This window comes from Egicoccus sp. AB-alg2 (assembly GCF_041821065.1).
In the GTDB taxonomy this organism is placed as follows: Bacteria; Actinomycetota; Nitriliruptoria; order Nitriliruptorales; family Nitriliruptoraceae; genus Egicoccus.
Genome location: NZ_JBGUAX010000006.1, coordinates 225,474 through 409,321, shown reverse-complemented (window position 1 = coordinate 409,321; position 183,848 = coordinate 225,474). Strand labels below are relative to the sequence as shown.

Genomic DNA, 183,848 nt, shown 5'->3' with positions numbered 1-183,848 from the left:
GCTAGTCACCGGCCGGCAGCGCGGCGCGAACGGCCGGTGCGAGATGGTGGCGACGGTCGGCGGTCAGCTCCACGCCGCGCAGTTCGCCCCTCGCCAGCCACCACAGCAGCGTGATCAGCGGCCAGTCGTCGGGCAGGGCGGCGGCCCAGCGACGTGCGGCTGCACCGTCGTCGGCGTGGCCGGCGCACCAGCCGTCATCGCCCAGTGCCAGGCCGCAGTCACGGCACACCGCCGTCCAGGCGACCGGGCCGCACAGCGGCAGCAGCCTCGGCGCGTCGCCGCAGCGGTCGCACGAGCCCGCCTCGACGGCGCACGGCCCGTACTCGCCCGCCGTGACCCAGGGGGCGACCTCGCGCAGCGCCGCGCGCAGGCGCGGCCGGTCGACGTCCTGCGACAGGATCATGCCGACGAGCGTACGAACGTCGCCGCGTAGCGGTCGTGGATGCCGACGCTGCGCGGGTCGCGGGCGATCGTGACCGCGATGCCGACGCTGGCGAGCACGGCGAGCAGCTGTCCGAAGACCGTCGGCAACAGCGAGGTCAGCAGCCACAGGTTTCGCACCGACGACGGGCCCAACCCCGGAGCCCGACCCGCCGCGTCGACCACCGACAGACGCAGCAGCCGCTTGCCGACCGTCCCACCCCGGGCGTCCAGCACCACGAAGTACACGAACCCCGCCAGCCCGGTGGCGACCGTGACGGCGCGGTCGTCACCGGGCGCGCCCAGCAGGAACAGCGGCACCAGGACGAGGCCGATCAGCAGGCCGTCGACGAGCTTCGCGACGAAGCGGTTGCCGACCTCGGCCGGCTGGCCGGGCAGGCGGCGGTCGGGCGCGGCGCGGCTCAGGTGCGCATCACCGCGGTGCCGGCGAACTGGTCGTGGTAGCCGCGGTTGTTCTGGTCCGACACGATGGTGACGATGATGACGATCACGGCCACGAAGCTCAGCAGCCCGCCGAGCACCGGGATCAGGCCGAACAGCATCCAGATGTTGCGCTTGGCCGCCACGTCGGTCGGCGGGTTGCTGCCGTCGGCGACGACGACCCGCAGGTTCAGCAGGCTCTTGCCGAGCGTGGCGCCGCGGTTGGACTCCAGCAGCACGAAGTAGCCGAACCACAGCACCGACACGATCGCGCTGCCGATCCAGCCGTCCCCGGTGAAGCCGGCCCCGAGACCGATGAGGCCGAGGATCAGCCCGGCCGGGATGCCGACCAGCAGGACGTCGAGCAGACGGGCACCGATGCGGGCACCCAGTCCGGCGGTCCCGGCCGGGATCGGCGAGCCGTACGGCGGGCCGCCGCTGGGGCCGGGTGGGGTGTTGCCCGGCGGAACGTTGGGGTCGTAGCTCATGGCGGGCTCCTCGCGATCGGCCACGGTGCACGATAGGCGCACACGACCCCGTCGGCGCCGTATTCCGGCCCACCGACCGGCCCGGGCAGGGCGTCCCGGCCACCGCCGGTCGGGGGCCGTGGGCGCGGCTGCCTAGGATCGCGGGGCCGTACGTGTCGACAGGAAGGCCCGAGAACCATGGCAGACCACCGCATCGCGATCCTGGGGGGCGACGGCATCGGTCCCGAGGTGGTCGCCGAAGGCCTCAAGGTGCTCGACCGGCTGGAGGAGCTCGAGGGCTTCACCACCCAGCGGGTCGACTACGACCTCGGCGGCCGGCGCTACCTCGCCACGGGCGAGGTGCTCGGTGACGACACGCTCGAGGAGTTGCGCGGGTTCGACGCCATCTACCTCGGCGCCGTCGGGACTCCCGACGTCCCGCCCGGCGTCATCGAGCGCGGCCTGCTGCTCAAGCTGCGCTTCGCCTTCGACCAGTACGTCAACCACCGCCCGGTCAAGCTCTACCCGGGCGTGTCGACGCCGGTCGCCGGCCTGACCCCCGACCGGTGCGACTTCGTGGTGGTACGCGAGAACACCGAGTCCGTGTACGCGGGCGCCGGCGGACGGCTGTATGCCGGCACACCCAACGAGGTCGCGACCCAGGAATCGGTCAACACCCGCCACGGTGTCGAGCGGGTCCTGCGCTACGCCTTCGAAATGGCGCAGCGCCGGCGCGGGCACCTCACGCTGGTGCACAAGACCAACGTGCTCGTCCACGCCGGGGCGCTGTGGATGGAGACGTTCGAGCTGCTCGGCGACACCGAGTTCACCGACGTCACCCGCGACTACGTACACGTCGACGCGGCCTGCCTGTACTTCGTCACCCAACCGGAGCGGTTCGACGTCGTGGTGACGGAGAACCTGTTCGGCGACATCATCACCGACCTCGGTGCCGCCGTGCAGGGCGGGATGGGGCTGGCGGCGTCCGGCAACCTCGACCCGACCCGGGCGGCGCCGTCGATGTTCGAGCCCGTGCACGGCTCGGCGCCCGACATCGCCGGGACCGGGAAGGCCGACCCCGTCGCCGCCGTGATGAGCCTCGGGCAGATGCTGGCCTTCCTGGGCGAGGAGGCGGCCGCGGCCCGTGTGGACCGTGCCGTCGGCCGGCTGCTGTCCGAGCGCGGGGACGAACGACCCGACGGTTCGGCATACTCGACCGGCGACGTGGGCGACCGGCTGACGGAGCTGGTCGGCGAGTAGCCTCGCCTCGCCGACGTCTTGAGGGAGCCACGACCGAGGCGTCGCTGCCACCGGACCGCGACCCGGGAGGACCTTGCGCCATGCCGTTTCCGAAGTCCGACAAGATCTGGATGGACGGCGAGTTCGTCGACTGGGACGCCGCCACGGTCCACGTCCTGACGCCGACGCTGCACTACGGCTACGGGGTCTTCGAGGGCATCCGCGCCTACCCGACCGACGCCGGCCCGGCCGTCTTCCAGCTGCGGCCACACCTCGCCCGGTTGCTGAAGTCGGCCAAGATCTACCCGCCGCTGGACACGATCCCGTACTCGGTCGACGAGCTGTGCGACGTCGTGTGCGAGCTCATCCGGGTCAACGGCCACGAAGGCGGCTGCTACATCCGCCCGACGATCATCCTCGGCTACGGCGAGATCGGCCTCAACCCGCTGCCGTCCAAGCCACAGACGATCATCGCGACCTGGGAGTGGGGCGCGTACCTCGGCGAGGACAGTGCCGTCAACGGGGTCAGCGTCGGCATCAGCTCCTACCGCCGGATCGGCAAGAACACCATCCCGCCGGCCGGCAAGGCCAACGGCCAGTACCTGAACTCGTCGCTGGCGAAGGTCGAGGCGCTGCGCTCGGGCTACGACGAGGCGATCATGCTCTCCGAGGACGGCTTCGTCGCCGAGGGGACCGGTGAGAACCTGTTCGTGGTCCGAGACGGCGTCGTGCTGACCCCGCCGCTGGCGGACGGCCCGCTGGGCGGCATCACCCGCTCCAGCGTGATGACGATCGCCCGGGACCTGGACATCGAGGTCCACGAGACCAGCCTCGTACGGACCGACCTCTACCTCGCCGACGAGATCTTCCTGACCGGCACCGCGGCCGAACTGACGCCGGTCCGCGAAGTCGATGGCCGAGTGATCGGGCCGCGCGGGCCGGTCACCGAACGGATCCAGGCCACCTTCGTCGATGCCATCCACGGGCGCATCGACGCCTACAAGGACTGGCTGACGATCGTCGACTGACCCCTCGCCAAAGGACCCTCGCCGGTGCCGTCGCTGCGCGCACGCCTCGTCAAACAGGGGCTGGTGACGTCGGTCCGTCTCATGCGGGCCCGGGGCGGCGGCGCGCCAGACCCGGCCGGGCCGTTGGAGGACCTCGAGGCCTACGCGCTGCGCATGCGCGAACAGCTCGAGGAGATGGGCAACCGCATCCGGCTGCCGAAGACGGCGTCGTGGGAGGCCTGCGAGATGCCGGGCGTGCTCGGCGAATGGGTCCGCGACGAGCGTGCCGGCGACACCGATCGCGTCGTGTTCCACATCCACGGCGGCGCCTACGCGATGGGTTCGCCGCGCAGCCACCGCGGTCTGGCCGCCGCCCTGTCGCGGACCGCCCGCGCGCCGGTGCTGCTGCCGGAGTACCGGCTCGCCCCCGAGCACGTCTTCCCGGCCGCGCTCGACGACGTGCTGGCGGCCTGGCGGTGGCTGGTCGACGTGCACGGCGCACCCCCGGAGCGCATCGCGGTCAGCGGCGACTCCGCCGGCGGCGGCCTCGGCCTGTCGCTCCTGGTGCACCTGCGCGACGAGGGGCAGCCGCTGCCGGGCTGCTACGTGGGCATGTCCCCGTGGACCGACCTCGCCGGCACGGGCGAGTCCATGCACGAACTCGACGGGATCGACCCGTGGCTGAGCGCCGGCCTGGTGGAACCCGCGGCCCGCGCCTACGCCGGCGACCTCGAACTGAGCGACCCGCGGGTCTCGCCCCACTACGCCGACCTCACCGGGCTGCCACCGATGCTCGTCCACGTCGGCAGCGACGAGATCCTGCGCGACGACGCCCGACGGCTGGTCACCCGCGCCCGCGAGGCCGGCCTCGACGCCTCGCTGGGCGAGTTCTCCGGGCTCTGGCACGTCTTCCACGCCTTCCCCGGATTTCCCGAGTCGCGCCATGCACTGCGCGAGATCGGCGCGTTCATGCGCCGACACACCGGTGCGGACGCCGTCGCGTCGTCCCTCCCACAGCCGCGTTCGGCCTGAACATCCGTCGCCGGCCTCCCTTCCGCCATCCGCGCCGCGGACTGGTCGGGTCAGGGTCGAGCAGCTAGCGTTGGTGAGCTCGCCTGCTGGCAGGAGACCGACGTGGGCAACGACGTGGAGATCGGCCGGGTCACGGCCGACCAGTTCGCCGACTTCCGGCGGGTGTTCAACCAGACCTTCGGGTTCAGCGCCTCCGAAGAGGAGTTGGCGCGCATCCGCCCGTGGACCGAGGTCGAGCGCGCCGTCGTGGCCCGCGCCGGCGACCAGATCGTCGGCACCTCCGGCGCGTACAGCTTCGACCTGGCGCTGCCCTGGGCCGACCCGGTCGGCTGCGCCGGGATCACGGTCGTCAGCGTCCGCACCGACCACCGTCGCCGCGGCGTGCTGACGCGGATGATGCGCCAGCTGTTCGAGGACGCGTACGAGCGCGGTGAGCCCTATGCCGCGCTGTGGGCCTCCGAAGCACCCATCTACGGCCGCTTCGGCTTCGGGCCGGCCGCCCCGACCATCGAACTCGAGGTACCGCGATCCCATGGCCGCCTGCGCCGGCCGGTCGCCGTCGACGAGGTCCGGCTGGTCGACCGCGCCGCGGCCGACGCCGCGATCCCGGCCCTCTACGAGGCCTTCCGGCGCCAGCGCCACGGCATGCTCGGCCTGCCCGCCGCCTGGTGGGAGCGGATCCTCGGCGACGAGTCGTCCGACCGCGACGGGGCCAGCGAGAAGTTCTACGCGCTGATCCCCGACCGCGGCTTCGCCATCTACCGGTTGAAGTCGGACTGGAGCTCCGGGCACCCGGCGGGCACCGTGCAGTTGCAGGAACTCATCGGCCTCGATCCCGAGGCCACCGCGATGCTGTGGCAGTTCCTGCTCGACATCGACCTCAGCGGCCGCGTCCGCGCCCACCGCCGACCCGTCGACGACCCGCTGCCGCTGCTGCTCGCGGACGAGGGCCGCGCCGACGTGAAGACCGGCTGGCCGCTGCAGGTGTGCCTCCTCGACCTACCCGTGGCTCTCGCGGCACGCGGCTACGGCGTCGACGACACCATCACGCTGCGCGTCCACGACGCCTTCCAGCCCCACAACGACGGCACCTGGCGGCTGGCGGTCAGCGACGGCAAGGCCGTGTGCGAGCCGGCCGGCACGGACGCCGCCGACGTCGAGTTCGACGCCGAGGTGCTGGCCGCCCTCGTGCTCGGCGGTCATCGCGCGAGCCGCTACGCCGCGGCCGGGCGCCTGCAGGCACACACGCCCGGCGCCGTCGCCCGCACGGACCGGCTGTTCGCCACCGACGTCGCCCCCTGGCACGGCGTGATGTTCTGATTCGATCCCACCCACCACCCCGGTCGTCTCGGCCGCTGCGCGGCCTCGTTGCCCCACCCGATCCGATCCGTCTCCGGAGCCCGGCATGACGTCCGAACTCGAGCCCGAGCGCCTCACCGACGACGACGCGCTGCCCTTCGCGCGCGCGGTCTCACGCCACTTCCACGAAGACGAGAGCGACGACGACCTGCAGGCCTGGGTCGACATCGTCCGCGAACCCGCCACGGCCTTCCGGGGTTGGGTCGTGCGCGACCGGGACCAGATCGTCGCCAACTACGGCATCTATTCGATGGACGTGTCCGTGCCGGGCGGGGCGCGGATGCCCATGGCCGGCGTGACCGCCGTCGGCGTCTCGCAGACCCACCGTCGCCGGGGGCTGCTCAGCAAGATGATGCGCGCCGGGCTCGACGACGCCGCCGACCGCGGCGAGCCGGTCGCCATGCTCTTCGCCTCCGAGTCCGCCATCTACGGTCGCTTCGGGTTCGGGGTGCTGGCGCCCTCGTTCAACTACCGCATCGACCGCGGCGTCGCCTTCCGCGACCCGGTCGACACCCGCGTCGTCGAGCCCGCCACGCCCGAGCAGGCGCACGCGGAATGGCCGCAGATCCTCGAGCGGGTCCGTGACCACCGCCCCGGGTGCGCGACCCGCAGCCCGCAGTGGTGGCGGGCCGCCGTCGTGCACGATCCCGCTTCGTGGCGCAACGGCGCCAGCGCCCGCCGGCTCATCCACGTCCCCGGCCGGGGGTACGCCAGCTACCGGGTCAAGAACGACTGGGGGCACGACAGCCTCCCCGACGGCGAGGTCCGCCTGGCCGAGGTGGTCGCGACGGATCCGGAGGCCGAGGCCGCGTTGTGGCAGTACGTCTGCAACCTCGACCTGACCGCCCGGGTGGTCGCGTTCATGCGTCCGGCCGACGACGCGCTTCCCGAACTGGTCGTGGACCGGTTGCGCCTGCGGGCGACCACGGCCTCGCCGCTGTACGCGCGCCTGCTCGACGTGCAGGCGGCGTTCGAGGGGCGCAGCTACACGAGTTCGGGCCGGCTCGTGCTGGCCGTCGCCGACGGCTACCGGGACCAGTCGGGCACGTGGACGCTGGAGGTCTCGCCGGAGGGGGCGTCCATGCGACGCACCGACGACGAGCCCGACCTGGAGTTGCCGATCGACGCGCTGGCATCCGTGTGGCTCGGCGGGGTCCGGGCCGTGCAACTGGCGGCGGCGAGGCGGCTGGTCGAGCGACGCCCCGACGCCGCGGCCGACCTCGACCGGCTGGTGGCGGCCGAGCGGGCGCCCTGGACGCCGTTCGAGTTCTGACGCCCGATCACCCCGCGGCGTCGAGCCGGCCCATTACCGTGCGGGCGACGATTCCGTACCGGAGAGGACGCCGCATGTCGCACGTCTACAAGAAGATCGAACTGGTCGGTTCCAGCCGCGAGGGCGTCGACGACGCCATCCGCCGCGCCATCGCCAAGGCGGCAGAGTCCGTGCACCACCTCGACTGGTTCGAGGTGAAGGAGATCCGCGGCTGGATCCAGGACGGCGCCGTGCAGCACACCCAGGTGACCCTGCAGGTCGGCTTCCGCATCGAGGACCACGCCGACGACTGAGTCGACAGGCACGCGAACGGGACGGTACGGTCGCCGCTCGCACGTCAGACCAGGGAGCCGACGATGCGCGCCACCGTCACCACGCCGGGCCTCGCCCAGGCCGTTCGTGGCGCGTCCATCATCATTCCACCGCTCCCGTAGCCGGTGCATGCCGGGCTGCGGGAGCGGCCCGGTCCACGCTCCGTGCCTCTTCCGTCGTCCGGCCGCCATGCGCGGCCCGTCGCCGCCGAGGAGGACCACGTGACCAGCGCCACCGCCCACAGCCCGCTGCCCGACCCGGCGGCCGGACTGGACCTGTACGACACGACGCTGCGTGACGGCACGCAACGCGAAGGCGTCAGCCTGTCGGTCGACGACAAGCTGCGGGTCGCCCGGCGCATGGACGAACTCGGCGTGGCCTACATCGAGGGCGGCTGGCCGGGCGCCAACCCGAAGGACACCGCGTTCTTCGCCCGCGCCGCCGACGGCGAGCTCGCGCTCGAGCACGCCACGCTGGTGGCGTTCGGGATGACCCGTGGTGCGGGGCGTGCGGCGGAGGCCGACCCGCTGCTGCAGGCGCTCGTCGACGCCCGCACCGACGTGATCTGCCTCGTGGGCAAGTCGTGGGGCTACCACGTCGACGAGGCCCTGGGGGTGCCGCGGGCCGAGAACCTCGCGATGGTGGCGGACTCCATCCGCCACCTGAGCGCGCTGGGCAAGCGGGTGTTCTTCGACGCCGAGCACTTCTTCGACGGCTTCGCCCGCGACGGCGCCTACGCCCGCGAGGTCGTCACCGCCGCGGCCGAGGCGGGCGCCGAATGCGTCGTGCTGTGCGACACCAACGGCGGCGCGATGCCGTGGGACGTCGCGGAGATCGTGGGCGGCCTGGTGCGTGACCTGCCGAGTCAGGTCGGGCTGCACTTCCACGACGACGGTGGCTGTGCGGTGGCCAACTCGCTGCTGGGGATCGAGGCCGGCGCCACGCACGTCCAGGGGACCGCCAACGGACTGGGGGAGCGCTGCGGGAACGCGAACCTGTTCACGATCCTCGCCGACCTGCAGCTCAAGCGCGGCCTGCAACTGGTCCCGGCGGACCGGCTGGAACGGCTCACCGAGATCAGCCACACCGTCGCGGAGCTGTGCAACCAGACCACCCCGTCGATCGCTCCGTACGTCGGCCACACGGCATTCAGCCACAAGGCCGGCCTGCACGCCTCGGCGCTGGCCAAGGCGCCGGACATGTACCAGCACGTCGAACCGGAGGAGGTCGGCAACCGGCAGCGGCTGGTCGTCTCGGAGCTGGCCGGACGCTCCAACGTGTTGCTGAAGGCCAAGGAGCTGGGGGTCGACATCGACGACGAGCAGGCCCGCGCGGTGCTCGCCGAGGTCAAGCGGCGCGAGGCCGCGGGGTGGACCTACGAGGCGGCCGACGCCTCGTTCGACCTGCTGCTGCGGCGGGTGACCGGGCTGCTGCCGGCAGCCGCCGAGCCGTTCCGCTCCCAGCACTACCGGGTCAGCGTCGCGGGCGGCTCGGCCGACCTCACCGGCGCCGACGGGCCGGCCGAGGCGATCCTCGCCGTCGAGGTGCACGGCCAGCGGCGCCTGGGGGCCGGCGAGGGCAACGGGCCGGTCGACGCCCTCGACCACGCCTTCCGCAACGCCGTGAACGGCACGTGGCCGCAGCTCGACCGCATCCACCTGTCCGACTACAAGGTGCGGGTCCTCGAGGCGTCGGCCGGCACCGACGCCGTGACGCGCGTCCTGGTCACCTCGACCGACGGGGTCGACGTGTGGGACACCGTCGGGGTGCATCCCAACGTCGTGGAGGCCTCGTGGCTGGCGTTGTCGGACGCTTACACCCACGCGATCCTGCGGGTGGACTGGCCGGGGAGCGCGGACGGGTAGCGTCCGGGCCGCATCCGTCTCGACGAGGAGCTCCACCGTGGCCCGCATCGTCCGGTTCGTCCATGCCCAGACCGGCCCGTCCCCGCGCTACGGCGTGCTCGAGGACGACGGTCACGTGGTCGTGATCGAACCGCACCCGTTCACGCGGTTCCAGCCGTCGGGTGAGCGGGTGCCGCTGGAGGGCCTCCACCTGCTGGCGCCGGTGATCCCGTCGAAGATCGTCTGCGTGGGCAAGAACTACCGCGACCACGCGGCGGAGATGGGCGGCGACGTCCCCGAGGAGCCGCTGTTCTTCCTCAAGCCCTCGTCGTCGGTCGTCGGGCCCGGCGAGCCGATCCGGATCCCGACCGACCTCACCGACGAGGTGCACCACGAGGCCGAGGTCGCGGTCGTGATCGGCAAGCTGCTGCAGCGGGTGACGCCGGAGCAGGCCATCGACGGGATCCTCGGCTACACGGCCGCCAACGACGTCACGGCCCGCGACCTGCAGCGGCGCGAGAGCCAGTGGTTCCGCGGCAAGGGGTTCGACACGTTCTGCCCGTTGGGTCCGGCGATCGCGACCGGCCTGGATGCCGGTGACCTGCGGGTTCGTTGCTACGTCGACGACGAGTTGCGACAGGACGGCACCACGGCCGACCTCGTGTTCGGGATCGCCGACCTCGTGGCCGAGGTGTCCCAGGTCGTGACCCTGCTGCCCAGCGACGTGCTGCTCACCGGCACACCTGCCGGCGTCGGACCGCTCGCACCCGGACAGCGTGTCCGGGTCGAGGTGGATGGCATCGGCGTGCTCGACAACCCGGTCGTGGACCGGCAGGCGGGCGGGACGGGCGGCGGGGCCACCGGGCCGCGGTCCAACGGCCACGACGACGCCTGAGGCGGCATCAGTTGGCGGCGGCGATCGCCACGTTCAGCGCCGTCGCGTACAGCAGCCAGGCGAGGTAGGGCACGAGCAGTGCCGCGGCGAGGCGGCGGTGACGCCCGAACGCCGCGATCGTCGCGACGACCAGGACGTCCAGGACGGCGATGACGGCGACGGCCGGCCAGAACCAGCCGGCGCCGAAGAAGACGCCGGGCCAGATGGCGTTCACGACCAGTTGCGCCGCCCACAGCGACAGCGCCACGCGCGCCGCCGCGACACTGCCCGCCTGCCGCCACACGAGCCACGCGGCCAGTCCGATCAGCAGGTAGAGGACGGGCCATACGATCCCGAACGCCTCCTGTGGCGGCGCCCAGGCGGGCCGGTCCAGCGCGAGGTAGCGGCTGCCGACGTCGTCGCCCTGCAGCAGGTTGCCGATGCCGCCCGCGACCGCGCTGACGGCGACGAAGGCCAGCAGCGCGACGACGTTGCGTCCGGTGCCGCCCACGTGTGTGCGGTCGCCGACGTTCGTGGCCACGGTTCCTCCGGATCTCGTGGCCCCAGCCTGCGTCACCGAGCGCGGCCGTACCTCACCCGCACGCGGTCGTTCGACCGACGCCGGCTACGGGGACGGCACCGCGGCAACCGTGGCGGCATCCCGACGAGGTCGGAGGCGGACGTGCGAACCGGGCGTGGCGGTGCCGGGCGCCGCGCTAGGTTCGCCGACCACGCGTCCGACGTCAGGGCGGAGGGATGCCATGCCCGTGGAGGAGTTGCTCGTACGGGGCGAGCCGGTCCCGATCCTGCGGTGGGGCGAGCCCGTGCTGCACCGTCCCGCGCGCCCCGTGACGTCCTTCGACGCGGACCTGTGGGACCTGCTCGCGACGATGTTCGCGACCAACCGGGCGGCGCACGGCGCGGGGCTGGCGGCGCCCCAGATCGGCAGCGACCTCGCCGTGTTCGTGTACGACTGCGAAGACGCGCGGGGCCGGCGACGCCAGGGACTGGTGTGCAACCCGACGATCGCGCGGCTCCCCGCGACCCGACACGACGTCGCGCCGGAAGGCTGCCTGTCGCTGCCGGGCGCCTATCTCCCGTTCACCCGCCCCGACACGGCGGTGTGCCGTGGGCAGGACCAGTTCGGTCGCCCGGTGACGGTCCGCGGCACCGGTGTGCTCGCGCGCTGCCTGCAGCACGAGACCGACCACCTGCGGGGCGTCGTCCTCGAGGACCACCTGACGCCGAGGCAGCGGCGCGACCTGATGCGGCAGCACGACCGCGTGGCCGACGACTACCCGACCCACTGGCCTGCGCGCTGACCTCCCTCCGCCCCGAACGCCCCGCCGCCATGGTCGGGCGGTGGTTCGCAGGTCGGTGGGCGGCGTGGAAGGATGGGCGTCCCTGGACCGAGAAGGACCACCGGCCGTGCCCATCCCGAACGTCCTCGCCGCCCGATACGCGAGCCCGCCGATGCAGGCGCTGTGGTCCCCCGAGGGCAAGGTCGTCCTCGAACGGCAGCTCTGGATCGCCGTGCTGCGCGCGCAGCGCGACCTGGGCGTGGACGTCCCGGACGGTGTCGTCGAGGCGTACGAGGCGGTGGTCGACAAGGTCGACCTGGACGCGATCGCGGCTCGCGAACGGGTCACCCGCCACGACGTCAAGGCCCGCATCGAGGAGTTCTGTGCCCTGGCCGGGCACGAGCACGTGCACAAGGGCATGACCTCCAGGGACCTGACCGAGAACGTCGAACAGCTGCAGGTGCGACGCTCGCTCGAAGTGGTCCGCGACCGTTGCGTCGCGGCGCTCGCGCTGCTGGCCGACCGGGCCGCGGAGTTCACCGCGCTGGTGGTGGCCGGCCGCAGCCACAACGTCCCCGCGCAGGCCACCACGCTGGGCAAGCGCTTCGCGAACGCCGGGGAGGAGCTGCTGCAGGCCACCCAGCGGATCGAGGAGTTGCTGGTCCGCTATCCGCTGCGCGGCATCAAGGGGCCCGTCGGCACGCAGCAGGACATGCTCGACCTGCTCGGTGACGCGGCGCGGGTCGACCGGCTCGAGGCGCGCGTCCAGGAGCACCTCGGCTTCACCGCCCGGCTCGACAGCGTCGGCCAGGTCTATCCGCGCTCCCTCGACCTCGACGTCGTCGGGGCACTGGTGCAGGCGGCGGCCGGACCGTCCAGTCTCGCCACCACCATCCGGCTGATGGCCGGTCAGGAACTGGCCACCGAGGGGTTCCAACCGGGCCAGGTCGGGTCGTCGGCGATGCCGCACAAGATGAACTCGCGCTCGTGCGAGCGGGTCAACGGGTTCAAGGTGATCCTCGACGGCCACCTCACGATGGTGTCCGGACTGGCCGGCACCCAGTGGAACGAGGGGGACGTGTCGGACTCGGTCGTCCGTCGTGTGGCGCTGCCCGACGCCTTCTTCGCCGTCGACGGGCTGTTCGAGACGTTCCTGACCGTGCTGGTGGAGTTCGGCGCCTACCCGGCGGTCGTGGAGCGAGAACTGGCCCGCTACCTGCCGTTCCTCGCCACCACGAAGGTGCTGGTCGCGGCCGTGCGGGCCGGCGTCGGGCGCGAGGTGGCGCACGAGGTGATCAAGGAGCACGCCGTCGCGGCGGCGCTCGCCATGCGCGAGACCGGCCGGACGGAGAACGACCTGCTCGACCGGCTCGCCGCGGACGAGCGTCTCCCGCTGGATCGCGTCACGCTGGACGGGCTGCTGGCCGACCGGCTCGGCTTCGTCGGCACTGCGGAGACACAGGTCGCCCGGTTCGTCGACGCGGTCGGCGAGGTCACCCGGCGCCACCCGGACGCGGCGACCTACCGGCCCGGCGCGATCCTCTAGCCGCCGCGGGTCAGCGCGCCGCGCCCACGGACCGCGGCATCGGCAGGTGCGGGCCGGCCAGCACGGCCTCCAGCGCCGCCACGGTGTGGCCGATCCAGATCCCGACCAGCTCGGCGACCTGCTGGTACAGGCCGAGGTCGAGCGGCCGCGTCAGCCCTTGCAGGACCGCCGGCGGGGTCGCGTCGGGGTCCAGGCGTGCCTCGACGCTGATGAGGATCCCGTGGGCGTCGTCCGTGAGCGTCGCGTCGACGAGCCAGGACTCGCGGCCGGCCGCCACCGCCAGCCACAGGCGCCGCGGTGCGACCGCGTCCAGCACGCGGACGTCGAACGTCGCCAGGCGCGCCCCCTGACGGCGGCTGATCACGGCACGCGCCCCGGTGGTCAGCCGCCCGTCGCCCTCGAGGTCCATGAGGTCGAGCGACGGGTCGTCGATCACCAGCCGCTCGACGTCGACGAGGCGCTGCCAGACGTCGTCGAGCTCGGCGGGCACGTGGCGGCGGACGGTCACGACGCTCATCCTCGACTCCTCGGGTGGGGTGTCGACACGAGGGTCGACGTTCTCCGCGGGGGTGTCGTCGACCCTACGAAGCGCACCGTGCCGCGCCGTAGAGCCCAAGGTCCCGACCCGGACGCCGACCGCCCTACCATCGGCGCGAACCCGTCCCTCGCTCTCCCGCCGTCCGTGAGGCCCCTCGTCGTGTCCACCACCTCCGCCCCGCGCGTCCGCTTCTGCCCGGCTCCCTCCGGGTGGCTCCACGTCGGCAGCGTCCGCGCCGCCCTCTACAACTTCCTCCATGCCCGCCACCACGGCGGCACCTTCGTGTTCCGGATCGAGGACACCGACGTGTCGCGGGCGACCGAGGAGTCGATGCGGTCGATGATGGAGGCCATGGCCTGGATCGGGCTCGACTGGGACGAGGGCCCCGAGCCGGTCGGTGACGGGTTCGCCTCGCGGGGCGACTACGGGCCCTACCGCCAGTCCGAGCGCACGGCCCTGTACGCGGCCGTGGCGCGACGGCTCGAGGCAGCGGGCGCGACCTACCGCGACTACCGCACCGCCGAGGAGCTGGAGGCGTGGCGCGAGACGCACCGCAGCGGGCGCGGCGAGGGCCCGCCGGTGGTGAAGGCCTCCACGTTCGAGCACGCGCCCGAAGAGGCGGCCCGCCTCGCCGACGAAGGCCGCCCGGCGTCGTTGCGGCTGCGGACCCCGGAGTCGGGCACGGTCGTGGTCGAGGACCTCGTTCGCGGTGAGGTGCGCTGGGACTGGGCGCAGATCTCCGACCCGGTCATCGCCCGCTCCGACGGCAGCGCCACCTACCCGCTGGCCAACTCGGTCGACGACCTCGCGCAGGGCATCTCGCTGATCTGCCGCGGGGAGGACCTGCTGTCGGTCACCCCGCGGCAGGTCCTGCTCTACGGGCTGCTGACGGCCGACGACGGTCAGGGTTCGACCATCCTCGACGCCGCCCTGGCCGAGGTGGGACTGCCGGCGCGTGCACCGGGGTGGGCGCCGCCGCAGGCGTTCGCGCACCTGCCGATGGTGGTCGGCATGGACCGCAAGAAGCTGTCCAAGCGCCACGGCTCGGTGTCCGTCCAGGAGTTCGCCCGCCAGGGGTTCCTGCCGGAGACGCTGCGCAACTACCTGGCGCTGCTGGGCTGGGCGCCCAGGGACGGCCGCGAGCGGCTGACCGACGAGGAACTGGTCGCCGAGTTCGACCTGAACGCGGTCGGCCGGTCCGCGGCCGCGTTCGATGTAGACAAGCTCACCGCCTTCAACGGCGAGCGGATCCGCGACCTGGACCCCGACGCGCTCGCCGACCGGTTGCTGCCCTTCCTCGACGGCACCTACGGCGAAGCGCTGGTGGCCACCCCGCCGAACGGCGACCAGTTGGCGGTCGTGCGCGGGCTGGTGCCGCTGGTCCAGGAGCGCATGCAGCGTCTGGACGAGGTGCAGCGTTACGCGCCGGCCTTCCTCCGTGACGAGGTGGCCTTCGATCCGGACAGCGTCGCCAAGGTGTTCGGCAAGGCCGGTTCGATCGAGGCCATCGAGGCCGCCCAGCGCGTGCTGGCCGACGTCGACTGGAGCGTCGAGGCGATCGAGGCCGCGCTGCGCGGACTGCCGGAGGAGCTCGGCATCGGCTTCGGCAAGGTGGCCCAGCCGATCCGGGTCGCCGTGACCGGCTCGTCGGTCAGCCCGCCGCTGTTCGAGTCGATCGAGCTGCTCGGCCGCGACCGCACGCTGGCTCGCCTGACCGCGGCGCTGCCCGTCGCCAAGGAGGCACGAGGGGACGCCTGAGCACGGGTGACATCAGCCCGGGCGTCGGCGCGGGCATCGCGCGGGCCGGTGGCGAGCCGTCGCGCGCTTTGCGCGTTCGCGGCCCGCCGCATACCCTTCGCGACCGCGCACCGACCACGGCGGCCGAGCGTCACCCGAGCACCAGACCGGGGACCACGACGCGCGGAAGCGACCGCCCGACGCCGGTGCACAGCCCTTTCGGGGGTGGTGTAATCGGTAACACGACTGGTTCTGGTCCAGTTATTGAGGGTTCGAGTCCTTCCCCCCGAGCTGGTCGAACCAGCGCTCACGCGCCGGTTCGACCCGGAGACCGGCTTCGGTTAGTCTCCGCCCGCCTCGCCTGCGAGCGAGCGCGCGAACGCACAAGCCCCCGTCGTCTAGCGGCCTAGGACGCCGCCCTCTCAAGGCGGTAACGGCGGTTCAAATCCGCTCGGGGGTACCAGACGCGTTTGTCCTTCGTAGGGGCCTCCGTTCCGGGGGCCCCTACGTCGTGTCGGCGGCATCCGGCCCGAGCAGGTGCGGGGCGTACCTGCGCAATATCGTGACGGCGAAGTCGACCTTGTCCTGGACGCGTTGACCGCGCGGGTGCGCCGTGCTCCACAACTCGAGGTTCTCGATGCGATTGTCCGTTCGATTCCCGTTGACGTGATGGACGACCTCGTCCGTCCGCAGCGGGCGCTGCAGATGACGGGCCATCACCAGCCGGTGCTCCAGCGCCGACGTCGCGTCGCCCACGAGCCAGCGGTCCTCGTCCGGGACCTGGGCCTTCCAGTACCCGTGACTCAAGGATCCCTCCCCGGTGACGATCCGGATCGGCTGCTCCGGGCGCACCTCGCCGGTGTTGAGCAGCCGGCGGTAGTGCGTGTTGCAGAGTTCGCGCGCGTAGCGTTGACGGTCACAGCCGTCCACCGTGCAGGCGCCCGCGCGCCGGACCGGCACCTCAGCCCGGATGTCGCCGGTGGCCCGCCAACGTTGGTAGTGGGCATGGCACCAGCCGCGTGACTTCGCCTGGCCGTCGCAGCCCTCGACGGCACACCCCGTCGGTCGCTCGCCGCGGACGGCGCTGCCCGTCCGCAGCCAGCGCTTATAGTGCATCGCGCACCAGCCGCGGGCGTAGCGTCTCTTCGTGCAGTCGTCCTCCTGGCAGACCACCTCGGTTCGCGTCCTGACCCGCCCCCGGGTTGACCATTCACGCGGGGGAGTGTCGCAGCCGGGTGCGACACGAACGGCCGGTCAGCCCGCGAAGCGGTCCAGCGCCTCGACGATCGCCTCGTCCATGCCGGCGAAGCCGGTGCCGTGGCCGCCGAACGGGATCACGACGAGTTCGCTGCCCGGCCACGCACGGTGCAGCTGCCAGGCGTTGTCCAGCGGTGCCTGCAGGTCGAGCTCGCCGTGGACCAGCACGGCGGGCACGTGCCCGAGCCCGGCGGCGCCCGTCAGCAGTTCGCCGTCGTCGAGGAACAGCCGGTTGGCGAAGTAGTGGGTGACGAGGCGGGCGAACGCGAGCCGGAAGCGCGGGTCCTCGTAGCGCGGATCGGGCGGTGTGTCGTCACCGAGTTGGATGATCGCGTCCTCCCAGTCGCACCACGCACGGGCGGCGGGCGTGTGCACGTCCGGGTCTGGGTCGGCCAGCAGGGCGGCGTACGCGGCGGCCGTGTCACCGTCACGCTCGTCCTCGGGCAACGCCGCCAGCTGTCGCTCCCGGGCGGCAGGGAAGAACCGGCCGACACCCGAGGCGACCCAATCCACCTCGGCGTGCCGCCCGGTCGTGATGGCCATCAGGACCGCGGCGGACACCCGGTCGGGATGGTGGACCGCGTACGCGAGGCTCAACGTCGATCCCCACGACCCGCCGAACAGCAGCCAACCGTCGATGCCGAGGTGCTCGCGCAGCCGTTCCATGTCGGCCACCAGGTGGCCGGTGGTGTTGACGGACAGGTCGCCGACGGGTTCGGACGCGTGCGGACGGCTGCGGCCGCAGCCGCGCTGGTCGAACAGCACGATGCGGCAGCGGTCGGGGTCGAACAGGCGCCGTACCCCGGGCGTGCAGCCGGAGCCGGGGCCGCCGTGCACCACCAAGGCGGGGCGCCCGTCGGGGTTGCCGCACGTCTCCCAGTACAGCTGCTGGCCGTCGCCGACGTCCAGCAGGCCCGCGTCGTACGGCTCGATCGCCGGGTACCTCGCCACGCCGCCCACCTCCCGTCCATCGCGGCCGTGACGCTACAGGCGGCCGGACTCGATGATGCGCTGCAGGAACTGCCGGGTGCGCGGGTGCTCGGGATCCGTGAACAGCTGCTCGGGCGGGGCGATCTCGCAGATGCGGCCCTCGTCGAGGAAGCAGACGCGGTCGGCCACGTCGCGGGCGAAGCCCATCTCGTGGGTGACGATCAGCATGGTCATGCCGCGGTCCTTGAGGTCGCGGATGACCGCCAGCACCCCGCCGATCAGCTCGGGGTCCAGCGCCGCGGTCACCTCGTCGAGCAGCAGCACGTCCGGGTCGGTCGCCATCGCCCGCACGATCGCGACCCGCTGCTGCTGACCGCCGGAGAGCCGGTCGGGGTAGCTGTCGGCGAACTCGCCCATGCCGAACAACTCCAGCAGTTCGCGGGCCCGGGCCTCGGCCCGGCGGCGGCCCTGCCGGTGCACCTTGCGCGGCGCCAGCGTGACGTTGTCGAGCACGCTCAGGTGCGGGAACAGGTTGTAGGCCTGGAAGACGATCCCGACCCGCTTGCGCAGCTCGCGTTCCGACAGGTCGCGGCCCTCCAGCGGCGTGCCGTCGAGCCGGACGCTGCCGTGGTCGTAGTCGACCAGTCGGGCCACGCAGCGCAGCAGCGTCGACTTGCCCGAGCCAGAGGCGCCGATCAGGCACACGACCTCGTGTTCGGCGACCGCGAGGTCGACCTGGTCGAGGACCAGGCGGTCGCCGTAGTACTTGGTGAGGCGCTCGATCTGGACGCGGGGGCGCATCAGAACGTACTCTGCAGGCGGCGCTGCTGGTCGCGTCGGGCGTACCAGTCCGTGAAGCGGGCCAGCGGCACGCTGGCCAGCAGGAACAGGATGGCCGCCACGACGTAGCTCGAGTAGTTGAAGGTGGCCGAGGTGTAGATCTGTGCCTCGCGGACCGCTTCGCGCACCCCGATGACGCTGAGCAGCACCACGTCCTTCTGCAGCGAGACCGCGCCGTTGAGCAGGGCCGGCGTCACGTTGCGCACGGCCTGCGGGATGATCGCGAATCGGAGCGACTGCCACTGCGACAGGCCGAGTGCCTTGGCCGCCGCCCGCTGGCCGTCGTGGACGGCATCCATGCCGGAGCGGTACACCTCGGCGGTGTAGGCGGAGTAGCTCAGGATCAGACCGACCGCGCCCCAGAACAGGCTGCTGCGGCTGAGCCCGGGCAGCTGCAACGCCGGGATGCCGAACCCGAACAGCAGGATGAGCAGCAGCGACGGCACGCCGCGTAGCAGATCGACGAACACGACCGCGCCCAGGCGCAGTGGTGCGGCGACGGGGCCGGTCAGCGAACGGGCGACGGCCACCAGCAGCGCCAGCACCAGGATGACGACCTGCGCGACCACGAAGATGCGCAGGTTCAGCCAGAAGCCCTGCAGGACGCGCGGGAACGCGGCCCGCATCGCGTCCGTGCTGAAGAACTGCTCCTGGATGCGTGACCATTGCGGCGAGGTGGTCACCCACCAGGCGAGCGCCCCGAACACCACCGCCGTGCTCAACGCGCCCAGCGCCAGGGGCCGGACGACCTCCAGGCTCAGACCGCGCTGCCGCGCCGGCGGCGGCGCCTGCGCGGCAGGTCGCTGCGGGATCACTCCTCGATGTTCGGGATGTCGCCGCCGCCGGCCAGCCACTCGTCGGCCAGCGCGTCGAGGGTGCCGTCGGCCCGCAAGGACTCCAGGGCCTCGTCCACGCACGGCACCAGCGGGCTGCCCTCCTCGAACAGCAGTCCGAGCCCGTCGTCCATCGGCTCACCAGGCAGGATGCCGGCGATCACCGAGCCTTCGACCTGGACCGCGGTGACGTACAGCGCGCCCGGCAGCCCGAACACGGTCGCGTCGATCTGGCCGCCCTGCAGCGCCTGGAACACCCCGGCCTGGTCGTCGTAGACCTGGACGTCGGTGGCGCCGATCACGTCCTCGATGTAGGCGAGGTCGGTGGTGCCGACGACGGCGCCGAAGCGGGTGTCGTCGAGGTCGTCCAGCCTCTGGGCGGCCGCGGCCTCGCTGTCTGCCAGCGTGACCAGCGCCTTCTCCACCTCGTAGTAGGGCACGGAGAAGTCCACGACCTGCTCGCGCTCTTCCGTGATCGAGTACTGCTGGATGTTGAAGTCGTAGTCCTTCTCGCCGGGTGCGATGGCTTCGTCGAAGCCGGTCCGCACCCACGTGACCTGGTCCTCGGCGAACCCGAGCTCCTCGGCGAGGGCGTAGACGACGGCACTCTCGAACCCCTCGCCGTTCGAGGGGTCGTCGTCCATCATCCAGGGCGGGAACACCGGCTCGCCGGTGGCCACGGTCAGTTGACCCGGCTGGTGGAGGTTCGGGTCCTCGGGGCCGCAGTCGCCGGCCTGGGCGTCCTCCGCGTCGTCGCCGGCCGCGTCGTCGCCGGCCGCGTCGTCGCCGGCCACGTCGCCATCCGCTGCGTCGTCGCCGGCACCGTCCGTCGGCTCGCCCCCGTCCTCGGTGGCCGTCGGCTGCTCCGGCTCGGCGGTGTCGCCGCCACAGGCGGTGGCGGCCAGTGCGAGCGCCACCAGCACGGCGGCACAGCTGCGCACGTTCACGTCGTCCTCCTGGTCGCCGGTCGCGCCGGAAGGCCCCCGCCGCCCGCGCTACGACCGATGTCGTACACGCTACCGCCGCCGCCGACGCCACACGCCCCCGGCGGCGACGGAACCGGGTGAATCCCTCAGCCTGCGAGGTCGTCCGGCCCGACGTCGTCGTGCCACACCAGCGGCGGTTCGCCGCCCGACCGGTGTCGCAGCACCAGCGCCACCACTCCCACCGCCGCGGCCCCCAGCGCGCCGACGACCAGGACCACCACCGTCGTCGCCTGCAGCACGGCCCGACCTCCCACGCCGACGACCGCCCAGCCCCGTTCAGTCGATCGGCGGCGGCAGCTCCCCGGCGTACAGGGCGCGCACCGTCGCGATCGTGTCCGCCTCCCGCGGCTCCTTGTCGGGACGATACCCCCGCACGCGTGCGAAGCGCATGGCGAGACCGCCGGGGTAGCGGGGCGAGCGCACGAGACCGTCCAGGGCGATCTCGACGACCAGCTCGGGACGAACGTGTACGACGTGGCCGGAGCGGGAGGTCTCGCGGGCCAACAGCTGCTCGGTCTGCCAGGTCAGGACCTCGTCGGTGAGTCCCTTGAACGTCTTGCCGAGCATCACGAAGTCGTCGGCGTCGGGGTCGTAGGCGCCGAGGTGCAGGTTGGACAGCCAGCCGCGGCGACGGCCCGAGCCCCACTCGGCCGCCAGCACCACCAGATCGAGCGTGTGGACGGGCTTGACCTTCCGCCAGGCAGCGCCGCGCCGGCCGGCCTCGTAGGGCGCGTCGAGGTCCTTGACCATCACGCCCTCGTGCCCGGCCGCCAGCGTGCGGCGCAGGAACTCCTGCGCCTCGGTGGCGTCGTGCGTGAGCAGCTGGTCGATGCGCAGCTCGTCGGGCACGGTCGCGGCCAGCACCCCGATGCGCTCGCGCAGCGACAGGTCCAGCACGTCGCGGCCGTCGGCATGGAGCACGTCGAAGAACCGCACCTGCAGCGGTACCTCCGCGGACACGGAGGCGACCTCCCGTTCCCGGCCGAAGCGCTGCATCGTCTCCTGGAACGCCCGCGGACGGCCCTCGCCGTCCAGGGCGATCGCCTCGCCGTCCAACACGGCCTGCTCGGCGCGCAGCTTCAGCGTCGCCTCCACCACCTCGGGGACCCGGTGGGTGACGTCGAGGAGGTTGCGGGTGAACACGCGCACGACGTCGCCGTCGCGGTGGACCTGCACCCGCGCGCCGTCCAGCTTGGCGTCGACCGCGACCTCGCCCAGCTCGCCGATGGCCTCCGCGACCGATCCGGCCGTCTGGGCGAGCATCGGCTGCAGCGGCGTGCCCACCACCAGCCCGAAACCCTCCAACGCGGACTCGCCCTCGGTCAGCGCCCTCACCGCGGTCAGGCGCAGGTCGCCGGTCAGCATGGCGGCCCGTCGCACCGTGGCCTCCGGCAGCCCCGCGGCGGCGGCGATGGCCTGGGTCAGCAGTCCGGCGAGCGCGCCCTGCCGCAGCTCGCGCAGCACCAGCCGGCGCAGGAAGTCCTGCTCCTCGGCCGTCGCCCGCGCCAGCAGGTCGCTCAGCAGCTGCAGGCGCCGGGCTCGCGACCCCGTGCCGGCGGGGACGTCGGCGACCTGTTGCAGGGTGGCGTCCACGTCCGCGACGGTCAGCGTCGGCGTGTCGGCCGGTGCGACCTCGATCCCGAAGACGGCGGAGGGGCCGAGGTCGAGCCGGTCCTGGCGTGGCTCGCCCGAGAGGTAGGCGACCCCCGCCGCGAGCTCGTCGACCTCGAGGGCCTGCAGGGCGGAGACCAACGCGGCGTTCTTGGCCTTCCGGCTGCGGGTGGCCGCCACCTCGGCCGACACCGCCACCAGCTCCGACAGCAGCACCCGCAGGGCCTCCACGCTCGACGAGGAGGCAGGTCTACCCGGCGGCGACCTCGACCGCCGCCAGTTCCGTGACCGGACGGGCGACGAGCGCCACCTCGAAGCGGTCCACCTCGCACGCGTAGTCGAGGTCCACCGCCGGAAGCCACGCCGGTCCGTCCGGGTCGACGAACTGCCGGCCGGCGTCGCTGGCCGGCACGCGCGCCAGGTAGGGCGCGGGGTCCGGGTCGTCGCCGGCGACGCGGGCGGCGATCAGCTCCGCGCAGGCCAGGTCCTCGTCGCCGTCACGCCCGAGCGACGCGCCGGTGACGACGTAGGTGACGTGGCCGACCTGCGCGGCCCGGAGGGTCCGGGCGGTGGCGGCGGCCGTGACGAACGACGCCGCCAGCAGCAACGGGCTGTCCTGGCAGCGCACCAGCCCCTGGGTGCCGGCCGTGGTGCGGTGCACGACGGGACGGCCGGTGAGGTCGAGAGCGGCCACCTCGCTGGGGGAGTTGCCGAGGTCGAAGCCCTCCAGGGGCCGCCCGCCGGACTCGCCGGCCAGCACCGCCTCGGGGACCGGCCCCGCGCCCGGCGTCGCCCCCGACGGACCGTCACGGAGCGCCATCGCCCGCTCGGCGGTGTCGACCGCCAGCACGCGGCTGGCGCCGCGCGCCAGGACCCAGGGGACGGTCGTGAAGGCCCGTAGGACGTCGATGACGACGACCGCGTCGTCGGGTGCGGCGCCGTCGAGGTCGACGAAGCGGGCGACGGTCATGCCTGCCCGGCCAGGAACGCCCGCAGCCGGACGTCAGCGGCGACGAGGTCGTCGACCCGGACGTACTCGCCGCGTTGGTGGGCCTGTGCCGTCAGCCCGGGGCCGTAGTTGAGCGCCGGGACGCCGACCTCGGCGAACCGGGCCACGTCGGTCCAGGCCTGCTTGGCCGACACCGGCGCGTCGACCGCCTTCACGAAGGCCTGCACGATCGGGTCCGACAACCGGGGCGGCGCCTCGGGCGAGCGGTCGACGATCTCCACCTCGGCCCGGTCGCCGACGCGCTGGTGGACCTCGGCCTCGGCCTCGTCGACCCCACGTGAGGGCGCGAACCGGAAGTTGACGTTGACCATGAACGTTCCCGGCACGACGTTGCGCACGGGGAAGCCCTCCGGACGCGGGCCCGGCCCCAGCCCCGGCGTCCACGCCTGCGTCGCCGACCACACGTCCTTGTAGAGGATCCCGTCCACCTCGACGTCGCGGACGTGATCGCGGTCGAGTTCGGTGAGGAACTCGCCGGCCAGCGTCAGCGCGTTGCGTCCGTGCCACGGACGGGCCGAGTGCGCCTGACGGCCGTGGAAGGTCAGCACGGCATGCAGCCCGCCCAGGCAGCCGAGCTGCACCTCGCCGTCGGTGGGTTCGAGCACGACCGCCAGGGCCGCCTCGCGCAGCCACGGCACCTCGGCCAGCACGTCGCGCAACTCGTTGGAGTCCGCCGAGCCCTCCTCGCCGGCGTACAGCACCAGGGCGAGGTCGTACGGCGAGGTCCCGCGCAGCATGCGGTCCTCGAAGGCCGCCATCGCGATCACGTTGCCGGCCTTCATGTCCGACGCGCCGCGGGCGACCACCACCTCGTCCCCGTCGTGGGTCTCCACGCGCGGCTGGACGTCCGCGTCGGTCGGGGGCACGACGTCGAGGTGGCCGACCAGCAGCACCAGCGGGCGGGCCGGGTCACCGCTGCGCCCGTCGACGACCACGCTGTGCCCGACCCGGGTCACCCGCTCGCCGAGGTCGGTGTAGCGGCTGGCCACCGCCTCGGCGATCGGGCCCTCGTCGCCGGTCGTGCACACGTGCGAGCAGTGCTCGAGCAGGCGGGCGACGAGGTCGTCGCGGATCGTGCTGGTGGGTGTGGAACTCGACATGGCTGGCGGCCCCCGGACGGTTCAGTCGTTGGCGTGCAGGGCGGCGTTCAGGCCACCCCAGTCGGCCGTCTCGCCCGCGCGCGGCATGACCCGCACGGTGCCGGTGACCGAGTCGCGCAGGAACAGCAGGCCGTCCTGGCCCGTCAGCTCCCGGGCCTTGACGACCGAGCCGTCGGGCAGCGTCACCTTGGTGCCGGCCGTCACGTACAGGCCGGCCTCGACGACGCAGCGGTCGCCCAACGAGATGCCGATGCCGGCGTTGGCGCCGATCAGGCACTGCTCGCCGACACGGATGACCTCCTTGCCGCCGCCGGAGAGCGTGCCCATGACCGAGGCGCTGCCGCCCAGGTCGGAGCCGTCGCCGATCACCACCCCCGCGGAGATGCGGCCCTCCACCATCGACGAGCCGAGCGTTCCCGCGTTGAAGTTCACGAAGCCCTCGTGCATGACGGTCGTGCCCGACGCGAGGTGGGCGCCGAGTCGGACCCGGTCCGCGTCGCCGATGCGTACGCCCGCGGGAACGACGTAGTCGGTCATGCGGGGGAACTTGTCCACGCTGCTGACCCGGATGCGGTGACCGGCGGCCTCCAGCGACAGGCGCAGTTCGGTGAAGCCCTCCGGGTCGCACGGCCCCAGGTCGGTCCACACGACGTTGTTGAGCAGGCCGAAGGCACCCTCCAACGACGCACCGTGGGGTTGCACGAGCCGGTTGGAGAGCAGGTGCAGGCGCAGATAGACGTCGTGGGCATCCACCGGTGCGGCGTCGAGGGACTCCACGAACGTGACGACGGCCCGCCGGTGCGTGCGGGTGTCGACCGGTGCCGGTACCTGGGCCGCCGCGACGGCGTCACGCACGGCGTCGGACACGGTCTGCTGCCCGGTCACGGCGTCGACCTGGGCGTCGGTGAGCTCGTAGGTCCCCGCCCCGCCCCGGTGGCCGACCGCGGCGGCGAGGGCCGCGGCGGCCGTCGGCGCGTCGGCGAGGCGGACCAGCGGGTACCAGGTGTCGAGGACCTTGGTGCCCTCACCGGCGTCGGAGATCGTGGCCAGGCCGATGCCGAATGCGGCCGTCGCGGTCATGGGAGATCCTTGGTCGAGAGGTGTGCTGCGTGCCCCGCCCGGGCATGCCGGGCGTGGGCGTCGTCGACGGTCGAGCCTAACGGTTCCGTTCCGGCGGTCCCCCGGGCCGCGTGACACCTCGGCCAACGGCAGGAGCGACCCGTGCCCCATCCCTTCCTCGACGACGACGGACCGGTCGCGGTCGCGCACCGCGGTGGCGACCACGTCGGTGCGGAGAACTCGCTGGCGGCCTTCGCCGATGCCGTCGCGCTGGGCTACCGCTACCTGGAGACCGACGTCCACGCGTCGCGCGACGGGGTGCTGGTCGTGCACCACGACCCGACCCTCGACCGCGTCACCGACACGGCCGGGGTCATCGCCGGCCTCAGCTGGGGCGAGGTGTCCCGCGCGCGCATCTCCAGCCGGGAGCCGGTCCCGCGCTTCGACGAGCTGGTCGCGAGCTTCCCGGACGTGCGCGTGATCGTGGACGTGAAGGACGACCCCGCCGTCGAGCCACTGATCGCCCGGCTGCGCGGCGACGACGACCTGCTGGCCCGGCTGTGCGTCGGCTCGTTCTCCGACGCCCGCCTGACCCGCATCCGCGCCGCGCTGGGCGAGCGGGTGTGCACGTCGGCCGGCCCCGCCGAGGTGCGAAGGCTGCGGCTTGCGTCGCTGTCGCGCCGCCGCGGCCGGCGCGTGCGGCTGCGGGCCGACGTCCTGCAGGTGCCGGTCCGCTTCGGCCGGGTGCCGGTGGTTGACCGGCGGTTCGTGTCCACGGCCCACTGGGCCGGCCTGCCCGTGCAGGTCTGGACGGTCAACGAACAGGCCGAGATGCACCGACTGCTGGACCTCGGCGTGGACGGCCTGATCAGCGACCGCACGCGCCTGCTGCGAGACGTGCTGCGGACGCGCGGGGCCTGGCCCGCCTGACGGAACCGGGACGCGGCGTGTGGTGAGGTGTCGGCACGGCGCACGTGCGTCGGGCGGGCCGAGGTGGCTCCGGGCAGCGGCGGTCGGCGGTAGCGTGCGACGGTCGGCCGCAGCCCGGTCGCCGCCCGACACGCCGGCGGCGACCCCGGACGCCGATACCCACCGCTCCCACCTGCCCGGACCGCCACGTGGACGACCGCCAGCCCACCGATCCCGTCGACACCCCGGTGCCGCCCGAGGACGAGGCGGTACTCGGCCGCCTGCCCGACGCCCAGGGCGAGGTCGTGGACCGCCCGCCGTCGGCCGACGCGGCCACGGCGCCGCGCCGTCCGTTCGAGTTCGTCTCCATCGGGCTGGTCGGCTTCGCCATGGGCTCGGCCGACATCGTCCCCGGGTTCTCCGGGGGCACGGTCGCACTCGTCACCGGCATCTACCAGCGACTGATCACCAACGTGCGTCAGGGCGCCGGGGTGCTGTCGCTGCTGTTGCGCGGGCGTCTGGCCGACGCGGGCCGCGCCCTGCTGGCGATCGAGTGGGGCTTCGTCGCCTGTCTGCTGACCGGCATCTTCACCGCCATCGCACTGCTCTCCGCGACGCTGGAGCGACTGCTGGAGCAGCGCCCCGTGCAACTGTCGGCGGTCTTCCTCGGCCTGGTGCTGGGCGCCACCGTGCTGGCGCTGCGCGAGGTCCGTCGGCCGCAGGGCGGGCACCTCGCGATCGGGTCCGTGGTCGCCGTGGTCACCGCGGTCGGGCTCGGCTTCGGCGGTGGGGTGGTGCCAGAGCCCACGCCGCTCCACCTCTTCGTCGCCGGCGCCATCGCCATCTGCGCGATGATCCTGCCCGGCATCTCCGGGTCGTTCCTGCTGGTGCTGCTCGGGGTGTACGAGTTCGTCATCGGTGCGGCCAGCGGCCGTGACCTGCTGCCGCTGGCCGTCCTCGCCGGCGGGGCGGTGGTGGGCCTGGCGTCGTTCTCCACGCTGCTGCACTGGCTGCTGCGCCGCCACCACGACGTGGTCCTGGCCGCGCTCATCGGGCTGATGGTCGGCTCCGCCCGGGTGTTGTGGCCGTGGCCCTCCGCGTCCGGGGTCGGTGACCCGACCGTGTCCGCACCCGTCCCGGGCGACGTCCCCGTGGTGCTGGCCCTCGCCGTCGGCGCGTTCGTGGCGGTGCTGGTGCTCGGCGCGGTCGCGCGCCGCGTCGCCGAGCGCACCTGACGCGGCCGACCGTGCGGGCGACGCCACGCGCGGACGAGGCGGCGCGCGGTGTGGACGCTCAGACGGGCAGGCGGCCATCGTCGATGGCCGCGGCCCAGCGCTCGACGGCATCGCGGCAGCCCTGGACCGTCGGGACCAGCGCCAGGCGCAGCCACCCCGCGCCGGCCGGGCCGAACGCCCGCCCGGGCGAGGCGATGATCCGTTCGCGCAGCAGTGCCTCGGCGTAGGCAGCGTCGTCGTCGCCCGGGGCGCGGAACCAGACGTAGAAGGTCGCCTCGGAGCCGCTGACCTCGATGCCGGCGTCCTTCAGGAAGCCCAGCACGACGTCGCGCTTGGCCGCGAACACCGCGCGGCGCGCATCGACGTGGGTCTGGTCCCGCCATGCGGCCGTGGCGGCGACCTGGACGAAGTCCGGGGAGGCGGTGCCGACGTTGGGCCGCAACACGCGCAGCCGGCGGATGAGCTCGGGGTCGCCGACGATGGCGCCCGCCCGGTAGCCGGTCATGCCCGAGCGCTTCGACAGCGACACGAACGCGAGCACGTCGGTGAAATCGCCGTCGCACACCTCCAGCACGCTGGGTGCCGGCCGGTCGAACCAGACCTCCTGGTAGCACTCGTCGGAGGCCAGCAGCAGGCCGTGCTGCCGGGCCGTCGCGACCTGCCGGCGGTACCAGTCGAGGTCGACGGTCGCGCCGGTGGGATTGTGGGGGTAGTTGACCCAGGCGATGCAGGCGGCCCGCAGACGCTCGGCGGGCAGCGCGTCGAGGTCCAGCCGCCAGCCGTCCTGGTCGGTGAGCGTCACCGGGTCGGACACCCCGCCGGCGAACAGCGCACCCCGGCCGTAGACGGGATAGCCGGGGTCGCCCCACAGCACCGCCCGGCGTGGACCGTGCGGGTCGAGCACCGCCAACGGCAGGTGGAAGATGGCCTCCTTGCTGCCGGCGGACGGCAGCACGTGCACGTCCGGGTCGACCTCCACGCCATGGCGGGTGCGCACCCAGCCGGCGACGGCCTCGCGCAGGGCCCGCTGCCCGGCGGCGGTGGGGTAGCGGCTGACCGGCCCGACCGCGTCGATCAGCGCTTCACGGATGAACGGCGGCGTCGGCTCGTCGGGGTCCCCGATCGAGAAGTCGGCCACCGGCCCGCCGTCGGCGCGCAGGTCGTTGGCGAGGTCCTGCAGCCGGGCGAGCGGGTAGCCGCCGAGCTGCTCGAGGGCCGGGTTGCACGTGGCCATGTCGGTTGCCCACCTCCTGCGAAGGATCCACGAGACGGAGCGTAGGCGGGCGGCCGATAGGCTCCGAGGCACGATGGACGACGCCTTGCGGACGATCCTGGTGCGCTGCACCGGGCGGGACCGCCCCGGGATCACGACGGGGCTGCTCGGCGTGCTCTCGAGCAGCGGTGCGCACCTGTACGACATGGAGCAGGTCGTCGTCCGCGAACGGCTCACTCTCGACCTGCTGGTGGGCGTCAGCGCCGGCGACGACGTCCTCAAGGACCTGCTGTTCCACGGCTGGGAGCACGGTCTGCAGTTGGACTTCGAGGTGGTCGAGGACACCTCACAGCGGGCCACCAAGCCACGCTTCGTCGTCACCGTCATCGGCCAGACCCTGCCGCCCGCGGCACTGGCCGGCGTCACCGGCGCCATCGCGCTGGGCCGCGGCAACATCGACCGCATCCTGCGGCTGTCGCGCTACCCGGTCGTGTCGTACGAGTTCGTCGTGGTCGACGGGGACGTCGAGGTGATGCGGCGCGCGCTGGTCGCCGCCAGCCGCGAGCACGGCGTCGACGTCGCCATCCAGCGCGAGAGCCTGGAACGCCGCGCCAAGCGCCTGGTCGTGATGGACGTCGACTCCACGCTGATCCAGGACGAGGTCATCGAACTGCTGGCAGACGTCGCCGGCTGCGCCGACGAGGTGGCCCACATCACCGCCCGGGCGATGCACGGCGAGCTGGACTTCGAGGCATCGTTGCGCGAACGGGTGGCCCGGCTGGCCGGCACGCCCGCCGACGCGCTGCTGCAGGTCCGCGACCGGCTGCGGCTCACCCCCGGAGCCCGGACCTTCGTGCGCACGCTGAAGCGGCTGGGCTACACGGTCGCGATCGTCTCCGGCGGCTTCACGGCGGTCACCGACGCGCTCGCCCGCGACCTGGGCCTCGACCACGCGGTCGCCAACGAACTGGAGATCGTCGACGGCAAGCTCACCGGCCGGGTGCTCGGCGAGGTCGTCGACCGGGCCGGGAAGGCCGCCGTGCTGCGGCGCATCGCGGCGGCCGAGCAGGTCCCGCTCGAACAGACCGTCGCGATCGGTGACGGCGCCAACGACCTCGACATGCTGGCGACGGCAGGCCTCGGCATCGCCTTCAACGCCAAGCCGGTCGTGCGTGACGCCGCCGACACGGCCGTGTCCGTGCCGTACCTCGACGCCATCCTGTTCCTGCTCGGCATCCGCCGCGACGAGGTGGAGGCGGCCGACGAGGGCGACCCGACGTTGGTCCGCGACGGCCTGATCCCGGTGCCCGGCACACCACCCGTCTGAGCGCCGCCGGCCTACGCCGCGGGTGGCAGGTCCGGCGGCAATGGAACGTCGCCGGGGCCGGGGGCCGCCACCAGCAGCTGCTCCAACACCTCGGTGCGGCGGGCGATGCGCATGCCCGCACGGCGGTATAGCGCGACCGCGCCGTCCAGCGTGACGTCGTCGACCTCCAGTCGCACGCCGGTCAGACCCCGGGCCCGGAAGGCGGCGAATGCCGCACGCAGCAGCGCCATGCCGACGCCACGGCCGCGCCAGGCCGGCACGACCGCGAGGTCGCGGATCCAGCCTTCCTCGGCCGCGCCCTCCGCGCCGGCGCGGCACCACGCGAACCCGATCACCGTCGGCGCCTCCAGCGGCTGGCCGTCCGCGGCGACGCCGACGCCGGGGGCCGCCTGCGCGACCAGGACCAGCGACGGGTCGAACGCCGGGTCGCGCCGGACGTGCGACTCGACCCAGTCGTCGAGCTCCAGCGGCAGGAACTCCGGGTTGTCGGCGAACGCGTCGAGATGGGCGGCCCAGACGGCCGGCTCGTCCTGCCCCGGCACGAACGAGCGGCACGTCACGCCCGGCGGCCACACCGGATGGGGCGGGGCGGCATGCAGGTCGAGCCGCAACTCGAGGAGGTAGCGCACCGGCACGAACCCGCGATGGGCGAAGAACGAACGGGCCCGCGCGTCCCCGTCCACGACCGTCGTGCGCAGCACCGCGGTCGCGCGGCCGGCCCGCCAGGCCTCGTTCCGGGCCCGTGCCTCGGCGTGGTCGAGCAGGTAGGTCGCCAGCCCGTGGCCCTCCCAGTCCGGATGGACCCGACCCTCGACGTGCAGGTCGAGCTCGTCGGTCCACGGGTCGACGTCCACCTGGAACTCCAGCGTTGCGACCAGCGACGGCGAGGCGCCCGGACGCTCCACCAGCAGCACGTCGTCCGGACCGCCGAGCTCCAGCCACCGCACCCGCAGGTCACCGGGCCGCGTCGTGACGGCTCCGACCCGGGCGGTCGAGCACGCGGCGTACAGCCCGGCGACCGCGAAGAGGTCGTTCCAGGTCGCACGCCGCAGGGTGAACGCGTCCGGCGGCGTCGGGAGCGTGAGAGCGGGCAGGTCCTCGGACACAGCGGCATGCTATGGCCGACTACCCTCGCCGCCCGTCACCCGCCCCTGCCAGGAGCCCAACCTTCGTGGCCCGCGTCCCCGTCTACCACCTGACTCCCACCCGCCGGCTGCCCCTCATCGAGGAGGACGGCCTGCGCACCCGTGCCGACCTGTCGGAGTACTACGGGCCCCCCGGCGACTTCGACAACGCCGCGCCCGGCACGTACGCCAACGGCAAGCGGGTCAGCGGCTGGCTGTCGCTGGACTACGCGAAGGCGCACGCCGACGAGTACGGCTTCGGGCTGGTCAGCTACTCGGTGGACCCGGCCAAGACGCTGGCGGCACCCGCGTCGCTGCGCAGTTCGGCCGAGCCGGCCGAGTACTGGGCCCAGGCCAAGCCGTTGAAGGAGTGGCTCGACGGCGACGTGCCCGAGGACCTCGAGGTGCACCAGAACCTGCCGGTCCGCGTGAAGTACCTGCAGCTGCACGCACCCCTGGTGGGCGAGGAACAGCTCGGCCAGTACGCGCCGCTGGTCGCGGCCGTCGCCGACGAGGACCGGCTCTCCGCCAAGGCGCTCATGCACCTGGCCGTCATCGCCTCCGACGGTGACTTCGACTCGCCGGCGTTCACCGCGGCGTGCGCGCTCGCGTGGCGCGACGTGAAGGACCCGGACCGCCTGGTGCGCGAGCTGATCGAGACGGACCCCGACAAGGTCGCGTCCGCCGCGCTCGCCGAGCACGGCTCCGCCGCCCCCGAGGCCGCGCAGGTGCTGCGCGAGGCCCTCGACGAGACGCGTCAGTGGGCCGACCAGAACGGTGTCGACCACGGCCAGGGGCTGTTCGCCCGTACCGCGCTCGTCCTCGACGACCTGCCCGCCAACGCCTGAACCGCCGCGGTCCCACCGGCGGTGTCGCCTCCCGGAAGCAAGGAAGCGGCCGCTGACGGCGTGCGGGCGTAGGCGATGCGCTTCGCAGCGGGCGGCCGCTGACGGTTGGTGACCGCAACCGTGAGGGTGTCGCCCCAGGCCGCGAAGGAAGCGGCCGCAGAAGGGTTCAGAGGCTGACGATGCCGAGGCGGGTGACGTGGGGGTCGTCTTCGTCGCCTTCGAGTTCGAAGCGGACGCGCTGGCCGACGCGCAGTTGCATGAGGCCGGACGCCTCGAAGGTCTCGCGGTCGTAGCGGTATTCGCGCAGCCGGTCGTCGAGCAGCGTGCCGGTCCGCGTCGCGGGGTCGAACTTCCTGACCGTGCCCTGCGGCATGTCCGGCGTCTCCTCGGGTGGGGGATGGGGCCGCGAGGATAGCCGCGGTCGCGCGGTCAACCGGCGTCGGCGTCGCGGTCGGACCAGGTGGCGAGCAGCGCGGCCGTGGTGGCTCCCACCGGGCCGGTCGACAGCGCCGTGAGGTCGGCGAGCGTGTCGACGTCGGTGGCGAAGCCGGCGGTGTGAACGGTGGCGAGACTGCGGCCGCGCCGGCGTGCCTCGGCGGCGTGGCGGCGGGCCGAGTTGGGCCCGTAGGCGGTGTCGATGGCGTCGCCGGGCCGGCGCAGCAGTCCGCCGGTGCCGCCGTCGTCCGTCGGTGCGACGACCACCTCGGCGTCCTGGTCGAGCAGGGTGGCGACGTCGTCGGCCTGCAGGCGCGGCAGGTCCGCGGTGACGACCAGCAGGGCGGGGACGGGCCCGAGGCGGTGCTGGGCGGCACGGATGGCGGCATCGAGCCCGGTCACGCCGGGGGCGTCGAGCAGGACCTCCAGGCCCAGCGCGGACGCGGCCGCGGCGGCCGCCTCGCCACCGGCGACCACGACGAGGTCGTCGACGGGTGCTTCCGACAGTGCCCGGCAGACGTCGGCGAGCATGGCGCCGGCCAGCGCACCTCGCTGCTCGGCCGAGAGCGCCACGGACAGGCGGGTCTTGCCGGCGCCAGGAGCGCGCAGCGGCACCAGGGCTACGGTCGAGGGGGACATCGGCGGCAGCGTAGCCAGGTAGGGTCACGCCGCCCGCTGGGGAGCAGCGGGCGCCGGTGAGAACGTCCTGCGACGACGGGAGAGGCACTTCGTGAGCAAGGTCGCGGTCATGGGTGCCGGGTCGTGGGGGACGGCCTTCGGGATGATGTGCGTCGACGCCGGCGAGCCGACGACGCTGTGGGCCCGCCGTCCGGAGGTCGCGGACGAGATCGTGCACGAGCACACGAACACCGGCTACCTCCCCGACGTCCGCCTCCCCGACGGGCTGGAGGCGACGCCCGACCCGCAGCAGGCCCTGGCCGGCGCGGACGTGGTCGTGCTCGCGGTGCCGTCGGTCGGCATCGAGGAGCAGTTGGCGCAGTGGGGCGACCACATCCCGCCCGACGCGACCCTGGTCAGCCTCATCAAGGGCGTCGACGTCGCCACCATGCGCTTCGGCAGCCAGGTCGTGTCGCAGTCGCTGGCGTGTGACCCGGACCGGGTGGTGGTCGTCTCGGGCCCCAACCTCGCCAAGGAGTGCGCGCTGCGATTGCCGGCGGCAACCGTCGCCGCCAGCCCCGACGAGCACCGCGCCGAGCGGGTCCAGAAGGCGGTCATGGCGCCGTACTTCCGCGTGTACACGAACCCCGACAAGGTCGGTGTCGAGGTGGGTGGCGCGGTCAAGAACGTGATCGCGCTGGCCGCCGGGATGGCGCACGGGCTCGGCTTCGGTGACAACACGATGGCGGCCGTCATCACGCGCGGACTGGCCGAGATGGTGCGCCTGGGCGTCCACCTCGGCGGCGACGCGCTGACGTTCGCGGGCCTGGCGGGGGTCGGCGACCTGGTCGCCACGTGCACCTCGCCGAAGTCGCGCAACCGGACCGTCGGTCAGCGGCTGGGGCGGGGCGAGTCGCTGGACGCCATCATCGCGTCGATGAACATGGTCGCCGAGGGCGTCAAGTCGTCCCGGGCGATCCTGGGCCTGGCCGAGCGTGCGGGCGTCGACATGCCCATCACGCAGGGGGTGGTGGCGGTCTGCCACGGTGGCCTGCACCCGGCCGAACTGGTCGACGGGCTGCTGCAGCGGTCGGCCAAGCCCGAGATCTACGGGCTGTAGCCGGGACTCACCGGCGCTCGATCTCCCGTTCCACGACCGTGCGTGCGACCTGGCGCAGCTTCTCGTTCAGGCGTGAGGACGCGCCCCGCAGGAGTTGGAAGGCCGTGTCGTCGTCCACACCGTGGCGCGCCATGAGGATCCCCTTCGCCTGCCCGATGACGTCGCGGCCGTGCAGTGCCTGCTGCAGCTGCTCCTCGCGGACCATGGCCTGCAGCGCCACGGCCGCGTGGGCGCCGAGGATCGACGCGACGGCCCGGTCCTCCGTGTCGAACGCCGCTCGTCGCGTCGAGTAGAGGTTGAGCGCGCCGATGTCGTTCTCCCCGAGGAAGAGCCGCATGGAGAGCACGCTGCGCACGCCGGTCTCCTCGACGACCCGGCGCCGGTACTCGGGCCAGCGTGTCTCCGCGGCGAGGTCGTCGGTCTCGAAGACCTCGCCCTCCAGGATGGCGTCGACGCAGGGGCCCTGGCCGGTCTCGTCCTGGATGCGGTCGACCCGCTCGGGCACGGCGTCGGACTGGGCGGGGGTCTCGATGACGCCACCACGGACGAGCGACACGCCCGCGTGCTCGCAGGACGGGACGACGGCCACCGACAGCTTGCAGAGGTGTGCGCTCAGTTGTCGGACGTCCCCGGCGCCGGCCAGCTCCCGGGAGATCTCCGCCATCTGTACGGCGAGATCACTTTCGTGCGAGATCGCTGCCTCCACTGTCGCGTGTCACCATCGGTAGCGGCGGCGCGCGTCGCGCCGCCACCGTCGAACGGCCGGCTGTGGCATCCCGGGCCGCGAAGCTCGCGTCAGTCGAACGCGATGCCGAGCGCCTGGACGATCTTGCCGGTCTGCTCCATCACGCCCTGCGTGAACTCGGCCGAGCCCGGGCCGACCTGCTGGATCCGGTCCCAGGAGTCGGCGACGTCCTCCGGCGTCGGCACCCCGTCGAAGGTGGCGCCCTCGCCCTCGAGGATGGCCACCCGCGCCATGTAGCCGCCGCCGACCGAGTAGATCCGTCCGGTGTCCGTGCACGCCTCCGAGGCGAGGTAGGCGACCAGCGGTGAGACGTAGTCGGGCTCGAGCCGCTCGAGCAGCTGTGGCGGCATGATGTCCTCGGTCATCCGGGAGGCCGCGACCGGCGCGATCACGTTGGAGGTGATGCCGTACTTGGCACCCTCGATGGCCAGCGTGCGGGTGAGTCCGACCAGGCCGAGCTTCGCGGCCGAGTAGTTCGACTGCCCGAAGTTGCCGTAGAGGCCCGAGCCCGAGGTGGTGTTGACGATGCGGCCGTAGCCCTGCTCGCGCAGGTGCGGCCAGGCGGCCCGGGCGACGTGGAAGCCACCGTAGAGATGCACCTTGAGGACGAGGTCGAGCTGGGACTCCTCGAGCTTGGCGAACGACACGTCACGCAGGATGCCGGCGTTGTTCACGACGACGTCGACCCGCCCGAACGCGTCGATCGCGGTCTGCACGATCGCCTGGCCACCCTCCCAGGTGTGCACGCCGTCGTAGTTGGCGACCGCTTCGCCCCCCGCGTCACGGATCTCTGACACGACGTCGTCGGCCATCTCCGAGCCGCCGCCCTCACCGGCTCGGTTGCCGCCGAGGTCGTTGACGACGACCTTGGCGCCGCGACTGGCCAGCAGCAGCGCATGGCTGCGGCCCAGGCCGCCGCCGGCGCCGGTGACGATGGCGACACGTCCGTCGAAGTCGATCTGGGCCACGCGGCTGCCTCCTCGCTCGCGAACCGCGGTCCGACACCGCGGGTCCGGGGTTGCGGCCGCACCCTAGCCACGTGGGACGGATGCCTACGAACCGTTCCGGGACCCCCTCGCTAGGCTGCCGGCGACCACCCCTGCTCGACGTCTCGGAAGCCGCCGTGGAACCGACGCTGCCACGCCCGCGAGGTGGGTTCGCCACCCGGGCGGTGCAGGGGGCGGCGATCGTCCCGGACGTCGCCCAGACGCCGGTCGGCCCGGCGATCTGGCCGTCGGCGACCTGGTCCACGCCGCGTTCGTCCGAGGTCGGTGCCCTGCTGGAGGACGCGGCCCCCGGCTACGTGTACGGCCGCTACGACAATCCGACGGCCACCACGTTGCACAACGTGGTCGCGTCGCTCCACGAGGCCCCCGCGGCCTGGTCGCTGGCCTCCGGTACGGCCGCGATCCACGGTCTGCTGTCGGTGCTGCGGGGCAAGGGTCGGGTGCTGGCGACGTCACGGTTGTACGGCGGGACCTGGGCGTTGCTGCGCCGCCTGCGCGACGAGGCCGGCTGGCAGGTCGACCACGCCGACCTGCTGACGCCGGACTCCCTCGCCGCCGCGCTGACCGACGAGCACACGGTCGTCCACGTGGAGACCATCGCCAACCCGTCGACGGCGGTCGCCGACCTCGCCGGGATGGCACAGGTGTGCCGGGCGCGCGGCGTCGCGCTGGTCGTCGACAACACCTTCGCGTCGCCGTACCTGTGTCGGCCCTACGCGCTCGGCGCCACGGCCGTCGTCGAGTCGGCGACCAAGTACCTGGCAGGTCACGGCGACGTCGTTGCCGGGGTCGTGGCCGGGGACGACGAGGTGGTGACCGCCGTCCGCGAGCACGCGTTCGAGCTCGGCGGTTCCCTGGGTCCCTTCGAGGCCTGGCTGGTCGTGCGGGGACTGCAGACGCTGCCGCTGCGGATGCGCGCGTCGGGCGCCAACGCGCTGGCCCTCGCTCGGGCGCTCGCGGCGTCCGGCCGGGTGGCGCGCGTGCGCTACCCCGGGCTGGAGGACCACCCCCAGCACCGGCTCGCACGTGAGCAGTTCGGTGGACGCGGGTTCGGCGGCGTGCTGTCGTTCGACCTGCCGGATCGTGCGGCGGCCGAGGCGTTCGCCGATTCCTGCACGGTCTTCGCCCGCGCGGCGTCGTTGGGCGGCACGCATTCGTTGGTACTGCATCCGGCCTCGACCAGCCACCGCCAGCTCGACGACGGCGCCCTGGCGGCGGCCGGGCTCGGGCCGGGCACGATCCGTCTGGCCGTGGGCATCGAGGACGAGCACGACCTGCTCGACGACGTCCGTCAGGCCCTGGCGGCCGCCGACCACCCCCGCTGAAGGCACCCGAGGAGCGCACCGGTGAAGCGAGTCCTGCTGCTGTACGGAGGCCGTTCGTCCGAGCACGAGGTGTCGTGCCTGTCGGCGCGCTCGGTGCTGGCCGCCATCGACCGCTCGCGCTACGAGGTCGTCCCGGTCGGGATCACCCGCGAGGGCCGCTGGACCCTCACCGACGGCGACATCCGCACCGCCGCGGGCCGGCCGCTGCCCGAGGTCGCCGACGCCGGCCCCACCGTCGCGCTGGTGGGCAGCAAGGACGGCGCCCGACTCGTGCAGGTCGAGGAGGACGGCGAGTCCGCCCGGGTGCTCGGTGGCGTCGACGTGGCCTTCCCCGTGCTCCACGGTCCGTGGGGCGAGGACGGCACCGTGCAGGGGATGCTGGCGACCGTCGGGGTGCCCTACGTCGGCGCCGACGTCACGGCGTCGTCGATCGGCATCGACAAGGGCGCCATGAAGGCGGCGTTCGCCGCGCGCGGGCTGCCGCAGGGGCCGTACGCGACCGTGCACCGGCGGCGCTGGGACGCGGACGCGGACGCCGTCGCGGCCGGGCTCGAGGATCGGCTGCCCTACCCGTGGTTCGTGAAGCCGGCCCGGCAGGGGTCGTCGATCGGCATCGGGCGGGTGAGCGGCCGTGACCATCTGGAGGCCGCCCTGGTCGAGGCCTACCGCTACGACGACGTCGCGATCGTCGAGCAGGGCTTCGCCGCGCCGCGCGAGCTCGAGGTCGGCGTGCTCGGCAACGAGGCGCTCGAGGTCACCCCGCCCGGCGAGATCCGCCCGTCGCACGAGTTCTACGACTTCGAGGCCAAGTACCTCGACGAGTCGGAACTGGTCGTCCCAGCCGACGTCCCGGATGAGGTCGCCGTCCGCATCGACCACCTGGCCCGTGAGGCCTACCGGGCGATCGGCTGTCGCGGCATGGCCCGCGTCGACTTCTTCCTGACCGCCGACGGTCGGCTCCTGGTCAACGAGATCAACACCATCCCCGGCTTCACACCCAACTCGATGTTCCCGCGCCTGTGGGACGCCGAGGGGCTCGCCTACCCGCAGCTGGTCGACCGCCTGCTGGATCTCGCCCTGGAGCGTTGACGGTCCGCGTCGGCGATCCGCGTCCTCGCCTTCGCGCGCGCACGCGGATAGACGTGCCCGGGCCCGTTCGCAACCGGACGTTCCCCACGATCGACCGCCCGTCCGAGGTTGCGGCACCCCGGGGGGGCCCACCTACGGTGGGGACGTCGACGACGGCGGCGGCGAACGCGCGCCCGTCGCGTCGGCGTCTGTCCAGGACCTCAGGGAGGTGAGTTCGCCGCTGGCGGGGTCGTCCCGCGCACCCCGGCCGTGCTGATCCGACGCCACCGGCGTCGGTCCGGTCGCCCCGGCGCCTTCCATGCCCGACGTCGTGACGTTCCGCGCGCCCGCAGCCACCGATGCTGCGGACCTGTGGCGATTGGCACGTGACAGCGGCGCGCTCGACCTGAACTCGCCCTACGCCTACCTGCTGTGGTGCACGGACTTCGCCGCGACCTCCGTGGTGGCCGGCACCGACGCCGTGACCGCCGACGGCGACGCCGGCGCGCGTGGCCGCGACGCCGACGGGATCGTCGGCTTCGTCGGTGGCTACCGGCCCCCGACCGACCCGACGTCCGCCTTCGTCTGGCAGGTCGCCGTCGCCGATGCCCAGCGCGGACGCGGGCTCGGCCGCCGACTGCTGTCGGCCTTCCTGGCCCGGCCCGGCAACCGGGACGCGCGCTGGCTGACGGCCACCGTGACCCCGGACAACGCCGCGTCGCTGGCGCTGTTCCAGGGTCTGGCCGACGACCTCGGCGTCGGGTGCCGGCAGTCCGAGCGCTTCGCCGCCGAGGTGTTCCCCGTCGAGGCGGGCGTGCACCAGCCAGAGCTCGAGCTGCGCATCGGGCCGCTGCCACCTCGCTGACGCCGGCCGCCCCCAGCCGCCGGTGAACGGGCCGCCGCGCGCTGCCGCAACCCGGACCGGCGGCCTGACGACGAAGACCCACGACCGACACGCGCCGTCCCCCTACGGGACCGCCGCCCCACCGAGAAGCCCCCCGCAACAAGGAGCACCGTGAACGCGACCATCGACCAGTACGAATCCCAGGTCCGGTCCTACTGCCGTTCCTGGCCCGCCACCTTCGAGCGGGCCCGCGGCTCGCAGCTGTGGGACACCGACGGCCGGCGCTACCTCGACTTCTTCGCCGGTGCCGGTGCCCTCAACTACGGGCACAACGACCCGGGGATGCGGCAGGCGGTGGTCGACTACCTCCTCGGCGACCACGTCGTCCACAGCCTGGACACCTACACCGTCGCCAAGGAGCGGTTCCTGCAGCGGTTCCACGACGTGATCCTGCAGCCGCGCGGCATGGGGGACTGGAAGGTCCAGTTCCCGGGGCCGACCGGCACCAACGCCGTCGAGGCGGCGATGAAGCTGGCCCGCAAGGTGACCGGCCGTGAGCGCGTCATCGGGTTCACCAACGCCTTCCACGGGATGACCGTCGGGTCGCTGGCGGTGTCCGGCAACGCCGGCAAGCGCGGCGGGGCGGGCATCATGCTCGGCGCCGGGACCAACCTGCCCTACGACGACTACTTCGGACCCGAGGTCGACACCGTCGGCTACCTCGAGGCACTGCTCCAGGACGCCGGCAGCGGCCTCGACCTGCCCGCGGCCGTGATCGTGGAGACGGTTCAGGCCGAGGGTGGCCTGAACACCGCCTCGATGCGGTGGCTGCGTGACCTGGAGGCGGTCTGCCGCCGCCACGACGTGCTGCTGATCGTCGACGACATCCAGGCCGGCTGTGGCCGCACCGGCACGTTCTTCAGCTTCGAACCGGCCGGGATCCAGCCCGACATCGTGACCCTGTCGAAGTCGTTGTCGGGCTTCGGGCTGCCGCTGGCGCTCACGCTCTTCCGCGGCGACCTCGACGTCTGGGACCCGGGCGAGCACAACGGCACCTTCCGCGGCCACAACCCCGCCTTCGTCACCGCGACCGAGGCGCTCGGCCACTGGGAGGACGACGCACTCACGCACGAGGTCGAGCGCAAGGCGGAGCTGATGGCACAGACCCTCGATCGGCTCGCCGCGGCCCACCCGGTGCTGGAGGCCGAGCGACGCGGGCGCGGCATGGTGCAGGGGCTGGCCTGCGCCGAGGGCCACGCCGAGCGGATCTGCGCGGCGGCGTTCGAGCTGGGCCTGATCGTGGAGACCTCCGGGCCACGCGACGAGGTCGTCAAGCTGCTGCCCGCACTCACCATCTCCGACGAGGAACTCGACGAGGGGCTGGAGCTGCTGGTCCGGGCGGTCGTCGACGCCGTGCCCGCCACCGCGCCGGCGGCCGTCGCCGCGACCCAGCCGGTCTGATCGAAAGGCATTCGCATGATCGTCCGCACGCTCGGCGACCTGGTCGGCACCGACCGCGACGTCGCCGCCCCGACGTGGTCCAGCCGCCGGTTCCTGCTCGCGCAGGACGGGCTGGGCTACTCGCTCAACGACACCGTGCTGCACGCCGGCACGACCACGCAGATGCACTACCGGCACCACCAGGAGTCCGTGTACTGCATCGAGGGCACGGGCCTGCTCACGAACCTGGAGACCGGTGAGGAGCACCCGGTCGCGCCGGGGACGCTGTACGTCCTCGACGGCCACGAGCGTCACGCCTTGCGTGCCGACACGGACCTGCGCATGGTCTGCGTGTTCACGCCCGCCCTGACCGGCCGCGAGGTCCACGGTCCCGACGGTGCGTATCCGCCGCCGCAGGACCCGGTGCCGAGCGCGCACACCGACGAACTCGACGACACCAAGGAGGCCGTGCATGGCTAGTACCGACACGATGCGGCGAGATCCCTACCCGACGCGCGTGAGCGACACCCCACAACTGCTCGAGCGCCAGGAGCCGACGACCCGCGGCGGCGTCGACGACGGCCCGCTCGGGCAGGACGCGCTGGAGGCGTTCGAGCGCGACGGCTACCTGCTGCTGCCCGACGTGTTCTCGCCGGACGAGGTGGCCGGGATCCGCGCCCGCCTCGACGAACTGGCCGCGGACCCCGCCGTCCGTGCCGACGAGCGCACCATCACCGAGCTCGAGTCGGACGAGGTGCGCTCGATCTTCGAGATCCACAAGAGCGACCCGCAGTTCGCGAAGCTGTCCGCCGACCCGCGCGTGGCCGACGTGGCCCGCCAGTTGCTCGGCTCGGACGTCTACATCCACCAGAGCCGGATCAACGTCAAGCCCGGCTTCGTCGGCAAGGGCTTCTGGTGGCATTCCGACTTCGAGACCTGGCACGCCGAGGACGGCATGCCGCGCATGCGCTGCCTGTCGGCGTCGATCACGCTGACGGACAACTATCCGCACAACGGTCCGCTGATGGTGGTCCCGGGCTCGCACCGGACGTTCGTCACCACCGTCGGGCAGACCCCCGCCGACCACTACAAGGCGTCGCTGAAGAAGCAGGAGGTCGGTACGCCCGACCACGACAGCCTGCGCGAGCTGATCGTCGGCCAGGGCCGGGAGATCCGGCAGCTGACCGGCAAGGCCGGTTCGGTGGTGTTCTTCGACTGCAACATCATGCACGCCTCGTCGGAGAACCAGACGCCGTTCCCGCGCAGCAACGTCTTCCTGGTCTACAACTCGGTGGAGAACGCGGTCGAGGAGCCCTTCGCGGCCCCCACGCGCCGCCCGGAGTTCATCGCCGCCACGCAGTGGGAGCCCGTCCCGCGCGTCTGAGGTGGGGCCGGTGCAGGTACGTGCCCGGCCGTCGCCGAAGGCGTCAGAGGTTGACGATGGGGCAGGTGAGGGTGCGGGTGATGCCGTCGATCGCCTGGATCCGCGACACGACCATGCGCCCGAGTTCGTCGACGTTGCCGGCCGACGCCTTGACGATCACGTCGTAGGGACCGGTGACGTCGGCGGCCTCGGTGACACCGGGTAGTTCGGCGGCGGCGCGGGCCACGGCCGCGGCCTTGCCGAGCTCGGTCTGGATCAGGATGTAGGCCGAGACGTCCACCACGCCGAACTCCGCTGCCGGTTGCCGTCCGCACCCTAGCTGGTGGCCGCTGCCCGAGGCGGGCGAACCGTCCGGATCCCGGGCACGACGAAGCGTCGCGTCGAGCGTCTCGACGCGGCGCTTCCCGAATTCGGCGGGGCGCTGGACGCCCCGGCGGGTGTCAGCTGGCCTTGACCGGCGGGCGCGTGACCTTGCCGGCCTTCAGGCAGCCGGTGCAGACGTCGACCTTGACGGTCCGGCCGTCCACGAAGGCCTTCACCCGCTGGATGTTGGGGCTCCACCGCTTGCTGGAGCGGCGGTGCGAGTGGCTGACCTGCTTGCCGAACCAGGGCTTCTTGCCGCAGTAGCTGCAGACGGAGGCCATGATGAAGTCCTTCTCGTGATGCGCGGACCCGGGACACGGCGCCGCGGTGGGGCGCACGATCGGTGGAGTCCGGGAACCGGGGAAGACCGCCCACACGGGGCGGTCCGAGGTCGTGTGCACGCCCGCACGGGGCGGACGCGAGGCCCCCAGACTACCAGCGGGGGCTCGGCACCGCGACCGGCGTCGGCGCCGCCCCCGCCCGGGTGACGGGACACGACACGGGCGAGCAACGGCGCGCCGCTAGCCTCGCGGCCGACGACCGGTGCGCGAGACGAAGGACGTGGCGGTGCCCGACGGCGGGGGAGCGCCCTTGGCGGCGGCCGAGCTGCCGGCGCTGCTCGAGCGCGTGCACGCCGCCCTGGCGGCCCGTCGGGACACCATCGACGACCTGAACGTCTTCCCCGTCCCCGACGGCGACACCGGTACGAACATGACCTCGACGGTCCGGGCGGGCCTCGACGCGCTGCGGGCCGCCGCCGACACGCCGCCTCGTCAGCAGGCCGAGGCGGTCATCCGCGGCGCCGTGCGAGGCGCCCGCGGCAACTCCGGAGTGATCCTCAGCCAGGTGATCCGCGCCGTGGTCGAGGTGGTCAGCCACGAACGTGCCGTCGACGCGCCGTTGTACGCCCGGGCGCTGCAACGGGCGCGGGAGCTGGCCTACGAGGCCGTGGCCGAGCCGGTGGAGGGCACCATCCTCACCGTCCTCGCCCGGGCCGCCGACTCCGCCCAGCTCGCCGCCGGCGCGGGCGCCGACCTCGTGGAGACCTCGGCCCGGGTGCTGGCGGCGACCCGCGAAGCGGTCGAGCGCACCCGTGAGCAGCTGGCGGTGCTGCGCGACGCCGGCGTGGTCGACGCCGGTGCCCGCGGCTTCGAGGTCCTGCTCGCCGCCGTCCACGGGCACCTGACCGGTGAGGACCCGCCGCCGGTGCAGGAGGCGCCGCACCCGCCGCACGGGACGGCGGCCTGCGACGCGCCGCTGGACCACCGCTTCGAGGTCCAATACCTGCTGGACGCCGCCGACGAGGCGGCCGCACCGCTGCGTCGCCGCCTCGAGGTGCTCGGCGACTCGGTCGTGGTCGTCGCCGCCGGCGGGCTGCTCAACGTCCACGTGCACACCGACGACGTGGGCGCCGCCATCGAGGAGGGTCTGCGGTTCGGGACGCCCAGCGACATCGAGGTGACCCACTTCGGCGACCAGATCGCCGCCAACCGGGCGGCGCGCCCGCGCCGGCGGGTCGGCGCGGTGGCGGTCCTCCACGGTGACGGGCTCGCGGCGCTGGCCGAACGGGCCGGCGCGACGGTCGTGTCCGGCCGGGCGGGCGCGCTGCCCTCGGTCGCCGACCTGTTGAACGCGGTCGGCACCGTCGACGCCGAACAGGTCCTGCTGCTGCCCGGCCATCGCAACGCGGTCGCCTCCGCCCATCAGGCTGCGGCGGTGTCGGTGGCCGAGGGCGGACGGCCGCTCGAGGTCGTCGAATCGGCCGCGTCGCCGCCGGCCGTCCTGGCCGCGCTGGCCGTGCTGGATCCCACCGCACCGGCCGAGCAGGCCGTGACCGACGTGCGGGCGGCCGCAGCGGCGGTGCGGGCCGGCGAGGTGGTGGCGGCCGTTCGTGACGCGGACACGCCGATCGGCGCCGTGCGGACCGGCCAGTGGCTCGGGGTCGTGGAGGGCCGCGTCGTGCTGGCCGACGACGACCCCCTGGCGGTCCTGTCCACCGTCTGCGAGCGGCTGGACGTGCCGGCCGCGGAACTGGTGACCCTGCTCGTCGGGGCCGGCGTCGACGCGGACGAGCGCGAGGGCGCGACCTCGCTCGTCGGGAACGCGGCCACCGGTGAGCTCGAGGTCGTCGACGCCGGCCAGCGGCCGGCCCGCTTCTGGGTCGGTGTGGAGTGAGCGACGGCCCGATCGCCCTGGACGACCGCGTCGACGTGCTGGCGGGCGTCGGCGCCAAGGCCCGCGCCGATCTCGCCGACGCGTTCGGGATCGAGACCGTCCGCGACCTGCTCGAGCACTACCCGCGCCGCTACCAGGACGCCGGCGAGGTGCTCGACCTCTCCGAGGTCCGCACCGGCGAGCCCGCCACCCTGATCGGCGAGGTGCTGAACTGGAGCACCCGACGCGTGCCCAAGCGTGGTCAGCGCCGGCCCCTGGAGATCGCCGAAGGGCGGGTGCGGCAGGCCAGCGGCCGGGTCTTCACCGCCACCTTCTTCAACCAGAACTGGCGGGCCGGCCAGCTGGCGCCGGGCACCGTGGCCGCCTTCAGCGGCAAGGTCAAGCGCTTCCGCAACGACCTGCAACTGGCCAGCCCCGACGTCGAGGTGCTGGGCCGGGTCGCCGCCGGCATCGACCCGGACGCGGCCGCCGAGCGGCTGCAGCACCAGCGTCTGCTGGCGGTCTACCCGGCGACCGAGGCGTGGCCGTCGTTCAAGCTGGCACGCCTGGTCGAGGCGGCGCTCGAGCGGCTGCCGACGCTGCCGGACTGGCTGCCGGAGCCGCTCCTCGACGAACTGGACCTGCTCACGTACGACGCGGCCATCCGGGCCATCCACCTGCCGCCGGACCACCCGACGCAGCGCGCGGCGCGCCGACGGCTGGTCTTCGACGAGCTGTTCACCCTGCAGTTGGGTGTGCAGCGGCGTCGGGCCCAGCTCGAGGCGGAGGTCGTCGGGCTGGACAACACCCCGGTGCCCGACGGCCGGGCCCAGGCGTTCCTGGACGCGCTGCCGTTCCCGCCGACCGGCGCCCAGCAGCGCGCCTTCGCCGAACTCGCCCAGGACCTCGGCGCGCGTCGCCCGATGCACCGGCTGCTCCAGGGCGACGTCGGCTCCGGCAAGACCGTCGTCGCCGTCTGGACGCTGCTCAATGCGGTCGACAACGGGCGCCAGGCCGCCTTCATGGTCCCGACCGAGGTGCTCGCCGAGCAGCACTTCCGGACGCTGACGACCCTGCTGGCACCGCTGGGCGTCAACGTGCTGGACGGCATCCGGGTGGAGCTGCTGACCTCCTCGACGCCGGCGAAGGCGCGCCGACGCATTCTGGGGGAGTTGCTCACGGGCGACCTCGACGTCGTCGTCGGCACCCACGCGCTGCTGGAGGAGGGCGTGCGGTTCGCCGACCTCGGTGCGGTGGTGATCGACGAGCAGCACCGCTTCGGTGTCGCCCAGCGGGTCAAGCTGAAGGAGAAGGGCGGCGGCCCCACGCTGGATCCGGACGCGGCCGACGTGCTGCCCGACGTGCTGGTGATGACGGCGACCCCGATCCCGCGCTCGCTCGCCCTGACCTGGTACGGCGACCTCGACGTGACGGTGCTGGACGAACTGCCCCCCGGGCGTGAGCCGATCACCACCCAGCTGATCACCCCCGCACAGGCCGCCCGGCGCGACCGGCTCTACGAGTTCGTCCGGACCGAGGCCGGGCGGGGGCGGCGTGCCTACGTCGTCTGCCCGCTGGTCGAGGCCGGCGAGCTGCCAGCGAAGGACGTCACCAGCGAGCACCGCCGCCTGTCCGAACAGGTCTTCCCCGACCTCACCGTCGAGCTGATCCACGGCCGCATGCGTCCCGACGCCAAGGACGCGGCCATGACCAGGTTCCGGACCGGTGAGGCGCAGGTCCTCGTGGCCACGACCGTCATCGAGGTCGGCGTGGACGTCCCCGAGGCGACGATCATGGTCATCGAGGACGCCGAACGGTTCGGGATCAGCCAGCTCCACCAGCTGCGCGGCCGGGTCGGTCGTGGGGGCGGCACCAGCTACTGCGTGCTGTTCGCGGGGTGGTCGGGTGCCGAACTGCCCGAGGAGACGCTGCGGCGCCTGGAGGCGGTGGCCGCCACCACCGACGGGTTCGTGCTCGCCGAGACCGACCTCGAGCTGCGCGGCGCCGGTGTGCTGTTCGGCCGGACCCAGTCGGGCAAGAAGTCCGACATCAAGCTCGCCGACCTGCGGCGCGACCGAGGCCTGGTGGAGGAGACCCGGGCCCGGGCGCGGGCGGTCGTCGCGGAGGATCCCGACCTCGCGGCGCCCGCCCACCGCGGCTTCCGCGACGAGGTGGCGCGCCGGTTCGAGGGCCGCGGCGTCGAGGTGGTCGAGGCCGACGGCGACGACGAGCTGGCCGCCTTCGCGGCGCTCGAGACCGGCTGACACCGGAGGGCCGTCCGCAGCGGCTCGACGACTACGGTCGGCGCCCCCGGCGACGTGGAGGGACGAGGTCGTGGGCGAAGTGGAGTTGGGCACGCTGCTGTGGGAGCCGGCGGACGACGCCCGCGAGCGCACGAACATGGGCCGCTTCCTGACGTGGGTGGAACGGACCCACGGCCTCGACCTGCCCGACTACCACGCGGCCTGGCGGTGGTCGGTCGAGGACGCGGAGTCGTTCTGGGCCGCGCTCGTCGCCTGGTTCGACCTGCCGTTGCACGCGCCCTACGAGCGCGTCCTGACCGACGCGTCGATGCCCGGCGCGGTATGGCTGCCGGGTGCGCGCCTCAACTACGCCGAGCAGGCCCTGCGCTGGACGGGGGACGGGCCGGCGATCGTCGCCCGCTCGCAGACGCGTGACGAGGTGGTGCTGACCCGCGACGGCCTGCGCGACCAGGTCGCGCGTGCGGCGGCCGGGTTGCGCCGCCTGGGCGTCGGCCCCGGCGACCGCGTCGTCGGCTACCTGCCCAACGTCCCCGAGACCATGGTGGCGTTCCTCGCCTGCGCCGCGATCGGGGCGGTGTGGTCCTCGTGTGCCCCGGAGTTCGGGGTCAAGGCGGTCGTCGACCGGGTCCGTCAGATCGAGCCGACCGTGCTGCTGGCCGTCGACGGCTACCGCTACGGCCGGCGGACCGTCGAGCGGCACGACGAGGTCGCCCACATCCGCGACGCCCTCCCGAGCCTGCGTGCCACGGTCGTCCTGCCCTATCTGCACGACGCGGTCGATCGCGCCCGGTTCCCGGGTGTGACCAGCTGGGCGGAGCTGCTCGCCGAACCGGCGCCGCTGCGGTTCGAGGCCGTGCCGTTCGACCACCCGTTGTACGTGCTCTACAGCTCCGGGACGACCGGGCTGCCGAAGGCGATCGTCCACGGGCACGGGGGAATCCTGCTCGAGCACGTGAAGATCCTCGGGCTCCACCACGACCTCGGCGACGGGTCGGTGTTCACCTGGTTCACGACCACCGGGTGGATGATGTGGAACTACCTCGTGTCGGGCCTGACCGTCGGCGCCACCGTCGTGCTGCTCGACGGCGACCCGGCCCACCCGGACCTCATGACCCTGTGGCGGCTGGCGGCGGAGACCGGTCTCGACGTGCTGGGTGTGGGGGCGCCGTTCCTGCTGGCCTGTCGCAAGGCCGGCCTGCGCCCCCGCGACGAGGTCGACCTCTCCCGCCTGCGGCAGATCGGTTCGACCGGTTCGCCGCTGCCACCCGAAGGGTTCGGGTGGGTCCGAGATGCCGTGGGAGAGCACGTCCAGGTCTGCTCGGCGTCGGGCGGCACGGACGTGTGCACGGCCTTCGTGGCCGCCGCCCCGCTGCTGCCCGTCCACGCCGGCGAGATCCCCTGCCGCTGCCTCGGCGCGTCGGTCGAGGCGTTCGACCCCCACGGGCACCCGGTGGTGGGGGAGCGGGGCGAGCTCGTGCTGACGCGGCCCATGCCGTCGATGCCGGTCGGCTTCTGGAACGACGCCGACGGCAGCCGCTACCGCGCCGCCTACTTCGAGGACATTCCGGGGGTGTGGCGCCACGGCGACTGGCTGGAGATCACCGATCGCGGCACCTGCATCATCACGGGGCGGTCGGACGCGACGCTGAACCGCGGCGGCGTGCGGATGGGGACCTCGGAGTTCTACGCGGTCGTGGAGGACGTCGAGGGGGTGGCCGACTCGCTGGTCGTGCACCTGACCGACCGGGCCGGCGACCTCGACCGGTTGGTGCTCTTCGTGGTCCTCACGGCCGGCCAGGACCTCGACGACGACCTACGGGCGCGGCTGGCCCATGCGATCCGCAGCGAGCTCTCGCCGCGCCACGTCCCCGACGAGGTGCACGTCGTGCCGGCCGTCCCGCGCACGATCTCCGGCAAGAAGATGGAGGTGCCGGTCAAGCGCCTCCTCGAGGGCGAACCGCTCGCCGCGGTCGCCAACCCCGGCGCCATGGCCAACCCGGACAGCCTGGCGGCGTTCACCGCGGCCAGGGCCGACACGGCCTGAACCCTGCACCCCCCGATTCGTGCACACAGCGCGCGAACGAACGTCGCGATTGCGACGATCACGACTTCCCGAACGGACGGGGGCGCTTCGGTGCCGTGACCAGGGGTTTCCGAGAACGCCCAGACGGCCGCGTACCCGCACGTACGGGGCCGTCCGTGCAGGGTTCGCGGTTTGACCCCCAGCCGGGACCTCTGTCCCGGTGTGGCGGTCCCGGAGGCGGCGTCGGGCCGACGTGACCCGGTTGCGAAGCCGCAACGGCCTCGTCACGGTTCGCCGCCGCGCCGCCGGGGTGGCAACGCCGTCCCGGGTCCGTAGCGCCGCCCGTGCCGACCCACGTCTCGGCGTTCCCGACCCCCCGGAGTCGATCCGTGCTGCTTCGCCGCGCCCACCTACCGCTCGCCCTGCTGCTCGCCGTCGCCGTCGCCGTCGCCACCGCGCTGGCCTTCCCGACCAGCGCCGAGGCCGCCGACTTCGACGACACCCGTGGCCAGACCTACGCCGCCGCCGTCGACGCCCTCGCGAAGCGCGAGATCATCCTCGGCTGCGAGGAGGGGCGTTTCTGCCCCGAGCGTGCGCTCACCCGCGGTCAGCTCGCCGCCATCCTGGTGCGGGCGCTCGACCTCGAGCCGGGCGAGCCGGGGCGCTTCGGCGACACGGCCGGTCACGAGCACGAAGCCAACATCGACGCCCTCGCCGCCGCCGGCATCACGAACGGCTGCGGCGAGGACGGCGACGACTTCTGCCCCAACGCGCGCATCTCGCGCCAGCACGTCGCGTCCATGCTGGTCCGCGCCTTCGGCGTCCCCAAGACCGGCAAGACCCACTTCAACGACGTGAACCCCAACGGCACCCATGCGGTCAACATCAACTCGCTCGCCGAGGCCGGCATCTCCGCCGGCTGCACGAACCCCATGGACGGCTTCTGCCCCCACCAGCAGGTGACGCGCTGGCAGGCCGCCTACTTCGTGGCCCGTGCGCTCCACCTCGTCGACCGGGTGACGATCCTTCCGCTGCGCGAGCGCGAGCAGCTCGAGGCCCAGCGTCTCGCTCGCATCGAGGCCCGCAAGCAGGCCGAGGCCGAGGCGAAGGCCCAGGCGGCCGCCACCTCCGAGCGCGAGGCCATCTGGGACCGGCTGGCCCAGTGCGAGTCGGGCGGCAACTGGTCGATCAACACCGGCAACGGCTACTACGGCGGCCTGCAGTTCAGCCTGTCGTCGTGGCGCGCCGTGGGTGGCAGCGGCTACCCGCACCAGCACTCCCGCGCGGAGCAGATCTACCGCGGCGAGCGCCTGCAGGCGATCCAGGGCTGGGGGGCGTGGCCGGCCTGCTCCCGCAAGCTCGGCCTGACCTAGGCCCGACGCCTAGGCTGGCGGGTCCGTGCCACCTGCCCGCGAGGTCGACGTCCACGTGACCGCACCGTCCGAGCCCCCGCTCGCCGAACGCCGTCCGCACCAGGTCACCCGCCACGGCGAGACGGTCGAGGATCCCTGGTTCTGGCTCCGCGAGCGGGAGGACCCGGCGGTCCGCACCCACCTCGAGGCCGAGAACGCGTGGACGCAGGCGCACCTCGCGCCGCTCGAGCCGCTGATCGACACCCTCTTCGGGGAGATCCGCAGCCGGGTCCAGGAGACCGACGCCTCCGTCCCGACGCTCGACGGCGGCTGGCTCTACTACCGCCGCACGCTCGAGGGACAGCAGTACGGCATCCACTGCAGGCGAGCAGCGCCGGCCGGCGTCGACGACGTCCGCACGCTGCCCGACGACCTGCGCCGGCCGGTCGACCCGGCCGCACCGCCGGACGACGAGGTCGTGCTGCTCGACGAGAACGTCGAGGCGGCCGAGCACGAGTTCTTCCGGCTCGGCGGCTATGCGGTCAGCCCGGACCACAAGCTCGCCGCGGAACTGGTCGACACCAACGGCTCGGAGCGGTTCACGATCCGGGTGCGCGACCTGGCGACCGGTGAGTTGCTCGACGACGTGATCGAGGGGGCGGCCTACTCGCTGGCGTGGTTCGACGACTCGGCGACGTTTCTCTACGCCGTGCCCGACGACGCCTGGCGGCCGTACCAGGTCAAGCGTCACCGGCTCGGGACCGACCCGGCCGAGGACGAACTGGTCCTGCAGGAGGACGACGAGCGGTTCTGGCTCGGCGTCGGCCGGATGCGGTCCGACCGTTACCTCGCCATCTCGATCGGCAGCAAGGTCACCAGCGAGTGGCATCTGCTCGACGCCGCCGACCCGGCCGCGCGGCCGCGCCTGGTCGCGCCCCGCGAGTACGGCGTGGAGTACGACGTCGACCACCGTGGCGACCGGCTGTTGATCGTGACCAACGCCGACGGCGCCGAGGACTTCAAGCTCGTCACCGCCCCTGTCGACACGCCCGGACGCGAGCACTGGCGCGACCTCGTGGCGCACCGTCCCGGCGTGCGGCTCGAGGGCGTCGACGCGTTCGCCAGCCACCTCGTCCTCCACGAGCGCACGCAGGCCCGCACCCAGCTGCGGGTCGTCGACCCGGACACGGGCGAGGGTGACGTCCTGCAGATGGAGGAGGAGGTCTACAGCGCCGGGACGGGCCCCAATCCCGCCTTCGCCTCGCGGGTGCTGCGGATCGTCTACACGTCGCTGACCACGCCCACGCAGGTGATCGACGTCGACCTCGACACCGGCGAGCGCACGCTGCTGAAGCAACAGCCGGTCCGTGGCGGCTACGACCGCACCCGTTACGTCTCCTGGCGCGAATGGGCCACCGCCGCCGACGGCACGCGGGTGCCCGTCAGCCTCGTCCGGCACGCCGACACCCCCCTCGACGGCACCGCTCCGTGCCTGTTGTACGGCTACGGGTCCTACGAGATCTCGATCGACCCCGGCTTCTCGCCCGTCCGGCTGTCGCTGCTCGACCGCGGGTTCGTGTTCGCGATCGCCCACGTCCGTGGCGGTGGCGAGATGGGGCGCCGCTGGTACGAGGACGGCAAGTTCCTCGCCAAGCCGAACACGTTCACGGACTTCGTGGCCTGCGCCGACCACCTCGTCGAGCAGGGCATCACCGCGCGCGACCGTCTGGCGGTCCGTGGCGGCTCGGCCGGCGGGCTGTTGATCGGCGCCGCGCTCAACCTGCGGCCCGACCTCGCCGCCGCCGCGGTCGCCGAGGTGCCCTTCGTCGACGTCGTCAACACCATGTCGGACCCGTCGATCCCGCTGACCGTCATCGAGTACGACGAGTGGGGCAACCCCGAGGAGCCGGACTACTACGAGGTGATGCGCTCGTACTCGCCGTACGACAACGTCCGGCCGGCCGACTACCCGGCGCTGTTCGTCACGGCCGGGCTCAACGACCCCCGCGTGCAGTACTGGGAGCCGGCCAAGTGGGTGGCGAAGCTGCGCGCCACCGCGACGGGCGGTGGGCCGATCCTGCTGCGCACCGAACTCGGCGCCGGCCACGCCGGACGCTCGGGCCGCTACGACGCCTGGCGCGACGAGGCCCGCGTGCTCGCGTTCGTGATCGACCGGGTCGGTGCCGGGGCTCCGCGCTCGGGCGCGCCGCGCTAGTGCGGGTCGTCGCCGGTGCGGCACGCGGGCGTCGACTGGTCGCCCCCAAGGGTCATGACGTGCGCCCCACCACCGATCGGGTCAAGGAGGCGCTCTTCTCCTCCCTGCAGCCGCTGCTGCCCGGCGCGCACGTACTGGACGTGTTCGCGGGTGCCGGCGGGCTGGGCATCGAAGCGCTCTCGCGCGGCGCGGCCTCGGTGACCTTCGTGGAGCGCGCCCGGCCGGCCCTGGACGCGCTTCGCCGCAACCTCGACACCGTCGGCCTGCCCGGCGCCGAGGTGGTCGCGACCGATGTCGGACGGGCGCTGCGCGGCGCGCTGCCGGGCGCACCGTTCGACGTCGTGCTCGCCGACCCGCCCTACCGGTTCGACGCCGAGGAGTTGCAGGCGGTACTCGCGGGCCTGCTCGACCACCTCGTCGACGGCGCCACGGTGGTCGTCGAGCGAGCGGCACGCGACGCGCCACCCCCGTGGCCGGTGGAACTGCTCCCGCAACCGCCCCGCCGCTACGGTGACACCGCCCTGCACCGCGCCGAGCTGCGCACCAGGGACGACGACGCGTCGGTCAGGAGGCAGCGGTGACGGTCTCGGTGGTGGTGCCCGGCAGCTTCGACCCGATCACGCTGGGCCACCTCGACATCGTGCGGCGGGCGTGCGAACGGTTCGACCACGTCACCGTGGCGGTGCTGGAGAACCCCCGCAAGCAGGGCCTGTTCTCGGTCGACGAGCGCCTGCAGCTGATCCGCGCCGTCGTCGGCGAGATCGACAACCTCGCCGTCGAGCGGTTCGAGGGCCTGCTGGTCGACTTCTGCCGGGCGCACGACATCGGCATCATCTGCAAGGGGCTGCGGGCGGTCAGCGACTTCGAGTACGAGCTGCAGATGGCGCAGATGAACCGCCGCATCGGCGGGATCGAGACCGTGTTCATGTCGACCTCGCCGGAGCACTCCTATCTGTCGAGCTCGCTCGTGAAGGAGGTCGCCCGCTACGGCGGCCCGCTCGACGGCACCGTGCCCGACGTCGTTGCCGACGCCCTGCGCGACAAGTTCGCCGCGGCTGGCGGGTGATCTGGGCCCCGACGGCCGACGCTACCCTCCGCCCGAATCGTCCCCCGTGCCAAGGTTGCCCCCATGTCGGACCACCGCGGTGTGCCCCTCGACGTCGAGGCCAAGCTGCACCAGCTCGAGCGGCTGGTCGCCGAGGCCAAGGCCGTGCCGTTGTCGGCCTCCATCATGCTCAATCGGGCCGAGGTCGACGGCCTGGTCGCCGACGTCCGTGACGCGCTGCCCGACGAGCTGACGCAGGCCCGCTGGGTCATCAAGGAACGCGACGAGATCCTCGAGCGCGCTCAGGCCGACGCCGACCGCATCGTCGCCGACGCCCGTGCCGAGGCCGAACGCCTCGTCTCCACGCAGGAGGTGGTGCGCTCGGCCGACCGCGAGTCCGAGCGGGTGATCGAGGACGCCCGCGAGCAGGCCCGCCAGATGCGGCTGGAGGCCGAGGACTACGTCGACGCCAAGCTCGCGAACTTCGAGGTGGTGCTGCAGAAGACGCTGACGGCGGTGGAGAAGGGCCGTCAGAAGCTGCGCGGCCGGCTCGACACCGATCAGCTCGCCGAGGAGTTCGAGCTCGACGAGCCCGCGAGCTGACGCCACCACCCCCCGCGACGGCCTAGGGCGCCTGTGGTACCGTGGACGTCCGCGTCCACGCCGCCCGGCCTCGCCGGGTCGTTCGCGTCGCGCGCCGACGCCTCGTCGTGGCGCGGTCGCGCAGACACCACGGCACCGACGTCCCGGGCGTCCCGCCCGACGTTCGCGTGTCGCCAGCAACGCCATGTCCGAAGGTCCCACGCCGTGCGCGTCACCGTCACCGAGCTCGTCGACAACCCGGGTGCCACCCGGGCGTTGTCGCGTGCCGCGGCGGTCGAGGAGTTCGGCGAGGAGGCCTGGGGCCCGGCCGAGGGCGCCCTGCGGGGCGACATCCAGCTGGCCCTCGACCTCGACGCCGTCGTCGAGGGGATCCTCGTGCGCGGCTCGGTCGGGGTCGATCTGGAGCTGCCCTGCGGTCGCTGCCTGACCCCGCAGCCCGTGCACGTCGACAGCGACGTCGCGGAGCTGTTCGTCGACCCCGCGAAGCGCGAGGACGACGACGAGGAGGACCCGGGCTACGAGTTGATCGACGACCGCACGGCGATCGACCTGACGACGATGGTGCGCGATGCGCTGCTCGTGGACCTGCCCGTCCGCGTGCTGTGCCGCGAGGACTGCAAGGGCCTGTGCGAGGTCTGCGGCACCGACCGCAACCGGCACGACTGCGGCCACCGGCCCGACGCCGCCCCCGATCCACGCTGGGCGAAGCTGGCCGACCTGGACCTGCCGAGCGAGTAGCCTCTCGCGCCGAATCGATGCCCGTCGCGCCCTCACGGCGAGCGGGCCTCGCCCGCCCACACCGACCGATGCCCGCCATCATCGCGGGACCGAACGATCAGGAGAGACCGATGGCCGTCCCGAAGCGGAAGCTGTCGCGTTCGCGTACGCGCCACCGCAAGGCCCAGTGGCTGCGCACGGCCGCGCCGACCACCGCCAACTGCAAGCGCTGCAAGGCGCCGGTGCGCCCCCACACGGTGTGTGGCACCTGCGGCGCCTACGGCGGCCGGACGGTGCTCGAGGTCGAGTAATGACCGTTCTCGCGGGTCGGACCCCGGGGCGTGGCCCCGGCGCGTCCGCCCGCCGGCGGGCGTGCCACCGTTCGCGACGGCTGCAGACCGGCTCCGCACCGGAGCCGGTCTCGTCGTGTCCGCGGCCGGTCGGACCGTGAGCGCGCCGCTGGAGTTCCCGCCCGCGAGCGACCTCGCCACGCTGCTCGACGTGCACTTCGACGACCCCAGACTGCTCGAGCAGGCACTGATCCACCGCTCGTGGGCGTTCGAGAACGGCGGCGCCGAACCCAACGAGCGGCTGGAGTTCCTCGGCGACGCCGTGCTCGCCCTGGTCGTCACCGACGAGATCTACCACGCCCACCCGACCGAGCAGGAAGGCCGGCTCGCCAAGGTGCGCTCGGCCGCGGTGAAGACCGAGTCGCTGGCGGAGATCGCCCGGGTGCTGGGCCTGGGCCGCTTCGTCCGCCTCGGCCGGGGCGAGGCCATCTCCGGCGGCGCCGACAAGGACTCCATCCTGGCCGACACGCTGGAAGCGGTGATCGGCGCGGTCTACCTCGACAGTGGCTTCGTGGGCGCCTACGACCTCGTCGAGCGGCTCTTCGCCCAGCGGCTGCTCGACCTCGCCGAGCGCGATGCGGCCCTGGACTACAAGACGAGCCTGCAGGAGCTCACCGCGGCGCGGTTCGACGTGCTGCCGCGCTACGAGGTGCAGGACACCGGCCCCGACCACCAGAAGATCTTCACGGCGCGGGTCGTGGTCGACGGCGAGGTCGTCGGCACGGGGACCGGTCGGAGCAAGAAGCAGGCCGAACAGGTCGCAGCCCGCGAGGCGTACCGGACCCTCGTGGCGCGCGTGGAGTCCGACGGTCCGGAGCCCGTCCGCTAGCTTCCCGCCGACCCGGGGGCGCGGGGGCCACGTCACGCGGCCTGCGCCCGGGCCGAGGAAAGGGAGGACCCCGGTGCTGGAACTGCCCGAGGTCGAGGTGCTGCGCAAGGACCTCGAGAAAGAGGTCGTCGGCAAGAAGGTCAAGGACGTCACCGTGGCCACGGCCGCGCTGGTGACCAGCTTCCACGGCAAGCGGCCGGAGTTCGTCAAGGCGCTGACGGGCCGCAAGATCGAGGCGGTCCGACGACGGGGCCGGGTCTTGTTCGTCGACCTCGACGACCAGCACACCTGGGTGATCGACCCGGGCGAGCAGGGCTTCCTGCACCGCGAGACGGCGACGGAGTCGCCCGGTGCCGACACCCACCTGGCGGTCAGCTTCACGGTCGGCGGGGCGGTCCACCTGACCGAGCCGGGGGAGGTGACCGCGCGCACCGGTGTCGTGCCCAACGAACGGGCGCTGGAGGCCGCCGAGGTCGCCCCTGACGCGCTCGACCCGTTGGACGACAACCCGACCTGGATGGAGTTCGGGCGCTTCCTGCAGGCCGCCGACCAGCCCCTGAAGCTGCTGTTGCTGGACCCAGCCGTGATCGCGGGGATCGGTCCCGTCTACAGCGACGAGATCCTGTGGGAAGCGGGCCTGCGTCACGACCGGCAGTCCTCGTCGCTGTCGACGCAGGAGGTCCGTCGCCTGTACCGCGCCATGCAGGAGGTCCTGCAGGCGGCGATGAAGGCGGCCGGGCCCAGCCTGGACGACAGTGACGGCGGGGACGCCGTCGACGACGACGGCGAGGCCGCCGAGCACCTGCACGTCTTCGGCCGCGAGGGACTGCCGTGTCACCGGTGCCGCAAGCCGATCGCGCGCACGCGGGTCAAGAAGGGCGTCTACACCTTCCATTGTCCGCAGTGCATGATCTGAGCGGGGGAATGTGGACGTCCGACCACGTCTCGACCGCGCCAGCGCTTCCCAACCGGGCCGGGGTTCGGGTACCATCGGGCGCACTGACGGGCCCGATGAGGCCTGCGCGCGTCCGTCCGGCGCTCCTCGCCCCTGGATCGCGCGACTGCCACGACACGTGTGTGCTTTCGGGAGGATGAGGCATGGGCAAGGCCCTGCTCGGCACCCATGCGTCCCCGTCCAGCCTGCGGCTCCTCGACGAAGTTCGTGCCCTGCGGCAGCGGGTCGCGGATCTCGAGCGTGCGTTGGCCGAGGCCGAGGCGGTGCGTGACGCGAAAGCGGTCCAGGTCGACGTCGAGCCGTTCGAGCTCGACCAGCGCGAGCCCGCCCGTACGTGACGGGCCCGGACCCGGCGCGCGTGACGTCCCACTCCCCGTTCGTGGCGCGCCCGCGATGACGCGGGTGCGTCGCTGGGGCGCGACCGGGCGCTAGTCTGCGCCGCTCGCCGCGCACGTCCGCTGCCGGCGCTTCCCCAAGACCGTCGTGTCGGCGCGCCTGCCGTCGGCGCGCATCGCTCGACCGGCGCCACCCCGCGCGTCCACGGAGGAAGCGTGTTTCTCAGGTCCCTGACGCTGCGCGGGTTCAAGTCGTTCGCCGACAAGACCGTCCTCGAGGTCGAGCCGGGCATCACGGTCATCGTGGGCCCGAACGGGTCGGGCAAGTCAAACGTCGTCGACGCGCTCGCGTGGGTGCTGGGGACGCACTCGGCCAAGAAGGTCCGCGGCGGCTCGATGTCCGACGTCATCTTCGCCGGATCCCCGACCCGCACGCGCGCGAGCCAGGCGCGCGTGGAGATCGTGATCGACAACAGCGACGGCCGCCTCGGCGGTGCGGGCCTGGGCACCGCCGCCAGCGCGGCCGAGTTCAGCGAGGTCCGGGTCGCCCGCACGATCCATGCCGACGGCGACGCCGGCTACCAGATCAACGGCCAGGAGGTCCGCGCCCTCGACGTGCAGGAGCTGCTGTCCGACACCGGCCTCGGTCGCGAGCTGCACACCATCGTCGGCCAGGGCCAGCTCGACGAGATCCTCAACGCCAAGCCCGAGGAGCGTCGCCGCTACATCGAGGAGGCCGCCGGCATCCTCAAGCACCGCCGTCGGCGTGAACGCGCCCTGCGCAAGCTCGAGCAGGTCGACGGGCACATCGACAAGCTCAAGACGGTGCTGCGCGAGCTGCGCCGCCAGCTGCGGCCCCTGGAGCGCCAGGCCGAGGCGGCCGACCGCTACGCCCAGCTGCAGGCCGAGCTCCGCGACGTCAAGACCCGCATCGCCGCGCACGAGCTGGACCGGCTCACGCGGCTGGCCGCGTCCGAAGGACGCGACGACGACCAGACCACCGCCCAGCTGCAGGCCGCCGAGCAGGACCTCGCCCGGCACCGCCACCGCCAGAGCACGCTGGAGGCCGAGCTGGCCCGGCTCGGCCCCGCCGCGGAGCAGGCACAGCGCACCTACTACCGGCTCACCTCGCTGCAGGAGCGACTGAAGGGCACCGCCGACCTGGTCGAGGCCAAGCGCCGGCACCTCGTGGAGTACACCGAGGAGCCGCTGGCGGGGCGCCCGCCGGCCGAGCTGCGTGCCCAGGCCGACCGCGTCGACGCCGAGCGCGCCACCCGCGGTCAGGAGCGCGAGGCCGACCGGCAGAAGCTCGAGGAGGCCAGTGCCGCCCGCCGCGACGCCGAACAGTCCCGCCGGGCCCACGAGCAGGCGGTCCAGGCCGAGCGCCGGCGTCGTGCCGAGCAACGCGAGCGGGTGCTGCGTTGGGAGGGCGAGGTGTCCGCCCTGCGCGGGGCGGTCGCCACGACCGAGGCCGAGCTCGGTCGGGTGAGCTCGTCGCTGGAGAGCCTGGACGCGCGCGTCGCCGAGGCCGAGCTCGAGGTCGCCGCCGTCCAGGACGAGATCCAGCAACTCGACGTCAGCGAGGTCGAGCTGACCGCCACCCTCGAGGCCGCCGAGACCGAGGTGGCCGCGGCGCAGGAGGTGGTCGAGGACCTCGCCACCCGTATGCGCGAGCTGGAGGCACGTCGTTCGTCCCGGGCCGCGCGCGCCGAGGCGTTGCGGGCGGCGCTGGCGGAGACGGGCGGCGGCACCGCCGCGCTGCTGACGGGCGACCTCGACGGCGTGCTCGGGCCGGTCGCCGACCACGTCCGCGTCGAGGGCGGCAACGACGCCGCCCTGGCCGCCGCGCTCGGCCCGCTCGGGGAAGCCGTGGTCGTGCGCTCCGTCGACGATGCCCGCTCGGCCGTCGCCTGGCTGCGGGAGCTGACCCCGGGCCCCGCCACCGTGTTGGCGGCCCGCGGTCCGCGTGCCGACGTGACGGTGGACGCCGACACGGCGGCGCGCCTGAGCGAGGCAGGGGCCACGGCCGTCGCCGACCTGCTCACCCCCGCGGCCGGGGTCGAGCAGGCCGACGCCGTCGTCGACGCGCTGCGCCAGGCCGTGGCCGGCACGTGGGTCGTGCCGGACTGGGAACGCGCGGTCGCGCTGCACCACGACGAGCCCGATCTGACGTTCGTGACGCCCGACGGCGACGTCGCGGGGCCGTTGGGGTTCCGGGGCGGGGCCTCACCGGAACGCTCCGCGGTCCTGACCGCCACCGCCGCCGACGACGCCGAACGTGAGGCCGGCGAGCTCGAGACGACCCTGCAGGAGCTGGCCTCCCAGCGCGAGACCGCCGAGGCCACCCTGCAGCAGGCCCGCCGCCGGCTGGCCGCCGCGACCGACCGGATCAACGAGTCCGACGCCGCCATCACCGGCGCCGCCGAGCGGCTGGCGCGACTCAACAAGGAACTGCACACGCTCGCCAGCCAGCGCGGCATCGTCGCCGGGCAGCGCGAGGAGCTCGCCGCCGTCCTGGAACGCGACCGGGCGTCGCTGTCCGAGCTGCACGGCCGCGGGCCGGACGTCGACCTCGACGACGACGTCGACGACGGCCCCGACGAGACCGCGCTCGAACTCGACGAGCAGGTCGAGCGGGCGCGCGAGCGCGAGCTGGACGCCCGCGTCCGGCTCGAGCGCACCACCGAGCAGGTCCGCCACCTCGAATTGCAGGCCCAGGGGCTGCGCCAGGAAGCGGAAGAGGTCGAGGCCGCACTCGCCGAGGCCGCCCGGCGCCGCGAGCTGCGCCGCCAGGGCATCGTCCGCTGCGGGGAGCTGGCCCTGGTCGCCCGCACCGCGACCGAGTCGCTCGACCGCGCCGTGCGGGAGGCGGCCGCCGCCCGCGATGCCGCCCAGGCCGAGCTCGGACGTCACCGCGGCGAGCTCGCCCAGGTCCGCGACGCCGTCGGCGCCGCCGTCGCCGCCCGCGACGAACTCAAGGAGCTCCGGCACGCGGCCGAGCTGCGGCGCGCCGACGTCACCAACCGGCTCGAGCAGCTGACCGACCGGCTGCGCAACGAGTTCTCGCTGTCGCCCGACGAGGTCCGGACCGAACACCCCGAGGCCGGGGCCTACGACGTCACCGCCCTGACGGAGCGCGAAGACGTCCTCGTCCGCAAGCTCGGCCTGCTCGGCCGGGTCAACCCGCTCGCGCTGGAGGAGTTCAAGGCGCTCGAGGAACGCCACGCGTTCCTGTCCGACCAGCTCGACGACCTGCGGCGGTCCAAGCGTGACCTCGAGGAGGTCGTGGTCGCCGTCGACGACCGCATCCGTGAGGTGTTCCGACAGGCGTTCGAGGACATCGCGCGGGAGTTCGAGCTGACCTTCGCGACCGTCTTCCCGGGCGGCCACGGACGGCTCGTGCTGACCGACCCCGACGACATGCTCCTGACCGGCATCGAGGTCGAGGCCCGCCCGCCGGGCAAGAAGGTCACCCGGCTCTCGCTGCTGTCCGGCGGCGAACGCTCGCTGACCGTCCTCGCCTTCGTGTTCGCCATCTTCCGGGCCCGACCGAGTCCGTTCTATGTGCTCGACGAGGTCGACGCCGCCCTCGACGACGTCAACCTGCAGCGGCTGCTGCGGGTCGTGCGCAGCTTCCGCGGGCACGCCCAGATCATCATGGTCACCCACCAGAAGCGCTCGATGGAGATCGCCGACGTCCTGTACGGCATCACGATGGGGCCCGACGCCGTCACCAAGGTCGTCGCCGAGCGCCTGCGTACGCCGGCCGCCGTCGACGCGCTCGAGGACCGCGCCAGCGACGCGCCCACCGAGGCGGTCGCCGACGAGGAGCCGGTGCACGGCTGACCGCAGGCGCCACGGCGGCCGGTAGCGTGGCCGCGGACGTGCAGGCCGGCCCCGGGGCGACCCCAGGGCGCGACCCAGGCACGTACGAGCCTCCAGGAACGAGTCGATGGAATTCCTCACCGAGTCCCCCGAGCTGATCATCGCGCTGGTGGTCGCCGCTGCCGGCCTCGTCGGCGGCGTCGGTCTCGCCCGCCGGCGCCGTGACGACGAACCGGACACGCCCGGGACGCAGGAGGGCGGCACCGACACGGCCGTCCTCGAGCGGCCCGAGGAGCACACCGGCAGCACCGACGCCGACACCGCGGTCCTGGAGCGGCCCGAGGCGCCGACGCCCACGGTCCCCGACACGCCGGCAGAGCTCGTCGAAGCACCCACGCCGGTGCTCACCCCCCGGGAACGCTTCCGGCTGCGCCTCACCCGCACCCGCAACGTGCTGGGCGCCTCGGTCGCCGACCTGTTCGGCCGCGGGCTCACCGACGAGGCCTGGGACGGGCTCGAGGAAGCCCTCATCACCGCCGACGTCGGCGTCACCGCCACCCTGGAGATCGTCGAGGACCTCAAGCGTCGTAGCCGCGAGGAGGGCGCCAGCAGCCCCGACGCCGTGCTGGACCTGCTGAAGGAACAGCTGCGCGGTGCACTCGGCGCCGGTGACCGCTCGCTCGGCCGGGCCACGGACGACGGCCCGACGGTCTGGCTCGTCACCGGCGTCAACGGCACCGGCAAGACCACCACCATCGGCAAGCTCGCCGCGGTCGAACAGCGCGACGAGCGGCAGGTCGTGCTCGCCGCCGCGGACACGTTCCGCGCCGCCGCCGCCGACCAGCTCGGCATCTGGGCCGACCGCACCGGCGCCCACCTCGTGCGCAAGGACGAGGGCGCCGACCCGGCCTCCGTCGCGTTCGAGGGCTACGCCGCCGCCGCCGAACGCGCCGCCGACCTGCTCATCGTCGACACCGCCGGACGCCTGCACAACAAGCGCGAGCTCATGGACGAGCTCGGCAAGGTCAAGCGCGTGCTGGAGAAGCAGGCCGGCCCGCTCGAGGAGACGCTCCTCGTCCTCGACGCCACCACCGGACAGAACGGCATCGCCCAGGCCAAGGCCTTCCTCGACGCGGTCGAGGTCACCGGCATCGCCCTCACCAAGCTCGACGGCTCCTCCAAGGGCGGCATCGTCGTCGCCGTCCAGCGCGAGCTCGGCCTGCCCGTCAAACTCGTCGGCCTCGGCGAGGACATCGACGACCTCGCACCCTTCGACCCCGACCTGTTCGTGGACGGCCTCTTCGACCAGCTCTGAGTTCTTTGCGGCCGGTTCCTCGCCGACCTCGACAGGGGAGCGGGCCGGGGCCGTTGCCGAACCGTCACCGGCCGCGGCGCGCGTTCGCTCCGAGCGGAACGGCACCGACGTGGCTATGCGCTGGCGGCGCGGAGGCCGGCCTTGCAGGCGCGCTCGAGGTGGACCTGGTCGCGCCAGCGGCGCCACAGGCCCAGCGGTCGCAGCTCCTGCCGCAGCTCGTCGAACGCGTCCGCCTGCAGCACCCCGTCGCGGACCTCGCCGCGCCAGCGCCGCCACCACGGTCGGTCCAGGTCGGGCACGTCCGCCCCGTGCTGCAGCAGCGCCACCGGCCCGTCGGGCAGCGAGGACACCAGCCGTGCCCCGACGCCCTCACCGGCGAGGTCGGCCGTGAACGCCCTGGCGCCGCCGGGCGCCGACGACAACGCCAGCGCGTCGCGGAACGGGTGCGTCGACACGTCCTCCAGTCGCGTGGCACGCACCAGGATGCGGGGCAGGTACCACCGGTGCTCGCTGCGCAGCAACGCGCTGTCGGCGAAGCGACGCGAGGGCGGGTACTTCGCGAGCTCCTGGGCCAGGAACTGCTCCTCGAACTCCTGGCCGCGCGGGTCCTCGTGCACGCTCACGTGCGCCCACGCGCTGACCGGCGTCCGGCCCTGGTTGAGGCTCGGGCAGGTCACCGCGAACAGCACCGCTTCGGCCGCCGCCAGCCGCTGGGCGAGATCCCACCGGTCATAGGTCAGCGCGACCACCGGATGGTCGCGTTGCACCAGTGGTACGACGGTCGCCGCGTCGGGCCGCCCATCGGGATCCAGCCAGGCGATCTCCGCGAACGGGGCGGCTCGCCAACCGCGTACCAACTGGTGTCTGGACACTCTGGACCACCGCCTAGTTGACGACGCACGCAACGATAGGGCAGGGTCCGCGTACGCCGCCGCGCGCATCTCCACGGGTGGGGGCTCGGTCGCATGGGAGCAGCCGGGCCGATGCAGCGGCCACGTTTGGGAGGTTTGCCGTGCCCGCAATCGTGGTGCTCGCCGTCGTCATGGGGATCTTCTTCCTCGGGTGGCGGTACTACTCGGTCTATCTGTCGGAGAAGGTCTACGTCCTCGACGACGCCAACGTCACCCCCGCGCACGCCCTGAGCGACGGGGTCGACTTCGTGCCGACCAACAAGCACGTGCTGTTCGGCCACCACTTCACCTCCGTGGCCGGCGCGGCACCCATCGTCGGCCCGGCGATCGCGGTGTTCTGGGGGTGGTTGCCGGCGCTGGCGTGGGTCGTGCTCGGGACCGTGTTCGCCGCCGGCGTGCACGACTTCGGCTCGCTGGTGGTCTCCGTGCGCAACAAGGCCCAGAACATCGGCACCCTGACGCGGACCGTGATCAACCCACGTTCGCGGACCCTGTTCCTGTGCATCATCTTCTTCCTGCTGACGCTCGTGAACGCCGTGTTCGCGGTCGTCATCGGCAACCTCTTCGTCGCGAACCCGGGGGCCGTGATCCCGATCGTGGTCGAGATCCCGCTCGCGATCGCCATCGGCCAGTACATCTACAAGACGCGCTCGAGCGCGCTCGTGCCGTCCATCGTCGGCGTGGTCCTGCTCTACGTCCTGATCCCGATCGGCGCCGCCAACCCGATCGAGCTCGACGGCTTCGCCGAGATGTTCGGCATCGGGCCCCGCACGATGTGGATCATCCTGCTGTTCGCCTACGCGTTCGTCGCCTCGCGCATCCCGGTGTGGGTGTTGCTGCAACCGCGTGACTACATCAACAGCCACCAGCTGTTCATCGCGCTCGGCGTGATCTTCCTCGGCCTGCTCGTCGGGCTCGACCGGATCGCGGCCCCGGCGATCAACACCGCCGTCCCCGAGGGCTCGCCCTCGTTCTTCCCGTTCCTGTTCGTGACCGTCGCCTGTGGTGCGATCTCCGGGTTCCACTCGCTGGTCGCCTCCGGCACCACCTCGAAGCAGTTGGACAAGGAGACCGACGCCCGCCACGTCGGCTATCTCGGCGCGCTCGGTGAGGGCTCCCTGGCCCTCGGAGCCATCCTGGCGACCACGGCCGGCATCACCGCCGTCGGGCTGACGTGGAACGAGCAGTACACGGACTTCGGCGCCGCCTCCGCCGGCGCCGTGGGCAACTTCGTGCAGGGCATCGCCGGCTTCGCCAGCCACCTCGGCGTGCCGGTCGAGATCGGGACGGTGTTCGCCGCCGTCGTGGTGATCTCGTTCGCGGCCACGACCATGGACACCGGTGTGCGCCTCCAGCGCTACATCATCCAGGAGATCGGCGAGATGGTCGGCACGACGGCCGACGGGCAGGACCGCGCCGGCGCGGCGGGCGGCTTCAAGCGCGCCACCGGCAACCTCACGACCGTGACGGCCCTGGCCGTGGCCGTACCCCTCGCGCTCGCCCTGGCCCCGGGCGGCGGCGACGCGGGCTACGCGTTCGGTCGTCTGTGGACGCTGTTCGGAACCACCAACCAGCTCACCGCGGGTCTCGCGCTGTCCGTCATCGCGGTCTACGTGACCCGTCGGGGCCGCAACGCGATGGCGCAACTGATACCGCTCACCTTCCTGCTGGTCATGACGGTGTGGGCGCTGATCCTGAACCTCGTCGACTTCGTGCGCGAGGGCGACTGGGTGCTCGCGCCGCTGGATCTGGCCATCCTCGTCCTCGCGCTCTGGCTCGTCGTCGAGGCGTTCCTCGGCATGCGTCGCGCCCGTGGCGAGATGGCCAGCGTCGACGAGACCGTCGCCCGATGAGCACCCGCAGCCGGCACCGGGTCCTGCTGGTCCGTGAGTGGGACCAGCAGACCACCGGTGCCAGCTGCTGCGGACGGCTGGACGGCGGGGGCGAGCTCGGTGGCGCGGCCGACTTCGCCCCCGCCCGGGCCGACATGGAGGCCATGGGCGCGGTCTACCGGCGGCTCACCGAGGCGCTGCCCTCGGCCGTGGACGTGCAGATCGTCGATCCCCGCAACATCACCTGGCTCGTCCCCGCGCTGGCCCGGGACGCCTGGCGGGCGCACCGCCGGGTCGCCGGGGTGATGCGCACCCTGCACCGCGGGACCGGCCGCGGTGCCATCGTCGTCGACGGCCGGGTCGTGTCCAGCGGTCCGGTGCCCGACGCCACCACCGCGCTCGGCCTGGTCCGCGCCGCGATGACGGCCGCGTGAACGTCCCGGCGGCACTGCGGCGGCTGGTGCACTGGCACGACCAGCTGTTCCTCGCGAAGTGGCGTTCGGGGCTGCAACGTGAGGCCCAGCGACAGGAGGACACCTTCGTGGCGCTCCTGCTGCTGTCCTCCTACGGGATCGACGACCCGGCCGCCTACCACACCCTGCCGCTGACGGCGGAGCTCGTCGAGTCGTTCCACCGCTGGCACCAGCGTGAGGGCCTCGACCGCTTCCCGGCCGAGGGCGTGTGCTGTTGAGCGCCGCGCGGCCGATCCGGCTCATCGGCGGCAAGGGCGGGGTCGGCAAGACCACGGTCTCCACCGCCCTGGCGGGCGCGTTCGCGGCCCGCGGCCGGCACACGCTGCTGGTGTCGACCGATCCGGCGCACTCGACCGCCGACCTGCTCGGGCTGCCGCTCGGCGGAGAGCCCGTGGCGGTGACCGATCACCTCGAAGCCGTCGAGATCGACCCGGAGGCCGTCGCCGACGCCTACGTCGAGGCCGTCCGGCGTGACGTTCACCGCGTCGTCAGCCCGGAGGTGCGCACGACGGTCGACCGGCACCTCGATCTCGCCCGTCGTGGCGCCGGCACGCTGGAGTCGGCCCTGCTCGACCGTCTCGCCGACCTGCTGGCGGGAGCAGGCTCCCGGTGGGAACGCATCGTGGTCGACACCGCGCCGACCGGGCACACCCTGCGGCTGCTGGCCATGCCCGAGGTGCTGACCGGCTGGATCCAGGGCCTGGTCCGCCAGCGCGAGAAGGCCCGCGGCGTCGACCGGATGCTGCGCAACCTCGCCGGCGACGAGACCGCCGCCGACGACCCCGTCCTCGAGCGCCTCCACGCCCAGCGCCAGCGCCTGGCGCGTCTGGCCCGCCATCTGCGTGACGAGGCGGTGGTCCATCCGGTGCTGATCCCCGAGCGGCTCCCGATCGAGGAGACCGTGCGGGCCGTCGCCGCGCTGGACGAGGCCGGGCTCACCGTCGGGGCCCTGGTGGTCAACCGCGTCCTGCCGCCCGACGCCGACGGGGCCTTCCTGGCGTCCCGTCGCGCGCAGCAGCAGGAGTACCTCGACGAGATCGCCCGCCGGTTCGCGGGGCGCGACCTCGTCCAGGTCCCGCAGTTGCCGCGCGACGTCAGCGACGCGACCGGGGTGGCCGAGGTCCGTGACGGGCTCATCCCGCTGCTGGCGGACTGAACCACGGACACCGGCCCCTGGCGGGACCGGTCGCCGCGCCGCATCGTGCCGGAGCCGCCGCGCCGTCGGCGCGCCCGGCGGACGTACCGCACCGCGGCGACCGTCACGCATCGTCGCCCAGGAGGAGCCGAGCCATGCCCCGGATCGTGCACTTCGAACTGCCCGTCGACGATCCCGACCGCGCCCGCGCGTTCTACTCGTCGGTGTTCGGCTGGAAGCTGGAGGGCTACGGCGACCAGCCGTACTGGTTGGCGACCACCGGCGAAGAGACCGAGCCGGGCATCGACGGCGCGCTCACGGGCCGTTCCGAGCTCGCCTCCGCACCGATCGTCGTGATCGGCGTGGAGGACCTGGACGCCACCGTGGGCGATGCCGTCGGGCACGGCGCCGAGCAGGTGCAGGAGAAGCTGCCCGTTCCCGGCATGGGCTGGACCGCCTACCTGCGCGACCCCGAGGGCAACGTCGTCGCCCTCTGGCAGTCGGACGAGGACGCCGGCTGACCGACCGGCGCCGTCGGCACGGGGCGGGCGTTCGTGCCCGGTACCGGCGGGCCGGTCGGCGCCGGCCGCTACCCTCGCGGGCCCACACCACCCACGGAACACCACGAGGCCCGCCCGTGTTCGACGCCCTGTCCAGCAAGCTCGAGTCCGCGCTCGACCGCGTCCGCGGCCGCGGGCGGCTCGACGCGGCGACCGTCGACGCCACGCTGAAGGAGATCCGGCTCGCCCTGCTCGAGGCGGACGTCAACTTCAAGGTGGTCAAGGGCATCGTCGAACGGCTGCGCGAGCGGCTGGTCGGCGAGGAGGTCTCCAAGGCCCTCAACCCGGCACAGCAGGTCGTCAAGGCCGTCAGCGAGGAGCTCGAGCGCGCCCTCGGCGGGCAGTCGGTCGGGCTCGAGCTCGCCGGCAAGCCGGCCGTGATCATGCTCGCGGGCCTGCAGGGTTCCGGCAAGACGACCGCGGCCGGCAAGCTCGCCAAGCTGCTGAAGTCCAAGGGCCGCCACCCGATGCTGGTCGCCTGCGACCTGCAGCGGCCCGCTGCCGTCCAGCAGCTGAAGATCAACGCGGATCGGGTGGGCGTCCACGTCTACGCACCCGTCACCTCCGGGGACCCGGTGCCGGTCGCCAAGGAGTCGATCGACAAGGCGCGCGAGACCGGCTGCGACGTCGTCATCGTCGACACCGCCGGCCGTCTCCACGTCGACCAGGAGCTGATGGCCCAGGCCGCCGCGATCCGCGACGCCGTGCAGCCGGACGAGACCCTGTTCGTCATCGACGCCATGATCGGCCAGGAGGCCGTCAACGTCGCCAAGGCGTTCCTCGACGGGGTCGGCTTCGACGGGGTGATCCTGTCCAAGCTCGACGGTGACGCACGCGGCGGTGCCGCGCTGTCGGTCCGTGAGGTCACCGGCAAGCCGATCAAGTTCGCCTCCATCGGCGAGAAGATGGAGGACTTCGAGGCCTTCCACCCCGACCGCATGGCGTCGCGCATCCTGGGCATGGGCGACGTGATGACGCTCATCGAGAAGGCCGAGGCGACCTACTCCGAGCAGGAGGCCCAGAAGGCCGAAGCCGCCCTGATGTCGGGCGACTTCACCCTGGAGGACTTCCTCGAGCAGATGCAGATGCTCAAGCGCATGGGCCCGCTGCAGGGCCTGCTGGGCATGCTGCCGGGGATGGGCAAGCAGCTGAAGGACGTGGACGTCGACGACCGCCAGGTCGCCCGCGTCGAGGCGATCATCCGGTCGATGACGCCCAAGGAACGGCGCGAGCCCAAGATCCTCAACGGCCGCCGTCGCAAGCGCATCGCTGCCGGCTCGGGCACCTCCGTGCAGGAGGTCAACCGCCTCGTCAAGCAGTTCGCCGAGGTGCAGAAGATCATGAAGTCGGCCTCGAAGATGGCCGGCATGCAGGGCATGAAGCCCAAGGGTGTGAAGGGCGCGAAGGCCCAGGCCGCCGCGCTGCGGCAACTGCAGTCCGGCGGGGGCCTGCCGGGCGGCATGCCGGGTCTGGGAGGCGGCGGCGCCGGCGGCGGGCTCGGTGGCTTCGCCGGCCTGCAGCCTGCGCCGAAGAAGGGCAAGCGCCGCTGAGTCCGGCGTCCGCCGGTCGGCCTAAGGCCCGTTCCCGCGGTCCGTCGAGCTGGCCGCGTCCTGGCGGCGGTGACGGCGGTTCAGTACGACACCGCCGACGAGCAGGCCGACCATGACCAGGCCGGCGAGGACGAGCACGAGCAGTCCCAGTATCCCTATGGCCACCGACATCCCGACCCGGCGTGCGGCGCGCCGGTCGCGCTGCGTCGGTCCGGGAGGCTAGCGGTGCGCTCGCGCACGGGACCGGCGGTCGGGTAGCCTTCCTTCCGTGCGCGCGGCTCGAGCCCCGCTCCTGTCGCGCCCGACCTCCCTGGCGATCTCCGCCCCGCCGCCCGTGCGCACGATGTCGACGCGTCGGTCCGCGAGGGTCCGGATCGTCCCGCCAACACCGGCACGTCCCGCGTGCCGGTCACGTCCACAGGAAGCATCCATGGCTGTCAAGCTCCGCCTGCGCCGCGAAGGCACCACCAAGCGGCCGTTCTACCGCGTCGTCGCCGCCGACTCCCGCTCGCCCCGCGACGGCCGCTTCATCGAGATCATCGGCCAGTACCGCCCGCTGGAGAACCCGTCGGGCATCGAGATCGACAACGAGCGCGCCGTGTACTGGCTGCGCAACGGCGCCCAGCCCACCGAGGCCGTGCAGAACCTGCTGCGCATCTCCGGTGCCTGGGAGGAGTTCAAGCCCGGCGACGCGCCGAAGCGCGACCGCTCGGCACAGAACGAGCAGCCGAAGCTGTCGAAGAAGGCTCGGGCCAAGGCCGCGGAGGCCGCCGAGGCCGCCGCGAGCGCGGAGCCCGAGGAGGCCACGGAGGGCGGCGAGTGAGGGCCGAACGCGTCCTCGAGTTCGTCGCCAAGCAGCTCGTCGACTACCCCGACGACGTCCGCATCGAGGTGGACGAGGACGACCGTGAGGTCGTCCTCGAGCTCCACGTCCACGAGGACGACCTCGGCAAGGTCATCGGCAAGCGCGGTCGCACCGCCAAGGCGCTGCGCAGCCTGGTGAAGGCCGCCGGCTCCCTCGACGACGAGAACGTCACCGTCGAGATCGTCGACTAGGCGTCCGCGTCACGGCGCGCGCCCGCAACGAGCGAGCGCCAGCGAGCGAGACAGGGGACCCGGCGGTCCCAGCCGGGGGGCAACGAGCGAGCGCCAGCGAGCGAGACAGGGGACCCGGCGGATGAGTGACCTGGTCGTCGTGGGCCGTGTCGTGAAGGCACACGGCATCCGTGGCGAGGTGGTCGTCGAGGTGCTCTCCAACGTCCCCGGCCGGTTCGACGCCGGCGCCACGGTGTTCCTCGCCGGCACGCGGCGGACCATCGCCGGCAGCCGCCCCCACCAGGGGCGGCTGCTCGTGCGTCTCGACGGCGTGCCCGACCGCACCGCGGCCGAACTGCTGCGTGGTGCGTCGCTGGAGGCACCGGCCGCCGACGTCTCGGACGAGGACACCTACTACGCCCACGAACTGGTCGGCATGGCCGTGGTGGGGGAGGACGGCGCGGCGCTCGGCGTCGTGCGCTCCCTCGTCGAGCTGCCCGAGGCGGCCGGCTACGACCTGCTCGAGGTCGCTCGCACCGACGGCAGCACGTGGTTGCTGCCGGCCGTCGACGACTACGTCGAGGTGGAGGACGCGCCCGACGGTGGGGAGCGGCTGCGACTGGTCGACCCGCCGGCGGGCCTCGTCGACGGCGAACCCGACGTCGCGGCGCCGGATGCGGACGGATGAGCGCACCCGCGATGCGCATCGACGTCCTGACGATCTTCCCGGACTGGTTCCAGGGCCCGCTGACCACCTCGCTGCTCGGCAAGGCCCACGCGGCCGGGACCCTGGACCTGCGCGTCCACGACCTGCGGTCGTTCACCACCGACCGGCACCGCACGGTCGACGACGCGCCCTACGGCGGCGGCGCCGGGATGGTCATGCGCCCGGACGTGTGGGTGAACGCGGCCGAGTCGGTCTGGAACGACTTGCCTCCCGAGGCCACCGCCGGGGGCACGGACGCGCCCGCCGGTGCGACGCACGTGGCCGGCGGTGCGCGGCCGCGAACCCTGCTGCTGACGCCGCGCGGGCGGCCGCTCACCCAGGCCTACGCACGTGACCTGGCGGGCGAGCCACGCCTGGTGCTGTGCTGTGGTCGCTACGAAGGCATCGACGAGCGTGTCCACGACCTCGTCGCCACCGACGAGGTGTCCATCGGCGACTACGTGCTGTTCGGTGGCGAGGTCGCCGCGGCCGTCGTCATCGAGGCCGTCACCCGCCTGGTCCCCGGCGTGATGGGCAACGCCGCCTCACCGGAGGACGAGTCGTTCTCCTCGGGGCTGCTGGAGTATCCGCACTACACCCGCCCGCCCGTGCTGCGCGGGCACGGGGTCCCGCCCGTGCTGACCTCCGGCGACCACGGCGCCGTGGAGCGCTGGCGCCACGAGCAGGCGCTCGCGCTGACGCGGGAACGCCGGCCAGACCTGCTCGAGGACGGCCGCGCCGAGCCGGCCGGCGATCCGGGCGGGCGGCCGCCGGCGGGTTGACCGATCACGGGCGAGGGCCGTATCCTCGCTCGCCGCAGCGCACGCTGGCTGGTCCGCCCGCGCTCGCACACGCTTCCGTCCCGGCACGTCGCCTCGGAAGCCACCCACCCACCGGCCGTACGGCGTCACACGCCACGCCTCGGACCGGTGACGCACTCGCCAGCCGTGTCGCGCCACCCACCACACCGACGGGAAACTGCCATGAACAAGGTCGACGTCGTCGAGAAGTCGCGTCTGCGCGACGATGTGCCCGACTTCGCGCCCGGGGACAACGTCAAGGTCCACGTCCGCGTCGTCGAGGGCACCCGCTCCCGCATCCAGGTCTTCGAGGGCGTCGTGCTCGCCCGCAAGAACGGTGGCCTGCGCGAGACCTTCACGGTCCGCAAGATCTCCTTCGGCGTCGGCGTGGAGCGCACCTTCCCGGTCCACAGCCCGGTGATCGAGAAGATCGAGGTCACCCGCCGGGGCAAGGTCCGTCGCGCCAAGCTGTACTACCTGCGCGACCGGGTCGGCAAGAAGGCCCGCATCAAGGAGCGTCGCGAGGCCGTCTGAACGCGACCCCGCGTGTTCGCGAACGAGGGTGCCGCCGGCCGCGGCACCCTCGTCGCATGTCCGTCCCCCCGCACGCCCGGCGGCGGCCTCGCGGCCGCCGCGGCCCGCGACGGTAGGCTTCGTGCTTCATGGCTGATCGCGATCATCGCGCCGTCGACGGCGCCTCGAACGACCCCTCGGACCTGCTCTTCGGCGGTCACGGGCGCGAGTCGACGTACCCCGCGGCCGGCCACACGCCCGCCGACGCGGCCGTGCCACCGACGGCCGGTACCCACCCGGGAGCCCCGCCCACGGCCGACGTGACCGGGCCCGAGGAGCCGGCCGCGGAGCCCCCGTCGCCACCGGCCGGGCCGGCCTCGTCACCGTCCGGACCCGCGTCGCCAGCGTCGCAGCCGCCCGCACCGGCCTCGGAGCCGTCCGGCCCGGCAGCCCAACCGAGGGGGCCGGCGGAGCACGCCGAGGCCGAGCGCCTCCACGCCGACCCGTCGTCGCCGACGCCGACGCCGACGACACCGGCCGGCGAGGCCGACGCGGCCGCCGCCGCACCCTCGGACCAGCGCCGGCCCCGGCGCAGCGACGGCCCACCTCCGGGCGACGACGCGGACAACCCGCCGTTCGCGTCGGAGGTCCCGCGCCGTCGCCGCAGTGACGACACGGAGGACGGCAAGGGCGGTGGTGCCGGGTCGTTCTTCCGGGAACTGCCCGTCCTGCTGCTGATCGCCTTCGTCCTCGCCTTCCTGCTGCGCACCTTCGTGCTGCAGGTGTTCTACATCCCGTCGACCTCGATGGCGCCGACCCTGCAGATCGATGACCGCATGGTGGTGGAGAAGCTCACCTACCTCGCTCGCGAGCCGCGCCGGGGCGAGGTGGTCGTCTTCGAGGGCGAGGCCTTCGACGACCCCACCCTGGACACCGGGACGCCGGCGCGCATCGTGCGTGGTGTCGGGCAGTTCCTCGGCGTCGTCCCGGCCAACGCCCGCGACTTCGTCAAGCGCGTCATCGGCCTGCCCGGCGACGAGGTGGTGATCGAGGACGGCCAGGTCTTCGTCAACGGCGAGGCGCTCGACGAGCCCTACGTCGTGTACCCGGACCTGTCCGACTACGGGCCGGTCACCGTCCCCGAGGGGCACCTGTTCTTCCTCGGCGACAACCGCCCGAACTCCTCCGATTCACGCCGCTCGCTCGGGATGGTCCCCGAGGACCACGTCGTCGGGCGCGCCATGGTCATCATCTGGCCGATGTCCCACGCCGACCGGCTCACGGGGGTCGAGCACGACGTCCCCGACGTCGCATCCGGCACCGAGTGACTCGCCCTCCCGGGCGGCAACCGTCGCGCGGGTCGGCAACCGTCGCGCCTCGCTGTCAGGCGGGGGCGGTCGGCCGCGACCGTCGCGCGTAGGCGCGACCGGGCCACCGGCCTGCGCCCTGCGGGGTCGCCTGGGCGCGGACGCCGTCCGCGGGGCTGCGGGGCTGCGGCACACTGACGCCGTCAGGCGTCGAACAGCCGCAGCTGGGCGCGTCCGGCGATGGGTGCCCAGCTGTGCCTGTGCAGCGGGCACGGGCCGTGCGCCTCCAGCGCGGCGACGTGGTCCGGGGCCGGGTAGCCCTTGTTGGAGGCGAAGCCGTAGGCGGGATAGCCGGGGGACAGTTCCGCCATCAACGCGTCGCGACGGACCTTCGCGACGATCGAGGCCGCCGCGATCGACACCGAGCGGCCGTCACCGCGGACGAGCCGCTCGTTGCGGGTGCCGTAGCCGGCGAGGAAGTCCCAGTTGCCGTCGAGCAGGAGCACGTCCGGGCGCAGCGGCAGCGCCTGGACGGCCCGGCGGGCGGCCCGGCGGCGGGCTTCGCTGAGTCCGAGCCGGTCGATCTCGTCGTTGCCGGCGTGGCCGACGCCGATGCCCAGCGCGACCTGCTCGACCCGCGTGGCCAGCCGCTCGCGCTCGCCCGGCGCCAACACCTTGGAGTCGCGCAGCTTGTAGATGCGCCGGTCCCGGGGGAGCACGACCGCGGCGTAGGTCACCGGCCCGGCCCAGGCGCCGCAGCCCACCTCGTCGACCCCGGCCACCACCGCACCGGCGTCCCAGTGCGGGCGTTCGTGGCGGACGCCCGGGACGGGGATCCGTCGCTTGCGCCGTGTGGGTGCCGGCGCAGGCGGCAGGTCGGCGGGGGCGGTGGTCGTGGACACGGCCGGACCGTATCGGACCCGCCCGTCGGGGCCGCAGCGGGCCCGTCCACGGCGCGCGCCGCGGGCACCCCGGGTCGGGCGGTGCACGGCCGGTACGCTTCGCGATTGGACCGGGCCCTCGGCCCCGGTGTGTCCCCACCCAGGGAGTCCACGATGAACCCCGACGACCTCGACGCGTACGAGACCGACCTCGAGCTGTCGCTCTACCGCGAGTACCGCGACGTCGTCCGCATGTTCCGCTACGTCGTGGAGACCGAGCGCCGGTTCTATCTGTGCAACGAGGTCGAGGTCGTGCCGCACGAGGGCAAGGACCTGTGGTTCGAGCTGCGGCTGAGCGACGCCTGGGTGTGGGACATGTACCGGCCGGCGCGGTTCATCAAGCAGGTGCGCGTGCTCACCTTCCGCGACGTCAACGTCGAGGAACTCGTCCACGACGACCACGACGTGCCCGCCTTCGAGTGACCGGGAGCCGCTGACCATGGGGTTCAACGCCACCCGCCGCTACCGCGACGACAAGCGCAACGACGTCTGGCTGCTCGTCGCCGCCGGTGTCCTCGTCGGCGCGGCCCTGCTCTGGGCCTTCGGCATCTTCTGATCCCGGCCCCCGCCGCCGGGTCCGCGTCCGTACCCGCATACCGGGCCGTGCGCAGCGGTTGTCCCCAGGGCCGGACGAACTCGTCGGCGGGGTGAGGCGCCCGCGCCCGTAGCGTCCGGGGCATGGACAGCAACGGGCACTGCACACGACCCCTGCCGCGCACCGCCCTGTCGGGCGGGACCCGGGCGCTGGGTCGGCTGGGCGAGGACCTGGCCGCCCACCACCTGCGCGCCGACGACGATCTCGAGGTGATCGCGCGCAACTGGCGCCTGGCCGAGGGCGAGCTGCGTGGTGAGCTCGACCTCGTCGCGGTCGACCACCGCACCGGCACGGTCGTCATCTGTGAGGTGAAGACGCGTCGTGACGCGCACCGGTTCGGTGGCGCTGCAGGCCGTCTCGCCGACCAAGCGGGCGAAGCTCCGCGCGCTCGCCGGCGCGTTCCTCGGACGGGCCGGGCTCGGGCTGCCACACGCCCGTCTGGACCTCGTCGCGATCGACCTCGGCCGCGCACCGGTGCTCCACCACGTGCAGGACGCGCTGTGAGCGGCCCCCACGGTGTCCTCGCCGTCGCGCACGGGCTCGCCCTGGTCGGGTTGCAGGCCCGGACCGTCCGGGTGGAGTGCGCGCTCGCGCCCGGCATCCCGGGCTTCCGCCTCGTCGGCCTGCCCGACACCGCGGTGCGGGAGGCCGGCGACCGGGTCCGCACCGCGTTCGCGCGCAGCCGCCTGCGCTGGCCGCAGGAACGCATCGTCGTCAACCTCGCCCCGGCCGACCTGCCGAAGTTCGGCAGCGGCTTCGACCTGCCCATCGCCGCAGCGGTGCTGGTCGCCACCCGGCAGGTGCCGGCGGAGGCGCTGGCCGGCGTGTGGCTGTTCGGTGAGCTCGGCCTCGACGGCAGCGTCCGGGCGGTCCCGGGCGTGCTGCCGGCCGCCGAGGGAGCACGCGCTGCGGGAGCCTCGCTGCTGCTGGTCGGTGAGACGGCGGCGCCCGAGGCAGCCCTGGTCGACGGGTTGCGCGTGGCGCCGGTCGCCGACCTCGCCGAACTGCGGGCCGTGCTGGCCGGCGAGCAGCCGCTGCGGGACGCTCAGCCGGCGCCGGCTGCCCCGCCCGGCGACGGACCCGACCTCGTCGACGTGCGCGGGCAGGCCGTGGCCAGACGTGCGATCGAGTTGGCCGCCGCCGGTGGCCACCACCTGCTGCTGGCCGGCCCGCCGGGGTGCGGCAAGACCATGCTCGCGCGCCGGCTGCATCGCCTGCTGCCGCCATTGGCGGTGCCGGCGGCGCTCGAGGTCGCGGCGATCGCCTCGCTGGCGGGGGAGCGGGCGGCCGACGCGCCGTTGTCACTGGAACCGCCGCTGCGCGAACCGCACCACTCGGTGTCGGCCGCCGGCCTCATCGGCGGCGGCAGCGGCATCCCGCGACCCGGCGAGCTCTCGCTCGCCCACCACGGCCTGCTGCTCCTCGACGAGCTGCTGGAGACGCCGCGCTGGGTGCTCGACGCGCTGCGTCAGCCGCTCGAGCGCGGTGAGGTCGTCATCACGCGGGCGCGGGCCGCCGTGCGCTACCCGGCCGCCGTGCTGCTGGTCGCCGCCACCAACCCGTGCCCGTGCGGGCACCTGGGCAGCCCCGTGCGGGCCTGCACGTGCCGGCCCGACCGCATCGAGCGCTACCGGGCACGCCTGTCGGGCCCGCTCCTCGACCGGCTCGACCTGCAGGTCGAGGTCCGCCCGGTCGAGCGCGAGCAGCTCTCGGGACCGGCGGACGGCGAGGACACCGCCACGGTCGCCGCCCGCGTGGTCGCCGCCCGGCAGGTGGCGGCCGAGCGGTGGGGCGAAGCGATCGTCAACCGCGACGCGCCGGTCGCCGCACTGCGCTCGAGCTGCCGGCCGGCGGCGCTGCGCACGCTCGCCCGCACGATCGAGGAGCTCGGGCTGTCCGCGCGCAGCTTCGACCGCTCGCTGCGGGTCGCGCGCACCATCGCCGACGTCGACGGTGCCGACACGGTCGACGTCGACCACGTCGAGGAGGCCGTCGCCTACCGGCTGGCCGATCCGGTGGCCGTCTGATGGCTGCCCACGGGGACGCGGCCCGCACCGTGGCCGGTGTGGCCGCCGACGGCACCGACCCCCGCCACCTGCTCGCCGTCCTGGCGTGGACCGTCCGGCCGCGACACACCACCGACGGCCTGCGGCGCCGCTGCCGCGAAGACGGGATCTCGCTGACCGACGGCGACGCCCCGGCGGCCCTGGCGGCCGCGGCCGGCCAGCCGCGGGCCGACCTGCTGGCGCCGGCCGCGGAGATCGCGGCGACCTGGCGGCGGCTCGGCGTCCGGGTGGCGCTGGTCGGCGACCCGGGCTACCCACCGCGGCTCGCCGCGGGTTGGCCGCACCTGGACGCCCCGACCCTGCTCGCCTGGCGAGGCACCCCACCGGTGGACCAGCCGGCCGTGGGCGTGGTCGGTGCGCGGCGCGCCACCGGCTATGGGCAGGGTGTCGCGGCCTGGCTGGCGGAGTCGGTCGCCCGCGCCGGCGCGCGCGTGGTGTCGGGCGGCGCCCATGGCGTCGACGCCGCCGCGCACGAGGCGTCGCTCGAGGAGCCGGGCGGTACCACCGTCGTGCTCGGCTGCGGTCACGCCGTCGGCTACCCCCGCGACCACGCCCGCGAGGATGGCCTGTTCGACCGGGTCGTCGCGCACGGCGGCACGCTCGTCAGCGAACTGCTGCCGTTCCAGCCCGTGCACCCGGGCACGGTGCGGGCGCGCAACCGCATCGTGGCCGGCCTGGCCGACGTCGTGGTCGTCGTCGAGGGACGCGAGGGCTCCGGCGCGCTGCTGACCGCCAGCGCCGCGGCCGACCGCGGCCGGACCGTGCTGGCGGTACCGGGGGACGTGCGCGCACCGGGCTCGACGGCGCCGCACCAGCTGCTGGCCGAAGGTGCCGCGCCGTGCACCAGCCCGGCGGACGTGCTGCGCGCACTCGGCGGCGCGCCCGCGGCGACGCCGGCCGACGCCGATACGGACGCGGCGCCGGAAGCCGTCTCGCCGCTGCCCGCCGACGCCCACCGGGTGCTGGCCGAGTCCTGGCCGCGGCCGGTCCGCACCGACGACCTGGCTCGGCTCGCGGATCTGCCGCCGGGACGCCTGCTCGCCGCGCTCACCCGCGCTCGCGTCGCCGGTGTCGTGGCGGAGTCCGCCGAAGGCGTCCGCCTGCGCCGCCCACCCCGCTGACCCACGGCCGCCGCGGGGCGATGCGCGCACCCGGAGCGGCGGCGGGTGCTCGCTTCCGTGTCCGGCGCCGGTCAGGATGGGCACCCCGCGCATCACCGCTAGAGGTCATGCGGGCACCGACCGATGGGAGAGGTGGTCGCCCGCGCCCTCGAACGCCGCGGCGACGTGCCCTGGACAAGGAAGCCGCATGCCGCGTCGATCCCGCCTGCTGCTCGGCGTCCTGGCCGCCCTGGTCGGTCTCACCGTCCTCGCGCCGGCCGCGCACGCGCAGACGCCGGCCTACGACGCGGTGGTGGACCTCACCTTCCCCGTCGACGGGCCGGTGACGTTCACGGACGACTACCACGCCCCGCGTGGCGGCGGCACCCGGGTGCACAAGGCCACCGACCTCGGCGGCGCCAAGGCCTACGGCCTGCCCGTGCACGCCGCCGTCGGCGGAACCGTCACGTTCCTGACCGGCCTGAACGGCGCCGCACCCCATGCGACCGCCGGCTACATGATCACGATCGCCGGCGACGACGGCCGCCGCTACAACTACATCCACCTCGGCCGGCAAGACGGCCCACCCGCGGAGGCCTATGCGCCCGGCCTGGCGGTGCGTCAGCGGGTGGAGCGTGGCCAGCACATCGGCTACCTCGGCCATTCGGGCAACGCCTCGCCGAGCTGGCCCCACCTGCACTTCGAGATCGAGGACGGCCGGGTCGTCGACCCCTACGGCACCCACCGTATGAACCCCTACCGCAGCCTGCTCGACGCCCAGCGGCGCGGAGACCTGCCGGCCACGCGTCGCCGGTTCCTCGACGTGGCTCCGACCGACACCCACTACCAGGCGATCCTGTGGCTCGCCGACACCGGCATCACCAAGGGGTGCCGGACGCAACGCTTCTGCCCGAACGCCTCCGTGACGCGGGCCCAGACCGCCTCGTTCCTCGCCCGCGCCCTGGAACTGCCGCCCACGAACGCGACCCCGTTCCTCGACGTGCCCGCGGACCACGAGCACGCCACGGCCATCGCCCAGGTCCACGCGGCCGGGATCGCCCGCGGCAGCACGGACGGACGGTTCCGCCCCGAACAGTCCGTCAACCGGGCCCAGATGGCGTCGTTCATCGCCGCCGCCCGCGGCCTGACGCCCACGTCCACCACGCTGCCGTTCTCCGACCTCGACCCGGCCGACGTCCACACCCCCGCGATCGTGGCGCTGCACGAGGCCGGGATCGTGTTCGGCAACACGAGTGGCACCTACCAGCCGACCCAAGCCGTCACCCGCGCCCAGATGGCGAGCTTCCTCGAACGGGCGTTCGCCGCCTCGAGCTGACACCGGCTTGGTCGGATGACCGTCACACCGCACCCAGGTGCTTGACAGTACGTGGCCCCGTCACCACGCTTCGCGCGATGGCCACCCGTCGCAGCAGCCGCGAGCCGGCACCCGTCTCCGATGACGCCGGTGACGAGGCCGGCGCCCTCTCGCCGGCCTGGTCCGCCGCGGTCGAACACCTCGTCGAGCACCTGGAACTGGAACGGGGCCGCGGCGAGCACACCGTGTCCGCCTACCGCCGCGACGCGACGGACCTCGCGCGCACCTGCACCGCCTGGGGGATCGACCACCCTGGCGAGGTCGAACTGCTGACGCTGCGGCGCTACCTCGCCACGCTGTCCGAGCGCGGCTACGCGCGCTCCACCATCGCACGACGCTCCAGCGTGGTCCGCAGCCTGTTCGCCTTCCTGAAGCGGCGCGGCGTCGTGGCGCGTGATCCGGCCGCGCTGCTCGCCTCACCGAAGCAGGGCCGGCACCTGCCACGCGTGCTGCGTGTCGACGAGGTCGAGCGACTGCTCGCGGGCCCGGATCCCGACACGCCGGTGGGCCGTCGCGACCGCGCCCTGCTCGAACTGCTCTACGCCAGTGGCGCGCGCGTGGGGGAGGTGTGTGGGCTGGACGTCGGCCACGTCGACCTCGCGCAGGGGCAGGTCCGTCTGCTCGGCAAGGGCGCCAAGGAGCGGATCGCGCCGCTCGGCGAACCGGCCGTCGACGCGGTGCAGGCGTACCTCGAAGGCGCGCGGGCGGCGCTGCTGGACGGCGCCGCGGCGCAGGACGCCCTGTTCGTGAACACCCGCGGTGGGCGGCTGGGCACCCGCGATGCACGGACGGTGGTGCAGCACGCCGGGGTGGCGGCGGGGGTGGGGCACGTCACGCCGCACACGCTGCGTCACTCGTTCGCGACCCATCTGCTGGAGAGCGGCGCGGACGTGCGGGTCGTGCAGGAACTGCTCGGGCACGCCTCGCTCGCGACGACCCAGCGCTACACGCACCTGTCCCGGGGCCGCCTCCGAGAGGTCCACGCGCTCGCGCACCCGCGTGCTCGTGGCGCCCGCACGGGGGCCCGAGACGACTAGCATGGGCGGCCAGCCGGGGAGGGCCCGCACGATGGGGACGGAGCGTGGGGCGGACCGTGACGTCGCGCTGCTGTGGGAGCGCTACCGCGACACGCGGTCGGCGGCGGTACGCGAACGGCTGATCCTGCACTACTCGCCGCTGGTGAAGTACGTCGCCGGCCGGGTCGCGGTCGGCATGCCGGCCAGCGTGGATCACGCCGACCTCGTGTCGTACGGGATCTTCGGTCTGCTCGACGCCATCGAGAAGTACGACGTCGACAAGGGCTTCAAGTTCGAGACGTACGCCATCACGCGGATCCGCGGGGCGATCATCGACGAGCTGCGCTCGGTCGACTGGGTCCCGCGGTCGGTCCGCTCGAAGGCCCGGCGCCTCGAGACCGCCATGCACAAGCTCGAGTCGCAGCTGCACCGCAGCCCCACGGAGGAGGAACTAGCCGCCGAGCTGGCGATCACGGTCCAGGAGCTCCAGGAGACGCTGCAGAAGGTCTCGTTGACGTCGGTCGCGGCCCTCGACGAGGTCCTCGACGTGGGCGAAGGCGACCGCATCTCTCTCGTCGACACGCTGCAGGACCTGTCGACCCCGCAGCCCGAGGCGTCCTACGAGGACGCGGAGACCAAGCAGCTGCTTCGGCAGGCCATCACCCGGCTGAGCGAACGCGAGCAGACCGTGCTCGGCCTGTACTACTTCGAGGGCATGACGCTCGCGCAGGTCGGCGACGTGCTCGGCGTCACGGAGTCACGCATCTGCCAGATCCACACGAAGGCCGTGCTGTCGCTGCGGACGAAGCTGCTCGAGCGCACGCACGGCTGATCCGGCCGCGCCCCGTTCCACAGGCGGCAGCCACGCCACGGCCGACGTGAGCCGCCGCGACGCTACGGTGCCGGGCGTCGTTGACCCGTGGGGGCGGGAAGCGGAACCACGCGCATGTCCGCTCGCGTCGTTGGCGCGCCCGCAGCGGCCGGCCCGGTCGTGGCGCTCGTCCTGGTCCTGCTCCTCGGCGTGGCCGCGGCCGAGGGCGTGGCCGCCCCGCACCGTCCGCCCGTGGACCTCGAGGTACTGCGCGGGTTCGAGCCGCCCGGCCACGCCTTCGGGCCCGGCCATCGCGGCGTCGACCTGCGCGCGGCACCGGGCACCCCGGTCCGGGCATCCGCGGCCGGCGTCGTGGCCCATGCCGGACCGGTCGCAGGCGTCGTGTGGGTCAGCCTCGACCACGCGGGTGGTCTGACGACTTCGTACGGGCCGCTGCGCGAGCTGGCGGTCACGGCGGGGGAGCGGGTGGCGGCGGGCCAGGTGCTGGGGGCCGTGGCCGCCGGCGGGCACGGCGACGGCGGCACCGATCGGGGCCTGCACTGGGGCGCCCGGCGTGACGGTGTCTACATCGACCCGCTCACCCTGCTCGGGCCCGACCGGGTCCCCTCGCTGGTCGGTGCCGGCGGCTGGGCGCCGACCGATCTCGCCGTCGACCCGTACGAACCCTGGGCCGGTGCCCGGCTGGGCGGCATCGGCGTGCACGGCAGTCCGGTGGCGGACCGGCCGGGATGGGCGCTGCCACCGAACATGCACCACCTCGTCCTCGTGGGCGGCCTGAACTCCGCCGGGAACAGCCGCCTGCTCGATCCCGAGCACCTCGGCTACCCGCCCGACAGCGCCAGCCGGTTCTCGTACGCCGGCCTCGACCCCGACGGCAACCCACGCACGTACGGCCCGGCCGACACGTGGGAGGGCATCGACGCCGCCGCCCGCCGCCTGGCCGAGCAGTTGCGCGAGCAGCAGCGCCGCCAGCCCTTCCGGCCCGTGGACCTGGTGGGGCACTCGCAGGGCGGCGTCGTGATCCTGCACTACCTCACCCACTACCACGACGCCTACGACCCGTCACTGCCCGGCATCGGCAACGTCGTCACCATCGCCTCGCCGCATCGCGGCTCGGCGCTCGCGAACCTGGGCGCCTCCGCGCGTGACCACCATCTGGCCGGCTACGGCGTGGCCGGGGCCGCCGCGGTGATCGACCGTGACGGCGACACGTGGGCGGGGATGTTCGACCGCTCCGTGGACGAACTCGCCACCCGTTCACCGCAACTGGAGCAACTGGCGGCGCGGTGGCAGCAGACGGTCGACGCCGCAACCGCCGGCCCGCTGGCGGCCGGGACCAGGCTGTTGACCGTGGGGGGCACGCGTGACTACGTCGTCACCCCCGACCGCGCGCAGCTGCCGGCGTCGGCGGCGTCCGACGACGTCGTGGCCGATCACCGTCTGCTGCCGGGCGGGCACGACGCCGTCCTGCACACCGAAGCGATGCGCCAGGTCGTGTACGGCTTCCTCGCCGGCGAGGACGTCCCGGACAGTCCCGGCCGGCTCGCCCACGAGCTGTGGACCATCGGTGGCAAGACCCTCGACGAGGCGGCGCTGCTGACCGACCTCCACGACCTCGCCAACCTGCCGAGGCAGGCGCTTCGGCTGCGCCGCACGCCGCCGACGGTCCCGGCCCGGTAGACGACCCGGCCGGACAGCGGGTACCCTCCCGTCCGTGCGGGTCCTCCTCGCGGTGGATCCGCACGTCTGTTGTTCCCACATCACACACGCTCGCTGACGGGCGGCCCCGGTGCTCCAGGTACGTCCTGGGGTGGGTCGGACCCTCGTCGCCGGTCGCGCCCACGCGCGACGTCGGCCCCGGAGGACGCGAGCGGAGGCCGAACCGAACCCAGAGAGGAATCATTCGTGGCCGTCGTCACCATGCGCCAGCTGCTCGAGGCTGGTGTCCACTTCGGACACCAGACCCGGCGCTGGAACCCCAAGATGCGTCGCTTCATCTACGGCGAGCGCAACGGCATCTACGTCATCGACCTGCGCCAGACCGTCGGGTACATCGAGCGTGCCTACACCTTCACGCGCGACCTCGTCGCCAAGGGTGGCACCGTGATGTTCGTGGGCACCAAGAAGCAGGCCCAGGAAACCATCGAGTGGCAGGCCAACCGCGTCGGCATGCCCTACGTCACGGAACGTTGGATGGGCGGCATGCTCACCAACTTCCAGACCATCAAGGGCCGTATCGCGCGCCTGAAGGAGCTCGAGGCCATGGAGGCCTCCGGCACCTTCGAACTGCTGCCCAAGAAGGAGGTCCTGCAGCTCAACCGTGAGCACGAGAAGCTGCAGACCACCCTCGGCGGCATCCGCGAGATGGGCAAGCTGCCCGACGCCGTCTGGGTCGTCGACACCGTCATCGAGGAGATCGCGGTCAAGGAGGCCAACCGCCTCAAGATCCCGGTGATCGGCATCCTCGACACCAACTGCGACCCCGACCTCGTCCAGTACCCGATCCCGGGCAACGACGACGCGATCCGCAGCTCGGCGCTGCTGACCCGCATCATCGCCGACGCGTGCGCCGACGGGCTGCTGCTGCGTGCGTCCCGCTCGCCGGACGAGGAGCTGCGCGTCCAGGCCATGCAGGCGGCCGCATCCGCCGGCGGTGGCCTCGACGTCTCCGAGCCCAAGGCCGAGTGGGAGATCGAGCTCGAGCGCCAGCAGGCCCAGGAGCAGGCCAGCAAGGCCAGCGCCAGCGACGCCGCCGAGGCCGCGCCCGCCGAGGCCGCGCCCGCCGAGGCCGCGCCGGCCGAGGCCGCGCCCGCGGAGGCGGCACCCGCCGAGGCTGCGCCGGCCGACGAGTCCGGCCAGGCCTGAGCGCCACGACGTGCCGGCGACGGCCGCCCCACCGGGCGGCCGCGCCGGCCCGTCGCGCCCCACCTCACCCACCCGGGTCCGCCCCTGCCGGGCGTGACCACCGACGGACCACCAGGAGGAACACCCGTGGCCGTGACCGCTGCTGACGTCAAGAAGCTGCGCGAGCTGACCAACGCGCCGATGATGGCCTGCAAGAAGGCCCTCGACGACGCCGACGGCGACTTCGACAAGGCCGCCGAGCTGGTGCGTGAGCGCACCGGCGCCAAGATGGACGCCCGCGCCGCCGAGCGCACCGCGTCCGAGGGCTTCGTGCACGCCTACCTGCACACCCCGACGCCGGGCATGCCGCCCAAGGTCGGCGTCCTGCTCCAGCTCTCGTGCGAGACCGACTTCGTCGCGAAGAACGAGCAGTTCCAGAAGCTCGCCAAGGACCTCGCGATGCACATCGCGGCGACCAAGCCGCTGGTGGTCCGCGAGGACCAGGTGGACCCCGCGCTCCTGGAGAAGGAGAAGGAGTTCGCCCGCAAGGAGGCCCTGGACCAGGGCAAGCCGGAGAACATCGTCGACAAGATCGTCGAGGGCAAGGTCCGCAAGGTCTACGAGGACTGGGTCCTGCTCAACCAGCCGTTCGTCCTGGACCCCGACAAGACCGTCCAGCAGAAGATCGTCGACGTGCAGGGCATCCTCGGCGAGAAGATCGAGGTCGCCCGCTTCGTCCGCTACGAAGTCGGCGCCTGACGCTGCGCGGCGCCTGACCGACGAGGCTCCAGAACGCCCCCGGCTCCCGCGCCGGGGGCGTTCTCGTCGTGCGTTCCGGGCGTCGGCCGACGGCGTGTCGACGCGAGCCCGGCGACATCGCGCGCCGATGGGGGCGGCCACCCGGCGCTCGCTAGGCTGCGCTCCCGGCCCGCCCAGCCGACCGGGAGCCATTCGTGACGAACCGCACCCCCTTCCGACGCGTGCTCCTGAAACTCTCCGGGGAGGCCTTCTCCGACCCGGAGGTCAAGGGCGGCATCGACCCCTCGATCGTCCGGCAGGTCGCCCGCGAGATCGCGGAACTGCAGGCCTCGGACGGCACCGAGGTCGGCGTCGTCGTCGGCGGCGGCAACATCTTCCGGGGCAACTCGCCGGGCGCCACGGGCATGGACCGCTCCTCGGCCGACCACATGGGGATGCTGGCGACCGTCATCAACGCCCTCGCACTCCAGGACGCCCTGGAGAAGGCCGGCGTGGAGACGCGGGTGCAGACCGCGATCGCCATGCAGGAGCTGGCCGAGCCCTACATCCGCCGGCGCGCCATGCGGCACCTGGAGAAGGGACGCGTGGTGATCTTCGCCGCCGGGCTCGGCGCGCCGTACTTCACCACCGACACCACGGCGGCCCAGCGGGCACTGGAGATCGACGCCGACGCCATCCTGAAGGGCACCCAGGTCGACGGCGTCTACGACCGCGACCCCAAGGTCGACCCGTCGGCGACCCGCTACGACGAGATCGACTTCCTGTCGGTGCTCAACCAGGGCCTGAAGGTCATGGACGCCACCGCGATCTCGCTCTGCATGGACAACGGCCTGCCGATCGTGGTCTTCGAGCTGCTGCGCGAAGGCAACATCCGCCGCGTCGTCCGTGGCGAGCCCGTCGGCACGCTCGTCACCGCGGAGAAGAGCCTCGCCGACTGACGCGCGGCGGCCACCCCGGCCGTTACCGTCACCACACCTACGCTTGTCACGGGCACCAGCCCGTTCGAAAACGAGGGAGCACCCATGAGTCTCGACGACGTCGTCGCGGACGCCCAGCACCGGATGGACCAGGCCGTGGAGAAGGTCGGCCAGGACTTCGGCGCCATCCGCACCGGCCGCGCCAACCCTCAGCTGCTCAACCGCATCACCGTCGACTACTACGGCGCGCCGACGCCGCTGCAGCAGCTGGCCAACTTCTCCGTGCCCGAGCCGCGCATCCTGCTCGTCAACCCGTTCGACAAGGGCTCGGTCAACCAGATCGAGAAGGCCATCCGCGAGTCGGACCTCGGCCTCAACCCGTCCACGGACGGCGGCACGATCCGCTGCGTCTTCCCGGAGCTGACCGAGGAGCGCCGCAAGGACTTCATCCGCCTCGCCAAGCAGGCCGCCGAGGACGGCAAGGTCGCCGTCCGCAACGTCCGCCGCAACGCCCGCGACCAGATGCAGAAGCTCGAGGACGACGGCGAGGTCGGCAAGGACGAGCACGACCGCTACACCAAGCAGCTCGAGGAGTTGACCGCCAAGCACGTCGCGCGGATCGACAAGCTGCTCGAGCAGAAGGAGAAGGACCTCCTCGAGGTCTGAGGTCGTGTCCGACGCCACCGAGCCGACCCCCGAGGGCACCCCGGCACCGGCGCCCGCGGACGGGCGCCGGATGGTCGGCGGCCGCAACCTGCCGCTCGCCATCGGCGTGGGCGTCGTCCTCGCGGGACTGTTCGTCGGCTCGCTGCTGTGGCACCCGATGGCGTTCGCGGCGGTCGTCGCCGGACTGACCGTGATCGCCTACTTCGAGGCCGGCCGGGTGCTGCGCACCGTCGACCTGCACCTCGAGGTCGCCGTCGCGATCGTGGCCACCCTGGTGATGCTCTTCGGCGCCTACCAGGCCGGTCACGCGGGCCAGGCCGTGGGCGTCGCCGTGCTCCTGCTCGGTGGGATCCTCTCCCAGCTCAGCGACTCACGTCGCCTCGACGTGGTCCGAACCCTCTCCGTCACCGCCCTGTTCGGGCTGTGGGTCGGATTCCTGGCCTCGTTCGCCGTCCTGCTGGTGAACCGCCCCTCGCAGGGGGCGTTGGTCGTGTTCGCGGTGGTGGCCGCCGCCATCTTCACCGACGTCGGCGGCTACGCGTTCGGCGTCGCGATCGGACGGCACAAGATCGCCCCGTCGGTCAGCCCGAACAAGACCTGGGAGGGCTTCCTCGGCGGTGTCCTGACCGCCGTCGTGCTGCTGGCGCTGCTGCTGCCCCGCTTCGGAGAGCTGTTCACGCCCGCCACCGCCGCCGTGCTCGGCGCGGCCTGCGGCGTCGCGTCCTTCGTCGGCGACCTCGCCGAATCCATGTTCAAGCGCGACCTCGGCGTCAAGGACCTCGGCGACGTCCTCCCGGGACACGGCGGCGTGCTCGACCGGGTCGACGGCATCCTGCTCGCCCTGCCGGTCGGCTACTACGTCGTCGAACTGCTGGTCTGAGTTCTTCTGCGGCCGGTTCCTCGACGCCGGGCGTGCGGGGCTTCTCGCGTTGTCCGGCACGAACCGTCACCGGCCGCGCGTTGTCGCGCTGGGCGTTCGGGAGCCTGTAGCTCGCCGCGGCCCCGTACCGTCACCGGCCGCCGGGCTGTCGTACCCTTCCAGGTCAGCCGCCCGCCGTCCTCACCCCATCGCCCGAGGTCTCGTCGTGTCCCAGTCCGCCACCGCGGTCGACCCCTACGCGCTCAGCCGCGACGAGCTGACCGCGTTGCTGGCAGACCTCGGCCAGCCGCGGTACCGGACCGACCAGCTGCACGCCTGGCTGGTCCGCGGCGTCGACGACCCGGCGGAGATGACCGACCTGCCCGTCGCGCTGCGCGAACGGCTGACCGAACGGTTCGCGCCGGCACGCCCGGAGCTGGTGGCCCACACGGTCGCCGACGACGGGCACACCCACAAGCTGCTGCTGCGCTATCCGGACGGCGAGGCGATCGAGACCGTCCTGATGCTCTACCCGCGACGCGCCACGGTGTGCATCTCGACCCAGGCCGGCTGCGCGATGGGCTGCCCGTTCTGCGCCACCGGCCAGGCCGGCTTCCGCCGCCAGCTGACCGCGGGGGAGGTCGTGCGTCAGGTCGTCGTCGCCGACGCCGCCCTGCGCAGCGGTGGCATCGGCGAACAGGACCTGCCCGAGGGTGCGCCCGACCACGTCACCAACGTCGTGTTCATGGGCATGGGCGAGCCGCTGGCGAACCTGCCGGCGACCCTGGCGACGGTCCGTTGGCTGCACGACCCGGACGGCTTCGACCTGTCCGCGCGGGGCATCACCGTCTCCACCGTCGGCCTCGTCCCCGGCATCCGCAAGCTCGCCGACCTCGGCCTGCCGCTCACCCTCGCGGTCAGCCTGCACGCCGCTACCGACGACCTGCGCGACGAGCTGGTGCCGATCAACGTCAGCCACCCGCTGGCCGAGCTCGAGGCCGTGGTGCGCGAGTACCGACAGCGCACCAATCGGCGTGTGTCCATCGAGTGGTGCCTGATCGGCGAGGTCAACGACGACGACCGCCAGGCCGACGAGCTGGCCCGCATCGCCCGCCGCCTGCGTGCCCACGTCAACGTCATCCCGATGAACCCGACCCCGGGTGTGCGTTGGAAGGAACCCTCGGCCCGCCGCACGAAGCACTTCGTCGAGCGCGTCCGTCGGGCCGGCGTGGAGATCACCCTGCGTGACACCCGCGGTCGCGACGCGGACGCCGCCTGTGGGCAGCTGCTGGCCAGCTACACCCTCGGCGCCGGGACGCGGCTGCCGGCCGCCGTCGGCGCGGCCGAGCGGGTGGACCTGCGGCAGCTCGGCGACGGGGACCGGTCATGAGCCGGCGCCGCGTGGTGCTGCTCGGCTCGACCGGCTCCATCGGCACGCAGGCCCTCGAGGTGGTGCGCGCCCATCCCGACCGCTTCGAGGTGGTCGGCCTCGCCGCCGGGCGGGACGCGGCCACGGTGGCGGACCAGGCCCGGGAGTTCGGCGTACGGACCGTCGCGATCGGCGATCCCGCGGCGGGGCACCAGCTCGCCGCCGAACACACCCACCTCGACGTCCTCGACGGACCCGACGGCGTGACGGAGCTGGCGCGACTGGACGCGGACCTGGTCCTCAACGGCATCACCGGCGCCGTCGGCCTCGCGCCGACGCTCGCGGCCCTGGAGACCGGGACCCCGGTCGCGCTCGCCAACAAGGAGAGCCTGATCGTCGGCGGCGACCTGGTCGTGGCCGCCGCCGAGGCCGCCGGCGGCCGCGAGACGCACCTCGTCCCGGTCGACTCGGAGCACTCGGCGTTGGCCCAGTGCCTGCGCGGCGGACGGCGCAGCGAAGTGGGCCGGTTGGTGCTGACCGCCAGCGGCGGACCGTTCCGTGGACGGAGCGCCGCCGAGCTCGCCGACGTGAGCGTCGAGGACGCCCTCGCCCACCCCACGTGGGAGATGGGCCCGGTCGTCACCTGCAACTCCGCGACGCTGATGAACAAGGGGCTGGAGCTCATCGAGGCCCACGAGCTGTTCGACGTGCCCTGGGACCGGCTCGACGTGGTCGTCCACCCGCAGTCCGTGGTGCACTCGATGGTGGAGTTCGTCGACGGTTCCACGCTCGCGCAGCTGTCCCCGCCGGACATGCGCCTGCCGATCCAGCTGGCCATGGCCTGGCCGCAGCGCCTGCCCCACGCGTTCGTCGCCTGCGACTGGACCCGGCTGTCGCAGCTGACCTTCGAGCCGGTCGACCGCTCGACCTTCCGCGCGCTCGACCTCGCCGAGTCCGCCGGACGGCGCCGCGGGACGTGGCCGGCGGTCCTGAACGCGGCCAACGAGGTCGCGGTCGAGGGCTTCTTCGACGGCCGGATCGGGTTCCTCGACATCACCGGCGTCGTGGAGGCCACCCTGGAGGCGTGGGCGGGCCAGAACCCCGGCAACCCGCGCGACCTCTCGGACGTCACATCTGCCGACGCCTGGGCGCGCCGGTACGCGAGCCGTGCCCTGACCGCGCCACGCGCGGTCTCGAAGGGAGAAGTGGTATGAGCGGGGCGACCGCGATCACGGTGTTCGTCGTCAGCATCATCGTGGCGATCATGATCCACGAACTCGGGCACTTCCTGACGGCCCGATGGTTCGGGATGCGCGCCGACCGCTACTTCCTCGGCTTCGGTCCGACCCTGTGGTCGACCCACCGCGGCGAGACGGAGTACGGCGTCAAGGCGCTGCCGCTGGGCGGCTTCGTCCGCATCAAGGGCATGTCCCCGCTCGACGAGCGGCTGCGGCCGGTGCCCGACCAGATCCTGGATCCGGCCGCGGTCGAACGCGACCGCACCCGCGAGGCCGAGTTCGTGCCCGCGGCCGGTGTGCCCGCCGGGCGGGGACTGCCCGAGCGGACCTGGGGGCGGCTGGCCGACGAACTGCGGCGCCGCGGTGCCGGCCGTGACCTGACCGAGCGGATCGTGCACCGCACCCGGGTCAACCTCGGCGAGGACGCCGGCCTCGTGCACGCACGCACGGTGCTCAACGAGGTCATCGCCGGCGAGGTGCCCGACACCGGCCGGCTCGGCGACCTCCACCACCGCATCACCCAGGGCGATCGCGGGCGGTTCTTCGCCGACCGCCCCGCGTGGCAACGGGCGGTGGTGCTCGTGGCCGGCTCGGTGATGCACTTCCTGATCGCGATCGTGGTGCTGCTGGGCATGTTCCTGTTCGTGCCGCAGCCCACCGGGCAGGTCGGCACCACGGTCGACCTGGTCGTCGAGGGACAGCCCGCCGACGTCGGTGGGTTGCAGCCCGGCGACCGCGTCGTGGCGGTCGACGGCGTCCGGTCCGACGACTACGAGGAGTTGCGGGAGGTCATCCGCGGTCGTGCGGAGCAGCCGACCGAGTTCGTCGTCGAGCGCGGCGGCGAGGAGATCACGCTGACGATCACGCCCGCGCAGGCCGTCGACCAGGAGACCGGCGAGACCTTCGGGCAGGTCGGCTTCCTGCCGGCGGAGATCTTCGAGCGCTACTCCGTGAGCCGCGCGATCGAGGAGTCCCTCGTCGGGCCGGCCGGGTTCTTCACCATCTTCGTCGGCTCGATCCTGGCGCTCGGGCGGGTGTTCTCGCCCACCGGGCTGGCGAACCTGTTCTCGCAGGCGTCGGGGACCGAGGAGCGGGCAATGGACGGCGCCGTGTCGCTGGTCGGCGCCGCGTCGCTGGCCGGCCAGTCCGGCGGCACCACCTACGGCCTGCTGACGCTGCTGTTGCTGATCGCGTCGATCAACATCTTCATCGGCATCTTCAACCTCGTGCCGCTGCCACCGCTCGACGGCGGACACCTCGCCGTGCTCGGCATCGAACGGGCGGTGAACGCGGTGCGCCGCGTCCGCGGCAAGGCCCAGGACTTCACGGTCGACCCCCGCGCCGTGGCCGCGGTCGCCATCCCGGTCCTGGCGATCCTCGGCACGGTGTTCGTCGCCCTGCTGTGGCTGGACATCACCAACCCGATCCGTCTGCCGGGCTGAGTCCGCCGCTCCCGCGACGCCTCGTCGGCGCCTCGCCGGCACCTCGCCGCTGGCGGTGTGCCCGGCATCTGGGACACCTCACCGGTCCGAACCTCCGGCGAGGCACCCGGGTACCGTGGTGTCCTCTCGCCCGGCCGTGACGGCCGGCCGGCGCCGTGTGCTGGCGTCGACGTCGTGGTCCACCCCGCACGGAGTCGCTCGTGACCACCCAGTTGCCCATCGTGCCCTCCGGCCCCGCGCCGGCACCGACGCCGTCGGGACCGACGCGCCGGGCGTCGCGCAAGATCCGGCTCGGCCCGCTCGAGGTCGGCGGTGACGCCCCGGTGAGCGTGCAGACCATGACCGTCACGCCGACGCACGAGGCGGACCTCACGCTGCAGGCCATCGCCGCCTGCCAGGCGGCCGGGGCCGACGCCGTGCGTGTGGCGGTACCGCGCCGCGAGGACGCCGAGGCGCTGGCGCGCATCGCCGAGCACGCGCGCATCCCCGTCATCGCCGACATCCACTTCCAGTGGAAGTACGCGGTCATGGCCATCGAGGCCGGCTGCGCCGGCGTGCGCATCAACCCGGGCAACATCAAGAAGCACGACAAGGTCGCCCTGCTGGGTCGGCTGGCGGACGAGGCCGGCGTCGCGATCCGCATCGGCGTCAACGGCGGTTCGCTCGAGGAGAGCGTCCTCGAGGAGTTCGGCGGCCCCACGCCGGAGGCGATGGTCGAGTCCGCCCTGCGCGAGGTGCGCCTGCTCGAGGACGTCGACTTCCACAACACGAAGATCTCCGTCAAGCACTCCGACCCCTGGACCATGATCCAGACCTACCGGCTGCTGGCCGAGCGCTGCGACTACCCGCTGCACCTCGGGGTCACCGAGGCCGGGCCGCTGAAGTCCGGGTCGATCAAGTCCGCCGTCGGCATCGGCGCCCTGCTCGCCGAGGGCATCGGGGACACCATCCGGGTCTCGCTGTCGGCCGACCCGGTCGAAGAGGTCAAGGCCGGGATCGCGATCCTGGAGTCCCTGCACCTACGCGAACGAGGTCTGGACGTCGTGTCCTGCCCCTCGTGCGGTCGCGCCCAGGTCGACGTCTGGACCCTGGCCGAGGACGTCCAGAAGGGCCTCGAGGGCAAGATCGACGTCCCGCTGCGCGTCGCCGTGATGGGCTGCGTCGTCAACGGCCCCGGCGAGGCCCGCGAGGCCGACCTCGGCGTCGCCGCCGGCAACGGCAAGGGCGAGATCATCCAAAAGGGCCAGCGCATTGCGACGGTCCGCGAGGAGGACATCGTCGAGGCGCTGGTCCACTACGCCACCGAGATGGCCGAGGAGATCCGCTCGGAACGGGGGTCGGGAACGCCCAGCGTCGTCTCCTGACGTGCCACGGGACACCGGGGTGGCCGACGAGGCCACCCTGGCACCGGCATGCCCGAGGTGGTACGTTCGACGACCAACCAAAGCGTCGCATCGCGCGGTCGGCCCTCTGCGGGCCGGCCGTCGTCGTGAGACGCCCCGGCGCGCACACCACGTGCGGTCGGTACCACACGAGACCCGCGAGAGGGGGGTGACATGGCCAGGACCGACGACCGGCAGCTGCCGGAGGCGATCCGTGCCCTGGCATCGCCGCTGGCGGAGGAACTCGACGTGGAACTGGTCGACGTCGAGGTCAAGGGTCAGGGCACCCGGCGGCTGGTGCGCCTGGTGGCCGACGCCGACGGTGGCCTGGACGTGGACGTCATCGCCACGCTCTCGCGCCGCGTCGGCACCGCGCTCGACGAGCGGGACCTGATCCCGTCGAGCTACACGCTCGAGGTCACCTCACCGGGCGTGGACCGACCGCTGCGCCGCCCGCGCGACTTCGCCCGCAACGTCGGCCGCGAGGTCCGGGTCGTGCGCACCGAGGGGCTCGGCGAGCTCACCGGGACGGTCGTGGTGGCGGACGAGTCCAGCGTCACGCTGGACGTGGACGGCGACGAGGTCGTCGTCGCCCTCGCCGACGTCGACCACGGCAAGGTGGTCCTGCCGTGGTGAGCGACGCGCGACGGGCACCGACACGTGAGGAGGTAGACGGATGAAGATCGACATCGACGCCCTGCGCCAGATCGAGCGCGAGAAGGGCATCGACTTCCTCACGGTCGTCGAGGCGTTCGAGACCGCGATGGCCTCGGCCTACAAGCGCTCGCACAACGCGACCGCCGACGAGGCCCGCGTCACGGTCGACCGGACGACGGGTGAGGTGACGCTGTACGCCCAGGAACTCGACGACGAGGGCAACATCGTCTCCGAGTGGCGCGAGGAGCCCAGGGACTTCGGGCGCATCGTGGCCCAGACCGCCAAGCAGGTGCTGCTGCAGCGGCTGCGCGAGGCCGAGCGCGAGGTCACCTACGGCGAGTTCGTCGGCCGCGAGGGCGACATCATCTCCGGCCAGATCAGCCAGCAGGGCAACGTCACCCTGATCGAGCTCGGCCGCACCGAGGCGCTGCTGCCCTACGCCGAACAGATCCCCAACGAGCGGCTCGAGCACGGCGCCCACACCCGCGCGGTCGTGATCGAGGTCCGCAAGCAGGCCCGCGGCGCCCAGATCGTCGCCTCGCGGACCCACCCGGCGCTGGTCGTCGGCCTGTTCGCGCTCGAGGTGCCGGAGATCGAGGAAGGCATCGTCGAGATCAAGGGCATCGCCCGCGAGGCCGGGCACCGCACCAAGGTCGCGGTGATGAGCAACGACGCCAACGTCGACGCCGTCGGCGCGTGTGTCGGTCCGGGGGGCCAGCGGGCGCGTGCGGTCCAGAAGGAGCTGCACGCCGACGAGCTCGAGCGCATCGACATCGTGCGCTGGGCCGACGAGCCGGAGGACCTGGTCGCCAACGCGCTGTCGCCGGCCAAGGTCAGCAACGTCTATCTCTACCCGGACGACGGCACGGCCATGGTGATCGTGCCCGACTACCAGCTGTCGCTGGCCATCGGCCGCGAGGGGCAGAACGCCCGGCTCGCGGCCCGCTTGACCGGCTGGCGGATCGACATCAAGTCGGAGACCCAGTTCGCCGAGGAACAGCGTGCGTTCCAGGAGGCGTTCGAGAAGGGGCTCATCGACGAGTACGGCAACCCCCTCTCCGCCGAGGGCGAGGCAGCCATCGAAGCGGCCGTACAAACCGCCGAGGCTGCCCGCCAGACGGCGCTCGAGGAGGGCGAGCAGCCCGGTGCCGCGGGCGACGCCGCGCCGGCAGACGCCGAGGAGGCGGGCGCCTAGCGCCGGGAGGCGTGCGCGGTACCGCCAGCAGTGGCGGATCCGCGGACCCGGCGAGCGTGGCCGAACCCTGCCGAGCGGTGTCCGGCCAGCCAGGACCAACCAGGAGCCTCGAAGGAAGTACCCTTGGTGCGCGAAGCGCCCCGTCAGCCGGTCCGGACCTGTGTCGCCTGCCGTACCGCGCGAGCCCAGCATGAGCTGCTGCGGTTGGCCCGGACGCCCGACGGGATCCGCTTCGACGCAGATGGGCGCCTGCCCGGCCGGGGCGCCTATCTCTGCCACGATCCCCATTGCCTCGAAACCGCCGCACGCCGCGGCGCCAGTGGACTCCGGCGCGCGCTCCGCGGCGGCTCCGAGGCAGAGGCGCTCGCGGCACTCGCGACCATCCGCGACCAAGGCAGCACCACCCGCGCCCGAGGAAGACCGACCCACGCCCCAGGCGACACGACCCGCGCCCAGGGCGACGGCCCCCCGACGGGCCCCGACGAAGACGTGCAGCACCAGGTGCCGGACGGCACCGTGAGGAGCGAGAACGCGTGAGCAACAAGGTCCGCGTCTACGAACTGGCGAAGGAGACCGGCCTCCACAACAAGGAGGTCCTCCGTCGCCTGACCGACCTCGGCGTCGATGCCAAGAGCCACTCCTCGTCCATCTCGGACGGGGACGCCGCGAAATTCCGCGAGTCGCTCGGCAAGACCGAGGCCGAGCGCCGCGCCGAGGAAGCCGCGAAGCGCAAGCGCGAGCAGGAAGAGCTCGAGCGCTACCGCTCGATCCAGGCTGCCGCGCCGCCGGAGGGCAAGAAGGCCGCCAAGGTCCTGCCGCCGCACCTGCGCAAGCAGCAGGAGGAGCAGGAGGCCGCCAAGCGCGCCGCCGACGCCGCCGCGGCGGCCCAGGCCGCGGCGCAGGCGCCCGCGCCCGCCTCCGAGCAGCCCGCGGCGCCCGAGCAGCCCGCCGAGCAGCCGGCCCCCGCGTCGCAGCCCGCGCCCGAGGCACCCGCAGCCGACGCCGGCCAGCAGGCGCCGGCGGCCGGCGGTGACGGTGCCGGTCCCGCCGCGTCCGGCACGGCCCCCGGCGGAGCGGCCCCGGGTGGACCGTCGCGCCGCATGCCCGGTGCTCCGCCGCCGCGGCTCAAGCCCGGTGAGGCGCCCCTGCGTCCGCCGTCGCAGCGCGGCCCGACGCCGCCGCCGACGGTCACCGGCGGTGGCGTGCCGCCGACCCGGCGCACGGAGAGCAACCTGCCGCAGGAGGGCTCGGGTCGGCGCAGCATCCCGCCGCCGCTGCGCAAGGCGCCGGCGCGGCCACAACCGCAGCCCGGTGCGCCGGCCGGAGGCCGAGGCGGCCCCGCTGGTGGTCGTGGTGCGCCGGCAGGTGGCCGTGGTGGGCCCGGCGGTGCCGGTCGCGGCGGCCCGGGCGGTCCCGGCGGCGGTCGCGGTGCCCCGGGCGGCCCTCCGGGCTCGCCCTACCGGCAGCCGGTCGGCCGCGGCGGTCCCGGCGGCGGTCCTGGTGGCCCCGGCGGCGGTCCTGGCGGCCGTGGCGGCCCGGGTGGTCCCGGTGGCCCCTCCGGCACCGGTGGGCCGGGTTCGGGCAAGACCCGGCGCAAGAAGCGCAAGGAGAAGCAGACCCCGCAGGAGCAGGAGCTCGCGCGTGGTCCGCGGCGCCGTGACGTCCCGATCGAGGAGCTGATCAAGACCGACCGCGTCGAGGTGCTCTCCGGCATCACGGTCGGTGAGCTCGCCGACAAGCTCGGCGTGCCCGGTGCAGCCCTGGTCAAGAAGCTGTTCGAGATGGGCGAGATGGCGACGGTGCAGCAGACGCTGCCCGACGACACCGTGGAGATCCTCGCCGGCGACCTCGGGGTCGAGGTCTACTTCATGTCGGAGGAGGAGCTCGAATTCGGTATCGAGACCGCCGACGACCCGGAGAAGCTCCAGCCCCGCCCGCCGGTCATCACGGTCATGGGCCACGTCGACCACGGCAAGACGCTGCTGCTCGACGCCATCCGCAACACCGACGTCGTGTCGGGCGAGGCGGGCGGCATCACGCAGCACATCGGCGCCTACCAGATCAGCAAGGACGGGCGCCTGATCACCTTCATCGACACGCCGGGCCACGAGGCGTTCACCGCCATGCGTGCCCGGGGTGCCCAGGTGACCGACGTGACGATCCTGGTCGTCGCCGCCAACGACGGCGTCATGCCGCAGACCGAGGAGGCCATCGCACACGCGAAGGCCGCCGAGGTCCCCATGGTCGTGGCGATCAACAAGATCGACCTCGAGGGCGCCGACCCCATCCGGGTCAAGACCCAGCTGACCGAGCACGACGTCGTCGCCGAGGACTTCGGCGGCGAGGTGCCGACGGTCGAGGTCTCGGCCAAGACCGGCCAGGGGCTCGACGACCTGCTCGAGGTGGTCCTGCTGCAGGCCGACCTGCTCGACCTGAAGGCCAACCCGGACAAGGACGCCCGCGGTCGCGTCGTCGAGGCCCACCTCGACAAGGGCCGCGGTCCGGTCGCCACGGTGCTGGTGCAGAACGGCACCCTGCACCGTGGGTCCATCCTCGTCGCCGGCACGGCCGACGGCCGTGTCCGGGCCATGTTCGACGAGAACGGCAACCAGGTCGACGAGGCCCTGCCGGCCCGCCCGGTCCAGATCATCGGTCTCAACGACGTGCCGGAGGCCGGCGACGAGTTCCGTGTCGTCGACGCCGAGCGCTTCGCCCGTGACGTCGCCGAACGTCGGGCCGCCCGCGAGCGCCGCAAGGAGCTCGCCGAGCGCCGTCCGACGACCCTGGAGGAGTTCACCTCCGCGGTCCAGGCCGGCGACAAGGCGACCCTCAACGTCATCATCAAGGCCGACGTGTCCGGGTCCGCCGAGGCCCTCGAGGACGCCCTGCTGAAGCTGGAGCTCGACGAGGTCCAGGTGCGGGTGATCCAGAAGGGCGTGGGCGCGATCACGCAGGGCGACGTCCGTCTCGCCGAGGCGTCGGACGCCATCATCGTGGCGTTCAACGTCCGCCCGGGCCCCAACGCCCGCGACGAGATCGACCGCTCCGGCGTCGACGTACGCACGTACCGGATCATCTACGAGGCGATCGAGGACATCGAGCGCGCCGTCAAGGGCCTGCTCGCCCCGGAGTTCCGCGAGCAGATCATCGGCGAGGCCGAGGTCCGCGAGATCTTCAAGGTCCCGCGCGCCGGGTTCGTGTTCGGGTGCATGGTCACCCGGGGCGAGATCCAGCGCGACGCCGGCGTGCGCGTCATCCGCGAGGGTGTCGTGATCGCCGAGGACAAGATGACCTCGCTCCGCCGCTTCAAGGACGACGTCCGCGAGGTCCGCGAGGGCTTCGAGTGCGGCATCGGCCTGGAGAAGTTCCAGGACGTCAAGGAGGGCGACGTCTTCGAGGCCTACGTGACCGTCGAGGTCGCCCGCGACTGACCGTTCCACGCCTCTCGGCGCCCGGCCCGACCGGGCCGGGCGCCGACCGGTTTCCACGAGCAGAAAGGGCCGCACGTGACGTCCGGTGACGGTCGCGTGCATTTCGGGGTCGCACGCGTGGACCTGCACCTGCCCGGCATCGACAGCCTCAAGGGCAAGCGTGCGCTGCTCAACCGCGCCCGCTCGCGGCTGCAGAACGAACTCGGTGTGTCCGTGGCCGAGGTCGGCGACCAGGACCGCTGGCAACGCGCCGTGCTCGGCGTCGCCGTCGCCGCCTCCACCCACACCGGCGTCGACCGGGTGCTCGACCGCGTGACCGCGGTCCTCGAGCGCGACCCCCGTATGGTCGTGCTCGGCACGGAAGACCTCGCCGACACGCTCGACGCCGACGGTTCCGGGCTGCCCCCGCTGTCCTGACCGGCCCGCACGCCGCCGCCTCCCGATAGGAGCCCGCCATGGCCAAGAAACGCAATCCCCGGGTCGACCGGGCCGTGCGCGAAGCCGTCGCCGACCTGCTCGAGTCCGAGATCGCCGACCCGCGCCTGCAGCTGATCACGATCACCGAGGCCGAGGTCACCCAGGACCACGAGGTCGCGACGATCTACTACTCGACGCTGGACCCGACGCTGGTCAGCGGCGACCCGCGGCGCACCGGCGGCGACCGCCTGCCCGAGGCCCACGAGGTCGAGGCCGGCCTGGAGGCGGCGGCCCCGCGTCTGCGCGGGCTCGTCGGCCGTCGGGCGCGTCTGCGGACCTCGCCGGAGCTGCGTTTCCGCCCTGACCCCGTCGTCGAGCAGGCCAACCGGGTCGAGCAGCTGCTGCGGGATCTCGGCCGTGGTGGCGCCGACGGCCAGGACCAGGCGTGACCACCCGCGTGGAGCCCACGTGGCTCGACGACCTGGACCCGCAGGTGCTCGACCAGGCGGTACGCCGCCTCGCGAGCTGCGCCCACGACGGCGGCCGCATCGTGCTCGCGGCCCACGTCGGTCCCGACGGGGACGCGTTGGGGGCCGCCCTCGCGCTCCACGTGGCCCTGTCCAGGCTGGGTGCCCGCACCGTCCCGACCGTGGGGGAGGAGCCGCTGAAGGTGCCGGCCCCGCTGGCGGACCTGCCCGGTGTGCGTGACCTCGTCACGCCGTCCTCGCTGCCCGACCCCGTCGACGTCGACCTGCTGGTGACGCTCGACGCCGCCAGCCCGGCGCGGCTGGGCAGCATCAGCCGGCTGCTCGACGCCGGCGTGCCGACCATCGTGGTCGACCACCACGCCTCCAGCACCGCGTTCGGCGACCTGCGGCTGGTGGCGCCGCGTGCGGCCGCCACCGTGCTGATCGTCGACGAGTTGCTGCACCGCCTCGAGGTACCGCTGACGGTCGAGCTGGCGACGTGCCTGTACGTGGGACTGGTGACCGACACCGGCCGGTTCGGGCACGCCTCGACCGACCGCGCGGCGATGGAGTTCGGTGGCCGCCTGATCGAGGCCGGCGTCGAGCACGCCGAGCTCACCCGGCGCCTGTACGGCACCTCGTCGTTGGGTGAGCTGCGGCTGCTCGGCCGTGCCCTGGACCGGCTCTCCTTCGTGCCGGACGTCTCGCTGGTCCACACCCACCTCACGGCCGAGGAGCTCGAACGCACGGGCACCGGCATCGAGGCCACCGAAGCACTCATCGACGTCGTTCGCACCGCCGACGTCGCCGAGGTGGCGCTGGTGTGCAAGCCGGCCCCCGACGGCACCTGGCGGGCCTCGCTCCGTTCGCACGGGTCGGTCGACGTGGGCGCCATCGCGGAGTCGCTCGGTGGTGGCGGGCACGCCTTCGCGGCCGGATTCACCGCCGACGGCACGGTCGACGAGGTCGTCGCCGGGGTCGTCGACGCGCTGCGGAGGGCCTGAATGCCCCGCAAGCGACGCAGCCCGGACGACCGCGACGGCGTGCTGGTGATCGACAAGCCGGCCGGCCCGACCTCCCACGACGTCGTGCAGGCCGTGCGCCGCGCCGCCGGCCAACGGCGGGTGGGACACACCGGCACCCTCGACCCGCCGGCCACCGGCGTGCTGGTGGTCTGCCTCGGTCGCGCCACCCGGCTGGTGCAGTACCTGCAGGCCGGCCACAAGACCTATGCCGCGCAGATGGTGCTTGGCGTCGTGACCTCGACGCAGGACGCCGAGGGCGAGGTGCTGGCGCGGGTGCCGGCACGGGGTATCGACGAACGGCGGGTCTGCGAGGCCCTGACCCGCTTCCAGGGCGAACTGCTCCAGGTGCCGCCGATGGTCTCGGCGGTCAAGGTCGCGGGCGAGCGGCTGCACGAACGCGCCCGTCGTGGCGAGGAGGTCGAGCGCGACGCCCGTCCGGTGACGGTCCACGACCTGGTGCTCGACGCCTACGACGACAGCGACCCGGATCATCCTCGCGTGTCCTTCCTCGTCACCTGCTCGGCCGGCACCTACGTGCGCACCCTGGCCCACGACGTCGGTGCCGAACTCGGTGTCGGGGCGAGCCTGACCTCCCTGCGCCGGGTCGCGAACGGCCCCTTCACGGTCGACGAGGCCCACGACCTCGACGCCGTCCGCGACGCCGGCGCGAACGGCGTCCTGGACCGGCTGCTGCTGCGCCCGGAGGAGGCGATCGCCCGCGCCCTGCCGACCGTCGACGTCGACGACCCGGACCTGGCGCTCGCGCTCACCCAGGGCAAGCCGGCCCTGGCGGCGCAGGGCCGCACCGGTGACTACGCGGTGCGCCACGGCGGCCACCTCCTGGGCGTCTTCGCCGACCGTGGGCCCGGGGCCCGCTCGCAGCTGGTGTGGACGCGGCCCGAGGAACTCGCACCACGGGTCGCGCCGGACCCCGCGGATGCGGCACGATCCGCACCCGTCGACGATCCGACCGACAGCGGAAGGGCTGCCCCGTGAGCGAGGTGTTCCACGGGGACGTACACGACCTCGCCGAGCTGACCCCGGTCGACTCGGCGGTCACCATCGGCAACTTCGACGGGGTCCATCGCGGCCACCAGGTGCTGCTGCGTCGTGCCGTCGACGCGGCCCACGACCGCGATGCCCGGGCGGTGGCGGTCACCTTCGACCCGCACCCCGCGGCCGTCCTGCGCCCGGGCAGCGAGCCGCCGACGCTGCTGGCCACCGACGAGCGGGTGGCCCGGCTGCTGGAGGTCGGGGTCGACCTCGTCGTCGTGCTGACCTTCACCCGCGAACTCTCGCAGCTGACCCCGCAGGCGTTCGTGCGCGACGTCCTGGTTCGCCCGATGGGGGCCCGGCGGGTCATCGTCGGCACCAACTTCCGGTTCGGGCACAAGGCGGCCGGTGACGTCGTGACGCTGGTGCAGGAGGGCGAGCAGCACGGATTCGAGGTCGAGGCCGTCACGCTGCTGGAACTCGACGGGGTCGCGATCTCGTCCACGGCCGTCCGCGAGCACCTCGCCGCGGGCCGAATCGATTGGGCCAACCAGGCGCTCGGGCGCCCCTACCACGTCCGTGGCGAGGTCGTGCCCGGCGACGGCCGGGGACGCACGATCGGCGTCCCGACGGCGAACGTGGACGTGCCGGCGGACCGGCTCGTGCCGGCCAACGGCGTCTATGCCGGGACCGCCGGTGCGGACGGGCGTCGCTGGCCGGCGGTGACCAACGTCGGGTTGCGCCCGACCTTCGCCGGGACGACGCGCACGGTCGAGGCGCACCTCCTCGACGCCGACGCCGACCTCTACGGCCACCAACTCGAGGTGACGTTCGAGCACCGGCTCCGCGACGAGCGTCGCTTCGACGGCATCGATGCGCTGGTGGCGCAGATCCACGCCGACATCGACCAGGCCCGCCGCTTGGTGGGCTGAACCGGCGCAGGTCGGTGGCCGGTGGCCGTCGCCCGGCCACCGCCGCGGGCAGGTCTCGACCGGCTGGTCCGGCCCGGCCGGCGCCGGATGCCGCCGGCCGTACGGGGGGACTGCGGCCGGCCGGTGCGACGGTGCGGGTGTTCCGATGTCCACGGAAAGGGCCGCACCGTGAGTCGTGCTCCGCAGCCCGGTCCCGCCGCGAGGGCGCGGACCGATCGGCATCCCGCCCAGTACCTCGCGCTCGCCGTCGGGGCGATCTACCTCCTCGTCGGCTTGGCGGGCTTCCTCGTGACCGGCTTCGACGGCTTCGCCGCGCCGGAGGGCGACCTCCTGCTCGGCTTCGAGGTCAACCCGCTGCACAACATCGTGCACCTGCTCATCGGCGCCGCCGGTCTGGCGCTGTGGAACCGACTCGACCGAGCGCGCACCTTCGGCTGGCTGCTCGCCGGCGTGTACGGCGTGACGTTCGTGTACGGCCTGTTCGTGGCCAACAGCGACGAACCCGCCAACTTCCTCGCCCTCAACCAGGCAGACAACGTCCTGCACCTCGTGAGTGCGCTGGCCGGTCTGGCCATCGCGCTCTGGCCGGCACGGGATCGCTCCCCCGCCGCGCGCGCGACCCGCTGATCCGGCCACCCTCGGCGCCCCCGGCTACTCCCGTGCCGGGGGCGCCGGCGTGTGCGAAGCCCGGTCCGTCCCGCTTGTAGGCTCGCGCCCGCGCGGACGTCGGCTGCCGCGCCGCCCACTGAACGCCGGCCGTGGAGGACGCGCTTGCCACCGAGGATCGGGGTCGTCGGTGGGGGACAGCTGGCGAGGATGCTGCTCCCACCCGCGGCGCGGCTCGGCCTGTCGCTGGTCTTCCTGGCGCGTCCCGGTGACGCGGTGGCGGCGGTGTGGCCCGACGTCGTCGAGGGTGAACCCGACGCGGACGGCCTGCGGCGCCTCGCCGAGCGCGTCGACGTGCTGACCGTCGAGCACGAGCTGGTCGACCTGGACACGATGCGGGCACTGGAGGCCGAGGGGCTGCCCGTGCGTCCCTCCGCCGCGACGCTGCAGACCGCCACGGACAAGGTGCGTCAGCGCGAGGTCCTGGGCGCCGCCGGGGTCCCGGTCGCGCCGTGGGTGCTGGCGACCACCGTCGCGGAGATCGCCGCGTTCGGCGACGCCCACGGCTGGCCGCTGGTGTGCAAGCGACCCCGCGGCGGCTACGACGGGCGCGGCGTGTGGATGGTCGACGACCTCGACGCCGCGGCCGCCGTCGTCGAGGAGGTCGGCGGCGAGCCATTGTTGCTGGAGCCGAAGCTGGCACTCACCCGCGAGTTGGCCGTCCTGGTCGCCCGCCGGCCCGGAGGACAGACCGCCGTCTACGACCCGGTGGAGACCGTCCAGGTCGACGCGATGTGTCGTGAGGTCCTGCAACCCCCCCGGGTCGCGCCGGACGTGGTGCGCCGCGCCCGCGACATCGGGCAGCTGGTCGCGGACACCATCGGCTCGGTCGGCATGCTGTCGGTGGAGCTGTTCGTCGGCCGGCCACCCGGCAGCGGCCACGCCGGGACCGACGAGGTGCTGCTGAACGAACTCGCGGCCCGCCCCCACAACGCCGGCCACGTGACCATCGAGGGCGCGCTCACCTCGCAGTTCGAGAACCACCTGCGTGCGGTCGCCGACCTGCCGCTGGGCGCGACGACCTCCCGGGGGCCGGCGGCGATGGTCAACGTCGTCGGCGGGCAGGTCGACCCCGCCGACCGGCTGGCGGCGACGCTGGCGCGCGTGCCCGCCGCGGCGGTCCACCTCTACGGCAAGGACTACCGTCCGGGCCGCAAGCTCGGGCACGTCACGGCCGTCGGCGACGACGTCGAGGCGGCCCGGGTCGTCGCCGAACGGGCCGCCGACCTGCTGACCGCGGCCGCCGCCGAGGAGGTCTGAGTGAGCGTCGCCGTCGTCATGGGGTCCGCGTCCGACCATCCCGTCATGCGCGAGGCGTCCGAGGTCGTGCGACGCTTCGGCGTGGACTGCCACGAGCAGGTGGTCTCCGCCCACCGGATGCCCGACGAGATGCTCGCGTTCGGGCACGCCGCCGCGGACCGCGGGTTCAAGGTCGTCATCGCCGGCGCCGGCGGCGCGGCGCACCTGCCCGGCATGCTCGCCAGCGTCACGGAGTTGCCGGTGATCGGCGTCCCGGTCGCGTTGAAGACCCTGGACGGGCTCGACTCGCTGCTGTCGATCGTGCAGATGCCGCGGGGCGTGCCCGTCGCGACGGTGGCGATCGGCGGCGCCGCCAACGCCGGCCTGCTGGCCCTGCGGATCCTCGCGACGTCGGACCCGGAGCTGGCGTCGGCGCTTCGCGATCATCGCCGCGCCCTCGGCGACGAGGCACGCGAACGGGGTGCCGCCCTGTTCGGCGACGCCCCGCCGGGCGGCTGAGCGCGGCGGTCAGCCGCCGCGTGGCCACAGCCGTGGGAACAGCGGGTGGTCCATCGGCGCACCGGCGGGCAGTTCGTCGCCGAGTCCGGGGAAGGCCGGCGAGGTCGTCCAGGCGCGCGGCGCGTGCACGGCGTCGTCGCCGAGGAAGCGCACGGAGAAGGCCCGGCGGCGATGGGGGCCCTCGACGCCGCCGGCCGCGTGCAGCTCCAGCATGTGGAAGAAGACGGCGTCGCCCGGCTCGAGCTGCCAGCCGAGGATGCGGTGCGCGCCGGCATCGCGGGCCAGGTCGCCGTCGATGTCGGGCAAATCCTGCAGGCTGCCCTCGGGGAACCACTTGGCCTGGTCGTCCATGAAGCTGCGCGGCATCAGCCACGGGCCGCGGTGGGAGCCGGCGACGAACTCGAGTGTGGACGTGCGGGCGACCGGGTCGACCGGCAGCCACATCGAGCAGTTCTGTCGCCCCTCGACGTTGTAGTAGGGCTGGTCCTGGTGCCACGGGGTGCGCTGCTGCGTCCCCGGCTCCTTGACCAGCGTGTGGTCGTGGAACAGCCGCACGGTGCGCGACCCCATCAGCGCTGCGGCGACCTCGGCCGCCCGTGACTGCCGGATGAACTGCTCGTACTCGGGGATCCGCTGCCAGTTGCAGAAGTCCTCGACGAAGCGGCCGGCATCGGCGTCGCGGCTGGCCACCAGGAAGCGCTCGCTGGGGTCGGCCAGCACCTTCTCGATGCCGCGTTCGACCAGTGCGAGCTCCGCCGGGCTCGCCAGGCCGCGGACGACGACCGCACCGTCGCGCTGGAAGGCCGCGACGGTGGCCTCGTCGACGGCCGGCTGGGGGAGGGTCTCGGACATGGGGACTCCCGTTCGCGACGGGGCACTTCGGACGTGTCGTCACCGCCAGCGGGCACGCTAGCGTCGGTGACCGTCTGCAGGCACGCCCGGGAAGGACGAGCGCGGTGCGACCGGTACCGGTGACCGACGCCATCTTCCTGCTCGGCGAGGTGCGGGGTCGCCCCCTGCACGTCGGTGGCCTGCAGCTGTTCCGGCCGCCGGAGGGGGCCGGCCCCGACTTCGTGCGCACCCAGTACCGCGCTGCGCTCGAACACGAGCCGGCGCCACTGTTCCGGCTGCGGCCGACCCGGATGCTCGGTGGCGTCGGCCCGTGGGCCTGGACCGAGGACGACGACTTCGACCTCGAGTACCACGTCCGGCATTCGGCGCTCCCGCATCCCGGGCAGGTCCGCGAACTGCTGACCCTGGTGTCCCGGTGGCACGGGGCCATGCTGGACCGCAACCGCCCGCTGTGGGAGACCCACATCATCGAGGGGCTCGCCGACGGACGGGTGGCCGTCTACAACAAGGTCCACCACGCGCTGCTGGACGGCACGGCGGCGATGCGGTGGCTGATCCGCAGCCTCAGCACCGACCCCGACGAACGCGGCATGCCGCCCGCCTTCTCGTTGCCGGCCCAGGCCGGGGAGTCGCGGCACGCCGAGGTCACCGGGGACCAGGACGGCGGCGGGCTGCTGGCCTCGTTCACCGGCGGCGTGGCCGACGAGGCACGCGTCGCGGGCCGGGCGCTCGGGCAGGCCGGGACCACCGCCATGCGCGCGGTCGCCAGGGCGCTGGACGACCAGGCCGCCGCGCTGCCCTACCAGGCGCCCCGCACGATGCTGAACCAGCCGATCACCGCGGCCCGCCGGTTCGCGGCCGACCGCTGGCCGCTGGACCGGATCAAGGGCGTCTGTGCGGCCACCGGCGGCAAGGTCAACGACGTGGTGCTGGCGATGAGCGCCGGCGCCCTGCGGCGCTACCTGCTCGACCACGACGCGCTGCCGGACCGTCCGCTCGTGGCCGCGGTGCCGGTCTCCCTGCGCGACGCCTCCGACGAGCCGGGTCGCGGCAACGCGGTCGGGGTGGTGCTGTGCAACCTCGGCACGCACCTCGCCGACCCGGTGGCGCGCTTCGAGCTGATCCACCGCTCGATGCGCGACTCGAAGTCGCAGCTGGCCGACCTGCAGCCCGCCGCCGTACTGCTGCTGAGCGCGCTGAGCTTCGGGCCGGTCGCGTTCGGACCGCTGTTCCGCTTCCGGCCGCTGCGCAAGCCGGCGTTCAACCTGATCATCTCGAACGTGCCGGGCCCACGCGAGCCGAGGTACTGGAACGGCGCGCGCCTGGACGGGGTGTACCCGGCGTCGGTGCCCTACGACGGCCAGGCCCTCAACATCACGGTGACCAGCAACGACGGCTACCTCGGTTTCGGGCTCACCGGCTGCCGCGCCCGCGTCCCGTCCCTGCAGCGCCTGCTCGAGCACCTCGAGGACAGCCTCGACGAGCTGGAGGCCGCGTGCGCCACCGCCTGAGGGACGCGGCCAGCCGACGTGTCACGGCCCGCCGACGTGTCACGGCCCGCCGAAGTGTCGCGGGCGCGCCGGGACGTGTTGCCGAGCTCCGGCCGGCGGCTACACTGCCTGGCTGACGACCCGACAGGGTCGCTTTCACCGTGCCCGTTCGGGTGTCGGGGTTCCCTGATCGACGTACTGGCGCTTCGTGGCGCCGTCACCTCGCAGATCCCCCGCGGCGACACGTTCGCCACCCGGCGACGCAGGGCCCGACCACGACAGGAGAACCGTTGGCTGCCGTCCTTCCCGACGACAAGCAGGAGATCATCGCCAAGTTCGCCCGCGCCGAGGGCGACACCGGCTCCCCCGAGGTCCAGGTCGCGCTGTTGACCAAGCGCATCAGCCACCTGACCGAGCACCTCAAGGAGCACAAGCACGACCACCACTCGCGGCGCGGGCTGCTGATGCTGGTCGGTCAGCGCCGGCGGCTGCTGAACTACCTGCGTGACAAGGACATCGAGCGCTACCGGGCGCTCATCGCGGAGCTCGAACTGCGCCGCTGACATGATCGGGCCGGGGTCCAGGCGACCCCGGCTCGTCTCGTTCCCCGGGGCGGGCACACGCCCGCACCGCCGCACCACCGACAACTGCAGACCCCCGCGCACCAGGACGCGCGACACCGCCGGCCGACCGCGTCGGTCGTCAGTGGAGACGTCTCGAGCCCCGCTCGAGCCGCCCTCACTGATGCACCGACACCCCGGCCGACCGTCTCGGCGTCCTCGCGTGACGAACCACACGAGGAGGCCCACGTGGGCACGCTCGGAACGTACGAACACGCCGTCGAGATCGACGGCAAGACCATCACCTTCGAGGCGGGCACGCTGGCCCAGCAGGCCGGCGGCGCCGTCGTCACCTCCATCGGCGACACCAAGGTCCTCACCACGACCACGGCGTCCAAGCAGCCGAAGGACTTCCTGCCGTTCTTCCCCCTCACCATCGAGGTCGAGGAGCGGATGTACGCCAACGGCCGCATCCCCGGCTCGTTCTTCAAGCGCGAGGGCCGGCCGTCGGAGAACGCCATCCTCGTCTGCCGCCTGACCGACCGCCCACTGCGCCCCACCTTCGCCGAGGGGCTGCGCAACGAGGTGCAGGTCGTCAACACGGTCGTGCAGACCATCCAGTTCGACCCCTACGACGTCGTCGCGATGAACGGCTCGTCGCTGTCGACGATGCTGTCGGGCCTGCCGTTCGCCGGGCCGGTCGCCGCGGTCCGTTACGCGATGCTGCGTGACGGCTCCTGGATCGCCTTCCCCTCCTTCGAGGAGCTCCAGGAGGAGGCGGTCTTCAACATGGTCATCTCCGGCCGTGTCGAGGACGACGGCGAGGTCGCCATCCTCATGATCGAGGCCGAGGCGACCCCCGACGCCTGGACGAAGGTGGAGATGGGCGCGCCGGCCCCGACCGAGCAGGTCGTCGGTCAGGCCATCGAGGACGTCAAGCCGATCATCAAGCAGCTGTGCGAGGCGCAGCAGGCGTTCGTCGACCAGGTCGGCGCCCGTGACGCCGGCGAGTTCCCGCTCTTCCTCGACTACACCGACGAGGTCTTCGAGCAGGTCTTCGACTTCGCCGCCGAGCGCGTCACCGCGATCTACCGCGACGCCGAGGTGACCAAGTCCGAGCGCAACGACCAGCTCGACGTGGTCCGCCAGGAGACCATCGCGCACGTCACGGAGAACGGCCCGGCCGACCTCGACGAGGAGGCCCGCGGCAAGCAGGCCGCCGAGGCGTTCCGGTCGACCGAGAAGAAGGTCGTGCGTCAGCTCATCGTCGACGACGGCTTCCGGGTCGACGGCCGCGGGGTCGCGGACCTGCGCGAGGTGTCGGCCCAGGTCGGCGTGCTGCCCAAGACCCACGGCTCGGCGCTGTTCCAGCGCGGCGAAACCCAGGTCCTGTCCGTCCTCGCCCTGGGCACCCAGCGCGAGGGCCAGCGGCTGGACACGCTGGACCCCGAGGAGGAGAAGCTCTTCCTCCACCACTACAACATGCCGCCCTACTCGACCGGTGAGGCCGGCCGCGTCGGCAGCCCCAAGCGCCGCGAGATCGGCCACGGTGCGCTGGCCGAGCGGGCGCTCATCCCGGTGCTGCCCGACCAGGGCGAGTGGCCCTACGCGATGCGGGTCGTCTCGGACGTCCTGAGCTCCAACGGCTCGACCTCGATGGGTTCGGTCTGCGCCGCCTCCATGGCGCTGATGGACGGTGGCGTGCCGGTCCACGCCCAGGTCGCCGGCATCGCCATGGGCCTGGTCTACGAGAACGGCAAGTACACGACCCTCACCGACATCCAGGGCGTCGAGGACTTCTTCGGCGACATGGACTTCAAGGTCGCCGGGCCGGAGAATTTCATCACCGCCCTGCAGCTGGACACCAAGCTCGCCGGCATCCCGGCGCAGGTGCTCCAGGACGCGCTGCTGCAGGCCCGTGACGCGCGCCTGCAGATCCTCGAGGTCATGAACGAGGCGATCGCCGAGCCGCGCGACGAGGTGGCCGAGACCGCCCCGCGCGTGGAGATCGTCAACATCCCGCAGGACAAGATCGGTGCGGTCATCGGCCCGCGCGGCGCGATCATCAAGGAACTGGTGGAGGTCACCGGCGCCCAGATCGACGTCGACGAGGAAGAGGGCCGCGGCGTCGTCAAGATCTACGCCAACTCGCGCGAGCAGGCGCAGGACGCCCTCGACCGCATCAACGCGATCGCGAACCCGCAGCTGCCCGAGGTCGGCGAGCGCTACCACGCCACCGTGGTCAAGACGGTCGACTTCGGCGCCTTCGTGAACCTCACGCCGGGCACCGACGGCCTGCTGCACATCTCCGAGCTGTCGAAGATGGCCGGCAAGCGCCTCAACCACGCCGAGGAGGCGGTCGAGGTCGGCGAGCAGGTGCTCGTCGAGGTCAAGGACGTCCTCGACGGCGGGCGCAAGTTCAAGCTCGAGTACGTCGGCGAACGCGCCGGTGGCGCCGAGGACGAGCGTGCCGGCGGCGACGACCGCGGCAAGTCGGACGACGCCGAGCGCGAGGACGCCGAGGAGTCGCGCGGCGGCCGCGAGCGTGGCCGCGGCGGTCGTGACCGCGACCGCGACAACGGTGAGCGTCGTGACCGTGACCGTGGTGATCGTGGTGGCCGTGACCGCGACCGTGACCGCGGCGAGCGCCGCGAGCGTGGCCGGGACCGCGACGAGCGTCGCGACCGTGACCGCGACGGTGACCGCGAGCGTGGCCGGGACCGCGACGAGCGTCGTGACCGCGACCGCGACGGGGACCGCGAGCGTGGCCGCGACCGTGACCGCGGCGAGCGTCGTGAGCGCGGCGACGGCAACGAGCGCGGCGACGGCGGCGAGCGGACCCGCACGCGGACCCGCAGCCGCAGCCGTGAGCGCGACTGAGACGACATCCGGACGTCGGCGGGCGGTCCCAAACGGGATCGCCCCGCTGCGCACGCCGGACACGAGGCACGCCGCCCGAGCGGAGAGGAACGACGTGGTGCACCAGCTGACCGACCTGGCTTCCGGGGTGACCGTCGTCACCGAGCACATGCCGGCCGTGCGGTCGGCGACGCTCGGCCTGTGGCTCGGGGTCGGCTCACGCGACGAGACCGGTGACGAGGCCGGCTGCTCGCACTTCCTCGAGCACCTGCTCTTCAAGGGCACCTCGCGTCGCAGCGCCCGCGACATCGCCGAGGCGCTGGACGCCGTCGGTGGCGAGATGAACGCCTTCACCTCGAAGGAGCTCACCTGCTTCTACGCCCGCATCCTCGACCGGGACCTGCCACTGGCCTTCGACGTGCTGGCCGACATGGTCGTGGACGCGAGGAACACCGAGGCGGACGTCGAGGCCGAGCGTCAGGTCGTGCTGAGCGAGATCGACATCCACTTCGACACGCCCGACGACCTGGTCCACTCGGACTTCGCCGAGGCGGTGCTGGACACCCACCCGCTCGCCCTGGAGACGCTGGGCAGCGCCGACTCGATCACCGCGATGACGCGCGAGACCGTCGACGGCTACTACCGGCGCACCTACCGGCCGGAGAACCTGACGGTGGCGGCGGCCGGCAACGTCGATCACGGTCAGGTCGTGGCACTCGCCGAGGACCTGCTGGGCGACCTCGGCCGTCCCGGTGGACGACGCCCCGAACGCGCCGCGCCGGACCGCTTCGGGGAGCACCACGTGCGGTTGCGTCCGCGCCCGACCGAGCAGGCCCACGTCGTGCTCGGCGTCCCGGGGATCGCCCACCGTGACCAGGACCGCTGGGCGCTGCGGGTGCTCAACACGCTGCTGGGCGGCGGCATGTCGTCGCGGCTGTTCCAGGAGATCCGCGAGACCCGCGGCCTGGCGTACTCGACCTACAGCTACACCTCCTCCTACACCGACGGCGGGCTGTTCGGCGCCTACGTCGGCACGGCGCCGGGCAAGGTCGACGAGGCCCTGCAGGTGCTGCGCGAGCAACTCGACGCCGTTGCCCACGACGTGACGGCCGACGAGGTGGACCGCGCCAAGGGCGCGCTCAAGGGCGGCACGGTGCTCTCGCTCGAGGACAGCGGCTCACGGATGTCGCGCCTGGGCAAGCAGGTCGCCACCGGGGCGGACTTCGTGACCGTCGACGACGCGCTGGCGCACATCGGCGCGGTGACGGTCGATGACGTCCAGCGGGTCGCGGCCCGGGTCCTGCAGCGGCCGCGCGACCTGGCCGTCGTCGGTCCGTTCGCCGCGAACGAGCACGACCGGTTCGCTGCGGCACTGGACTGACCTGCGCCGGATCCACCTCGACGGCCGGACCTCGGGGGCGCGCGTAGGCTCCGCCGTGCGACCGGCGGGTGGTGGAGCGGATCGCCACCGGACCGGCCGGGACGAGCGATCGCAGAAGGAGACGACGTGACGGTGCGGGTAGGGGTCATCGGCGCGGCCGGGAGAATGGGGTCCGAGGTCTGCCGGGCCGTCAGCGGCACCGACGACCTGCGGCTCGTCGCGGCCGTGGACCCCCATCACGGCGGTGCGTCGCTGCGCGACGTGGCCGGCATCGACACCGACCTCACCGTCGCGGCCGACCTCGACGCCATCGTCGATGCGGACTGCGACGTCGCCGTGGAGTTCACCGGCCCCGCCGCGGTCGGCGCGAACCTGCGCTGGCTCCTCGACCACGACGTGCACGCCGTCGTCGGGGCGACCGGCATCTCGGACGAGGACCTGGCCGCGGCCCGCGAGACCGCCGCGGCCGGCCGTGCCAACGCCCTGGTGGCCCCGAACTTCGCCATCGGCGCGGTCCTGCTGATGCAGTTCGCGGCCGAGGCCGCCAAGCACCTGCCGCACGTGGAGATCATCGAACTGCACCACGACCGGAAGGTCGACGCGCCGTCGGGCACCGCGCTGCGCACCGCCGAGTTGATCGCCCAGGCCCGCCGTGAGGTCCCGGAGGCGCCCCTGGGCGACGACCGGCATCCCGGCGCCCGGGGCGCGGTCCACGCGGACGTCCGGGTCCACAGCGTGCGGCTGCCGGGAATCGTGGCCAACCAGGAGGTCATCTTCGGCGGCGCCGGCCAGACGCTCACGATCCGGCACGACTCGATCGACCGCACGTCGTTCATGCCGGGCGTGCTCCTGGCCTGCCGCGAGGTCGCCGGCCTCGACGGCCTGGTCGTCGGCCTCGAGCACCTGCTCTGACCCCGTGGCGGTCGCCCAGCGGTTAGGCTCGGTCGCCGACCGGTGAACGTCGCCTGAACGCGTTCTCATCCGTGGTTCAGGTGGCGCCGAGGGGCGCACCGTACGTTGCGGTCGCAGCAGGTCCGGTGCCGGGTGTCGGGGGAGTGTCGTGAAGCGCGATCGGTGGCAGACGTCCCTGCGTCTGCTGGCACGGCTCGAGGGCCGGGCGTTCGGTCGCCGCCTGCGGCCTCGGCGCGCCTTCCGCATCCGGGGCGCGACGGCACGGGCCGAGGACGCCGGCTTCGACGGACTGCCCGCCCTGCTGCTCGACGCCGAGGACGCGGCGCCGGTGGACGCGGTGCTGCATGCCCGCAGTGCCGCCGACGTCGTGCAGTTCGGCAAGTTCGACGTCGCCGCGGAGCTACGCCTGCGTGCCTTCTACGCGTCGGCGGACGCGCCGGCGACCACGCTGCGCGTCCAGCGGTTCCAGGGTGCCCACATGCGCGGCGTCGTACGCGAGGCGCGGGCCCGCAGGGTGGTCGCGCAGCACGCACCCGAGGTCGCACCCCGCCTGTTCGAGGTGGGCGTCGACAAGCGGGCGAAGATGGGCTTCCTCAGCGAAGAGTGCCTCGACGGGCGCCACCCGGCCGACCGCGGCGAGGTGCAGCAGGCCGGGGCGCACGTCGCCGCCGCGCTCGACCACCTGCACCGCTCGGCGGGGCTGGCCCGCAAGCGGCTCTCGGAGGTCACCAGCGACCGCCTGCCCGAGCGGTGGGCAGCCGCCGTCGGGCACCTGCCCGTCTCCGCCACCGTGCGCCAGCGGGTGCAGACGCTGTTCGACCGCGACGCGCACCTGGAGGTCGGGCTCGGCCACGGCGACATCGTCGGCTCGAACATCGTGCTGGTCGGCGACATGGAGCGGGTCGTCCTCATCGACTGGGAGCATGCCGGGGAACTGCCGGTCGCCTTCGACCTCGCCAAGCTCCACCTGCAGGCCCGCCACCCCGAACAGATGCTGGCGGTCTTCCGCGACACGTTCGGTGATCGCGTCGGGCGGGGCAGCGACGGCTACGCGTTGGAGGAGCAGTTCGCGCTGGCCCACGTCCAGATGCTGGCCTGGCACGAACATCGGGTCGCGCGCGCCCAGGACGCCGGCCGTCTCGCCGCCTACGAGCGTGACACCGCCCGGCGCATGGAGCTCGTGGAGTCGCTGCTCGGGTGACGGGGCGGGATCACTCCGCCCGGCGCGGTGGCAGCGGGATCCGCATCAGGTCCTGCGCGACCGTCAGGTCCAGCCCCGGCGCGTGCGCCCGCGCCTCCTCGAGATGGCCGGCCAGGTCGGGGTAGCGCTGTGAGAAATGTGTCAGCACGACCCGTCGGGCGCCGCACTCACGCGCCAGACGGGCCGCCTGTCCCGCGGTGAGGTGCCCCACTTCCTCGGCGAGCGCCCGTTGGTCGTCCAGGAACGTCGCCTCGATCACCAGCAGGTCGACGTCCTGCGCCAGTCGGCGGGCACCGTCGCAGTCGCGCGTGTCCATCACGAACGCCATGGACTGGCCGGGCCGGCGGACGCCGACCTCCTCGACCCGCACCTGCCGGCCGTCGACGTCCACCTCGCCGTGGGTCGTGAGGCGGCGCCGCAACGGCGGCGGCACGCCGACGGCCTCCAACCGGTCCGGTAGCAGGCGCCAGCCGTCGGGCTCCTGGACCCGCCAGCCCAGGGTCGGCTCGCCGTGGACGAGCGGCGCGGCGTGCAGCACCACCCCGCCCAGGTCCATCGGGGTCGCGCCACCGTCGTCGACGGCACGCAAGGTCACCGGGGCCGTGTCGTCGAACGGGGTGGCGTGCCGCAGGCGCGCAATCGTCTCGGCGGCGCCCGCGGGGAAGTGGACCGTGACCGGCGTGGTCAGCCCGTCCACGGCGCGGCGCTGCAGCACGCCCGGCAGTCCGAGGCAGTGGTCGCCGTGGGCATGCGTGATGCAGACGTGGTGGATGCGCGCCATCGTCAGCCCGGCCAACGAGAACTGGCGTTGCGTGCCCTCCCCGGGGTCGAACAGGATGCCGAGGTCGTCGAACAGCAGCACGTAGCCGTTGTGGTTGCGGGTCCGGGTCGGCACCTGGCTCGCCGTGCCCAGTACCACCAGCTCCCGGATCGACACCAGCCCTCCCGCGAGGGCGGCCCACGCGTCCGTCCGCACGCGCCGGGCACCGTAGCCCGCGCCTGCTCCACGGCGACGCGAACGACCCGCTACCGTCCAGGGTCCGGCCGATGGTCGGCTGGCCACAGCGCACGTGGGTGGGTGTGCGGCCCGAACGGGTGCACGCAGGTCGTGTGGCGCCGCCACGCGATCCCGCGTTCCGGGATGGGCACGAGGGAGGTCGTGCCATGTCGTACGAGTCCAGCGACAAGTACCTCGACGCGATGCGCCGCTTCTCCGGCGATCTCCGGATGATGCGGCAGGTCTTCGCCTCGATGCAGCAGCGCGAGGTGGCGCCGTCCGAGGAGCACTTCCAGCTCCTGCTCAAGGCGCATCTCGACGCCAGGGACCTGGCCGGCGCCCGCGAGGTCCTGGCGGGCATGCAGGCGGCCGGGGTGGAGGTGCCGGCGGGCACGCGCTGGGACGTCGCCATCGCGACCGGGCGCGCGGGCCGCACCGACGAGGCCCTCGGGATGCTCGACGACCTCCACCGCGAGGGTGTCGAACCCGACGCCGACCACGCGTCGGCGGTGCTGCAGGTCTACCTCGCCGCCGGCCGCTACCCGGCCGCACGAGCCGTGGTCCGGCAGATGGCGCAGCGGGGGCAGGCGGCCGCGGATGCGGACTACGAGCGTCTGCTGCGCGACTGCCTCGAGCGGCGGGCCATCAAGGACACGCGCACCGTCGTCGACCTCATGCTGCAGGTCGGCCGCGCGCCCTCGCCGCGACTGGCCACCGAGCTGGTCGCGATGGTCGCCCGGGCCGGCCACACCGACCGTGCCCTCGACCTGCTGCAGCGCATGAGCGAGGCCGGGGTCGAGCTGCGCGGCGACGTCCACACCGAACTCCTGCTGGCCTACGCCAAGGCCGGCGACGCCGAGGCGGCCGACCAGGCCCTGACGGCGATGGAGCAGGCCGGCACGCGACCGTCCAGCTTCCACCGCAACGCCGTGCTGCGCGCCCGCATCGCCGCCGGCGACGCCGATGGCGCCTGGGCCGTCGCGCTCGGCCTCGCCCAGGACGGGCGCATCCCGTCGGGCGAGAACCTCGAGGGCCTGATCGACGTCAGCCTCGCGGCGAACCAGGTCGCAGCCGCCAGCGGCGTCATCGACTGGATGCTGATCCTCGGCGTCCCCGTCCCGCCGCAGAAGGCGGCCGACGTCATCGGCCGCCACCTGCAGGCCGGTGAGCTGGACACGGGCCTGGCGCTGTTCGAGCTCGTGACCGCCCGCGGTGTGCCGGCCGACCGCCGCACCGCGCGCGACCTGGTCGAGCGGCTGGTTCGGGCCAAGCGGCTGGACGAGGCACGCGACCTGCTCGAGCGGCTGCGGGCCTCGGGCACGCTCACGCACGGACGCCACTACGGCTCGCTGCTCAACGGGCTGGTCGCGGCCAAGCGCGCGGACGAGGCGATCGCCTTGCTGCAGCACATGCTGTCGCACAAGATCCTGCCGGCCAGCGCCGACGCCTCGAAGCTGCTGGGCGGCCTGATCCGGGCCGGGGACCTGGCGACCGCCGACGACCTGCTCGCGTCGCTGGGCGACGCGGGCGTGCAGGTCGACGAGCCGACCTACCGCGAGCTGATGTGGGCCCACGCCCGCAAGGGCCAGCACGAGCCGGCCCGCGAGGTGTACGCCCGCATGGTGGCGGCCGGGATCACCCCGGACGATCGGCACCAGAAGGCCCTCGAGTGGGCGTCCGGCGAGACCAAGCGCCGGCGGTCCGACGATGCCGACGCCGGCGACGCCGCCGAGCCGGGCGGCGAGGTCCTGGTCGTCGCCAATCCGGCCGACCAGCTCGAGCACCCCGAGGCACCGCACGCCATCGCTGCCGCCGAGCAGGCGTCGGACGCGGCGCCTTCGGACCAGGAGTCGCCGACGGCGGGTGCCGAGCCGGCGTCCGACGCGGCGCCCGCGGCCGAGGAGTCGTCGACGACCCGAGCCGAGCAGGCGACCCCCGTCACGGGTGAGCAGGCACCGGAGCCCGCGGCGGCTACGGAAGCGCCGGCGACCCCGGACGCGGGCGGACCGGCGGGAGAGCGTGCGGCCGGCGCCGAGCCGCCAGCCGAGACCGCCGAGCCGCAGGCAGTTGCCGCCGAGCCGCAGCCCGAGGCGCCGGCGAGCCCCGCCGCTGGCGACGAGCTGCCGAGCGACGAGGCATCGACCGACGACACACCCGGCGCCGCAACCGAGCCGCCGAGCGCTGCCGCGGATCCGACCGCGGAGGAGCCGGCTCCTGCCGCGGAGCCGCATGCCCGGACCGCCGATGGCAATGACCAGTCAGGGACGCCGACCGCCGACGGCAATGACCCGTCAGGGACGCCGGCCGATGGCGAGCAGGTGCGGGCTGGCGGCGAGTGACCCGGGTGGCCGTCCGCGACACGCTGCGTCGTGTTGCCGCCGGTTGGTTCGGCGGCGTCGAGGGTCAGTTCTCGTACGTGCGCAGGTGCGCCAGCACCACGTGGCCCCGTGGCGAGAGCTCGTAGCCGACGGGCAGGCTCACGGTCAGTCCGAGTTCCTTCAGGCGTCGGACATCGCGCTTGAACGGCTGCGTCTCACGACCGAGCAACGCCGCGAGTTCGGGGGCTCGGCGACCGGGATTGGCCTCGATCAGCTCCAGGACCGGCCGGGTCCAGGCACCACGGCGGCTGCGAGCGTCGATACGGCCGAGTTCGGCAGCGATACGGTCCAACTCCGCGGGGTCGGGCAGTGACGTCCGGCGTGCGAGGCGCGGGTCGTCGCCGAGTCGGTGGAATCTGACCCGGTACAGCGCGCCGTCGTGTCCGTCCGTGGCGGCCAGGGCCGCTGCCGCGTCGGCGTGACCAGCCAGAGCAGCGTCGGCGTCGGTCACCTCTGGGGGCTCGATACGCGCCACCTCGTCGATCGCCAGCACACCGGCAGGAGTGCGCAGGGTCCCGCCGCTGCGGACCGATGGACGCTTCCATCGGCGGAAGGCGACGGTGACGTCGCCGCGCCGTATCGCCTCGTGCTGGTGTTGCGGAAAGAGCACGCTGACGCCTCCTCGTGAAGTCAGTCGCTGTGCCTTGGCGACGACCTGTGGAGTAGAACGGCACCAGCCGGTCGTCCACGTGCCGCCCCTCATCCGTTCCGGACACCCGCCCCCTCCGGCGCGGTCGGCAGCATGCCGCCTAGGGTCGCGTCCATGCACGAGGTCCATCTCCGACCTGCCGTCCGTGAGGACGCCGCGGGGCTCGCCGCCCTCACTGCCGTCATGGGCTACGAGGTCTCGACGGCCTCGGCTGCCGATCGACTGCACTCGTTGCCGGCCGACCACGCCGTCTTCGTCGCTCACGACGTCGACGACGTCGTCGGGTTCGTGCACGTCTACGTCGACCACACCCTGCTGCTCGAGCGGCGGGCGCAGCTGGGTGGCCTCGCCGTCCTCGACGGTTGGCACGGTCGCGGCGTGGCGGCGGCGTTGTTGCGACGGGCCGAAGGGTGGGCCGCTGAGGCCGGGTGCTCCACGCTGTTCGTCCGGTCCGGCGAAGCGCGCGAGCAGGCGCACCGTTTCTACGTGCGCGCCGGCTATCGCCCGCACAAGCGACAGCAGGTCTTCGTCAAGGATGTCGGGGCCGCCAGACCGACGTCGTAGGTGCCCGATCAACGTCGTGTGGCGCGGGCGCCATCCTGGTCGTGCGGTGCTGCAGGCTGTGGATCGCTGACCGCCGAATCCACAAGGAACCGCAGATCCAGCCGCTGAATCGCGAACTCAGCGGGTAGAATCCGACCCATGTTCAGCCCCACTCCCACCCCGCCCAACACCCGCAATGCGGTGCCCGCGACCACGTCTCGCGCGGGGTATCGAGCAGTCCGGCGGCACCACAGCATCGCCCGCGAACACGCCCCGGACTACACGACCGAAGTTGCTCCTGCGCCCGACGCCGGTCACACCGATGGTGGGGACCTGCGCCTGGCGATCCGGCAGGCGGCGGCCGCGGTGGAGCGGGTCCGGGTGTTGGCGGCCGACCGGGCCGTGACTGGTAACGGGGAGCTGGCCGGACTGCTGGAACTGCTCGCCACCGCTGACACCTGCCAGGCCGCGGTGGTGGAGCTGGTCGACCGCATCGAAGACGGCTCGCTGTCCGAACGCCGGGCCGGTCTGCCGTTGGAAGGGCTGCTGGCGTTGCAGTCCAAGACCACGTTCGGGGACCGGCGGTTCCTACACACCGTCCGGGACGTGCTCGCCTGTATGCCCAACGTCAAGGCCGCATTCCACGCCGGTGCGCTCGGCTGGGGGCAGGTCCGCGCGATCGTATGCGAAGCCGGCCCGTTGACGGTCGCGCTGCGGGCTGAGTTGGACCAGCGGTTTGCCGATCTCGACGAGCTCGAGCGGCTGCAGGCCGACGACCTGGTCGACCACATGCGGGTCGCGGCCAGCCGGCTGCGCGAAGACCTCGAACAGGCCCGCAGCGTCCGGCGGGTCGAGCGGCGCTATCTGCACGTCCAACCCGACTTCGAAGGCGGGGTGCGCGGCAGCTTCGCGTTCCCGGCCACCGACGGGGCGCTGATCCGGGAGGCGCTCGAAGCCGCCGCCGCACCGCCCACCGGTGACCGCGACGTGACCCGTGACGCGCTCGATCCTGATCCGGACACCGTCGACGACGACGGCCCGGACGTGCTCGGCGAGGGGTTCGATCGGCCGCGGGGCCGGCAGCTGGCGGATGCGTTCGTCAAGCTGGCCGAGGTGTTCCTGTCCGGCCACCGGGCCGACGGCACCATGGTGCGGGCCCGCCCGTCGATGCTGGTGGTCACCGACATCCAGGCGCTGGTCGGCGACTCCGAGCAGGCGCGGCGGGCGCGGCTGTTGTGGCGGCTGCCGGGCGCGCCGCCGGCGCTGACCCCGTTGGCGTTGCGGCGGCTGGCGGATGACTGCCGTCTGCAGTTCGTACTGACCGACGGGCACGAGGTGCTGGGCATCAGTGCCCCGACCGCGTCGATCCCGGCCCGGCTGCGTCAGGCGGTGCTGGCCCGCGATCAGGGCTGCCGGTTCCCGGGCTGTCGGATGCCGGCCGCCTGGACCGACCTGCACCACGTCATCCCACGCGAACACGGCGGCCACACGGTGGTGCACAACCTGGTCGCGCTCTGCCGCCGGCATCACACCGCGGTCACCGAAGGCCGCTGGCAACTCGACATGACCGTCGACGGGACCGTCACCGTCAAACGGGGACGCCGCCGCGCGACCTCGGACCCGCCGCTACGGCGACATCCACTCACCGCCTGACCCCGCAGCCGCCGCGACCGCAATCTGCTGGATCGTCCGACCCTGCGCAGCTCTCACCGCGGCGCCGCATTCGTGTGCCCCTCGCGCCGCGCTCCAGCCGCTGCCGCCTGTCCGAGAACCCGGGCAGGCGGTCTTCGGCTCGGCTCCGAGGCTCCGAGGAACGCTGCGGCGTGGGAATCCGGCGGTGCCACGAGGACGTGCCCCGGCACGAGGCCGGGGCACGGATCCTGCGGTGTCCCCCGAGGTCACCAGCAGGCGTCGACGTCGGCGGCCGTGGCCAGCGCGTAGCTGCCCGTGCCGTCGTCCTCGAGCAGGATGCTCATGGAGTGCTGCGCACCCGCGTCCAACGTGGCTTCGACGGCGCAACCGAACACATAAGCATCGGTGTCCTGGCCCTCGACCTGGAAGTCGTTGTTCACGTCGTAGCCGAACTCCAGGAAGTCACGGTCGGGCGTGATCGTCTGCACGTAGAGCAGGCCCGCGCTCGTGTCGACGGCGATGGCCTCGACCATGTACTCGTCGGGCTCGGCGACGGAAGGCTCGACCGGTTCGGTCCAGCCGACCGTCACGATCGTGGTGCCGCGGTCGTCGTGACCCTCGAGTTCGCCGTCGTCGTTCTCCGCGGCGCACGCGGTGGCGTCCGGCTCGAAGTCCTCGTTCGCGCCGACCGTGCAGGCCGCCACATGATCGACGTCACCGGCCTGCGCCTCGCCGAGGTAGCTGAAGTCGAGCTCGCCGCCCAGCCCGCTGACGATCTCGCCGCTGTTCACGACCTGGTAGCCGTCGGCGGTCTCGCGATGCACCTCGAAGCGCACGTCGGCCTGGAAGTAGCCACGCCCGAACTGGTCGAGCACCTGGCCGTCGAACCGGTGGCGCAGGTTGGCGGGCTGCTCGTCGCTCTCCGCCGACAGCTCGACCTCGTAGGGGACTGGGTGCAGACCGAGCACCGCGAGGTAGTCGAGCGAGCGGGCGATGTACGACGCCATGGCGGCGCGTGTCACGACACCCTGCGGGTCGTAGGTGCCGTCCTCGCGGCCCTGGACGACGCCGATCGCCGCCAGCTTGTCGATGTTCTCCTGGTGCACCGGGACCTCGTCGGGGAAGGTCCCTGGGGCGCTGGGCAGTTCCGTCCCCGTCACCGTCTCGATGGCCCGGGCGACGTAGGACGCCATCTGGCCGCGCGGCACGCTGCGGGTCTGGTGGTAGTTGCCGTCCGGGTAGCCCTCGACGATGCCGGCGTCCGCCAGCGCGTTGATGTTGGGGACGTGGACGTCGACGATGTCCGGGAAGGCGTCGGGATCCCCGTCTTCACGCGGTGGGAACTCGTAGGTGCCCGGCGCCAGTGCACGTGCGACGTACGAGGCCATCGCCGCCCGGTCGACCCGGCCGCCGGGGGCGTAGCGGCGCTCGCCGTCACCGGCGTCGCGGCCCTTCACGACCTCCCAGCGCGCCAGGCATTCGATGGCGGCGCGGTGTGGCGTGTCGGCAATGTCCGGGAACGCCGGCGGGTCGCTGCTCTGCGCGGCGGCCGTGCAGGCAGCGGCGATTCCCCGCTCGTACGGAAGGTCCTGCTCGTCCTCCTGCGCACTCGCCAGGCCGGTGCCCAGCACGGTGGTCGCGGCCAGGGCCAGCCCGGACGCCAGCGCCAGTGGTCGCCGGCCCCCTCGCCCCTCGTCGCCCCTCGTTCGCTGCTCGTTGCGGTCAAGCTTCTGCTGTGGTGGCACGCCTCCCTTTCCCGTCGCGTGCCTGCTCACCATGGCAGTACGACCGAAAGACGGCGAACGGACGACTGGGATCGATCGGACGAGCCGGACGTGCCCGAGTGGGCTAGTCGGGTCGCCGTCAGGAGGCCTCGGAGGTGACCAGTTGCGTCCGTGCGAGCTCGGCGTACAGGCCCTCGCGGCGCAGCAGTTGGTCGTGACGGCCGCGCTCGACGATGCGTCCCTCGTCGAGCACCACGATCTCGTCCGCCTCGACCACCGTGGAGAGCCGGTGGGCGATGACCAGTGCGGTGCGACCGACCAGCGTGTCGCGCAGCGCCGCCTGCACGAGCCGCTCGGACTCCGTGTCGAGGTGGGCGGTCGCCTCGTCGAGCACGACCACCACCGGATCCTTCAACAGCACCCGCGCCAGCGAGAGCCGCTGCTTCTCGCCGCCCGACAACCGGTAGCCACGCTCGCCGACCACCGTGTCGTAGCCGTCGGGCAGCCGCTCGATCACGTGGTGGATCCGCGCCGCCCGGCAGGCCGCCTCCAGCTGTTCCTGCGTCGCATCCGGTCGTGCGTAGCGCAGGTTGTCGGCGATGGACTCGTGGAACAGGTGCGCGTCCTGGCTGACCACGCCGATGGCCGCCGCCAGGGATTCGAGGGTGAGGTCGCGCACGTCGTGACCGTCGACGGTGACGCGGCCCTCCGTGACGTCGTAGAGCCGCGGAACGAGCGAGGAGAGCGTGGACTTGCCGGCCCCGGACGGCCCGACCAGCGCGGTGACGGTGCCGGGGCGCAGGTCGAGGTCGATGTCGCGCAGGATCCAGTCGGACGCCTCGTCGCCATGGGCCGAGCGGGGGCCCTCCAACGACTCCAGGCTCGAGCCGAGCGCCGCCGGGTAGCGGAACGACACCGCCTCGAAGCGCACGTGCCCGCGGGGAGCGGTGAGGGCGACGGCGTCGTCCTTCTCGTCGATCGCGCGCGGCAGGTCCATGACCTCGAAGACCCGCTCGAAGCTGACCAGGGCCGTCATCAGGTCCACCGGCGCGTTCGACAGCTGCGCGAGCGGGCCGTACAGCTGCGTGACGTACATGCCCAGCGCGACGACGACACCGATCTGCAGGGCCGAGTCCGGCGAGATGACCAACAGGCCACCGACGAGATAGACCAGTGCGGTGGCGGTGGCGCCGACCAGGCCGAGCGCGGCGAACAGCCCGCGGCCGTACAGGGCCGTGCGGACGCCGATGTCGGCCACCCGCTCGGCCCGATCGCCGAACCGCTGCGTCTCGCGGTCGGTGCGGCCGAACAGCTTGACCAGCAGCGCCCCGGCGACGTGGAAGCGCTCGGTCATGGTCGTGTTCATCTCCGCGTTCAGCTCCATCGACCGCCGCGCCAGCCCCTGCAGGCGGCGGCCGACGATCCGGGCGGGGAAGATGAACAGCGGCAGCAGGGCCAGCGCCAGCAGCGTCACCTGCCAGCTCAGCGAGAACATCGCGACCAACGTCACGGTCACGCCGATGAGGTTCGCGACGACCGTGCCCATCGTGCCGGTCAGTGCCCGTTGGGCCCCGATCACGTCGTTGTTCAGCCGGGTGATCAGGGCGCCGGTCTGGGTCCGTGTGAAGAACGCCAGCGGCATCGACTGGACGTGCCGATAGAGCATCCGGCGCAGGTCGTAGATGAACCCCTCGCCGACGCTGGACGACAGCCAGCGCTCGACCAGCGACAGGATCGCCTCGAAGACGGCGACGCCGACGAGCCCCGCGAACAACCAGAACAGCAGGCCACGGTCACCGGCCGGAATCGCGTCGTCGATGGCGAGCCGGATGAGTTGGGCCGGCACGACCGCCGTGATCGAGGTCGCCACGAGCAGCAGCAGGTACGCCCCGAGCCGCGCCCGGTACGGCCGGGCCAGGCCCCAGGCCCGCTTGACCACCGCGACGTCGACGCCGCGCCCCTTCAGGGCGTCGGCGTCGCCGATGGGGCGCAGGCGCAGGTGGCCGTAACTGGCTGGTCGCACGGGCGGGTCCTGGGGTGCTCGTCGGCGGGTTCGTCGGCCCGCACGGAGATGTTCGCAGGCGAGAACGTCGCAGACGACCCGGCGCTTCCCGGTCCGCGTCGCCCGTGGTGGTTGGCTGCGCCTCCCGCGCGGCGCCGGCCCTGCGCGTCAGGCGTGCGCAGCCGTGCGCCGCTGCCGTTCGACGACGTGGCGCAGCTGCCGCCAGCCCCGCAGGTTGCCCAGCGGCGGCTCGCCGGCGGCCAGCGGTGTGGCGACGTGCTCGAGCGGCGACCAGTGAGGCGGTTCGGCCGTGACCAGCCGGTCGTAGAGCTGCTGGTCGGCGGACAGGTCGCGCCGCCCGTCGTGGGTGAGGTAGCTGACCCGGGCGCAGCGGGCGGCGGCCACCCGCTTGCGGGTCTCCACGTCCAGTTCGCCGTCCTCGTCGCGGATGTAGGGGGTGTGCCAGTCGCCCGCCACGACCTCGACTGGGGTGCTGGCCTCGTAGGCCGTGCGCATGGCGTCGGCGGCGGCGCGGATCTCCGGTTGGGCCAGCGGGCTGCAGCGCTGCTGCCAGAAGCCGTCCCAGTCGGTGGCGGTGACGATCACGGTGTGCCAGATGAACGGCTCCAGCAGCCGGTTGGCGACCTGCTTGTGGACCCCGAGGTCGAGCAGCCCGCGGGTCGCCGCGACCGCACCGTCGCGTGCCTCGAGCCAGGCCGCGAGCGCCCGGTCGTGGGCGTCGCCGGTCAGCGGCGGCCCGGCCTGCATGCCGCGCTGGTTGGCGCCGAACTCCAACGGCACGGCCGGGTCCTGCAGCACCGCGTCGAGCTGGCGCTGGACCGGGATCGCACGCGAGCTCGCCGAGTTGCGGGAGAACGCCCGGTGGGTGTTGAGCTCCGCGAGCACGAAGCGGTGCAGCGTGACCTCGATGGTGGTCACCCGTGCGCCGTCCGGCGAGACGCTGTCGCAGACGACCTCGGCGCGGGGGCCGCTGACCGTCGCGGCCGGGGCGGGGGAGGATGCGGTGACCACGGGAGCAACACCTCGTCGGCTTCGGGCGCGGGTCATCCTACAGAGCGGGTGCCGAGCGCCCCGGTAGTCTCCGGCCGCCGTCACGCCCCCCGTCCAGGAACCGAAGCCCCGCCATGAACGAGCGCGCCCGATCCGTGCTGGTGGGGCTCTTCGCCGGGCTGGCGCCGCTGCTGCTGCTCGACCTCGCCCGGGTCCTGCAGGACGCGGTGTTCGCCGACCCCGGCGGCACCAGCGTCTGGTGGCCGATCGCCTGCTTCGTCGGCGTCGGTGCGATCGCGGCCTTCGGGGTGTCGGCGGCGCGTGGCGACCGGCTCGTCGCGGTCGTGGCCATCGCGGTGCTGCTGCTCGCGGCGCTGCCCTCGGTGGCGACCTCCTCGCCCGCGTGGCTGCCCAGCCTGCCGCTGGTGACCGACAGCTTCGCGTCGCAGGCGGTCGCCTTCGCCGTCGTCGGGGCGTACGCGTACGCGCTGGCCCGCGGGCCGCGCGCCTGAGTCACGCCCGGCTCACTCGGCCTCGAAGACGGCCCGGTCGGTGACCATGGGCGCCAGCGGGATCCCGTCGCCACGGGTGAACTCGACGTACAGCTCGTGCGCGCCGGCCTCGATCTCGATCGGGAAGGTGACCGTCTGGCACGGCTGCTCGACCGTGCAGTCCTCGAGGTACGACACGACGACCCGCTCGTCGTTCAGCGTCACGGTCAGCCCGCCGGCCTCCTCCGGATCGGCCGGCAACTGCTCCAGGGGCACGTTGCCCGGACCGATCGTGCCGCCGGTCACGGCCACGGCCACCTCCAGCGTCCCCGCCTCGATGACGTCACCGTCCTGGGGCACCACCAGCTCGACCTGGGCGTCGGTGGCGAGCGGCAGGTAGTCCGGCGGAGGGTGCCAGGCCACCGTCAGCGGCTGGTGAAGCAACAGCGCGCCGACCGTGGCGACGGCCGCCACCCCCCAGGTCAGCGGCGAGCGCAGCGTGAGGTCCAGCGGCGTCAGTGCGGCGACCAGGAGGCCGACCAGCAGCGTGACGCCCAGCGGGAACGCCCAGCCGATCCAGTCCGACAGCCAGTAGTCGGCCAGCGGCGCCAGCGACGACACGATCGCCACCGCGGCCAGCGGCATCACGAGGTCGTCGAGGCTGTCCACCCGCACCTTGCCGACGACGGCCAGGAGGACGACGACGAGCAGGCCGAGCGCGACCGCGACCAGCAGCGCCTGCCACGTCGAGCCCGCTCCGGCGTGGGCGACGATCGGGGTCAGCGAGGTGAGCAGGTCGCTCACGAGCCCTGCGCCGGGACGTCGGGTACCTCGATGTCGAAGCGTGTCGCGGGGATGCCGAGGCTGGCCACGCGCTGCACGCTCGGCTGGTGGTCGGGGTGCACGCGGTAGGCCTCCAGCGCGTCGGCGTCCGCGTGCGCCGTCAGCAGCCCCGTGACGGCGGGATCGGTGAGGTCCCGGCCGACGCGCAGCCACAGCACCACGTCGAGGTCGGCCAGCGCGGCCAGCCCGTCCTCGAACTCCCGGCGGTCCGCCTCGTCGACGCCGGAGCAGTCGAACCGGACGGCGTGCAGGATCATGGCGGCTCCCTGGCGAGTGGTTCGGTCGGCCGGTGCCGCGACCCGATCGGCGGACCGGTGCCCGGCGCCCGGGCGGGACGGTGCGGGCCAGTAGGATAGGCCGTCGGCCGGTCGTGACCCCGAACGGGCACGGCGAACCGACGACGCGAGGCAGACCATGAGCAGCGGGCCGGCGGCCAGCGACCCCATCGGCGCCGTCGTGACGGCGATGATCACGCCCTTCACCGCCGACGGGGACATCGACCTCCAGGGTGCCGGGCGCCTGGCACGACACCTGGTGGACACGGGCAGCGACACGGTGCTGGTCAACGGCACCACGGGGGAGTCACCGACCCTGCACGGCGAGGCCCCCTGGGAGTTGCTCGCCGCCGTCCGCGAGGCGGTCGGCGACGACGCCTCCGTGATGATCGGCACGGGCTCCAACGACACGGCCCGGACCGTCGCGGCGACCGCGCGGGCGGCCGAGGCCGGCGCCGATGCCGTGCTCGTCGTGACCCCGTACTACAACAAGCCCCAGCAGAACGGTCTGGTGGCCCACTTCCGCGCGGTCGCGGACGCGACCGACCTGCCGGTCCTGCTCTACGACGTGCCGGGCCGCACCGTGACCGCCCTGTCGGTCGCCACGCTCACCGAACTCAGCGGCGTGCCCAACATCGTCGGGGTCAAGGACGCGACCGGCGACCTCGGCAAGGCCGCCGACGTGCGCCTGGCGACGTTGGGCGCCCCGGGCGGGTTCGACCTGTGGTGCGGCTCCGACGAGATGAACCTGCCGGTGCTGGCCGTCGGCGGTCGCGGGCTGGTCTCCGTCAGCGCCCACCTCGTCGGCCAGGAGCTCGCGGAGATGGTCCGCGTCTTCCCGTCCGATCCGGCCCGGGCGCTCGAACTCCACCTACGCTGCCTGCCACTGCACCGCGCCCTGTTCGCCGAGACCTCTCCCGCCCCGCTGAAGGGCGCCCTCAACCACCTCGGTCTGCCGGCCGGGCCGGTGCGGGGCCCGCTCGCCGAGGCGTCCCCGGAGACGGTCAAGGCGGTCGTCGGCGTCTACGAAGCGATCGAGGCCAAGCGATGACCGACGCAGGATCCGACGCGGCGCCCGTGACCGTCACCTTCCTCGGCGGCCTCGGCGAGATCGGCCGCAACATGGCCACCATCGAGGTGGACGGCCGGCTCGCCGTCGTCGACGTCGGGGTGCTGTTCCCCGACGCCGAGCACCTCGGCGTGGACCTGATCCTGCCCGACTGGAGCGTGGTCCGGGAACGCGCCGACGACGTCGAGGCGATCTTCCTCACCCACGGCCACCTCGACCACATCGGTGCACTGCCGTACCTGCTGCGCGACCTCGACCGCGACGGCATCCCCGTCTACGGCACCCAGCTCACGGTCGCGTTCGCGCAGGCGATCCTCGAGGAGTGGCCGGACATCCCCGAGCCCCGCTTCGAGGTCATCGAGCCGGCCGAGACGGTCGAGGAGGGCCCCTTCGTCGTCGAGGCGATCCAGGTCAGCCACTCCATCCCCGACGGTGTGGCCTTCGCCTTCCGCACGCCGCACGGGATCATCGTGCACACGGGCGACTTCAAGCTCGACCAGACGCCCATCGACAATCGGCCCACCGACCTTGCCCACTTCGCGCGGCTCGGCGACGAGGGCGTGGACCTGCTGCTGGCCGACTCGACCGGCGCGGACATGCCCGGTCACGTGCCGACCGAGCGCACCGTCGGCCGCAACGTGCGCGAGCACATCGCCGCCCAGAAGGACGGGCTGATCGTCGTCGCGTCGTTCGCGTCACACGTCCACCGCGTGCAGCAGATCCTGGACGCCGCCGCCGAGGTCGGCCGCCGGCCCGTGTTCGTCGGCCGGTCGATGGTGCGCAACATGGGCATCGCCCGTGACCTCGAGTACCTCGAGTTCGACCCCGACGCGGTCGTCGAGCTGCACGAGGTCGACCAGTACGACCGCAGCGAGCTGATCGTGATCTCCACGGGCTCGCAGGGTGAGCCGTTCAGCGCCCTGTCGCTGATGGGCGCGGGCGACCACAAGCATCTCCAGGTCGGCGAGGGTGACCTGGTGATCCTCGCCAGCAGCCTCGTGCCCGGCAACGAACAGGCCGTCTACCGCTCGATCAACAACCTGTCGCGGCGCGGCTGCCGGGTCGTGCACAAGGGGCTCGCGCCGGTACACGTGTCGGGCCACGCCAGCCGCGAGGAGCTGATCCTCTTCCACAACGTGCTCGAGCCGGAGTACTTCGTGCCCGTGCACGGCGAGTACCGCCACCTGCGCGCCCACGCGGAGGTCGCGGAGATCACCGGCGCGCTGCCCGAGCACGTGCTGATCTGCGAGGACGGCGACACGGTCGTGCTCGAGGACGGCGTCGTCACGCGCGGCGAGCCGGTGCCGACCAGCCACGTCTACATCGACGGGCTGCTCGACGACGTCGGACCGGCCCTGCTGCGCGACCGTCGGCGGATCGGCGAGGACGGCATCTGCGTGTGCGTCGTCGCGATCGACACCCACGAAGGTGGCCCGGTGGGCGACGTGATCGTCTCGCAGAAGGGGGTCGTGTTCGTCGGCACCGAAGAGGACATCCTCGAGCAGGCGAAGAAGGCCGTCGACCTCGAGCTCGCCGGCATGGCCAGCGTGAAGTTCGAGGACCCCCAGGTCGTGCAGCGCCACGTCGTGCAGGCACTCGGGACGTTCTGGCGGTCGGAGACCGGGCGGCGCCCCTTCATCCTGCCCGTCGTCCACGAGGTCTGACCGGCCCGGCCGCGACCCTCTGACCTTTCGGCCGTCCGGCCGCCCCGGCGACTAGGTTCGCCGCCGACGCGGTCGCGGAAGGCGGCCGCCGGGAAGGGGCCGGGTGTGCTCGGGCGCCTGCGCCGTCTCGCGTGGTTGGTCGCGGCGGGCCTGCTGCTGGGTGTCGCGGGCGGCTCCGCGCCGGTCTTCGTGACCCTCAGCGGCGACCGGCTCCTGCAGGACGAGCTCGCCAGCTACGGCGAAGCCCCCAAGGCTCTGACGGTCGACGTGGCCGCGGCCACCCCGCCGACCGTGGTCGCGCAGGCCGACCGGCTGCTGCGCGAGGAGCTGGCGGCACTCGGCGCCGGCGCCCCGCACCAGCGGCTGCTCGCCCGGGACGTGGCGCTGGCCGACGGCGACCGCTCGGTGGAGGTGAACCTCGTCGGGTTCGAGGACGCGCTCGAGCACCTGCCGGCGATCGTCGCGGACGGACCCGGACCGGTCGCGGTCACCGCCTGGTCCGCCGGGCGGCTGGGGCTGGGGGCCGGCGACACCCTGCGGCTGCGCGGCACCTCCGGCGACGTCGAGGTGCCGCTCGGCCCGATCGTCGAGGACTTCGACTACTACGCCATGCCCGCCTTCTGGCGTCCGGTCAGTGCGCTGGTCAGCGACGACCAGAACCCCCAGACGATGGTGCCGCCGCCCGCACTGCTGATGGACGTCGACACCCTCGGCGTTCTGGTCGGCGCGGCATTCCACGGGGACCCGGCAGGCAGGCCGGACGTGACGGTCTCGCCCGAGGCCACGGACGAACGTGACACGCCACCGTTGCTCGTGGGGGCGTGGGACGTCCCGGTCGGGGAGCAGCGCTCACTGACCGATGCCGCCGCGCTCGTGCCGCGGTTCACCGAGGTCGAGCGCCGCGCCGTGGACCGCACGACACCGCTCGGGCAGGCCCTGACGGCAGCGGCCGGTGGCGGGTTCGGCGACGCGCCCCACGTGTCGGGACAGCTGGCGTCGGCCGTGGCGCGCACCGACACGTCGCTGGCGCTGCTGGCCCGCCCGGTCGACGGGCTCGGGCTCGCCGCGCAGGTGCTGGCCCTGGCGGTGGTCGCGGTCGCGGCGATGCAGGCGTTCCGTCACCGCCTGTCGCGGGCGCGCCTGTACGCGGTTCGCGGCGTCTCGCCGCTGTGGCTGGCGCTGCGCAGCACGACCGTGGCGACACCGGCGGTCGCGGCCGGTGTGGCCGCCGGCTGGGCGCTCGCCGTCGCGGCGCCCGAGGTGCTGCGACTCGGCGAGGGGGTCGCGGCTCCGTTGCTGGCGGTCGCACGGGTGCAGGCGCCGACCGCCGTGGTGGCCGCCCTGTTGGTCGTCGCCGCGACGGTGGGCGTGACGGCGCGGACACGGGCACGGACGCAGGCGGGCGAGGTCCGCTTCCCGCCGGTCGTCGAGCTGTTGCTGGTCGCGCTGGCCGCGGTCGCCTGGTGGGCGCGAGACCCGGGTAGTCCACCCGTCCTGTCGCGCGGCGACGGGAGCGCCGAGGTGGACCTCCTGGTCTTCGCGTTCCCGCTGCTGCTGATACTGGCCACGGCGGCCGTCGGCGCCCGCCTGCTGCGCTCGGCGTTGCGCGCGGGGGTCGGCGCCGCCGACCGTCGCGCCACCGCCTGGCGCTGGCGCGGCGGCGCCTTCCTCGCCTTCCGGCGGCTGCGCTCGCTGCCCGTGACCACGGCGGCACTGCTGTTCGTCACCTCGGCCGGTGTCGGGATCCTGGTCGCCGGGGCCACGCTCGCCGCCTCGGCGCAGGTGACCGTGGCGGCGAAGGCCGGTGTGCTCGTCGGGGCCGACGCGACCATGGAGCTCCCGCGCTCGGACGCCTCCCGGGCCGAGGTCCTGGCGTCCATGGCGACCGTGCCCGCTGCCGCGACGGTGGTGCGCCGCGTCAACGACGGCCTGCTCGACCAGCGCCGCGACGTCGACGTGCTGGTGGTCGACCCGGACCGGTTCGGCGCGGTCGCCTATCAGCCGCGGAGCGAGGGTGCGGTCGAACTCGACGACCTGCTCGGGCCCCTGCGGAACCCCGCGTCCGGCCGGGTGCCCGTCGTCGCGGTCGGCGCGGGCGTCCCCGACCGCGGCCTGGTGCAGGTACCCGGGGTCGACCTGGACGTCGAGGTGGTGGCGCGGACGGGTGTGTTCCCCGGGATCACCGGGGAACGGCCCGCGATCGTGGTGGCCGCGGACGGTCCGCTCGAACCCGAGGACGTCGCGACCCGCGCCCGACTGTTGCCCAACGTCGTGCACGAACTCTGGCTCGACGGCGGCGCGGCGATCCCAGAGCAGCTGCGCGAGGAGCTGGCGTCGGCGTTCGGGAGCGAAACGTTCACGTTCGCGGCCGACTTCGGTGCCGCCCCGACGATCGCGCCCGTCGTGGCCGTGTTCCGGTTCCTGCGCGGGCTCGCGGTGGCGATCGCGGCCCTCGGCCTCGCCGCGTTGCTCGCCCACCACCTGGCACAGACCCGCGACCGTGCCCTGTCCGCGGCCCTGTTGCACCGCATGGGGCTGCCACCACGGTCACAGGCCGCGGCCCAGACCATCGAACTGGGTGTGCTCGTCCTCGGGGCCGCGTTGCTGGGTGCCGGTGCCGGGCTGTCGGCCGCGCGCCTGGTCGCCGGCGACTACGACCCGCTGCCGGCCGTGCCGCTGCCGGTCGTGGTCGCCACGCCGACGGAGCTGGCGGGCCCGATCCTGGCTGCCGCCGTCGGCGCCGTGATCGCCACCGTCGGACTCGCCCGCCGGCGGGCCGCGCGGACCGACGTCACGGCCCTGCTGCGGGAGGGCACGTGATGGGGCACCGGTCGCACCGATGGCGTCCGTCGCCGGTCGGGATCGCGCTGGCCGCGGCCGGAGCCGTGCTCGCCCTCGCCGCCTCGGTCGTGGCGCCGTACCTCGCTGCGGCGGGGGACGCGGCGACGGCCAGCGAACTGCAGCGGCTCCAACCCGACGAAGTCGGGCTCCGCGTGGCCGCGACCGGGTCGCTGACCGACGCCCAGGCGGCGGAGATCGACCGACTGCTGTCCGGCTCGCTCGGCGACCTCGGTGCACCGGCGCTGCAGCTGCGCTCCGACCCGATGTCGCTGGTCGCAGGACGTGACGACCGTCGCATGCGTCTCGTCGCCCGGACCGGCGCGCTCGACCAGGTGGAACTGCTCGCCGGCGCCCGCGACGGCGGGCTGCTCGTGCCCGAGCTGCTCGCCGAGGAGCTCGGTCTGGCACCGGGCGACGTCGTGGAGCTCCAGCGCGGCGATCACACCGTCGCTCGGACGATCGCCGGCGTGTACCGCACGCTCGATCCCGAGACCGCCCCTGCAGGGCTTCGGTCGCTGGCGGCCACCGTGGCGGTCGGTGACGATCCCGCCGCCCGGTCCCTGGACCTCGTGTTCGCCGACGTCGCCGACGTGCTGGCCGACACGACGGCCCTGGGCGCCGAGGTGCAGGCCACTTGGGCGGTGCCCGTGCCAGCCGGGCTGGAAGGCCGGGCAGCCGCCGACCGTGCGCGCCGCCGGCTGCTCCGCGTCGCGAGCGCCGCTCGTGACCCCCGCACCGACCTCGGCGGGGCGTTGGACGCCGTGTCACGCACCGACGTCGACACGAGTGTCGGGCTGAGCGACGTCGTCCGCGAGGCCGACCGGGCGGTCGCCGCCGTCGCCGGGCCCGTGCGCATCGCCGGCACGGCCGGACAGGCGGTCGCACTGGTGGTCGTCGGCATGGCGGCGCTGTTCGCCGCGCGCCAGCGGGCCATCGAGCTACGACTGGAGAACGTGCGCGGCCGGTCCCTGCCGCTGCAGGGCACGAAGGCGGCGGGACGTGCGCTGCCATGGCTGGCCGCCGGCGCCGCCGGCGGCTGGGGTGCCGCCGTGGCGGTCGTGGCCCTCGCCAACGCGCCGCGCGGGTTGCCCGCCGCGGTGCTCGCCGACGCCGCCGTTGCTGCCGCGGTCTCGCTGCTGCCGGCGGCCGTGGTGGTCGCCGTGACGACCGCCGTGGTGGCGGGACGGTCGGTGCGGGTCGGCCGCGTCGCACGCGTGCGCCGGCTGCGGCGGTTCCCGTGGGAGCTGGTCGCCCTGGGATTGGCCGGCGTCGCGCTCGCGCAACTACGGACGGGCGGTGGGGTCCGCGACGTCGAAGGGGCTACGGCACTCGGACCGCTGGTGCTGGCCTTCCCGGTCCTGCTGCTCATCGGCGGCGTCGGGCTGATCCTGCGCGGCGCACGGCGTGTGCTGCCGCGACTGCGCCGCCTCGGCGGCGCGAGCGCTGCCGGGCCCTACCTCGCCGTCCGCCGGCTGGCCGCCGCCAGCGGCGCCGGGCTGCTGCTGACCGGGGCGGCGGCGACGTCGCTCGGGCTGGTCGTCTACACCTCGGCGTTGTCGGCGTCGTTGGCGACGGCGGTCGAGGAGAAGGCCGTCCTGCAACTGGTGCCGCGGCCACGGCCCCGATGGCGGCCGAGCAGGTCGACGAGGCCCCGCCCGCCGGCACCACCCAGCTGCTGCGCGCCCGCGGCCGGGTCGCGCCCTCCGACGCCGAGGTCGACGTGCTGCTGGTCACGCCCGAGTCGTTCGCCCAGGTCGCGTTCTGGCGCCGCGATCTGGTGGGCACGCCGCTCGACGGCCTGCTCGCCCGTCTCGCCGGGGGAGAGGGCCGCCTGCCCGTCCTCGTGGCCGGGGCGCAGGACGAGCCGGCCGCACTGGACGTCCCCGGCTTCGGCGTGCCGGTCGAGGTGGTGGGCCGCGCCGAGGCCCTGCCCGGCCAGGCCGCCGGGCGGCCGCTGCTCGTCGCCAGCCTGCAGACGGCCGAGGCGCTCGCGGTCGCCGGCGGCGCGGACGGGCTGGCGCGGGCACGCTGGCGCGGCGAGATCTGGGCCACCGGCGACGACGCCGAGGACCGGCTGGCGGTCGCCGGCGTCGACGCGGAGACGGTGCGGACCGCCGCTGCCGAGGCCACCCGGCCCCGGCTGGTCGCCGTGTCGTGGGCGCTCGGCGCGTTGCAGGCGTTGGGTGCGCTGGCGACGGGACTGGCGCTGCTGGGCGTCCTGTTGTTCGTGGCCGTGCGCCAACGCGACCTCCAGGTCTCCTACGCGCTGGCCCGCCGCATGGGTCTCACCTCGCGGGCACACGCGCTCGCATTGGTGGTCGAGGTCCTCGTGCTGCTGCTGCTCGCGCTCGGGTTGGCCACCGCGCTGGGCCTGTTCGCGGCGGCGGCCGTGGGCGGCGGGATCGACCCGCTGCCCGAACTCCTGCCCGGCCCGCGGGTCGTGCTGCCGGGCACCGTCCTGCTCGTGCTGGTCGGCGCGCTCGCGGCGGGCGGGATCGCCGGTGCGGCGGCGCTGCAGCGGAGCGCCGACCGTGCCGACGTCGCGGAGGTGTTGCGCCGTGCCTGAGTCCAGTCGCTCCGTGACCGCGTCGATGGCAGCCGAGTGCGCCGGGGTCGTGCGGATCTACTCGATCGCCAGTGGCGAGGTGCACGCCCTGCGTGGGGTCGACGCCCGCTTCCCCGCACGCACCATCTCCGCGGTCGTCGGTCCGTCCGGCAGCGGCAAGTCGTCGCTGCTGCGCATCCTCGCCGCGCTCGACCGGCCCAGCGCCGGCACCGTCCGGCTCGGTGGTGAACCGATCGACCAACTCTCCGGCCGGGCCCTGCGCCGGCTGCGTCGGCGCAAGGTCGGCTTCATGTTCCAACGCCCGTCCGACAACCTGCTGCCGGGCGTCACGGCGCTCGACCAGGTCGCCCAGGCCGGCCGGCTGCGGGGCCTGTCGCGGCGGCAGGCGGCCGGGGAGGCGGACGGCCTCCTGGGCGACCTCGGGCTGGGGGACCGGCGCGACCATCGTCCACACGAGTTGTCCGGCGGGCAGCAGCAGCGGGTGGCGCTCGCCCAGGCCGTCGTCGGCCGGCCGTCGCTGGTGATCGCCGACGAACCGACCGCCGAACTCGACTCCGGCTCGGCGGACCTGCTGCTCGGCAAGATGCGGTTGCTGGCCGACCGTGGGGTCGCGATCGTGCTCTCCACCCATGATCCGCGGGTGGTGCAGGCCGCCGAGCGGACCCTGTCGCTGCACCGTGGCGCGGTCGCCTCGGAGACCACCGACGCCGGCGTGCTGGCCGTCATCGACGACTCCGGTCGGGTCCAGATCCCGCCGTCGGAGCTCGCCCGGTTCCCCGACCGTCGCGCCGTCGTCACGGTCGATGCCGACGGCATCCGCATCACCCCACCAGGCAGGACCGTATGAGCCTCGCCCCGCTGTTGATCGCGTCCGGTCTTGGCCGGACCTACCGTCGCGGTGCCGAGGAGGTGGTCGCGCTGGCCGACGTGTCCTTCCGGCTCGAGCCGGGGGAACTCGTCGTCCTGACCGGCCCGTCGGGGTCCGGCAAGACGACGCTGCTGAACATCCTCGCCGGCTGGGAGACACCCGACACGGGCCAGCTGGCGTGGGGTGAACGCGGCACGACGGTGACGGCGCCGGGCTGGGACCTGCTGGCCATCGCCCCGCAGCGGCTCGGGCTGCTGCCGGAATTGACGATCGGCGAGAACGTCGAGTTGCCGCTGCGCCTGGCCGGTGGCGAGGACCGCGCCGTCCGCGCCCAGCGACTGGAGACCGCGCTGGAGGCGTTCGGGATCGCCCACCTCGCCCACCGCATGCCGTCCGAGGTGTCGCTGGGCGAGCAGCAGCGCACGGCCCTGGCCCGGGCGCTGGTCGGTGTGCCACGACTGCTGTTGGCCGACGAGCCGACCGGGCACCAGGACGCCGCCTGGGCCTCCGGCGTCATGGACGGGCTGCGCAAGGCGGCCGCCGCCGGGAGTGCCGTGCTCGTCGCCACCCACGACGAGGAGATCATCGCGCAGGCCCCGCGTCGGTTGCGGCTACGCGACGGGCGCCTGATCGCCTGAACCCTCGGTCGGCTCGCGCAGTGCCTGCTCGACGGCCTGGCGCAATCCCAACGACCGGTCGGCGTCCGCGGCGGTCGGCGCCGTGCGCGCGAACCTCGCCTGCGACGCCAGTGCCGCCAGTTCCGCGTGCGCCTCGCCGAGCGAGATCCGGTCGGCGTGCTCGAGCGGCGTCTCCGACAGCGCCCGGGCGCGCGGGTGGTCGGCGCCCTCGCGGGCCAGGGCGCGCTCGACCCGCAGGTAGTCGTGGACGATCGCCTGGCGTGGATCGCGCGGACGGGGCAGGAACCGCTGCAGCGCGTCGCGCAGCCGCCGTTGCTCGCGTGGCCGGCCGGCCCGCTCCTGCCACCGCTGCACGTCGTCGTCGGTGACGTCCGCCGTACCGGTGCCGCGCAGCATCGTGGCCAGGCGGTGCAGGAGACGTCCCCAGGCCCGCGGCCGCAGGATCATCGAGGTGACGACGGCCGCGGCGGCGAGCAGCACCCACCACGGCGGGTTCGGGACCGCCTCGAACAGCCCGGTCGGGTCGGCCGGCTGCCCGCCGGATCCGTCGCCGCCGTCGTTCTGAGCCCGGTGCTGGCCGGCCCCCACCACGCCGTCGCGCTGGCCGGTGCGCTGGCGGACCTCCCAGTCGAAGGCCACGTCGGCGATCCACTCGCTGGGGCGGCCCTGGCCCTGCATCGCCCGCGGCGGCAGCATCACGACCGCGAGCACGGTGACGGCCAGCACGGCCACCAGCGTCCCCACGGCGGTGGCGCGTACCACCCCCCGGGGCCCGCCACGCAGGACGTCGGGCTCGTTGGACGGCCCACGCAGGCGGGTGCGCAGGTCGGCCAGCACGAACAACGCGGCCGGCGGACCGAGCACCAGCGTGGCGAACACCCACGGCACGCGGGCCGCCGGCGTCGCGGCGAGCAGCAGCAGGACCCCGCTGGTGGCGAACCAGACCTGCAGCGCCGTGCGCTCGCGGGCCCGGTCGGCACCGGCGGTGCGGTCGCCCACGATCGCGGCCGCGACCCGCAACGTCACGATCTGGCCGGCCGCGAGCGCGACGAGGAACAGCAGCAACGGCACCAGCAACCGGCCCGACACCAGCGCCTCGTCACCGGCGCGGTAGGACGCCCAGGCGGCGGGCGGGCTCGGCGCGGCGAAGCGCACGGCCAGCGCGAGCAGCACGACGCCGAAGCCCCGCGCCGCCGCACGCCGCAGCCCGAGCACGGCCCCGTCCGCCGTCAGCAGGACGGCCACGACCGCGGTCAGCACGGCCACCGCGAACGTGAGCGCACGGGGGAAGGCGGCCAGGCGCGCGTCGGCCAGTTCCACCACCAGGGCCGAGAACGGCGCGACGAACGCCACCGTCAGGCCGAGCGCGTGGCGGTGGCCGTCGGCGTCGGCGACCGCGCGCACCTCGTCCGTCGTCGGGCCGCTCACAGCGTCAACCTCGACAGCGGCACGTCGCTGGCGACCGGGATGCGCGGGCAGCCGCCGGTCGGTGGTACCTCGGCGCGCAGGACCTGGTCGGGAGCGACGTGGACGACCACCGGTGCCAGGCCGTTGCGGCGCAGCGGCCGCAGCGCGTCGGCCAGGTGCCGGCCGGGCCGGCCGGTGACCACGGCGACGGTCGTGCCCGGCTGGTGGCGCCGGACGTCCCGACCCACCAGGTCCGGGAGCGGGATGCCGGGATGCAGCTTGGCGACCGCGAGGTGCGTGAGCATGGCGTCGAGGTGGGGGCGCGCGCCCGCGATGCGGAACGCGGTCGCGCGCGGCTCCTCGCCGACGCGGTCGACCCACGAGGTCAACAGCCCGGCCGGCTGACGCAGCCGCAGCAGCGCGTCCGCGAGCAGCGAGGCGGCCACGACGATGCCGACCTCCGGGGCGTGGTCGTGGCGCTCCCAGCCGTCGTGGTCGAGATCGACGACGACCAGCAGGTCCCGGGCCCACGCGCGCTCGGTCTCGCGCCGCACCAGCGTGCCGGTGGCGGCGGTGGCCGGCCAGTGGATGGCCCGCAGCGGGTCGCCGGGCGCGTAGGGACGCACGCCGACGATGGCGGTCGGGTCGGTCAGCAGCGACCGGCGGTCGGGGACCTCCGCCAACGGCGAGGCGGCCGGCAGATGGATGCGGCGGACCGGCAGGACGTCGGGCAGCACGACGACGGGGGCCGCGGTGGGCGGCCGGCGGGTCGCGATCTCGTGGATCCCGAACGGGTCGCCGACCAGCGCCGGCCGCGGCACGGGCTCCCACCGGCCGCGGTTGAACGCGGTGACCGGCGCGCCGCGGCGGACCGTGCTGCGGGCGGGGACGGCGAGTTCGAACGACAGCGACGAGGGGCTGAGCCCACCCGGGGGGAGCTGTACCTCGACGCGGACGCGGGTGGCCGGCAGGCGGCTCCGGTTGGTGGCCACCACGGTGAGTTCGGCGTGCTCGCCGCGGATCAGGCGCGCCGGCAGGACCACCTCGACCTGCACGCGGCGGCGCAGCACGGCCGCCCAGGCGGTGCTGCCCAGGCTCAGCAGCAACAGGCCGATCGCCAGGCCCCAGCCGGCCGGCGAGGGCAGCACCACCGCCAGGGCGAGCGCCGTGAGCGTCGCCGGCCAGATCCAGCGCGACACGTCAGCGGTCCAGCTGGATCGGCACGCGCGTAGCCGCGAGGACCTCCTCGACGAGCGCGGCGGCGTCCCGGCCGTGGACGGCCGCGTCCTCGTGCAGGACCAGGCGGTGGGCCAGCAGCGGAACGGCCAGGCGCTTGACGTCGTCGGGCAGGACGTGGTCGCGGCCGGCGACGGCCGCGGCCGCGCGGGCCGCCTGTTCGAGCATCAGCACCGCACGCACCGATGGGCCCACCGCCACCTCGTCGTGGTCGCGCAGGCCGTCGACCAGGTCGAGCACGTAGTCCTCGAGGCCCGGATCGACGTGCACGCGGCCCACCTCGGCCCACAGCGCGGGCAGGAGCTGCATGGCGTCCACCACCGGCGAGAGCTGGTCGAGTGGTTCCTCGCCGCGACGGCCGCGCAGGATTTCGCGGTGCGCGTCTCGCGAGGGGTAGCCGAACGCGACCCGTAGCAGGAACCGGTCCAGCTGCGCCTCCGGCAACGGGAAGGTGCCGGCCTGCTCCACGGGGTTCTGGGTGGCGATCACCGTGAACTCGGGCCCCAGTGCGTGGGACTCGCCGTCGACGGTGACCTGCCGTTCCGCCATCGCCTCCAGCAGTGCCGCCTGGGTGCGTGGCGTCGCGCGGTTGATCTCGTCCACCAGCAGCAACGAGCGGAACACCGGTCCGGGTCGGAACCGGAAGCTGCCGGTGGTCTGGTCGTAGACGTTGACGCCGGTCACCTCGGTCGGCAGGAGGTCCGGGGTGCACTGCAGCCGCCCGGCCGGCAGCCCGGTGACGGTCGCCAGGGCGCGGACCGCCGAGGTCTTGCCCGTGCCGGGGACGTCCTCGACCAGGACGTGCCCGCGGGCGAGCAGGCCGACGAGCACGAGCTCGAGCTGGTCGTCGAGGCCGACGACGGCGCGGCCGGCGGCGGCGAGGACGGAACGGGCGAATGCGGCGGTCGTGGTCTCCATGGCGGCGGAGACTAGGCAGGCGCGCCCCTCGACGGCCGCGCATCCTGCGGCGACGTGCGTGCGGCGACCGCTAGGAGTCGACGCGTTCGGCGAAGACGATGACGTTGTCGCGGTAGCTGCGCTCCGCACCGTCGAACTCGCCGCCACAGGTGATCAGCCGCAGTTCCGGCCCGGGCGTCCCGGCGTACACGCGCTCGGTGGGGAAGGCGGCCTTCGGGTGCTGCTCGAGCTCGCGGACGGCGAAGGTCACGACCTCGCCGTCGGCGCCGTGGACCTGGATCTCGTCGCCGGCCGACAGCTCCCGCAGGCGGTGGAAGACGGCCGGGCCGCCACGGTCGTCGACGTGGCCGGCGATCACGGCCGGCCCCACGCGGCCAGGGCGCGGTCCGTGCCTGAACCAGCCGGTCTGCGCGAAGTCCGTGGGGACCTCCATCTCGCCGTTGGGTTCGAGGCCGAGCTCGATCACGTCCGCGTCGACCCCGATGGCGGGGACGACGATCCGGACCGGGTCGATCCCGTTGGGGTGGGCCACCTCGCGGTCGTGGTGGTGGGCGTGGTCGCCGTCGTGGTCGTGCAGGGAGGCGAGGTGGTCCGGGTCCATCGCCAGCAGTTGGGCGATGGTGTCCTCGGTGGTCCTTGCGGGTCGTGCGGCCTCGCCCGCCGGCGCGTCGCCGTGCTCGCCGTGGTCGGCGTGGTCGGCGTGGTCGGCGTGGTCGGCCTCCTCGGCATGGTCGGCGTGGTCGGTGTCCGCCGTCTGGACGCTCGCGGACGGCGGGGCGGTGTCGCCGGCGACGTCGGCACCGCCACCGCAGGCGGTCACGACGAGTGCAGCGGCGAGCAGGGCGATGGGGCGTGGGATGCGGCGCACGGGTCGGCTCCTCGTCGGCGAGTCCTCCATGGGGGAGGTCGGGTGTCCGACCGGCTCGGGGTTCGCGATGGAGCCGGCCGGACACCCGGGTCGGATCAGGCTTCGTCGCGACGGCGACGCAGACCGGCGAACCCGATCGCGCTCAGACCGGCCGCACCGGCCAGCGCCGCGGCGGCACCGTTGCCGCCGCCCTCGGTCGCGGTCCCGCCTGCACCGGTCGCGACACCGCCGGCCGCGGACGCCGTGATCTGGCCGCAGGCGGCCGGGATCGTCGCCTCGATGTCGAGCTCCGGGTCGAGCGAGCTGGGCGTGCCGAAGTCGCCGATCTCGCCGGAGTCGTCCAGGTCGGCAGCGTGGACGACGACGTGCAGCGTGCTGAGGTGGTCGGCCACCTCCTGCGGCAGCTCGATCGTGCGCTGGTAGTCGAGCGTCCCCGAGGTCGGGAACCGGTCGACGGCCAGGGCGCTGTCCGGGCTGGTGTCGCCCTCGGTCGTCAGCGACACCGTCACCGGGCCGTAGGCGGGCACCCCCTCCACGACGCTGATGAGGCCGTCACCGTCCTCGTCGGCCTCGTCGAAGCCCGGGTCACCCGGGTTGAGGGGCCCGCAGACGTTGTCGCCGCCCGGCTCGCCGTGGAAGTGGATGGCGTGCGGGAAGCCGTCGAAGAAGTCGCGGCCGTCGATACGGATGTCGGCAGTGGTTCCGTCGAGTTCGATCGTGACGGTGCCGCTGGCCCCGCTCTCGTTGGCCTGCGACAGGTTGGCCGTGTAGGTCTGCGGGGACTGGGCGAACGCTGCCGTCGCGGGCAGCGCGAGGACCGCGCCGGTCGCCGCGAGGGTCGTGAACATCCTGCGCACCATGGACTCCTTGGGGTCGAGAGACGATGCGGGCCTGGTTCGCCGACCTGCGCGGCCGGGTTGCGTCGAGTGCGGATCCGACCCACGGACGCCGCCGCCGCGCACAGGCGCCCAACCGGCCGGCCGACGTCTCCGGACCACACCGGTCGCGCCGTGTCCGAACGGCCCGTCCCGGCGTCGACCGCCCGTTCGGCGGTGTCTACCGTGACGATCAGCGGCTGATCGACGGGCCGTTCTGGGAGGTCCGCGTCCGCCGAGGCATCGACGGGAGGGAGTGCCACGATGCGGCGATGGACACGAGCGCTGGCCGTGCTGGGTGCGGGTGCGCTGACGCTGACCGCGTGCGGCGGCGGCGAGGAAGACCCGCTGGGCGCCATGGAGGAAGAGGCTGGCGGGGCACAGGACGAGGGTGCTGCCGCCGAGGACGCGGAGGCCCCCGAACTCGACCAGGACGACGTGGAGATCTTCTCCTGGTGGACGGGCGCCGGCGAGGAGGCGGGTCTGCTCGCGCTGATCGACATGTTCGAGCAGCAGACCGACTACACGGTGGTCAACTCGGCCGTTGCCGGCGGGGCCGGCACGGACGCCCGGGCCGTGCTCGCGAGCCGCATGCAGGCCGGCGACCCACCCAGCAGCTTCCAGATCCATGCCAGCCGAGCGCTGCTCGACACCTGGGTCGCCGCCGGCGCGATGGAGCCGATCACGTTCCTGTGGGACGAGGAGGGCTGGCGCGACGTCTTCCCGGAGTCCATCGTCGAGCAGGTCACCGGCGACGACGGCGAGATCTACTCCGTCCCCGTGAACGTACACCGCTCCAACGTGGTGTTCGCCAACGCCGCCGTGCTCGAGGAGAACGGCGTCGAGCTGCCCACCACCCACGAGGAGTTCGTCCAGGCGGCACAGACCCTCCAGGAAGCCGGTGTCACGCCGCTCGCCCTCGGCGACAACGAGACGTGGACGCTGGTGCACACCTGGGAGGGCGTGCTGCTCGCCTCGGCCGGCCCGGAGTTGTACCGCGACCTGTTCGCCGGCGAGGCCGACTGGACCAGCCCCGAGGTGATCGAGTCGTTCGAGCACCTCGACGAGATGTTCCAGTACATCAACGACGACCACGCCGCCCGCAACTGGCAGGACGCCTCGCAACTGGTCGCCGACGGCGAGGCCGCGATGACCATCATGGGTGACTGGGCGGCCGGCTACTTCGCGACCGACCTGGAACTGCAGCCGGAGACGGACTTCGTGTGGGCGCCGACGCCCGGCACCGACGGGATGTTCATCACGGTGATCGACACCTTCGGGCTGCCCGAGGGCGGACCCAACCGCGACGGCACCGTGGAGTGGCTGCGGCTGCTCGGCTCGGTCGAGGGCCAGGACACCTTCAACCCGCTGAAGGGCTCGATCCCGGCGCGGACCGACGCGGACATCTCCCAGTACAACGAGTACGGCCAGCAGACCTACGAGGAGTTCCAGTCCGACGAGCTGTTGCCGTCGTTGGCCCACAACTCCGCAGCGCCCCCGAACTTCACCGACGAGGCGCTGCAGGTGCTGGAGATCTTCATGTCGCAGCGTGACCCGCAGCAGGCGGCCGATGCGCTCCAGCAGGCCGCGGACGACTACCTGCGGTCATGACCTCCACCACCACGCCGGCGCCGGCGGGCGCGGCGGCGGCCGCGGCCGACGCCGGTCCGTCACGGCGCCGGCGCCGGCTGGAGACGGCCACGCCGGTGCTGATGGTGCTGCCGTCGATCCTCGCCATCGGCGTGTTCGTCTACGGCTTCATCGCCTGGACCGGCTGGGTGTCCGTCAGCAACTGGACGACGTTCGTCCGCGACCTCAGCTTCAACGGCTTCGGGGCCTACACGCGGCTGTTCGGGGACTTCCGGTTCCTGTCGGGCCTGCGCAACGTCGTGGTGTTCACGGTGCTGTTCGTCGGCGTGTGCCTCGTGGTGGGTCTCGTGCTGGCGATGATCATCGACCGTGACCCGTTCGGCGCGCCGGTCTGGCGCAACCTGTTCCTGTTCCCGGTCGCGCTGTCGTTCGTGGTCACCGGCGTGGTGTGGCAGTGGCTGCTGAACCCGCGCGCCGGCGTCAACCTCCTGCTCAACCGTTTCGGGTGGGAGGACCTGCCCCTGTGGTACGTCAGCACGACGATCGTGCCGGGCTGGCGGTGGGGCCAGATCGACGTCGTCGTGCCGGTGGCGCTGATCGCGGTCGTCATCGCGGCCGCGTGGCAGATGTCGGGTTTCGCGATGGCGATCTACCTCGCCGGTCTGCAGGGCATCCCCGACGAACTGCGCGAGGCGGCCCGCATGGACGGCGCGTCCGAGATCGCCGTCTACCGCCGCGTGTTGCTGCCCATGCTCCGGCCGATGACGATCACGATCATCATCGTGCTCGGGCACATCTCCCTGAAGACGTTCGACCTCATCTACGTCATGACCGGGCCGGGTACCGGCTACGTCACCGACGTCCCCGCCGTCTACATGTACGAGACCACCTTCCGCGGCAACCAGTTCGCGCGTGGCGCCGCGATCTCCCTGCTGCTGCTCGGCCTGGTCGCGCTCCTGATGGTCCCGGCCCTGTGGGCGCGCCGGCGCACCGAGGAGGCACTCGGATGAGCACGGCCACGCCCACGGCGGACGACCGCCGGCTGCGCCCCACCGACGACGGGGGCGCGGCCGGGCGCCGGCTGCGCGGGGCGCCCAAGTACCTCGTCCTGGCCCTCGCGGCGGCGTTCGCGCTCGTACCGATCTACGTGATGCTGGTCACGAGCCTCAAGCCGCCGGTCGAGGCGACGGTCGGACGCATGTGGGACCTGCCGTCGTCACTCAGCCTCGGCGCCTGGGAGCAGGCCTGGGCGACGCTGCGGCCCTACCTGATGAACAGCTTCGCGCTGGCGATCCCGGCCACCGTCTTCAGCGCCCTCCTCGGGTCCCTGAACGGCTACGTGTTCGCCAAGTGGCGGTTCCCCGGTTCGGAGACCATCTTCAACCTGCTGCTGTTCGGGCTCTTCATCCCCTACCAGATCGTCCTGATCCCGCTGGTCGTGACGCTGCAGCAGATGGGCCTGTACAACTCGATCGCCGGGCTGGTGTTCGTGCACGTCGTCTACGGCATCCCGATCACCACACTGATCTTCCGCAACTTCTACGCCCGCATCCCGGCCGACATCACCGAGGCGGCGCAGGTCGACGGCGCCGGCGTCTTCTCCACCTACCTCCGCGTCGCGCTGCCGCTGTCGGTCCCGGGGTTCGTGGTCGTCGCCATCTGGCAGTTCACGCAGGTGTGGAACGAGTTCCTGTTCGCGGTCAGCATCACCAGCGCCGGCCAACGGCCGGTGATGGTCGCGCTGCAGAACCTCTCCGGCAGCCAGATCGTGGAGTGGAACGTGCAGATGGCGGCCGCCTTGATGGCGGCGCTGCCGACGCTGATCGTCTACATCCTGCTCGGGCGCTACTTCGTGCGCGGGCTGCTGGCCGGGGCGACCAAGGGCTGAGCGGGCCGGCCGCTGGGCGCCCCACCGCACGCGGCCCGTCGAACGTGTAGTTCCAGGGGTGTGTTTGCCCGTTATCCTCTCCAGGCCGTACGTAGACCGCCTGCGGCCGGGGCCCCTGTCCCGGCGGTGTGGGCGAGGGGAACGAGGCCACGTGGCGTCGACCACCAAGAACCCGCCGAAGAAGAAGGCCCGGGGCAAGCCGGCCGCGCGACGCCCGTCGCGTGGCAGCACCGCCCGTGGCCGCGGTGGCCGCAGTGGTGGCGGCGGTCGCGGGAGTGGCCGCGGCGGCGCGACCCGCAAGCAAGGCACCGTCTCCAAGGCCGGCAGCGCCGTCGGTGAGCACCTGTCGGCGCAGAAGCAGGACGCGCTGGGCATCTTCCTGATCCTGCTCGGCGTCCTCACCGGGTTGGGCACGTACGCCGACGCGGCCGGGCCGGTCGGCAGCTTCCTCGAGGCGGTCGCGCTCGGCCTTCTCGGGCTCCTCGGCTACGCGGTCCCGGTCCTGCTGGCCTGGTTCGGGCTGCTGGTCGTGATCGGCCGGCCCAGCCCGGAGATCGGCCGCATCGGCGTCGGCGCCGTGCTGCTTGGCATCGGCGTGCTCGGCGGCCTGCACCTGCTCGCGGGCGGTCCCGAGCCCGCGGACGGCGTCCGCGGGCTGTGGCTGGCCGGCGGCCTGCTCGGCTGGGCGATCGGCCGGCCCCTCACGGCCGCGCTGTCCGTGTGGGGCGCCGGCGCGGTGGTCGTCGCGTTCGTGTCGCTCGGCCTCCTCGTGGTCACCAAGACCCCGTTCTCGGCCGTGATCGACGCCGTGCGCGGCGTGTTCACCCGCGAGTACGACGACGAGGTGGACGACGACACCGCGGCGTCCCCGGCCACCGATCCCGACGTCACGCAGAAGGTGGCCAAGGCGAACACCTCACGGCGTCGCAAGGCCGCCGCGGCGGCGGACGACGCCCCCGACGACACGCAGGCCGAGCAGTCCACCGAGGCGATCCGCCCGACCCGGGTGCGCGCCACGCTCGCGAACAAGGCGTACGAGCAGCCGGCACTCGCGGAGGACGACGCGGACGACGGGTCCACCGCGGCCGACCGCCTCGCCGGCCGTGCCCCCGACCCGCCGGTCGAGCGTGCCAAGGTGCCGGTGGACCCGGCCACGCTGAAGGCGGCCAAGGTCGCCCCGGTGCAGTCGTGGGACGACTACTCGCTGCCGCCGATGGACCTGCTCGCCGGCGGCAAGAAGATGGGCAAGGAGTCCACGCGCACGATCGAGGCCCAGACCGCCGCCCTGCAGGAGACCTTCGACCAGTTCGGCATCGACGCGACCGTCGCCCGCTGGTCGCGCGGCCCGACCGTCACCCGCTTCGAGATCGAGCTCGGCCCGGGCGTGCAGGTGAAGAAGGTCGCCAACATGGGCGACGACATCGCTTACGCGCTGGCCGCCCCGGACGTGCGCATCGTCGCGCCGATCCCCGGCAAGTCCGCCATCGGGGTGGAGGTCCCCAACCGTCAGCGCGACCTCATCACCCTCGGCGACATCCTGCGCTCGCCCGAGGCGCAGCGCGACCCGCACCCGCTGACCGTGTCGCTCGGCGTCGACATCGCCGGCAACCCCGCGTTGGTCAACCTCGCGACCATGCCGCACCTGCTGGTGTCCGGGGCGACCGGGTCCGGCAAGTCCGTCACGCTCAACGGGATGATCACCTCGATCATCATGCGTGCCCGGCCCGACCAGGTGCGGATGATCCTCATCGACCCCAAGCGGGTCGAGCTCAACGGCTACGAGGGCACCCCGCACCTGCTCTCGCCGGTCGTGACGGACCCGCGCCGCGCTGCCGACGCGGTGCAGTGGTGCGTCAAGGAGATGGAGCAGCGCTACGAGCTGCTGGCGCTGCTCGGCTTCCGCAACATCGACGGCTACAACGACGCCGTCCGTGCCGGCGAGGTCGCCCCGCGCCCCGGACGTGACGGTGAGGAGATCGTCCCCGAGGAGCTGCCCTACATCCTGCTCGTGATCGACGAGCTGGCCGACCTCATGCTGGTGGCCCCGCGAGACGTCGAGGACGCGATCTGCCGGATCGCGCAGATGGCGCGCGCCGTCGGCATCCACATGGTGATCGCCACCCAGCGCCCGTCCGTGGACGTCATCACCGGCCTGATCAAGGCCAACATCCCGTCGCGGCTCGCGCTGGCGGTCGCCTCGCAGACCGACTCGCGCACCATCCTGGACATGGGTGGGGCGGAGAAGCTGGTCGGCAAGGGCGACATGTTGTTCCTGCCCGCCAGCCAGGGCAAGCCCTCGCGACTGCAGGGCTGCTGGGTCACGGAACGCGAGGTCGTCTCGGCCGTCACCTACTGCAAGCAGCAGCGCGAGGCCGAGTTCGAGGAGACGGTCGTCAAGACCGGCGAGGACGCCGAGCGCGCCGATTCGGTCCGCTCCGGCGACGACGACTCCGACGAGGCGCTGCTACGCCGCGCCGCCGAGCAGGTCGTGGTGTCCGGGCTGGGCTCGACCTCCATGCTGCAGCGCAAGCTGCGGATCGGCTTCGCCCGCGCGGGCCGGCTCATGGACGAGCTCGAGGAGCTCGGCGTCGTCGGCCCCAACGAGGGCTCCAAGGCCCGCGACGTGCTGTGGACGCCGGAGCAGCTCGACGAGGCCCGCAGCGCCGGCCACCTCTAGGCCGGCCGAGGCACGGCGGGCGTCTCCTCGGGCGGGCGCGGGTCGCCGCCCCGGACGGCGAGAAACCGGCCCGAAGGCCGGTTTCTCGTGGTTCGGGGCGCGGTGTGCGTCAGCGCCAGCGGAACTCGCCGGTCGCCTGGGGACGCTCGCCCTTGAGCTGTCGGCGGGCGTTGCCGGCGGCCAGCCAGGCACCGACCCCCAGGGCGCCGAGCAGGATCAGCCCGACCTGCTGACGCGGCGTGTCCGCGATCTGGTACTTGCCGGCCTCGGCCTCGCCGTGGTCGCCGACGGGGGCCTCGGTGCCCGCCTCGGTGCCGGTCTCGGCAGCGGGCTCCTCGGCGGCCGACACGGGGCCGGCCACGAGGACGACGGCCGCCAACGCGGCCGCGGACGAGCGCAGGATCTTCGAGGTTGCGTTCATGGCGCGCATCGTAGCCACACCGCTGCGCGACCCAGACATCGGCCGCCACCACCGCCGGTGGCGGTCGCGGGCGGCGCGCATCGTGCGGTCGTCGGCCGGTCGTCGTAGGCTTGGCGCGGAAGTCTCGGGTGCCGTGTGTGACCCGGAGACCGTCGTGCACGAAGACGAGGGCCAAGCAGGCGTGAGCACGGGTATCGGCGAGGCGCTGCGCACCGCGCGCCAGGATCGTGGGCGCTCCGTCGAGGACGTGGCGCAGGTCCTGCGGACGCGGTCCGACTATCTGCGCGCGCTCGAGGACGAGCGGTTCGAGGTCTTCGGCGGCGACATCTACGCCAAGGGCTTCCTGCGCAACTACGCGGCGGAGCTCGGGCTCGATCCGCAGCCGCTGCTGGAGACCTACCGACGCGAACACGGCGAGGAGATCGGCTCGACCGTGCTGGTCAGTTCCGGTGCCGCCACCCGGCCGACGCCGCGCAACGCACCGCCGCCGTGGATCGCCTGGGTCCTGGTGGCCGTGGTCGTGCTGGCCGGGCTCGCCTTCATCGGCACGCTCGGCTCCGGACGGGCCCCACAGCAGGCCAGCCAGGATCCCGCCTCGCCGCCGCCCGCGCCGGTGCAGACCGAGGATCCCGACCAGGCGGGCGACCAGGACGACGCGGCCGACGCCGAACCGGAGCCCGAGCCGGAGCCCGAACCCACCTTCGACGGCGTCGAGGTGCTCCTCGCGCTGGAGGAGAGCTCCTGGATGCGCGTCACGATCGACGGGTCGGTGGTGCTCGAGGAGACCGTGCCCGCCGGCGAGACCCGCGCGTTCGGCGGCGACGGCGCCGACGAGGTCGTCGTCCGCTTCGGCAACGCCGGCGGCGTACGGGCGCAGGTCAACGGCGAGGAGGTCGACTCGCTGGGCGCCCGCGGCCAGGTCGTCGAGGTGCGGTTCACTGCCGACGGCGCGGAGACCGCCTGAGCCCTGCACCGGCCCCGCCGGTCGACACCATCGGTTCCCGCACGACCGGTGCCGCCAGGTCGCCGCCGACCACCGTCACCGTCCGCACGCCGCCCCGCCACCCCGTCCCGCCGCGTCCCGCCCGGAGGACCCCACACGTGTCAGCCGCCCCCTCCACGGACGCCTACGCCGTCGCCGTCGTCACGCTCGGCTGCGGCCGCAACGAGGTCGACTCCGAGCAGTTGGCGGGGCTGTTCCACCGCGAGGGCCGCGAGGTCGTGGACGACCCGCAGTCGGCCGACGTGGTACTCGTCAACACCTGCACGTTCATCGCGCCGGCCAAGCAGGAGTCGATCGACACCGTCCTCGAGGCGTGTCAGCTGAAGGACGAGGGGCGGGCGCGCGCCGTGCTCGTCGTCGGCTGCATGGCACAGCGCTACCCGAACGAGCTCGCCGAGGCCATCCCCGAGGCGGACGCGATCGTCGGCTTCGACGGCTACGCGACGCTGCCCAGCGTCGTCGACGACGTCCTGGCCGGCCGCCAGCGCGAGCGCGTCATCGGCGTGGGCGAGGCCCACCCCGGTGCCCGACCCGCACGGCGCGAGCTGCCGCTGATGGTGGCGCCGGTCGGCGACGCGCACGCCCCGGCGCTGCCCGTGTCGGCACCGTCCACGGCCGACGACCTCGAGCACCTGGTGCTCGGCCTGCAGCCGCTGGAGCTGCCGCCCGAGGCGCCCCGGACGGCCACGCCGGCGGCCACCGCGCAGGACGCGCTCGACCGGGTGCCGGCCTCGGGGCCGCGCTTCCCCGTACGCCTGCCCCAGACCGGCGGGGTGCCGCGGCCCTGGGCGTACCTCAAGATCGCGTCCGGCTGCGACCGGGTCTGCACCTTCTGCGCCATCCCGTCCTTCCGGGGCCGCTTCCGCAGCCGCCCCCTGGACGAGCTGCTCGCCGAGGCGGCCTGGCTCGTCGAAGGCGGCGCCCGCGAGCTCGTGCTGGTCAGCGAGAACACCACCTCGTGGGGCAAGGACCTGCCCGGCGGCCGCGGCCTGCAGCCCACGCTGCTGCGCGAGCTGGCGCAGATCGACGGGCTCGAGCGCATCCGGCTGATGTACCTGCAGCCGGCCGAGCTGACCCTGCCGCTGCTGGAGACGATGGCGGAGCTGCCGAAGGTCGCGTCGTACTTCGACCTGTCGCTGCAGCACGTCGCCGCTCCGGTGGTGAAGGCGATGGCACGCTCCGGCGACCCCCAGCGCTTCGGGGCCCTGATCGAGCGGATCCGCGGCCTCGACCCGCAGGCCGTGTTCCGGTCCAACTTCATCCTCGGCTTCCCGGGCGAGACCGACGACGACGTCGCCGCCCTGGAGGACTTCCTCGCCACGCACGTGCTCGACTGGGTCGGCCTGTTCACGTTCAGCGAGGAGGACGGCACGGCGTCGGCGTCGTTCCCGAACCAGGTCCCGGCCGAGCTCGCCCAGGACCGGCTGCAGCGCGTGTCCGACCTGCAGGAGCGGCTCGCCGACGAAGCCGCCCGCCGCTTCGTGGGCCGGGAACTGGACGTGCTCGTGCAGGAGCGGCCCACCGTCGATGGCGCCGTCGCCCTCGCGCGCTCCTATCGTGAGGCACCCGACACGGACGGGGAGATCGAGGTGGTGGACGCCGACGGCCGGCCCGCCGACCTCGACGTGGGTGCCCGCGTGCGGGTCGAGGTCGTCGAGGCCGTCGGGGTCGACCTGGTCGCACGCGTGACCGCCGACGACGGACGCTCGGCCGGTTCGTGACCGACGAGCCGCGGCCGCAGGACGGCGAGCCAGACGTCGTACCGCTCGCCGACCTGCGCACACCGGAGCCGCACTGGTTCAACGTGCCGAACCTGCTCACCTTCCTGCGCGCGCTGCTCGTCCCCGTGATCCTGTGGCTGCTCGCCGTCGACGGCGAGGGCGACACGGCCAGGTGGTGGGCGTTCGCGGTGTTCGTCTTCGCCGCCGCCACCGACTCCATCGACGGTTGGGTGGCGCGCCGCTGGAACGGCGTGACGCGCTGGGGCCAGCTCGCTGACCCGATCGCGGACAAGCTGCTGATCATCGGCTCGCTCGCCAGCCTGGCGGTCGTCGGCGACCTGCCGTGGTGGGCGGTCAACGTGATCATCGCCCGTGAGGTCGCGGTGACCCTGCTGCGGGTGCGGCTGGTCCGGCGCCTCGACCTCGTCATGCCGGCCAGCAACTGGGGCAAGGCCAAGACCGTCTCGCAGGTGGTGGCCGTGGCGGCGTTCCTGGCGCCAGGCGTCCCGACGGGCGTGGCGGAGCTCGTCCTGGACGTCGCCATCGTGCTCACCATCTGGTCCGGCATCGAGTACGCCTTCCGTGCGGGCCGGCTCGTCCGCACGCGACGCGAAGGAGACCCCACATGAGCAACGAGGACACCGGCGTCATCGACGGCCTGGAGATCCGCCCGGCTGGCGAGATCCCGCGGGCCGCCATCGTGTCGGTCGGCAGCGAGTTGCTCCTGGGTGACCTGACCGACACCAACGCGACGTGGCTGTCGTCGCAGCTGCGCGACATGGGCGTCGAGGTGGTGCACCACCTCGCCGTGCGCGACGACACCGAGGAGTTCGTCGACGCACTCCGCTGGCTGGCCGCGCGGGTGCACGTGATCGTGTGCGGCGGCGGGCTCGGCCCCACCTCCGACGACCGCACGCGCGAGTCGGTCGCGGCCGCCGCCGGCGTGTCGCTCGAGCACCACGACGACCTCGAGGAGGCCATCCTCCAGCGCTTCGCGGCGATGGGCCGTTCCATGCCGCCGCAGAACGCCCGTCAGGCGGGCATTCCCAAAGGGGCGCGTCCGTTCCCGCCGGTCGGGACCGCGCCGGGTTTCGCCATCACGATGACCGACCCCGAGCCGGTACGCGTCTACGCCCTGCCCGGGGTCCCGTGGGAGCTGCGCGAACTGTTCCACCGTGACGTGGCCCCGGAGGTCCAGGCCATCGCCGGAGCGCGCGCGACCGTCACCCGCGTGGTGCACGTGATCGGCCGGGGCGAGTCGGACGTCGCGCAGGTCGTGGAACCGATCGTCGGCGACCGCGACGAGGTCGAGCTGTCGTTCCTGGCCCGCTCGCACGAGATCCAGGTCCGGCTGACCGTCAGCGCCGACGACCCGGACAAGGCGCGCGAGGCGTCCCAACCGCTGCTGGAGGAGGTCATCGACGCGCTCGGCGGGTCCGTGGCCGGCGTGGACGAGGAAGGCCTCGAGGACGTCGTCCTGCGCCTGCTCGGCGACGTCGACCAGACCGTCGCCACCGCCGAGTCCGCCACCGCCGGGGACATCGCGGCCCGGCTCGGCACGGTGCCGGGGGCCTCCCACGGGCTGCTCGGCGGGATGGTCGTCTACGACACCGACGTGAAGCACGAGGTGCTCGGCGTCGACCGCGCCCTGCTCGACGAGCACGGACCCGTCAGCGAGGCCGTCACCCGCGAGCTGGCCCGGTTGGCACGCGAGCGCTTCGGCGCCGACTGGGGGATCGGCGTGACCGGTTGCGCCGGACCCGAGCCGCAGAACGGCCTGCCCGTCGGCACCACCTTCTGGGCGCTGGCCCACCCCGACGGCCACGTCGAGGTGCACGGGCGCCGGCTGCCCGGCGATCGGCAGCAGGTGATCAAGCGGCTCGGCAGCGCCGGCCTGGACCTGCTGCGGCGGCGCCTGCAGGAGCGCTGAGGCGGCATGCGCCTGTTCGTCGCGCTGCCCATCCCCGCGGACCTGCGCACGGCGCTGGACACGGCGGTGCAGCCGCTGCGTGACCGGGCATCCGAGGGGCTGAGCTGGACCCGTGCCGAGGGCTGGCACCTGACGCTGGCGTTCCTCGGCACGGTGCCGGACGACCGCGTCGACACGGTCGTCGCGGTCCTTGGCGCCGTGGCCGGCGGCGCCGATGCGATCGACCTGGCGTCCGGTGCGGTGGGCCGGTTCCGCCGCGACGTGCTGTGGTTGGGGGTCGACGACGAGCCCGCCGGTGCCGTCGCCCGCCTGGGGGAACAGGTGCAGCAGGCCCTGGAGGCCGCGGACCTGCCGGTGCAGCGGCGTGACGTCCATGCGCACGTGACGGTGGCACGCAGCCGCCGGCGGGCCGTCGACCGCTCGTTGGTGGACCGCCTCGAGGTGCCCGAGGTGCGCTGGCGGGCCACCTCGTTGCAGCTGTGGTCGTCACGGCTGGGCAAGGGACCCGCCCGCTACGCCGTGGAGCACGACGCACCACTGGGCGGGCGGTATCCGACCTGGTGAGGGAATCGCGCCGGTGCCGCGTCGGCGCTTGACCTCGAGCAAAGTCGAGGTCCTAGCGTGCCGGGGGTCTTCCCGAGATCCAGGAGCCGCGATGATCCAGTGGGCCTATGTCTACGAGCATCCCGACACCGATCCGGTCGCCGACCGCCACGTCGTCGAACGGGCGGGCCTGCGGACGCTGCTGGTGCCCGTACCCGACGCGGCCATGGCCGTGCAGGTGGCGGGCCAGCTCGTGGACGAGGGCGTGCGCCTGATCGAGCTCTGTGGTGGCTTCCCGTTGCCCGATGCCGCCCGTGTGGCGGCAGCCGTCGGTGACCGCGTCCCGGTCGGGCACGTCACCTTCGCGGTCGACGCGATTCCTGGTGCGGCGGCGTTCGGCGGGGCCGTCGCGGAGCGATCGTCAGTCTGAGCCGTGCGCGGCCTGCTCGGCGCGCTGCGCGGGAGCCTCGGCGTCGACCGGCGCGGCCTCTTCCAGTTGGCGAGCGACGGCCGGCTCGACCGTGCCGCCGTTGCCCTTGCCGTGGCCCTGGCCGTTGCCGTTGCCGTTGCCGTTGCCGTTGACCTCGCGCGGGACCGGCGCCGGGAGCGGGTCGTCGTTGGCGCGCAGGTCGGCGAGCAGTTCCCAGATCCGGTCGAACGCGCGCATGGCCTGGCGGGCGTCGTAGAGCGCGCCGTGGGCCTGGTCCTTGTCGTGCGGGATGCCCAGCGCGGCGCACGTCTTGGCGAGGCTGCGCGGCGCCTCGGGGCCAGGTGCGATCAGGGGCAGGGCCAACGTCTCCACGTCCAGCAGGTGGTGGTCCCAGGTCGGTTCCAGCCCCAGCTTGCGGCACATCCGCTCCAGGTGCTGGGCGTCGAAGTCGGGCACCGCGCCGACCAGCACGGCGTCCTGCGCGTCCTCGAGGAAGAGCGTCAACCATTCCTCGGCCGGCGTCTTGTCCTGCGGCGCGATGCGGTCGTGGTAGCGGGTCAGGGTGAGCGCGTCGGTGTCCGCGCCGTCGATCGTGTGCTGCGGGAAGAACTGACGTTCCTCCTGGCGGCCGTCCTCGAAACGAACGATCCAGGCCACCTCGGTCAGCTCGTGGCGCTCGTGGTCGAGGCCGGTGGCCTCCGTGTCCACGAACACGAACCGCGTTCCGTTGCGACGCCTCTTCGCGGGCGGGCTGACACGCTCGTTGGGGGCGTCGGCCATGGGGTCGTTGCCTTCGGTGGGGATCGGTCGGCCACACCGTAGCCGGGACCCGTGTCACGGCCGCGGGACGTCGGCGGGCACCGGTGGACGGACGCTTCGTGGGTGCTCGCATCCGAACACCCGTTCGGGTAACGTCGATGTCCACAGCGGCGACCGAGCGCATCCGCCACCGTGTCGCAGCCGCGACGTACCGTGACGCTCCACCGACACGACGATTCGCCTGCCGGGACGCGGCGGGCCCACCGGGAGGCACCCGTGGACAAGGACAAGGCCCTCGACCTGGCGCTCGCCAACATCGAGAAGCAGTTCGGCAAGGGCTCGCTGATGAAGCTCGGCGACGAGGCCGCGGTCAAGGTCGCCGCCATCCCGACCGGGGCCCTGTCGCTGGACCTGGCGCTCGGCATCGGCGGCCTGCCCAAGGGCCGGGTCGTGGAGATCTACGGTCCGGAGAGCTCCGGCAAGTGCCTGCCGGCCGGCACCTACGTGTGGACCGACCACGGGCTGGAAACGGTCGACGAGCTCTTCTTCCGCGTCGATCAGCCGACGAGCTGCACGTCCAGGGTCACGGACGTCAGCGACTACGGCGTCCGCCTCGTCAACGAGGAGGCGAACCTCGAGCTGATGGCTGGCGTGACGCACAACAACCGCAAGCCGGTCTGGCGCGTCACGCTCGAGTCGGGCCGTCATGTTGAGGCGACCGCAAACCATCCGCTCCGGGTGCTTAACGAGCGGGGACGCATCGTTTGGCGCACAGTTGCAGAGCTGCGGCACGGCGATGTGTTGGTGTCGGCGCTGTTCGGTGCCGACGCCTCACCCGGCGGTAGCCAGCTCACGGAGGACGAGGCGGTGCTGCTCGGTTATCTGGTGGCCGAGGGTTCCCTGGGTGACAACGCGCGCCACGCCATCAACTTCACCAACGCGTACGACCCCGACGTCTACGAGGAGTACGTCTCCCTGCTCGAGCATGTCCTCGGCGTCAGCCGTGACCGTGTCGTCACCTACCAGGGCAAGGAGCACTGCGTCCACGACACCGCAGCCCGGAAACGGCTCGCGGACGAGTATGGGCTCGGCTTCGGTCTCTCCGCGGACAAGGAGATCCCGCACGCCGTTCGGACCGGTGGGCCGAAGGTCCAGCGCGCGTTCCTGTCCGCTCTGTACGAGGGTGACGGCTGGATCGAGCAGGGGCCCGGCATCGGACTGACCACGGCTTCGGTGACGCTGGCCGAGCAGGTTCAACTGCTGCTGTACGGGCTGGGCATCCCGGCCACGCGCTTCGAGCGCCACCATGACGAACTCGACCGCGACTACCACACGGTCCTGGTCGGCGCGGGCGCCGTGCACCGATTCCTGGAGCAGATCGGCTTCCGCTCGCAACGCCGGGCCGCACAGGTCGAGCGCCACCTCGATACGGCACCGGGTACCTCGCCGGCGTCCCGTCACGAACACCTGCCCCACGTCCGTGAGCTGCTGTTCGACCTGCGCGACGCGTTGGGTGGGGATCGGAAACTCGACGCGCTGATCGGCGACCTGCGGCGTACGGACCTCACGGGTCGGGCCGACGGCAGCATCGACTGTTCGCCGAACCGGCTGCTGGCCGTGCTCGAGTGGATCGAGTCCAAGCACGTCCCAGCCAGCGCGCGCCCGCTGGTGGCGCAACTGCACGAGCTCGCTGCACGTCCGCTCACCTACGAGCGGATCACCGCGATCGAGGCGGTGGGTTCGGTGCCGACCTTTGACGTCGTTGTGCCTGGGACGCACAGCTTCCTCGCCAATGGCGTCCTGTCCCACAACACCACCGTGGCGTTGCACGCGGTGGCCGAAGCCCAGAAGGCGGGTGGGATCGCGGCGTTCATCGACGCCGAGCACGCGCTCGACCCGGTTTATGCGAAGGCGCTCGGCGTCGACATCAACGAATTGCTGGTGTCGCAGCCCGACACGGGCGAGCAGGCGCTGGAGATCGCAGACATGCTGATCCGCTCCGGCGCGGTCGATCTCATCGTCATCGACTCGGTCGCCGCACTCACCCCGCGCGCGGAGATCGAGGGCGAGATGGGTGACAGCCACGTCGGCCTGCAGGCCCGTCTGATGTCGCAGGCGCTGCGGAAGCTCTCCGGTTCGTTGAGCAAGTCCAAGACATGTGCTGTTTTTATCAACCAATTGCGTGAAAAGGTAGGCGTCATGTTCGGCTCGCCCGAAACGACCCCGGGTGGGCGCGCGCTGAAGTTCTACAGTTCGGTGCGCCTGGACGTGCGCCGGATCGAGACGCTCAAGGACGGCACCGACGCGGTCGGCAACCGGGTGCGTGTCAAGGTGGTGAAGAACAAGGTCGCGCCGCCGTTCCGGCAGGCCGAGTTCGACATCCTCTACGGCGAGGGCATCTCCAGGGAGGGCTCGCTCATCGACGTCGGCGTCGAGGAGGGCATCATCCGCAAGGCGGGTGCTTGGTACACCTACGACGGCGAGCAGCTCGGGCAGGGCAAGGAGAACGCCCGCAACTTCCTGAAGGAGCACGTCGACGTCGCCGCCGAGATCGAGAAGAAGGTCAAGGACAAGCTCGGCGTGAACCCGCTGGCCGCCGACGACGCCGACGACCTGGAGGGCTGAGCGTGTCGGAAGCGGGCGGCTTCAAGGACGCCGAGCGCTGGCTGGCGCAGCGCGGCGTGCCGCGTGATCCCATCCGGGTCCCGCTCACGGCCCCGGAACCGGCCCAGGAGGGCGGTGGGGCACAGGGGCCCGCCGCGCCGGACGCGTCCTCGCCCGCTCCGCCCACCTCGGCTCGCGAGGCGGGCCGCCTGGCCGCCGAGGCACACGACGAGGCCGTGCGGCGCGCCGACGAGCGCGCCGCCACGCCCGACCCGGCGGCCCCCCGGCTCGACGACGACGTCGCCGAAGCGGTCGCGTTCCTGCGCCGCTCCACCGCGATGGCACCGCAGAGCGAGGCACGCCTGCGCGACAAGCTACGCGGGCGGGGCACCCCCTCTGCGGTCGTCGAGCAGGCCCTGGAACGCGCCCGCCGGGAACGGCTGGTCGACGACGAGGCGATGGTCGCCGCGCTCGTCGACGAGCGCCGCCGCAAGGGTCACGCCCCCGCGCGGATCCGCCGCGACCTGCGCGAACGCGGCTTCGACGCCGCACTGCTCGACCGTGCGCTGACGCCGGCCGATGCCGAGGACCCCGAGGCGGCCGCGTACGCGCTGGCGAGCGAGAAGGCGGCGCGCTGCACCGGCCTGGCGCCCGAGGCCGCCTTCCGGCGTGTGGCCGCACACGTCGTCCGGCGTGGGTATGCCGAAGGACTGGCGCGCAAGGTCGCCCGCGAAGCCGTGTTCACCGCCCGCGACGCCCAGCGAACCGCCGGTCACTGACGCGTTGACGCGTTGACGTGCCCACGCGTCGACACCTCGGCCCCGGACGAGCGGCGGCAGCCAGCCCGCTCCGGTGGGCCCACGGTGCGCTTCCGTGATCGTTCACCCAAGCGAACCGGGGGAGCGATGTACGGCAAGCAGGACCTCTACGAGCTGATCGGGGCGACCGCCTACGACCGCGATGGGCAGAAGCTGGGGACGGTGGACACGGTGTTCGTGGACACGGAGACCGGAGAGCCCACCTTCGCCGCCGTCACGACCGGCCTGTTCGGGACCAGGTCGTCGTTCGTGCCGCTGGTCGACGCCAACTTCCGCGACGGCGACCTGCACGTGGCCCACGCCAAGGATCGTGTCCACGACGCGCCGAACATCGACGTGGACGAGCACCTCGCCGCCGCCGACGAGCGCGAGCTGTACCGCTATTACGGCATCCCACTCGCCGACGACGTGACGTCCGCCCATTCCGACGCCGCCGACGACGGTGACGCGTCGCGCGCCACCGACGCCGAAGGGACGGGCGCCCCCGCCGGCGGTCACCTGCCGTCCGGGGCCGACCTCATCGCCGACCAGGGGATCGACCCCATGCTCGACGGCCCCATGGTCGCGCCGGACGAGCGGCTGCGCCTGCGTCGCCTCGGAGCGCCGGTCGGACACGCCGAGGAACCGAGGATGTACGACGACCCCGATGCGTCGCAAGGCTCGACCGACGCCACCACCACGACACGACATCCTGATCGCGGCACCGTCGCCGACCGCTGAGGGGGCGCTGCGGGCAACCGTGGGGAGGTGGCCGTCAGCTGAACCGGACGAGGTCCCCGGAGGTCCTGCCGATGGCCGGACAGGGGACGTTGTGACCCCGGCGCTGGCGGGCACCAGAGGGTCGCAGATGCGTGCTTCGTCCGGTTTCGTTGAGGCATGGACATCCCCGACGGAACAGGGAACACATGATCACGAAGCAGGATCTCGACCGCGTCATGGGCGCGACCGCCTACGACCAGGACGGCGACCGCATCGGCAGCGTCGACACCGTTTTCGTCGACGACCAGACCGGTGAGCCCACCTTCGCCCTCGTCAACACGGGGCTGTTCGGCACACGCTCGTCGTTCGTGCCCATCCAGGACGCGAACCTGACCGACGACGACCTCCACGTCGGCTACGCCAAGGACAAGGTCAAGGACGCCCCGAACATCGACGCCGAGGGCCACCTCGACCCGTCCGAGGAAGCCGAGCTCTACCGCTACTACGGGATGCCGTACGAGCAGGGCTACGGCGAGAACCTCCGCGACGACGCGACCGCCCAGGACACGACCCAGCCGGCCGGCACCGAGACCGGCGGGATCGGCGGCGACACGAGCGGCATGACCGGCGGCACCGCCGGTGTGACCGGTGGCACGCTCGACGAGGACCGCAACCAGTTCGGCACGGCCGGGCACGACACCAGTGGGCCCACCACCGACGATGCCATGACCCGCTCCGAGGAGGAGCTGCACGTCGGCAAGGAGCGCCACGAGGCCGGGCGCGTGCGCCTGCGCAAGCACGTCGTGACCGAGCACGTAACCAAGACCGTGCCGGTCCAGCGTGAGGAGGTCCACCTCGAGCGCGAGCCCATCACCGAGGGCAACGTCGACGCGGCGACCAGCGGCCCTGCCATCTCCGAGGAAGAGCACGAGGTCATCCTCCACGAGGAGGAGCCCGTCGTGGAGAAGCGGGCGGTGCCGAAGGAGCGCGTCCGGCTGGAGAAGGACGTCCACACCGAGCAGGAGCGCGTCGAGGAAGACGTCCGCAAGGAAGAGATCGACGTCGCCGGGCTCGAGGAGTCGCGCGACCAGCAGCGCTGACGCCGATCGGTGACCGTTGAGCGAGGTGGCGGCGCGCGGGCCCTGCCCGGCGCCGCCACCTTCGTGTCACACGACCTGCCGAGGAAGGAACGATCGTGAGCGACCCCGACCGGCGCGACGAGGATCCTGGACTGCTCGACGAGACCGCGCCACTGCCACCCGAGGGCGGCGAGACGACCGTGCCCTCCGAGGGACCGGACGACCCGCCCAACGAGGGCGAGCTGCCGAAGGATCCCGACTGAGGCCGCAGCCGCCGGCTCCGCTAGCCTGAGGACCACGTGGTGCGGGTGAGCGAGGAGGCGCCGTGGACGTCGTACAGGCCTGGGTGATCGTCGGCGTCCCCGTCCTCGCCGTCGCGCTGGGGCTCTTCACCGGCCAGTCACAGCGCCGGGCCTGGTTCGGGTACGCGCTGCTCGCCGGGCTCGTCGTGTTCTTCGTCACCGTCCCCGGCGACGTCATCTCGGCGTCGCTCCTCGGCATCGTCCTGGTGGCGTTCGTCGCCGCCGGGCGCGGTACCCACAGCGACGCCGGCCTGCCGGAGCACCACCAGAACCGCAAGCGGCTGACCACGGCCCGCGAGGGTGGCGACGGCGCCCCCTGACGACGCCGTCACGGCGACCGCCGGCGCGCGTCGGCCAGGTACGGAGCCGCGCCACGAGGTCGGCAGGACCGCCGGCACGATCCGGCCACAGGCGTCGCCGGGCCGACGTACGGTCCTGGCGTACCATCCGAGCTTCCCCGTGTCGGCCTGTGAGTTCCGCTGTGCCAAAGACCTACGCCGTCCGCACCTTCGGCTGCCAGATGAACGAGCACGACTCCGGTCGTGCCGCCGGCCTGCTGGAGACCCTCGGCTACCGGCGCGCCGCCGACGAGGCGTCGGCCGACCTCGTGCTGCTGAACACCTGTGCCGTACGCGAGAACGCCGACAACCGCCTCTACGGCACCCTCGGTCACCTGAAGGGCCTGAAGGACGAGCGCCGCCGCGAGGGCCGCGACCTCACCATCGTGGTCGGCGGCTGCCTGGCACAGAAGGACGGCGCCACCGTGGCGGAGAAGGCGCCATGGGTGGACGTCGTCTACGGCACCCACAACCTTCCCGAGCTGCCCAAGCTGCTCGCCCAGGCCGACTCGGCCGCGATCCCCGTGGTCGAACTCGTCGAGCAGTTGGAGACCTTCCCCTCGGCCCTGCCCGCCAAGCGCTCGGTGCGCCACCACGCCTGGGTGTCGATCGCCGTCGGCTGCAACAACAGCTGCACCTTCTGCATCGTGCCGAGCCTGCGCGGTCCGGAACGCTCGCGTCGCATCGGTGAGATCGTCGAGGAGGTGGAGGCGCTGGTCGCCGACGACGTCGTCGAGGTGACCCTGCTCGGCCAGAACGTCAACTCCTACGGGCGTGACCTCGCCGGCGCATCGCAGTTCGCCGACCTGCTGCGCGAACTCGGCCGGGTCGACGGCCTCGAACGGGTCCGATTCACCTCGCCGCACCCGCGCGACTTCACCGACGAGGTGTTGCACGCGATGGCGGAGACGCCCAACGTCTGCCACCACCTGCACCTGCCGCTGCAGTCGGGCTCCGACCGGGTGCTGCGGCGCATGCGGCGCTCCTACCGTGCCCGGCGCTACCTCGCCCTGGTGGACAAGACGCGTGCGCTCATGCCCGATGCCGCGCTCACGACCGACATCATCGTCGGGTTCCCGGGCGAGACCGACGAGGACTTCGAGGCCACGCTCGAGGTCGTGGACGCGGTCGGGTTCGACCAGGCGTTCACGTTCCAGTACTCGCCACGGCCCGGTACGCCGGCGGCCGACCTGGTCGACGAGTTCGTGCCGGCCGAGGTGGTTCGCGAGCGCTATGGCCGGCTGGAGGCCCTGACCCGCGCCCAGTCGCTGACCGCCCACCAGCGGCTGCTCGGCACCAGCCAGGAACTGCTGGTCGAGGCGCCGTCGAAGACCGACCCGTCGCGGTGGTCGGGCCGCACACGCGGCAACCACCTGGTGCACTTCCCGGCCCCCCAGGGCGCCGCCGACGGCACGCCCGCGTTCGCGCCCGGCGACCTGGTCACCGTCGAGGTCGTGGAGGCCGCCACCAACTACGCCATCGGTGGCGAGGCCGGGGTGCTGCGTCGCACGGCCGCCGGCCTGGCCGCCGGGGCGGCCCTGGCCCGCGGCGAAGGGCACGGCCTGCCGGCGCAGACGCCCCCGACCCCGGGCGCGGCAGGACTACGACTGCCCGTGCTGACGTCCGTGCCGGTCGTGCGGTGACCCTGGTCGGCCGGGCCGTCCTGCCGACGGCGGTCGCGCTCTTCGAAGGCGCGAGCGAGGACACGGTGCGGGCGCTGCGGGCCGCCGTGGACTTCACGCTGACGGCGCTGCCGCGGGTCGACTCCTTCGTCCTGCTCGCGGCCGGCCACGAGGCCCTCGTCCATGACGCCTCGGGCGCGTCGCTGTCGCAGCGCGGCCTGCCGGACGTCCGCGCCGAGCTGCGCCACGACGAGGAACTGCTGGGCGCGCTCACCTCGCGAGGCCAGATCCCGCGCGTCCGCGACGACTGGCTCGCCGGCGACCTCGCGGCGCTGGCGCTGCTGGTCAGCACCGTGCAGCCGGACGCCTGCGTCCAGCCCGTCACGGTGCCGCGCGGCGCGGGACGTCAGGCCCTGGAGGCGACCGCTGCCGGCATCATCGGGGCCGCCCGTGCCACGCAGCGCCGCATCGCGCTCGTCGCGAGCGGCGACCTGGCCCGCCGCCGCGGCGCCGACGACCTCGCGGCGGCGATCGCGTGGGACCAGGCCGCCGTCACCGCGGTGGCGGGCAACGACCTCGACGCCTTCAGCGAACTGGGGCCGGCGGCCGCCACGGTCCACGGCGCGGCCGGGTGGGCGCCGCTGACCGTGCTGCTCACCGCCGCGGCCGGCCGGGCGCCGTTCCCGGCCGTCGAGCACCACGTCGTCGACGGTGCCGGCCGGCTCGTGGCGAGCGAGGCCGCGACGGCATGACGCCCGTCACCAGCCCGGTCCTGGCCGTCGTCGGACCGACCGCCAGCGGCAAGTCGTCGCTGGCCCTGGACGTGGCCCGCACCCGCAGCCGCGCCGGCAGGCCCACCGAACTGGTGGCCGTCGACGCGTTCACGGTCTACCGCGGCCTGGACATTGGCACCGCCAAGCCGACCGCGGCCGAGCAGGCCGAGATCCCCCACCACGGGCTCGACCTGTGCGACCCGTGGGAGGAGGTCACGGTTGCATGGTTCCAGACACGTGTCCGCGCCGCCGTGGCCGACGTTGCCGGCCGCGGGGCGACGCCGCTGCTGGTGGGCGGGTCGGGACTGTACTTCCGCGCCGTCGTCGACGACCTGCGCTTCCCGCCCACGGACCCCGACGTCCGCGCGGCGCTGGAGGCCCGCTGGTGGGAGCAGCCGGCGGCCGCCCACGCCCACCTCGCGACCCTCGATCCGACCGCCGCGGCCCGGATCGAACCGGCCAACGTCAGGCGCACGGTCCGGGCGCTGGAGGTCATCGAGCTGACCGGCGAGCGCTTCTCCGCTTTCCACGACGCCTGGCAGCACTACACGTCGATCTATCCGGACCTACGGGTGGCCTACCTCGAGCCGCCCGCCGCCGAACTGCGTGCCCGCATCCACCGGCGTGCCGACCAGATGGTCGCCGACGGCCTGCTCGACGAGGTCGCCGCGCTGCGTGCCGCGCCGCGCGGGCTGTCGAGCACCGCCGCCAAGGCCATCGGGTACGCCGAGGCAGCCGACGTCCTGGACGGAACGGCCCCGCGCGAGGGCCTCGCGGCCGCGATCGCGAAGCGGACGTGGAGCTACGCCAAGCGCCAGCGGAGCTGGTTCCGTGCCGACCCCAGGTGTGTCCCGACCCCGCCGACCGAGGTGCTCGCCGCCTGGACGCCCGACCCGCCGACACCGGTCCCGATGTCCCGCCAGCGACGTCGCCCTTCCCACGGCTGACGAGATGAATTTCCTTGACAGGCAGTCGCCAGTGCAGCAAAGTTGACTGACGCGCCAGTCAATCTAGCGCCCGGGAGAGTTGGGAGACTCGATGCGTTCGACGTGTGGTGCCCGCATGACCACTGCGGTGGTCGCCCTGTCCATGCTGGCGACGGCCTGTGGAGCCAGCCCCGATTCATCGGAGGAGGCTGCATCCAGCAGTGAGGCGTCGGAGCTGACGGTCGTCATGTGGGGTGGCGAGGACCAACAGGTCACCGTTGATGCTCTGGTCATGCCGTGGGCGGAGGAGCGCGGCGTCGAGATCCGGCAGGACTCGCCCAGCGACTACGCCAAGATCCGGGCCCAGGTCGAGTCGGATCGCGTGACTTGGGGTGCCGTCGAGGTGGAACCGAACTTCGCCGTCACGGCCTGCGAGAACGGCTGGGCCACGCCGTTGGACTTCGACGTCATCGACGTCTCGGCCATCGATCCGCAGTTCGTCAACGACTGCGCGGTGCCGATCCTCGAGTACGCGTTCACGATCGCCTACAACACCGACAAGTACCCAACCGGTCAGCACCCCACGTCCTGGGCGGAGTTCTTCGACACAGAGGCGTTCCCCGGCAAGCGGGGATTCTGGCGCTACGCGACCGGAGCGATGTTCGAGGCGGCATTGTTGGCCGACGGCGTGGCGCCGGACGATCTCTATCCGCTCGACATCGATCGCGCCTTCGCCAAGTTGGACACGATCAAGGACGACATCGTCTTCTACGACACCGGCCAGGAGCAGGTCCAGCTCGTGTCGAGCGGCGAGGTGCCCCTGATCCAGGCATGGAACGGTCGCATCTTCGAAGCCGCGCAGGCAGGGCAGCCCGTCGCCAACGAGTGGAACGAACACCTCCTGTCCTACGACCACGTGATCATTCCCAACGGGTATCCGCACACCGACCTCGCCCAAGAGTGGATGAACTGGTTCCTGAACTCCCCGGAGGCGCAGGCCGACTACGCGAATGCGAGTGCGTACGCGCCGGTCAATGACGCGGCCATGGAATTCGTCGAGCCGCACGTCGGCGACGAACTGCCCACCAGCGCAGCGAACGCCGCGAAGCGGGCGGCCGTGATGGACTACTCGTACTGGGCGGAGCACTACGACCCGGTGTCCGAGCGCATGAACGAGTGGATGGCCGGGTGACAGCCCTCACCGGCTCGGCTGCGGCGCCACCCGAGGCGCCGCAGCCGGTGGGGCACGCCCGTCCGGGGACCAGGGCCAGCTGGCGCGAACGGCTCGCGCTGGACGGTTGGGGTGGGCTCACGCTGCCGCTGATCGCCTACCTGCTGGTGGTGTTCGTCGTCCCGCTGGCCATCATCTTCAGCCGTAGTTTCACGGACCCGACGCTCGGGCTCGACAACTACCGCGCCTTCTTCGGCAGTCCGGTCTACCTGAACGTCCTCGTCAACACCTTCGTGACGGCGTTGCTGGTCACCGGCGTGACGTTGCTGATCGGTTATCCGTACGCCTACCTGATGACGCTCGCGTCACCGTTCTGGCGTTCGGTCTTGCTCGTCGTCGTGCTCGTGCCGTTCTGGACGAGTCTGCTCGTCCGCAGCTTCGCGCTCGTGCTGCTGCTGGGCAACACCGGCGTGATCAACCAGACCCTGCTCGCGCTGGGGGTCATCGACGAACCCCTCGCACTCATGCGCAACTTCGTCGGCGTGACCATCGGCATGGTGCAGGTGTTGCTGCCGTTCCTCGTGTTGCCCCTGTACGCCAGTATGCGCGCCATCGACCTTCGACTGGTCCAAGCCGCGGAGGGTCTCGGTGCGCGCCCCGCCTACGCCTTTTGGCGGATCTTCGTGCCGCTGACCATCCCGGGGGTAGCTGCCGGGCTGCTGCTCGTGTTCATCCAGTCCCTCGGCTTCTACATCACGCCGGCACTGCTCGGCGGACCCGGCAACATCATGCTGGGGGAGTTGATCGTCCAGCAGGTCAGCGCCGTGCTGCGCTGGGGCTTCGCTGCGGCGCTCGCGGCCATCCTGCTGGTCACCACGATGCTGCTCTTGGCCACTGTCAACCGGTTCGTGGATCTGCGCCGACACCTCGGGGTCGACCGATGACCGCCCGGCGGCTCACGCGCGGTGCGCTCATTGGTTCGGCTCTGCTCACGGCGACGTTCCTGCTGCTCCCGGTCATGGTCATCATCCCGATGTCGTTCTCCGACAGCAGCATGCTGCAGTTCCCGCCACAGCAGTGGTCGCTGCGCTGGTACGAAAACTTCTTCACGAGCCCGACCTGGATCGAGAGCGCGTGGGTCAGCCTGCGTGTCGCCTTGCTGGTCACCGTCAGTTCCGTGGTGCTTGGGACCCTTGCCGCACTGGGGCTCGTGCGCGGCCGGTTGCCCTTTCGCTCACTGCTGACCGCGCTCGTCCTCGCCCCGATCATCGTCCCCTACGTCATCATCGGCCTTGCGGTCTACGCCGTGTCCCTGCAGCTCGGGCTCACGGAGACCACCGTCGGCTTCGTCGCGGTCCATACGGCGCTCGCCGTGCCCTACGTCGCCATCAACGTCGCTGCGGCCCTCTTCGGCTTCGATCGACGGCTCGAGCTGGCGGCAATGAACCTCGGGGCCGGGCCGGTGACGACCTTCTTCCGCATCACGCTGCCGCTGATTGCGCCCAGCATGCTGGCCGGTGCCCTGTTCGCGTTCGTCATCTCGTGGGACGAGGTCGTGACCAGCATCTTCTTGTCGGGTCCGCAGATGACCACACTGCCCGTCCGCATGTGGTCCGGGGTCCGTGTCTCCGTCGACCCGACGGTCGCGGCGATCTCGAGTCTGCTGCTGCTCATGACTTTGACGATGTTCACCGTCGCGGGCGTCGCCCGACTCGTCCGCCGTCGACGTGCCCGCCCCAGCGTGCAGGAGGAAGCATGACCACCGCGGCCACGCCACAGGCGACCGGTGCGCCCATCCGCATCAAGGGTGTCTCGAAGCACTACCGGGACGTCGTCGCTCTGGACCGCGTCGACCTGGACATTCGCTCCGGCGAGTTCATCACGCTGCTCGGTGCGAGCGGGTCGGGCAAGTCGACCCTCCTCAACATCCTCGCCGGTTTTGTCCCTCCGACGGCCGGCGCCGTCGAGGTCGACGGTCGCGACCTCACCAGGGTCCCCCCGTCCAAGCGCGATCTGGGGATGGTGTTCCAACACTACGCCCTTTTCCCGCACATGAGCGTCTTCGACAACGTCGCGTTCCCGTTGCGCCGTCGCCGAGTGGAGAAGGCGCAGGTACGCCGCAGGGTCTTCGAGGCGCTCGACACCGTCGAGCTCGCGCACCTCGCGGAACGGCGGCCCTCGGAGCTGTCCGGCGGGCAACAGCAACGGGTCGCGTTCGCTCGCGCGATCGTGTTCCACCCCAGGGTGTTGCTGATGGACGAACCCCTCGGTGCGCTCGACAAACGGCTTCGGGAGCAGCTCCAGCTGGAGATCAAGCGCCTGCACCGCGAGCTGGGCATCACCTTCGTCTTCGTCACGCACGACCAGCAAGAAGCGCTGGCCATGTCGGACCGGATCGCGCTTCTGCGCGACGGACGCGTGGTACAGGTCGGTGAACCCGTCGAGCTGTACGAACACCCAGTCGAGCTCTACACCGCGGAGTTCCTCGGTGAATCGAACGTCTTCCTGTGTGACGTCCGCGCCGGTATCTGCCATGACACGGTGACCGGTCGGAGCCTGAGTACCCCCGACGGGATCACCGGTCCTCGGGTGGCAGTGGTCATCCGCCCCGAGAAGTTGCGTCTGCTGCCCCCGGACAGCCCCGAGGACGCACTGCCAGCGGTGGTCCGTGAGACGATCTACCTCGGCTCGGAGTTCCGCAGCGAGCTCGTCCTCGACGATGGCCGTGTCTTGGTCCTACGGACGCCGGCCAGCAGCCCGCCGCCACGTCCGGGCTCCGCCGTGCTGGCCAGCTGGGATGGCGCCGACGCCATCGTGATCCCCGTCGGCGGCCAGCCGGACCGGGGGCAGCAAGCTCCAGGTCCAGTGCCGAGCAAGCACCTCACCGCGCCTCACTGATCGAGCGACCGCCGGTCGGCCCCGCCGGCCCGGAACGAGAGAGACCAATGTCCCGACACATCCGCGACGCGATGGACCTCACCGACGAGCAGCGCATGATCGTCGATCTCGCGCGCGACTTCGCGCATCAGGAGATCCGCCCCCGCGCCCGCGCCGTCGACGAGGACGACGTCGAGTCCCCGATGGACCTGTGGCGGTCGGCCAGCCGGGCGGGCCTGACGAGCTTCATGCTTCCCGAAGCCGTCGGTGGTGGTGGCGTCACCGACCTCTACACGCAGGTCCTCGTGCAGGAGGAACTGTGCTATGGCGACATCGGCATCGGCAACCTGCTGACGTCGAACGGCTTCTTCGCCGCTCCGGTCGAGGAGCTCGGGACCGACGCGCAACGCAAGACCTGGCTGGAGCCGCTGTGCACGTACGACCCGCCTATGACCGCCCTCGCCGTCACTGAGCCGGGCGTCGGCTCCGACGCGGCCGCGCTGCAGACACGCGCCGTTCGCGACGGTGATCACTACATTCTCAACGGCCAGAAGGCCTGGATTTCGAATGCGCCTTACGCCGAGCGCACGGTCGTGTTCGCGACCGTCGATTCGACGTTGCGCTCTCGCGGGGTGACCGCCTTCGTCGTCGACCGCGGCACCACCGGGCTGACGGTGGGCCAGCCGATGCGCAAGATGGGTCAGCGGGCCATCGTGAGCGCGGAGGTGTTCCTCGAGGGCGTCCGTGTCCCCGTCGACAACCGTCTGGGCGAGGAAGGCCAGGGCTTCTACGGTCTGATGCGGACCTTCGACGCATCGCGGATCCTCATCGGCGCGGCATCGACTGGCCTCGCACGTGCTGCGCTGGACACCGCCACCGACTACGCGAGGGAACGGCACCAGTTCGGCCGGCCCATCATCGAACACCAGGCGGTGGCGTTCCGGCTGGCCGACATGGCGGCCCGCACCGATGCGTCGCACCTCCTGGCCGTGCGGGCGGCGAAGCTCTACGACCAGGGCCTACCGGTGAGCGAGGAATCGGCCATCGCGAAGCTGATGGGCTCCGAGAATGCCTTCTGGTGCGCCTGGGCCGCGATGCAGACGCTGGGCGGATGGGGCTACTCCCGCGAGTTCCTCGTCGAGAAGTGGCTGCGCGACGCGAAGCTCGAGGAGATCGAGGAGGGCACCTCCGACATCCAGCGGCTCATCATCTCACGCTCCTTGGCACGGGCGTGACGGCAACCGTTCCCGCTTCCCTGGGCAGTCTGACCGCGTTTCGCGAGCCGGCCTCGGTCGCCGTCGTCGGTGCCTCCAGCGACACGTCGAAGTGGGGCTACTGGCTCGCGGCCGGGGCGCTGGCGGGCCGGCATCGCCGGCGGGTGTACCTGGTGAATCGGCGGCGTACCGAGGTCGGCGGAGTTCCGACGCTTGGCTCGATCGCCGAGCTGCCTGAGGCACCCGAGCTCGTGGTGCTCTGCACGCCGGCCGAGCACGTCGAGACGGTCGTCGAGGAAGCTCTGGCGCGAGGCAGCCGTGGGTTCATCGGCATCACGGCCGGGCTCGACCAAGTCACGGGCCGACCGGGGGCCGAACGGGAGTTGGCTACCCGAATCCGCGCCGCGGGAGCACGGCTGCTCGGGCCCAACTGTCTCGGACTCTACGACGCCGAGTCGGAACTGCAGTTGGCCTGGGGCACCTTCGAGCCCGGCTCGCTGGGCATCGTGAGCCAGAGCGGCCAGCTCGGATCCGAACTGGCCGACCTGGCGGCCGAGGCCGGCCTCGGCGTCTCCCGGTTCGTCTCCATCGGCAACCAGGCCGACATCAGCGTGGAGGAGGCCGTGGCCGACCTCGTGGACCACGAGTCCACGCGGGTCGTCGCGATCTACATCGAGAGCTTCCGTGACGGCAGGGCCATGATCCGCACGCTGCGGCGACTGCGGCACGCCGGCAAACCGGCCGTCCTGCTGACGGTCGGCGGAAGCGAGGCGAGCCGGACCGCGGCACGGTCTCACACGGGAGCGTTGACCTCGTCGCTGGACGTCGTCGACGCCGCCTGCCGCGCCGCCGGAACCGTGCGGGTGCAGACGCCGGCGCAGCTGATCGACGTGGCTCAGGCGCTGGTCGATCTGCCCGCGCTGCCGCGGGGTGGTCGAGTCGTCGTCGTTGGCGACAGTGGCGGCCAGGGCGCCGTCGCCGCCGATGTCGCCACCGCACGAGGCCTGACCGTTTCGCCGCTGGGCGATGACGCTCGTACGCGACTGGCCGCGCAATTGCCCGGTGGGGCAGCCGTCTCCAACCCGGTGGATCTGGCGGGCGCAGGCGAGCAGGACCTGGACAACTACGCCGCCGTGGTCGAGACCGTCAGTGGCGATCCCGACGTCGACGCCGTCGTTCTCACCGGCTACTTCGGGAGCTACGCAGCCCACACCCCACACTTGGCGGGGCGCGAGGCCACCGCCGCACGCCGCATCGCCGCGACGGCCCACCGCACCGGCAAGCCGGTGCTGGTGCACAGCATGTGTGCTTCCTCGAGCACGGTCGATGTCTTGCGTGCCACCGGGGTGCCGACCTACCGCACCATCGACGCCACGCTGACCGCCCTCGGCGCGACGGTGGAACTGGCCGGCCGGGCTGGCCGGGACCTCGCGGTACCACCCGAGACTCCGCAGCCGGTTGCCGCCGGCTACTGGGCGGCGAGGGAGGCGCTTCTCGCTCGCGGCATCGCCTACCCGCCCGGCGCGCTGGTACGCACGCCGGACGAACTCGAGGCGGCACTGCGGACCGTGCCAGGTCCGTACGTGCTCAAGGCGGACTGGCTCGAGCACAAGAGCGACTTCGGCGGGGTGCTGCTCGGCCTGGCGACCGCCGACGACGTCCGAGCCGCCTACACCGAGGGTGTTCGTCGGCTCCGACGACCTACATGGGTGCTCGAGCAGCTCGATGGGCGCCCGCACGTTGTCGAACTCATCGTCGGCGCCCGCCGCGACCCGACGTTCGGTCCGGTGGTGCTCATCGGCGCGGGCGGAACCGAGGCGGAGCTTCACCGAGACGGCGCCGTCGAACTCGCGCCGCTGGACGTCTCCACGGCTCGCGGGATGCTCCAGCGGCTGCGGTGTGCACCGCTGCTCGCTGGATGGCGGGGGCGTCCCGCGGTCGACATCGACGCCATCGTGCGCACGGCTGTCGGCCTTGGTGACCTGCTCGCGGCGACCCCCGAGTGGGCCGCGGTCGAGCTCAACCCACTCCGTGTCGATCACACCGGCGCGCTGGCCGTCGATGCGCTCGTCACCACGACGCAGGGTGCATCGCCTTCCGCGCCTGCAGGCGCGAACAATCCTGGGGAGCAAACACGTGCACGAATCCTCTAAACCGCTTGCCGCCGACCGTGTCGTGCTGGTCACCGGTGGCGGCAGCGGCATCGGTCGAGCCATTGCGCTGCGCTGCGCGGCGGACGGAGCTCGAGTGGCAGTGCTCGGACGCCGGCAGGAGCCGCTCGACGAGACGGTCCAGCTCGCTCGTGAACGTGGTGGCCGCGCTCGCGCCTTCACGGCCGACGTTCGCGATCCCGACGCCGTCGCTGCGGCGGTGACCGGCATCGTCGACTGGGCGGGACAGCTCGACGCCGTCGTCAACAACGCCGCCGGCAACTTCGTCTGCGCCGCGGAGGACCTGTCGCCGGGCGGGTGGCGGGCCGTGGTCGACATCGTGCTCAACGGCACGTTCAACGTCGTCCACGCCGCGGCGCCGTACCTGCTCGGCCAAGGCCGCGGCGTGATCCTCAACGTGATCGCCAGCTACGCGTGGCACGGTCATCCTGGCACCGTGCACAGCGCCGCCGCGAAGGCCGGCGTGCTCGCGATGACGCGGACTCTGGCGGTCGAGTGGGGCGCGAGGGGCGTCCGCGTCAACTGCATCGCGCCAGGTCCGACCGAAACGGCCGGTGCAGGCAGCGCGTTGTGGGCGACACCGGAAGCGCGTGCCCAGGTGCTCGCCAGCGTGCCAGCGGGGCGCTTCGCAACTGCCGAGGAGATCGCCGACAGCGCCGCGTTCCTGCTCGACGAGCGCGCCGCCTACATCACCGGCGAGGTGCTCACCGTGGACGGCGGCCAGTGGCTCGGCAAGCAGGTCTACGGCCAGCCGGCCGACACGGCGGCCGTCCTCATGTCGGCAGGAACGCAGGGAGGCAAGCCGTGACCACGATGACCGGCGGGGAAGCCGTCGTCCGCGCCCTAGCCGCGCATGGCGTGGACACGGCGTTCGGTATCCCCGGCACCCACAACCTCGCCATCTACGCGCACCTGTCGGCGTACGGCATCCGCCATGTCTCCCCGCGCCACGAGCAGGGGGCCGGCTACGCCGCCGACGGCTACGCCCGTGTGGCCGGACGGCCCGGCGTCGCGATCACCACCACGGGTCCGGCCGCGCTCAACGCCGCCGCCGCCGCGGCGCAGTCCTTCTCGGACTCGGTCCCCGTGCTGCACGTCTCACCAGGGTTGCCACTCGGCCACCCGGGTCGGGGCAACGGCTACCTGCACGAGGTCAAGGACCAGACCCGCGCCATGGACGCCGTGACCGCCTACAGCCACCGGGTGACCGCCGTGGCCGAGATCCCTGGTGCGGTGGCCGAAGCCTTCGCGTCGATGACGGCCGGCAGGCCGCGCCCGGTACATCTCGAGGTGCCGCTGGACCTCCTCGAGACCTCGGGCACCGTCACCGACGTCGAACCGGTCGAGATCGCGCGGTCTGCTGCCCCACCGGCGCGGATCGGCGATGCCGCGCGCTTCCTGGCGCCCAGCCAGCGACCCGTCGTGATCGTGGGCGGCGGCGCCCGGCACGCCGCGACGCACGTCCGCGCTCTGGCCGAACGCCTCGGCGCCGTCGTCGTCGCGACCACCAACGGCAAGGGCACGTTCGACGAAGCCCATCCGCTGTCCGTTGGCGCGGGGCTGCACCATCCGACCATCGCGGCGCTCGTCGAGGACGCCGATGCCGTCGTCGCCGTGGGGACAGAACTCGCGCCATCGGACCTGTGGAACGGCCCTCTGCCGCTCGACGGCCGTCTCGTACGCATCGACGTCGACCCTGGGCAGGTGCTGCGCAATGCCCGACCGCACGTGGGTCTGGTCGGTGACGCCGCGGCCACCCTCGAGGCGCTCACCGCCGCGCTTGCGCCCGCACCCGATCCGTCGACGGCGGAGACCCGAGCCGCCCGGTGGCGCAACCGGCTGCACGAGGACGCACGCGTCGAGGGAGCCGCCTGGGTCGGTCTGATCGAGATCCTGGCCCGATTCCTGCCTGCCGACAGCGTCGTCGCCGGCGACAGCGCGATGGTGTGCTACTACGGCGCGCTCACGAACCTGCCGCGGCACCGCCCCGCCTCCTTCCTCTACCCGACCGGGTTGGGGACGCTCGGGTACGGCCTACCGGCGGCGATCGGGGCCAAGCTGGCGCGACCGCAGGCCGACGTGCTGGCCCTGCTCGGTGATGGTGGACTGATGTTCACGGTCGCGGAGCTCGCGGCCGCTGCCCAAGTCGGTCTGCCGTTGGCCGTGGTGGTCGTCGACAACCGCGGCTACGGCGAGATCCGGCGCGAGATGCTCGAGCGCGACGAACGGCCGCTGGGCACCGAGCTCCCGACCGTCGACTTCCCGGCCGTCGCCCGCGGTTTCGGCTGTCACGCCCATCGCATCACCGACCTCGCGGACCTCCCGCAACTCCTCGAGGCGGCGTTCTGCACCGACCGACCCACCCTGCTGCACGTTGATGAAGCGCTGGCCGGTGCTCCGGCCACCGGGAGGTGACCGTGGACACGCCACCGCTCTACGAGATCACCTGGCACGACCCCGTCACCGGCACCCCCGGCTACGTCGTCGTCGACCGCCTCGTCCGCGGGCTGGCAAGCGGCGGCCTGCGCGTGCGCCAAGGCTGCACGCGCGAGGAGATCGCTGGGCTGGCGCGTGGCATGAGCCGCAAGGAAGCCCTCGTGTACGACCCCGCCGATCGGTACCTGCCGCTCGGGGGCGCCAAGGGCGGGCTGGACCTCGACCCCGGGTCACCGCTGCTCGAGGACGTCCTGTACCGCTTTCTCACGGCGATCCGCCCCGTCGTCGAGCATCAGTGGACCACCGGTGAGGACTTCGGGGTCCGCCAGGAGACGCTCGACCGAGTCGCTCGACGGGTGGGGCTGCCGTCCACCGTCGAGGCGGTGTTCGCCACGCTCGATGACGCGGACGCGGCCCGGGACCGCCTTCGCCGTGCCTTCGACGTCGAAGTCGAGGGCATCGGGCTTGCCGACCTCGTTGGCGGCTACGGCGTGGCCCAGGCCGTGATCGCCCACGCCGAGCTCCGCGGCCGAGACGTGCGAGGACTCACCGCGGTGGTGCAGGGGTTCGGATCCATCGGCGGTGCCGCCGCCCGTTACCTGCAGCGTGCCGGGCTTCGTGTGATCGGGGTCGCCGACCGCGAGGGTCTGCTCCTCGACGCGGACGGTCTGGACGTCGAGGCCTTGCTGCGTGCCCGCGACGGCTCGGGCTGCATCGACCGTGCGCGTGTCGGCGAGGTGGCGCAGGCGGACGGCCGGTCGTGGCACACCCTCGACGTCGACGTCGTCGTTCCAGCCGCGATGTCGTACGTGCTCGACGTCGCCGATGTCGAGGCTGTCCGGGCCGCCGTCGTCGCGGAAGGCGCCAACATGCCCACGTTGCCAGCGGCGGAAGAACTCCTCCGGGCGCGCGGGATCGAGGTCCTGCCCGATTTCCTCACCAACTGGGCGACGAACGCCTGGTGGTGGTGGGTCGTCTACGGCGACATCGCGCCGACCGCCGAGGCGTCGTTCGCCAAGATCGCCGCGAGGATGCAGCGTCTGCTCAAGACCGTCGTGAGCACCGCGGACGCGCAAGGCATCCCCCTGCGGCAGGCCGCGTTGGACGTGGCCGACCGCAACGTCCGACTGCTGACGGACCACGCAGGATCACCGGCGTGACCCGGGCGCTTTGGGAGCGACCCGTCGCCTTCGTCGGAGGAGCCTGGGTCGACGTCGACCGCTCACGTGCGGTCGTGGATCCTGCCACCGAACAGCCGATCGGGACCGCTGCCGACTGTGACCCAGCGCTGGTGGATGCAGCCGTGCGCGCGGCAGCATCGGCCGCCGCCTCGTGGGGACAGACACCCGCCGAGGAGCGGGCCAGCGCGATCGCCCGGCTGCACACCGAGCTGGTGCGGCGTCGAGAGCAGTTGGTGGACACGATCGTCGCCGAGGTCGGCGCCCCACTGCGTACGGCACGCGACGCCCACGTCGACGTGGCCCTCGACGTGCTGCGCTGGTATGCCGAACAGGTGGATCCCGGTTGGTTCGAGTACACCATCGGCAACTCGCGCGTGGTCCGCCAGCCCGCCGGCGTCGCCGCGTGTATCACGCCCTGGAACTACCCCCTCTACCAACTCGTCGTGAAGCTGGCGCCGGCCCTGCTTGCCGGGTGCCCGGTGGTGATCAAGCCAGCCGAGCTGGCACCCCTGACGGCCTACCTGCTCGTCGACGCCGCGGTCGACGCGGCGCTACCACCAGGTGTCGTGAATCTCGTACCTGGCTCCGGTGCCGAGACGGGTGACGCGCTGGTTCGGCACCCCCTCGTGGCGCTGATCAGTTTCACGGGGTCCACCGCGGTCGGACGTCAGGTCGCGAGCCTCGCGGCGCTCCGCTGCAAGCGCGTCGGACTGGAGCTGGGCGGGAAATCGGCCAGCATCGTGCTGGACGGAGCGCCGCTCGAGACCGCCGTCCGGGCCACCGTCGACTCGGCAACCCTCAACAGCGGTCAGACCTGCAGCGCTTGGACTCGACTGCTCGTCCCCGCCAGCCGCTACGAGGAGGCGGTCAGCCTCGCCGGCCGGGACATGGCCGCTCTCGTCGTCGGAGACCCGCGGGACGTTCGCACCGACCTCGGGCCGCTCATCTCGGCCGAGCAACGTCGCCGAGTTCACGACCTCGTCGACCGAGCATCGGCCGTCGGTGCGCGCATCATCCGCGCTGACCGCGCTCTGCCCGCCGTCGGGTACTTCACCGAACCGGTCGTCGTCGCCGACGTGGATGCAACCACCGAAATCGCCCGTGAGGAGGTCTTCGGGCCGGTTCTGACCTTGCTGCCGCATCACGGGCAGGAAGATGCCATCGCATCAGCCAACGCCAGCCCCTACGGACTCGGCGGTGCCGTGTGGGCCGCCACGGAGGCCCAAGGGCTGGCGGTCGCCCGCCGATTGCGCACGGGACAGGTCGACGTCAACGGTGCCGAATTCAACCTTGCGGCCCCCTTCGGCGGCTTCGGGGCATCCGGCACCGGACGGGAACTCGGCCTGGCCGGCCTCGAGGAGTACACCGAGCTCCAGGCGATCCAGACTTGATGGTCGCGGCCACTCCCAAGCGCACGGTGGCGGTCTACACCGACGTCTCCCCGGAGGAGGACGTCGCGCCCGGGGTCAGCCTGCTTCGCTCCGCCGGCCTGCAAGTGCGCGTCCTGTCGACTGCCGACACCCGGCGCATCGCCGCGAACACCGACGCCGACTTCCTGCTGGTCGGATACAGCCGCGTCGGACCGGAACTGCTGGCGTGCCTGCCGCGTCTGCGTGGCGTCGCCACGAGGTCGGTCGGCACCGACATGGTCGACACTCGCGCCGCGGCGGCGCGCGGTGTGCACGTCGGCCACCTCCCCGACGTCGCCACCGAAGAGGTCGCCACCCACACCGTGGCACTCGCACTGGCCGCCGTCCGGGGGGTCGTCTTCTTCGACCGGGCGACCATGGTCGGCCGCTGGGAACCCTCGACCGAGGTGCTGCGGCGGCCATCGCTGCTGACCTGGGGCGTGGTGGGCCTCGGACGCATCGGACGCGCCGTCGCCGACCGCGCCCGCCACCTCGTCGGAGACGTCGTTGGTTTCGACCCGGCCCTGGACGCACGAGCCTGGCCGAGCGGCGTGGAACGCGCCACGGCGCTCGCGGCACTGCTCGGCCGGGCCGACATCGTGAGCCTGCATCTCCCGTTGACCGAGGAGACCGCCGGCCTGATTGGCTCCGAGCAGTTCGCGGTGATGAAGCCGGGGACGGTGCTGATCAACGTGGCGCGCGGCGGAGTCGTGGACGAGACGGCACTTCTCGAGGCGCTCGATCGGGGGCTGGTCGACGCCGCAGCACTCGACGTCCTACGGCATGAACCGCCAGCGGCCGACGACCCGCTGCTGAAGCATCCTCGGACGATCGTGACGCCGCACGTCGCCTACCTGTCGCGCGAGTCGGCGGCCGCCGCCGTCCGCGCCCAGGCGCAACAGGTTCTGCGCTGGGTCGACGAGGTCTCGCATCCGGGGAAAACGCCGACGTGAGCGGCCGTACGACCACCGCCAACCGCGCTGCCGCGCCCACGGTGGCGCTCCTGCTGGTCACCGTCCTGTGGGGCGCGTCGTTTCCCGTGTCCAAGCAACTGATGCTCTCGATGACCGTCGACGACTACCTCGCTTGGCGCTTCCTCATCGCCGCGGCCGCCGTCGTCGCGGTCCGCCCCGGCGTGTTGCGCGGGCTCGACCGCCGCACGGTGGTGCGTGGGCTCGTACTCGGAGCGATCTACGCGACCGCGCAGGTACCCCAACACATCGGCATCACGCTCGCGCCGGCCTCCGTCTCCGGCTTCCTGACGGGCCTGTACGTGGTCTTCACCCCGGTGCTCGTGGCGAGGTGGCAACGCCGGCCCCTGACTGCCTCGACCAAGGCCGCGGCGGCCGTCGCGACACTGGGTCTGGCCGTGCTGTCACTGCGGGGGTTCTCGCTGGGACTCGGGGAAGCCCTGTGTGTCCTCAGCGCCGCGATCTACGCGATTCACATCGCCGTCCTCGGCATCTGGGCGACGCCGCGCAACGCATCCGCTCTCGCGACGCTCCAGCTGATCTCCCTGGCGGTCGTGACGAGCATGCTCTCTCTGGCCGACGGCATGGCAATGCCGCCCACCTCTGCTGCATGGGGGCAGGTGCTGTTCCTCGCCCTCGGTGCGGGCGCCGTCTCGATGCTCGCCCAGACGTGGGCGCAGGCACGGGTACCGGCGGCCAGGGCAGCCATCGTGATGGCCAGCGAGCCCGTGTGGGCCGCCGTGATCTCGATCGGTCTCTTCGGTGAGGCCTTGACCGCCAGGATCCTGATCGGGGGTGCGCTGGTGTTCGCGGGGATCCACCTCGCCGTGGCTCGGCCCACGGCGACGACGGACGGGGTGGGGCCACCGGCCGACCGCCATGACGGGCCGATGGCCGATCCGTCGGCGCAACACCCACCGCTAGAGTCATGACGGGCCGGCAGCGACGATCGCGGGAGAGGCGGGCTCGATGGCACGGCCGAGCGTAGAAGCGGAGCGGCGCGAGCAGATCTTGCGCGCCACCTGCGAGGTGGCGGCGAACGTCGGATTCCGCACGCTGCGGGTCACCGACGTCGCTCGCCGCGTCGGCTGCAGCAGTGGCACCGTGCACTACTACTTCCCGACCAAGCGCGAGCTCGTCCAGGCAGCCTTCGAGCACAACTTCCGAGACTCGTTGGAGCGCAGGCGTCCCATCCTCGAGTCCGACGACGACCCCGTCACACGTCTGCGGCGACTCATCGCTTCCTATCTCCCGGACTCCGACGTGACGATCCGTGCCTGGCGTGTCTGGGCGGAGCTCTGGGTCGAGGCGTTGCACGATCCGGACTTGCGTGAGCTGAACGACGTGGTCTACGGAGCTTGGCGCAGCAAGGTGCTCGACATCATCGCCGAGGGTCAGGCCGATGGAACGATGCGCCCCGGTGACCCCGTGATGCTTGCCAACGCCATGATCGGTCTCGTCGACGGCCTCGCGATCCAACTTCTGCTCAGGTCCAAGAATCTGGGTCTCCGGCAGGTGCACGAGGTTGCCGAACTCGTGCTGAGCTGCGTTGTGCTCGTCCCTGTCCCCACACTCGAGTCGCTCACCTAGTACGGCGCCGTGCACACATGAGGTTGAGAGCGCCTCGCGGCCGCGATCGCGAAGCGGACGTGGAGCTACGCCAAGCGCCAGCGGAGCTGGTTCCGTGCCGACCCCAGGTGTGTCCCGACCCCGCCGGCCGAGGTGCTCGCCGCCTGGACGCCCGACCCGCCGGTAGGGGAGTAGCGTCGCTCGCATGACGAGCATGCTGCTACCTCCCGTCGTCGTCGGTGACCGGCTCGGCCCGGAGCGCGGCGCACTGCTGGCGCTCCTGGCCGACCTGGACGCGGCGGCGTGGCGTCGCCCGACCGTGTGCCCGGGCTGGGACGTGCACGCGCTGGTGCTGCATCTGCTGCACGACGACCTGCGCCGGCTGTCTGCCGCACGCGACGGTCACACCGGTGGTTGGATCGACGCCACCGGTTTCGAGCAGCTCGTCGCCGGCCTCGATGCGCTCAACGAGCAGTTCGTCGCGACACTGGCCGCCGTCGTGTCGCCGCGGCTCGCACGTGAGCTGCTAACCGCCGTGAGCCCGTCCGCCGAGGAGCACCTGCGCAGCCTGCCGCCCGACGCGCCGGACGGCACGGTCGCCTGGGCCGGTGCCGGTCCGCACCCGAACTGGCTCGACGTCGCCCGCGAGTTCACCGAGCGCTGGGTCCACCAGCAGCAGATCCGCGCCGCGGTCGCCCGCCCGGGCCTCGACGGTCCGTCCTGGCTGGCGCCGGTGCTCGACACGTTCGTGCACGCGCTGCCACCTGCGCTGCCGCCGCGCCCGGCGGGCACCCGGGTGCTCCTGCACGTGACCGGCCCGCTGATGCGGGGCTGGTCCGCCACGGCGGCCGCGGACGGCTGGCGGCTGGCACACGCTTCGATCGACGACGCGGGCGAGGCGGGCGACCCGGGCGGCGCGGACGTCGCTGCCGTCGTGGTGATCCCCGCCTCGCTGCTGTGGCGCCGGGCCGTGCGCATGGCCGACGCGCACGAGGTCCGTGCGGCCAGCCGCGTCCAGGGCGACCCGGCCTTGACCGACGCGGTCCTCGACCTGCGCGCCGCCATCGTGCCCGACGCCTGACCTCGGGTGCGGTTGCTTCCTGCGCTGTATCGATTCAGCAGGCGGGCGTGGAAGGACGCAACGAGGTGCGCGTCAGTCGGTGGGGGTGAGGGTCAGGGTGCGCTCGGCCGCGGCCTCGACGGCCGCAGCGGAGAACGGCAACGGGATCGTGCCGCCGTCGCGCCACGCCTCGGCCTGGTCGAGGTAGTGCGGCGAGAACGGCCGCCCGGACTGGCCCGTCAGGTGGATCCACCGGCCGGCGTCCAGATCGCCCGCGTCGACGAAGTAGCGCATCGACGGGACCCAGTTCACCTCGTAACCCTCGGCGGCGTTCCAGCCGGTGGCGTTCACGATCGACACGCCACCGGCGGTCTCCAGCGGCCCGCGGTTGAACAGCCGCTCGACCGGGGCGATGCCGGAGTCGCCGAAGGTCTGGTGGCGCAGCAGCAGCGTGTGCATCGCGCCCCACCGCCACCCGTCGGGATCGGCGCCGAAGCGCTCCACCACCTCGGCGTGGGCGTCGGCCAGCGCCGCCGCCAGCACGTCGTCGCGGGTCTCCACCGTGTCGGTGGTGACGTCGTCCCACCACGGTGAGTCGGGCTCCTCGACCAGGCCGCGCACGACCTCCCACCAGCGTGAGCCGCCCGCCGGGTGGGCCCACTCCGGCAGCTCGTCGTGGAAGGTGTGCGCGAGCAGGTGTCGCCACGTCGCGTTGAAGATCGCGCCGCCGGCGCTGTCGGCGTCGTCCTGCAGGTCCCAGTCGCGCAGCACGTCCTGCGTCGGTCGGGTGTCCGCGTCCACCTCGACGTCGAGGAGGTATGGGACCAGGAACTCGGCGTTGGCGTTGTGGTTGTCCAGTTGCACGGCCAGCAGGTCGTCCAGCGTCAACCCGGTCCGATCCGCCAGCAGCTCGTTGATGCGGCGACCGCGGTAACCCGGGTCGGGATCGACGGTGAGGAACGGCTCGGCGTCCTCGGGGAGCACGGCCTGGTTGGCGGTGATGATCGCGCCCGACGGCGGGTCGAAGGTGAACGGCAGCTCCTCGAAGTCGAGGTAGCGCTCCCAGTCGTGCTCGCCGGTCCAGCCCGGTACGGGCACGGTGCCGTCACCGGTGGTGCGCACGGGGATCCGTCCCGGCGCCTGGTAGCCGATGTGGCCGTCGACGTCGACGTAGACCAGGTTCTGGCTCGGGACCTGGAACTTCGCCGCGGCGGCCCGGAACTCGTCCCAGTCGCGGGCGCGCATGAAGGCCGGGACGGCGTCCATCGTGTCGACCGGCTCCAGGGCGGTCCAACGCAACGCCACGGCATACGTCGCATCGGCGTCCGCGTCCGGGGCGCCGGCGCCCTGCGGGCCGGCCGCGATCTCCTCGCCGCCGCCGGACACGTCGGAGAACAGCGGCCCGTGCCGGGTGACCCGGATCGTCACCTCGACGTCCTCGCCGCCCGCCACGCCGATGGTCTCCGTCCGGATCTGCAGGTCCGCCCAGCCGTCCTCGGTGCGGTAGCGCTCGCCGTCGAGCTGTTCGACGTACAGGTCGGCGACGTCCGGGCCGAGGTTGGTGAACCCCCATGCGATGCGGTCGTTCTGGCCGATCACCACGCCGGGCACACCGGAGAACGAGAACCCGGCCGCGTGCCACGGGCAGTCGTCGGTCACCTCGGCGCAGCGCAGCCCGACCTGGTACCAGAGCGAGGGTTGCGAGGGTCCGAGGTGGGGGTCGTTGGCCAGCAGCGCGCCCCCGGTGGCGGACCGCTCCGGGCCGACGACCCAGGAGTTGGACCCGATCCCGTCACCGGTGCCGTCGCCGAGCAGCTGCGGTGCCGCCAGCAGGGCCTGCTGGGCCCGATCCAGGGCGGCGTCGAGCGACGCCCCGTCGGCGGCTGCGGCATCGTCTTCGCCCGCGTCACCGTCGTCGGCGGCCGCGTCCTCGCCCTCGTCGCTCGTCCCGGCGGCATCGCCGTCCTCCGCGTCCGCCCCGGCCGTGGTCGCGAGCCAGTCGTCGGCAGCGGCCAGGTCCTCCTCGGCGAGGATGGTCTCGTTGCGGTGGTAGGGGTAGGGCGGGAACAGTTCGGTCCAGTCCCGTCCCGGGCCGAGGTCGACCGTCTGCAGCCGGCCGCGCAGCAGCTCGTCCTCGAGGTTCGAGCGCAGGTCCCACGCCATCGCCTTCAGCCAGGCGACCGAGTCGGCCGGCGTCCACGGCTCGGGGGCGTAGCCGCGCGCGCCGGCCACCGGCAGCAGCCCGTGCTCGAGCGACAACGCGCTGCCGCGCTTGTCGTCGATCCAGGCGTTGACACCCTCGGCATACGCCTCGAGGATCGCCAGCGTCTCGGGCTCGAGCAGGTCCAGTTCCTGCTCCGCGACCCGCCGCCAGCCGAGCGTGCGCACGAACCGGTCGGTGTCCAACTGCGACGAGCCGAACAGCTCCGACACGCGACCGGCGGTGACGTGCCGGCGGAAGTCCATCTCCCAGAAGCGGTCCTGGGCGTGCACGTAGCCCTGTGCGCGGAACAGGTCCGCGCTGGTCGCGGCCACGATCGTCGGCACGCCGTAGGCGTCGCGGTGCACCTCGACCGGTGCGTCGAGCCCCGCGACCGCGAGGTCACCGTCCTGGTCGGGCAGCGACCGGGTGACCATCACCGTGCCACCGGCCGCCCCGACGATCAGCACCAGCACGACCAGGGCCGCCACCCCCAGCGCGATCCGCTTCACCCAACGCACCACCGACCTCCAGCGCCGCCGGTACGACGCCACACGGACGCCGCCGGCGCGGCGCCACCGGCCGGCGGCGCGCGGGAGTCAAGCAGCGCGGCCGTGGACGAACCCTCGTGCCGGCCAGAACGTGCGCGTACCCTTGGCGCGATGGACTTCACCAAGGCCCACGGCACCGCCAACGACTTCGTCGTCCTCGCCGACCCCGAGGACCGCCTCGACGTGCCTGCACACCTCGTGCGGGCCCTGTGCGACCGCCGTCGCGGCATCGGCGCGGACGGGGTGATCCGGATCGGCGCGGTCGCCGACCCGGCCGACGGCGACGTGTTCATGGACTACCGCAACGCCGACGGCTCGATCGTGGAGATGTGCGGCAACGGCGTCCGCGTCACCGCCAAGCACGCGGTCGACCGCGGCCTGGCCCGTCCGCGCGAGGACGGCACGGTGGTCGTCGCCACCCGCTCGGGCCCGAAGCCGGTGCGCATCGTCGCCCGCCACCCCGACGGCACGGTCGCCGAGGTGGAGGTCGACATGGGCCCACCCGTGCTGACGCCCACGGAGGTCCCGTTCGACCTCGCGGCAACCGCCGGAACCGCAGCCGCCGGAACCGCCGGCGCCGCGCCGGCCGGCGACCGGCTCGTGCACCAGGTCGACGTCGACGGCCACCACCTCGACGTCTCCGTGGTGTCCATGGGCAACCCGCACGCTGTCACGCTGGTGGACGACGTCGCCGCGGCGCCGGTCACCACGCTCGGTCCGCAGGTGGAGACCCACGCCGCCTTCCCGGCCAAGACCAACGTGGAGTTCGCCCAGGTCGTCGCCCGCGACCACGTCCGCCTGCGGGTGTGGGAACGTGGCGTGGGGGAGACCGCCGCCTGCGGCACCGGCGCCTGCGCGACCGTGGTGGCCCTGCAGCGGCTCGGGCAGGTCGACCGCGAGGTCGCGGTCGAACTACCGGGCGGCACCCTCAGGGTCAGGTGGCACCCTGGAGAATCCGTGATGATGACCGGCCCGGCCGTGGAGGTCGGGCACGGCACGATCGACGACGCCTGGCTGCGCGACGCGCAGGCGGGCCTGCTGGAGACCGCACCCTGAGTTCCGACGACACCACCCCCCGCCCCGGCGACGACCCGCGTCCCGACCGGCCCTCGGACACCGACGCATCCCTCGAGGACCGCGTGGACGGGTTCTCGCTCGCCGACGAACCGCGCCCCGACGACCTGCTGCTCGGCGACGGCACCACGCTGACCGCCGAGCAGCTCTCGCGCGCCGAGGAACGCCGCCGCCGCCGCGACGTCATCGAGGAGGGCGCCCCTCGCGAGGGCGTCGACATCATCCGGCGCGTCGAGGCGGCCGTGATCGTCGGCGTGCAGCTGCCCGGACGCACCTCCGCGGACGTCGACGCCTCCCTCGACGAACTCGAGGCCCTGCTGGACACCGCCGGCGCCGAGGTCGTCGAGCGTGTCGTGCAGCGGCTCGACACGCCGCAGGCCGCCACCTACATCGGCGGCGGCAAGGTCGCCGAGCTGCGCGAGCTGGTCGCCGCGCACGGCGCCGACGCGGTCGTGTTCGACGACGAGCTCTCCCCAGCGCAGCAGCGCACGCTGGAGGAGCGGATCAAGCAGAAGGTGCTCGACCGCACCATCGTGATCCTCGACATCTTCGCCCAGCACGCCACTTCGCGCGAGGGCAAGGCCCAGGTCGAGCTGGCACAGCTCAACTACCTGCTGCCGCGCCTGCGTGGGTGGGGTACGGCGCTGTCCCGGCAGGCCGGTGGGCGCACCGCCGGCGGTGCCGGTATCGGTGGCCGCGGTCCCGGTGAGACGCAGCTGGAGGTCGACCGGCGGCGGATCATGCGTCGCATCGCCAAGCTGCGCCGCGACCTGAAGGACTACGCCCGCATCCGCGAGACCAAGGCCACCGAACGCGAACGCAACCGGGTCCAGGTGGCGGCGCTGGTCGGCTACACCAACGCCGGCAAGTCGTCGCTGCTGAACCGGGTGACCGGCGCCAGCGTGCTGGTGGAGAACCGGCTGTTCGCCACGCTCGATCCGACCGTGCGCCGGCTGCCGCTGGAGGACGGGCGCGACATCGTGCTGACCGACACCGTCGGATTCGTGCGCAAGCTGCCGCACGGGCTGGTGGAGGCCTTCAAGTCGACGCTGGAGGAGTCGGCCAGTGCCGACCTGCTGCTGCACGTCGTCGACGCGTCGCACCCGGAGGCCGAGGCCCACGTCGTCGCGGTCCACGAGGTGCTGGAGGAGATCGGCGCCGACCGCGTGCCCGAGCAGCTGGTGCTCAACAAGATCGACCGCGCCGACCCGGCGACGGTGGAGGCACTGGCGCGGCGGGTCCAGGTCGAGCTCAACGCGGACCCGGTGTTGGTCTCCGCCCACACCGGCGCCGGGATCGACGAGCTCGTCGAGCGGATCCGGCTG

The 183,848-nt window shown here is 73.0% G+C and carries 170 protein-coding genes, 2 tRNA genes and 4 pseudogenes (1 of these 176 only partly in view); 134 read left to right on the top strand and 42 right to left on the bottom strand.

Features of this window, described 5'->3' with window-relative positions; translation table 11 throughout:
- Position 1: 1 nt before the first annotated feature.
- The 3 genes from ACERM0_RS14205 to ACERM0_RS14195 are packed head-to-tail and all read right to left on the bottom strand — an operon-like array spanning position 2 to position 1,349.
- The gene (locus ACERM0_RS14205; protein ID WP_373679254.1) at positions 2–403 is read right to left on the bottom strand and encodes a hypothetical protein; all 402 of its coding nucleotides are present in this window, start codon (positions 401–403) and stop codon (positions 2–4) included.
- Positions 400–819, bottom strand: coding sequence for an RDD family protein (locus ACERM0_RS14200; protein WP_373679269.1), 420 nt, complete (start codon positions 817–819; stop codon positions 400–402). The genes ACERM0_RS14205 and ACERM0_RS14200 overlap by 4 nt, the downstream gene beginning before the upstream one ends.
- Before the next feature lie 23 nt (positions 820–842).
- Complete coding sequence (locus ACERM0_RS14195) at positions 843–1,349, bottom strand: RDD family protein (protein WP_373679253.1); 507 nt, start codon at positions 1,347–1,349, stop codon at positions 843–845.
- A 177-nt stretch (positions 1,350–1,526) separates the two neighbouring features.
- On the opposite strand from ACERM0_RS14195, the gene ACERM0_RS14190 reads away from it, so the two are divergent.
- The 8 genes from ACERM0_RS14190 to ACERM0_RS14155 all read left to right on the top strand — a co-directional run bounded on the left by ACERM0_RS14190 (position 1,527) and on the right by ACERM0_RS14155 (position 10,289).
- Complete coding sequence (locus tag ACERM0_RS14190; protein WP_373679252.1) at positions 1,527–2,588, top strand: 3-isopropylmalate dehydrogenase; 1,062 nt, start codon at positions 1,527–1,529, stop codon at positions 2,586–2,588.
- A gap of 80 nt (positions 2,589–2,668) precedes the next feature.
- On the top strand, positions 2,669–3,595 hold the full coding sequence (locus ACERM0_RS14185; protein WP_373679251.1) for a branched-chain amino acid transaminase: 927 nt from the start codon (positions 2,669–2,671) through the stop codon (positions 3,593–3,595).
- A gap of 24 nt (positions 3,596–3,619) precedes the next feature.
- Positions 3,620–4,606 carry an alpha/beta hydrolase gene (locus tag ACERM0_RS14180; protein ID WP_373679250.1) on the top strand — a complete coding sequence of 329 codons (987 nt, stop codon included), beginning with the start codon at positions 3,620–3,622 and terminating at the stop codon, positions 4,604–4,606.
- A 102-nt stretch (positions 4,607–4,708) separates the two neighbouring features.
- Positions 4,709–5,926, top strand: coding sequence for a GNAT family N-acetyltransferase (locus ACERM0_RS14175; protein WP_373679249.1), 1,218 nt, complete (start codon positions 4,709–4,711; stop codon positions 5,924–5,926).
- An 85-nt stretch (positions 5,927–6,011) separates the two neighbouring features.
- Complete coding sequence (locus ACERM0_RS14170) at positions 6,012–7,238, top strand: GNAT family N-acetyltransferase (RefSeq protein ID WP_373679248.1); 1,227 nt, start codon at positions 6,012–6,014, stop codon at positions 7,236–7,238.
- 74 nt (positions 7,239–7,312) lie between these two features.
- Positions 7,313–7,531 carry a dodecin gene (locus ACERM0_RS14165; RefSeq protein ID WP_373679247.1) on the top strand — a complete coding sequence of 73 codons (219 nt, stop codon included), beginning with the start codon at positions 7,313–7,315 and terminating at the stop codon, positions 7,529–7,531.
- Between the two features lie 240 nt (positions 7,532–7,771).
- Entirely contained in the window at positions 7,772–9,415 is a 1,644-nt protein-coding gene (gene cimA / locus ACERM0_RS14160; RefSeq protein WP_373679246.1) for a citramalate synthase, read from the top strand.
- Between the two features lie 37 nt (positions 9,416–9,452).
- Complete coding sequence (locus ACERM0_RS14155; RefSeq protein WP_373679245.1) at positions 9,453–10,289, top strand: fumarylacetoacetate hydrolase family protein; 837 nt, start codon at positions 9,453–9,455, stop codon at positions 10,287–10,289.
- Positions 10,290–10,296: 7 nt separating this feature from the next.
- Here the strand turns inward: ACERM0_RS14155 and ACERM0_RS14150 are convergent, their stop codons facing one another.
- Complete coding sequence (locus ACERM0_RS14150) at positions 10,297–10,809, bottom strand: TspO/MBR family protein (RefSeq protein ID WP_373679244.1); 513 nt, start codon at positions 10,807–10,809, stop codon at positions 10,297–10,299.
- A 220-nt stretch (positions 10,810–11,029) separates the two neighbouring features.
- Between ACERM0_RS14150 and def the strand changes: the two genes are divergently transcribed.
- Both def and purB read left to right on the top strand, forming a co-directional pair.
- The gene (gene def / locus ACERM0_RS14145; protein ID WP_373679243.1) at positions 11,030–11,590 is read left to right on the top strand and encodes a peptide deformylase; all 561 of its coding nucleotides are present in this window, start codon (positions 11,030–11,032) and stop codon (positions 11,588–11,590) included.
- A 106-nt stretch (positions 11,591–11,696) separates the two neighbouring features.
- Positions 11,697–13,115 (top strand): adenylosuccinate lyase, encoded by a 1,419-nt coding sequence (gene purB, locus ACERM0_RS14140; RefSeq protein WP_373679242.1) that lies wholly within the window; start codon positions 11,697–11,699, stop codon positions 13,113–13,115.
- A 10-nt stretch (positions 13,116–13,125) separates the two neighbouring features.
- Here the strand turns inward: purB and ACERM0_RS14135 are convergent, their stop codons facing one another.
- Positions 13,126–13,632 (bottom strand): hypothetical protein, encoded by a 507-nt coding sequence (locus tag ACERM0_RS14135; protein ID WP_373679241.1) that lies wholly within the window; start codon positions 13,630–13,632, stop codon positions 13,126–13,128.
- 180 nt (positions 13,633–13,812) lie between these two features.
- Between ACERM0_RS14135 and ACERM0_RS14130 the strand changes: the two genes are divergently transcribed.
- From ACERM0_RS14130 to ACERM0_RS14120, 3 genes are all read left to right on the top strand, one after another.
- Positions 13,813–15,411, top strand: coding sequence for a glutamate--tRNA ligase (locus tag ACERM0_RS14130; RefSeq protein ID WP_373679240.1), 1,599 nt, complete (start codon positions 13,813–13,815; stop codon positions 15,409–15,411).
- A gap of 198 nt (positions 15,412–15,609) precedes the next feature.
- Positions 15,610–15,681: transfer RNA gene (locus tag ACERM0_RS14125), tRNA-Gln, on the top strand.
- Between the two features lie 96 nt (positions 15,682–15,777).
- Positions 15,778–15,853, top strand: a tRNA-Glu gene (locus tag ACERM0_RS14120).
- A 41-nt stretch (positions 15,854–15,894) separates the two neighbouring features.
- Here ACERM0_RS14120 and ACERM0_RS14115 read toward each other — a convergent pair.
- The 10 genes from ACERM0_RS14115 to ACERM0_RS14070 form a co-directional block, all read right to left on the bottom strand.
- Positions 15,895–16,506: an HNH endonuclease gene (locus ACERM0_RS14115; RefSeq protein WP_373679239.1), complete on the bottom strand. Its 612-nt coding sequence runs from the start codon at positions 16,504–16,506 to the stop codon at positions 15,895–15,897.
- Between the two features lie 138 nt (positions 16,507–16,644).
- A complete protein-coding gene (gene pip, locus ACERM0_RS14110; RefSeq protein ID WP_373679238.1) occupies positions 16,645–17,598 on the bottom strand; it encodes a prolyl aminopeptidase in 954 nt (317 codons plus the stop codon).
- A 33-nt stretch (positions 17,599–17,631) separates the two neighbouring features.
- A complete protein-coding gene (locus ACERM0_RS14105; RefSeq protein WP_373679237.1) occupies positions 17,632–18,378 on the bottom strand; it encodes an amino acid ABC transporter ATP-binding protein in 747 nt (248 codons plus the stop codon).
- Complete coding sequence (locus ACERM0_RS14100; RefSeq protein WP_373679236.1) at positions 18,378–19,232, bottom strand: amino acid ABC transporter permease; 855 nt, start codon at positions 19,230–19,232, stop codon at positions 18,378–18,380. Before ACERM0_RS14100 ends, ACERM0_RS14105 begins: the two co-directional genes overlap by 1 nt.
- Positions 19,229–20,197 carry an ABC transporter substrate-binding protein gene (locus tag ACERM0_RS14095; RefSeq protein WP_373679235.1) on the bottom strand — a complete coding sequence of 323 codons (969 nt, stop codon included), beginning with the start codon at positions 20,195–20,197 and terminating at the stop codon, positions 19,229–19,231. The genes ACERM0_RS14100 and ACERM0_RS14095 overlap by 4 nt, the downstream gene beginning before the upstream one ends.
- A gap of 125 nt (positions 20,198–20,322) precedes the next feature.
- Entirely contained in the window at positions 20,323–20,475 is a 153-nt protein-coding gene (locus ACERM0_RS14090) for a hypothetical protein (RefSeq protein ID WP_373679234.1), read from the bottom strand.
- Positions 20,476–20,512: 37 nt separating this feature from the next.
- The gene (locus ACERM0_RS14085; protein ID WP_373679268.1) at positions 20,513–22,063 is read right to left on the bottom strand and encodes an ATP-dependent DNA ligase; all 1,551 of its coding nucleotides are present in this window, start codon (positions 22,061–22,063) and stop codon (positions 20,513–20,515) included.
- 34 nt (positions 22,064–22,097) lie between these two features.
- Positions 22,098–22,817, bottom strand: coding sequence for a 2-phosphosulfolactate phosphatase (locus ACERM0_RS14080; RefSeq protein ID WP_373679233.1), 720 nt, complete (start codon positions 22,815–22,817; stop codon positions 22,098–22,100).
- A complete protein-coding gene (gene dapE, locus ACERM0_RS14075; protein ID WP_373679232.1) occupies positions 22,814–23,956 on the bottom strand; it encodes a succinyl-diaminopimelate desuccinylase in 1,143 nt (380 codons plus the stop codon). The genes ACERM0_RS14080 and dapE overlap by 4 nt, the downstream gene beginning before the upstream one ends.
- A gap of 21 nt (positions 23,957–23,977) precedes the next feature.
- The gene (locus ACERM0_RS14070) at positions 23,978–25,036 is read right to left on the bottom strand and encodes a DapH/DapD/GlmU-related protein (RefSeq protein ID WP_373679231.1); all 1,059 of its coding nucleotides are present in this window, start codon (positions 25,034–25,036) and stop codon (positions 23,978–23,980) included.
- 141 nt (positions 25,037–25,177) lie between these two features.
- On the opposite strand from ACERM0_RS14070, the gene ACERM0_RS14065 reads away from it, so the two are divergent.
- Together ACERM0_RS14065 and ACERM0_RS14060 are read left to right on the top strand one after the other, a co-directional pair.
- Positions 25,178–25,945 (top strand): glycerophosphodiester phosphodiesterase, encoded by a 768-nt coding sequence (locus ACERM0_RS14065; RefSeq protein ID WP_373679230.1) that lies wholly within the window; start codon positions 25,178–25,180, stop codon positions 25,943–25,945.
- Between the two features lie 188 nt (positions 25,946–26,133).
- A complete protein-coding gene (locus ACERM0_RS14060; RefSeq protein ID WP_373679229.1) occupies positions 26,134–27,159 on the top strand; it encodes a DUF368 domain-containing protein in 1,026 nt (341 codons plus the stop codon).
- Positions 27,160–27,217: 58 nt separating this feature from the next.
- Here ACERM0_RS14060 and dapC read toward each other — a convergent pair whose 3' ends face one another.
- Positions 27,218–28,393, bottom strand: coding sequence for a succinyldiaminopimelate transaminase (gene dapC, locus ACERM0_RS14055; RefSeq protein WP_373679228.1), 1,176 nt, complete (start codon positions 28,391–28,393; stop codon positions 27,218–27,220).
- Positions 28,394–28,466: 73 nt separating this feature from the next.
- Here dapC and serB point away from each other — a divergent pair, with 73 nt between their 5' ends.
- The gene (gene serB / locus ACERM0_RS14050; RefSeq protein WP_373679227.1) at positions 28,467–29,699 is read left to right on the top strand and encodes a phosphoserine phosphatase SerB; all 1,233 of its coding nucleotides are present in this window, start codon (positions 28,467–28,469) and stop codon (positions 29,697–29,699) included.
- Positions 29,700–29,710: 11 nt separating this feature from the next.
- Here serB and ACERM0_RS14045 read toward each other — a convergent pair whose 3' ends face one another.
- Positions 29,711–30,805, bottom strand: a complete 1,095-nt coding sequence (locus tag ACERM0_RS14045) for a GNAT family N-acetyltransferase (protein ID WP_373679226.1) — start codon at positions 30,803–30,805, stop codon at positions 29,711–29,713.
- A 65-nt stretch (positions 30,806–30,870) separates the two neighbouring features.
- Here ACERM0_RS14045 and ACERM0_RS14040 point away from each other — a divergent pair, with 65 nt between their 5' ends.
- Complete coding sequence (locus tag ACERM0_RS14040; protein WP_373679225.1) at positions 30,871–31,671, top strand: hypothetical protein; 801 nt, start codon at positions 30,871–30,873, stop codon at positions 31,669–31,671.
- A gap of 166 nt (positions 31,672–31,837) precedes the next feature.
- Here ACERM0_RS14040 and ACERM0_RS14035 read toward each other — a convergent pair whose 3' ends face one another.
- Positions 31,838–32,044 carry a cold-shock protein gene (locus ACERM0_RS14035; RefSeq protein WP_373679224.1) on the bottom strand — a complete coding sequence of 69 codons (207 nt, stop codon included), beginning with the start codon at positions 32,042–32,044 and terminating at the stop codon, positions 31,838–31,840.
- A gap of 56 nt (positions 32,045–32,100) precedes the next feature.
- Positions 32,101–32,745, bottom strand: coding sequence for a 2-phospho-L-lactate guanylyltransferase (gene cofC, locus ACERM0_RS14030; RefSeq protein ID WP_373679223.1), 645 nt, complete (start codon positions 32,743–32,745; stop codon positions 32,101–32,103).
- Between the two features lie 91 nt (positions 32,746–32,836).
- Here cofC and ACERM0_RS14025 point away from each other — a divergent pair, with 91 nt between their 5' ends.
- Entirely contained in the window at positions 32,837–33,844 is a 1,008-nt protein-coding gene (locus ACERM0_RS14025; RefSeq protein ID WP_373679222.1) for an NAD(P)H-dependent glycerol-3-phosphate dehydrogenase, read from the top strand.
- A 7-nt stretch (positions 33,845–33,851) separates the two neighbouring features.
- On the opposite strand, the gene ACERM0_RS14020 is transcribed toward ACERM0_RS14025, so the two are convergent.
- Both ACERM0_RS14020 and ACERM0_RS14015 read right to left on the bottom strand, forming a co-directional pair.
- Entirely contained in the window at positions 33,852–34,550 is a 699-nt protein-coding gene (locus ACERM0_RS14020; RefSeq protein WP_373679221.1) for a GAF and ANTAR domain-containing protein, read from the bottom strand.
- A gap of 89 nt (positions 34,551–34,639) precedes the next feature.
- Positions 34,640–35,557 carry an SDR family oxidoreductase gene (locus tag ACERM0_RS14015; protein WP_373679220.1) on the bottom strand — a complete coding sequence of 306 codons (918 nt, stop codon included), beginning with the start codon at positions 35,555–35,557 and terminating at the stop codon, positions 34,640–34,642.
- A gap of 155 nt (positions 35,558–35,712) precedes the next feature.
- On the opposite strand from ACERM0_RS14015, the gene ACERM0_RS14010 reads away from it, so the two are divergent.
- The 6 genes from ACERM0_RS14010 to thpD all read left to right on the top strand — a co-directional run bounded on the left by ACERM0_RS14010 (position 35,713) and on the right by thpD (position 41,657).
- Positions 35,713–36,921, top strand: a complete 1,209-nt coding sequence (locus tag ACERM0_RS14010) for a PLP-dependent aspartate aminotransferase family protein (RefSeq protein WP_373679219.1) — start codon at positions 35,713–35,715, stop codon at positions 36,919–36,921.
- Between the two features lie 21 nt (positions 36,922–36,942).
- Entirely contained in the window at positions 36,943–38,010 is a 1,068-nt protein-coding gene (locus ACERM0_RS14005; RefSeq protein ID WP_373679218.1) for a D-alanine--D-alanine ligase family protein, read from the top strand.
- 298 nt (positions 38,011–38,308) lie between these two features.
- Positions 38,309–38,854: a diaminobutyrate acetyltransferase gene (gene ectA, locus ACERM0_RS14000; protein ID WP_373679217.1), complete on the top strand. Its 546-nt coding sequence runs from the start codon at positions 38,309–38,311 to the stop codon at positions 38,852–38,854.
- Positions 38,855–39,004: 150 nt separating this feature from the next.
- Entirely contained in the window at positions 39,005–40,294 is a 1,290-nt protein-coding gene (gene ectB / locus ACERM0_RS13995; RefSeq protein WP_373679216.1) for a diaminobutyrate--2-oxoglutarate transaminase, read from the top strand.
- Positions 40,295–40,309: 15 nt separating this feature from the next.
- Positions 40,310–40,753 carry an ectoine synthase gene (locus ACERM0_RS13990; RefSeq protein WP_373679215.1) on the top strand — a complete coding sequence of 148 codons (444 nt, stop codon included), beginning with the start codon at positions 40,310–40,312 and terminating at the stop codon, positions 40,751–40,753.
- Positions 40,746–41,657: an ectoine hydroxylase gene (thpD, locus tag ACERM0_RS13985; protein ID WP_373679214.1), complete on the top strand. Its 912-nt coding sequence runs from the start codon at positions 40,746–40,748 to the stop codon at positions 41,655–41,657. Before ACERM0_RS13990 ends, thpD begins: the two co-directional genes overlap by 8 nt.
- Before the next feature lie 43 nt (positions 41,658–41,700).
- Here thpD and ACERM0_RS13980 read toward each other — a convergent pair whose 3' ends face one another.
- Positions 41,701–41,937, bottom strand: coding sequence for an Lrp/AsnC ligand binding domain-containing protein (locus tag ACERM0_RS13980; RefSeq protein ID WP_373679267.1), 237 nt, complete (start codon positions 41,935–41,937; stop codon positions 41,701–41,703).
- Between the two features lie 160 nt (positions 41,938–42,097).
- On the bottom strand, positions 42,098–42,301 hold the full coding sequence (gene rpmB, locus ACERM0_RS13975) for a 50S ribosomal protein L28 (protein ID WP_373679213.1): 204 nt from the start codon (positions 42,299–42,301) through the stop codon (positions 42,098–42,100).
- A 262-nt stretch (positions 42,302–42,563) separates the two neighbouring features.
- Here rpmB and ACERM0_RS13970 point away from each other — a divergent pair, with 262 nt between their 5' ends.
- The 16 genes and pseudogenes from ACERM0_RS13970 to ftsY all read left to right on the top strand — a co-directional run bounded on the left by ACERM0_RS13970 (position 42,564) and on the right by ftsY (position 62,002).
- Complete coding sequence (locus ACERM0_RS13970) at positions 42,564–44,195, top strand: DAK2 domain-containing protein (RefSeq protein WP_373679212.1); 1,632 nt, start codon at positions 42,564–42,566, stop codon at positions 44,193–44,195.
- Positions 44,192–46,438, top strand: a complete 2,247-nt coding sequence (gene recG, locus ACERM0_RS13965; RefSeq protein ID WP_373679211.1) for an ATP-dependent DNA helicase RecG — start codon at positions 44,192–44,194, stop codon at positions 46,436–46,438. Before ACERM0_RS13970 ends, recG begins: the two co-directional genes overlap by 4 nt.
- 85 nt (positions 46,439–46,523) lie before the next feature.
- Entirely contained in the window at positions 46,524–48,482 is a 1,959-nt protein-coding gene (locus ACERM0_RS13960) for an acetoacetate--CoA ligase (protein WP_373679266.1), read from the top strand.
- Between the two features lie 323 nt (positions 48,483–48,805).
- A pseudogene (locus ACERM0_RS13955) lies at positions 48,806–49,066 on the top strand (S-layer homology domain-containing protein); the annotation flags it as partial.
- A gap of 468 nt (positions 49,067–49,534) precedes the next feature.
- Positions 49,535–49,831: pseudogene (locus ACERM0_RS13950) on the top strand (transglycosylase family protein); the annotation flags it as partial.
- A 58-nt stretch (positions 49,832–49,889) separates the two neighbouring features.
- Complete coding sequence (locus ACERM0_RS13945) at positions 49,890–52,028, top strand: S9 family peptidase (protein ID WP_373679265.1); 2,139 nt, start codon at positions 49,890–49,892, stop codon at positions 52,026–52,028.
- Positions 52,028–52,609: a 16S rRNA (guanine(966)-N(2))-methyltransferase RsmD gene (gene rsmD / locus ACERM0_RS13940; protein ID WP_373679210.1), complete on the top strand. Its 582-nt coding sequence runs from the start codon at positions 52,028–52,030 to the stop codon at positions 52,607–52,609. The genes ACERM0_RS13945 and rsmD overlap by 1 nt, the downstream gene beginning before the upstream one ends.
- Positions 52,606–53,094 (top strand): pantetheine-phosphate adenylyltransferase, encoded by a 489-nt coding sequence (gene coaD, locus ACERM0_RS13935; RefSeq protein ID WP_373679209.1) that lies wholly within the window; start codon positions 52,606–52,608, stop codon positions 53,092–53,094. Before rsmD ends, coaD begins: the two co-directional genes overlap by 4 nt.
- Positions 53,095–53,157: 63 nt before the next feature.
- Complete coding sequence (locus ACERM0_RS13930; protein ID WP_373679208.1) at positions 53,158–53,676, top strand: hypothetical protein; 519 nt, start codon at positions 53,158–53,160, stop codon at positions 53,674–53,676.
- Positions 53,677–53,880: 204 nt separating this feature from the next.
- The gene (locus ACERM0_RS13925; RefSeq protein WP_373679207.1) at positions 53,881–54,414 is read left to right on the top strand and encodes a DUF177 domain-containing protein; all 534 of its coding nucleotides are present in this window, start codon (positions 53,881–53,883) and stop codon (positions 54,412–54,414) included.
- Between the two features lie 110 nt (positions 54,415–54,524).
- The gene (gene rpmF / locus ACERM0_RS13920; protein ID WP_373679206.1) at positions 54,525–54,704 is read left to right on the top strand and encodes a 50S ribosomal protein L32; all 180 of its coding nucleotides are present in this window, start codon (positions 54,525–54,527) and stop codon (positions 54,702–54,704) included.
- Positions 54,705–54,840: 136 nt separating this feature from the next.
- Positions 54,841–55,572, top strand: coding sequence for a ribonuclease III (gene rnc / locus ACERM0_RS13915; RefSeq protein ID WP_373679205.1), 732 nt, complete (start codon positions 54,841–54,843; stop codon positions 55,570–55,572).
- A gap of 73 nt (positions 55,573–55,645) precedes the next feature.
- Complete coding sequence (locus ACERM0_RS13910; protein WP_373679204.1) at positions 55,646–56,488, top strand: Fpg/Nei family DNA glycosylase; 843 nt, start codon at positions 55,646–55,648, stop codon at positions 56,486–56,488.
- Positions 56,489–56,670: 182 nt separating this feature from the next.
- Positions 56,671–56,865, top strand: a complete 195-nt coding sequence (locus ACERM0_RS13905) for a hypothetical protein (protein ID WP_373679203.1) — start codon at positions 56,671–56,673, stop codon at positions 56,863–56,865.
- A gap of 213 nt (positions 56,866–57,078) precedes the next feature.
- Complete coding sequence (gene smc, locus ACERM0_RS13900) at positions 57,079–60,708, top strand: chromosome segregation protein SMC (protein ID WP_373679202.1); 3,630 nt, start codon at positions 57,079–57,081, stop codon at positions 60,706–60,708.
- 106 nt (positions 60,709–60,814) lie between these two features.
- A complete protein-coding gene (gene ftsY, locus ACERM0_RS13895) occupies positions 60,815–62,002 on the top strand; it encodes a signal recognition particle-docking protein FtsY (protein ID WP_373679201.1) in 1,188 nt (395 codons plus the stop codon).
- Between the two features lie 113 nt (positions 62,003–62,115).
- Here ftsY and ACERM0_RS13890 read toward each other — a convergent pair whose 3' ends face one another.
- Positions 62,116–62,874, bottom strand: a complete 759-nt coding sequence (locus ACERM0_RS13890; RefSeq protein WP_373679200.1) for a hypothetical protein — start codon at positions 62,872–62,874, stop codon at positions 62,116–62,118.
- 140 nt (positions 62,875–63,014) lie between these two features.
- Here ACERM0_RS13890 and ACERM0_RS13885 point away from each other — a divergent pair, with 140 nt between their 5' ends.
- The 12 genes from ACERM0_RS13885 (at position 63,015) to lepB (ending at position 72,845) form a co-directional block, all read left to right on the top strand.
- On the top strand, positions 63,015–64,766 hold the full coding sequence (locus ACERM0_RS13885) for a carbon starvation protein A (RefSeq protein ID WP_373679199.1): 1,752 nt from the start codon (positions 63,015–63,017) through the stop codon (positions 64,764–64,766).
- Positions 64,763–65,179, top strand: a complete 417-nt coding sequence (locus ACERM0_RS13880) for a hypothetical protein (protein WP_373679198.1) — start codon at positions 64,763–64,765, stop codon at positions 65,177–65,179. The genes ACERM0_RS13885 and ACERM0_RS13880 overlap by 4 nt, the downstream gene beginning before the upstream one ends.
- Positions 65,176–65,436, top strand: a complete 261-nt coding sequence (locus ACERM0_RS13875; protein WP_373679197.1) for a cory-CC-star protein — start codon at positions 65,176–65,178, stop codon at positions 65,434–65,436. Before ACERM0_RS13880 ends, ACERM0_RS13875 begins: the two co-directional genes overlap by 4 nt.
- Positions 65,433–66,374, top strand: a complete 942-nt coding sequence (locus tag ACERM0_RS13870; RefSeq protein WP_373679196.1) for an ArsA family ATPase — start codon at positions 65,433–65,435, stop codon at positions 66,372–66,374. Before ACERM0_RS13875 ends, ACERM0_RS13870 begins: the two co-directional genes overlap by 4 nt.
- 134 nt (positions 66,375–66,508) lie before the next feature.
- Positions 66,509–66,874 (top strand): VOC family protein, encoded by a 366-nt coding sequence (locus ACERM0_RS13865; RefSeq protein WP_373679195.1) that lies wholly within the window; start codon positions 66,509–66,511, stop codon positions 66,872–66,874.
- 116 nt (positions 66,875–66,990) lie between these two features.
- Positions 66,991–68,463, top strand: coding sequence for a signal recognition particle protein (ffh, locus tag ACERM0_RS13860; RefSeq protein WP_373679194.1), 1,473 nt, complete (start codon positions 66,991–66,993; stop codon positions 68,461–68,463).
- A 430-nt stretch (positions 68,464–68,893) separates the two neighbouring features.
- Positions 68,894–69,286, top strand: a complete 393-nt coding sequence (gene rpsP, locus ACERM0_RS13855; protein WP_373679193.1) for a 30S ribosomal protein S16 — start codon at positions 68,894–68,896, stop codon at positions 69,284–69,286.
- The gene (locus ACERM0_RS13850) at positions 69,283–69,519 is read left to right on the top strand and encodes a KH domain-containing protein (protein ID WP_325234847.1); all 237 of its coding nucleotides are present in this window, start codon (positions 69,283–69,285) and stop codon (positions 69,517–69,519) included. The genes rpsP and ACERM0_RS13850 overlap by 4 nt, the downstream gene beginning before the upstream one ends.
- Positions 69,520–69,640: 121 nt before the next feature.
- Entirely contained in the window at positions 69,641–70,186 is a 546-nt protein-coding gene (rimM, locus tag ACERM0_RS13845; protein WP_373679192.1) for a ribosome maturation factor RimM, read from the top strand.
- 11 nt (positions 70,187–70,197) lie between these two features.
- Entirely contained in the window at positions 70,198–70,986 is a 789-nt protein-coding gene (gene trmD / locus ACERM0_RS13840; protein ID WP_373679264.1) for a tRNA (guanosine(37)-N1)-methyltransferase TrmD, read from the top strand.
- A 201-nt stretch (positions 70,987–71,187) separates the two neighbouring features.
- On the top strand, positions 71,188–71,538 hold the full coding sequence (gene rplS, locus ACERM0_RS13835) for a 50S ribosomal protein L19 (protein ID WP_373679191.1): 351 nt from the start codon (positions 71,188–71,190) through the stop codon (positions 71,536–71,538).
- Positions 71,539–71,666: 128 nt separating this feature from the next.
- The gene (gene lepB / locus ACERM0_RS13830; protein WP_373679190.1) at positions 71,667–72,845 is read left to right on the top strand and encodes a signal peptidase I; all 1,179 of its coding nucleotides are present in this window, start codon (positions 71,667–71,669) and stop codon (positions 72,843–72,845) included.
- Between the two features lie 182 nt (positions 72,846–73,027).
- Here the strand turns inward: lepB and ACERM0_RS13825 are convergent, their stop codons facing one another.
- The gene (locus ACERM0_RS13825; RefSeq protein ID WP_373679189.1) at positions 73,028–73,726 is read right to left on the bottom strand and encodes a ribonuclease HII; all 699 of its coding nucleotides are present in this window, start codon (positions 73,724–73,726) and stop codon (positions 73,028–73,030) included.
- Between the two features lie 153 nt (positions 73,727–73,879).
- Between ACERM0_RS13825 and ACERM0_RS13820 the strand changes: the two genes are divergently transcribed.
- From ACERM0_RS13820 to purE, 30 genes and pseudogenes are all read left to right on the top strand, one after another.
- Positions 73,880–74,188 carry a DUF2469 family protein gene (locus ACERM0_RS13820; RefSeq protein ID WP_373679188.1) on the top strand — a complete coding sequence of 103 codons (309 nt, stop codon included), beginning with the start codon at positions 73,880–73,882 and terminating at the stop codon, positions 74,186–74,188.
- Between the two features lie 255 nt (positions 74,189–74,443).
- Positions 74,444–74,650: pseudogene (locus ACERM0_RS13815) on the top strand (hypothetical protein); the annotation flags it as partial.
- A 31-nt stretch (positions 74,651–74,681) separates the two neighbouring features.
- Positions 74,682–74,864 carry a hypothetical protein gene (locus ACERM0_RS13810; RefSeq protein ID WP_373679271.1) on the top strand — a complete coding sequence of 61 codons (183 nt, stop codon included), beginning with the start codon at positions 74,682–74,684 and terminating at the stop codon, positions 74,862–74,864.
- Complete coding sequence (locus ACERM0_RS13805; RefSeq protein ID WP_373679263.1) at positions 74,861–76,387, top strand: YifB family Mg chelatase-like AAA ATPase; 1,527 nt, start codon at positions 74,861–74,863, stop codon at positions 76,385–76,387. Before ACERM0_RS13810 ends, ACERM0_RS13805 begins: the two co-directional genes overlap by 4 nt.
- Positions 76,387–77,547 carry a DNA-processing protein DprA gene (locus tag ACERM0_RS13800; protein ID WP_373679187.1) on the top strand — a complete coding sequence of 387 codons (1,161 nt, stop codon included), beginning with the start codon at positions 76,387–76,389 and terminating at the stop codon, positions 77,545–77,547. Before ACERM0_RS13805 ends, ACERM0_RS13800 begins: the two co-directional genes overlap by 1 nt.
- Positions 77,548–77,734: 187 nt before the next feature.
- Positions 77,735–78,862 (top strand): S-layer homology domain-containing protein, encoded by a 1,128-nt coding sequence (locus tag ACERM0_RS13795; protein ID WP_373679186.1) that lies wholly within the window; start codon positions 77,735–77,737, stop codon positions 78,860–78,862.
- 77 nt (positions 78,863–78,939) lie between these two features.
- On the top strand, positions 78,940–79,938 hold the full coding sequence (locus tag ACERM0_RS13790) for a site-specific tyrosine recombinase (RefSeq protein WP_373679185.1): 999 nt from the start codon (positions 78,940–78,942) through the stop codon (positions 79,936–79,938).
- Positions 79,939–79,969: 31 nt separating this feature from the next.
- Complete coding sequence (gene whiG / locus ACERM0_RS13785) at positions 79,970–80,749, top strand: RNA polymerase sigma factor WhiG (protein ID WP_373679184.1); 780 nt, start codon at positions 79,970–79,972, stop codon at positions 80,747–80,749.
- Between the two features lie 114 nt (positions 80,750–80,863).
- Positions 80,864–82,429, top strand: coding sequence for a peptidoglycan DD-metalloendopeptidase family protein (locus ACERM0_RS13780; protein WP_373679183.1), 1,566 nt, complete (start codon positions 80,864–80,866; stop codon positions 82,427–82,429).
- Between the two features lie 225 nt (positions 82,430–82,654).
- Positions 82,655–83,614, top strand: coding sequence for a 30S ribosomal protein S2 (gene rpsB, locus ACERM0_RS13775; protein ID WP_373679182.1), 960 nt, complete (start codon positions 82,655–82,657; stop codon positions 83,612–83,614).
- A gap of 126 nt (positions 83,615–83,740) precedes the next feature.
- Positions 83,741–84,352: a translation elongation factor Ts gene (locus tag ACERM0_RS13770; RefSeq protein WP_373679181.1), complete on the top strand. Its 612-nt coding sequence runs from the start codon at positions 83,741–83,743 to the stop codon at positions 84,350–84,352.
- Between the two features lie 194 nt (positions 84,353–84,546).
- On the top strand, positions 84,547–85,290 hold the full coding sequence (gene pyrH, locus ACERM0_RS13765) for a UMP kinase (RefSeq protein WP_373679180.1): 744 nt from the start codon (positions 84,547–84,549) through the stop codon (positions 85,288–85,290).
- Positions 85,291–85,374: 84 nt separating this feature from the next.
- Positions 85,375–85,935: a ribosome recycling factor gene (frr, locus tag ACERM0_RS13760; RefSeq protein WP_373679179.1), complete on the top strand. Its 561-nt coding sequence runs from the start codon at positions 85,375–85,377 to the stop codon at positions 85,933–85,935.
- Positions 85,936–85,939: 4 nt separating this feature from the next.
- A complete protein-coding gene (locus tag ACERM0_RS13755; RefSeq protein ID WP_373679178.1) occupies positions 85,940–86,815 on the top strand; it encodes a phosphatidate cytidylyltransferase in 876 nt (291 codons plus the stop codon).
- Positions 86,816–87,020: 205 nt separating this feature from the next.
- Complete coding sequence (gene rlmN, locus ACERM0_RS13750; protein ID WP_373679177.1) at positions 87,021–88,184, top strand: 23S rRNA (adenine(2503)-C(2))-methyltransferase RlmN; 1,164 nt, start codon at positions 87,021–87,023, stop codon at positions 88,182–88,184.
- Positions 88,181–89,377, top strand: a complete 1,197-nt coding sequence (dxr, locus tag ACERM0_RS13745) for a 1-deoxy-D-xylulose-5-phosphate reductoisomerase (RefSeq protein ID WP_373679176.1) — start codon at positions 88,181–88,183, stop codon at positions 89,375–89,377. The genes rlmN and dxr overlap by 4 nt, the downstream gene beginning before the upstream one ends.
- Entirely contained in the window at positions 89,374–90,843 is a 1,470-nt protein-coding gene (locus tag ACERM0_RS13740; RefSeq protein WP_373679175.1) for an RIP metalloprotease, read from the top strand. The genes dxr and ACERM0_RS13740 overlap by 4 nt, the downstream gene beginning before the upstream one ends.
- Positions 90,844–91,055: 212 nt before the next feature.
- Positions 91,056–92,207, top strand: a complete 1,152-nt coding sequence (gene ispG / locus ACERM0_RS13735; RefSeq protein WP_373679262.1) for a flavodoxin-dependent (E)-4-hydroxy-3-methylbut-2-enyl-diphosphate synthase — start codon at positions 91,056–91,058, stop codon at positions 92,205–92,207.
- 192 nt (positions 92,208–92,399) lie between these two features.
- Positions 92,400–92,861: a ribosome maturation factor RimP gene (rimP, locus tag ACERM0_RS13730; protein ID WP_373679174.1), complete on the top strand. Its 462-nt coding sequence runs from the start codon at positions 92,400–92,402 to the stop codon at positions 92,859–92,861.
- 40 nt (positions 92,862–92,901) lie between these two features.
- Positions 92,902–94,077 (top strand): transcription termination factor NusA, encoded by a 1,176-nt coding sequence (gene nusA / locus ACERM0_RS13725; protein ID WP_373679173.1) that lies wholly within the window; start codon positions 92,902–92,904, stop codon positions 94,075–94,077.
- A 30-nt stretch (positions 94,078–94,107) separates the two neighbouring features.
- Complete coding sequence (locus tag ACERM0_RS13720; RefSeq protein WP_373679172.1) at positions 94,108–94,614, top strand: YlxR family protein; 507 nt, start codon at positions 94,108–94,110, stop codon at positions 94,612–94,614.
- Positions 94,611–97,508, top strand: coding sequence for a translation initiation factor IF-2 (gene infB / locus ACERM0_RS13715; protein ID WP_373679171.1), 2,898 nt, complete (start codon positions 94,611–94,613; stop codon positions 97,506–97,508). Before ACERM0_RS13720 ends, infB begins: the two co-directional genes overlap by 4 nt.
- 96 nt (positions 97,509–97,604) lie before the next feature.
- Positions 97,605–97,925 (top strand): DUF503 domain-containing protein, encoded by a 321-nt coding sequence (locus ACERM0_RS13710; RefSeq protein WP_373679170.1) that lies wholly within the window; start codon positions 97,605–97,607, stop codon positions 97,923–97,925.
- Between the two features lie 38 nt (positions 97,926–97,963).
- Positions 97,964–98,374 carry a 30S ribosome-binding factor RbfA gene (gene rbfA / locus ACERM0_RS13705; RefSeq protein WP_373679169.1) on the top strand — a complete coding sequence of 137 codons (411 nt, stop codon included), beginning with the start codon at positions 97,964–97,966 and terminating at the stop codon, positions 98,372–98,374.
- Positions 98,371–99,396 (top strand): bifunctional oligoribonuclease/PAP phosphatase NrnA, encoded by a 1,026-nt coding sequence (locus ACERM0_RS13700; protein WP_373679168.1) that lies wholly within the window; start codon positions 98,371–98,373, stop codon positions 99,394–99,396. Before rbfA ends, ACERM0_RS13700 begins: the two co-directional genes overlap by 4 nt.
- Positions 99,397–100,413 carry a tRNA pseudouridine(55) synthase TruB gene (gene truB, locus ACERM0_RS13695; protein WP_373679167.1) on the top strand — a complete coding sequence of 339 codons (1,017 nt, stop codon included), beginning with the start codon at positions 99,397–99,399 and terminating at the stop codon, positions 100,411–100,413.
- Positions 100,410–101,342: a bifunctional riboflavin kinase/FAD synthetase gene (locus ACERM0_RS13690; RefSeq protein ID WP_373679166.1), complete on the top strand. Its 933-nt coding sequence runs from the start codon at positions 100,410–100,412 to the stop codon at positions 101,340–101,342. The genes truB and ACERM0_RS13690 overlap by 4 nt, the downstream gene beginning before the upstream one ends.
- 168 nt (positions 101,343–101,510) lie before the next feature.
- Positions 101,511–101,969, top strand: coding sequence for a DUF4383 domain-containing protein (locus tag ACERM0_RS13685; RefSeq protein WP_373679165.1), 459 nt, complete (start codon positions 101,511–101,513; stop codon positions 101,967–101,969).
- Between the two features lie 144 nt (positions 101,970–102,113).
- Complete coding sequence (locus ACERM0_RS13680) at positions 102,114–103,268, top strand: 5-(carboxyamino)imidazole ribonucleotide synthase (RefSeq protein WP_373679164.1); 1,155 nt, start codon at positions 102,114–102,116, stop codon at positions 103,266–103,268.
- An 18-nt stretch (positions 103,269–103,286) separates the two neighbouring features.
- Positions 103,287–103,766 carry a 5-(carboxyamino)imidazole ribonucleotide mutase gene (purE, locus tag ACERM0_RS13675; protein ID WP_373679261.1) on the top strand — a complete coding sequence of 160 codons (480 nt, stop codon included), beginning with the start codon at positions 103,287–103,289 and terminating at the stop codon, positions 103,764–103,766.
- Positions 103,767–103,775: 9 nt separating this feature from the next.
- Here the strand turns inward: purE and ACERM0_RS13670 are convergent, their stop codons facing one another.
- Positions 103,776–104,618: a phytanoyl-CoA dioxygenase family protein gene (locus tag ACERM0_RS13670; RefSeq protein ID WP_373679163.1), complete on the bottom strand. Its 843-nt coding sequence runs from the start codon at positions 104,616–104,618 to the stop codon at positions 103,776–103,778.
- A gap of 104 nt (positions 104,619–104,722) precedes the next feature.
- Between ACERM0_RS13670 and ACERM0_RS13665 the strand changes: the two genes are divergently transcribed.
- The 6 genes from ACERM0_RS13665 (at position 104,723) to ACERM0_RS13640 (ending at position 113,021) form a co-directional block, all read left to right on the top strand.
- A complete protein-coding gene (locus ACERM0_RS13665) occupies positions 104,723–106,129 on the top strand; it encodes a wax ester/triacylglycerol synthase family O-acyltransferase (protein ID WP_373679162.1) in 1,407 nt (468 codons plus the stop codon).
- Between the two features lie 269 nt (positions 106,130–106,398).
- Positions 106,399–106,671 carry a 30S ribosomal protein S15 gene (gene rpsO, locus ACERM0_RS13660; RefSeq protein ID WP_373679161.1) on the top strand — a complete coding sequence of 91 codons (273 nt, stop codon included), beginning with the start codon at positions 106,399–106,401 and terminating at the stop codon, positions 106,669–106,671.
- Between the two features lie 246 nt (positions 106,672–106,917).
- Complete coding sequence (locus ACERM0_RS13655; protein ID WP_373679160.1) at positions 106,918–109,548, top strand: polyribonucleotide nucleotidyltransferase; 2,631 nt, start codon at positions 106,918–106,920, stop codon at positions 109,546–109,548.
- A gap of 97 nt (positions 109,549–109,645) precedes the next feature.
- Positions 109,646–110,908 carry a M16 family metallopeptidase gene (locus tag ACERM0_RS13650; RefSeq protein ID WP_373679159.1) on the top strand — a complete coding sequence of 421 codons (1,263 nt, stop codon included), beginning with the start codon at positions 109,646–109,648 and terminating at the stop codon, positions 110,906–110,908.
- Between the two features lie 126 nt (positions 110,909–111,034).
- Positions 111,035–111,820 carry a 4-hydroxy-tetrahydrodipicolinate reductase gene (gene dapB / locus ACERM0_RS13645; RefSeq protein ID WP_373679158.1) on the top strand — a complete coding sequence of 262 codons (786 nt, stop codon included), beginning with the start codon at positions 111,035–111,037 and terminating at the stop codon, positions 111,818–111,820.
- Positions 111,821–111,968: 148 nt separating this feature from the next.
- Complete coding sequence (locus tag ACERM0_RS13640; RefSeq protein ID WP_373679157.1) at positions 111,969–113,021, top strand: phosphotransferase family protein; 1,053 nt, start codon at positions 111,969–111,971, stop codon at positions 113,019–113,021.
- Between the two features lie 10 nt (positions 113,022–113,031).
- On the opposite strand, the gene ACERM0_RS13635 is transcribed toward ACERM0_RS13640, so the two are convergent.
- Entirely contained in the window at positions 113,032–113,958 is a 927-nt protein-coding gene (locus ACERM0_RS13635; RefSeq protein WP_373679156.1) for a ribonuclease Z, read from the bottom strand.
- A gap of 227 nt (positions 113,959–114,185) precedes the next feature.
- On the opposite strand from ACERM0_RS13635, the gene ACERM0_RS13630 reads away from it, so the two are divergent.
- Positions 114,186–116,357 carry a hypothetical protein gene (locus tag ACERM0_RS13630; protein ID WP_373679155.1) on the top strand — a complete coding sequence of 724 codons (2,172 nt, stop codon included), beginning with the start codon at positions 114,186–114,188 and terminating at the stop codon, positions 116,355–116,357.
- A gap of 64 nt (positions 116,358–116,421) precedes the next feature.
- Here ACERM0_RS13630 and ACERM0_RS13625 read toward each other — a convergent pair whose 3' ends face one another.
- Positions 116,422–117,006, bottom strand: a complete 585-nt coding sequence (locus tag ACERM0_RS13625; protein ID WP_373679154.1) for a hypothetical protein — start codon at positions 117,004–117,006, stop codon at positions 116,422–116,424.
- 153 nt (positions 117,007–117,159) lie between these two features.
- On the opposite strand from ACERM0_RS13625, the gene ACERM0_RS13620 reads away from it, so the two are divergent.
- The gene (locus ACERM0_RS13620) at positions 117,160–117,609 is read left to right on the top strand and encodes a GNAT family N-acetyltransferase (protein WP_373679153.1); all 450 of its coding nucleotides are present in this window, start codon (positions 117,160–117,162) and stop codon (positions 117,607–117,609) included.
- A 138-nt stretch (positions 117,610–117,747) separates the two neighbouring features.
- A complete protein-coding gene (locus ACERM0_RS13615) occupies positions 117,748–119,241 on the top strand; it encodes an HNH endonuclease (RefSeq protein WP_373679152.1) in 1,494 nt (497 codons plus the stop codon).
- 245 nt (positions 119,242–119,486) lie between these two features.
- Here the strand turns inward: ACERM0_RS13615 and ACERM0_RS13610 are convergent, their stop codons facing one another.
- The 3 genes from ACERM0_RS13610 to ACERM0_RS13600 all read right to left on the bottom strand — a co-directional run bounded on the left by ACERM0_RS13610 (position 119,487) and on the right by ACERM0_RS13600 (position 123,978).
- A complete protein-coding gene (locus ACERM0_RS13610; protein ID WP_373679151.1) occupies positions 119,487–120,965 on the bottom strand; it encodes an S-layer homology domain-containing protein in 1,479 nt (492 codons plus the stop codon).
- A 118-nt stretch (positions 120,966–121,083) separates the two neighbouring features.
- Positions 121,084–122,967, bottom strand: coding sequence for an ABC transporter ATP-binding protein (locus tag ACERM0_RS13605; protein WP_373679150.1), 1,884 nt, complete (start codon positions 122,965–122,967; stop codon positions 121,084–121,086).
- Positions 122,968–123,114: 147 nt separating this feature from the next.
- On the bottom strand, positions 123,115–123,978 hold the full coding sequence (locus tag ACERM0_RS13600) for an FAD-dependent thymidylate synthase (RefSeq protein ID WP_373679149.1): 864 nt from the start codon (positions 123,976–123,978) through the stop codon (positions 123,115–123,117).
- A 113-nt stretch (positions 123,979–124,091) separates the two neighbouring features.
- Here ACERM0_RS13600 and ACERM0_RS13595 point away from each other — a divergent pair, with 113 nt between their 5' ends.
- Positions 124,092–124,469 (top strand): hypothetical protein, encoded by a 378-nt coding sequence (locus ACERM0_RS13595; protein ID WP_373679148.1) that lies wholly within the window; start codon positions 124,092–124,094, stop codon positions 124,467–124,469.
- Positions 124,470–124,481: 12 nt separating this feature from the next.
- Here ACERM0_RS13595 and ACERM0_RS13590 read toward each other — a convergent pair whose 3' ends face one another.
- Together ACERM0_RS13590 and ACERM0_RS13585 are read right to left on the bottom strand one after the other, a co-directional pair.
- Complete coding sequence (locus tag ACERM0_RS13590; RefSeq protein WP_373679147.1) at positions 124,482–125,252, bottom strand: hypothetical protein; 771 nt, start codon at positions 125,250–125,252, stop codon at positions 124,482–124,484.
- Complete coding sequence (locus ACERM0_RS13585; RefSeq protein WP_373679146.1) at positions 125,249–125,548, bottom strand: Dabb family protein; 300 nt, start codon at positions 125,546–125,548, stop codon at positions 125,249–125,251. Before ACERM0_RS13585 ends, ACERM0_RS13590 begins: the two co-directional genes overlap by 4 nt.
- A gap of 157 nt (positions 125,549–125,705) precedes the next feature.
- Between ACERM0_RS13585 and dapA the strand changes: the two genes are divergently transcribed.
- The 6 genes from dapA to ACERM0_RS13555 all read left to right on the top strand — a co-directional run bounded on the left by dapA (position 125,706) and on the right by ACERM0_RS13555 (position 135,212).
- Positions 125,706–126,617, top strand: coding sequence for a 4-hydroxy-tetrahydrodipicolinate synthase (gene dapA / locus ACERM0_RS13580; protein ID WP_373679145.1), 912 nt, complete (start codon positions 125,706–125,708; stop codon positions 126,615–126,617).
- A complete protein-coding gene (locus ACERM0_RS13575) occupies positions 126,614–128,299 on the top strand; it encodes a ribonuclease J (RefSeq protein ID WP_373679144.1) in 1,686 nt (561 codons plus the stop codon). The genes dapA and ACERM0_RS13575 overlap by 4 nt, the downstream gene beginning before the upstream one ends.
- A gap of 105 nt (positions 128,300–128,404) precedes the next feature.
- Entirely contained in the window at positions 128,405–131,119 is a 2,715-nt protein-coding gene (locus ACERM0_RS13570) for a hypothetical protein (protein WP_373679143.1), read from the top strand.
- 1,645 nt (positions 131,120–132,764) lie between these two features.
- Entirely contained in the window at positions 132,765–133,706 is a 942-nt protein-coding gene (locus ACERM0_RS13565; protein ID WP_373679142.1) for a hypothetical protein, read from the top strand.
- Positions 133,699–134,553 carry an ABC transporter ATP-binding protein gene (locus ACERM0_RS13560; RefSeq protein ID WP_373679141.1) on the top strand — a complete coding sequence of 285 codons (855 nt, stop codon included), beginning with the start codon at positions 133,699–133,701 and terminating at the stop codon, positions 134,551–134,553. The genes ACERM0_RS13565 and ACERM0_RS13560 overlap by 8 nt, the downstream gene beginning before the upstream one ends.
- Positions 134,550–135,212, top strand: a complete 663-nt coding sequence (locus ACERM0_RS13555) for an ABC transporter ATP-binding protein (protein WP_373679140.1) — start codon at positions 134,550–134,552, stop codon at positions 135,210–135,212. Before ACERM0_RS13560 ends, ACERM0_RS13555 begins: the two co-directional genes overlap by 4 nt.
- Here the strand turns inward: ACERM0_RS13555 and ACERM0_RS13550 are convergent.
- The 5 genes from ACERM0_RS13550 to ACERM0_RS13530 all read right to left on the bottom strand — a co-directional run bounded on the left by ACERM0_RS13550 (position 135,186) and on the right by ACERM0_RS13530 (position 140,501).
- Positions 135,186–136,640, bottom strand: a complete 1,455-nt coding sequence (locus tag ACERM0_RS13550) for a hypothetical protein (RefSeq protein ID WP_373679139.1) — start codon at positions 136,638–136,640, stop codon at positions 135,186–135,188. The genes ACERM0_RS13555 and ACERM0_RS13550 overlap by 27 nt on opposite strands.
- A complete protein-coding gene (locus ACERM0_RS13545; RefSeq protein WP_373679138.1) occupies positions 136,637–137,818 on the bottom strand; it encodes a DUF58 domain-containing protein in 1,182 nt (393 codons plus the stop codon). Before ACERM0_RS13545 ends, ACERM0_RS13550 begins: the two co-directional genes overlap by 4 nt.
- A 1-nt stretch (position 137,819) precedes the next feature.
- Positions 137,820–138,773 (bottom strand): AAA family ATPase, encoded by a 954-nt coding sequence (locus ACERM0_RS13540; protein WP_373679137.1) that lies wholly within the window; start codon positions 138,771–138,773, stop codon positions 137,820–137,822.
- 70 nt (positions 138,774–138,843) lie between these two features.
- Positions 138,844–139,641 carry a class F sortase gene (locus tag ACERM0_RS13535; protein ID WP_373679136.1) on the bottom strand — a complete coding sequence of 266 codons (798 nt, stop codon included), beginning with the start codon at positions 139,639–139,641 and terminating at the stop codon, positions 138,844–138,846.
- Positions 139,642–139,736: 95 nt separating this feature from the next.
- Positions 139,737–140,501, bottom strand: a complete 765-nt coding sequence (locus tag ACERM0_RS13530; RefSeq protein ID WP_373679135.1) for a hypothetical protein — start codon at positions 140,499–140,501, stop codon at positions 139,737–139,739.
- A 279-nt stretch (positions 140,502–140,780) separates the two neighbouring features.
- On the opposite strand from ACERM0_RS13530, the gene ACERM0_RS13525 reads away from it, so the two are divergent.
- The 4 genes from ACERM0_RS13525 (at position 140,781) to ACERM0_RS13510 (ending at position 146,671) form a co-directional block, all read left to right on the top strand.
- Positions 140,781–142,127, top strand: coding sequence for an ABC transporter substrate-binding protein (locus ACERM0_RS13525; RefSeq protein WP_373679134.1), 1,347 nt, complete (start codon positions 140,781–140,783; stop codon positions 142,125–142,127).
- A complete protein-coding gene (locus ACERM0_RS13520) occupies positions 142,124–143,116 on the top strand; it encodes a carbohydrate ABC transporter permease (protein WP_373679133.1) in 993 nt (330 codons plus the stop codon). The genes ACERM0_RS13525 and ACERM0_RS13520 overlap by 4 nt, the downstream gene beginning before the upstream one ends.
- Positions 143,113–143,994, top strand: coding sequence for a carbohydrate ABC transporter permease (locus ACERM0_RS13515; protein WP_373679132.1), 882 nt, complete (start codon positions 143,113–143,115; stop codon positions 143,992–143,994). Before ACERM0_RS13520 ends, ACERM0_RS13515 begins: the two co-directional genes overlap by 4 nt.
- A gap of 151 nt (positions 143,995–144,145) precedes the next feature.
- A complete protein-coding gene (locus ACERM0_RS13510) occupies positions 144,146–146,671 on the top strand; it encodes a DNA translocase FtsK (RefSeq protein ID WP_373679131.1) in 2,526 nt (841 codons plus the stop codon).
- Between the two features lie 109 nt (positions 146,672–146,780).
- Here the strand turns inward: ACERM0_RS13510 and ACERM0_RS13505 are convergent, their stop codons facing one another.
- A complete protein-coding gene (locus ACERM0_RS13505) occupies positions 146,781–147,092 on the bottom strand; it encodes a hypothetical protein (protein WP_373679130.1) in 312 nt (103 codons plus the stop codon).
- A gap of 181 nt (positions 147,093–147,273) precedes the next feature.
- Here ACERM0_RS13505 and ACERM0_RS13500 point away from each other — a divergent pair, with 181 nt between their 5' ends.
- The 6 genes from ACERM0_RS13500 to ACERM0_RS13475 all read left to right on the top strand — a co-directional run bounded on the left by ACERM0_RS13500 (position 147,274) and on the right by ACERM0_RS13475 (position 152,719).
- Positions 147,274–148,056 (top strand): helix-turn-helix domain-containing protein, encoded by a 783-nt coding sequence (locus tag ACERM0_RS13500; RefSeq protein WP_373679129.1) that lies wholly within the window; start codon positions 147,274–147,276, stop codon positions 148,054–148,056.
- A gap of 137 nt (positions 148,057–148,193) precedes the next feature.
- Positions 148,194–149,816: a 30S ribosomal protein S12 methylthiotransferase RimO gene (rimO, locus tag ACERM0_RS13495; protein WP_373679128.1), complete on the top strand. Its 1,623-nt coding sequence runs from the start codon at positions 148,194–148,196 to the stop codon at positions 149,814–149,816.
- On the top strand, positions 149,813–150,445 hold the full coding sequence (gene pgsA, locus ACERM0_RS13490) for a CDP-diacylglycerol--glycerol-3-phosphate 3-phosphatidyltransferase (RefSeq protein ID WP_373679127.1): 633 nt from the start codon (positions 149,813–149,815) through the stop codon (positions 150,443–150,445). Before rimO ends, pgsA begins: the two co-directional genes overlap by 4 nt.
- Complete coding sequence (locus tag ACERM0_RS13485) at positions 150,442–151,746, top strand: CinA family nicotinamide mononucleotide deamidase-related protein (protein ID WP_373679126.1); 1,305 nt, start codon at positions 150,442–150,444, stop codon at positions 151,744–151,746. The genes pgsA and ACERM0_RS13485 overlap by 4 nt, the downstream gene beginning before the upstream one ends.
- Positions 151,747–151,752: 6 nt before the next feature.
- A complete protein-coding gene (thpR, locus tag ACERM0_RS13480; protein ID WP_373679125.1) occupies positions 151,753–152,310 on the top strand; it encodes an RNA 2',3'-cyclic phosphodiesterase in 558 nt (185 codons plus the stop codon).
- A gap of 91 nt (positions 152,311–152,401) precedes the next feature.
- Positions 152,402–152,719 carry a DUF6506 family protein gene (locus ACERM0_RS13475; RefSeq protein WP_373679124.1) on the top strand — a complete coding sequence of 106 codons (318 nt, stop codon included), beginning with the start codon at positions 152,402–152,404 and terminating at the stop codon, positions 152,717–152,719.
- Here the strand turns inward: ACERM0_RS13475 and ACERM0_RS13470 are convergent.
- The gene (locus ACERM0_RS13470; protein WP_373679123.1) at positions 152,711–153,433 is read right to left on the bottom strand and encodes a PolC-type DNA polymerase III; all 723 of its coding nucleotides are present in this window, start codon (positions 153,431–153,433) and stop codon (positions 152,711–152,713) included. The two genes, ACERM0_RS13475 and ACERM0_RS13470, sit on opposite strands and share 9 nt — an antisense overlap.
- 321 nt (positions 153,434–153,754) lie before the next feature.
- Between ACERM0_RS13470 and ACERM0_RS13465 the strand changes: the two are divergent.
- The 14 genes and pseudogenes from ACERM0_RS13465 to ACERM0_RS13400 all read left to right on the top strand — a co-directional run.
- A pseudogene (locus ACERM0_RS13465) lies at positions 153,755–153,961 on the top strand (DNA recombination/repair protein RecA); the annotation flags it as partial.
- Positions 153,935–156,103 carry a recombinase RecA gene (recA, locus tag ACERM0_RS13460; protein ID WP_373679260.1) on the top strand — a complete coding sequence of 723 codons (2,169 nt, stop codon included), beginning with the start codon at positions 153,935–153,937 and terminating at the stop codon, positions 156,101–156,103. The pseudogene ACERM0_RS13465 and the gene recA, both read left to right, overlap by 27 nt.
- Positions 156,104–156,105: 2 nt before the next feature.
- Positions 156,106–156,861: a regulatory protein RecX gene (locus tag ACERM0_RS13455; protein WP_373679122.1), complete on the top strand. Its 756-nt coding sequence runs from the start codon at positions 156,106–156,108 to the stop codon at positions 156,859–156,861.
- Positions 156,862–156,987: 126 nt separating this feature from the next.
- Positions 156,988–157,620, top strand: coding sequence for a PRC-barrel domain-containing protein (locus ACERM0_RS13450; protein ID WP_373679121.1), 633 nt, complete (start codon positions 156,988–156,990; stop codon positions 157,618–157,620).
- 185 nt (positions 157,621–157,805) lie between these two features.
- Positions 157,806–158,699 (top strand): DUF2382 domain-containing protein, encoded by an 894-nt coding sequence (locus ACERM0_RS13445; protein WP_373679120.1) that lies wholly within the window; start codon positions 157,806–157,808, stop codon positions 158,697–158,699.
- A 95-nt stretch (positions 158,700–158,794) separates the two neighbouring features.
- Entirely contained in the window at positions 158,795–158,941 is a 147-nt protein-coding gene (locus ACERM0_RS13440; RefSeq protein ID WP_373679119.1) for a hypothetical protein, read from the top strand.
- 62 nt (positions 158,942–159,003) lie between these two features.
- Entirely contained in the window at positions 159,004–159,300 is a 297-nt protein-coding gene (locus ACERM0_RS13435) for a hypothetical protein (protein WP_373679118.1), read from the top strand.
- 161 nt (positions 159,301–159,461) lie between these two features.
- On the top strand, positions 159,462–160,961 hold the full coding sequence (gene miaB / locus ACERM0_RS13430; RefSeq protein ID WP_373679117.1) for a tRNA (N6-isopentenyl adenosine(37)-C2)-methylthiotransferase MiaB: 1,500 nt from the start codon (positions 159,462–159,464) through the stop codon (positions 160,959–160,961).
- Complete coding sequence (locus tag ACERM0_RS13425; protein ID WP_373679116.1) at positions 160,958–161,692, top strand: hypothetical protein; 735 nt, start codon at positions 160,958–160,960, stop codon at positions 161,690–161,692. Before miaB ends, ACERM0_RS13425 begins: the two co-directional genes overlap by 4 nt.
- A complete protein-coding gene (miaA, locus tag ACERM0_RS13420; RefSeq protein WP_373679115.1) occupies positions 161,689–162,660 on the top strand; it encodes a tRNA (adenosine(37)-N6)-dimethylallyltransferase MiaA in 972 nt (323 codons plus the stop codon). The genes ACERM0_RS13425 and miaA overlap by 4 nt, the downstream gene beginning before the upstream one ends.
- Positions 162,661–162,775: 115 nt before the next feature.
- Positions 162,776–163,831 (top strand): ABC transporter substrate-binding protein, encoded by a 1,056-nt coding sequence (locus ACERM0_RS13415; protein ID WP_373679114.1) that lies wholly within the window; start codon positions 162,776–162,778, stop codon positions 163,829–163,831.
- A complete protein-coding gene (locus ACERM0_RS13410; RefSeq protein WP_373679113.1) occupies positions 163,828–164,754 on the top strand; it encodes an ABC transporter permease in 927 nt (308 codons plus the stop codon). The genes ACERM0_RS13415 and ACERM0_RS13410 overlap by 4 nt, the downstream gene beginning before the upstream one ends.
- A complete protein-coding gene (locus tag ACERM0_RS13405; protein WP_373679112.1) occupies positions 164,751–165,569 on the top strand; it encodes an ABC transporter permease in 819 nt (272 codons plus the stop codon). Before ACERM0_RS13410 ends, ACERM0_RS13405 begins: the two co-directional genes overlap by 4 nt.
- Positions 165,566–166,708, top strand: a complete 1,143-nt coding sequence (locus tag ACERM0_RS13400) for an ABC transporter ATP-binding protein (protein WP_373679111.1) — start codon at positions 165,566–165,568, stop codon at positions 166,706–166,708. The genes ACERM0_RS13405 and ACERM0_RS13400 overlap by 4 nt, the downstream gene beginning before the upstream one ends.
- Here the strand turns inward: ACERM0_RS13400 and ACERM0_RS13395 are convergent.
- A complete protein-coding gene (locus ACERM0_RS13395) occupies positions 166,702–166,836 on the bottom strand; it encodes a hypothetical protein (RefSeq protein ID WP_373679270.1) in 135 nt (44 codons plus the stop codon). The genes ACERM0_RS13400 and ACERM0_RS13395 overlap by 7 nt on opposite strands.
- On the opposite strand from ACERM0_RS13395, the gene ACERM0_RS13390 reads away from it, so the two are divergent.
- From ACERM0_RS13390 to ACERM0_RS13345, 10 genes are all read left to right on the top strand, one after another.
- The gene (locus ACERM0_RS13390; RefSeq protein WP_373679259.1) at positions 166,780–167,922 is read left to right on the top strand and encodes an acyl-CoA dehydrogenase family protein; all 1,143 of its coding nucleotides are present in this window, start codon (positions 166,780–166,782) and stop codon (positions 167,920–167,922) included. The genes ACERM0_RS13395 and ACERM0_RS13390 overlap by 57 nt on opposite strands.
- Complete coding sequence (locus ACERM0_RS13385) at positions 167,919–170,054, top strand: acetate--CoA ligase family protein (protein ID WP_373679110.1); 2,136 nt, start codon at positions 167,919–167,921, stop codon at positions 170,052–170,054. The genes ACERM0_RS13390 and ACERM0_RS13385 overlap by 4 nt, the downstream gene beginning before the upstream one ends.
- The gene (locus ACERM0_RS13380; RefSeq protein WP_373679109.1) at positions 170,038–170,880 is read left to right on the top strand and encodes an SDR family oxidoreductase; all 843 of its coding nucleotides are present in this window, start codon (positions 170,038–170,040) and stop codon (positions 170,878–170,880) included. Before ACERM0_RS13385 ends, ACERM0_RS13380 begins: the two co-directional genes overlap by 17 nt.
- On the top strand, positions 170,877–172,487 hold the full coding sequence (locus ACERM0_RS13375; RefSeq protein ID WP_373679108.1) for a 5-guanidino-2-oxopentanoate decarboxylase: 1,611 nt from the start codon (positions 170,877–170,879) through the stop codon (positions 172,485–172,487). Before ACERM0_RS13380 ends, ACERM0_RS13375 begins: the two co-directional genes overlap by 4 nt.
- 2 nt (positions 172,488–172,489) lie before the next feature.
- A complete protein-coding gene (locus ACERM0_RS13370; RefSeq protein WP_373679107.1) occupies positions 172,490–173,668 on the top strand; it encodes a Glu/Leu/Phe/Val dehydrogenase dimerization domain-containing protein in 1,179 nt (392 codons plus the stop codon).
- Entirely contained in the window at positions 173,665–175,080 is a 1,416-nt protein-coding gene (locus tag ACERM0_RS13365; protein ID WP_373679106.1) for an aldehyde dehydrogenase family protein, read from the top strand. The genes ACERM0_RS13370 and ACERM0_RS13365 overlap by 4 nt, the downstream gene beginning before the upstream one ends.
- Positions 175,080–176,051, top strand: coding sequence for a C-terminal binding protein (locus ACERM0_RS13360; protein WP_373679105.1), 972 nt, complete (start codon positions 175,080–175,082; stop codon positions 176,049–176,051). Before ACERM0_RS13365 ends, ACERM0_RS13360 begins: the two co-directional genes overlap by 1 nt.
- Positions 176,048–177,001 (top strand): DMT family transporter, encoded by a 954-nt coding sequence (locus tag ACERM0_RS13355; RefSeq protein ID WP_373679104.1) that lies wholly within the window; start codon positions 176,048–176,050, stop codon positions 176,999–177,001. Before ACERM0_RS13360 ends, ACERM0_RS13355 begins: the two co-directional genes overlap by 4 nt.
- 37 nt (positions 177,002–177,038) lie before the next feature.
- Entirely contained in the window at positions 177,039–177,659 is a 621-nt protein-coding gene (locus ACERM0_RS13350) for a TetR/AcrR family transcriptional regulator (protein WP_373679103.1), read from the top strand.
- A 184-nt stretch (positions 177,660–177,843) separates the two neighbouring features.
- Positions 177,844–178,719 carry a maleylpyruvate isomerase N-terminal domain-containing protein gene (locus ACERM0_RS13345; RefSeq protein WP_373679102.1) on the top strand — a complete coding sequence of 292 codons (876 nt, stop codon included), beginning with the start codon at positions 177,844–177,846 and terminating at the stop codon, positions 178,717–178,719.
- Positions 178,720–178,791: 72 nt separating this feature from the next.
- Here ACERM0_RS13345 and ACERM0_RS13340 read toward each other — a convergent pair whose 3' ends face one another.
- Positions 178,792–181,419, bottom strand: coding sequence for a penicillin acylase family protein (locus ACERM0_RS13340; RefSeq protein WP_373679101.1), 2,628 nt, complete (start codon positions 181,417–181,419; stop codon positions 178,792–178,794).
- Between the two features lie 141 nt (positions 181,420–181,560).
- Here ACERM0_RS13340 and dapF point away from each other — a divergent pair, with 141 nt between their 5' ends.
- Entirely contained in the window at positions 181,561–182,505 is a 945-nt protein-coding gene (gene dapF, locus ACERM0_RS13335) for a diaminopimelate epimerase (protein ID WP_373679100.1), read from the top strand.
- Between the two features lie 83 nt (positions 182,506–182,588).
- A protein-coding gene (gene hflX / locus ACERM0_RS13330) for a GTPase HflX (RefSeq protein ID WP_373679099.1) crosses the window boundary here: on the top strand, positions 182,589–183,848 show its 5' portion. Its footprint extends 231 nt past the window's final position; 1,260 of the gene's 1,491 nt are visible here — the first part of the coding sequence; it begins with the start codon at positions 182,589–182,591; its stop codon lies beyond the right edge, outside the window.

Excerpts from the sequence above, each read along its gene's own strand:
- ACERM0_RS14205 (WP_373679254.1), bottom strand. The coding sequence starts at position 403 with ATGATCCTGTCGCAGGACGTCGACCGGCCGCGCCTGCGCGCGGCGCTG.
- ACERM0_RS14195 (WP_373679253.1), bottom strand. The coding sequence starts at position 1,349 with ATGAGCTACGACCCCAACGTTCCGCCGGGCAACACCCCACCCGGCCCC.
- ACERM0_RS14190 (WP_373679252.1), top strand. The coding sequence starts at position 1,527 with ATGGCAGACCACCGCATCGCGATCCTGGGGGGCGACGGCATCGGTCCC.
- ACERM0_RS14185 (WP_373679251.1), top strand. The coding sequence starts at position 2,669 with ATGCCGTTTCCGAAGTCCGACAAGATCTGGATGGACGGCGAGTTCGTC.
- ACERM0_RS14170 (WP_373679248.1), top strand. The coding sequence starts at position 6,012 with ATGACGTCCGAACTCGAGCCCGAGCGCCTCACCGACGACGACGCGCTG.
- ACERM0_RS14165 (WP_373679247.1), top strand. The coding sequence starts at position 7,313 with ATGTCGCACGTCTACAAGAAGATCGAACTGGTCGGTTCCAGCCGCGAG.
- def (WP_373679243.1), top strand. The coding sequence starts at position 11,030 with ATGCCCGTGGAGGAGTTGCTCGTACGGGGCGAGCCGGTCCCGATCCTG.
- ACERM0_RS14135 (WP_373679241.1), bottom strand. The coding sequence starts at position 13,632 with ATGAGCGTCGTGACCGTCCGCCGCCACGTGCCCGCCGAGCTCGACGAC.
- ACERM0_RS14115 (WP_373679239.1), bottom strand. The coding sequence starts at position 16,506 with ATGCACTATAAGCGCTGGCTGCGGACGGGCAGCGCCGTCCGCGGCGAG.
- ACERM0_RS14105 (WP_373679237.1), bottom strand. The coding sequence starts at position 18,378 with ATGCGCCCCCGCGTCCAGATCGAGCGCCTCACCAAGTACTACGGCGAC.
- ACERM0_RS14080 (WP_373679233.1), bottom strand. The coding sequence starts at position 22,817 with ATGACCGTCGCCCGCTTCGTCGACCTCGACGGCGCCGCACCCGACGAC.
- dapE (WP_373679232.1), bottom strand. The coding sequence starts at position 23,956 with ATGTCGAGTTCCACACCCACCAGCACGATCCGCGACGACCTCGTCGCC.
- ACERM0_RS14070 (WP_373679231.1), bottom strand. The coding sequence starts at position 25,036 with ATGACCGCGACGGCCGCATTCGGCATCGGCCTGGCCACGATCTCCGAC.
- dapC (WP_373679228.1), bottom strand. The coding sequence starts at position 28,393 with ATGGCCACGTGCAACCCGGCCCTCGAGCAGCTCGGCGGCTACCCGCTC.
- serB (WP_373679227.1), top strand. The coding sequence starts at position 28,467 with ATGGACGACGCCTTGCGGACGATCCTGGTGCGCTGCACCGGGCGGGAC.
- ACERM0_RS14035 (WP_373679224.1), bottom strand. The coding sequence starts at position 32,044 with ATGCCGCAGGGCACGGTCAGGAAGTTCGACCCCGCGACGCGGACCGGC.
- cofC (WP_373679223.1), bottom strand. The coding sequence starts at position 32,745 with ATGTCCCCCTCGACCGTAGCCCTGGTGCCGCTGCGCGCTCCTGGCGCC.
- ectA (WP_373679217.1), top strand. The coding sequence starts at position 38,309 with ATGCCCGACGTCGTGACGTTCCGCGCGCCCGCAGCCACCGATGCTGCG.
- ACERM0_RS13990 (WP_373679215.1), top strand. The coding sequence starts at position 40,310 with ATGATCGTCCGCACGCTCGGCGACCTGGTCGGCACCGACCGCGACGTC.
- thpD (WP_373679214.1), top strand. The coding sequence starts at position 40,746 with ATGGCTAGTACCGACACGATGCGGCGAGATCCCTACCCGACGCGCGTG.
- rpmB (WP_373679213.1), bottom strand. The coding sequence starts at position 42,301 with ATGGCCTCCGTCTGCAGCTACTGCGGCAAGAAGCCCTGGTTCGGCAAG.
- ACERM0_RS13930 (WP_373679208.1), top strand. The coding sequence starts at position 53,158 with ATGTCGGACCACCGCGGTGTGCCCCTCGACGTCGAGGCCAAGCTGCAC.
- rpmF (WP_373679206.1), top strand. The coding sequence starts at position 54,525 with ATGGCCGTCCCGAAGCGGAAGCTGTCGCGTTCGCGTACGCGCCACCGC.
- ACERM0_RS13905 (WP_373679203.1), top strand. The coding sequence starts at position 56,671 with ATGGGCAAGGCCCTGCTCGGCACCCATGCGTCCCCGTCCAGCCTGCGG.
- ftsY (WP_373679201.1), top strand. The coding sequence starts at position 60,815 with ATGGAATTCCTCACCGAGTCCCCCGAGCTGATCATCGCGCTGGTGGTC.
- ACERM0_RS13880 (WP_373679198.1), top strand. The coding sequence starts at position 64,763 with ATGAGCACCCGCAGCCGGCACCGGGTCCTGCTGGTCCGTGAGTGGGAC.
- ACERM0_RS13865 (WP_373679195.1), top strand. The coding sequence starts at position 66,509 with ATGCCCCGGATCGTGCACTTCGAACTGCCCGTCGACGATCCCGACCGC.
- rpsP (WP_373679193.1), top strand. The coding sequence starts at position 68,894 with ATGGCTGTCAAGCTCCGCCTGCGCCGCGAAGGCACCACCAAGCGGCCG.
- rimM (WP_373679192.1), top strand. The coding sequence starts at position 69,641 with ATGAGTGACCTGGTCGTCGTGGGCCGTGTCGTGAAGGCACACGGCATC.
- trmD (WP_373679264.1), top strand. The coding sequence starts at position 70,198 with ATGCGCATCGACGTCCTGACGATCTTCCCGGACTGGTTCCAGGGCCCG.
- rplS (WP_373679191.1), top strand. The coding sequence starts at position 71,188 with ATGAACAAGGTCGACGTCGTCGAGAAGTCGCGTCTGCGCGACGATGTG.
- lepB (WP_373679190.1), top strand. The coding sequence starts at position 71,667 with ATGGCTGATCGCGATCATCGCGCCGTCGACGGCGCCTCGAACGACCCC.
- ACERM0_RS13820 (WP_373679188.1), top strand. The coding sequence starts at position 73,880 with ATGAACCCCGACGACCTCGACGCGTACGAGACCGACCTCGAGCTGTCG.
- ACERM0_RS13800 (WP_373679187.1), top strand. The coding sequence starts at position 76,387 with ATGGCTGCCCACGGGGACGCGGCCCGCACCGTGGCCGGTGTGGCCGCC.
- ACERM0_RS13795 (WP_373679186.1), top strand. The coding sequence starts at position 77,735 with ATGCCGCGTCGATCCCGCCTGCTGCTCGGCGTCCTGGCCGCCCTGGTC.
- ACERM0_RS13790 (WP_373679185.1), top strand. The coding sequence starts at position 78,940 with ATGGCCACCCGTCGCAGCAGCCGCGAGCCGGCACCCGTCTCCGATGAC.
- whiG (WP_373679184.1), top strand. The coding sequence starts at position 79,970 with ATGGGGACGGAGCGTGGGGCGGACCGTGACGTCGCGCTGCTGTGGGAG.
- ACERM0_RS13780 (WP_373679183.1), top strand. The coding sequence starts at position 80,864 with ATGTCCGCTCGCGTCGTTGGCGCGCCCGCAGCGGCCGGCCCGGTCGTG.
- frr (WP_373679179.1), top strand. The coding sequence starts at position 85,375 with ATGAGTCTCGACGACGTCGTCGCGGACGCCCAGCACCGGATGGACCAG.
- dxr (WP_373679176.1), top strand. The coding sequence starts at position 88,181 with ATGAGCCGGCGCCGCGTGGTGCTGCTCGGCTCGACCGGCTCCATCGGC.
- ACERM0_RS13740 (WP_373679175.1), top strand. The coding sequence starts at position 89,374 with ATGAGCGGGGCGACCGCGATCACGGTGTTCGTCGTCAGCATCATCGTG.
- rimP (WP_373679174.1), top strand. The coding sequence starts at position 92,400 with ATGGCCAGGACCGACGACCGGCAGCTGCCGGAGGCGATCCGTGCCCTG.
- nusA (WP_373679173.1), top strand. The coding sequence starts at position 92,902 with ATGAAGATCGACATCGACGCCCTGCGCCAGATCGAGCGCGAGAAGGGC.
- rbfA (WP_373679169.1), top strand. The coding sequence starts at position 97,964 with ATGGCCAAGAAACGCAATCCCCGGGTCGACCGGGCCGTGCGCGAAGCC.
- truB (WP_373679167.1), top strand. The coding sequence starts at position 99,397 with ATGCCCCGCAAGCGACGCAGCCCGGACGACCGCGACGGCGTGCTGGTG.
- purE (WP_373679261.1), top strand. The coding sequence starts at position 103,287 with ATGGGGTCCGCGTCCGACCATCCCGTCATGCGCGAGGCGTCCGAGGTC.
- ACERM0_RS13670 (WP_373679163.1), bottom strand. The coding sequence starts at position 104,618 with ATGTCCGAGACCCTCCCCCAGCCGGCCGTCGACGAGGCCACCGTCGCG.
- ACERM0_RS13630 (WP_373679155.1), top strand. The coding sequence starts at position 114,186 with ATGTCGTACGAGTCCAGCGACAAGTACCTCGACGCGATGCGCCGCTTC.
- ACERM0_RS13620 (WP_373679153.1), top strand. The coding sequence starts at position 117,160 with ATGCACGAGGTCCATCTCCGACCTGCCGTCCGTGAGGACGCCGCGGGG.
- ACERM0_RS13615 (WP_373679152.1), top strand. The coding sequence starts at position 117,748 with ATGTTCAGCCCCACTCCCACCCCGCCCAACACCCGCAATGCGGTGCCC.
- ACERM0_RS13595 (WP_373679148.1), top strand. The coding sequence starts at position 124,092 with ATGAACGAGCGCGCCCGATCCGTGCTGGTGGGGCTCTTCGCCGGGCTG.
- ACERM0_RS13585 (WP_373679146.1), bottom strand. The coding sequence starts at position 125,548 with ATGATCCTGCACGCCGTCCGGTTCGACTGCTCCGGCGTCGACGAGGCG.
- dapA (WP_373679145.1), top strand. The coding sequence starts at position 125,706 with ATGAGCAGCGGGCCGGCGGCCAGCGACCCCATCGGCGCCGTCGTGACG.
- ACERM0_RS13575 (WP_373679144.1), top strand. The coding sequence starts at position 126,614 with ATGACCGACGCAGGATCCGACGCGGCGCCCGTGACCGTCACCTTCCTC.
- ACERM0_RS13565 (WP_373679142.1), top strand. The coding sequence starts at position 132,765 with ATGGCGGCCGAGCAGGTCGACGAGGCCCCGCCCGCCGGCACCACCCAG.
- ACERM0_RS13555 (WP_373679140.1), top strand. The coding sequence starts at position 134,550 with ATGAGCCTCGCCCCGCTGTTGATCGCGTCCGGTCTTGGCCGGACCTAC.
- ACERM0_RS13540 (WP_373679137.1), bottom strand. The coding sequence starts at position 138,773 with ATGGAGACCACGACCGCCGCATTCGCCCGTTCCGTCCTCGCCGCCGCC.
- ACERM0_RS13530 (WP_373679135.1), bottom strand. The coding sequence starts at position 140,501 with ATGGTGCGCAGGATGTTCACGACCCTCGCGGCGACCGGCGCGGTCCTC.
- ACERM0_RS13525 (WP_373679134.1), top strand. The coding sequence starts at position 140,781 with ATGCGGCGATGGACACGAGCGCTGGCCGTGCTGGGTGCGGGTGCGCTG.
- ACERM0_RS13520 (WP_373679133.1), top strand. The coding sequence starts at position 142,124 with ATGACCTCCACCACCACGCCGGCGCCGGCGGGCGCGGCGGCGGCCGCG.
- ACERM0_RS13515 (WP_373679132.1), top strand. The coding sequence starts at position 143,113 with ATGAGCACGGCCACGCCCACGGCGGACGACCGCCGGCTGCGCCCCACC.
- ACERM0_RS13505 (WP_373679130.1), bottom strand. The coding sequence starts at position 147,092 with ATGAACGCAACCTCGAAGATCCTGCGCTCGTCCGCGGCCGCGTTGGCG.
- ACERM0_RS13485 (WP_373679126.1), top strand. The coding sequence starts at position 150,442 with ATGAGCAACGAGGACACCGGCGTCATCGACGGCCTGGAGATCCGCCCG.
- thpR (WP_373679125.1), top strand. The coding sequence starts at position 151,753 with ATGCGCCTGTTCGTCGCGCTGCCCATCCCCGCGGACCTGCGCACGGCG.
- ACERM0_RS13475 (WP_373679124.1), top strand. The coding sequence starts at position 152,402 with ATGATCCAGTGGGCCTATGTCTACGAGCATCCCGACACCGATCCGGTC.
- ACERM0_RS13450 (WP_373679121.1), top strand. The coding sequence starts at position 156,988 with ATGTACGGCAAGCAGGACCTCTACGAGCTGATCGGGGCGACCGCCTAC.
- ACERM0_RS13445 (WP_373679120.1), top strand. The coding sequence starts at position 157,806 with ATGATCACGAAGCAGGATCTCGACCGCGTCATGGGCGCGACCGCCTAC.
- miaA (WP_373679115.1), top strand. The coding sequence starts at position 161,689 with ATGACGCCCGTCACCAGCCCGGTCCTGGCCGTCGTCGGACCGACCGCC.
- ACERM0_RS13415 (WP_373679114.1), top strand. The coding sequence starts at position 162,776 with ATGACCACTGCGGTGGTCGCCCTGTCCATGCTGGCGACGGCCTGTGGA.
- ACERM0_RS13405 (WP_373679112.1), top strand. The coding sequence starts at position 164,751 with ATGACCGCCCGGCGGCTCACGCGCGGTGCGCTCATTGGTTCGGCTCTG.
- ACERM0_RS13400 (WP_373679111.1), top strand. The coding sequence starts at position 165,566 with ATGACCACCGCGGCCACGCCACAGGCGACCGGTGCGCCCATCCGCATC.
- ACERM0_RS13390 (WP_373679259.1), top strand. The coding sequence starts at position 166,780 with ATGGACCTCACCGACGAGCAGCGCATGATCGTCGATCTCGCGCGCGAC.
- ACERM0_RS13395 (WP_373679270.1), bottom strand. The coding sequence starts at position 166,836 with ATGCGCGAAGTCGCGCGCGAGATCGACGATCATGCGCTGCTCGTCGGT.
- ACERM0_RS13360 (WP_373679105.1), top strand. The coding sequence starts at position 175,080 with ATGGTCGCGGCCACTCCCAAGCGCACGGTGGCGGTCTACACCGACGTC.
- ACERM0_RS13350 (WP_373679103.1), top strand. The coding sequence starts at position 177,039 with ATGGCACGGCCGAGCGTAGAAGCGGAGCGGCGCGAGCAGATCTTGCGC.
- ACERM0_RS13345 (WP_373679102.1), top strand. The coding sequence starts at position 177,844 with ATGACGAGCATGCTGCTACCTCCCGTCGTCGTCGGTGACCGGCTCGGC.
- dapF (WP_373679100.1), top strand. The coding sequence starts at position 181,561 with ATGGACTTCACCAAGGCCCACGGCACCGCCAACGACTTCGTCGTCCTC.